231 protein-coding genes, 8 tRNA genes, 1 other RNA gene and 2 pseudogenes (2 of these 242 running past the window's edge) are annotated in these 227,204 nt (G+C 59.4%); 84 read left to right on the forward strand and 158 right to left on the reverse strand.

Annotated features, from left to right (window positions below):
- Both secA and MB02_RS04865 read right to left on the reverse strand, forming a co-directional pair.
- Positions 1-1,221, reverse strand: partial view of a preprotein translocase subunit SecA gene (gene secA / locus MB02_RS04860; RefSeq protein ID WP_067533331.1) — the 5' end (the start) only. It extends 1,545 nt beyond the left edge of the window; 1,221 of the gene's 2,766 nt are visible here — the first part of the coding sequence; its start codon is at positions 1,219-1,221; its stop codon lies off the left edge, out of view.
- 101 nt (positions 1,222-1,322) lie between these two features.
- Positions 1,323-1,673, reverse strand: a complete 351-nt coding sequence (locus MB02_RS04865; RefSeq protein WP_156495415.1) for a hypothetical protein — start codon at positions 1,671-1,673, stop codon at positions 1,323-1,325.
- A 5-nt stretch (positions 1,674-1,678) separates the two neighbouring features.
- On the opposite strand from MB02_RS04865, the gene argJ reads away from it, so the two are divergent.
- Together argJ and MB02_RS04875 are read left to right on the forward strand one after the other, a co-directional pair.
- Positions 1,679-2,905 (forward strand): bifunctional glutamate N-acetyltransferase/amino-acid acetyltransferase ArgJ, encoded by a 1,227-nt coding sequence (gene argJ / locus MB02_RS04870; protein ID WP_067533337.1) that lies wholly within the window; start codon positions 1,679-1,681, stop codon positions 2,903-2,905.
- A gap of 25 nt (positions 2,906-2,930) precedes the next feature.
- Positions 2,931-3,740, forward strand: a complete 810-nt coding sequence (locus MB02_RS04875) for an inositol monophosphatase family protein (RefSeq protein ID WP_067533340.1) — start codon at positions 2,931-2,933, stop codon at positions 3,738-3,740.
- Between the two features lie 82 nt (positions 3,741-3,822).
- Here the strand turns inward: MB02_RS04875 and trxA are convergent, their stop codons facing one another.
- The 8 genes from trxA to ahcY all read right to left on the reverse strand — a co-directional run bounded on the left by trxA (position 3,823) and on the right by ahcY (position 16,649).
- Positions 3,823-4,143 carry a thioredoxin gene (trxA, locus tag MB02_RS04880; RefSeq protein ID WP_067533343.1) on the reverse strand — a complete coding sequence of 107 codons (321 nt, stop codon included), beginning with the start codon at positions 4,141-4,143 and terminating at the stop codon, positions 3,823-3,825.
- 70 nt (positions 4,144-4,213) lie between these two features.
- Positions 4,214-7,678 (reverse strand): double-strand break repair helicase AddA, encoded by a 3,465-nt coding sequence (addA, locus tag MB02_RS04885; protein WP_067533346.1) that lies wholly within the window; start codon positions 7,676-7,678, stop codon positions 4,214-4,216.
- The gene (gene addB, locus MB02_RS04890; RefSeq protein ID WP_067533349.1) at positions 7,675-10,677 is read right to left on the reverse strand and encodes a double-strand break repair protein AddB; all 3,003 of its coding nucleotides are present in this window, start codon (positions 10,675-10,677) and stop codon (positions 7,675-7,677) included. Before addB ends, addA begins: the two co-directional genes overlap by 4 nt.
- A complete protein-coding gene (locus MB02_RS04895) occupies positions 10,670-11,386 on the reverse strand; it encodes a nucleotidyltransferase family protein (protein ID WP_067533352.1) in 717 nt (238 codons plus the stop codon). Before MB02_RS04895 ends, addB begins: the two co-directional genes overlap by 8 nt.
- A complete protein-coding gene (locus MB02_RS04900) occupies positions 11,383-12,366 on the reverse strand; it encodes an aminoglycoside phosphotransferase family protein (RefSeq protein ID WP_067533355.1) in 984 nt (327 codons plus the stop codon). Before MB02_RS04900 ends, MB02_RS04895 begins: the two co-directional genes overlap by 4 nt.
- The gene (gene tsaE, locus MB02_RS04905; RefSeq protein ID WP_156495416.1) at positions 12,363-12,806 is read right to left on the reverse strand and encodes a tRNA (adenosine(37)-N6)-threonylcarbamoyltransferase complex ATPase subunit type 1 TsaE; all 444 of its coding nucleotides are present in this window, start codon (positions 12,804-12,806) and stop codon (positions 12,363-12,365) included. The genes MB02_RS04900 and tsaE overlap by 4 nt, the downstream gene beginning before the upstream one ends.
- Positions 12,803-15,145, reverse strand: a complete 2,343-nt coding sequence (locus MB02_RS04910) for a sensor histidine kinase (RefSeq protein WP_067533358.1) — start codon at positions 15,143-15,145, stop codon at positions 12,803-12,805. The genes tsaE and MB02_RS04910 overlap by 4 nt, the downstream gene beginning before the upstream one ends.
- A gap of 88 nt (positions 15,146-15,233) precedes the next feature.
- Positions 15,234-16,649, reverse strand: coding sequence for an adenosylhomocysteinase (gene ahcY / locus MB02_RS04915; protein ID WP_067533361.1), 1,416 nt, complete (start codon positions 16,647-16,649; stop codon positions 15,234-15,236).
- A 248-nt stretch (positions 16,650-16,897) separates the two neighbouring features.
- On the opposite strand from ahcY, the gene MB02_RS04920 reads away from it, so the two are divergent.
- The gene (locus tag MB02_RS04920) at positions 16,898-17,377 is read left to right on the forward strand and encodes a peroxiredoxin (RefSeq protein ID WP_067533364.1); all 480 of its coding nucleotides are present in this window, start codon (positions 16,898-16,900) and stop codon (positions 17,375-17,377) included.
- A gap of 80 nt (positions 17,378-17,457) precedes the next feature.
- Here MB02_RS04920 and folE read toward each other — a convergent pair whose 3' ends face one another.
- Positions 17,458-18,066 (reverse strand): GTP cyclohydrolase I FolE, encoded by a 609-nt coding sequence (folE, locus tag MB02_RS04925; RefSeq protein WP_067533367.1) that lies wholly within the window; start codon positions 18,064-18,066, stop codon positions 17,458-17,460.
- 147 nt (positions 18,067-18,213) lie between these two features.
- Positions 18,214-18,975: a hypothetical protein gene (locus MB02_RS04930; RefSeq protein WP_235829422.1), complete on the reverse strand. Its 762-nt coding sequence runs from the start codon at positions 18,973-18,975 to the stop codon at positions 18,214-18,216.
- Positions 18,976-19,212: 237 nt separating this feature from the next.
- Between MB02_RS04930 and MB02_RS04935 the strand changes: the two genes are divergently transcribed.
- Complete coding sequence (locus MB02_RS04935) at positions 19,213-19,674, forward strand: Lrp/AsnC family transcriptional regulator (RefSeq protein ID WP_067533370.1); 462 nt, start codon at positions 19,213-19,215, stop codon at positions 19,672-19,674.
- A gap of 176 nt (positions 19,675-19,850) precedes the next feature.
- Here MB02_RS04935 and MB02_RS04940 read toward each other — a convergent pair.
- Together MB02_RS04940 and MB02_RS04945 are read right to left on the reverse strand one after the other, a co-directional pair.
- Positions 19,851-19,927: transfer RNA gene (locus tag MB02_RS04940), tRNA-Arg, on the reverse strand.
- A 63-nt stretch (positions 19,928-19,990) separates the two neighbouring features.
- Positions 19,991-20,377, reverse strand: a complete 387-nt coding sequence (locus tag MB02_RS04945) for a (deoxy)nucleoside triphosphate pyrophosphohydrolase (protein ID WP_235829423.1) — start codon at positions 20,375-20,377, stop codon at positions 19,991-19,993.
- Between the two features lie 409 nt (positions 20,378-20,786).
- Here MB02_RS04945 and MB02_RS04950 point away from each other — a divergent pair, with 409 nt between their 5' ends.
- The gene (locus MB02_RS04950; RefSeq protein ID WP_082826008.1) at positions 20,787-20,957 is read left to right on the forward strand and encodes a Flp family type IVb pilin; all 171 of its coding nucleotides are present in this window, start codon (positions 20,787-20,789) and stop codon (positions 20,955-20,957) included.
- A 90-nt stretch (positions 20,958-21,047) separates the two neighbouring features.
- Here MB02_RS04950 and MB02_RS04955 read toward each other — a convergent pair whose 3' ends face one another.
- The 5 genes from MB02_RS04955 to MB02_RS18050 all read right to left on the reverse strand — a co-directional run bounded on the left by MB02_RS04955 (position 21,048) and on the right by MB02_RS18050 (position 26,480).
- Positions 21,048-22,499 (reverse strand): M48 family metalloprotease, encoded by a 1,452-nt coding sequence (locus tag MB02_RS04955; protein ID WP_235829424.1) that lies wholly within the window; start codon positions 22,497-22,499, stop codon positions 21,048-21,050.
- Between the two features lie 156 nt (positions 22,500-22,655).
- Positions 22,656-23,627: an acetyl-CoA carboxylase carboxyltransferase subunit alpha gene (locus tag MB02_RS04960; RefSeq protein WP_067533382.1), complete on the reverse strand. Its 972-nt coding sequence runs from the start codon at positions 23,625-23,627 to the stop codon at positions 22,656-22,658.
- Positions 23,628-23,636: 9 nt separating this feature from the next.
- Positions 23,637-24,515, reverse strand: a complete 879-nt coding sequence (locus MB02_RS04965; protein ID WP_082825967.1) for a tyrosine recombinase — start codon at positions 24,513-24,515, stop codon at positions 23,637-23,639.
- A 4-nt stretch (positions 24,516-24,519) separates the two neighbouring features.
- On the reverse strand, positions 24,520-26,349 hold the full coding sequence (locus MB02_RS04970; protein WP_067533388.1) for a hypothetical protein: 1,830 nt from the start codon (positions 26,347-26,349) through the stop codon (positions 24,520-24,522).
- Complete coding sequence (locus tag MB02_RS18050; protein WP_268872954.1) at positions 26,346-26,480, reverse strand: hypothetical protein; 135 nt, start codon at positions 26,478-26,480, stop codon at positions 26,346-26,348. Before MB02_RS18050 ends, MB02_RS04970 begins: the two co-directional genes overlap by 4 nt.
- A gap of 81 nt (positions 26,481-26,561) precedes the next feature.
- Here MB02_RS18050 and MB02_RS04975 point away from each other — a divergent pair, with 81 nt between their 5' ends.
- The 3 genes from MB02_RS04975 to MB02_RS04985 all read left to right on the forward strand — a co-directional run bounded on the left by MB02_RS04975 (position 26,562) and on the right by MB02_RS04985 (position 28,500).
- Complete coding sequence (locus MB02_RS04975; protein WP_067534135.1) at positions 26,562-27,131, forward strand: shikimate kinase; 570 nt, start codon at positions 26,562-26,564, stop codon at positions 27,129-27,131.
- Complete coding sequence (aroB, locus tag MB02_RS04980; protein WP_067533390.1) at positions 27,122-28,228, forward strand: 3-dehydroquinate synthase; 1,107 nt, start codon at positions 27,122-27,124, stop codon at positions 28,226-28,228. The genes MB02_RS04975 and aroB overlap by 10 nt, the downstream gene beginning before the upstream one ends.
- Positions 28,229-28,314: 86 nt before the next feature.
- The gene (locus MB02_RS04985; RefSeq protein ID WP_067533392.1) at positions 28,315-28,500 is read left to right on the forward strand and encodes a DUF3008 family protein; all 186 of its coding nucleotides are present in this window, start codon (positions 28,315-28,317) and stop codon (positions 28,498-28,500) included.
- Positions 28,501-28,531: 31 nt separating this feature from the next.
- Here the strand turns inward: MB02_RS04985 and MB02_RS04990 are convergent, their stop codons facing one another.
- The 8 genes from MB02_RS04990 to MB02_RS05025 are packed head-to-tail and all read right to left on the reverse strand — an operon-like array spanning position 28,532 to position 37,423.
- A complete protein-coding gene (locus MB02_RS04990; protein WP_067534137.1) occupies positions 28,532-30,553 on the reverse strand; it encodes an acetyl-CoA carboxylase biotin carboxylase subunit in 2,022 nt (673 codons plus the stop codon).
- A 7-nt stretch (positions 30,554-30,560) separates the two neighbouring features.
- Complete coding sequence (locus MB02_RS04995) at positions 30,561-30,962, reverse strand: lysozyme inhibitor LprI family protein (protein WP_067533395.1); 402 nt, start codon at positions 30,960-30,962, stop codon at positions 30,561-30,563.
- Complete coding sequence (gene bioB, locus MB02_RS05000; RefSeq protein WP_067533398.1) at positions 30,959-32,008, reverse strand: biotin synthase BioB; 1,050 nt, start codon at positions 32,006-32,008, stop codon at positions 30,959-30,961. The genes MB02_RS04995 and bioB overlap by 4 nt, the downstream gene beginning before the upstream one ends.
- Positions 32,005-34,158, reverse strand: coding sequence for a methylmalonyl-CoA mutase (scpA, locus tag MB02_RS05005; RefSeq protein ID WP_067533401.1), 2,154 nt, complete (start codon positions 34,156-34,158; stop codon positions 32,005-32,007). Before scpA ends, bioB begins: the two co-directional genes overlap by 4 nt.
- A gap of 15 nt (positions 34,159-34,173) precedes the next feature.
- Positions 34,174-34,962, reverse strand: a complete 789-nt coding sequence (locus tag MB02_RS05010) for an enoyl-CoA hydratase-related protein (protein ID WP_067533404.1) — start codon at positions 34,960-34,962, stop codon at positions 34,174-34,176.
- Positions 34,962-35,399, reverse strand: coding sequence for a methylmalonyl-CoA epimerase (mce, locus tag MB02_RS05015; RefSeq protein WP_067534140.1), 438 nt, complete (start codon positions 35,397-35,399; stop codon positions 34,962-34,964). The genes MB02_RS05010 and mce overlap by 1 nt, the downstream gene beginning before the upstream one ends.
- Before the next feature lie 11 nt (positions 35,400-35,410).
- A complete protein-coding gene (locus tag MB02_RS05020) occupies positions 35,411-35,875 on the reverse strand; it encodes an OsmC family protein (RefSeq protein WP_067533407.1) in 465 nt (154 codons plus the stop codon).
- A 15-nt stretch (positions 35,876-35,890) separates the two neighbouring features.
- Positions 35,891-37,423, reverse strand: coding sequence for an acyl-CoA carboxylase subunit beta (locus MB02_RS05025; protein WP_067533410.1), 1,533 nt, complete (start codon positions 37,421-37,423; stop codon positions 35,891-35,893).
- 186 nt (positions 37,424-37,609) lie between these two features.
- On the opposite strand from MB02_RS05025, the gene MB02_RS05030 reads away from it, so the two are divergent.
- The gene (locus MB02_RS05030; protein WP_067533413.1) at positions 37,610-39,019 is read left to right on the forward strand and encodes a helix-turn-helix domain-containing protein; all 1,410 of its coding nucleotides are present in this window, start codon (positions 37,610-37,612) and stop codon (positions 39,017-39,019) included.
- A 35-nt stretch (positions 39,020-39,054) separates the two neighbouring features.
- Here the strand turns inward: MB02_RS05030 and MB02_RS05035 are convergent, their stop codons facing one another.
- The 4 genes from MB02_RS05035 to pgi all read right to left on the reverse strand — a co-directional run bounded on the left by MB02_RS05035 (position 39,055) and on the right by pgi (position 44,237).
- A complete protein-coding gene (locus MB02_RS05035) occupies positions 39,055-40,122 on the reverse strand; it encodes a cytochrome c oxidase assembly protein (RefSeq protein WP_235829425.1) in 1,068 nt (355 codons plus the stop codon).
- Between the two features lie 34 nt (positions 40,123-40,156).
- Positions 40,157-41,503, reverse strand: coding sequence for a glutathione-disulfide reductase (gorA, locus tag MB02_RS05040; protein WP_067533416.1), 1,347 nt, complete (start codon positions 41,501-41,503; stop codon positions 40,157-40,159).
- A gap of 93 nt (positions 41,504-41,596) precedes the next feature.
- The gene (locus MB02_RS05045) at positions 41,597-42,724 is read right to left on the reverse strand and encodes a VIT1/CCC1 transporter family protein (RefSeq protein ID WP_067533420.1); all 1,128 of its coding nucleotides are present in this window, start codon (positions 42,722-42,724) and stop codon (positions 41,597-41,599) included.
- Positions 42,717-44,237 (reverse strand): glucose-6-phosphate isomerase, encoded by a 1,521-nt coding sequence (pgi, locus tag MB02_RS05050; protein ID WP_067533423.1) that lies wholly within the window; start codon positions 44,235-44,237, stop codon positions 42,717-42,719. Before pgi ends, MB02_RS05045 begins: the two co-directional genes overlap by 8 nt.
- Before the next feature lie 208 nt (positions 44,238-44,445).
- Between pgi and lepB (MB02_RS05055) the strand changes: the two genes are divergently transcribed.
- From lepB (MB02_RS05055) to era, 3 genes are read left to right on the forward strand one after another with little or no spacing between them, the layout of a single operon-like run.
- Positions 44,446-45,279, forward strand: a complete 834-nt coding sequence (gene lepB / locus MB02_RS05055) for a signal peptidase I (RefSeq protein ID WP_067534155.1) — start codon at positions 44,446-44,448, stop codon at positions 45,277-45,279.
- Positions 45,228-45,959, forward strand: coding sequence for a ribonuclease III (gene rnc, locus MB02_RS05060; protein ID WP_082825969.1), 732 nt, complete (start codon positions 45,228-45,230; stop codon positions 45,957-45,959). Before lepB (MB02_RS05055) ends, rnc begins: the two co-directional genes overlap by 52 nt.
- Positions 45,956-46,858, forward strand: a complete 903-nt coding sequence (gene era, locus MB02_RS05065; protein ID WP_067533425.1) for a GTPase Era — start codon at positions 45,956-45,958, stop codon at positions 46,856-46,858. The genes rnc and era overlap by 4 nt, the downstream gene beginning before the upstream one ends.
- 78 nt (positions 46,859-46,936) lie before the next feature.
- Here era and topA read toward each other — a convergent pair whose 3' ends face one another.
- The 3 genes from topA to plsY form a co-directional block, all read right to left on the reverse strand.
- Positions 46,937-49,474, reverse strand: a complete 2,538-nt coding sequence (topA, locus tag MB02_RS05070; RefSeq protein ID WP_067533429.1) for a type I DNA topoisomerase — start codon at positions 49,472-49,474, stop codon at positions 46,937-46,939.
- A gap of 64 nt (positions 49,475-49,538) precedes the next feature.
- Positions 49,539-50,663, reverse strand: coding sequence for a DNA-processing protein DprA (gene dprA, locus MB02_RS05075; RefSeq protein ID WP_067533432.1), 1,125 nt, complete (start codon positions 50,661-50,663; stop codon positions 49,539-49,541).
- Positions 50,660-51,262 carry a glycerol-3-phosphate 1-O-acyltransferase PlsY gene (plsY, locus tag MB02_RS05080; RefSeq protein WP_067533435.1) on the reverse strand — a complete coding sequence of 201 codons (603 nt, stop codon included), beginning with the start codon at positions 51,260-51,262 and terminating at the stop codon, positions 50,660-50,662. The genes dprA and plsY overlap by 4 nt, the downstream gene beginning before the upstream one ends.
- Before the next feature lie 102 nt (positions 51,263-51,364).
- On the opposite strand from plsY, the gene murI reads away from it, so the two are divergent.
- Positions 51,365-52,168 (forward strand): glutamate racemase, encoded by an 804-nt coding sequence (murI, locus tag MB02_RS05085; protein ID WP_235829426.1) that lies wholly within the window; start codon positions 51,365-51,367, stop codon positions 52,166-52,168.
- A gap of 118 nt (positions 52,169-52,286) precedes the next feature.
- Positions 52,287-53,507 carry a 5-aminolevulinate synthase gene (gene hemA, locus MB02_RS05090; protein ID WP_067533441.1) on the forward strand — a complete coding sequence of 407 codons (1,221 nt, stop codon included), beginning with the start codon at positions 52,287-52,289 and terminating at the stop codon, positions 53,505-53,507.
- A 138-nt stretch (positions 53,508-53,645) separates the two neighbouring features.
- On the opposite strand, the gene MB02_RS05095 is transcribed toward hemA, so the two are convergent.
- From MB02_RS05095 to MB02_RS05115, 5 genes are all read right to left on the reverse strand, one after another.
- Positions 53,646-54,536 (reverse strand): GGDEF domain-containing protein, encoded by an 891-nt coding sequence (locus MB02_RS05095; RefSeq protein ID WP_235829427.1) that lies wholly within the window; start codon positions 54,534-54,536, stop codon positions 53,646-53,648.
- Positions 54,537-54,868: 332 nt separating this feature from the next.
- Positions 54,869-55,534: a helix-turn-helix domain-containing protein gene (locus MB02_RS05100; protein ID WP_067534157.1), complete on the reverse strand. Its 666-nt coding sequence runs from the start codon at positions 55,532-55,534 to the stop codon at positions 54,869-54,871.
- Between the two features lie 135 nt (positions 55,535-55,669).
- Positions 55,670-56,875: a type III PLP-dependent enzyme gene (locus MB02_RS05105; RefSeq protein ID WP_067533447.1), complete on the reverse strand. Its 1,206-nt coding sequence runs from the start codon at positions 56,873-56,875 to the stop codon at positions 55,670-55,672.
- Between the two features lie 196 nt (positions 56,876-57,071).
- Positions 57,072-58,271, reverse strand: a complete 1,200-nt coding sequence (locus MB02_RS05110) for a carboxynorspermidine decarboxylase (RefSeq protein ID WP_067533450.1) — start codon at positions 58,269-58,271, stop codon at positions 57,072-57,074.
- Positions 58,272-58,488: 217 nt separating this feature from the next.
- Positions 58,489-59,700 carry a saccharopine dehydrogenase family protein gene (locus MB02_RS05115; protein WP_067533454.1) on the reverse strand — a complete coding sequence of 404 codons (1,212 nt, stop codon included), beginning with the start codon at positions 59,698-59,700 and terminating at the stop codon, positions 58,489-58,491.
- A 48-nt stretch (positions 59,701-59,748) separates the two neighbouring features.
- Here MB02_RS05115 and MB02_RS05120 point away from each other — a divergent pair, with 48 nt between their 5' ends.
- Together MB02_RS05120 and MB02_RS05125 are read left to right on the forward strand one after the other, a co-directional pair.
- Entirely contained in the window at positions 59,749-60,717 is a 969-nt protein-coding gene (locus tag MB02_RS05120) for a threonine ammonia-lyase (RefSeq protein ID WP_067533455.1), read from the forward strand.
- Positions 60,718-60,783: 66 nt separating this feature from the next.
- Positions 60,784-61,212, forward strand: a complete 429-nt coding sequence (locus MB02_RS05125; protein WP_067533458.1) for an MAPEG family protein — start codon at positions 60,784-60,786, stop codon at positions 61,210-61,212.
- A 39-nt stretch (positions 61,213-61,251) separates the two neighbouring features.
- On the opposite strand, the gene trxB is transcribed toward MB02_RS05125, so the two are convergent.
- Positions 61,252-62,229 (reverse strand): thioredoxin-disulfide reductase, encoded by a 978-nt coding sequence (trxB, locus tag MB02_RS05130; RefSeq protein WP_067534160.1) that lies wholly within the window; start codon positions 62,227-62,229, stop codon positions 61,252-61,254.
- A gap of 128 nt (positions 62,230-62,357) precedes the next feature.
- On the opposite strand from trxB, the gene MB02_RS05135 reads away from it, so the two are divergent.
- Positions 62,358-63,227: an alpha/beta fold hydrolase gene (locus tag MB02_RS05135; protein ID WP_067533461.1), complete on the forward strand. Its 870-nt coding sequence runs from the start codon at positions 62,358-62,360 to the stop codon at positions 63,225-63,227.
- On the opposite strand, the gene MB02_RS05140 is transcribed toward MB02_RS05135, so the two are convergent.
- From MB02_RS05140 to MB02_RS18165, 7 genes and pseudogenes are all read right to left on the reverse strand, one after another.
- On the reverse strand, positions 63,224-64,627 hold the full coding sequence (locus tag MB02_RS05140; RefSeq protein ID WP_067533464.1) for an alpha,alpha-trehalose-phosphate synthase (UDP-forming): 1,404 nt from the start codon (positions 64,625-64,627) through the stop codon (positions 63,224-63,226). The two genes, MB02_RS05135 and MB02_RS05140, sit on opposite strands and share 4 nt — an antisense overlap.
- A complete protein-coding gene (locus tag MB02_RS05145) occupies positions 64,624-66,435 on the reverse strand; it encodes a glycoside hydrolase family 15 protein (RefSeq protein WP_067533467.1) in 1,812 nt (603 codons plus the stop codon). The genes MB02_RS05140 and MB02_RS05145 overlap by 4 nt, the downstream gene beginning before the upstream one ends.
- 14 nt (positions 66,436-66,449) lie before the next feature.
- Entirely contained in the window at positions 66,450-67,199 is a 750-nt protein-coding gene (gene otsB, locus MB02_RS05150; RefSeq protein ID WP_067533470.1) for a trehalose-phosphatase, read from the reverse strand.
- Positions 67,200-67,277: 78 nt separating this feature from the next.
- A complete protein-coding gene (locus MB02_RS05155; RefSeq protein WP_067533473.1) occupies positions 67,278-67,895 on the reverse strand; it encodes a cysteine hydrolase family protein in 618 nt (205 codons plus the stop codon).
- 132 nt (positions 67,896-68,027) lie between these two features.
- Positions 68,028-68,297, reverse strand: a pseudogene (locus MB02_RS17930) (P-type conjugative transfer protein TrbL); the annotation flags it as partial.
- Between the two features lie 29 nt (positions 68,298-68,326).
- Positions 68,327-68,617, reverse strand: a pseudogene (locus MB02_RS18160) (Rrf2 family transcriptional regulator); the annotation flags it as partial.
- 46 nt (positions 68,618-68,663) lie between these two features.
- Entirely contained in the window at positions 68,664-68,924 is a 261-nt protein-coding gene (locus MB02_RS18165) for a transposase (protein WP_456236276.1), read from the reverse strand.
- Positions 68,925-69,160: 236 nt separating this feature from the next.
- Here MB02_RS18165 and MB02_RS17775 point away from each other — a divergent pair, with 236 nt between their 5' ends.
- From MB02_RS17775 to MB02_RS18170, 4 genes are all read left to right on the forward strand, one after another.
- Complete coding sequence (locus tag MB02_RS17775) at positions 69,161-69,451, forward strand: hypothetical protein (RefSeq protein ID WP_170304631.1); 291 nt, start codon at positions 69,161-69,163, stop codon at positions 69,449-69,451.
- 273 nt (positions 69,452-69,724) lie between these two features.
- The gene (locus MB02_RS05165; protein ID WP_067533479.1) at positions 69,725-70,411 is read left to right on the forward strand and encodes a hypothetical protein; all 687 of its coding nucleotides are present in this window, start codon (positions 69,725-69,727) and stop codon (positions 70,409-70,411) included.
- Between the two features lie 32 nt (positions 70,412-70,443).
- On the forward strand, positions 70,444-71,049 hold the full coding sequence (locus tag MB02_RS05170; RefSeq protein WP_067533482.1) for a hypothetical protein: 606 nt from the start codon (positions 70,444-70,446) through the stop codon (positions 71,047-71,049).
- A gap of 470 nt (positions 71,050-71,519) precedes the next feature.
- Positions 71,520-71,714 (forward strand): helix-turn-helix transcriptional regulator, encoded by a 195-nt coding sequence (locus MB02_RS18170; protein ID WP_407919328.1) that lies wholly within the window; start codon positions 71,520-71,522, stop codon positions 71,712-71,714.
- Between the two features lie 34 nt (positions 71,715-71,748).
- Here MB02_RS18170 and pdxR read toward each other — a convergent pair whose 3' ends face one another.
- Positions 71,749-73,179 carry a MocR-like pyridoxine biosynthesis transcription factor PdxR gene (pdxR, locus tag MB02_RS05180; RefSeq protein ID WP_067533488.1) on the reverse strand — a complete coding sequence of 477 codons (1,431 nt, stop codon included), beginning with the start codon at positions 73,177-73,179 and terminating at the stop codon, positions 71,749-71,751.
- An 88-nt stretch (positions 73,180-73,267) separates the two neighbouring features.
- On the opposite strand from pdxR, the gene MB02_RS05185 reads away from it, so the two are divergent.
- The 4 genes from MB02_RS05185 to MB02_RS05200 are packed head-to-tail and all read left to right on the forward strand — an operon-like array spanning position 73,268 to position 76,563.
- The gene (locus tag MB02_RS05185) at positions 73,268-73,969 is read left to right on the forward strand and encodes a glutamine amidotransferase (protein ID WP_067533491.1); all 702 of its coding nucleotides are present in this window, start codon (positions 73,268-73,270) and stop codon (positions 73,967-73,969) included.
- Positions 73,966-75,294, forward strand: a complete 1,329-nt coding sequence (glyA, locus tag MB02_RS05190; protein ID WP_082825971.1) for a serine hydroxymethyltransferase — start codon at positions 73,966-73,968, stop codon at positions 75,292-75,294. Before MB02_RS05185 ends, glyA begins: the two co-directional genes overlap by 4 nt.
- Before the next feature lie 10 nt (positions 75,295-75,304).
- A complete protein-coding gene (locus MB02_RS05195) occupies positions 75,305-76,033 on the forward strand; it encodes a YggS family pyridoxal phosphate-dependent enzyme (protein WP_067533494.1) in 729 nt (242 codons plus the stop codon).
- 29 nt (positions 76,034-76,062) lie between these two features.
- A complete protein-coding gene (locus MB02_RS05200; RefSeq protein ID WP_067534165.1) occupies positions 76,063-76,563 on the forward strand; it encodes a nucleoside deaminase in 501 nt (166 codons plus the stop codon).
- 56 nt (positions 76,564-76,619) lie between these two features.
- Here the strand turns inward: MB02_RS05200 and MB02_RS05205 are convergent, their stop codons facing one another.
- The 3 genes from MB02_RS05205 to MB02_RS05215 form a co-directional block, all read right to left on the reverse strand.
- The gene (locus MB02_RS05205) at positions 76,620-77,207 is read right to left on the reverse strand and encodes a zeta toxin family protein (RefSeq protein WP_067533497.1); all 588 of its coding nucleotides are present in this window, start codon (positions 77,205-77,207) and stop codon (positions 76,620-76,622) included.
- A complete protein-coding gene (locus MB02_RS05210; protein WP_067533500.1) occupies positions 77,204-77,560 on the reverse strand; it encodes a ParD-like family protein in 357 nt (118 codons plus the stop codon). The genes MB02_RS05205 and MB02_RS05210 overlap by 4 nt, the downstream gene beginning before the upstream one ends.
- Before the next feature lie 355 nt (positions 77,561-77,915).
- On the reverse strand, positions 77,916-78,992 hold the full coding sequence (locus MB02_RS05215) for a hypothetical protein (RefSeq protein ID WP_067533503.1): 1,077 nt from the start codon (positions 78,990-78,992) through the stop codon (positions 77,916-77,918).
- Between the two features lie 295 nt (positions 78,993-79,287).
- Between MB02_RS05215 and MB02_RS05220 the strand changes: the two genes are divergently transcribed.
- A complete protein-coding gene (locus MB02_RS05220; protein WP_156495420.1) occupies positions 79,288-80,067 on the forward strand; it encodes a hypothetical protein in 780 nt (259 codons plus the stop codon).
- A 150-nt stretch (positions 80,068-80,217) separates the two neighbouring features.
- On the opposite strand, the gene MB02_RS05225 is transcribed toward MB02_RS05220, so the two are convergent.
- The gene (locus MB02_RS05225; protein WP_067533508.1) at positions 80,218-81,165 is read right to left on the reverse strand and encodes a hypothetical protein; all 948 of its coding nucleotides are present in this window, start codon (positions 81,163-81,165) and stop codon (positions 80,218-80,220) included.
- Between the two features lie 180 nt (positions 81,166-81,345).
- Here MB02_RS05225 and MB02_RS05230 point away from each other — a divergent pair, with 180 nt between their 5' ends.
- The 5 genes from MB02_RS05230 to MB02_RS05250 all read left to right on the forward strand — a co-directional run bounded on the left by MB02_RS05230 (position 81,346) and on the right by MB02_RS05250 (position 90,225).
- Positions 81,346-85,650 (forward strand): hypothetical protein, encoded by a 4,305-nt coding sequence (locus MB02_RS05230; RefSeq protein ID WP_067533510.1) that lies wholly within the window; start codon positions 81,346-81,348, stop codon positions 85,648-85,650.
- Positions 85,647-86,168: a hypothetical protein gene (locus MB02_RS05235; RefSeq protein WP_067533512.1), complete on the forward strand. Its 522-nt coding sequence runs from the start codon at positions 85,647-85,649 to the stop codon at positions 86,166-86,168. The genes MB02_RS05230 and MB02_RS05235 overlap by 4 nt, the downstream gene beginning before the upstream one ends.
- A gap of 42 nt (positions 86,169-86,210) precedes the next feature.
- Positions 86,211-87,371 carry a DUF4238 domain-containing protein gene (locus MB02_RS05240; protein ID WP_082825972.1) on the forward strand — a complete coding sequence of 387 codons (1,161 nt, stop codon included), beginning with the start codon at positions 86,211-86,213 and terminating at the stop codon, positions 87,369-87,371.
- A gap of 21 nt (positions 87,372-87,392) precedes the next feature.
- Complete coding sequence (locus MB02_RS05245) at positions 87,393-88,460, forward strand: hypothetical protein (RefSeq protein WP_067533516.1); 1,068 nt, start codon at positions 87,393-87,395, stop codon at positions 88,458-88,460.
- Between the two features lie 880 nt (positions 88,461-89,340).
- Entirely contained in the window at positions 89,341-90,225 is an 885-nt protein-coding gene (locus MB02_RS05250; RefSeq protein ID WP_067533519.1) for a hypothetical protein, read from the forward strand.
- Here the strand turns inward: MB02_RS05250 and MB02_RS05255 are convergent.
- Positions 90,214-91,137 (reverse strand): DNA-methyltransferase, encoded by a 924-nt coding sequence (locus MB02_RS05255; protein WP_082825973.1) that lies wholly within the window; start codon positions 91,135-91,137, stop codon positions 90,214-90,216. The two genes, MB02_RS05250 and MB02_RS05255, sit on opposite strands and share 12 nt — an antisense overlap.
- Before the next feature lie 395 nt (positions 91,138-91,532).
- On the opposite strand from MB02_RS05255, the gene MB02_RS05260 reads away from it, so the two are divergent.
- Positions 91,533-91,826: a hypothetical protein gene (locus MB02_RS05260; protein ID WP_067533522.1), complete on the forward strand. Its 294-nt coding sequence runs from the start codon at positions 91,533-91,535 to the stop codon at positions 91,824-91,826.
- Between the two features lie 32 nt (positions 91,827-91,858).
- The gene (locus MB02_RS05265; RefSeq protein WP_067533525.1) at positions 91,859-92,341 is read left to right on the forward strand and encodes a hypothetical protein; all 483 of its coding nucleotides are present in this window, start codon (positions 91,859-91,861) and stop codon (positions 92,339-92,341) included.
- Positions 92,342-92,513: 172 nt separating this feature from the next.
- On the opposite strand, the gene MB02_RS05270 is transcribed toward MB02_RS05265, so the two are convergent.
- From MB02_RS05270 to MB02_RS05345, 16 genes are all read right to left on the reverse strand, one after another.
- Positions 92,514-92,828, reverse strand: coding sequence for a hypothetical protein (locus tag MB02_RS05270; RefSeq protein WP_067533528.1), 315 nt, complete (start codon positions 92,826-92,828; stop codon positions 92,514-92,516).
- Entirely contained in the window at positions 92,825-93,652 is an 828-nt protein-coding gene (locus MB02_RS05275) for a hypothetical protein (protein ID WP_067533530.1), read from the reverse strand. The genes MB02_RS05270 and MB02_RS05275 overlap by 4 nt, the downstream gene beginning before the upstream one ends.
- A 14-nt stretch (positions 93,653-93,666) precedes the next feature.
- Positions 93,667-95,052, reverse strand: coding sequence for a phage terminase large subunit (locus tag MB02_RS05280; protein ID WP_067533533.1), 1,386 nt, complete (start codon positions 95,050-95,052; stop codon positions 93,667-93,669).
- A complete protein-coding gene (locus MB02_RS05285; protein WP_067533536.1) occupies positions 95,045-95,395 on the reverse strand; it encodes a hypothetical protein in 351 nt (116 codons plus the stop codon). Before MB02_RS05285 ends, MB02_RS05280 begins: the two co-directional genes overlap by 8 nt.
- A 349-nt stretch (positions 95,396-95,744) precedes the next feature.
- Positions 95,745-98,084, reverse strand: coding sequence for a DUF5906 domain-containing protein (locus MB02_RS05290; RefSeq protein ID WP_067533539.1), 2,340 nt, complete (start codon positions 98,082-98,084; stop codon positions 95,745-95,747).
- The gene (locus MB02_RS05295) at positions 98,077-98,394 is read right to left on the reverse strand and encodes a hypothetical protein (protein ID WP_156495421.1); all 318 of its coding nucleotides are present in this window, start codon (positions 98,392-98,394) and stop codon (positions 98,077-98,079) included. Before MB02_RS05295 ends, MB02_RS05290 begins: the two co-directional genes overlap by 8 nt.
- A complete protein-coding gene (locus MB02_RS05300) occupies positions 98,387-98,656 on the reverse strand; it encodes a helix-turn-helix transcriptional regulator (RefSeq protein WP_067533545.1) in 270 nt (89 codons plus the stop codon). The genes MB02_RS05295 and MB02_RS05300 overlap by 8 nt, the downstream gene beginning before the upstream one ends.
- A 245-nt stretch (positions 98,657-98,901) precedes the next feature.
- Complete coding sequence (locus MB02_RS05305) at positions 98,902-99,813, reverse strand: site-specific integrase (RefSeq protein ID WP_067533548.1); 912 nt, start codon at positions 99,811-99,813, stop codon at positions 98,902-98,904.
- Between the two features lie 6 nt (positions 99,814-99,819).
- The gene (locus tag MB02_RS05310) at positions 99,820-100,122 is read right to left on the reverse strand and encodes an Arm DNA-binding domain-containing protein (RefSeq protein WP_067533551.1); all 303 of its coding nucleotides are present in this window, start codon (positions 100,120-100,122) and stop codon (positions 99,820-99,822) included.
- Positions 100,123-100,356: 234 nt separating this feature from the next.
- Positions 100,357-100,863, reverse strand: a complete 507-nt coding sequence (locus MB02_RS05315; protein WP_170304632.1) for a tyrosine-type recombinase/integrase — start codon at positions 100,861-100,863, stop codon at positions 100,357-100,359.
- Positions 100,851-101,585: an integrase arm-type DNA-binding domain-containing protein gene (locus MB02_RS05320; protein WP_170304633.1), complete on the reverse strand. Its 735-nt coding sequence runs from the start codon at positions 101,583-101,585 to the stop codon at positions 100,851-100,853. Before MB02_RS05320 ends, MB02_RS05315 begins: the two co-directional genes overlap by 13 nt.
- A 190-nt stretch (positions 101,586-101,775) precedes the next feature.
- Positions 101,776-101,852 (reverse strand) — tRNA-Met (locus MB02_RS05325).
- A gap of 68 nt (positions 101,853-101,920) precedes the next feature.
- Positions 101,921-102,463: a 2'-5' RNA ligase family protein gene (locus tag MB02_RS05330; RefSeq protein WP_067533560.1), complete on the reverse strand. Its 543-nt coding sequence runs from the start codon at positions 102,461-102,463 to the stop codon at positions 101,921-101,923.
- A gap of 2 nt (positions 102,464-102,465) precedes the next feature.
- The gene (mltG, locus tag MB02_RS05335; protein ID WP_067533563.1) at positions 102,466-103,437 is read right to left on the reverse strand and encodes an endolytic transglycosylase MltG; all 972 of its coding nucleotides are present in this window, start codon (positions 103,435-103,437) and stop codon (positions 102,466-102,468) included.
- A gap of 1 nt (position 103,438) precedes the next feature.
- Positions 103,439-104,701: a beta-ketoacyl-ACP synthase II gene (gene fabF, locus MB02_RS05340; RefSeq protein ID WP_067533566.1), complete on the reverse strand. Its 1,263-nt coding sequence runs from the start codon at positions 104,699-104,701 to the stop codon at positions 103,439-103,441.
- Between the two features lie 115 nt (positions 104,702-104,816).
- Positions 104,817-105,053, reverse strand: coding sequence for an acyl carrier protein (locus MB02_RS05345; protein WP_067533569.1), 237 nt, complete (start codon positions 105,051-105,053; stop codon positions 104,817-104,819).
- 211 nt (positions 105,054-105,264) lie between these two features.
- On the opposite strand from MB02_RS05345, the gene MB02_RS05350 reads away from it, so the two are divergent.
- A complete protein-coding gene (locus MB02_RS05350) occupies positions 105,265-105,765 on the forward strand; it encodes a ferritin-like domain-containing protein (RefSeq protein WP_235829430.1) in 501 nt (166 codons plus the stop codon).
- A 62-nt stretch (positions 105,766-105,827) separates the two neighbouring features.
- Here the strand turns inward: MB02_RS05350 and aspS are convergent, their stop codons facing one another.
- Entirely contained in the window at positions 105,828-107,618 is a 1,791-nt protein-coding gene (aspS, locus tag MB02_RS05355) for an aspartate--tRNA ligase (RefSeq protein WP_067533572.1), read from the reverse strand.
- A 125-nt stretch (positions 107,619-107,743) separates the two neighbouring features.
- Between aspS and rnd the strand changes: the two genes are divergently transcribed.
- Positions 107,744-108,937: a ribonuclease D gene (rnd, locus tag MB02_RS05360; protein WP_067533575.1), complete on the forward strand. Its 1,194-nt coding sequence runs from the start codon at positions 107,744-107,746 to the stop codon at positions 108,935-108,937.
- Positions 108,934-109,830, forward strand: a complete 897-nt coding sequence (locus MB02_RS05365; RefSeq protein ID WP_067533578.1) for a hydrogen peroxide-inducible genes activator — start codon at positions 108,934-108,936, stop codon at positions 109,828-109,830. Before rnd ends, MB02_RS05365 begins: the two co-directional genes overlap by 4 nt.
- A gap of 12 nt (positions 109,831-109,842) precedes the next feature.
- Here the strand turns inward: MB02_RS05365 and MB02_RS05370 are convergent, their stop codons facing one another.
- A complete protein-coding gene (locus tag MB02_RS05370; RefSeq protein ID WP_067534176.1) occupies positions 109,843-110,844 on the reverse strand; it encodes a sensor histidine kinase in 1,002 nt (333 codons plus the stop codon).
- 263 nt (positions 110,845-111,107) lie between these two features.
- On the opposite strand from MB02_RS05370, the gene MB02_RS05375 reads away from it, so the two are divergent.
- Positions 111,108-111,674, forward strand: a complete 567-nt coding sequence (locus tag MB02_RS05375) for a DUF1993 domain-containing protein (RefSeq protein WP_067533582.1) — start codon at positions 111,108-111,110, stop codon at positions 111,672-111,674.
- A 143-nt stretch (positions 111,675-111,817) separates the two neighbouring features.
- On the opposite strand, the gene MB02_RS05380 is transcribed toward MB02_RS05375, so the two are convergent.
- Positions 111,818-112,687 (reverse strand): OmpA family protein, encoded by an 870-nt coding sequence (locus MB02_RS05380; protein WP_067533584.1) that lies wholly within the window; start codon positions 112,685-112,687, stop codon positions 111,818-111,820.
- 370 nt (positions 112,688-113,057) lie between these two features.
- The gene (gene pgsA / locus MB02_RS05385) at positions 113,058-113,651 is read right to left on the reverse strand and encodes a CDP-diacylglycerol--glycerol-3-phosphate 3-phosphatidyltransferase (protein WP_067534180.1); all 594 of its coding nucleotides are present in this window, start codon (positions 113,649-113,651) and stop codon (positions 113,058-113,060) included.
- Between the two features lie 113 nt (positions 113,652-113,764).
- Here pgsA and MB02_RS05390 point away from each other — a divergent pair, with 113 nt between their 5' ends.
- Positions 113,765-115,093 (forward strand): MFS transporter, encoded by a 1,329-nt coding sequence (locus MB02_RS05390; RefSeq protein ID WP_067533587.1) that lies wholly within the window; start codon positions 113,765-113,767, stop codon positions 115,091-115,093.
- 13 nt (positions 115,094-115,106) lie between these two features.
- Here MB02_RS05390 and MB02_RS17410 read toward each other — a convergent pair whose 3' ends face one another.
- Positions 115,107-115,304, reverse strand: a complete 198-nt coding sequence (locus MB02_RS17410) for a hypothetical protein (protein WP_082825976.1) — start codon at positions 115,302-115,304, stop codon at positions 115,107-115,109.
- Positions 115,305-115,422: 118 nt separating this feature from the next.
- Positions 115,423-115,836, reverse strand: coding sequence for an EVE domain-containing protein (locus MB02_RS05395; RefSeq protein ID WP_067533591.1), 414 nt, complete (start codon positions 115,834-115,836; stop codon positions 115,423-115,425).
- A 60-nt stretch (positions 115,837-115,896) separates the two neighbouring features.
- Between MB02_RS05395 and MB02_RS05400 the strand changes: the two genes are divergently transcribed.
- From MB02_RS05400 to MB02_RS05430, 7 genes are all read left to right on the forward strand, one after another.
- The gene (locus MB02_RS05400; protein WP_067533594.1) at positions 115,897-116,835 is read left to right on the forward strand and encodes an isopenicillin N synthase family dioxygenase; all 939 of its coding nucleotides are present in this window, start codon (positions 115,897-115,899) and stop codon (positions 116,833-116,835) included.
- 109 nt (positions 116,836-116,944) lie between these two features.
- Entirely contained in the window at positions 116,945-118,600 is a 1,656-nt protein-coding gene (locus MB02_RS05405) for a putative bifunctional diguanylate cyclase/phosphodiesterase (RefSeq protein WP_156495423.1), read from the forward strand.
- 55 nt (positions 118,601-118,655) lie between these two features.
- Entirely contained in the window at positions 118,656-119,465 is an 810-nt protein-coding gene (dapF, locus tag MB02_RS05410; protein ID WP_067533597.1) for a diaminopimelate epimerase, read from the forward strand.
- Positions 119,462-120,655, forward strand: coding sequence for a tRNA (N(6)-L-threonylcarbamoyladenosine(37)-C(2))-methylthiotransferase MtaB (mtaB, locus tag MB02_RS05415; RefSeq protein ID WP_067533600.1), 1,194 nt, complete (start codon positions 119,462-119,464; stop codon positions 120,653-120,655). Before dapF ends, mtaB begins: the two co-directional genes overlap by 4 nt.
- Complete coding sequence (gene ftsY, locus MB02_RS05420) at positions 120,652-121,575, forward strand: signal recognition particle-docking protein FtsY (RefSeq protein ID WP_067533602.1); 924 nt, start codon at positions 120,652-120,654, stop codon at positions 121,573-121,575. Before mtaB ends, ftsY begins: the two co-directional genes overlap by 4 nt.
- A complete protein-coding gene (locus MB02_RS05425; protein WP_067533605.1) occupies positions 121,575-122,225 on the forward strand; it encodes an inner membrane-spanning protein YciB in 651 nt (216 codons plus the stop codon). Before ftsY ends, MB02_RS05425 begins: the two co-directional genes overlap by 1 nt.
- Before the next feature lie 109 nt (positions 122,226-122,334).
- The gene (locus tag MB02_RS05430; protein ID WP_067533607.1) at positions 122,335-122,907 is read left to right on the forward strand and encodes a urate hydroxylase PuuD; all 573 of its coding nucleotides are present in this window, start codon (positions 122,335-122,337) and stop codon (positions 122,905-122,907) included.
- A gap of 149 nt (positions 122,908-123,056) precedes the next feature.
- Here MB02_RS05430 and MB02_RS05435 read toward each other — a convergent pair whose 3' ends face one another.
- The 10 genes from MB02_RS05435 to MB02_RS05475 all read right to left on the reverse strand — a co-directional run bounded on the left by MB02_RS05435 (position 123,057) and on the right by MB02_RS05475 (position 131,197).
- Positions 123,057-124,904 (reverse strand): potassium transporter Kup, encoded by a 1,848-nt coding sequence (locus MB02_RS05435; protein WP_235829441.1) that lies wholly within the window; start codon positions 124,902-124,904, stop codon positions 123,057-123,059.
- Between the two features lie 187 nt (positions 124,905-125,091).
- Positions 125,092-125,721 (reverse strand): tetratricopeptide repeat protein, encoded by a 630-nt coding sequence (locus tag MB02_RS05440; protein WP_067533610.1) that lies wholly within the window; start codon positions 125,719-125,721, stop codon positions 125,092-125,094.
- On the reverse strand, positions 125,718-126,059 hold the full coding sequence (locus tag MB02_RS05445; protein ID WP_156495435.1) for a cytochrome c-type biogenesis protein: 342 nt from the start codon (positions 126,057-126,059) through the stop codon (positions 125,718-125,720). The genes MB02_RS05440 and MB02_RS05445 overlap by 4 nt, the downstream gene beginning before the upstream one ends.
- Positions 126,060-126,130: 71 nt before the next feature.
- Positions 126,131-126,667, reverse strand: coding sequence for a DsbE family thiol:disulfide interchange protein (locus tag MB02_RS05450; RefSeq protein ID WP_067533616.1), 537 nt, complete (start codon positions 126,665-126,667; stop codon positions 126,131-126,133).
- Positions 126,664-128,625 carry a heme lyase CcmF/NrfE family subunit gene (locus MB02_RS05455; protein WP_067533619.1) on the reverse strand — a complete coding sequence of 654 codons (1,962 nt, stop codon included), beginning with the start codon at positions 128,623-128,625 and terminating at the stop codon, positions 126,664-126,666. Before MB02_RS05455 ends, MB02_RS05450 begins: the two co-directional genes overlap by 4 nt.
- Positions 128,622-129,080, reverse strand: coding sequence for a cytochrome c maturation protein CcmE (gene ccmE, locus MB02_RS05460; RefSeq protein ID WP_067533622.1), 459 nt, complete (start codon positions 129,078-129,080; stop codon positions 128,622-128,624). Before ccmE ends, MB02_RS05455 begins: the two co-directional genes overlap by 4 nt.
- Positions 129,077-129,217, reverse strand: coding sequence for a hypothetical protein (locus tag MB02_RS17780; protein WP_170304634.1), 141 nt, complete (start codon positions 129,215-129,217; stop codon positions 129,077-129,079). Before MB02_RS17780 ends, ccmE begins: the two co-directional genes overlap by 4 nt.
- Before the next feature lie 6 nt (positions 129,218-129,223).
- The gene (ccmC, locus tag MB02_RS05465) at positions 129,224-129,943 is read right to left on the reverse strand and encodes a heme ABC transporter permease CcmC (protein WP_067533625.1); all 720 of its coding nucleotides are present in this window, start codon (positions 129,941-129,943) and stop codon (positions 129,224-129,226) included.
- Positions 129,944-130,012: 69 nt separating this feature from the next.
- On the reverse strand, positions 130,013-131,077 hold the full coding sequence (locus tag MB02_RS05470) for a Glu/Leu/Phe/Val family dehydrogenase (RefSeq protein WP_067533628.1): 1,065 nt from the start codon (positions 131,075-131,077) through the stop codon (positions 130,013-130,015).
- Positions 131,078-131,120: 43 nt separating this feature from the next.
- A tRNA-His gene (locus MB02_RS05475) sits at positions 131,121-131,197 on the reverse strand.
- 140 nt (positions 131,198-131,337) lie between these two features.
- Between MB02_RS05475 and MB02_RS05480 the strand changes: the two genes are divergently transcribed.
- Both MB02_RS05480 and MB02_RS05485 read left to right on the forward strand, forming a co-directional pair.
- Positions 131,338-131,970 carry a prolyl hydroxylase family protein gene (locus tag MB02_RS05480; RefSeq protein WP_067533631.1) on the forward strand — a complete coding sequence of 211 codons (633 nt, stop codon included), beginning with the start codon at positions 131,338-131,340 and terminating at the stop codon, positions 131,968-131,970.
- 3 nt (positions 131,971-131,973) lie between these two features.
- On the forward strand, positions 131,974-132,288 hold the full coding sequence (locus MB02_RS05485; protein ID WP_067533634.1) for a TraR/DksA family transcriptional regulator: 315 nt from the start codon (positions 131,974-131,976) through the stop codon (positions 132,286-132,288).
- A gap of 71 nt (positions 132,289-132,359) precedes the next feature.
- Here the strand turns inward: MB02_RS05485 and rpmE are convergent, their stop codons facing one another.
- The 14 genes from rpmE to MB02_RS05555 form a co-directional block, all read right to left on the reverse strand.
- On the reverse strand, positions 132,360-132,587 hold the full coding sequence (gene rpmE / locus MB02_RS05490) for a 50S ribosomal protein L31 (protein ID WP_067533637.1): 228 nt from the start codon (positions 132,585-132,587) through the stop codon (positions 132,360-132,362).
- 95 nt (positions 132,588-132,682) lie between these two features.
- Complete coding sequence (gene fabZ, locus MB02_RS05495; RefSeq protein WP_067533640.1) at positions 132,683-133,147, reverse strand: 3-hydroxyacyl-ACP dehydratase FabZ; 465 nt, start codon at positions 133,145-133,147, stop codon at positions 132,683-132,685.
- A gap of 21 nt (positions 133,148-133,168) precedes the next feature.
- Entirely contained in the window at positions 133,169-133,828 is a 660-nt protein-coding gene (locus MB02_RS05500) for an OmpH family outer membrane protein (protein WP_067533643.1), read from the reverse strand.
- On the reverse strand, positions 133,828-136,572 hold the full coding sequence (gene bamA / locus MB02_RS05505; protein ID WP_067534188.1) for an outer membrane protein assembly factor BamA: 2,745 nt from the start codon (positions 136,570-136,572) through the stop codon (positions 133,828-133,830). The genes MB02_RS05500 and bamA overlap by 1 nt, the downstream gene beginning before the upstream one ends.
- Positions 136,573-136,763: 191 nt before the next feature.
- Positions 136,764-137,879, reverse strand: a complete 1,116-nt coding sequence (gene rseP, locus MB02_RS05510) for an RIP metalloprotease RseP (RefSeq protein ID WP_067533645.1) — start codon at positions 137,877-137,879, stop codon at positions 136,764-136,766.
- Between the two features lies 1 nt (position 137,880).
- Positions 137,881-139,032, reverse strand: coding sequence for a 1-deoxy-D-xylulose-5-phosphate reductoisomerase (gene dxr / locus MB02_RS05515; RefSeq protein WP_170304635.1), 1,152 nt, complete (start codon positions 139,030-139,032; stop codon positions 137,881-137,883).
- Positions 139,032-139,745: a phosphatidate cytidylyltransferase gene (locus MB02_RS05520; protein ID WP_156495425.1), complete on the reverse strand. Its 714-nt coding sequence runs from the start codon at positions 139,743-139,745 to the stop codon at positions 139,032-139,034. Before MB02_RS05520 ends, dxr begins: the two co-directional genes overlap by 1 nt.
- Positions 139,732-140,418, reverse strand: coding sequence for a polyprenyl diphosphate synthase (gene uppS, locus MB02_RS05525; protein ID WP_067533654.1), 687 nt, complete (start codon positions 140,416-140,418; stop codon positions 139,732-139,734). Before uppS ends, MB02_RS05520 begins: the two co-directional genes overlap by 14 nt.
- An 82-nt stretch (positions 140,419-140,500) precedes the next feature.
- Positions 140,501-141,058 (reverse strand): ribosome recycling factor, encoded by a 558-nt coding sequence (gene frr / locus MB02_RS05530; protein WP_067533657.1) that lies wholly within the window; start codon positions 141,056-141,058, stop codon positions 140,501-140,503.
- Between the two features lie 3 nt (positions 141,059-141,061).
- The gene (gene pyrH, locus MB02_RS05535; RefSeq protein WP_067533659.1) at positions 141,062-141,784 is read right to left on the reverse strand and encodes a UMP kinase; all 723 of its coding nucleotides are present in this window, start codon (positions 141,782-141,784) and stop codon (positions 141,062-141,064) included.
- A 147-nt stretch (positions 141,785-141,931) separates the two neighbouring features.
- On the reverse strand, positions 141,932-142,858 hold the full coding sequence (gene tsf, locus MB02_RS05540; RefSeq protein ID WP_067533662.1) for a translation elongation factor Ts: 927 nt from the start codon (positions 142,856-142,858) through the stop codon (positions 141,932-141,934).
- Between the two features lie 77 nt (positions 142,859-142,935).
- A complete protein-coding gene (rpsB, locus tag MB02_RS05545) occupies positions 142,936-143,697 on the reverse strand; it encodes a 30S ribosomal protein S2 (RefSeq protein ID WP_067533665.1) in 762 nt (253 codons plus the stop codon).
- A gap of 560 nt (positions 143,698-144,257) precedes the next feature.
- Positions 144,258-145,076: a CDP-alcohol phosphatidyltransferase family protein gene (locus MB02_RS05550; RefSeq protein ID WP_082826010.1), complete on the reverse strand. Its 819-nt coding sequence runs from the start codon at positions 145,074-145,076 to the stop codon at positions 144,258-144,260.
- Between the two features lie 10 nt (positions 145,077-145,086).
- Positions 145,087-145,836, reverse strand: a complete 750-nt coding sequence (locus MB02_RS05555) for a phosphatidylserine decarboxylase (RefSeq protein WP_067533668.1) — start codon at positions 145,834-145,836, stop codon at positions 145,087-145,089.
- Between the two features lie 149 nt (positions 145,837-145,985).
- On the opposite strand from MB02_RS05555, the gene MB02_RS05560 reads away from it, so the two are divergent.
- Positions 145,986-147,092 carry a phosphatase PAP2 family protein gene (locus tag MB02_RS05560; RefSeq protein ID WP_067533671.1) on the forward strand — a complete coding sequence of 369 codons (1,107 nt, stop codon included), beginning with the start codon at positions 145,986-145,988 and terminating at the stop codon, positions 147,090-147,092.
- 110 nt (positions 147,093-147,202) lie between these two features.
- On the opposite strand, the gene MB02_RS05565 is transcribed toward MB02_RS05560, so the two are convergent.
- Positions 147,203-147,288 (reverse strand) — tRNA-Tyr (locus tag MB02_RS05565).
- A gap of 152 nt (positions 147,289-147,440) precedes the next feature.
- Here MB02_RS05565 and rlmB point away from each other — a divergent pair.
- Positions 147,441-148,241, forward strand: coding sequence for a 23S rRNA (guanosine(2251)-2'-O)-methyltransferase RlmB (gene rlmB / locus MB02_RS05570; protein WP_067534194.1), 801 nt, complete (start codon positions 147,441-147,443; stop codon positions 148,239-148,241).
- Positions 148,238-149,092, forward strand: a complete 855-nt coding sequence (locus tag MB02_RS05575; protein ID WP_082825979.1) for a hypothetical protein — start codon at positions 148,238-148,240, stop codon at positions 149,090-149,092. The genes rlmB and MB02_RS05575 overlap by 4 nt, the downstream gene beginning before the upstream one ends.
- Positions 149,093-149,211: 119 nt before the next feature.
- On the opposite strand, the gene MB02_RS05580 is transcribed toward MB02_RS05575, so the two are convergent.
- From MB02_RS05580 to MB02_RS05625, 11 genes are all read right to left on the reverse strand, one after another.
- On the reverse strand, positions 149,212-149,484 hold the full coding sequence (locus MB02_RS05580; protein ID WP_067533674.1) for an HU family DNA-binding protein: 273 nt from the start codon (positions 149,482-149,484) through the stop codon (positions 149,212-149,214).
- A 236-nt stretch (positions 149,485-149,720) separates the two neighbouring features.
- Positions 149,721-152,114, reverse strand: coding sequence for an endopeptidase La (lon, locus tag MB02_RS05585; RefSeq protein ID WP_067533677.1), 2,394 nt, complete (start codon positions 152,112-152,114; stop codon positions 149,721-149,723).
- A gap of 225 nt (positions 152,115-152,339) precedes the next feature.
- Positions 152,340-153,401 (reverse strand): choice-of-anchor A family protein, encoded by a 1,062-nt coding sequence (locus tag MB02_RS05590; protein ID WP_067533681.1) that lies wholly within the window; start codon positions 153,399-153,401, stop codon positions 152,340-152,342.
- A complete protein-coding gene (locus tag MB02_RS17625) occupies positions 153,398-153,793 on the reverse strand; it encodes a hypothetical protein (RefSeq protein WP_156495426.1) in 396 nt (131 codons plus the stop codon). Before MB02_RS17625 ends, MB02_RS05590 begins: the two co-directional genes overlap by 4 nt.
- A 47-nt stretch (positions 153,794-153,840) precedes the next feature.
- Positions 153,841-154,209, reverse strand: a complete 369-nt coding sequence (locus tag MB02_RS05595; protein ID WP_235829431.1) for a nuclear transport factor 2 family protein — start codon at positions 154,207-154,209, stop codon at positions 153,841-153,843.
- Positions 154,210-154,264: 55 nt separating this feature from the next.
- Positions 154,265-154,606 (reverse strand): YbaB/EbfC family nucleoid-associated protein, encoded by a 342-nt coding sequence (locus MB02_RS05600; protein WP_067533687.1) that lies wholly within the window; start codon positions 154,604-154,606, stop codon positions 154,265-154,267.
- Positions 154,607-154,616: 10 nt separating this feature from the next.
- Complete coding sequence (locus MB02_RS05605; RefSeq protein ID WP_067533689.1) at positions 154,617-156,470, reverse strand: DNA polymerase III subunit gamma/tau; 1,854 nt, start codon at positions 156,468-156,470, stop codon at positions 154,617-154,619.
- A 69-nt stretch (positions 156,471-156,539) separates the two neighbouring features.
- Positions 156,540-156,634: signal recognition particle sRNA small type (gene ffs / locus MB02_RS05610), an RNA gene on the reverse strand.
- A gap of 136 nt (positions 156,635-156,770) precedes the next feature.
- Positions 156,771-157,049 carry an ETC complex I subunit gene (locus MB02_RS05615; protein ID WP_067534199.1) on the reverse strand — a complete coding sequence of 93 codons (279 nt, stop codon included), beginning with the start codon at positions 157,047-157,049 and terminating at the stop codon, positions 156,771-156,773.
- Positions 157,050-157,107: 58 nt separating this feature from the next.
- Positions 157,108-159,537 (reverse strand): ATP-dependent helicase HrpB, encoded by a 2,430-nt coding sequence (hrpB, locus tag MB02_RS05620; protein WP_067533692.1) that lies wholly within the window; start codon positions 159,535-159,537, stop codon positions 157,108-157,110.
- A gap of 97 nt (positions 159,538-159,634) precedes the next feature.
- Positions 159,635-160,645 (reverse strand): polyprenyl synthetase family protein, encoded by a 1,011-nt coding sequence (locus MB02_RS05625; protein WP_067533695.1) that lies wholly within the window; start codon positions 160,643-160,645, stop codon positions 159,635-159,637.
- Between the two features lie 65 nt (positions 160,646-160,710).
- Between MB02_RS05625 and MB02_RS05630 the strand changes: the two genes are divergently transcribed.
- Positions 160,711-161,010 (forward strand): chorismate mutase, encoded by a 300-nt coding sequence (locus MB02_RS05630; RefSeq protein WP_067533698.1) that lies wholly within the window; start codon positions 160,711-160,713, stop codon positions 161,008-161,010.
- Between the two features lie 40 nt (positions 161,011-161,050).
- Complete coding sequence (locus MB02_RS05635; RefSeq protein WP_067533702.1) at positions 161,051-161,488, forward strand: hypothetical protein; 438 nt, start codon at positions 161,051-161,053, stop codon at positions 161,486-161,488.
- Between the two features lie 20 nt (positions 161,489-161,508).
- Here the strand turns inward: MB02_RS05635 and MB02_RS05640 are convergent, their stop codons facing one another.
- The 4 genes from MB02_RS05640 to MB02_RS05655 all read right to left on the reverse strand — a co-directional run bounded on the left by MB02_RS05640 (position 161,509) and on the right by MB02_RS05655 (position 164,794).
- Complete coding sequence (locus tag MB02_RS05640; RefSeq protein WP_067533705.1) at positions 161,509-162,828, reverse strand: sensor histidine kinase; 1,320 nt, start codon at positions 162,826-162,828, stop codon at positions 161,509-161,511.
- A gap of 106 nt (positions 162,829-162,934) precedes the next feature.
- Positions 162,935-163,612, reverse strand: coding sequence for a response regulator transcription factor (locus MB02_RS05645; RefSeq protein ID WP_067533708.1), 678 nt, complete (start codon positions 163,610-163,612; stop codon positions 162,935-162,937).
- 94 nt (positions 163,613-163,706) lie between these two features.
- Positions 163,707-164,015, reverse strand: a complete 309-nt coding sequence (locus MB02_RS05650) for a PepSY domain-containing protein (RefSeq protein ID WP_067533711.1) — start codon at positions 164,013-164,015, stop codon at positions 163,707-163,709.
- 65 nt (positions 164,016-164,080) lie between these two features.
- Positions 164,081-164,794: an SIMPL domain-containing protein gene (locus MB02_RS05655; protein WP_170304636.1), complete on the reverse strand. Its 714-nt coding sequence runs from the start codon at positions 164,792-164,794 to the stop codon at positions 164,081-164,083.
- A 115-nt stretch (positions 164,795-164,909) separates the two neighbouring features.
- Between MB02_RS05655 and MB02_RS05660 the strand changes: the two genes are divergently transcribed.
- Complete coding sequence (locus MB02_RS05660) at positions 164,910-166,697, forward strand: ABC-F family ATP-binding cassette domain-containing protein (protein WP_067533714.1); 1,788 nt, start codon at positions 164,910-164,912, stop codon at positions 166,695-166,697.
- A gap of 150 nt (positions 166,698-166,847) precedes the next feature.
- Positions 166,848-167,420: a uracil-DNA glycosylase family protein gene (locus MB02_RS05665; protein ID WP_067533717.1), complete on the forward strand. Its 573-nt coding sequence runs from the start codon at positions 166,848-166,850 to the stop codon at positions 167,418-167,420.
- On the opposite strand, the gene MB02_RS05670 is transcribed toward MB02_RS05665, so the two are convergent.
- The gene (locus MB02_RS05670) at positions 167,413-167,886 is read right to left on the reverse strand and encodes a DUF6456 domain-containing protein (RefSeq protein WP_067534204.1); all 474 of its coding nucleotides are present in this window, start codon (positions 167,884-167,886) and stop codon (positions 167,413-167,415) included. The two genes, MB02_RS05665 and MB02_RS05670, sit on opposite strands and share 8 nt — an antisense overlap.
- A 95-nt stretch (positions 167,887-167,981) precedes the next feature.
- Between MB02_RS05670 and MB02_RS05675 the strand changes: the two genes are divergently transcribed.
- Together MB02_RS05675 and MB02_RS05680 are read left to right on the forward strand one after the other, a co-directional pair.
- The gene (locus tag MB02_RS05675; RefSeq protein ID WP_067533719.1) at positions 167,982-168,554 is read left to right on the forward strand and encodes a helix-turn-helix domain-containing protein; all 573 of its coding nucleotides are present in this window, start codon (positions 167,982-167,984) and stop codon (positions 168,552-168,554) included.
- Positions 168,551-169,744: a glycosyltransferase gene (locus MB02_RS05680; RefSeq protein ID WP_235829432.1), complete on the forward strand. Its 1,194-nt coding sequence runs from the start codon at positions 168,551-168,553 to the stop codon at positions 169,742-169,744. The genes MB02_RS05675 and MB02_RS05680 overlap by 4 nt, the downstream gene beginning before the upstream one ends.
- 15 nt (positions 169,745-169,759) lie before the next feature.
- Here MB02_RS05680 and secF read toward each other — a convergent pair whose 3' ends face one another.
- The 3 genes from secF to yajC are packed head-to-tail and all read right to left on the reverse strand — an operon-like array spanning position 169,760 to position 172,697.
- Positions 169,760-170,737 carry a protein translocase subunit SecF gene (gene secF / locus MB02_RS05685; protein ID WP_067533725.1) on the reverse strand — a complete coding sequence of 326 codons (978 nt, stop codon included), beginning with the start codon at positions 170,735-170,737 and terminating at the stop codon, positions 169,760-169,762.
- A gap of 12 nt (positions 170,738-170,749) precedes the next feature.
- On the reverse strand, positions 170,750-172,354 hold the full coding sequence (gene secD / locus MB02_RS05690) for a protein translocase subunit SecD (RefSeq protein WP_067533728.1): 1,605 nt from the start codon (positions 172,352-172,354) through the stop codon (positions 170,750-170,752).
- Between the two features lie 13 nt (positions 172,355-172,367).
- A complete protein-coding gene (gene yajC / locus MB02_RS05695; protein ID WP_082825981.1) occupies positions 172,368-172,697 on the reverse strand; it encodes a preprotein translocase subunit YajC in 330 nt (109 codons plus the stop codon).
- A gap of 253 nt (positions 172,698-172,950) precedes the next feature.
- Between yajC and MB02_RS05700 the strand changes: the two genes are divergently transcribed.
- A tRNA-Pro gene (locus MB02_RS05700) sits at positions 172,951-173,027 on the forward strand.
- A gap of 141 nt (positions 173,028-173,168) precedes the next feature.
- Here the strand turns inward: MB02_RS05700 and MB02_RS05705 are convergent.
- Positions 173,169-173,774, reverse strand: a complete 606-nt coding sequence (locus MB02_RS05705; RefSeq protein WP_067533734.1) for an inorganic diphosphatase — start codon at positions 173,772-173,774, stop codon at positions 173,169-173,171.
- A 187-nt stretch (positions 173,775-173,961) separates the two neighbouring features.
- Between MB02_RS05705 and MB02_RS05710 the strand changes: the two genes are divergently transcribed.
- The 4 genes from MB02_RS05710 to accC all read left to right on the forward strand — a co-directional run bounded on the left by MB02_RS05710 (position 173,962) and on the right by accC (position 176,828).
- On the forward strand, positions 173,962-174,375 hold the full coding sequence (locus tag MB02_RS05710; RefSeq protein ID WP_067533737.1) for a holin family protein: 414 nt from the start codon (positions 173,962-173,964) through the stop codon (positions 174,373-174,375).
- 49 nt (positions 174,376-174,424) lie between these two features.
- Positions 174,425-174,862 (forward strand): type II 3-dehydroquinate dehydratase, encoded by a 438-nt coding sequence (gene aroQ, locus MB02_RS05715; protein WP_067533740.1) that lies wholly within the window; start codon positions 174,425-174,427, stop codon positions 174,860-174,862.
- 145 nt (positions 174,863-175,007) lie between these two features.
- Entirely contained in the window at positions 175,008-175,460 is a 453-nt protein-coding gene (accB, locus tag MB02_RS05720) for an acetyl-CoA carboxylase biotin carboxyl carrier protein (RefSeq protein WP_170304647.1), read from the forward strand.
- A gap of 15 nt (positions 175,461-175,475) precedes the next feature.
- Positions 175,476-176,828 carry an acetyl-CoA carboxylase biotin carboxylase subunit gene (accC, locus tag MB02_RS05725; protein WP_067533745.1) on the forward strand — a complete coding sequence of 451 codons (1,353 nt, stop codon included), beginning with the start codon at positions 175,476-175,478 and terminating at the stop codon, positions 176,826-176,828.
- A 93-nt stretch (positions 176,829-176,921) separates the two neighbouring features.
- On the opposite strand, the gene MB02_RS05730 is transcribed toward accC, so the two are convergent.
- Complete coding sequence (locus tag MB02_RS05730; protein WP_067533748.1) at positions 176,922-177,386, reverse strand: Lrp/AsnC family transcriptional regulator; 465 nt, start codon at positions 177,384-177,386, stop codon at positions 176,922-176,924.
- A 213-nt stretch (positions 177,387-177,599) separates the two neighbouring features.
- Between MB02_RS05730 and MB02_RS05735 the strand changes: the two genes are divergently transcribed.
- The 4 genes from MB02_RS05735 to MB02_RS05750 all read left to right on the forward strand — a co-directional run bounded on the left by MB02_RS05735 (position 177,600) and on the right by MB02_RS05750 (position 180,749).
- A complete protein-coding gene (locus MB02_RS05735; RefSeq protein WP_067533751.1) occupies positions 177,600-179,369 on the forward strand; it encodes a sensor histidine kinase in 1,770 nt (589 codons plus the stop codon).
- A 129-nt stretch (positions 179,370-179,498) separates the two neighbouring features.
- Positions 179,499-180,494 carry a polysaccharide deacetylase family protein gene (locus MB02_RS05740; protein WP_067533754.1) on the forward strand — a complete coding sequence of 332 codons (996 nt, stop codon included), beginning with the start codon at positions 179,499-179,501 and terminating at the stop codon, positions 180,492-180,494.
- An 81-nt stretch (positions 180,495-180,575) separates the two neighbouring features.
- Positions 180,576-180,652 (forward strand) — tRNA-Ile (locus MB02_RS05745).
- A gap of 20 nt (positions 180,653-180,672) precedes the next feature.
- Positions 180,673-180,749: transfer RNA gene (locus MB02_RS05750), tRNA-Pro, on the forward strand.
- 36 nt (positions 180,750-180,785) lie between these two features.
- Here the strand turns inward: MB02_RS05750 and htpX are convergent.
- The gene (gene htpX / locus MB02_RS05755; protein WP_170304637.1) at positions 180,786-181,667 is read right to left on the reverse strand and encodes a zinc metalloprotease HtpX; all 882 of its coding nucleotides are present in this window, start codon (positions 181,665-181,667) and stop codon (positions 180,786-180,788) included.
- Between the two features lie 114 nt (positions 181,668-181,781).
- On the opposite strand from htpX, the gene MB02_RS05760 reads away from it, so the two are divergent.
- The gene (locus MB02_RS05760; protein ID WP_067533757.1) at positions 181,782-182,132 is read left to right on the forward strand and encodes a YbaN family protein; all 351 of its coding nucleotides are present in this window, start codon (positions 181,782-181,784) and stop codon (positions 182,130-182,132) included.
- A gap of 9 nt (positions 182,133-182,141) precedes the next feature.
- Here the strand turns inward: MB02_RS05760 and ubiA are convergent, their stop codons facing one another.
- Positions 182,142-183,050 (reverse strand): 4-hydroxybenzoate octaprenyltransferase, encoded by a 909-nt coding sequence (gene ubiA / locus MB02_RS05765; RefSeq protein WP_067534210.1) that lies wholly within the window; start codon positions 183,048-183,050, stop codon positions 182,142-182,144.
- A 115-nt stretch (positions 183,051-183,165) separates the two neighbouring features.
- Between ubiA and MB02_RS05770 the strand changes: the two genes are divergently transcribed.
- Genes MB02_RS05770 through MB02_RS05780 form a run of 3 tightly spaced genes read left to right on the forward strand, consistent with a single transcriptional unit; the run spans position 183,166 to position 185,641 of the window.
- Positions 183,166-183,909, forward strand: a complete 744-nt coding sequence (locus MB02_RS05770) for a 16S rRNA (uracil(1498)-N(3))-methyltransferase (protein ID WP_067533760.1) — start codon at positions 183,166-183,168, stop codon at positions 183,907-183,909.
- 55 nt (positions 183,910-183,964) lie between these two features.
- On the forward strand, positions 183,965-185,338 hold the full coding sequence (locus MB02_RS05775; protein WP_067533763.1) for a glutamate--cysteine ligase: 1,374 nt from the start codon (positions 183,965-183,967) through the stop codon (positions 185,336-185,338).
- Positions 185,339-185,341: 3 nt separating this feature from the next.
- The gene (locus MB02_RS05780) at positions 185,342-185,641 is read left to right on the forward strand and encodes a putative quinol monooxygenase (RefSeq protein ID WP_067533766.1); all 300 of its coding nucleotides are present in this window, start codon (positions 185,342-185,344) and stop codon (positions 185,639-185,641) included.
- 7 nt (positions 185,642-185,648) lie between these two features.
- Here the strand turns inward: MB02_RS05780 and MB02_RS05785 are convergent, their stop codons facing one another.
- The 5 genes from MB02_RS05785 to MB02_RS05805 form a co-directional block, all read right to left on the reverse strand.
- The gene (locus MB02_RS05785; RefSeq protein ID WP_067534212.1) at positions 185,649-186,986 is read right to left on the reverse strand and encodes a methyltransferase family protein; all 1,338 of its coding nucleotides are present in this window, start codon (positions 186,984-186,986) and stop codon (positions 185,649-185,651) included.
- 138 nt (positions 186,987-187,124) lie between these two features.
- A complete protein-coding gene (locus MB02_RS05790) occupies positions 187,125-188,468 on the reverse strand; it encodes an outer membrane protein assembly factor BamB family protein (RefSeq protein WP_067533769.1) in 1,344 nt (447 codons plus the stop codon).
- Between the two features lie 22 nt (positions 188,469-188,490).
- Positions 188,491-189,213: a tetratricopeptide repeat protein gene (locus tag MB02_RS05795; protein ID WP_082825982.1), complete on the reverse strand. Its 723-nt coding sequence runs from the start codon at positions 189,211-189,213 to the stop codon at positions 188,491-188,493.
- A 220-nt stretch (positions 189,214-189,433) separates the two neighbouring features.
- A complete protein-coding gene (locus MB02_RS05800) occupies positions 189,434-190,579 on the reverse strand; it encodes a glycosyltransferase family 4 protein (RefSeq protein WP_067533775.1) in 1,146 nt (381 codons plus the stop codon).
- Positions 190,576-191,460, reverse strand: coding sequence for an alpha/beta fold hydrolase (locus MB02_RS05805; protein WP_067533778.1), 885 nt, complete (start codon positions 191,458-191,460; stop codon positions 190,576-190,578). Before MB02_RS05805 ends, MB02_RS05800 begins: the two co-directional genes overlap by 4 nt.
- Positions 191,461-191,530: 70 nt before the next feature.
- On the opposite strand from MB02_RS05805, the gene MB02_RS05810 reads away from it, so the two are divergent.
- On the forward strand, positions 191,531-192,952 hold the full coding sequence (locus MB02_RS05810; protein ID WP_067533781.1) for a protein adenylyltransferase SelO family protein: 1,422 nt from the start codon (positions 191,531-191,533) through the stop codon (positions 192,950-192,952).
- A gap of 96 nt (positions 192,953-193,048) precedes the next feature.
- Complete coding sequence (locus MB02_RS05815) at positions 193,049-194,464, forward strand: succinylglutamate-semialdehyde dehydrogenase (RefSeq protein WP_082825983.1); 1,416 nt, start codon at positions 193,049-193,051, stop codon at positions 194,462-194,464.
- Between the two features lie 20 nt (positions 194,465-194,484).
- On the opposite strand, the gene MB02_RS05820 is transcribed toward MB02_RS05815, so the two are convergent.
- Positions 194,485-195,219, reverse strand: a complete 735-nt coding sequence (locus MB02_RS05820; RefSeq protein ID WP_067533786.1) for a hypothetical protein — start codon at positions 195,217-195,219, stop codon at positions 194,485-194,487.
- A gap of 199 nt (positions 195,220-195,418) precedes the next feature.
- Here MB02_RS05820 and rarD point away from each other — a divergent pair, with 199 nt between their 5' ends.
- Positions 195,419-196,330 (forward strand): EamA family transporter RarD, encoded by a 912-nt coding sequence (gene rarD / locus MB02_RS05825; RefSeq protein WP_067533789.1) that lies wholly within the window; start codon positions 195,419-195,421, stop codon positions 196,328-196,330.
- Here the strand turns inward: rarD and MB02_RS05830 are convergent.
- Positions 196,307-197,629, reverse strand: coding sequence for a dihydroorotase (locus tag MB02_RS05830; RefSeq protein ID WP_067533792.1), 1,323 nt, complete (start codon positions 197,627-197,629; stop codon positions 196,307-196,309). The genes rarD and MB02_RS05830 overlap by 24 nt on opposite strands.
- 204 nt (positions 197,630-197,833) lie before the next feature.
- Positions 197,834-198,676: an alpha/beta fold hydrolase gene (locus MB02_RS05835; protein WP_067533795.1), complete on the reverse strand. Its 843-nt coding sequence runs from the start codon at positions 198,674-198,676 to the stop codon at positions 197,834-197,836.
- Positions 198,677-198,825: 149 nt separating this feature from the next.
- Between MB02_RS05835 and MB02_RS05840 the strand changes: the two genes are divergently transcribed.
- The 3 genes from MB02_RS05840 to ygfZ all read left to right on the forward strand — a co-directional run bounded on the left by MB02_RS05840 (position 198,826) and on the right by ygfZ (position 201,254).
- A complete protein-coding gene (locus tag MB02_RS05840; RefSeq protein WP_082825985.1) occupies positions 198,826-199,359 on the forward strand; it encodes an MEKHLA domain-containing protein in 534 nt (177 codons plus the stop codon).
- Between the two features lie 82 nt (positions 199,360-199,441).
- A complete protein-coding gene (locus MB02_RS05845) occupies positions 199,442-200,494 on the forward strand; it encodes an NAD(P)-dependent alcohol dehydrogenase (RefSeq protein WP_067533798.1) in 1,053 nt (350 codons plus the stop codon).
- 22 nt (positions 200,495-200,516) lie between these two features.
- Positions 200,517-201,254, forward strand: coding sequence for a CAF17-like 4Fe-4S cluster assembly/insertion protein YgfZ (gene ygfZ, locus MB02_RS05850; RefSeq protein WP_067533801.1), 738 nt, complete (start codon positions 200,517-200,519; stop codon positions 201,252-201,254).
- A gap of 8 nt (positions 201,255-201,262) precedes the next feature.
- Here ygfZ and MB02_RS05855 read toward each other — a convergent pair whose 3' ends face one another.
- The 4 genes from MB02_RS05855 to rplU form a co-directional block, all read right to left on the reverse strand.
- The gene (locus MB02_RS05855; protein ID WP_067533804.1) at positions 201,263-201,889 is read right to left on the reverse strand and encodes a TetR/AcrR family transcriptional regulator; all 627 of its coding nucleotides are present in this window, start codon (positions 201,887-201,889) and stop codon (positions 201,263-201,265) included.
- Positions 201,890-202,150: 261 nt separating this feature from the next.
- The gene (locus MB02_RS05860; protein WP_067533808.1) at positions 202,151-202,705 is read right to left on the reverse strand and encodes a GNAT family N-acetyltransferase; all 555 of its coding nucleotides are present in this window, start codon (positions 202,703-202,705) and stop codon (positions 202,151-202,153) included.
- A 200-nt stretch (positions 202,706-202,905) separates the two neighbouring features.
- Positions 202,906-203,172 carry a 50S ribosomal protein L27 gene (rpmA, locus tag MB02_RS05865; protein ID WP_067533812.1) on the reverse strand — a complete coding sequence of 89 codons (267 nt, stop codon included), beginning with the start codon at positions 203,170-203,172 and terminating at the stop codon, positions 202,906-202,908.
- A 25-nt stretch (positions 203,173-203,197) separates the two neighbouring features.
- Positions 203,198-203,647 carry a 50S ribosomal protein L21 gene (gene rplU / locus MB02_RS05870; RefSeq protein WP_067533815.1) on the reverse strand — a complete coding sequence of 150 codons (450 nt, stop codon included), beginning with the start codon at positions 203,645-203,647 and terminating at the stop codon, positions 203,198-203,200.
- Between the two features lie 267 nt (positions 203,648-203,914).
- Between rplU and MB02_RS05875 the strand changes: the two genes are divergently transcribed.
- Positions 203,915-204,448 carry a hypothetical protein gene (locus MB02_RS05875; RefSeq protein WP_067533818.1) on the forward strand — a complete coding sequence of 178 codons (534 nt, stop codon included), beginning with the start codon at positions 203,915-203,917 and terminating at the stop codon, positions 204,446-204,448.
- A 239-nt stretch (positions 204,449-204,687) separates the two neighbouring features.
- Here MB02_RS05875 and MB02_RS05880 read toward each other — a convergent pair whose 3' ends face one another.
- The 15 genes from MB02_RS05880 to coxB form a co-directional block, all read right to left on the reverse strand.
- Positions 204,688-205,131 carry a molybdenum cofactor biosynthesis protein MoaE gene (locus MB02_RS05880; protein WP_067533821.1) on the reverse strand — a complete coding sequence of 148 codons (444 nt, stop codon included), beginning with the start codon at positions 205,129-205,131 and terminating at the stop codon, positions 204,688-204,690.
- A 4-nt stretch (positions 205,132-205,135) separates the two neighbouring features.
- Positions 205,136-205,378 carry a MoaD/ThiS family protein gene (locus MB02_RS05885; protein WP_067533824.1) on the reverse strand — a complete coding sequence of 81 codons (243 nt, stop codon included), beginning with the start codon at positions 205,376-205,378 and terminating at the stop codon, positions 205,136-205,138.
- 2 nt (positions 205,379-205,380) lie between these two features.
- Positions 205,381-206,385, reverse strand: coding sequence for a GTP 3',8-cyclase MoaA (gene moaA, locus MB02_RS05890; RefSeq protein WP_067533827.1), 1,005 nt, complete (start codon positions 206,383-206,385; stop codon positions 205,381-205,383).
- Positions 206,386-206,392: 7 nt separating this feature from the next.
- Positions 206,393-206,728 carry a Rossmann fold domain-containing protein gene (locus tag MB02_RS05895; RefSeq protein ID WP_067533830.1) on the reverse strand — a complete coding sequence of 112 codons (336 nt, stop codon included), beginning with the start codon at positions 206,726-206,728 and terminating at the stop codon, positions 206,393-206,395.
- A gap of 4 nt (positions 206,729-206,732) precedes the next feature.
- On the reverse strand, positions 206,733-207,104 hold the full coding sequence (locus MB02_RS05900; protein ID WP_067533833.1) for a dihydroneopterin aldolase: 372 nt from the start codon (positions 207,102-207,104) through the stop codon (positions 206,733-206,735).
- Between the two features lie 62 nt (positions 207,105-207,166).
- Positions 207,167-208,066, reverse strand: coding sequence for a class I SAM-dependent methyltransferase (locus MB02_RS05905; protein WP_067533836.1), 900 nt, complete (start codon positions 208,064-208,066; stop codon positions 207,167-207,169).
- Positions 208,067-208,070: 4 nt separating this feature from the next.
- Positions 208,071-209,471, reverse strand: a complete 1,401-nt coding sequence (gene thrC / locus MB02_RS05910; protein WP_067533839.1) for a threonine synthase — start codon at positions 209,469-209,471, stop codon at positions 208,071-208,073.
- Positions 209,472-209,524: 53 nt separating this feature from the next.
- Positions 209,525-210,097, reverse strand: a complete 573-nt coding sequence (locus tag MB02_RS05915; RefSeq protein ID WP_067534217.1) for an SURF1 family cytochrome oxidase biogenesis protein — start codon at positions 210,095-210,097, stop codon at positions 209,525-209,527.
- Between the two features lie 5 nt (positions 210,098-210,102).
- Entirely contained in the window at positions 210,103-210,396 is a 294-nt protein-coding gene (locus MB02_RS05920; protein WP_407919326.1) for a DUF983 domain-containing protein, read from the reverse strand.
- Between the two features lie 107 nt (positions 210,397-210,503).
- On the reverse strand, positions 210,504-211,325 hold the full coding sequence (locus tag MB02_RS05925) for a cytochrome c oxidase subunit 3 (RefSeq protein ID WP_067533845.1): 822 nt from the start codon (positions 211,323-211,325) through the stop codon (positions 210,504-210,506).
- A gap of 75 nt (positions 211,326-211,400) precedes the next feature.
- A complete protein-coding gene (locus MB02_RS05930; protein WP_067533848.1) occupies positions 211,401-211,958 on the reverse strand; it encodes a cytochrome c oxidase assembly protein in 558 nt (185 codons plus the stop codon).
- The gene (locus MB02_RS17785; protein WP_170304638.1) at positions 211,955-212,092 is read right to left on the reverse strand and encodes a hypothetical protein; all 138 of its coding nucleotides are present in this window, start codon (positions 212,090-212,092) and stop codon (positions 211,955-211,957) included. Before MB02_RS17785 ends, MB02_RS05930 begins: the two co-directional genes overlap by 4 nt.
- Positions 212,089-213,012, reverse strand: a complete 924-nt coding sequence (locus MB02_RS05935) for a heme o synthase (RefSeq protein WP_067533851.1) — start codon at positions 213,010-213,012, stop codon at positions 212,089-212,091. The genes MB02_RS17785 and MB02_RS05935 overlap by 4 nt, the downstream gene beginning before the upstream one ends.
- Before the next feature lie 90 nt (positions 213,013-213,102).
- Positions 213,103-214,791 carry a cytochrome c oxidase subunit I gene (gene ctaD, locus MB02_RS05940; protein WP_067533854.1) on the reverse strand — a complete coding sequence of 563 codons (1,689 nt, stop codon included), beginning with the start codon at positions 214,789-214,791 and terminating at the stop codon, positions 213,103-213,105.
- A 34-nt stretch (positions 214,792-214,825) separates the two neighbouring features.
- Entirely contained in the window at positions 214,826-215,872 is a 1,047-nt protein-coding gene (coxB, locus tag MB02_RS05945) for a cytochrome c oxidase subunit II (RefSeq protein WP_067533858.1), read from the reverse strand.
- 198 nt (positions 215,873-216,070) lie between these two features.
- On the opposite strand from coxB, the gene pyrE reads away from it, so the two are divergent.
- From pyrE to ruvX, 6 genes are read left to right on the forward strand one after another with little or no spacing between them, the layout of a single operon-like run.
- Complete coding sequence (gene pyrE / locus MB02_RS05950; RefSeq protein WP_067533862.1) at positions 216,071-216,652, forward strand: orotate phosphoribosyltransferase; 582 nt, start codon at positions 216,071-216,073, stop codon at positions 216,650-216,652.
- The gene (locus MB02_RS05955) at positions 216,649-217,407 is read left to right on the forward strand and encodes a pyridoxine 5'-phosphate synthase (protein WP_235829433.1); all 759 of its coding nucleotides are present in this window, start codon (positions 216,649-216,651) and stop codon (positions 217,405-217,407) included. The genes pyrE and MB02_RS05955 overlap by 4 nt, the downstream gene beginning before the upstream one ends.
- A complete protein-coding gene (gene acpS, locus MB02_RS05960; protein ID WP_067533865.1) occupies positions 217,404-217,805 on the forward strand; it encodes a holo-ACP synthase in 402 nt (133 codons plus the stop codon). The genes MB02_RS05955 and acpS overlap by 4 nt, the downstream gene beginning before the upstream one ends.
- The gene (gene lepB / locus MB02_RS05965) at positions 217,802-218,716 is read left to right on the forward strand and encodes a signal peptidase I (protein WP_407919327.1); all 915 of its coding nucleotides are present in this window, start codon (positions 217,802-217,804) and stop codon (positions 218,714-218,716) included. The genes acpS and lepB (MB02_RS05965) overlap by 4 nt, the downstream gene beginning before the upstream one ends.
- 32 nt (positions 218,717-218,748) lie before the next feature.
- Positions 218,749-219,897, forward strand: a complete 1,149-nt coding sequence (locus MB02_RS05970; protein WP_067533866.1) for a DUF3089 domain-containing protein — start codon at positions 218,749-218,751, stop codon at positions 219,895-219,897.
- Positions 219,894-220,361, forward strand: a complete 468-nt coding sequence (gene ruvX, locus MB02_RS05975; RefSeq protein WP_067533869.1) for a Holliday junction resolvase RuvX — start codon at positions 219,894-219,896, stop codon at positions 220,359-220,361. The genes MB02_RS05970 and ruvX overlap by 4 nt, the downstream gene beginning before the upstream one ends.
- A gap of 12 nt (positions 220,362-220,373) precedes the next feature.
- Here ruvX and MB02_RS05980 read toward each other — a convergent pair whose 3' ends face one another.
- Genes MB02_RS05980 through argH form a run of 4 tightly spaced genes read right to left on the reverse strand, consistent with a single transcriptional unit; the run spans position 220,374 to position 224,031 of the window.
- Positions 220,374-221,144, reverse strand: a complete 771-nt coding sequence (locus tag MB02_RS05980; RefSeq protein ID WP_082825987.1) for a precorrin-2 dehydrogenase/sirohydrochlorin ferrochelatase family protein — start codon at positions 221,142-221,144, stop codon at positions 220,374-220,376.
- The gene (gene lysA / locus MB02_RS05985; RefSeq protein WP_067533875.1) at positions 221,141-222,403 is read right to left on the reverse strand and encodes a diaminopimelate decarboxylase; all 1,263 of its coding nucleotides are present in this window, start codon (positions 222,401-222,403) and stop codon (positions 221,141-221,143) included. The genes MB02_RS05980 and lysA overlap by 4 nt, the downstream gene beginning before the upstream one ends.
- Before the next feature lie 9 nt (positions 222,404-222,412).
- Positions 222,413-222,652, reverse strand: coding sequence for a hypothetical protein (locus MB02_RS05990; protein ID WP_067533877.1), 240 nt, complete (start codon positions 222,650-222,652; stop codon positions 222,413-222,415).
- A 2-nt stretch (positions 222,653-222,654) separates the two neighbouring features.
- Positions 222,655-224,031 carry an argininosuccinate lyase gene (argH, locus tag MB02_RS05995; protein ID WP_082826014.1) on the reverse strand — a complete coding sequence of 459 codons (1,377 nt, stop codon included), beginning with the start codon at positions 224,029-224,031 and terminating at the stop codon, positions 222,655-222,657.
- A 196-nt stretch (positions 224,032-224,227) separates the two neighbouring features.
- Here argH and MB02_RS06000 point away from each other — a divergent pair, with 196 nt between their 5' ends.
- A complete protein-coding gene (locus MB02_RS06000; protein WP_328585413.1) occupies positions 224,228-224,647 on the forward strand; it encodes a TlpA family protein disulfide reductase in 420 nt (139 codons plus the stop codon).
- Positions 224,648-224,684: 37 nt separating this feature from the next.
- Here the strand turns inward: MB02_RS06000 and MB02_RS06005 are convergent, their stop codons facing one another.
- From MB02_RS06005 to MB02_RS06015, 3 genes are all read right to left on the reverse strand, one after another.
- Positions 224,685-224,930: a hypothetical protein gene (locus tag MB02_RS06005; RefSeq protein WP_067533883.1), complete on the reverse strand. Its 246-nt coding sequence runs from the start codon at positions 224,928-224,930 to the stop codon at positions 224,685-224,687.
- Complete coding sequence (locus MB02_RS06010) at positions 224,911-225,117, reverse strand: hypothetical protein (RefSeq protein WP_067533885.1); 207 nt, start codon at positions 225,115-225,117, stop codon at positions 224,911-224,913. The genes MB02_RS06005 and MB02_RS06010 overlap by 20 nt, the downstream gene beginning before the upstream one ends.
- Before the next feature lie 123 nt (positions 225,118-225,240).
- Positions 225,241-225,316: transfer RNA gene (locus MB02_RS06015), tRNA-Val, on the reverse strand.
- A 128-nt stretch (positions 225,317-225,444) separates the two neighbouring features.
- On the opposite strand from MB02_RS06015, the gene MB02_RS06020 reads away from it, so the two are divergent.
- Positions 225,445-226,416: a zinc-dependent alcohol dehydrogenase family protein gene (locus tag MB02_RS06020; RefSeq protein WP_235829443.1), complete on the forward strand. Its 972-nt coding sequence runs from the start codon at positions 225,445-225,447 to the stop codon at positions 226,414-226,416.
- 25 nt (positions 226,417-226,441) lie between these two features.
- Here MB02_RS06020 and MB02_RS06025 read toward each other — a convergent pair whose 3' ends face one another.
- On the reverse strand, positions 226,442-227,204 hold the 3' portion of the coding sequence (locus MB02_RS06025; RefSeq protein WP_067533890.1) for a winged helix DNA-binding protein. Its footprint extends 230 nt past the window's final position; the window shows 763 of its 993 coding nt (coding positions 231-993); its start codon lies beyond the right edge, outside the window; it ends in the stop codon at positions 226,442-226,444.

Consider the following 227,204-nt stretch of genomic DNA (forward strand, 5'->3'; position numbering starts at 1 on the left):
CCGCTGCACAGGCAGGTTCGTCGGGATAGTCACGACATTCATCTTGTAAATGTCATAGAATTCCGGCGCTTCCGTCGCTGCCGTTCCCGTCATGCCCGACAGCTTCGGGTACATACGGAAATAGTTCTGATAGGTGATCGAAGCCATAGTCTGGTTCTCAGGCTCGATCCGGACCCCTTCCTTCGCCTCGACAGCCTGATGCAAGCCATTCGACCAGCGCCGTCCATCCATCATGCGGCCGGTAAACTCATCGATGATGATGACTTTCTCATCCTTCACGATGTAATCGGTGTCGCGCTTGTACATGACATTGGCGCGCAGGGCCTGTTCGAGATGGTGAACGACCTGCGTATTCTCGACGTCGTAAAGGTTTTCGGTCTCCAGCAGGCCCGCTTCAATCAGCTTCTGCTCTATATGGTCGACACCCTCTTCGGTCAGAGTGATGCCCTTCGTTTTTTCATCGGCCTCGTAGAATTCTTCATCGAGGTCTTTCACCACTGCGTCGATCGCAATGTAGAGATCAGACTTGTCGTCAGTCGGGCCTGAAATGATCAACGGCGTACGCGCCTCGTCGATCAGGATCGAATCGACCTCGTCGACGATGGCGTAATTAAACGGACGCTGGACCATCTGGTCCCGAGAATGCTTCATGTTATCGCGTAGATAATCGAAGCCGAATTCGCTGTTCGTGCCATATGTGATGTCGGCATCGTAGGCAGCACGGCGCTGCTGCTCATTCAGGTTGGGGACGATTACGCCGACCTTGAGACCCAGAAATTCATGGATCCGCCCCATCCACTCGGCATCACGGCGGGCCAGGTAATCGTTCACTGTCACAACGTGAACACCCTTGCCCTCGATTGCATTAAGGTAGGTCGCGAGCGTGGCGACCAAGGTCTTGCCTTCACCGGTCCGCATCTCGGCAATCTCGCCGCGATGGAGCACGATACCGCCCACCATCTGCACATCGAAATGCCGCATGCCGAGGATACGTTTGCCCACTTCGCGCACGGTTGCGAAAGCTTCGGGAAGGATATCATCCAGCGTCTTTCCACTGGCGAGCTGTTCCCGGAACTTGTCCGTTTGCCCGGCAAGCTCCTCATCACTGAGCGTACCGATCTGGGGTTCAAGCGAGTTGATCGTATGGACAATCTTGTCCAGCGATTTGACGTAACGATCGTTGGATGAGCCGAAAAGGGCTTTGGCAATGCCGCCGAACATGGGCGTTTTCCTGTTGCTTTTTTGGATGCGAAACGAGGACCCAAGCCATGCGAAATACGCGCAGGCGTGAGCCGAAATAGTAGGATTTGTGCAAGGGGCCGCTATTCGCGGGCGCGGTCGATCCCAATACGCACACTTGGCAGGGCAGGTATCGTATTCCGCCCGATCAAGTCATTCGCTAGTGCTGCATGAACGACCGGCGGGACCTGAGCCAACGCGGCCTGTTGTTGCCTTCGATCCGCAGTCACGACAATTTCAAATGCCGCTTCCATGCGGGTTTCGGCGCCAGCCATGCGTGCTTCGACCGGGGCCGCTGTAGCGGCGAGGCCCGTCAGGAGCGCAAAGAAAGTCAAAAACTGGCGCAACATCGTGTCAGCGAGATAGGGACGGCAATCGCAAACGTCCAGCGCGAAAGCGCGTTTACGCGGCGCCGGCTCCCCACTAGAGAGCAAGCCTTATGGACATAGCCACTTCTCCACTCGCGCGCCCATTCCCCGAAATGCCCTCGATTGCGGGCGCTACACCTCGCGTGGCCCGTGCCGGATACAAGGATTGGGGGCGTTGTGACCTGACCTACGTCGAGCTTTCCGAAGGCACGACAGTCGCCGGTGTCTTCACACGCAACGTGTGCTGTTCGTCCGAGGTGGAACTGGGCCGGGAACAGGTCAAGCAAGGCCGTGCGCGGGCTCTGGTGGTCAATGCCGGCAATTCAAACGCATTTACCGGCTATCGCGGACGAGAAGCGGTGGAGCAGATCATGGGGCAAGTCGCTGCTCATCTCGGCTGCTCCCCTGATCAGGTTTTCGTATCCTCTACCGGCGTGATTGGCGTGCCCCTGCCCAAGGACAAGGCCAGGGCCGGTGTCGATGCTGCCCTGATGGCTAACCCTTGCACCTGGGAAGATGCTGCGAACACCATCGGCACCACCGATACCTTCGCGAAAGGAGCCAGGGCGCGAGCCGTTATCGGCGGCAAGACTGTAGAGCTTGTTGCAATCATCAAGGGCAGCGGAATGATCGCGCCCGACATGGCCACCATGCTCGGCTACATATTCACCGATGCGGCCGTGGAGCCGGCCTTTCTGCAACATTTGCTTTCGGCGGCTAGCGACCGGACTTTCAATTGCATCACGGTCGATAGTGATACCTCCACCAGCGATACCGTTATGGCATTTGCCACTGGCCAGGCCGGAAACGCGCGTCTCACGGGCTTCGATGACCCTGGAGCCGATGCATTCGCCGCCGCGCTGGAAGAAATCTGCCGAGAGCTCTCCCAACTCGTAGTGCGTGATGGCGAAGGAGCGCGGAAGTTCATTACCGTGTCAGTCAGTGGGGCGGTTTCGGACGAAAGTGCCCGCAAGGTCGGACTCGCTATCGCCAATTCTCCACTCGTAAAGACTGCCATTGCAGGTGAGGATGCCAACTGGGGCCGTGTTGTCATGGCGGTTGGCAAGGCAGGAGAACCTGCCGACCGCGACAAGCTGTCCATCGGCTTCGGCGGTGTGTGGGCCGCGAAAGAAGGGCTTCCGCTCGCCGACTATGACGAAGGTCCTGTTGCCGCGCATCTGCAAGGGCAGGAAATCTCGATCGAAGTCGATCTCGGTCTTGGCGATGGCGCCGCAACCGTGTGGACCTGCGACCTGACCCATGGCTACATCTCGATCAACGCTGACTACAGAAGCTGACACGGCCAATCGGGCCGGAAACGATATGAGAGACGCCCTGACCGCAAACGTCCTTTCCGTAATCCGCGAAGCCACGGAACGGGCCATCCTGCCGCGATACCAGTCGCTTTCCGGACATGAAATTACCGCCAAGGCGGCCGATGACGTGGTCACTGTCGCCGATCATGATAGCGAAGCGATCCTGGTCGAGGGATTGAGCCGACTGCTGCCAGAAGCGAGCATTGTCGGTGAAGAGGCCGCGCATGACGACCAAACGGTTCTGAATCGGCTATCGGATTCGCTTTGCTGGATCATCGACCCGCTGGACGGAACGAACAATTTCGCCGGAGGTCATGCACCGTTCGGCGTGATCGTAGCTCTGGCAGAACGAGGGGAAACGGTAGCCGGGTGGCTCTACGCCCCCCTTACGGGACGCTTTTGCCATGCTGTGAAAGGCAAGGGAGCATATGTCGGAGAGGAACGCATCACAGCATCCACGACGGGCGAAAATCCACCCATTGCCGCAATATCATTGCTTTTCATGAACCCCGCTCAACGGGAAGAAGTGAAAACGCACATTGCCCCGCACTACCGCCTGGTCGACATTCCGCGTTGTGCGGCAGAGCAGTATCCGCGCCTCGCTCTTGGGCAGAATGACGTATCCATCTTCGAACGCACTCTGCCCTGGGATCACGCGGCGGGCGTGCTGTTCCTCAATGAAGCCGGAGGCAAGGCAGCACGAGGGGATGGCTCACCCTACCGTGTCGACGAGCACGGCCGAACAGGCCTGATCGGCGCGGCGAGCCCTGCCCTGTGGGATGAGCTCGCCGCGCGAATGCTGCAATTGGGGCACTAGCTCCGTCATGCCGGAAGCTGTCGTGCAACCCGGCCATATCGCTACTCGATCAGAGCAAGCCGAAACTCAAAATGCGGGTCGGTTAGAGGACCGATTCCAGCCAGCCCTTGAGTTGGCTTTTCGGTGCAGCACCCAGCTTCTGCGCCACGGGCTTACCATCCTTGAACAGCACCATCAGCGGGATCGACTGAACACCGATTTCGCCCGGGACATTCGTGTTTTCCATGATGTCCATCTTGGCGATCGTCACCTTCCCTTCCAGTTCGTCCGAGATTTCCTCCAGAGCAGGAGCGATCATTTTGCACGGGCCACACCAGTCCGCCCAGAAATCGACGAGAACAGGCGTCGTAGAATTGAGAACGTCGTCGGCAAAACTCGCGTCGGTGACGGCTTTGGTGGGCATGTGTGACTCCTTGTGGTTCGGCGTCAATTTAGGGTTCCGCCGCCCGAAGGCAATAAGCGGACAGATAGGATTATTGCACCCCCTGCAACCGGGGCTTGTGCGCTTCCATGACGTCCGGCGGAAGCGGCAGCAGAACAGGCGCATGCGTGTATAATACCGCCGCGCGTATCACGCGCTCAGGATAGATCTTTTCCAAAGCGGCAACATAGGCGGCCATCTGACGGATCGTTCCTTGCGGAATCCCGCTTGCACTCGCCGGTGGACGGCGCGTGGTCTTGAAATCGACAATGGTGACGACATCACCCCGGATCAGCAGCCGGTCGATTGTTCCCGCAATGACCTGCCCCTCCACTACGGCAGCGATCGGTACTTCCGCCAATACATCGGTAGCGAACACATCGGCCCATTCGGGCATTTCAAGCACGCCAAGTGCGGCATGAAGCATGTCTTCCCGAGCGGCCTGCTCGATTTGGTCGGCGTGCCTGGCCAGCCACACCCTTCCGGATTCCTCCCGTGCATTGCTCGGCACTTCAGGCAGGCGTTCCAGCAAACGATGAATCAACACCCCGCGCCGGGCGGCCTCGGCCCGAGTGCCAGGCGGAACTGGTGGATCGGCGGACTCATCCTCCCCCACGGCAGAAGGCGCCAGCGGACGGGGTGGACGCGGCTCTGGCCCCACTGGAGAAATCGCCCATTCGGGTAATTCCGATCTCAATTCCTGGGCCGACGCGACCTGCATTGGCAGTGATGGCGGAGGCTCACCCCATTCACGCCTCGTCCCCCAGATTGGATCGGGGATCCGTTCGGCATCGAACAATGGGGCAAGCTGAGCGAACCAGCTATCTTCGGCAGGTCTGCCTTTGTCCCGTGGGCCGAGAGATCCTGCAATAAACAGCGCCTCTTCCGCACGCGTCATAGCGACGTATAGCAGCCGCCAATGCTCTTCCTTTTCCTCTCGTAACGTCTCCACCTCTGCGGCGGCGATCGGACCGACCTTTTGATCCTTGCTCAGTCCGGGAAGAGGAACGGAGCGAGATTTTCCGCCGCCAGGCGGGGTTTCTTCCAGCGAAAGGCCCCGGGCCGGAGATGTATCGGGATTGCCTGCTGCGTCGGCCAGGATGACAATCGGCGCCTGCAACCCCTTGGAACCGTGGACCGTCATCACCCGGACCATGCCTTTGGCTGAATCCGCCTCGCGTTTCAGTTCCCCTTCGCCAGCGTCAAACCACTGAACAAAGCCCTGCAAGCTGGGAGTATGCGCACTGGCGTAGGCGTGTGCAGCATTGAGCAATTCGTCGATCGGGTCGTTGGCTTCCTTACCCAAGCGTGCGGTAATTCTGCCCCGCCCCCGCCATGGTCCGATAAGCAACCAGTGCAACAGCGCCTGCGGCGGTTCAAAATCCGCCCGGGCCAAGAGATCGAGCAACTTGGACAACGTACCGCGCACATCCGCATCGGTTGCAGCCCGCAAGTGATCCCATAAATGCACGCCTTTCGGACGCCAGGCATAATCGAGCAATTGCTGCTGGCTCCACCCCAGCAATGGAGAAACGAGCAGGTTCGCCAGATTGAGATCGTCAAATGGCTGTGCGGCAAAACGGATTGCCGCCATCAGATCCTTGACCGCCAGCGGCGCACCGAGCCGCAACCTGTCGACCCCGGCCACTGGCACACCCGCAGCATGGAGCCGGGCCACGATCAACCCCGCCAGTTCCTTGCGTTTTCTGACCAGCACCATGACATCGCCTGCCCCCGCATTGCGGTGCGTGCCTTTCACCAGCGGAAAGCCGTGGTCCATCCAGTGACGAACCTGCCGTGCGATACGATCGGCCAATTGCCGGTCAGGTCGCGACAACCAGCTTTCCGCTCCCTCTTCATCCGGCTCAGGCTCTTCACCAGTCTCCTCGCTGCCAACCGCAGGCCACAGGACGGCGACACCCGGCCGGTCCTGCCCGACATGCGGCTCGGCCCGATCTTTCAGACCAAAGCGCTCCCAACCAATCCGATCGATGGCCGCATCGACGAATTCCAGGACGTGGGTCGATGTCCTGAACGATTGGCCCAGCCCATACTCCTTGAGTGTGCGACGCTCATTTTTGCTCTTCGAGGAATCGGAATCTTCCGCCGCAAGGGCCATGTTGCGCCTGACCCGTTGGCGCGCCGCCTCGAAATTCTCCGGACTCGTACCCTGGAAACGGAAAATCGCCTGCTTGTAATCCCCCACGGTAAAAACCGTGCGCATGGTGCCATCATGGGCACTTTCACCCGAGAAATAATCGTCGATCAGAGCGTCGATGATGCCCCATTGCTCGGCATTGGTATCCTGCGCTTCATCAATCAGGATGTGATCGAACCGCCGGTCCAACTTGTAACGGATCCAATCCGCCATATCGCTGCGCTGGAGTAAAGCTGCGGCGCGCCGAATCTGATCGTCGAAATCGACGTAGCCTTCACGCGCCTTGGCCTCGTCCCACGCAAGGGCAAACTTGCGTCCAAGAGTAAGCGCCGGAGTGAGGAAATCCGCCAGATCGATCAACGCCTGCATTTCACGCACGCGCATTATGCTGTCCTGTACCCGCAGAACGTAATCGCCATAGGCCGGATTACGTTTGAGAATATTGTCTAGTTGCTTGGGATTTCCCTCCTTCGTCAGCAAAGTGCCGAAGAAACTGCCAATCGTGTCCAACCTGCCTGCGGGATCGTGCGCGAGCCATGCGGTAACGGCATTGGCCCCTTCACGACCTGTTTTGCTATCCCATTCCGACAATGTGTTGAGACAGTAGCGCAATGCCTGCACATCGAAGGCCTCGTCTGTGCAAAGGGCCTGCACATCGGCGGCAGCTGCATCGCTATCCAGTCCCAGCACTCTGCATATGCGAGGCCTCAGCGGTGGCTGCCACGCACCGGGGCCAAACCACAGTTCGCTTGCCCCGGCACACCGCATCAGCCACGCCTGAACCGCATCGGGGCCTTTCTTGAGGCTCATGTCCTCAATGGCGGAAAGCGTTGCCGTATCGTCTCGCCGCCTGGCGTCCAGCAGCATTTCCGCCAACACTTCGTGAGCCAGCAATTCCCGCTCGCGATCTTCCATAGCCCTTGAACCGGGCACGAGCCCCGCTTCCGTCGGAAACGTCGCCAATAACCACTGCGCAAACGCGTGGATCGTATCGATCCGAAGCCCCCCGCCGAGGCAATCGAGCACACTTGCGAACAATGTCCTGGCTCTGGCGCGAGTCTGTGGGCCATTGTCCGCACCGATAGCGGCCAAATCCTGCCCAAGTGCCGTCTCGCTCATACGAACCCAGTTCGCCAGAACCTCGTTGACGCGCACCGCCATTTCTGCCGCGCCCGCCTTGGTAAAGGTGAGGCAGAGAATCTGTGAAGGATCGCAATCGGGTTGCAGCAGAAGGCGTAACACGCGCGCGGAAAGAACCTGTGTCTTACCCGTACCTGCTGACGCCGAAAGCCAGACACTTTCAGCCGGGTCGACTGCCGCGCGCTGATTGCCGTGGAGCGGAAAAACCTTTCCGCTCATGCCGGACTATCCCCGTCTTCGGCACGCGCCAGCCATTCATCGAGGCGCATGAGCTGGTCGTAGTCGGCATAGCCCGGATAATCGGGATTGAGCCTTGCTGTGAAAGGTTCATCGCCATTGATCCAGCGCGCAATCGCATCGCGCAAGTAGCCGTCCGTACGCTCAAGAAACTCTCTGCGAACAAATCCGGTTCTTTTGCGACCTTCCTTCACAGGCTCGAACCGGTAGCCAAAGCCCGTTTCGCTTTTGCGATCCTTGCCGAGTGACCAATATTCGAAATGCGTTGGCTCTCCCGCGACACCGGGAATACCGTTCGCCCTCGCCATAAGGCCGATCACCCCGAGTTGAAGTGCAAAACCGTTCTCGACCATTGTCCCTGACGGCGGCCCGCCAGTCTTGTAATCGACAATCGCCAGATCACCATTTTCGAAACGATCTATCCGATCTGCACGCCCATGAATGCGCACGCCGTCGACCGTCATTTCACCCCGCTCTTCAACCGCGATGACTCGTCGCTCCGGGAGCCGTGCAATTTCCGCAGCGATCCAGTCGAGCGCAGCCAGCAACCGCGGCTGCCACAGTCCGCGCATCAGCGGGTGGGCATTTTCTTCATCCAGCACCCGCTCTGCAATTGGGCGTAAGGCCCCGCCCTCGTTATGCCAGGTTTCAAGGATCCTGTGCGCCACCGTCCCTTGCCACGCAGGCGACGGGGCGGCGTCCAGCGGGTCCAGACTACGCAGGCGAAGAATGGCGCTGGCGTAGAATTGGTACGGATCGCCGCGAAGGCGGTCGAGCGCCGTCACAGCGAGATCGACGTCCCGCTGCTCTGGACTTGGGCGCGGCTCTGGGCGCTCGTAAGGCGCGGAGGGCTCCGTCCCGTCGAGGGTGCGGGCAATTTCCACGGTGCGAATTTCACTGTGGGATTTCAGCAAGTCCTCGCCGAGCAATGCGCGGACGCGTAAAAGAAAACGGGAGGGGATCGCCGGCCCCTGAATGTCGCGTTGCGCTCTGCTCAACACCACTTCCGGCGCACCAAGCGCACCTGCCAGATCATGCGCCGCCAGCCCGATGCGGAAGTCGGCCCCCGGTACGCCCAATGCCCGCAGAACCGCAGGCGGCAACAAGGGATCAGGGCCCGGCGGCTGCGGCCAGGTTCCCTCGTTGAGGCCACCGCAAATGACCAGATCGGCTCGGCTCATCCGGGATTCCAGCAGACCGTAGATGGCTACTCTGGGATGGCCGCCATAGGGCGGACGAACCGAGATCTGGTCCATCAGATCGCGTAGCACCGAAGGCAAGGCAACTGGCTCCAGCATCGTGCCGACCTCTTCCGCCCGCGCACGCACGTCTTCCACCAGAACGGCCAGCGCACGACCATCTTCGCGCGACCAGAGAGCCATTCCACACAAGGCTTCCCCAGCTTCGGCAAGCCGGTCGATCTGCGTGGAGAGCTGGGCCGGTTCCCTGACATCGTCAGGCATCAGCGGGGAAAGAATTTCCTCAACTGACGCCCACCAATTGCCGGCACCTGCATCCTCCCGCGCCAATATCGCCATCTCGGCCCTCAGGGGAGCCAGACCGGGAGCCGGTCGTGGGCCCCGCAGGCGCAATTCGAGCGCGCGTGCCCATTCCAGCCACTGCGCACGCCCTTCCCCACCACCTGCCAGGGGATGTTGAAGCAAGGCACAGAGAGGCACCGGAGCTGCGTGGTCTGCCGCAACCTCTGCGAGCAGCAGTAAAAGACGGCCTGTCGCCGTCTGTGACAAAGCCCGACCCGCAGTATCGTCCGCTTCGATATTCCAGCGACGGAGGTGTGCCGCCACACGCCCTGCCAGACCTCGATCGGGCGTTACGAGTGCAACGCGGCGTTCAGGCTCTTCCAATGCCTCCCGCATCAGCAACGCGATAGCCTGCGCCTCTTCTTCCGGGTTGGCAGTCTCCATCAAGCGCACACGGGAAAGCCGTCGCTTTTCCGCAGGCAGTCCCGCCCATTCCGCACTCGCCTGAGGCGGCAGAAACAGATTGGAGATAGCATAGCTGCGATCCGGTGGAGCAGCCGTCATACCTGCGCGATGCCATGGTCTGACCTCCGCACGCGAGACCCCCATCCGGTTGAGCAGCAGTTTCAAGTGATATTGCGGGTGTGTAACCGCATCCTCGCGAGCGAATGGCGGGCCGCCCGGTTTCTGCGGAGCCCCGGCGCAGCCTAGTTCCTCCCAAACCATGCTATCCATGGCAAGGTCGAGATCAGGCAGGATCACCGATCCGGAAGGAAGTTCCGAGACGACCCTCAGCAATCTGGCCAATGCCGGGGCCGCGCTGGTCACACCGGCGGCAACGATAGGGGTTGCAGGTGGATTTGCCTTCCAGCGATGCGCCGCATGATCGAACAGCCGATTGCGCCGCGCGGCCGCATCGAGTTCCTGACGCTCTTCCAGTTCGGTAAGCCAGCGATGCTGAACCTTGAGAAACAGCCTGGTCGATTCCGCCCAATGAGCGGCCTGATCTCCCACAATGCCGATAACAGGTTCCTGCAGCAGTTGCTCCGGCCCGACATCTTCCACAAGCAGGCGATCCATAGTCCGGCAAAGCTGCTCGGCCTGACGCAACAAAGCCGCACCTTTGGGGGCGGAATCGCCCCCTTCTTCGGCAATCAGTTGCGCTACTCTCAACCAGCGACGAGTGGGGTCTGCAGCCGGAGGGATGTCCGCTCCCACGCCAATCGGATCGAGCAGAACCCCAAGCGCTTCATCGAGATCCAGATCACCGACCACGACCATCCGCGGCATTAACAGGCCAGCGCTTCCTTCATTGCCGGCCAGACGAATAAATGCCTCGCTGACAGTGCGGGCCGCACGCTGGCTTGGGAGCAGCAACGTCAATCGGGCCAGCCCGACCTCCGCTTCCCGATAACGCGGTAACAGGCCGGCCACCAATGCATCGGCGAAACCGCGATGCGCCGCAATGGAATAGACATTCGGGCCCCTACGCTCAGCCACGCGTCAAAACGGCTTCCGTCGATACGACAGCCGCCGGGTCCCCCACTTCGAACCACTCCCCGGTGAATGTCGTGCCATAGAGGCGCCCTTCGGCAATGGCCCGATCCCACAGCACATTCGTGGAAAAGGGCCCGTCAGGCGCGTCTCTCAACAGCCTGTGTGACACGAGTTGAATCCCGGTATAAATAAAGGGCGCTATACGCCCGCTGCGGCGGCGACTGATCTTCCCCAATGGATCCAGATGGAAGTCACCCTTCCCGCGGTAGTTGCGGGCCCCGGTATGGCCAATCATCAACAAAAGCGCATCCATCATTTCCGGGTCCCAGAATGTGGACAGCTGGCGGAAACAATCGACCGGACCATCAATCCAGAGGTTATCGCTATTCAGACAGAAAAAGGGGTCGGGCAGATAGGGCAATGCCTTGACCATACCGCCACCTGTCTCCAGCAATTGCTCCCGCTCGTCGGAAATGACACATTCCGGCTGCTTGCGCGCCAACACATGCGCTTCGAGTGAATCCGGCAGGTAGTGGACATTGATGACCGCCCGGCGAATTCCCGCTGCCGCAAGACGATCCAAAGCATGATCGATCAAAGGCTTGCCCGCGACTTTCACCATCGGCTTGGGCCGCGTTGACGTAAGCGGACGCATTCTCTTTCCCAGGCCTGCGGCCATCACCATTGCCGTATCGGTGACGAGCCCGGTCATCCCAATCCGCCACCGCGCCGTGCACGGACGTCAGAAGGAATGTTGGCGTCGAACCATGCCGCGACGGGGGCAAGTGCGGGATGGGCGAGATCGCGCTCCAAGGCATCCCACACGCGCGGAATCATGCCAAGGTAACGCGGTTTCCCGTCACGTTTCCATAACCGGGCAAATATTCCGACAATCTTCGCATTGCGCTGCGCACCAAGCCGGGCGTAGTCGGCCTCGAAATCGGGATCGACATCAGTCTGCGAGACGTAATAGTCAAGCATCGCGCGCTCCAGTTCTGGTGCAACGTCACGCCGGGCATCCTGTAACAGGGAAACAAGATCGTAGGCAGGGTGGCCGACCAGTGCATCCTGGAAATCTATCAGCCCCTGACTGCCGTCGGCCAGCAACATGATATTTTCAGCATGATAATCGCGCAGCACAGTGACGCCTTTGCTCTGCCTAGCAATCAACGGCGCCAACGCCTCGTCCCAGGCGGCAGTATACCCAGGCATATCGACCGCGATACCCGCAGCAGGGCAATACCACTCAGTCAGCAATCCAGCTTCCCGCTGATAGGTTGCCATATCGTATGGAGCGAAAGGCCCCGGCGGCAGTTTCCCCAGCCTGACCAAAGCATCGATTGCCTCCCGATAGGCCGCCTCCTCATCATCAGGAACGACATCCAGGTGATCCCGCATGCGCGTGTCGCCGAAATCTTCCAGCAGAATGAAACCATGGCTGCCGTCTTCCGCATGGATGGTCGGCGCACGCAGGCCATTATCCGTCAACCAGCGACCAACATGCAGGAAAGGCCCAATGTCTTCTTGCGGTGGCGGCGCATCCATCAACATCGCCGTACGCCCGCCCTCAGTATCGCGAATGCGGAAATAACGGCGGAAGGACGCGTCGCCGGTCAACGGTTCAATAACGCAGCTGTCCCATCCCGCCTGAGCGAGGAACGTGTCGATGCCATCAGGCAAGGTCGTCGTCATGGGCAACGGCTTACCCAATCGGCACCCGGTTCGACAGTGGCGATCCGCCCTTCTCCACGATGTTCAAGACGGATCGAAAGACAGCCCGGCTCGTCTGCAAAACCACCGGCATTTTCTGGCCACTCCGCAATCATCGCGGCCCCTTCCCGATAATCGTCCAATCCCAGTTGCTCAGCCTCATCCGGATGATCCAGACGATAAAAATCAGCATGGACCAACGGTATGCGCAACATCGGCGATTCATATGACTCGATGATGGCAAAACTGGGGGATGGGACTTCCCCGACATGCCCCATGGCCGCGATTATTGCCCGTGCGAGGGTAGTCTTCCCAGCGCCCAGGCTTCCGGACAATGCAACCACATCGCCTGGACGCAGGCGTTCCGCGATAGCCGCACCAAAACGCTCCATCGCAGCGAGATCATCAAGATCTTTTGTCACGGCAACAGAATCGTCGCGGTCGTCCCGACGCCCTTCTGCGACATCAGTTCAAGCTTCCCGCCATGCGCCTCGATCAGTTGCTTGGCCAGCGGAAGCCCGAGACCCTGCCGGCGAACGACACCTTTGCCGTCGGCTGCAATGCGATACCCGTCCAGTGCATGCGCGAGTTGGTTAGCCGTCATGCCCTCCCCGTTGTCGGAGATTACGATCTTAGCACCCTGCTTCCGTCGGGATACTTCAACCAGAATACGTCCATTCTTGCCGGTAGCAGCAATGGCATTGTCGAGGATATGACCGATCGCCCTTCCCAGCCTGCGTCGGTCCGCCTGCACTGTCCCTGCCGCCTGATTTCCGCGCAAATTGAGATTGAGCCCCGCTTCAAGAATGCGTTCTTCCCGTTCGCGCGCCAGTTTGGTGAGGAACGACATCAGTTCCACATCTTCAAGCGCCAGAGGCAGCAATCCCGCTTCGCTCTGTGTCAGGTCCAGAACGGTTTCGATCTGCTCACCAAGCCGCTCGACCGATGCCAGAATACCATCCACGTATTCGCGCGCCTGTGGGCTGAGTTCCCCGGCAATTCCACTCTGCAACAGCTCACCGAAACCGCCGATGGAAGTCAAAGGAGTACGGAATTCATAGCTCATATTGGCGAGGAACCGGGTCTTCACGGCGTCGGCCTCTTCCAACGCGGCATTACGCTCCCGCAAGGCATCTTCCGCCTTGCGAGAGTCCGTCACGTCGAGGACCGTCAACAATCCGTTACCATCTGGCAGCGGAACCCCGGCGAATTCAAGAATCCGTCCATCGGCCAAAGTGATTTGGCCGCCTTTCTGCTTCCGGTCCAATGTGGCTGCGCGCACCACATCCCCGATCGCTTTCTTCTGTGCCGGTCGTTCCAACCTGGCGCCGATTTTTTCCAGTAACGCCTCGATTCTGGGATGTTTGTCGAGGAACTCTTCTTCCAGTCCCCAGTCGGCGGAGAAACGCCGATTCCATATCTGCATCCGACCATCCGGAGCAAACACCGCCAGCGATTCAAACAGAGAATCGAACGTTGCCGTGCGCGTGCGCAACAAAGTGTCACGCGTCGCAGACAGGGCCAGTTGCTCGGTACGGTCCTCGGCCACCAGAACCAATCCGCCATCCGGCATCGGCTGGGCCACGATCCGCAAATGGGTCCCGTCAGGCAAAGGCCAGGCTTCTTCGCGCGGCTCCCCTGCCGAAAACCACTGAGCATGCTCACGCCGCCATTCCGGGAAATCGCGCACTTCCGGCAATCGACCGTCATCACGGGCCATGGCCAGCCAGGCCTCGAACTCCGGCGGATCGACCAACGCCGAGGACTTCAGGGCAAATATCCGTTGGAAAGGGCCGTTCGCGAACGCCAGCCGCCGATCACCATCGAATTGCGCCACTCCGATGGAAAGCTGATCAAGCATTGACCTCTGCGCCTCGCGGAAAGCCCGCAGCGCTCTGGCCTGTTCCTCCATCTCCTCGATATCGATTGCGTATCCGGTTACACCTTCATCGCCCAGCGGCAGGTCGCTGACGCGCAAGGTACGGCGCTGTCCTCCGATCGTTGCACTGACATCGCGCTCGATCGGCAAATTTTTCGTCCGTGCCTGATCCGCGATCTGTGCCGCTGTCAGCCCATCGACGGCTTCGATCAATTCAATCTGGCGTTCGATTACAGCGTCCGCACTTCCAGCTCCAACGGCATTCACATAGGCACTGTTCACCAACCTAAGCCGGGCATCCGGTCCGCGAAACCACATCGGCATAGGAGCTGCTTCTATCAAGCCGACCAACGCCGCAAAATCATCACGCGCACGGGCCGCTTCTGAACGCAGTTCGCTAAGCTCGGATTCGCTCTCGCTAAAGTCGAAGACCCAGACCAGCGCCGCGCCGCCGGGGGAGACTTGAGGATCAGCGAGATGCCCTCGCATCGCAAGGCTCCGCCGTGCACCGCGGGGCGTCACCGCGATCCGGAACGGAGACGCGGTCTTTTGCGTGACACGCACAGCCTCGGTCAATTCGGCAAGCTGGCCCGCATCCAACCCGCTATCGCCAGCGTCGAGCTCACTCAGGTAACCTGGCACAGCCTCCAGCCCAAGCCAGGCGGCCAGCCGCTGCGGAGCCTCGATCCGCCCGTCCGTGCGGACGAGCATCGGGATGGCAGGAGCCTCGTCAATCATACGCGACAATCGCCGCGCAGCCTTGCGTGCAGCCTCGGCATGACGCACCGCTCCGCGTCCGGACAAGATAAGCCAGCCAGCGCCAAGCGTCCAGGCGGCCAGCAGCAATCCAATAAGGACCAATGTGGTTTCGGAAAGCGTCATCACACCATCGCTATGCCCGGGCCGGACATTTTACAATGGGCTGCAACGGATGCTCCGCCCGGCATGACGAAATGCCGGAACGGAGAGCTCAATAGCGATAGTGATCGGGCTTGAAGGGCCCTTCTACAGACACCCCGATATAGTCAGCCTGTTCCTGGGAAAGCCTGGTCAGCTTCACGCCAAGCTTTTCTAGATGCAGCGCAGCCACCTTTTCGTCGAGATGCTTCGGCAGGACGTAAACCTGGTCCGAATATTCGTCCCCTTTGGTGAACAACTCGATCTGCGCCAGAACCTGATTGGTAAAACTGGAGCTCATCACGAAACTTGGGTGCCCGGTGGCACAACCAAGATTTACCAAGCGGCCTTTAGCGAGCACGATAATCTGTTTTCCATCGGAGAAAGTGACAAGGTCGGTACCCGGTTTGATTTCCTTCCAGTCATAGTTGCTGAGCGCGGAAATCTGGATCTCGCTGTCGAAGTGGCCGATGTTGCAGACGATCGCCATGTTTTTCATGGCCTTCATGTGATCCGCGGTAATGACATCTTCGTTGCCGGTCGCAGTGACGAAAATATCCGCACGCGTCACAGCCTCTTCCATTGTGACGACTTCGTATCCCTCCATCGCGGCCTGCAAGGCGCAGATAGGATCGATCTCCGTTACCAAAACGCGTGCGCCGCCCTGACGCAACGAAGCAGCCGATCCCTTGCCCACATCACCAAAGCCCGCGACACAGGCGATCTTGCCCGCCAGCATCACATCGGTCGCACGACGGATCGCATCGACGAGCGACTCCTTGCAGCCATAGAGATTGTCGAATTTCGACTTGGTCACACTGTCGTTCACGTTGATGGCCGGGAACGGCAATTTACCCTGCTTCGCAAGTTGATAGAGCCGGGTCACACCAGTGGTCGTTTCTTCCGAGACGCCGTGGATCGCCTTGACCGAGGCCGTGAGATAGCCAGGCTTGCGGGCGACAAATTCCTTCAACGCGCGCTGGAACTCGATTTCCTCGGCATTCGCGGGCTCGGGCATATCCTCGCCCGCTTCGATCCGCGCACCCCAGAGAGCGAACATGGTCGCGTCCCCGCCATCGTCGAGAATCATATTGCACGTGATGTCGTCGCCCCAATCGAAAATACGACCGACATAGTCCCAGTATTCAGCCAAGCTTTCACCTTTCACGGCAAAAACGGGGATCCCGCGATCCGCAATAGCCGCTGCAGCGTGATCCTGGGTTGAAAAGATATTGCAGGTTGCCCAACGCACGTCCGCGCCAAGCGCCACCAGCGTCTCGATCAGCACAGCGGTCTGGATCGTCATATGAAGTGAGCCGGTGATCCGCGCACCCTTGAGTGGTTGAGCCTGGCCGTATTCTGCCCGAAGCGCCATCAAACCCGGCATTTCCGTCTCGGCAATGGCGATTTCATCGCGACCGAATTCGGCAAGCGTAAGGTCCTTGATGACGTAATCCTGGCTGGCGTTCTGGGCGGAGGCAGTGGCCACTCTCGAAACTCCTGGAAAATAGCGAAAAACGACGACACCGTGGGCATGGTGAAGTCTTGCAGGCGCCGCCTTTAGCGACTTGCCGCCGGGTAAGCAAACCTTCGACGTCACAGGCGAACGCCGGAACTTTCGGCATAGCACCGGCTCACAAGTCTATGACGGCGTACTTTGCGCCAGCCAAAGCTGTTGCGGAACTACCCTGCCCGCGCCTATGCCGTCGCCGGATTGAGCCATGAAAGGATGAGAAGATGACAATTTCCGTGGGCGAGAAGCTACCTGAAGTTACACTGGTCAAGGCAACTGCCGAAGGACCGGACAAGATTCAGTCGAGCGAATATTTCGGCGGCAAGAAAGTGGCACTATTCTCCGTGCCCGGCGCCTTTACCCCGACATGTTCCGCAAAGCACCTGCCCGGTTTCGTGGCAAAGGCTGATGAACTGAAGGCAAAGGGCATCGACGAAATCGCTTGCACCGCCGTCAACGACGCTTTCGTCATGGGGGCATGGAATCAACGCGATGGCTCACCCGAAATCACCATGCTCGCCGACGGCAATGGCGATTTCGCTGAGGCTATCGGCCTGACCATGGACGGCAGCGGTTTCGGGCTTGGCAAGCGGGGTTCGCGCTGGTCGATGGTGGTGAATGACGGCGTAGTCGAACAACTCAACATCGAAGGCCCCGGCGAATTCAAGCTCAGTTCAGCGGAACATATGCTCTCCCAACTCTGAACCGGAATTTCCTGTTCCAAACAAAAAGGGCGCCTTCCTGGCGCCCTTTCTTTATCTTTTATCGTAACTGAAGCGCTCGATCAGTAACCCATCAGACTCAGCACTTCCTTGCGGCTCCGGTCATCCTCCAGGAAGACCCCCATCATCTGGCTCGTAACCATGCTGACACCGGGAGTCCGCACACCTCGAGCGGTCATGCACGCGTGGCTTGCTTCGATTACGACGGCGACACCGCGCGGGCGCAGGTTGTCCCAGATGCACTGGGCCACCTCCGCAGTCAGCCTCTCCTGAATCTGCAAGCGACGCGCGAACCCGTGTAGCACACGAGCCAGCTTTGAAATCCCAACGACGTGATCCTGCGGCAGATAAGCGATGGCCGCCTTGCCAATGATCGGTGCCATATGATGCTCACAATGGGACTGGAACGGAATGTCCTTTAAGAGAACCACCTCGTCATAGCCGCCCACCTCTTCGAAAATACGCGAAAGGTGAATGGCCGGATCGTCATCGTAACCGACGCAATATTCTTTCCATGCGCGGGCAACGCGCTTGGGCGTATCCAGCAATCCCTCACGTTCGGGATCGTCGCCCGCCCAACGGATCAGGGTGCGGATGGCATCCTGCACATCCTCCGGCACGGGTGGTTTGCCCCGCGGGTCATCCTCATCCGGACCAACCAAGCTGCTCATTCAGTTGTCCCCTTCTCACATCCAGCTTTGTGCTTTGCCGGGCGCATTAGCCATAATGCATCGGCCTTGTCGACCACAGGCCTGTCGAATTTCCGAGTTTCTGTATGTCGTAAGAGAAGAAGAGCGAGAAGATCCGCAATTAGCCAGTCACTTCGACCAATCGATCTCTTCACGAACCGCCTCGTTGAGCATGTGCAACTCCAGCGGCCGCATGGCACACAATATCCCGTACCACTTGCGCTGCAGCAGCGCGGAATCCCGGTCCCGTTCCGCCAAGGCATGAACATCGCGCCGATGCTGCTCGATCAGTTCCGCCAGCATTGCCGCACCCGCATCGGACAATTTCATTACTTCCGACGCATAGACCGCATCGGCTGCGGCAAAATCAATCGCCATGAAATGGCGCTTCATGTGCTTTTCAAACAGTGTCCGCATCGGTGATTTGCGGAATATAACCGATCGGTCGACCAGCGAACGGACTCTTCCACTACCCAGCCGGTCAATCAGTGCCAGGCGCTCAAGCTTTGCCAGCGCGGCTTCCATGATCTGCTCGGGCACGCCAAGGTCCTGCGCAACTTCCTTTGAAGAGATGCCCCCAATTATCGTCATGAACAGGAAAGAGAGAAACACATCACTCGCCAGTTCACGCTCCTGGGCCAGCGTCAACTCCCGCGCGAGACCGGTTTGCGCATGTTCAGCCTCTCGGGCGAGATCCGCGATACCCATCCCGCAAAGTCCCGCCAGCCGCTCGATCTTGTCGAGCGTCAGCCCCTTGCCAGCCAACCATCGCTTCGCAGTGGCCTCACTGATAGCAAATTCGTCCGCCAGGCGCCGGGCAGTCCAACCCGTCTGGCGCAATTCCCGCCGCAAAAGCCCAACCATGGCCGTACTGACAGATTCGTGCCTCATCACCCCTCCAACAGATTGTATCTGCCCGCACTTGGCAAGCGCAGAACGCACATGCGTCAGGCATTGACCAACTGTACACAGATGCCCCGCACAGATTGACCATTCGCGTAACAGGTGCCAAGCTTCATTACGCAAAGACAGCTAACCAATGCGAAAATCACTTCACCGTTTCACTCCTCATACAACAGCCTGCGGCGGACATATCGGGCTCCACCTCTTTTGGGGCCGGTATTGAGCATGGCAGGACCGTCTATTGACGATCTGGATCGCCAGCTAATCGGCGTGCTTGCCGAGGATGCACGGGTTTCCAATCGGCGGGTAGCTTCTGATCTCGGCGTGACCGAAGGAACTGTTCGCTGCCGGATCAAACGGCTGCAGCAGGAAAACCTCATCAGCTTTACTGCCATTACCGGGCTGGAACTGGCTTCCAAATCCCGCCTCGGCAAAATTCGCATCCAAACGGAAGCCGTGCATCAGCGACAGCTGGCAGAAACTATCAGTCGCATGGACCCAATCAATGCCGTGATGCTGACACTCGGATCATTCAACATTCTGGCCATGTGCCTGTTTGACGATCTGGAAGAACTCGCCGCGCTTGCATCCGAACGGATTCTTGCTTTGCCCGGCGTGCAACACGTCGAAACGTCCGTTGCCGTGAGGCAAGTGAAATACAATGCGCTGATTTCGAAAATCACCTGATTTCCGATCACCTGGGCAAGAGCCGGGTGTCCGGAACGCCCCAAAACCTTCAAAACCCTCGATGGTTCATTCCAGCCCGCTTGAGCGCGAAGAGACTTTGAGACCTTGGCATCTGATGTTCAGGCCCGAAACAAACTGAGGCGGCTTCCCCAAAAGGAAGCCGCCTCAGTTTTTGTTGGCGCGCCCGGAACGATTCGAACGTCCGACCCTCAGATTCGTAGTCTGATGCTCTATCCAGCTGAGCTACGGGCGCGTGGTGAGGGGGCACATAGGGGGCAAGTCCGGGCTTGGCAATCCCTAAGGTGGGCTCTTTCCCCTAAGGCTCCATCTTTTTGAAATGCAGGCGGGAAAACAAATCGATATCCAACGGCGGCATGGGCAACGCTTCGGCCTCCTCCGGAGTAAACCAACCCAGCGCTCCCCCTTCTCTCGGTTCAGGATGCCCTTCCCATGAATCGACTCTGTAAAGAAGAATGACAATCGCGGCCTGCCCATCCTCCCATGCTGACTCGGCAAAGCCTATCGGGTGCAGCGCCTTCTCAGAGAGGTCGATACCCAGTTCCTCCTCGATCTCCCTAATCAGCGAATCACCAGGAATTTCACCGGCTTCCACCTTCCCACCAGGGAATTCCCACAGGCCGGCATGGGCTTTCCCCTCGGGACGTTGCTGCAACAGCATACGGTTTTGATCATCAATAATCATAGCCGCAACTACGAGTATGACTGTCGGCATGTTTTCCAATTCAGTCCCCCTTGGAAACACTTTGTTAGGACTTTTGCTGCAGTACCCCATGCTATCAGACCCGTATCCAAGGGAAGTCATGGTGACATACCGGCACAACCTGAAACAGATTGTCTATGATGAAACAGGGGCAACTGTTATCGAATATGGTCTGATTGTATCTCTACTCGTCCTCGCAATTATTGCTTCACTTCGCAGTGTAGCAGACGAGACAAATGGCCTTTGGGCAACAGTATCCACCAATGTTAATTCAGTAATGGGTGCAAATGAGATCTGACGATTAGGGATTTATCAACTTATTCGCATTAGAGCGAAGATGCTCGATCCGAAAGGAAAGAGCCGGGTACCGAAGAAGAACCAGGAGACTACCATGAAGTTTTTCACCAAGCTGCTCCGTGACGAAGCTGGCGCAACCGCTATCGAATACGGCCTGATTGCCGCTCTTATCGCCGTTGCCGCCATTGGCGCAATGTCCACTCTCGGCGACAACCTGAGCGCCACGTTCACCGACGTGTCGGACAACCTCTCGTCGGCCACGTAAGACCGACTTGATTGGGTAAAGACAAGGCGGCGGGGAAACCCGCCGCCTTTTCTGCTGCGCCTAATCACCGGCCCATATTTTTACGACTGATCAGCTATCGGTCCGCACGATCACTTTCACTTTCTGCCCCGCCTGCAAACGATCCGATGCCGACAACCCATTAAGTACGCGAAACCGCGCTTCCTTGGCATCGGCATAGCCCATTCGCGCAGCCAGTGACGAAACCGTATCTCCATTTCTCACTGTAACCACATCCACGCGCCGCGGTTTGATCGCTCCAGCCTCTCCAACGCTGATCCGGCGCATCGACTTGTACATCGGAACGAGGACATTCGACTGTCCGGCCGCCGTTATCCCTGTGAAATGGAATGCCCTATTACCGCCAAGCTCATAGGCGTAGACAACAACATCCACTTGCCCACTACTGGTATTCACACGCGCCACACCATATGCGGCCGGGATACCATTGACCGTAGTCTTCGTGATTTCGCTGGGAGAAAGTGTTTTCCCTTCTCCTGCCAAGGCATTGAATGCGCTGCGAATGTAATTTTCCAGACTGCCGTTGTAAGCCGCAGTTGAAAGCTGCCCACGCCCACTTTGCCCATTGATTGAGACGGCTCGCGTACCATTCACCATGTAAAAGCCCTGCGGAGCCTCGAACGCGAAGCGGTATTCCGGGTGAATGAATGTTTGGCCCTCGATCACCCCTTGCCGGGGATCGTCACCATACATGAGACCGTCGATCCGGGTGAGGAAGGTATCCCGCTTGGTCACGCCTTGCACACCCGCCCCAGCCTTGCTCAGCGCCGCCTGAACACGCGAAGCCGGGTCGGGATGGGTCGATGCCCATTCAGGCGTGTTTTGATTGCGCCCCTGCAATTGGGCATCCAAAGAATTCTGCGCAGCCAAGCTCTGCAATACAGTCGCCATGGCGCGGGGGTCATATCCCGCATCGTTCAGATATCGGATACCCAGTTCGTCCGCCTGCAATTCCTGACTGCGTGAATAGCGGAGGGTCGCGAGTTGAGGCACAGTGCTGGAAATCTTTTCGCCGAGTTGCCCCAGAGCGCTGTTCCCGAACACTACGCCGGACAGGACCTGCCCCAAAACTCCAAGCAGTGCATTCTGCTGCGCCTGGGCCTGTCTTCTGGCCGAATGGCGTGCCGCGACATGGCCGATCTCGTGCCCCATCACACCAGCGAGTTCAGCCTCGTTATTCATCAGCGCGACGAGCTGGCGCGTGACGTAAACATATCCGCCCGGAATAGCGAAGGCATTGTTCACGGAGGAGTTGAGCAACGTGACCGTAAAATCACCCGGAGCGTTGCTAAGGCCGGAGTGGACCGCGACGTTGCGTGTCACGCTCGCCACGTAGTCTGCTTGCGGCCCGGTTTGTGCTCCGCCAAATTCTGCGACAAGCTCGGGATGCGCCTTGGCGCCTTCATTTCGTTCCGTCTGGCTTAACGGAGTTCCGGTGGAAGCAATTTCACCGCCCATGCATCCGCTCAAGGCGAGTGGCAGTGTAGCCACTGCCGAATACATGGCGAATCTCCGAGTCAGTCGGCTTGCGCGAAACATGTGTGTCCTCCTCCAGGTCATTGCAGCACGGTCCCTCCACCAACAGGTGGATCATCATGGTGCTGATACCTGAACTTGAAGCGGCTCCGCCAGTTCCCGCTGTCGTTAATCCAAGCTTGATTACCTGGCGCGTCGACGTGCCTTGGTGTTGTCACCGATACCGAGAAACCTGTCCTCGCGCAGACGCAGCAGCGATTCGGGGCTCATGCGCAACAACTTGTCCAGTTCTTCACCAATCGCGTCGCGCAAAGCCCCTGCCGCAGCGCGGGGATCCCGATGAGCACCCCCTACGGGTTCGTTCACTATCCGGTCGATGACGCCCAGCTTGAGCAAGTCACGCGCTGTCACTTTCATGGCCTCTGCCGCTTCCGGGGCCTTTTCCGCGGTACGCCAAAGGATAGAAGCACAGCCTTCCGGCGAAATAACCGAATAGACGGCATGTTCGAGCATCAGCACCCGTTCCGCGCTCGCCAGCGCCACCGCTCCGCCCGACCCGCCTTCACCTACGATCGTGGCGACCATCGGCACCGGCAATGCGAGGCAGGCCTCTGTCGACCGCGCAATCGCTTCGGCCTGACCGCGTTCCTCGGCCTCCACGCCGGGGAAGGCACCGGAAGTATCCACTAGAGTCACCACGGGCAGACCGAAACGGCCCGCCATTTCCATCAAGCGGATGGCCTTGCGATAGCCTTCCGGCTTGCCCATCCCGAAATTATGCCGGAGCCGGCTCTCCGTATCATGGCCTTTTTCATGACCGATCAACATCACCCGACGATCGCCAAGCCGGGCCAATCCACCCACGATCGCTTCGTCTTCCGCATAATACCGATCGCCGCCCAAGGGCATGAAGTCATCGAAGATGTACGCAACGAAATCACGAAAATGCGGCCGCATCGGATGCCGGGCGACTTGCGTCTTCTGCCAGGGCGTCAACGAGCCGTAGATGCTCGCGAGCAGGTCCGCGCTCTTTTCTTCGAGCCGTTCCAACTCGTTGGAAATATCGACATCGTCGCCTTCGGCCGCTGCACGCAGTTCCGCGATGCGCGATTCCAGCGCGGCAACGGGCTTTTCAAATTCGAGATAGGAAATCATGTTTCTGCGCTAGTCCGCCCGATGCCTTTGGGCAAGAGGATGCCGTTCATTCACCAATGCAACCAGCCTGGCAGAATCGACGTGAGTATAAATCTGGGTCGTCGCGATATCGGCATGGCCCAGCAGTGTTTGCAGCACCCGCAGGTCGGCTCCACCCTCCAGCAAATGGGTCGCAAATGCATGTCTCAGCACGTGCGGGCTGACTTTTTCCGGGGCCAGTCGAGCCCGGGCCGCAAGTTCTTTCAACATCTGGAACAAACGGATGCGAGTGATGTGTTTACCGCGCGAAGGAAACACGAATTTTCCGCCAGATGGGCGAAGCTCCAGCCAACGGCTTAAAGCCTGGCCTGCACGCGTACTGACCGGCACCATCCGCGCCTGCCCACCCTTGCCCATAACGGTCAGGAACGGAGCATCCCGCGGGACCGCCGCCAGCGGCAAGGATACGACTTCGCTCGCTCTGAGGCCGGATCCATATAGCAATTCAAGCAGTGCCAGCATTCTTACAGCGTTTGCCCTGCCATCCTCGGCTTCGAATTCTGCACGAGCGAAAAGCGATTCGACCTCTGCATGATCGAGCAGGCGCGGTAACGGCCTGCGAATCACCGGGCGTGGCAATGCAGGCGATGGATCGTCCGTCCGCCACCCCTCTTCCATGAGAAAACCAAAAAACTGCCGCAGAGCAGAGCTTTTTCGTGCGAGAGTCGACGGGGCCAAATCCGACCATGCCTGTCCCAGCCGGGCCAGCGCCTGACGATCAGCAGTGGCAATGTCGCCAATCAGTTCTTCCGCACCTTCGAGGTCCCGCCGATAGGCCGCCAGAGTATTGGCCGCTGCGCCGCGATCCGCCGCCAGCATGGTCAGAAAGCTCTCGATCGCGCTGCCGATTGCCTTACCCCCTTGCTACCGCTTCAGCAGCGATCATCCGCGCTTCTGCATTCAGGCCCACACGATTCAATGCCGAAACGATGTGGTAAAGGTGGCGTGCCGTCATTTTATCCCAGCCGGTCCCCTGCATGCCCACCCCTGCAAGCATCGACACCAGTGCCGGATTGTTCACTTCCGCAGCTTTATCGATCATTGCACTCCAACGGGTCTGGCGCCCCAGATCGACGCCAAGGCCATCGGCGAGCCTTTTCGCCGTAACCACGTCGAGGCGACCCAATCCAGCGAGACCCGCTATCAGAAAACGGGATTTCCTCTGATCTTCGCTGGAATCACTATCAACGAAGCTTTCCACCGCGCCAGTTCGCACGGCGTTGCTTCGGGTTGGCTGCGCGAGTGCAAGGATACCCCAGGCATCCCCGCCTTCCGTCACCACAGAGCCCCACCGCATCGCATTGCCGTCCAGTCCAGCCGCCAGCATCGAAGCAAGCAATGGGGCCGCATCGTCGGACAAGTCCTCACTTGCCGGAATACGCGCGGCAGCAAAAGCGGTGAGGACGAGGCGACCGTACTCAGGCGTCTTGGCACCCCATACATCATGCAAGGCCGCGAGCCGATCCCTGGCCGTTTCCGCCACATAGGCTTCACGCAGGCGTGCAGCACGCTGCGCTGTCGGCCCGGTGACTTCCTGATCCGCATAAATCTGGGAATAGAGATCCACCATCGCTTCGGCAGAAAGTATCCCTTCTCGACCGGCGACATCTGCCGCCTCGGCCCGGGTCGCGAGCGGGAGCATCGATGCGATTGCTGCACTACGCTGGTAATAGGCGCCTGCCTTGCGGGTCAGCGTATCCGGGATCTCGATACCCAATGCGTTTGCCAGAGCAAAGCGCCATGGGTTGAGTTCGGATACCTTGTCCCACTCGATCGTCACCGCACCGCGCCCATCGCCGGCTGCCCCGGCGAAACGTTGCGCCAAGAGAATATCGATCTGCGGCGCAATCCCCCGGCTCAGTGCCCTGTCGAGTTCCCGTTTCGCACTGCTCCCCTCCCCCGCATAGGCATCGCAGATCGCAACGGTCATCTGCCATTGCGGGTCTTTGCGAATGCCGCTGTGAAGGCGCGTGGCCGGACAGATACCCAGAAGATCGGCAGTGGCGAGATAGGCATTGAACGCCACTCCGGTCAGCGGCGCATCGTAGTTGGCGGTATCCACACCCTGTACCAGGGCCCGAGCAATGGCTGGCTCCCCAAGCTCATTCAGGACCCCCGCGCGCAGAGTCGCAAATTCAACCGGGTTCATACCTTCAGGAGCGGCAAGGCGACTGGCAAGAGTGCGGCGCAAGAGAATATGCCCCCAACGCGAAACCATGGGCCCTTTGATGCCCTTCAACGCCGCCCTTACGAGCGAAGCCGGCTGACGGGCCAGCGCCTGGGAGGGGAAGCCACCCTCGGATTGCGCGATTACGCCCACTCTCGCCATTGAACGGCGAGCCGCGGGAGGAATGTCGAACTTCGGTTTAAGTCCCAGAAGCTCGTCAATTTCATCGGGCGTCATCGCCTCGATTTCTTCAATCGACGGCAGTTCGTCCGGCAACACAACCGCCGCCGATGGCGCCTGGCCAGGTAAGGGCTGTACAACCGGTGCGGTGCCAGCTGCAGCCCCTGTGGAGGGCGCCTGCGCTGCAGGAGCATTACCTTTGGGGGGCGAAGGGGACGGTGTGGGGGCCGGTGTGTCGAACCCTGGGGGCAGCAGGGATTCGGGGGCATCCTGAGCGACTACAAAAGTCGAGCACAGGGCAAGTGCCGCGCCGCCGGCAAGAAGAGTGCGTTTCATGCGGAATCTCCCGGTGTGGCAACGGGTTCGCTGATTTCACGCATTGGCTCTTCACCGCCCTGTATCAACGCATAAGCGAAGACCAGCACCACAAACGCCGCCAAAACCCACCAATATCGCCTGCCGGCCATTGCCAACGTCTTTCCCGCCTTATGAACATCCGCGCGAGCGCGCTTGCGCTGCCGGTTAGCGCATCTATAGGCAGGGCGGCAATGACTGTCGATGAGCCCCCCCTCTCCAGCGCCGAGATTACGGCAATCGCGGCACGCATTGACCGGCCAATCGTACTGGTTGGCCTCATGGGCGTTGGCAAATCCTCCGTTGGGCGCCGTCTTGCCTCGATATTGCATCTGCCGTTCACTGACGCGGACGACGCGATCGAGGAAGCCGCGCAGATGACCATCAACGAAATCTTCGCCAAGCATGGCGAGCAGGAATTTCGCGACGGCGAACGTCGGGTCATCTCGCGCCTGATGGAAGACCAGCAGGGAATCATCGCAACGGGCGGCGGCGCTTTCGTCAATGAGGAGACCCGCGCCCTGATTCTCGACAAGGGGCTTGCGATCTGGCTCGACGCCGATCTCGACACGCTGGTCGAACGGGTCGGTCGCAAGGACAACCGGCCCTTGCTCCGCAACGGAAACCCGCGTGAAATCCTCGCAAAGCTGAAGGCGGAGCGTGAGCCGGCCTATGCCCAGGCACCGATACACATCTTCAGCATGCCGGGGCCCCACCAACGAACCGTGAATGCAATACTAAAGGCGATCAACGCATGGCTGTAATCCCTGTCGAACTGGCTGGCCGGCCTTATGAAGTCCATGTCGGCGCCGGCCTGCTGGCGGAACTCGTTACCCATTGCCGGGGTCGTTTACGCAAACGCGGTGTTCCGATCATAACCGATGCAAACGTCCATTCCGCCTGGGGGGACGTGGTGGAAAATGCGCTGCGCGATGCCGGTCACGAACCGCATTGGCGAATTCTGCCGCCTGGCGAGGCGACCAAAAGCTGGGAACAATTGGCCGCTACGGTAAACTGGCTGCTCCAACTGGAAGTGGAACGCGGTGACCACATTCTGGCGCTCGGCGGAGGAGTCATAGGCGATCTTACCGGTTTTGCCGCCGCAATCCTGAAGCGCGGTTGCCATTTCATTCAATTGCCCACGACTCTGCTCGCTCAGGTCGATTCCTCCGTTGGCGGCAAGACAGCGATCAATACGCCTGCGGGCAAAAACCTGGTCGGAGCTTTTCACCAACCCTCGTTGGTATTGGCAGACCTTGCGGCATTGGAAACTCTGCCAGCGCGCGAGTTGCGCGCAGGCTATGCCGAAGTGGTGAAATATGGCCTGATTGGCGATCCCGCCTTTTTCACCTGGTGCGAGCAAAATGGCCCTGCCCTGCTGGACGGCAATGCCGCCCTGCGGGAATATGCGGTGGCGCATAGCGTCAAGGCGAAGGCCAGGATCGTCGCGGAAGATGAACGGGAAACGATCGGAACGCGTGCATTGCTCAATCTTGGTCACACGTTCGGCCATGCGCTGGAAGCCGAGACCGGCTTTTCAGATCGCTTGCTCCATGGCGAAGGCGTTGCTCTCGGCATGATCCTGGCGGCACGTTATTCGGCACGGATCGGCCTGATGGGCGCAGGGGAAGCGGAACGAGCGGCTGAAGTGATCGAGGCTGCCGGTTTACCCGCCAGACTTTCCGAACTTGGGCTTGAGTGCGATGGCAAGACCCTTGCCGCTCACATGCTGCATGACAAGAAAATGGATGCCGGCACCCTGCCCTTCGTCCTGATGAAAGGCATCGGCCACGCATTTCTCGCTCGCGACGTCATGCTGGATGACGTGGCAGCCTTTTTGGAGCAGGAATTAGCGGACTAGGCCCCTGGTACCACGGCTGGGCCAATCCGGAACCTTCAGGTTCGGCGCGGATTGATGAGATATGCAACCAACGACAGGAGCATATCATGCCTGCTAAATCCGCAGCTCAACAAAAGGCGGCCGGTGCAGCTCTGTCAGCGAAGCGAGGCGAAACCAACAAAAGCACGCTCAAAGGGGCTTCGCGCGAAATGTACGAAACGATGACTGAAAAACAGCTCGAAGACTTCGCATCGACGACGCGTAAAGGTAAGCCCGAGCATATTGACGGCTGAGCCCCAACGGCGGGACTCAGCCGTCTTTTGTTCATTCCAGTTCGAGAATGATCGCATCCACGGCCAGACTGTCGCCCGCCTTGGCATTGACACTCTTCACCGTCCCGGCCTTTTCAGCGCGGAGGATGTTTTCCATCTTCATCGCTTCGATGACCGCCAGCGGTTGCCCGACCTCGACATGATCGCCTTCGCCAACGTCCAGTCTGACCAATAGACCAGGCATCGGGCAGATAAGGAAGCGCGACATGTCCGGCGGAATCTTTTCGATCATATGCGAAGCATGTTTGGCCACTCGTGCAGGGAGCACACGCACGTCATGGATTGCCCCATGGGTGGTCAGGCGGAAGCCCATGCGGGTCATCTGGACCTTTACGCCCAGTTCCTGATCCCCGACTTCCGCGATGACGATCGGTTCGCCCGGCGTGTAAGTCATCGACAAATCAACCGTTTCGCCATCGACAGTGATACAGTCTTCGTCGATCACGACTTCGTAAAGGGTGTCACCGATCTTGACCTGCCAGTCACCCGGCGGGTTGAGCGGACCGTTCAACTGATTGTCGATCTGGCGTGCACGATCTGCCAGCGCGGTCGCAAGGAACGCTGCAATGGCGGATATGTTGCGCAGCAATTCGGGTGAAGCGGCCGCGCCGTTGAAACCTTCGGGATATTCCTCCGCGATGAAGCCCGTCGTCAATTCTCCCGAACGGAAACGGGGATGCTGCATGATTGCCGAAAGGAAGTCGATATTATGGCCCAGCCCTTCCAGGCGGAACTGGTCCAGCGCCTTGACCTGCTTGTCGGCAGCCTCGTCCCTCGTCTTGCCCCACGTGATCAGCTTCGCGATCATCGGGTCATAGAACATCGACACTTCGCCGCCTTCATAGACGCCATCATCGACCCGCACGCCGTCGACGCCGCGGCGACCATTCTCTGCCTCGTCTTCGGTCCAGCCTTCAACCGGAGGCTCATAGCGGATCAGGCGGCCGGTTGACGGCAAAAATCCGCGATAGGGATCTTCGGCATAGACACGATTTTCTATCGCCCAGCCGTCGATCTTTACGTCAGCCTGCGACATCGGCAGCTTTTCACCGGCCGCGACACGGATCATCTGTTCCACCAGATCGACCCCGGTGATGCATTCGGTCACAGGGTGTTCGACCTGAAGGCGCGTATTCATTTCAAGGAAGTAAAAACTTTCCCCCGTCGGATCCGCGCCTGAAACGATCAGTTCGACCGTACCTGCGGAATAATATCCCACTGCCTGGGCCAAGGCGACGCATTGCTCGCCCATTGCCTTGCGCATCTTGTCCGTAACGAAGGGAGAAGGCGCTTCTTCCACGACCTTCTGATGGCGACGCTGAATCGAGCACTCACGCTCGTTCAGGTACAATATGTTTCCATGCTTGTCGCCGAGGATCTGGATTTCGATATGGCGCGGGTTGAGGATGAATTTCTCGATAAAGACACGATCGTCGCCGAAGGAATTAAGGCCTTCGCGCTTGGTCGCCTCGAAACCTTCGCGCACATCCTGTTCGTTATAGGCAAGGCGCATACCTTTACCGCCGCCACCGGCAGATGCCTTCATCATCACCGGGTAGCCGATTTCGTTCGAAATCCGCACCGCGTGTTCGGTATCCTCGATCTCACCGACGAAGCCCGGAACCACATTGACGCCGGCTTCCTTGGCCAGCTTCTTGGACTCGATCTTGTCGCCCATCGCAGCAATCGCGTTCACCGGTGGGCCGATAAATTCGATACCTTCTGCAGCCAGGGCTTCCGCGAAGCTGGTGCGTTCAGACAGGAAACCATAACCGGGGTGAACCGCTTCCGCTCCGGTTTGCTTGCATGCCGCAATGATCTTGTCAGCGATCAGGTAGCTTTCCGCTGCGGGCGACGGGCCAATATGGACCGCTTCATCCGCCATCTGGACAAATGGCGCACGCGCATCGGCATCCGAATAGACGGCGACCGTCTGGATGCCCATCCGGCGAGCGGTCTTGATTACACGACAGGCAATTTCGCCACGATTGGCGATGAGGATCTTCTTGAACATCGGCATCCTACTGTTCGACCAGGAATTGAAGTTGTTGCGTCCGCTCCTGCGTCAGCTTGGTCTTGCATGTGCTGACAAGGAGGGGTTCGAGAGAACCGCCGCGCGCCCAGAAACCTTCGCTGGCGCAATGCGCATCGCGATAGGCGATCCAGGCCCGTTGAGCGGAAAGTAGCGTTTCGAAATAGCCGGGCCGTTCGTCATAGGTACGGTCCAGATTTTTGTCCTTGGCCTTCATGTCCGCAGCAGTGATCGCCCACTGCGCGTTAAGTTCGCCATCCGCTTTCACGTATTCTTGCGCCGCGCACCAGTTCATCTCCTGCTGCGCAACGGGATCGTCGCAATTCCAGCCCGGATTGGGCGGAGTTGCGGCAGAACCGGCAGCAGCAGCGAGAACCAGCGATGCGATCATTCGGCCGCTTCCATCCTTGCGCAGCCGCGCGGCATCCGCTCCGCTTCAGCCTGTGCATCGGTCTGCGTAATCGGCATCGGTTTTATCCCGAGCCGTTCGAACATTGCCGCGTCGCTATCATCGCCCGCGTTCGGTGCGGTCAGAAGCTTATCACCCGTGAAGATGGAATTGGCCCCAGCGAGAAAGCATAGCGCCTGTGTGGCCTCCGACATGGACTCTCGGCCAGCCGAAAGGCGGACCATGGATTGCGGCATGGTGATGCGCGCCACCGCCACGGTCCGGACAAATTCAATGTCGTCGATCTTGGCCAGCGGCGTATCCGCCAGCATATCCCCCAGTACCGTTCCTTTGACAGGGACCAGTGCATTCACCGGCACACTGCCTGGATGGCTGGGAAGCGTCGCCAGCGTATGGATGAAGCCAACGCGATCCTCGCGCGTTTCTCCCATGCCGACAATGCCGCCCGAACAGACGTTGATCCCCGCCCCACGCACATGTTCGAGCGTATCGAGCCGGTCATCCATCGTCCGGGTGGTTATGATGTCGCCATAACGTTCGGGCGACGTATCGATATTGTGGTTGTAATAATCCAGCCCCGCCTCGGACAGCATGTCTGCCTGGTCCGGCGTGAGCATGCCGAGTGTCATGCAGGTTTCCATGCCCATCGAGCGCACGCCTTTGACCATCTCAATGATGGCAGGCATGTCGCGATCCTTTGGGTTGCGCCATGCGGCGCCCATGCAGAAGCGCGTCGAACCGGCATCGCGGGCCTGCGCCGCCCGTTGCAATACCTCCTGCACTTCCAACAGCTTGGTTGCCTTTACACCGCTATCGGCTTTCACACTCTGTGAGCAATAGCCACAGTCTTCCTGACAGCCGCCGGTCTTGATCGAAAGCAGTGTGGAAAGCTGTACCTCGTTTGCCGGGTGGTTCGCCCGATGCACCTCCGCCGCGCGAAAAACCAATTCGGTAAAAGGCAGGTCGAAAAGGCCCGCGATCTCCTCGCGAGTCCAATCCGTGCGCGGCTCGGTGCGGTTCTGGCTCACTCGGCAGCCTCCTTCAATTCTTCCCCGGAAGGCGGCATGTTGTGGCCCAGAAGGCGCAGGAGATCCGCCGCACATTCGACTACATTCGAACCGGGGCCATAGATGCCCTGCACTCCCGCCTCGCGCAGGAAGTCATAGTCCTGCGGCGGAATTACGCCACCGGCAACCACCTTGATATCGCTGCGGCCCGCGCCTTTCAGCAAACGCACGAGTTCGGGAATGAGCGTCTTATGGCCAGCAGCCAGCGACGAAGCCCCAATGGCGTCAACGTCGTTATCCAGGGCCATTTCCAGCGTTTCCTGCGGCGTCTGGAACAACGGACCGGAAACGACTTCAAACCCCATGTCGGCAAAGGCGCTGGCGATCACATTGGCGCCGCGATCATGACCGTCCTGGCCCATCTTCGCCACCATTACCTTGGGCTTGCGGCCAAGCCGCCGGGCTACGGCATCGACCCCGTCGACCACTGCCTGATAGCGGCTGTCACCGGCATAGGCCGCGCCATAGACGCCTTTGACCGGCGTCGGCATCGTGCCATGCCGTCCGAAAGCGACTTCCATCGCATCGGAAATTTCACCGAGTGTAGCCCGTTCGCGCGCCGCATCGACCGCGAGAGCCAGCAGGTTGCCGGCGCCCTTGGCGCCTTCCTCCAACGCTTGCAGAGCCGCACGGCATTTCGCCTCGTCACGGGCATCCCGCATCTTACGGATACGGGCAATCTGCGCTTCGCGGACCTTGGTGTTGTCCACTTCCAGCGTTTCGATCGCTTCCTCGTCCTTCAGACGGAACCTGTTGACGCCCACGATCACGTCTTCCCCACGGTCGACACGCGCCTGGCGGGCAGCGGCGGCTTCCTCGATCATCGCCTTGGGCCATCCCTGGCCGACCGCCTTGGCCATGCCGCCTTCGGCCTCGACCTTCTCGATAATCCCCCATGCCTCATCGACGAGCTGCTTGGTCAGCGCCTCGACATAGTATGACCCGCCCAGGGGATCGACGACATTGGTCATGCCGGTTTCTTCCTGAATCACGATTTGCGTGTTGCGTGCAATGCGTGCGGAAAAGTCTGTCGGCAGGGCAATCGCTTCGTCCAGCGCGTTGGTGTGCAGGCTCTGCGTGCCTCCCAACATCGCGGCCATCGCCTCGATCGTGGTACGGATAACGTTGTTGTACGGGTCCTGCTCGGTCAGCGAAACGCCGGACGTCTGGCAGTGAGTCCGCAGCATCTTGGAACGTTCGTCTTTCGCGCCAAGTTGCGTCATCGCGCGATGCCACAAGGTACGTGCAGCGCGCAGCTTCGCCACTTCCATGAAGAAGTTCATGCCGATAGCGAAAAAGAAGCTGAGGCGTCCCGCAAACTTGTCGATATCCAGCCCGCTGGCTACGCCATATTTCACATATTCCATGCCGTCGGCGATGGTGAAGGCAAGTTCCTGGACCTGCGTCGCCCCGGCTTCCTGCATGTGATAGCCAGAAATCGAAATGCTGTTGAATTTCGGCATGTGATCCGCCGTGTAGGCGAAGATGTCCGAAATGATCCGCATGCTTGGCTCGGGCGGATAGATATAGGTGTTGCGGACCATGAACTCCTTCAGAATGTCATTCTGAATGGTCCCGGTGAGTTGTTCTGGTTTAACCCCCTGCTCTTCCGCCGCGATGATGTAGAATGCCAGACACGGGATCACCGCCCCGTTCATCGTCATCGATACGCTCATCTGGTCGAGCGGAATCTGATCGAAGAGGATCTTCATATCCTCGACGCTGTCGATCGCGACGCCCGCCTTGCCGACATCACCCACCACGCGCGGATGATCGCTGTCATATCCACGGTGTGTCGCAAGGTCGAAAGCAACCGACAACCCTTTCTGACCGGCCGCAAGATTGCGACGGTAGAAGGCGTTTGATTCCTCCGCAGTCGAGAAGCCGGCGTATTGGCGGATCGTCCACGGACGCCCTGCATACATGCTGGCCTTCACGCCACGAGTGAAGGGCGCAAATCCGGGAAGGCCAGGTTCCCAGCCGGCCAGATCCTCTCCGCTATAAAGCGGCTTGACGTCGATCCCCTCCGGCGTGTGCCAGGTGAGGTCGCGGCCCTTCACTTCCTTGTCGGCCAGGGCCTTCCAGTCCTCGATAGTGGGCTTGTCAGTCATATCGTCCTCGTGGCCTCAACGGCCCTTGAATTGGGGTTTGCGCTTCTCGGCAAAGGCAGCGATCGCTTCCTTGAAATCGTCGCTGCGGCCAAGCACACGCTGGTTATCGCGTTCGAGCGTCAGGACATCGTCCAGCTTGCTTTCGACCGCTGTGTTGATCTGGTTGCGGATCAGGCCAATCGCCTTGCCCGGCCCAGCAGCCAGCTTTGCGGCAATCGCCTGCGCCTCTGCCAGTACATCGGCATCATCCACGACGCGGCTGACAAGCCCAATCGCTTTCGCTTCCGCTGCGGGAAGCTTCTCTCCCAACAAGGCCATTTCCATTGCACGGGCGCGGCCGACGCTGGCTGCCACCAGCCAACTGGCGCCTGCGTCAGGCACCAGTCCGATATTCACGAAAGCCAGCAGCATATAGGCTGAACGGGCTGCCACAACGATGTCGCCCGCCAGCGCAAGCGAAAGCCCCGCGCCCACGGCCGGGCCGTTGACCGCAGTCACCAGCGGAACCGGCAAATCCATCAACCGCCGTGTGAACGGATTATAGTGATCGTCGATCAGTTGGCCGAGATCGTCGGGCAATCCGACATAGCCCGCACCGTCAGGCTGAAGATCGGCCCCGGAGCAGAATGCCCGCCCCTCTCCGCTCAGCACCAAAGCCCGCGCGCCATCCTTCAGGGCAGCTTCTATCGCATCGCTCAATTCCGCGAAGACATTCGGCGTCAACGCATTAAGCTTGTCCGGGCGTGCGATAGACAGCGTCGTAACCGGCCCATCGCTGCTGACAGTGATAAAACGATACGCCATCAATGGGCCTCTTTCGGCGTTTCCATGATTTCGGTCAGCATGCCGTTCATGTCCTTGGGATGGACGAAGAAGATCAGCGTGCCATGCGCGCCGATGCGCGGTTCACCGAGGACCCGCTTGCCCATGGCTTCGAACTCCGCCTTGGCGGCATGAATATCGGGAACCTCGAAACAAATGTGATGCTGACCGCCCAATGGATTCTTCGCCAGCCAGCCAGCGACCGGGCTGTCGTCACTCGTAGGTTCAAGCAGTTCGACCTGCGTCCCGTGAGTGCCGTTTTCGCCCGGTGTGTTGACGAAGCACACGCGGACTTTCTGGCTTTCCAGCACGAAGGGTTCGGTAATGTCCGTCGCGCCCATGATATCGCGATAAAATGCAATCGAGGCATCTAGGTCCGGCGTTGCGACGCCGATATGGTTCATCCGGCCGAGTTTCATCATTCCTGTCCTTATTGCGGTTCGACCACGACTTCGCTCTTCAGCGAATTGCCGATGATGCAATAGCTGTGCGCAGCGTGGTGCAATTCATCGATCTGCTCGGCAGTCGGCAGCGTGTCTCCCACGAACTTGACATCGGGGCGCAGAGTGAATTTCTTCATCCAGCTTTTCCCGTTTTCATCCTTGCCCATCTCCCCCACGGCGTTGTCGACGTAATATTCGACCGAGAAGCCCTTCTTCGCCGCGAAAGCGAGGAAGTAGAGCATGTGGCAACTCGACAATGCGGCCACCAGCGCCTCTTCCGGATCGACGCCGGCGGGGTCGGACAGCGGCTCAGGCACGACTTGTGGTGAAGGTGAAGCGAGATAGCTCTCGCCGCCATCGAATGCCACCTCATGCCGACGGCTGAACTTGTTACCGGCGAAATCATCGCCATCGGCCAGCCGCCAGCTTATCGTTGCCTCATACAGTCCCATCGTTCGCCTCGCAGGTCAAAGGGGGATGTTGTCGTGCTTCTTCCAGGGGTTTTCCAGCTCCTTGTTACGAAGCTTGCGCAGGCCCAGCGCGATGCGGCGCCGGGTCGAGTGAGGGTAGATCACTTCGTCAATGAAGCCCTTGCTCGCCGCCACGAAAGGATTGGCGAACCGGTCTTCGTATTCCTTGGTCAAAGCGGCGATCTTGTCCGGATCGCCAATGTCCTTGCGGAAGATGATTTCCACCGCCCCCTTCGCGCCCATCACCGCGATTTCCGCAGTCGGCCAGGCATAGTTGAGATCACCGCGCAGATGCTTGGAGCTCATGACGTCGTAAGCCCCGCCGTAAGCCTTGCGGGTAATTACGGTAATCTTCGGCACAGTGGCTTCGGCATAGGCGAACAGCAGCTTCGCACCATGCTTGATGATCCCGTTATGCTCCTGCGCGGTCCCGGGCAGGAAGCCCGGCACGTCGACGAACGTCAGAATCGGGATATTGAAGCAGTCGCAGAAGCGCACGAAACGCGCCGCCTTCTTCGAACTGTTAATGTCCAGCACGCCGGCCAGCACCATCGGCTGATTGGCAACAATGCCTACGGTCCGGCCTTCAACACGACCGAAGCCGCAGATGATGTTGCTGGCATGCCCCGGCTGCACTTCGAAGAAATCGCCTTCATCCAGAACTTTCCGGATGACTTCGTGCATGTCGTATGGCTGGTTCGCATTGGCAGGAATGATCGTGTCGAGGCTTTCCTCGGCCCGATCCCAGGGATCGGCAGTCGGACGCTCCGGCACCTCTTCCTTGTTCGACAAGGGCAGATAGTCGAAGAAATCCCGCACCGACATCAGCGCTTCGATATCGTTTTCGAACGCGATATCGGCGACCGAAGTCTTGGTCGTGTGCGTAACAGCCCCGCCCAGCTCCTCCTGCGTGACGACTTCGTTCGTCACTGTCTTCACCACGTCCGGCCCGGTCACGAACATGAACGAGCTGTCCTTCACCATGAAGATGAAGTCCGTCATCGCCGGGGAATAAACCGCGCCGCCAGCGCACGGCCCCATGATGACCGAAAGCTGCGGGATCACACCGGATGCGTTCACGTTGCGCTGGAACACTTCGGCATATCCGGCAAGCGAAGCCACGCCTTCCTGAATGCGTGCACCGCCGGAATCGTTGAGGCCGATCACCGGAGCACCGACCTTCATCGCCATGTCCATGATCTTGCAGATCTTCTGCGCATGCCGTTCCGACAACGCACCACCATAAACGGTGAAGTCCTGGCTGAATACGAAAACCAGGCGGCCATTGATCGTGCCGCTGCCGGTTACGACACCATCGCCCGGAATATGCTGCTCGCTCATGCCGAAATCGACACAGTTGTGTTCGACATACATGTCGTATTCTTCGAAGCTGTCTTCATCCAGAAGCACTTCGACCCGTTCCCGCGCGGTCAGCTTGCCCTTCGCATGCTGCGCGTCGATACGCTTCTGGCCACCACCCATCTTGGCGGCGGCGCGGCGGCGTTCCAATTCGGCAATATTGGCTGACATTCAGCGGCCCCTTAGAATCTCGACGAAATTACAGACTGCGCCCATGACGAGGGCAGGCCCTCGAGTCCAATGTTAATTTGCGAAGTTGCAAACCCCATATTTGCAAACTAAGCCTCACTTTGGCCGAGCCGGGCGCCTGTTCGAAGCCCCGCAGGAAACATAGATCCGACCAGGGACAAGCCCTCGATGGCAAGCAAGCGCCGCATCTTTGCAGGACAACAATTGCGAAATCTGCGTGCCGCGCGCAATTTGCGGCAGGCGCAGATGGCAGAGCGGCTGGACATCAGTGTGTCCTACCTTTCCCAACTCGAAAACGATGACCGGCCGTTGAGCAATGCCCTGCTGGAACGGCTGGCGCGCGAATTTCCGCTCGATTGGCAGGACGTAGGCGCAGACAGCACGGAAAAACGTCTCGTTGCCCTGCGGGAAGCGACCGCCGATCCCCTATTTCCCGAAGCTCTGCCTCCGGAGCAGCTTGCCCGCATCGCGGAACAGCAACCGGCATTTGCCGAACGCTTCATTGCCTTGCACGAAGCCTATCGCCGGACCGGACAGCGGTTGGAGATGGTGGATGAGGCTCTTGCCGCCGACAATGCCAGCGGCACACGCCTTCCTTGGGAGGAAGTTCGCGACTGGTTCCATTTTGCGAACAACTATGTCGATCGGATCGATCACGCGGCAGAACTCCTTGCGGGAAAGCTCCGCGGATCGGCCATGTCCCCATCTGCGGAAGCAATCGCCCAGCAACTGGCAAGCGGTTTTTCCGCTTCGGTCCGGTACGAGAGCGAGAGAGGGATACGCGAATACGATGCCTTGATGGGCCATCTGGTGATAGATCCCGGCCAGCCTCCGGCCACGCGCCGTTTTCAACTCGCCTATCAGCTGGCCGCTCTCGCGCTGAAGGACGAAATCGGCTCCATCGTGGAAGGTGCGACCTTGCGCAGCGCGGCCGCCCGGCAGCTGTTGTTCGTTGGGCTCTGTAACTATGCCGCCAGTGCCATTCTCATGCCCTATGGCGCTTTTCGCGACGAAGCCCGCCGGATGCGCCACGATATCGATCGGTTGGGCCATGCTTTCGGCACCAGCTTCGAACAGACGTGCCAGCGGCTTTCAACGCTTCAGCGCGCCAACGCGCGCGGCGTCCCGTTCTTTTTCTGCAAGGTCGACATGGCGGGCAACATCACCAAGCGCCATTCCGCAACGCGCCTGCAATTCGCCCGCTTTGGCGGTGCATGCCCCCTGTGGATCGTGCATGAGGCAGTCGCGATACCCGACCGCATTCTCGTCCAGCTTGCGGAAACTCCGGACGGGGTACGCTACGTCTCCATGGCCAAGGGGCTCGTCAAACCTTCGGGCAGATTCGACCGTTCCCCGCGCCGGTACGCCGTAGCGCTCGGCTGTGAAGCGGCCCATGCGAATGAATTCGTTTATGCCGATGGGCTGGACCTCGCCACGCCCCATCGGGTTGAGCAGATCGGCGTCTCCTGCCGCCTTTGCCCACGCCCTGATTGCGACCAGCGGGCCTTTCCCCCCAGCGACCGCGCGATCCTGGTCGATCCCGATCAGCGCGGCGTGGTCCCGTACCGCATCGGCTAGGCGACATAAGCCCCCCGCCATGGAACGGGCCCAAGTCAGCCGGGTATCGTGCCCGCCATCCCGAAATCGCGATTGGTGCCGTGTGGATGGTCGATCACAGCCACGACACTGATCGTTATGACAAGCATCAGCAGAGAAAAGCACAGCAGGCCCAAAGCCAGCGCGCCATTGCCTTGCCGCCGCGTCGCGATCAGTTCTCGCCCGCTGCGTATCCGGCGATCCACGTCACGCGTTTCCTCGCTGCCCCAGCGATAGATGACCAGAACCGCAGACACCGCAAACATCATCGTGCCCGGAATCCACATAATGACCCCGCCCGTCTGCTCGTCAGTCAACATGGAAACATTCCACATGTGGCCCAGCGCAAGATAGGCGGAATAGAGCGGGATCGTCTTGAAGGTCAGGAACGCGCCCAACAGGATATTGCCAAGGGCAGCGGCGACGAACATCGCAAGCCGCGTGCCCAGCCCCGGACCATGCGGCGGGGGGCGGCGGTCGAAGATCACCGAAAAGAAGATCAGACCCGATAGCAGCAGGCTGACATGCCACAGGTAGTGGATCGGTTTGTCCATGATCGCGAGATCGTGGTAATGCGGCAGCATCCAGAAATAGCTGGATGCCAGGAACAGCACGGTCGCCAGTGGCGGAAAACGCAAGACATCCACCACTCGCCTGATCCAGCCCCGCCCGGCGAAGAAGCGGCTTACCCCATCCGGCAGCCCGCGGACCAGTGCCGCTTGCGGCCGCGACAGGAAGATCAGCATCGGCGCCACAGTGCGCAACAGCATATGTTCGACCTGATGCACCGCGAAGATATGGTCCGCCAGTTCCTCTACCGGCGAAATCAGCGCAATGAAGAGAGCGGCCAACCCACCATTGAAGGCCAGAATACGCCATTGCCGATCGACGAGCCCATGCCTGCTGCCCCGCCAATAGATCAGTCCCGCGACGATCAGGCCGAGCAATATCTCTGGCGAGACAGCCCACATAGTCCAGGGGGAAGCACCGGCGGCCACGTGGTCACCATGTGCCGAAGCGGGGGCGGCGAGCAGCAGCAAAGCGCCCGCCATTAACCAGCGTCGGATAGCCATGGTCGGCGTCATAGGCTCCTGCACGGACGATGCAAGGCCAGTCGTACTAACGCATCAGGACCAGTTCCTCCGCCATGGAAGGATGCAACGCGACCGTGGCATCGAAATCCGCCTTGGTCAGCCCCGCTCTTACAGCGATAGCCGCAGCTTGCAGGATTTCAGGGGAATCCGGCCCAATCATGTGAATCCCGAGAATACGATCCGTGTTGGCATCGACGACCAGCTTGTAGAGCCCGCGTTCATGCCGTTCCGCGAAGACGTTCTTCATCGGGCGGAAGTCAGACGAATAGACTTTCACATTTCCGTACCGATTGCGCGCTTCCCCTTCGGTAAGACCAACAGAGGCAATCGGCGGCTGGGAAAAGACCGCGCTGGGAATGCAATCGTAAGCGATTGTCCGCTTTTCCCCGCCAAACAACGCATCGGCCACGGCATGACCTTCGCGAATGGCAACCGGCGTCAACTGCACGCGATCGGTAACGTCCCCCACCGCATAGATGCTGTCGCAGGCCGTCTTGCTGAATTCATCGACCGGGATCTCTCCCCCAGGCCCCAGGTCGATCCCCGCATTCTCCAGCCCCAGACCATCCGTATTGGGGCGGCGGCCCGTCGCGATCAGGACGACATCTGCGGGAATCGGATCCTTCTTGCCCGGCGTAACCGTGAACCCGCCGCCATCGCGCTGTTCCACCTTGGTGATAGGGCAATGAAACTTGTATTCGATCCCCCGCGCCATGGTGATCTGGAGCAAGCGGTCGCGCAATGCCTCGTCATAACCACGCAGGATAACGTCGCTGCGGTTAACGACCGTCACTTTGCTGCCCAGTGCGTTGAATATTCCGGCGAACTCCATCGCGATGTAGCCCGCCCCCTGAATTACCACCCGTTCAGGCAGTTCCGGGAGGTGAAATACCTCGTTGGACGTGATGCAGTACTGGTTGCCTTCGAAATCCGGCATGACCGGCCAGGCACCGGTGGCGACGAGTATGTACCGCGCCGTCACTTCCCGGCCCGAGGCAAGCCGGACGGCATGGGCCCCGGCAATCGTCGCACGCTCGTGAAAATGTTCCACCCGGTTGTTGTCCAGCGTGGAAGTGTAAGCGGTCTCAAGCCTGTCGACGTCGCGCAATACCGTGTCGCGCAGCGTTGCCCAGTCGAACCGCATGGAATCGATAGTCCACCCGTAATGGGCCGCGTCCTGCAATTCTTCCGCAAAATGCGAGCCGTAAACCAGCATCTTTTTCGGCACACAGCCCCGGATCACACAAGTGCCGCCAATGCGGTATTCTTCCGCCACCGCAACCTTCGCACCGTGAGATGCGGCGATACGGCTGGCGCGCACGCCCCCTGAACCGGCACCGATCACAAACAGATCGTAGTCGAATTCACTCATTCGTCAGGCTCCTTTGGCGGCGCGATATGGGCGAGTGCCGCGCCCTTGCCAACCGTTTCCGTCGTCGTCGTGAAACAGAGGCCGCATGTGCGTTCACCCGGCAAGCACAGTCCCGGCGACAGCCCCCGCACCATACGTCACCCCTGCCGCAGCCAGTCCGATCACAATCTGGCGAAACATCGAAAAGATCATGCCACGTCCTGTAAACAGGCTCGTTCCCACTCCGATCAGGGCCAGCGCAACCGCGCTAGCAGCCAGGCTTCCGACAAGGGCCGCCTTTCCGCTGAGGAACAGAAGCGGCAGGACGGGAAAGATCGCACCGGCAGCGAACATCGCAAAGGAACTCGCCGCCGCAACCCAGGCGGAGCCGCCTAGACTCTCGGGATCGATACCAAGTTCCTCCCGCGCGAGAGTATCCAGCGCCTTGTCCGGATTGCTGAGCAATCTGTCGGCCAGCGCACGCGCCTGCTCCTCTTCCAGACCTTTTGCCTGATAGATCAGGATCAGTTCTTCGCGTTCCTCATCGGGTACTTCCCGCAGTTCCTCGGCTTCGGCGGCAATCTGGTTCTGGTACAGTTCGCGTGAACTGGTGACTGACAACCACTCCCCCATTGCCATGGAGCACGCCCCGGCCAAAAGACCGGCGAGGCCCGTCAATATCAGGGTTCCCTGCTGTGCGGATGCCCCTGCAACGCCCATGACGAGGCTGAGATTGGAAACCAGCCCGTCGTTCCCACCCAACACCGCGGCGCGCAAGGTATTGCCCCCGCTGCGATGACGCCCTTCCAGCATGGCGAGAGTCGATCCTGAAAGCCCGCTCGATCCCGCCGCGGCTCGCATCAGCAACGCATGAGAACGCTCGTCCTGCGGCAGGCCCGCCGCTCCGGCATCAGCCTGATTATCGTAAACGGAGCTATCCCGAACCTCGTTGTCCGCAATTGTCGGCAGTACGAAGGCCGGACCGAACCGGCGCGCCAGCCACGCCAGGACACGAGCCCGCGTGGAGGGACCGGACCGGGGTGCTTTCCCGCCGGCCGAGGCGATACGTTTGCGCCAGAATTCCCCATGCGCGCCTTCGACAGCGGCCAGCCGCCTAAACACCTCTGCAATGCGGGGATCACGCTCGCTTTCCGCGAGGGCGAGATAAACGGCTGCGCCATCCACCTCACCCTGAAGGTTTGCGCGGTATCGCCGGAGCGAGGGATCGACAGGCTCAGGCAAGGCCGGCCAACGCGAGCAGATTCTCCGTACTTGCGTCGAAGCTCTCCCCACCCTTTTCGATCTTCTTGGCGATTTCCTTCCCCAATTCGACACCGAACTGATCGAATGGATTTATTCCCATCAGCACGGCATTGGCGAATGTACGATGTTCGTGAAAAGCGATCAGCGCCCCCAGCGCAGCGGAATCCAGATCATCGCACAGGATCGTCGCTGACGGCCGATCACCAGGGTAGCTGCGTGCCGGATCGTCACTGCCCCGCCCGGCCATGAGAGCCGCGCCCTGGGCAAAACAGTTCATCAGCAGGATGCGATGATGGGCGGGGTCCAGTTCATCGCCCGGCGCAATACTGGCAATGAAATCGACCGGCACGAGATTGGTCCCCTGATGCAACAACTGGAATACCGCATGCTGGGCGTCCGTCCCTACCCCGCCCCAGGTGATCGGTGCAGTCGGGGCGGTAACGGCCTTCCCTTCCACCGTGACAGATTTGCCGTTGGATTCCATTTCCAGCTGCTGGAGATAGTCCGGCAGCAACGCCAGCCGTTCGTCATAGGCGAAGCATGCGCGTGTCTGGCACCCTCTGATCCGCGTATAGTATTGGTCGGCGAAGGCCGCCCGCAACGGCAGGTTCTCGCGCCCGTCGGTATCGCGAAAGTGTTCGTCCACCGCTCTTGCCCCATCGAGCATCGCCGCGAACTCGTCCCAGCCGACGGCAAGGGCAACCGGAAAACCGATCGAGGACCACAAGGAATACCGTCCGCCGACGCTCTCTGAAAACGGCAGAATGCGTGTTTCGTCCACACCCCATTCGACGGCTTTTTCCGGAGAGGCCGTCAACGCGATCACCCGGCCAGTGGGATCGCTGACGCCACTGGCTTCCAGCCAACGGATCACGCTCTGTGCGTTGGTCATCGTCTCGATAGTGGTGAAAGTCTTAGAGGCGACGGCCAGCAATGTCGTCCGGGGATCGCAGGCGGCAAAGGCCTGCTCCAGCGCGCACCCGTCGATATTCGACACCACGTGGACATCGACCAGAGACAGATCGCGGGCCAGCGCATCTATGGCCAATGCTGGGCCCAGCGCCGATCCGCCGATACCCACATGAATCAGGTGCTTTATCTCTCCGAACACGCCCTCGTGGATGGCCTCGACCAGCAACCGCATCCGCTGGTGCAGGGCGAATGCCTCCTCCACACTGCTGTCCTTGCCAATGCCGCGTTGTGCGGTGTGTTCCGCGGCCCTGCCTTCCGTCGGGTTCACTATCGCGCCCGACAGCAACCTGTCTCTCGCGTCGATAAAGCCGGCATGTCCCGCCACTTCCTCAAAATCCCTCAGAATGCCGTCTGTCAGGTGGGTTTTGGACCAATCGAACAGGATGCTCCCTTGCCCTTCGCCCAGTGCAATCCGGCCAGACAGCTTTGCCACACGCGTTTCATCCGCAAACAATTCCGCCAACGGTGTGTGAGGGTGTTCGCCAAGCTTGTCCCAAGCCGCTGCGATCTTGTCTGCCATTGAAATTCCTTTCCTACTGGCCGGGCCGGTCGGTATGCCACCGCCATGCGTGATCCGGCCATGAACCTAGCCCGCCCGGCAGGCTCGCGCCAAGAGCCATTGTGCAAGTGCGAAACCCCGATTTCGATTAACCGCATGTACAGTGTCAACTGTGTCACTTTCGTTCCAGCACTTGACGAACGGAGCACCGGCCAACATGGACGCGAGCATGGATGAAACCACCCCAGAAAACGCGGTAGAGCCGGATGGCAAGGCTGCAGCCAAGCCCGAGAAGGAAGAGAATTTCTTTGTCTTCCTTATCAAGCTGGTCGCCATTGTCCTGATTTTCCGCAGCTTCGTCTTCGCCCCCTTCACTATCCCAAGCGAAAGCATGCTACCCCGGCTGGTGGATGGCGATTATCTGCTCGCATCGAAATGGTCATACGGATATTCGAAGTACTCTCTCCCGTTCAGCCTGCCCCTGATCCCCGGTCGTATAATGGCCAGCCAGCCAGAGCGTGGCGATGTCGCCATTTTCAAGGCGCCCCCGCTTAACAATGTCGATTATATCAAGCGCGTAATCGGCCTCCCGGGAGACACAATCCAGATGAAGGCTGGCGTGCTTTATCTCAACGGGCAGGCCGTCAAGAAGGAGCGGATCGCGGATTTCGTCATTCCGCAAACCCCCAACACGGATTGCGCCACAATCGCCTTCGAAGCGGTCGAGGATGGCCAGGCTGTCTGCCGCTACGCCCGTTTCCGCGAAACGCTGCCCAATGGCCGCAGCTACGAAGTGCTGGATTTCGGTCATACGCCGCAGGATGACACCGACCCGATCGTTGTACCCGAAGACAAGCTGTTCATGATGGGTGACAACCGCGACAATTCGCAAGACAGCCGTTTCCCCCCCCGCCCTGGCGGCGGCATAGGCCTGGTTCCGCAGGAAAATCTGGTTGGCAAGGCGACCATCGTCATGTGGTCGACCGACGGTTCCGCCGAATGGATCAAACCATGGACGTGGTTCACTTCCGCCCGCTGGAATCGAATTGGGGGCACCTTTTGAGCGAGGCGGGCAGTCTTTCCCCGGAAACCCGCGCCTTCCTGGCCACGCTGGGGATCGAAGCACCAGGTGACGAAGGCCTGTGGCTGGAGGCACTGACTCACGGCAGCTTCGGCGGACCACGCAATTACGAACGGCTTGAATTCCTCGGCGACCGGGTGCTCGGCCTCGTCATTGCAGAATGGCTGCATGAACTCACCGATCAGGCCGAAGGACAACTTTCACAGCGACTCAATGCCTTGGTCAGCCGTGAAATGTGTGCCCGGCAGGCGCGCTCCATTGGCCTTGCCCCGCATATCCGCCTGGGCAAACAGGCCCGCGACGATGGCGGAACGGATAGCGACAATATCCTCGGCGACGTCATGGAGGCTTTGCTGGGCGCCAGCTTCGTCGCGCGCGGATTCGAACCAACCCGGGAACTGGTCCGAAAGATATGGGCCAAAGCGGTTTCCGGAGGCGCGGGACATCACAAGCATCCGAAAAGCGCACTTCAGGAATGGACCGCCGGAAACCGCAGGAAGATGCCTGAATATGAGGTGATCGACCGTTCCGGCCCGGACCATGCGGCGATTTTCACTGTTCGGGTATCCGTCAAAGGCGTTGGCGAGGCCCAGGCAAGCGGACCCAGCAAGCAGGAAGCGGAAAAACGGGCGGCAGCCGCCTTTATGGAGAACTTCGCATGAGCACCGAAAATACCTTTTGCGGTGTCGTTGCGGTGATTGGCGCGCCGAACGCAGGCAAGTCCACCCTGGTGAACGCCCTGGTCGGACAAAAGGTCGCGATCACCAGCGCCAAAGCGCAAACAACCCGCGCCCGCCTGCTCGGGATTGCCCTGCATGGGAATGTGCAGATCATCCTGGCGGACACTCCCGGCATATTCGCTCCGAAGCGACGGCTCGACCGGGCAATGGTCAATGCCGCGTGGGAGGGTGCGCAAGAGGCAGACGCAATCTTGTTGGTCGTCGATGCCGTGAAGCAGCGCCGGCATGAACTGGAACCGTTGCTGGACGCTTTGAAAGACCGGCCGGAGCGCAAACTCCTATGCCTCAACAAGGTTGACGTTTCCAAGAAAGAACCACTCCTGGCTTTGGCCGAGGATCTTTCCGGTAAAGCCGGATTTGATGAAGTGTTCTTCGTCTCTGCCCTGACTGGTGATGGCGTACCCGAGCTGAAAGCGCGGCTGGCGGAACTGATGCCGGAAGGCCCATGGCACTATCCGGAAGATCAGGTTTCAGACGCAAGCGAACGGCTTCTCGCGGCCGAAATCACCCGCGAACAACTCTACCGGCAGTTGCACGATGAACTTCCCTACGATTCCGCCGTACGTCCGGAAAGCTATCGCTATCGCAAGGACGGGAGCCTCGAAGTCCACCAGCAGATCGTGGTGGGCCGCGAAAGCCAACGCCCGATCGTGCTGGGCAAGCGCGGAAGCAGGATCAAGGCGATCGGCGAAGCCGCACGCAAGGAACTGGCAGATCAGTTAGGCGTCAAAGTTCACTTGTTCCTGCACGTCAAAGTGGACGAGAAGTGGTCCGAAAATCGCGAGATTTTCGAAGAAATGGGGCTGGACTGGGTCAAGTAGTCCCCTTTGCGACCCGGGGCTTCGCCAGTCTGGTGGCCCCGGATCGCTGTAAGACATATTTCCTCCGGAACGGGGCTCTCACCCTTCTTTGGGAGCTTCCTTTGCAGATGCTTTCTTTTTGGCCGGGGCCTTTTTCTTCGCCGGTGCCTTCCGTTTCTTTTTTGCAGGAGCCTTGGCGGCACGCGCGTTGATCAACTCGATCGCCTGCTCCTCGGTCACGTCTTCCGGCTTGATATCCTTGGGTATCGTCGCATTCGTGCTGCCATCCGTGACATAGGGGCCGTAACGCCCTGGCATCACCTTGATCTCGCCCCCGCTTTCCGGATGCGCGCCCAAAGTCTTGATCGGCTCGGCTTTGGCCCGACCGCCGCCCTTCCGGTTGGCTGCCTCAGCCAGCAACGCAACTGCCGCGTTCATGCCGGTCTCAAACACGTCGCGCGTAGCAGAAAGCTTTGCGTATTTCCCATCGTGCGCAAGATAGGGGCCATAACGGCCAATGCTGGCCGTAATCGGCTTCCCGGTTTCCGGGTGATTGCCTACCTCACGCGGCAGGCTCAGCAGTTTCAACGCCCAGTCGAAATCGAACTCGGGCAAATCCTTCGGTATCGAAGCCCGCTTTGCCTCCTTCCCCTCGCCCAGTTGAACGTAGGGTCCAAAACGGCCCGACTTGCGCTGAACCTCCAAACCGGTTTCCGGATCCGTACCGAGAACCTGATCCTCACCGCTGTCGCCGCCATCGGCGCCTGGTTGCGCGAAACGGCGCGTGAACTTGCATTCAGGGTAATTCGAACAGGCAACAAACGCCCCATAGCGTCCGCCACGCAAAGCCAGCCGCCCGTCCCCGCACTGCGGGCATTTGCGTGGGTCAGAACCGTCCTCTTTCGGCGGGAAGAGATAGTCCGAGAGAAATTCATCCAGCACCTCGGTCACTTCCGAAGGCTTACGTTCCATCACCTCATCTGACTTGGGTTTGAAATCGCGCCAGAAGTTTGCCAGCAACTCCTTCCAGGCAGCCCTTCCGCCAGAGACATCATCAAGCTCGTCTTCCATGCCCGCGGTGAAGTCATAAGCGACATAACGCGGGAAAAAACGCTCAAGAAACGCTGTGAGGAGGCGGCCAGACTCTTCTGCAAAGAAACGATTTTTTTCAGTTCTGACGTAATTTCTGTCTTTGAGGACCTGAATGGTCGAAGCGTAAGTCGAAGGTCGCCCAATACCGAGTTCTTCCAGCCGCTTGACGAGGCTCGCTTCCGAGAAACGTGGCGGTGGTTGCGTGAAATGCTGCGTCGCTTCGACAGCCTTTTTCGCCGGGCTGTCGCCCTTGTGCATTACTGGCAGCAGCCCCCCGTCATCCTCGTCATCCTTCTGATCGAAACCTTCCTCATATACGGCGAGAAAGCCCGGAAACTTGACCACTTGCCCCGTCGCACGCAATTCGTGCCGGCCGGTCGGATCTCGCAGCCTAATCGTCGTCCGTTCCAGATTGGCCGAAGCCATCTGGCTGGCCATCGCCCGCTTGAAAATCAGGTCATAGAGTTTCGCTTCATCGCCCGATCCAACGCGATCACGGGAAAAATCCGTTGGCCGAATGGCTTCGTGCGCTTCCTGCGCATTCTTCGCCTTGGTCGAATAATGACGCGGTTTTTCAGGCAGGTAATGGCCAGAGTAACGATCATTAATTGCCTTGCGCGCGGCAGAAATGGCACTGTGGTCCATCTGCACACCATCAGTACGCATGTACGTGATCGCACCGGCCTCGTATAGGTTTTGCGCCAGTCGCATGGTGTGGCTGGCAGAAAAACCAAGTTTGCGAGCCGCCTCCTGCTGCAAGGTCGATGTAGTGAATGGCGGTGCCGGATTACGCTTGAGCGGCTTGGTCTCGATCTCCTCGACCGCAAAACGCGCGGCTTCCACCGCAGCTTTCGCCCGATTGGCGATGCCTTCATCACCCAGAGACAGTTTATCCAGCTTCTCTCCGTCGAAGCGAACAAGGCGAGTCTGAAATTCCGTCCCGTCGTGCTCCATCAGGGCACCAACCTGCCAGTATTCCTGAGGCCGGAATGCTTCGATTTCGCGTTCCCGATCAACGATCAGCCGCAATGCCACCGACTGAACGCGACCGGCGCTTTTGGCCCCGGGCAGTTTACGCCACAGCACCGGCGACAGCGTGAAACCGAACAGATAATCAAGCGCGCGACGGGCGAGATACGCGTCGATCAGATCCGTATCGAGATCGCGCGGATGCTGCATCGCATCGGTCACTGCCTGTTTGGTGATCGCGTTGAACGTCACCCGCTCCACATCCTTGGGCAATGCCTTACGCTTCTTGAGAAGCTCACGCACATGCCAGCTTATCGCCTCTCCCTCACGATCAGGGTCAGTCGCAAGAATCAGACGTTCGGCCCCTTTGGCAGCATCGGCGATTTCCTTCACCCGTGCCGTCTTGTCGCGATAGGTTTCCCAATCCATCGCAAAATCCTCGTCCGGACGAACCGAACCGTCTTTCGGCGGCAGGTCGCGAACGTGACCATAAGAGGCGAGAACCTTGAAGTCCTTGCCGAGATATTTTTCGATGGTTTTCGCCTTCGCCGGCGATTCAACGATAACAAGCTGCATTGTGTGTTCGGATGCCCTTACGCGTATACGTACGCACGAGGGTGGGCGTGGTATTCGCGGTTCGTCAAGCGTTCAAGCTTACTCTGCCGCCAGCATGCCGTATCAACCGCCCGGAAATTTCCAGTTCGAGCAGAGCCAGATGGACTGCAGAAGCCCCTTCCCCGCTTTGGCGGATCAATTCGTCAACCGCGATCGGCACAGGCGACAGGAGAGCTGCAATGTCTGCCGAACGATGATCCGCCAGTTCGTGTTCCCCCGACATGCGAACGGGTTCTGTCTCCCTGACCTGATCAAATAGCCCGGCTGCTGCCTCTCGGAAGCGGGATCGCGGCTTGCCGTCAAAGCCGGAGAGCAATTCCAGCACGTCCTCCGGTGACTGAACCAGAATGGCCCCGTCGCGGATCAGCTGGTTACATCCACGGGATCTCGGTTCCAGCGGCGAGCCCGGAATGGCCATGACCTCGCGCCCCGCCTCCCCGGCCAGCCGCGCAGTAATCAGCGATCCCGATTTTGGAGCGGCTTCGACCACCAGAGTACCTTCGGCCAGCCCCGCAATGATTCGGTTACGGCTAGGGAAATGGCTTCCTCTGGGTTCCGTCCCCGGAGGCTGTTCCGCCACCAGCAGCCCTTCCTGCGCGATGCGTTCCTGAAGATCCGCGTGTTGTGGTGGATAAGCGACATCGATCCCGCTGGCGATTACCCCAATAGTCGCGGGCAAACTGCCACGATGAGCGGCTCCATCGATCCCTCGGGCCAGGCCTGAAACGACAGTCAAACCAGCCTCGGCAAGTGCAGCAGCGAATTCTCCGGCCAGCTTGACCGCAGCCGCCGAGGCATTACGCGCTCCGACAATTGCAACCGTAGTACGGCTGGCCAATGCCGCATCCCCACGGACCGTCAAAATCGGTGGTGCGCTCTCGATTACCCTGAGCATCGGAGGATATTCGGGAGAATCATGGAAGAGATAGCGAGCCCCTGCTTTTCGGGCGGCAGCGACTTCATCTTCGATACGCTTTACCGGCGCTGCCCGATAGCTTCGCCCACCTCGCCCTGCCAGCTCAGGCAAGGCTTCAATCGCCGCTTGTGCGTCACCGAAACGATGCAGCAGATGCGCATAACTGACCGGGCCGATATTGGGGGAACGCAGCAGGCGAATACGCGCAAACGCTTCCCGCTGTGAGATGCTCATTCCTTCTTGCCGCCGCCCACTTTCGGCTCCGTACCGTTCATCAACCGCCCGATGTTGGCGCCATGAAGCCAGATCACCAGAGCCGCTATCGCGATCAAAAAGATAAATATGGTCTCATATCCGAGAACGTATGCTGCAATTGGCGCGGCCACTGCCGCGCTCATACCCGCGATTGAGGAAATCCGTGTCAGCGCCAGCATGCCCAGCCACATCAGCGCATAGACAAGGCCTATCGGCCAGCCGAGACCGAAACACACGCCGGCCATCGTGGCCACACCCTTCCCTCCCTTGAATTTCAGCCAGACAGGGAAGCAATGTCCGATTACAGCGCCCAGCGCGGTACCACCGGCTGCCATCGGCCCCCACCAGTATCCAGCGGCAAAAACCGGCAGGAACCCTTTGGCGAGGTCGAGCAGTAACGTGGCCGCCGCCAGCCCTTTATGCCCCGTGCGCAAGACATTGGTCGCACCGATGTTGCCCGAGCCGATCTTCCTGACATCGCCAAGCCCTGCGAGCCGCGTCAGCAACAGACCGAAAGGAATGGAACCCAGCACATAGCCGAGCACAACAGCCACACCTGTTTCCGTTAGAAATTGCATCGCATGCTTCCCCTCTTCACCCCCACGCCATAGCGTGCCGCTTGCAATCGGACAGCGGCAATTTAGGAAAAAGCTCGAATTCGAATGGGGATCTCTACAAGCATGACACACGCAATCGGCCCCAACGCTCCCATTTTGCTGTTCGATTCGGGTGTCGGGGGGCTCTCTGTCCTGGCGGAAGTGCGCAAGACACTACCCGGCGCGCCGGTGATCTATGCGGCGGACAATGCCGGTCTGCCATATGGGACCAAGAGCGAAGCCGAGGTAGCTGCCCGAGTAGCCGGCCTCCTCGGTCGCATGACCGAACGCTTCCACCCGCGCCTGGCATGCATCGCCTGCAATACGGCTTCCACAATCGCCCTGGGCATGGTCCGCGATGTTTTGCATGTGCCCATAGTAGGCACTGTTCCCGCCATCAAACCAGCTGCTGCAATGACGGAAACGGGAGTCATCGGCTTGCTCGGAACGGCAGCGACAGTGCGCCAGACATATGTCGACAACCTCCAAGCCGAGTTCGCAACCGGCAAGCGGCTCCTCCGCCATGCCGCACCGCGTCTGGTCGAGGCGGCAGAAGCCCGATTGCGCGGTAAGGAGGCCGATCCGGAGATTTTCTCGGAAGCGGTAAAGGGGTTGCGCGAACAACCCGACGGGGACCGGATCGATACAGTTGTCCTGGCCTGTACCCATTTCCCCCTGGTGCAGGAAGAACTGGCAAAGGCATTCGGCCCCGCAGTGACATTCGTCGATGGCGCCACCGGCATCGCCCGGCGTATCGCCGCTCTTACCGAAGGACAACCGTTGGAACGCATTCAACCCGACTATGCAGTGTTCACTGGCGAGCCGCTGGATCAATCCCTTTCCCCCGCCCTTGCCCACTTTGGAATTGAACGGGTGGAAATCTTTTAGAATCCATCGACATCGCCGTTTACAGTGAGCGACAATCTGTTCTGGTAATTGCGGACTTCATCGGCTAAACGCGCGGCCATTGAGACAGCGTCCACGACGCGCAAAACGGACAAATCCGTTGAATTACGATCAGATCTTCGACCAGGCGATAGAACGGCTTCACTCAGAAGGACGCTACCGCGTATTTATCGACATCCTGCGAAACAAGGGCGCCTATCCCAACGCGCGCTGTTTTGCCGGGCACAACGGTCCGAAGCCGATCAATGTCTGGTGCTCGAATGACTACCTCGCGATGGGTCAGCATCCGAAAGTCATCGGTGCCATGGAAGAAGCGTTGCACAATGTTGGCGCCGGATCGGGTGGCACACGCAATATTGGCGGTAATACCCACTACCATATCGAGCTGGAGCGTGAACTGGCCGATTTGCACGGCAAGGAAGCGGCCCTGCTGTTCACCAGCGGTTACGTCTCAAACGACGCAACTCTCTCTACGCTGGCCAAGCTTCTTCCAGGCTGCGTGATTTTCTCAGACGAACTAAATCACGCCAGCATGATCGCGGGCATCCGCAATTCCGGATGTGAAAAGCGGGTGTGGCGCCATAACGATGTCCAGCATCTGGAAGAGCTGCTGGCGGCGGAGGATCCGCAAGTCCCGAAATTGATCGCTTTCGAGAGCGTCTATTCAATGGATGGCGATGTTGCGCCAATCCACGCGATCTGTGATCTGGCGGACAAATATAACGCTCTCACCTACATCGACGAAGTGCACGCCGTTGGCATGTATGGTGCACATGGCGGTGGCATTTCAGAACGCGATGAAGCTGCCCACCGGATTGACATCATCGAAGGTACTCTGGGCAAGGCATTCGGCGTGATGGGCGGTTATATCGCCGCCGATACCAAGATCATCGACTGCATCCGCAGCTACGCTCCAGGGTTCATTTTCACCACGTCGCTGGCCCCCGTGTTGGTGGCAGGCATACTTGCATCTGTCCGGCACCTCAAGGAAAGCTCGCTGGAACGCGATCAGCAGCAAGCTGCCGCGGCCACGCTCAAGCGGATGTTTGCTGAAGCTGGTCTGCCGGTCATGAACTCCACGACCCACATCGTTCCGCTGATGGTCGGTGACCCGGTCAAGGCCAAGAAGATCAGCGACATCCTCCTGGCAGAATATGGCGTCTATGTGCAGCCAATTAATTTCCCGACGGTTCCTCGCGGTAAGGAACGGCTGCGGTTCACGCCTGGCCCAGCGCACACCGAAGAGATGATGCAGGAGTTGACCGAGGCCTTGATCGAAATCTGGGATAGGTTGCAGCTAGAGCTGCGGAAGGCCGCTTGATCTCTTCCAGACAGGCGATTTTCACAATCATACGCGCCTGAATTTCTCACGACATGACGGTGTCGGCTCGTTGCGGCATTGCGCAATCGAGTAAGGTCCCCCCAAACCTCAGGCGCAAACTGCGGTCAGTCGAAGAGTTCATTCGAACCGAGGACCACTCTCCATCTCCAGCCGATTTCGGCCTTTGGCCTTGGCTAAAAACAGCGCGAGTTCTGCACGCCTCATAGTATCATCAAGTGAATCGTTGATGCGTGAGACGCCTGCACTGGCCGTAATTGGGAAATTGCCGCCACCCGCATCCTTACGCAGTTCGGAAAGCGTTGAGACTATACGCTGGCAGATAGCTTCTGCATCCTCCGGTGTAACACCAGGCAGCAACACCCCCAGGCACTCGCCCCCGATGCGCGATATGATGTCCTCTTCGCGAGTCATCGTGCGTAAAAGGTCAGAGAATACGACAAGGACCTTGTCTCCCACGGTCTGTCCATATTGCATGTTGATAGCTTGAAAATAGTCGACATCGAACAAGGCCAGACAACCGCCGATTTCCTCATCCACCAAGTGCTGCAACATCGCAATAAACGCCTTGCGATTGGTCAGGCCCGTCAACGGATCAGTCAGCTCAGCGACAAAGAGCCTGTCTTCCAGTTTCCGCCGCTCATCAATGCTGCGCATGATGGTGAGAGCCCCATAGATGTGGTCCTGGCTATCCGTCAGGCAGCGGATCTGCATTTCGAACCAGCGTTTGCGGCGGTCCGCCGTCATCACCGATACTTCAATCCATTTCGGAGTGCCGGTTCCGTGAACGGCGGCATCGTGCTCCGCCTTGACTGCTTCCACTGAGTTCGGATGTATCAGGTCAAGAACATGCGGCCCGATCAACATATCCGGCATCGGAAAGCCCAGCTTTGCCATGCCCGGCGAAGCATGAAGGATATACCCTTCCAGATCAGTCTTGAGAATTATGTCCGTCGTGCTTTCAGCAAGCAGCCCATAAAGCGCAGAACTTTCCTGCGGTGTAAAATTCATTCCCATTGTCGCTTTGCCCCCCGGCGTATTTTACGACAACCAGCAGAAACATTCCCTCCCAACTGGAATATGCCGCCAGATAAATAATAAAAATTTATCTATTAATATAACTTCACTTACATTCTACATAAACCAAATCTAGTTAACTGAGTTATATAACTTAAACAACGCATTGGATTCGTTGAATTCATTTTAACCACATTTTCAATTTTGGAAATATGTATTCAACTGCACCGCATGTGGAAGTCTATTGCCCCTGATATGGCCTCGGAAAACCGGGACAATAGGCCTCAAATTCGGGAGGCCTTCACTCCCACTGATGATCCGATCGATCAAAGCTCGATCATGATCCTGACATTGTCCGGATTGGTGTGGAAAGCGACCGCGATTTGCTCTTTGCTTCGAGCCAGCAGGTCCCGCAATTCCGCTGTATCATGCCCGGCAAGCAACTCTGCTCTGCCCACTCCGAGAACATCGGCCAACGTCTGAACCCTGCTGTCGACAGGACGGGCTCTGCCTTGCTCCCAGGCCCACACCGTCGGTTTGCTGACGCCCAATTCTTCCGCCACTTGGGCCAGCGTCAGTCCCCGCTCCTTACGCAACCGCTGCAAACGAACACCAAACGATTCGTTCGAGACGGTTTCCTCGCGCATCGTGAAGGTCACATCTGCGTCGACAGCACTTCGCAATTCGGCCGCGCTCAAGACCGCAGCAGAGATCGGCGTATCGAAGCGACAACCGAAAAGGTGGCCACTCGTCCACACGACTTTCGCCGGCGTCGCTTCACTCTCCGGCAGATCGACCGTGATAGCTTCGTCGATCGCAAGGGGAATTCGGCTTTCAAGCAGCAGGCCCGTTGCCGAAATATTGTGAACCAGTACGGACGCGGAATCACCAGAGGCTAAAGCTCCCTGCGCTTCCAATAACAACTTACGGCGTGATGCGCGTGCCTTGCTGCCACCCGCTGCCGTTTCCTCGAAATGCGCCGCAATGGCCATTATGCAGACTCCCGGTTGAGATTCCACACTGGCCATCAGTGGTTAAGTTGGGGTTATGAGAAGCCCAGGAAACACAAAGGGGCGAGACCTTTCCAGTCTCACCCCTCGAATGTTCCTATATTGTCAGGCGCAAAATCAGCGCAGACTTACCACATTATCGCTCTGACGCGGGTCGGGCCTGTCGCCACGATAAAGGCTGGCCATCGGCTCATCTGCCACCTTTACCACCTCACCCCGGCCGAAGCCATTGAAAGCAGTACGCATCGCGCATCCATAAGCACCGAGCATACCGATTTCGATATGGTCTCCCGCCGCCACATTACTGGGCAACATAAACGGGCCTTCCATGTAATCGGCATCGTCGCAAGTCGGGCCGTAAAAAGCGAATTCCTGCTCCCCTGCCGACTGCTCGCCGGTCAGGAGCCGCACGGGGAAGCGCCATCCGACATGTGCAGCATCGAACAGTGCGCCATACGCGCCATCATTTATGAACAGTTCGTCCCCGCGGCGCTTTTCAACCTTGACCACCAGAGAACTGTACTCAGCACATAGGGCCCGGCCAGGCTCGCACCACAACTCGGCGTTGTAGGCAATCGGCAATGCTTCGAAATGGCGATGAATGATGGCGAAGTAATCTTCCAGCGGCGGCGGTTCCATTCCCGGATATATTGAAGGGAAGCCCCCACCTACATCCACGATGTCAATAACAACGCCTGCTTCGGCCACTGCCGCACGAACGCGGTCCAGCGCCTGGACGTATGCAAATGGCGTCATCGCCTGGCTGCCCACATGGAAGCAGAGCCCCAGCCAATCGGCCACCTGCCGGGTCGCCTGCAACAGCGGTGCAGCATCAGCGAGATCAATTCCGAACTTGGAGGCGAGGCTCAGCTCCGAATAATCGGATGACACACGCAAACGTACGCACAGCCGCAAGTCAGCAGCCGGAGTCCCATCGACAGTCTTTGTCGCCTGTACGATCTTCTCCAGCTCTTCCATCGTGTCGAGGCTGAAGGTTCGCACACCATGTTCGAAGTAGGCTTCGCGAATGGCGCTGGCAGTCTTTACCGGGTGCATGAAGCACAACGTCGCCTCTGGCAGAAGCGAACGAACAGTCCGCACTTCGGCGATTGAAGCAACATCGAAATGGGTAATGCCGGACGCCCACAGAACTTCGATGAGCTCCGGAGACGGGTTAGCCTTCACCGCATAAAGAGCCTTGCCCGGAAACTTCTCTGCAAAGAAGCGTCCGGCGCGCGCAGCTGCATGCGGGCGATTGAGGATTACGGGTTCGTCCGGCGAAAGATCGCGAACTACAGACCGAGCGTCAGGATAGATGTACAACTCAAGGGACCCCCAAAACGGTTAAGTTTCGAACAGAGGCTGCCTTGCGGTTAGGAAGTCCCCTTGGGGCAGCGGAGGGGTCCTATAAAACCATCCTCATGAACCGCAAGTGAAAATCCATACCCCGCACCCGCGCGTAATTTCCAACTACGTAAAAGGCGCGGAATTCGGCCTTGCCCGGCTTAACAGGCCTGCGTCATGACAGCCGGTTGCGAAAATCCTCATAGCCGAATTTTCGGATCTGTTCGAGCGAATCGCTCTCCGAATCCCATAACCAGATCGAGGGGAGCGGTACGCCGTTGAATGTCGTGGTCTTGACCATCGAATAGTGAGCTTGATCGAGAAACGCGATACGCTGCCCCGGCTCACACGGAACGGGCAGTCGATAATCACCGATCACGTCGCCAGCCAAACAAGAGGGACCGCCCAGCCGGACCGCACCCCCTTCGCCTTCATCAATCTGGATGCCGTCTAGCGGCTCTTCACCCAGCATGGCTGGCCGATAGGGGGCCTCGATCACGTCGGGCATATGGCAGGTGGCCGATATATCCGTAACGGCAACCGGCATCCCGTTCCAATGCGTATCGAGGATTGTCCCAACAAGAATCCCTGCATCGAGCGCAACGGCTTCACCCGGTTCGAGATATACGTCCGCACCGGTATCGTCTTTCACATCGCACAGAAACTCGACAAGTTCGTCCCGTTGATAGTCAGCGCGGGTAATGTGATGCCCACCGCCGAAATTAAGCCATTTAATCTGGCCGAACCAGGGTTCGAGATGATCGAAAACCTTGTCCCAGGTTCGCTTCAGCGGCTCGAGATCCTGCTCGCAAAGCGTATGGAAATGAATGCCATCGACCAGCTCGATATGCTCGTCCTTCAACTGATCGATCGGGAAACCCAGCCGGGAATGCGGCGCACACGGATCGTAGCGTGGCACTTCGCCTTCCTGATGCAGTGGATTGATCCTCAATCCGATGTCGAAATCCTCTCCCCGCGAACGCGCGCGAAGGAGCGTGCCCCCGAACCGTTCGATCTGCATCGGCGTGTTGAAGATAACATGGTCCGAAAGACGGCAGATTTCGTCGAGATCCTCTTCCTTGTACGCCGCGCAATAGGTGGCAATCTCTCCATCGTAATGTTCGGCCGCAAGCAGGGCTTCCCACAGTCCGGATGTGCACACACCATCCAGGTACTCGCCTATAATCGGCCCCGTCGACCACATCGAGAACGCCTTCAGAGCGGCCAGAACCTTTACCCCCGCCCTCTCACGAATATCATCAAGAATGCGGAGGTTCTCCCGCAATTTGGCGGCATCGACCACAAAGGCAGGGCTATCGACGCGGGTGAGGTCAAAACGGGCAAAGGCCCCGGGATCTCCAGCTCTGGTTTCCATGGTTGCGCTTGTTACCCTTTCATCTGTGGATCGCCAATGACGGCTACTCAATAGCGAGACAGCACGGCACGAACGACATCGCCGACCTCAGCCTGGCATACAAAGACATGCGCATTCGTTCGGACAACGCCCTGCAATCCGACACGCGCCGACCGTTTGCACAATATAAAACGCGCAGCCCCTTTGGAGGTGGGGCCACACATTCAAAGCCTCAAGACTAGAACTGGAGAGGACCGTCCAATTCTTCAACCGTCCATGGCAAGCCTTGCTCGTTGAGCATGTCCATGAACGGGTCCGGGTCGAACTGCTCGATATTGAACACGCCCTCGCCCTGCCATGCACCTGTCAGCATCATAGCCGCGCCGATCATCGCTGGCACGCCCGTGGTATAGCTGACCGCCTGATTGCCGGTTTCCGCGTAGGCATCCTCATGATCGCAGATATTCTTGATGTAGAACGTCTTTTCGCCACTACCGTCCAGGGCCTCACCGGTCGCAATGTCGCCGATATTGGTCTTGCCCTTGGTCGTCGGACCAAGGCTCGCCGGTTCAGGCAGCACCGCCTTGAGGAACTGGAGCGGTACAATTTCCACACCATTGTAGGTTACCGGATCGATCCGGGTCATACCGACATTCTGCAGGACCGTAAGGTGCTTGATATACTCGTCACCGAAGGTCATCCAGAAACGGCCACGCTCCATCTCGGGGATGAATTTGGCGAGGCTTTCCAATTCTTCGTGGTACATCATGTACATGTTTTTCGACCCGACGCCCTCGAAGTCGAACATTTGCTTGTTCGACATTGCAGGCGTTTCGACAAACTGGCCTTGTTCCCAGTGTCGAGCGGGCGCGGTCACTTCGCGGATGTTGATTTCCGGATTGAAGTTGGTGGCGAATGCCTGCCCATGATCGCCGCCATTACAGTCGAGAATGTCGAGCAGGCGGATGGTCTTGAGCTTGTGCTTCTTCAACCACATGGCAAAAACACTGGTTACGCCGGGATCGAACCCACTGCCCAGCAGAGCCATGATCCCTTTTTCCCGGAAACGATCCTGATAGGCCCATTGCCACCTATATTCGAACCTGGCCTCATCCCGTGGCTCGTAATTGGCGGTATCGAGGTAATCGACCCCGGTATTCAGGCACGCATCCATGATCGCCAGATCCTGGTATGGCAGGGCAAGATTGACCACCAATCGAGGCTGAATCTTACCAATCAACGCAGTGGTGGCCGACACATCGTCGGCGTCGATGGCATAAGTAGCCACATCCACACCGGTGCGACTCTTCACTGATTCGGCAATCGCATCGCATTTGGCCTTTGTCCGGCTCGCCAAGTGTATCTCACTGAAAATACCGGAATTCATCGCCATCTTGTGGACGGCGACCGAACCGACACCACCTGCACCGATTACCAATACCCTGCTCACGCACGTCTCCTTTGGCCACAGCGAAAGACGGGCATATAGGGCCGGAATATGACAGCACAACATTCGCATGAGCCAACAACTGAAGGCGTTGCAGAAGCTGCCCGGCGTATCCACGCACTGCTCCCCTGCACCCCGCTGATACCTTCGGTAATCGGTGGAATACGTATCTGGCTGAAAGATGAAACTGCTCAACCGATCCGGGCCTTCAAAATACGTGGCGCCTGGAATCGGCTCAACGCGATATCGTCAGCACGACGGAAATATGGGGTTATCGCGGTTTCGAGCGGCAACCATGCGCTAGGGGTGGCCTGGGGCGCAGCACGCCTTGGCATCGCCGTCACCGTTCTCATGCCGCGCGATACACCTGCAGTGAAGCGCGATGCTGTGAACGCCTTGGGCGCCAGGATCGTTTATTACAGCCGGCTGCAAGACGACCGTGATGCCATGGCGGCTGATCTCTGCGCTCAGACTGGCGCAACGCTCATCCACGCCTTTGCCGACCCTTGGGTAATCGAGGGTCAAGGTAGCGTGGCAACTGAAATCGCCGCCCAGCTCGGCCAAGACCCGTCGCGAATAATCGCCCCATGCGGCGGAGGCGGGCTCCTTTCAGGCTCCGCACTCGCATGTCCTGACGCACAACTTATAGCGGTGGAGCCCGAAGGGTGGGACGACGCCGCACAGAGCATCGCCACGGGTGGCATCGCTTCTGTCGCCTCCGATGCTCCGCCGACCATTTGCGATGGAATTCAAACTCCCAGAATCTCCCCTATGACGCTCAAGATCATGCACGAACACAAGATCACCTGCATGACAGTGAACGACCAGGAAGTGGCGACGGCAATGCGTTTTGCCTTCGATCATCACGCAATCGTACTCGAACCGTCCGGCGCGGCTGGCCTGGCTGCAGCACTTTCAGGGAGCATCCCTCTGGATGAAACAAGCGCCGTTGTCCTGACCGGCGGCAACGTCGATCCTGTTCAGTTCACCGAATTGACAGGCCGCACACCAAACATGTGACACTGGACACTTCCACTCCATCGCCTCAATCTCCCGAATTCGAAAGTTAACGGAGAGGAGAACCCAATGATCGGAGTGGGGATTCTGCAACCGGTCGCGGTGTTGGCGGCGTGGACCATGGTGATGTGGTGGTGGATGTACGGCGTGCGCGTACCCGCCATGGGCAAGCTGGAAATGTCAACCGAGGAACAATCGCACCTGACGGGAGCGAAACTCGACGAATTGCTACCACCGGCTATTCAATGGAAAGCGCACAACTACAATCATCTGCATGAAGCGCCCACGGTGTTCTATGCCATCGCCATGTTGCTGGCGATCATCGGCGCAGGCGACGGATTATCTGCCCAGCTTGGCTGGGCCTACGTCACCTTGCGGATCGTCCACTCGCTTATACAAGTGACGGTCAACAAGGTCATGCTACGGTTTGCCGTGTTTGCTCTATCCAGCCTGGTGTTGATGGCACTCGTCATTCTGGCATTGGTCAACATTTTCTAGAAATGCCGACCTGGCAGGGCGGGAAGTAGCGTCAGAACGTTAGGCGCCGACGCTCTCCTTCTCGCCTTGGGCAAATTCAAGCGTAGCAAGGAAACGCTCTGCGTCGAGTGCGGCCATGCAGCCCGTTCCTGCAGCCGTCACAGCCTGGCGATAGGTGTGGTCCATCACATCACCGCAGGCAAACACACCCGGAATCGCAGTTTTCGGCGTACCTGCCTCAACCACGAGATAGCCGGACGAATCCATATCCAGTTTGCCTTGGAACAACTCCGTCGAAGGCGCATGGCCAATGGCCACGAAGGCGCCTTGCGTCGCAAACTCGCTCATTTCGCCAGTCTGGGTATCGCGCAGTGAAAGCGCCGTCAGCCCCACACCCGTTGGATCGCCAAGGAAGCTCTCCACCGCCTTGTTCCACAACACGGAAATCTTTGGATTGGCGAACAGGCGATCCTGAAGAATCTTCTCTGCGCGCAATTCGTCACGACGGTGAATCAGCGTAACATCGTCACTGTGATTGGTGAGGTAGAGCGCTTCCTCAACGGCGGTGTTGCCGCCGCCAATCACTGCCACTTTCTTGCCGCGATAAAAGAAACCGTCGCATGTGGCGCAAGCCGACACGCCTTTGCCAGAAAGCTCCTGTTCCCCGGCGACGCCCAGCCATTTGGCCTGCGCACCTGTGGCGATTACCAGCGTGTCGCCCACGTATTCATCGCCGCTGTCACCCACCGCACGGAAAGGCGAGCCATTGGCCAGGTCCACTTCAGTAATGGTATCCCACATCATGCGGGTACCGACATGTTCTGCCTGAGCCTGCATTTCCTGCATCAGCCAGGGGCCCTGAATCACGTCACGAAAGCCCGGATAGTTTTCGACATCAGTCGTGATCGTCAATTGGCCACCGGGCTGAAGCCCCTGCACCACGATCGGTTCCATTCCGGCACGCGCGCCATAAATTGCCGCCGACAAGCCCGCCGGACCCGAACCGATGATGAGCATGCGTGTCTTATGAGTCGCCATGAAATCCTCCAAGGGCGCGAGATAGGGTGAGCAAGTGCGAAATGCCACCCTTGTCCCTGCCTGTGTAGTCGAACTTTGAAATTTCTCGATGGATTGACGGACAGTCCGAACCGCGCAATGCTGGAGGTGTGAAAATTCTCGGCCCCACATCGAACAGCTTCATTTCGCAGCGCCTCAAGCTCCACTACGTAGATTGGGGCAATAGCGAAGCGCCGCCCTTGATCCTGCAGCACGGCGGGCGCGACCATTGCCGTAGTTGGGACTGGATCGCGGAAGAACTGCGGCACGACTGGCATGTAATCTGTCCTGATCTGCGCGGTCATGGCGACAGTGCATGGTCGGCGGACGGCAATTACAGCTTCAATGCTTACGTGTATGATTTCGCCCAATTGGTGCATACGCTTGGCTACGATCAGGTCACCATCGTCGCCCATTCGCTTGGCGGGAATGTCGCGGCACGTTTCGCCGGGCTATATCCCGAAAAAGTCCGCAAATTCGTCAACATCGAAGGGCTTGGCCTTACTCCCCAGGATCTTCTGGATCGCAAGCGGTTGCCCATGGCCGACCTTTTTCGCGAATGGATAGACAGAAAGCGCACTGCCGCCGCCCGTTCTCCGCGGCGTTATCCCACTCTGGAGGCGGCCTACCGCCGCATGATCGAAGAAAACGACTATCTGACCGAAGAGCAGGCCCGGCACCTCACAGTCCATGGAGCGAGCCGCAATGAGGATGGCACATTCAGCTGGAAGTTCGATCCTTATCTCAACGTCTGGCCATTTTCGGACCTGACCCCAGAACAGATTCAATCGCTATGGCACGCGATCACTTGCCCGACGCTGTTGCTTTGGGGAAAGAACAGCTTCTTTCCCAGCCCTGCGGAAGATGGCCGGCTCGACTTTTTCCAAAATGCGAAACTCGTCGAGTTCGAAAATGCAGGTCACTGGTTACATCATGACCAGTTCGACCGTTTCATGGCCGAGATTGGCGCGTTCCTCTAGGAACGCAGGCTTGCCTCTTCGCCAATGGCTTCGAGATCACTGACGAAGTTCTCCGTCCAGTCGAGAACATTGTCCTCTCGTACTGTCTGGATGAGTTTGTCCCAGCGTGCCTTGCGTTCCTCCTTCGGCATTTCCAATGCCACGCGGATCGCATGGGCGACATCGTCTCCACTGTAGGGATTGACCAGCAGCGCATCCTGTAATTGCTGCGCAGCACCGGCAAAGCGCGACAAAATCAGGACGCCGGGATCTTCCGGGTCCTGCGCAGCCACATACTCCTTCGCCACCAGGTTCATGCCATCGCGCAAAGGCGTCACCAGCCCAATCTTGGATGCGCGGTAGAACCCCGCCAGCTCAGCCAAGGTGTGACCTTTGTTGACGTATCGAATAGGGACAAGGTCAACCTCCGACCGCGCACCATTAATTTGCCCCGTCTTCTGTTCCAGCAATTGCCGGATTTGCTGATAGGATCCGATGTCCTCGCGGCTGGGCGGTGCGATCTGGATATAGACCAGATCCTGCACCCGCTCCGGATAATTATCGAAGAAACGCCCGATCGCATCGATCCGCTCTGGCAAACCCTTCGAATAGTCCAACCGGTCAACACCGATCATCGCTGTCCGGTGTCGGGTGCTTGTAATGATCCGCTGCTCGGCCTCACGCGCTATGTCAGTGTCGCATTGGGCCATCATATGATCGTAGTCGATGCCGATCGGATAGGCCTTGGCGATCGTCACACGGCCATCGAGCGAAATCTGTCCAGTCGCCTCATCAACATCCGCCCCCAACTCTTTCGAGCAATAGTGCAGAAAGCTCTCCAGCCATTCGGTCGTCTGAAATCCGACGAGATCATAATGCAGCATGGTACGTACAAGCCGCTCATGAAACGGCAGGGATACGAACAGCCGCGTGGGTGGCCAGGGAATATGGAGAAAGAACCCCATCTTGTTCTTCAGGCCTCGATCACGCAGGCGTTCACCTAGTGGGATGAGATGATAGTCATGCACCCAGACAATGTCGTCCGGCTGGATCAACGGTATCACGCTTTGCGCGAAGCGTTCGTTAACCCGTTCATATCCCATACCGAATTCACGATGATATTCGGCCAGATCGATCCGGTAATGAAACAGCGGCCACAAAGTCGAGTTCGCGTAGCCGTTGTAATATTCTTCCACATCCTGCGACTCGAGATCGATCGTGGCCGTCGTAACGCCATCGGCCTGGCGCACTGAAATATCTCCGGTGAACTCAGCGCATTCGCCACCTGACCAGCCGAACCAGATGCCACCGTTCTTCTTGAGCGCCGAATTCAACGCACCGGCCAGCCCTCCTTGCGCACCCGCCGCACCGCGTGCCTTGGGCACAGCCACCCGGTTCGAGATTACGACAAGTCGGTTCATCTTACTGTGTTCCATGATTTGGATAGCAGGCCGGCACAGTTTATCACCCCTACCAGCGAGTAAGTCTGGGGGAAGTTCCCCCACAATTCGCCATTATCGAAGTCCATATCCTCCGAGAGGAGGCCGGACTTGGTCATATGGCTCAGCATCGTGCAGAAAAGCTGCCGCCCTTCTTCGTCACGCCCGGCAAGGTGCAATGCCTCGATCAGCCAGAAGGTGCATATGTTGAAAGCCGTTTCCGGCGCGCCGAAGTCGTCTTCATGTGCGTAGCGCAGCATGTGCTCGCCTCGACGCAAAGCCTTCTCGACAGCCGCGAATGTTGAGCGAAAGCGCGGGTTGTCAGGCGTCAGAAACCGCAGTTCGACCATTTGCAGCAAACTGGCGTCCAGATAGTCGCTTTCAAAGGACGCCCCGTAGTGCCCAATGCCCTCTTCGTTACCGCTGCCTTCGACCCAGGCCCTGCGTTCAATCGTGTCCTGAATGGTTTCCGCCCTGCCGCGCCACACGAGACATCGGTCTTCCTTGCCCAATCGCGCTGCAACATTGGCAAGGCGATCACAGGCAGCCCAACTCATTACCGCAGAATAGGTATGTACTTCCTGCCGGGTGCGAAACTCCCACAAGCCGGCATCGGGCTGATCATACATTTTCCATGCCATCTCGCCGACTTCTTCCAGCGCAGCGAAATCGCGCTCGTCCGCAATGCGTAGCAGGCGTCTGTCGAAGAACGCCTGAGTGGTCGGCAGAACGATCTGGCCATAGCAATCGTACTGAACCTGCGTGTAGGCAGCATTGCCGATCCGAACCGGCCCCATCCCACGATAGCCGGCAAGAAACGCTGCCGTCGTCTCATCCAGTTCAGCATCTCCCATGACGGAATAGAGCGGCTGAATCTGTCCTCCTTTTGCGGCATCGACGATATTGCGCAGGTAAGTGAGGTACTTCTCCAAAACGTCGAGAGCGCCAAGCCGGTTGAGCGCCTGTACCGTGTAATAGGAATCGCGAATCCAGCAGTATCGGTAATCCCAGTTACGTTCGGAATGAGGCGCTTCGGGGATGGAAGTGGTCAGCGCAGCAACGATCGCGCCGGTTTCTTCATGCTGGCACAGCTTCAGAGTGATCGCACAACGGATCACTTCATCCTGCCACTCGAAAGGTGTTGCCAGCCCGCGAGACCAGAGCCGCCAATACTTGGCCGTCTGCTCCTCCATGGAGCGGATTTCTGCTCTCAGATTCCCCGAAAACGGTTCATCCGGACCGAGGAAGAAGTGCTGATCCGATTCAACCCGAAACGTCCGCTGCTCCAGTATATACCCGACGGGCGCATCCGTGCTGAGGCGCAATGCCTGAGGGCCGATAAGATAGCGGATGTGATTGGTGCCATTGGTCGTTTCAGCGACCTGCTTGCCGTAATCGAGCATAGGCCGCAGCACGACTTTCATCCGCGGCGTCCCTGCAACCGGGCGCACCACCCGGATATAGGCTACAGGCCGATACATCCGGCCTGATCGTTCATAACGCGGGCAGAAATCCGTGATTTCAACCGCGCTGCCATCCTCAGCCTCCAGCCGGGTCACGAGGATCGGTGTGTTGCGCAGGTAGCTTTGCGAGACGGAAACCTGGCCTTCCAATTCGAAGCGCCAGACACCGATATCCTGTTGCCCACCATTCAAAAGCGCACAGAACACTGGATCGCCATCGACGCGCGGCACACACCCCCAGACCAGCCCGCCCCGGCTGTCGATCAGACCACTGACCTGACAGTTGCCCACCGGCCAAAGATCGAGCGAACTCTGCCATGGAGCCATTTCGGAGGGGGAAGTCACAGATCGAGCCATTCGTGCACCTTTGCCGGGGATGGAAGGCGATAACGGGCAAGCGTATCCTGCCGCCCGCCAACAATAATTCCAAAGCCGCCGAGTTCCGCTACTGCGCGAAATCCGTCTTCGTCCGTCACATCATCACCGATGAAGACCGGACGCGAACCGGCAAAGCCTTGCTCGGCCATGAAAGCGCACACCGCTGCCCCTTTGTCAGCTTCACGCGGGACCAGTTCAACCACGCATTTCCCACGCTTTGCCTTGAGCTCATACCGGGCAGCCTGCTCATCGGCAAAAGCAAGGCAAGCCGCTTCGCAACCAGGCGCATTCCGATAATGCAGGGCCGCACCCAGGCGTTTCGCCTCGTAATAGAGTCCTTCTGACCGGGTAGCGAACTGTCCGACTGCGACACGCACCGCTTCGGGGAATATCGCTGGCCTCTCTCCAATCCGACTTCCATCGGCGCGTACTCTTTCAAGTCCGTGCGAACCGGCACGGGCAAGATCGAGTGAACCGAGATGTTCCTGAAGATTTTCAAGCGAGCGTCCGCTAACCAATGCCACCCGCCCGGAAAGATCCGAAGACAGGCGCTCCAGACGCCGGGCGAAGCCATCAGGCACGAAGATTGCGTCCGGAGCCGGGGCGATGTCCACCAGCGTCCCATCGAAATCGACAAACAGCGATATCGGGCCGTTTTCCCGTAATGCGCCGAGCGAAGGCGGCGGCAGCTCGCTTGTGGCCGTCCCTGTCATTGACAGTCAACTTAGTGACTGCTCCGCTCCGGTCAACGCAGTTGCGGCAAATTATTGAATCAAATTTCAAAAATCATTTCAAGCCAGAGCCTCGGCGACTTCCTCCGCAGTTGTGATACGGGCAAGCATTCTCAGCTGTTCCTGCACAATTGTTTCATGCACCTCCGGATCTGCACCGGCAATGCAATCCTCTGCGATCACGACGTAGTAGCCCATTTCAGATGCCGCAAAAGTGCATCCTGTGATCGCCAGATTGGTCGAAACACCTGTCAGCACCACTGTCTCCACGTCCATGCGTCGCAGCATCGCATCAAGGGACGTTCCAAGAAACGGGATCATTCCCGAGCTACGTTCCGAAACGATATCTCCAGGCTCCGGGGCAAGAGCCGAAACGATGTCGACCTCCGGCGTTCCGGCAACCATGGTTCCTTGTTTGCGCACCAACGCATCGATCAGCGTATTTGGCTTCACGTCCAAAAAATCGGGTCGGTGCGCTGCTGTCGCGTGAATGACCGGCAACCCTGCGCCGCGAAAGGCCCGCGCCAGTCCAGCTATGCGGGAGACGATACCTCGCCGCTCAACTTCGTTGGCTAATCCAGGAAAAGGAGTCATCTCCCGCTCGATCACGCCCCGCTGGCATTCACTGATGACGAGAGCAGCCTTTCCCTTGATCGCGAATTGCCTCCCACTTCCCATGCCCAAACTCCGTGTTCGCCAACATCCAAACCCAACGTAATGGCAGGCCCGATCCGACGATCAATTCCGGAAACGCCAATTCCGGCCCTGCGGACCGATGGAGGGGTCATGAGAATGGTAGCGGAGGAGGGCGGCGGCTCCACCGGACAGCAATGCAGCGCCACCTTTGGCTGCCATGATAGCGCCACCACCGCGACAAGGGCTGCACCACCCACAGCAAGGCCGGTCCCTGCCGCCGCGCCTGCGCCAAGCTGCGGACCGCCGGAGACAAACCCGGTGGCGATGCCAGGACCAAAATGCCGAGACCCAGCAGCGACAGCCCGCAAGGACGACGGCCATGACTTCGTCGATAGTCGGGGTCTGACCGCCGAAGCCGGTCGTGAACTGCGAGAACAGCGTTGACGATGCCGGGACATGCCGCCGTCGCACGATTAAAGTCCGCTCTGGCGAGCCGCGCCAGTGTGCTCCAGCCAAGCTCTTGTTGCTTCTCCAACCCCCTTGATTGGCCTCGCTTCAGCGGTGGATTTGAGGTCGGCCAGGCTCGTTTCAGCGAGAACACTCCGCCAAGCCAGATCGGCCTTGTGCATTATCTGAGCGATGGCGCACGGGAAAATATAGCTTCCCTTGCCAGCGGCGCACGGACCCTGTTGGCGTATTTCGGTGCAACGTAAAAAATGTTCGTCACCATCTAAAGCTTGGACGATTTCCAACACCGTGATCTGGTCAGCAGGACGCCATGACCTCGGCCAGCGTCACCGCCACGGTTTCCTAAACCCCGGCTTCGCTCCACCGCCGGAACCGCCGATAGATGCTGTTCCAACTACCGTATTTGGGTGGCACATCCCGCCACGGAGCGCCGCAGCGAAGCCGCCAGAGGATATCGTTGATGATCGCGCGGTTCTGCTCGGGTCGCCTGCCGCGACCACGGCTCTCAGGCTTGATCGGTAGCAAGTCCTTCAAAATGCGCCATTCTGCTTGGGTGAGATCGCCCCGGCTCAAGCCTGCCTCCAAAAGGCAGCCTTGAATCAATCATCTCGCACTTCGTCAATCATGTTGGTTTTACCCCCACTCACCGAAACGTGCCTGACCGGATATTCGCGCATTGCAGACATTCTGTTGGATCGAGTAGGCGTCAACGGTGGAATCGCATGAGCAATCAGAGTGGAACGGCACCAAAGCGTTTCTTGGCGGCTTGTATGCGGCTAAGCTCTATATCGCAGCTCCAGTGCTGCTCGGTTTGCTGATCATGGCAATATTTGGCGAGGGTGATTACATCCTTGCCATTCTTGCCGGCCTTTACACTGCGCTGGCTGTCCATGGTGAACGTGTTCGTCGAGCAGCAGAAATCCGAACCTTTCGGCGGTCGCTGGGGTTCAATACAGCGTTATGGTCATCAATTTTGGCTGCGCTATGCGCGATGGGGGCAATCGCATTCGCTGCATCGGGCGGATGGCGATACTTTGGCTAAAGCCTGGCTGCTTCCGCCCCCGGCATACGCTATTTTAACCCTCGCCACCGCCAAGGCTGCAATTTGCCCACGCCGCCTAGATCATTGAAATAATTGATTTTGTTTTGGATCGCCCGGTTTGGTTTTCTATAAGCCCCTCAAAGGGCCTAATAATTCTGGCCTCAAAAATCTCTGGAACCGAGGGCGAGGAAGCGGATAATCGCTGCATTAGGCTGCGATTACCGGATCAATATGAATGGGCGAATCGCCGCCATGATTGAGTCTGTGCTGTCCCTAACGGGTTTCACCTGATTTTCGTTATCTCCCCATTTCTTAAGAAAATCCAGCTATCGGCCTGCTAAGGTTTGGTAGGCGGAATAGGATGGACGATCAGCACGGCAACACAGTGGCGCGGCGGACAGCTGTAGGCTTGTTCGCCGGTGGGGCCGCAATGCTGCTCGGCGGCTGCGGCCTGTCCACGACAAGGGCCAGCTATAGGTTCCGCATGACGGTTGTAACCTGGTCCGCAAACGGATCGGGCGTGCTGCGAGTCAATGCTTCCAAGTCGATCGCGCTGACCGTGCACGAACATGCGGGAGGCGCGGGCCTGACCGGCCAAGCGGTTGTGATCGACCTGCCCACTGGTCCTGTTTTCGCTCTGTTGACCATCGGAGACGGCAAGCCACTGCTGGCAACGCAAGTGACACGGGCGCTCGCTCCCGGCGTCAATACGTTAGATGCAAGCGATTTCCTAGAGACGGTGGATAGGCTGGAAAGCGGGTCCGGTGCCGCAAAGGCCGAACTGCCACGCGCGGATTGGCCGATGATGGTCCGATTCCGCGATCTCAACGATTCCACGACCGTGGAACTGGTTGATCCCGCCACCATCGGCGTGAGGCGCATCGTTGTTCAAACCACTCGCGACGATGTGACCACCGGCCTAAGAACACGCTTGCCGTGGTTGTCCAACGGTGGGCTGACTCTGGACCCGGACGCGAGACCGACAATCACGCCAACATTTCCTCAAATGATCCGCCAGCGCGCATTAACTACCGAAATTCCACGATAACTTCTTCAAGCAGAGAGAGGAAGCCCAAGGCCATGACGACACGGCGGCATATTCTGGCGCTGCTGGTGAGCGGAGCCGCAATGCTACTCGCCGGGTGCAACGAATTGTTCCCGGAAACCTATCGCTACCGCCTGACGGTGGAAGTCGATACGCCGGAAGGCCCGCGCGCTGGTTCAAGCGTGATCGAAGTCAGCGGACATAAGGGTATAGGTATTCCCGGCCCCGAAGCCGGGGGATGGATAAGCCGGGTTCAAGGGGAAGCGGTAGCGGTCGATCTTCCGAACGGGCGCACCTTGTTCGCGCTGCTGCGTTCGGAGGACGGCCGGGGCGCCGAAAGCTACGCATGGGCGCTGTTGCCGCAGCCACTGGCAAGTAGCGGAACCTCCGAAAAGCATGATGCCCTCCGCGCGGTGGTCGGTGCGGCCGATCTGGAGCGCGAGAACTATCCGATGCTGGTGACGTTTCGCAACATCACCGTTCCGGCAAGTGTGGAAGCGGTCGATCCCGGTAATCTCGGCGCATCCTTTGGGCCGGGTTACGCGCTGCACCGCATCACCGTGCAGATTACCGATGATCACCTCCCCGACCGAACAGGTCACGTCCATGAACGTCGTGACCGTCCAGCATCAAACAGATGATTGGTAGCGGAGGACCGCTACCGCCAATCCCCACACCTGCCGGAAATACGCTACAGGCTCCGATTGTTCTCTCGGAACTTGGCCGCCGGCTCAGCGCATTTCCGGCCATTGTGGCGCTGCGCCAATAGTGTCCAGAGCACCTCTTTTGCTTCGGCAGACGAATAGTCGCAGTTCGAGACGAACGCCTCCTCGCAGCAGCCCGGGCCTCACGCGATGAAGTTGGCGAGGCTGCCGATGGAAGCAAGCTTGTGACAGAGCATCTGGGCATTTTGGTCGCCGTCCATCTCTATCGCCATTACAGCGACGCAAAATGGCTGCCCCGACCAATCAAAGGCGGATTGGGGGCGGCGCGATTACGGCAGGTGATCGACTATATCGAGGCTCATCTTGCGGACGATCTCAGCTTGGCAATGCTGGCCAGCATAGCCGGACTTAGCCTGCATCACTTTGGGGAGACCTTCCGCCAATCCATGGGTGTCCCGCCGCATCGGTTCGTCCTGAGCAGAAGGATCGAGCGTGCCAAAATTCTTCTTCTCAGCACCGACATGACGATCACCCAGATCGCATTTGCCGTTGGCTATTCGAGCCAAAGTCATTTCGCGACGAAATTTCGCGAGGCCGCAGGTGCGACACCCCAACGTTTTCGGATTGAGCGAAGGGGATAGGTAGCGGGGTGGCCGAACAGCTGCCGGTCATTTGTCAGGTTCTCAGATGGGCTATCTTGAGCATTTCGACAGCCTGGTCAATTTCCGGCTCATCCAAGCCGGCATAACCGAGGCGGAAGGCCGCAGGTCCAAGTCCATCGATGCTATGCTGTGCTGCAGGCGTCAGAGATAACCCCAGTTCGCTTGCCACTTTGCTCCAGCGCTCGGGGTCGGTGCCGTCAACGATCCGTGCCCATAACGCCAAGCCGCCGCGCGGGATGTCGAAGGCCAGTGCGTCTGGCAGAGCACTACGCAGCCTAGCCGCAAGATAATCCCTGCGTGCATGATAAATGCGGCGCGCCTTGCGGGCGTGACGGGCGAGTTCGCCATCTTCGATCATCAAGGCCACGGCTTCCTCCAGCGGACCGTCGCCCTGCCGATCGATTGCTTCCCGGATCCCGGCCATGCGCGCCACCAGATCGGGCGGAGCGACGACATAGCCCAGCCGGATTCCAGGAGCGAGCAGCTTGGACAGCGATCCGATGTAGACGGTTTCGCCTGGGGCCCGAGCCGCGATTGGTAGGACGGGCGCTCCTTCGAACCGATAGTCATGGTCATAATCGTCTTCGAGGATGGTCAGCCGTGCTGTGCGAGCGAGGTCTATCAGGCGGAGGCGCCGTGAGGCCCCCATGGTGACGGTGGTGGGATACTGATGGTGCGGCGTGACATAAACGGCCCCTATCGACCGATCACGCGCCAGCGCCCCTTCGAGCCCGTCGATGGACATGCCCCCCTCATCCACCGCGATCGGAACGACCCGTACGCCGGCGGCCCTGAACGCGGTGACAGCGAGCGGGTAGCCAGGGTTCTCAACGGCAATCGCCATGTCAGGAACGGCAATGGCTTGTGCGGCAAGAAACAGAGCCATCTGACTGCCTCGCGTCACCATTAGGTCATGCGACGCGAAAGACAGGCCACGCTCGACGGCGAGATGCGTCGTCAACGCTTTGCGAAGCGCAGTGGTCCCGCGCGGATCATCATAGCCGAGCGAGGACAGTGCCTTCTTACGGATGAGCCCGCGCCGGAAAGCCCGCGCCATCGCCGCAGTCGGAAGCAATCGGGGGTCCGCGGCGCCATCGCTGAATGACAAGAGTGATTTTGCACTCTCTTCAGTCCGGCTCCCGTTGAGCTGCGGGTTCGCTTCGGCACCCGCAGGCGAGTACAAACCAATGTCAGGCAGATTGCGCGCAACGAAGGTGCCGCGCGAAGGCTCCGCCACCAGCCACCCTTGCGCCACAGCGTCTTGATAGCCTGCATCCACCGTGTTGCGGTTTAAGCCAAGCACCTTCGCCAGTGCCCGCGTCCCTGGCAGGCGCGAGCCAGGTTTCAATCGCCCTGCCTCAATCGCAGCGATCACGGCGTCGGCAACCTTGAGATAAGGAGGCCGTGCAGAACGAGGATCAAGTTCGATAGTCAGGTTGCGCACGATCCGGCCTAAGTAATATTTCGAAACTGGATCATCCTAATAGGCCGGTTTACGCCTATGACCAGCCCGACTTTCAAGGAGGGCACCAATGCCGAAAACCGCAGTCGCCATCCGGCATGTACCGTTCGAGGATCTTGGCACCTTCGAACAACCACTCGTCGAGGCCGGATTTAAGCTGCACTACTACGATATTGGCGTCGACGAACTCTGGACGCTGGAGCCGGTAAAAACCGATCTGGTCATCGTGCTGGGCGGGCCAGTCGGGGTGTATGACACGGGCAGCTACCCATTCCTCATCGACGAAATCGCGCTGCTGAAGGACAGGCTGGCGGCCAACCGGCCCACGCTGGGTATCTGCCTGGGCGCGCAGCTCATGGCGGCGGCGCTCGGCGCGGGCGTCGCCCCCGGCGATGAGAAGGAAATCGGCTTCGCGCCGCTCACTCTGACAGAGGCCGGAGGGCAAAGCCCTCTCGCCCATCTCGCCAATGCGCCAGTGCTGCACTGGCATGGCGACAGCTTCGCCATTCCGAACGGAGCCAAGAAGCTGGCCGAAACCCCGGCCTGTGCCAATCAGGCTTTTGCTCTCGGTCCCAACATCCTCGGCCTGCAATTTCACCCGGAAGCGGATGCCAAGCGGATCGAACGCTGGCTGATCGGCCATGCCTGCGAACTGGCGACAGCAGGCCTCGATCCCAGCGTCCTGCGTACAGATGCGGCGCGCTACGGAGCACCGCTGCGCGATGCGGGCCGCCTGATGTTCTCCCAATGGCTAAAGGAGTTGCGGCCATGACCCCCCAATCCCCTGCCCTTCTCCTTGCGCCGTCGTCCGGCATCGCTTCCCGGTTGGGCGGCGAAGTGGTGCCGGACGACATCGCCATCGCGGACCCGGACCTGTTTGCCATTGTCGAAGACGAACGGCAGCGCCAGCAAGACTGTATCGAACTGATCGCCAGCGAAAACTTCGCCAGCCGCGCGGTGCGGATGGCGCAAGGTTCGATCTTCACCAACAAATATGCCGAGGGCTATCCGGGGCGGCGCTATTATGGCGGCTGCGGACCGTCCGACGCGGTGGAGCAACTCGCGATCGATCGGCTGCGGCAGCTGTTCGGGGCCAACTGGGCCAATGTACAACCGCATAGCGAGGCGACCGCCAACCTCGCCGTGTCGTTCGCGCTCCTGAAGCCGGGCGATACGATCCTGGGCCTCGATCTTGCCTGCGGCGGGCACCTGACGCACGGCGCCAAGGTGACGATCTCAGGTCGCTGGTTCAGCGCGGCCAGCTACAAGGTCCGGCAAGACGACGAGCGGATCGACCTTGACGATCTCGCCCGCGTCGCGCGCGAAACCCGCCCTCGTCTCATCATCGCGGGCGGATCAGCCTATCCGCGCCGAATCGACTTTGCCGCGATCCGCGCCATTGCCGATGACGTGGGGGCCTGGCTGCTGGCCGACGTCGCCCATTATGCCGGCCTCATCGTTGCCGGGCTCTATCCCAATCCTTTGCCGCATGCCCATGTCGTCACCTCGACCACGCACAAGACACTGCGCGGCCCTCGCGGCGGCGTGATCCTCAGCAACGACCCGGAACTGGGCAGGAAGATCGACAAGGCGGTGTTTCCCGGTACGCAGGGCGGGCCACTGATGCAGGTCATCGCTGCCAAGGCCGTCGCCTTTGGTGAGGCCGGAACCTCTGCGTTCGAAGATTATGCGCGGCGGGTCCGCGATAACGCCCGCATGTTGGGCGATGTGCTGGCCGATGGTGGGCTACGCCTCGTCACCGGCGGCACGGACTGCCATTTGCAGCTCGTCGACCTGCGCCCGTTCGGCATCGACGGGCAAAGCGCCGCCGACCTGCTCGAAAGCGCCGGGCTGACCATCAACAAGAATGCGATCCCGTTCGACACGCAGCCCCCGTCCGCCCCCTCGGGCATCCGACTGGGCTCGCCAGCAGGCACCACGCGCGGGTTCGGGGAGGCGGAATATAAGCTGATCGGACAGATTATCCTCACCCTGCTCGATGCCGCCCGCAAGGGTCGCACACCGGATGGCGCGGTGATCGACAGAGCGCAGCGACAGGTGCGCGATCTCATCGCCGCCTTCCCGCTGGAACCATAGGGGCACGCAGATGAGCGGCAACATCGCCTCTAATCTCGCGTGCGTTAATGCCCGGATCGAAGCGGCCTGCCTGCGCGCAGGCCGCGATCCAGCTTCCGTGCGGCTCTTGCCGGTCACCAAGACGCTGCCGCCGGACCGCGTGCGCGAAGCCTATGCCGCCGGGCTCGACTGCTTTGGCGAGAACAAGGTGCAGGAAGCGCGCGGCAAGGCGGAAGCCTTGGCCAATCTGCCCGTGCGGTGGAGCGTGATCGGTCATTTGCAGACCAACAAGGTCAAGTACCTCACCCGCTTCGCCAGCGAATTTCAGGCGCTCGACAGCCTGCGTCTTGCCGAAGCGCTCGATCGGCGGCTTCAGGCGGCAGGGCAAAGCCTCGACGTGTTCGTGCAGGTCAACACCTCGCGCGAGGACAGTAAGTTCGGGTTGCCGCCCGAAGAAGTGATGGCCTTTGCGAAAGCTCTGCCCGCCTTCACCAGCCTGCGCGTGCGCGGCCTGATGACGCTGGCAATCTTCTCCGAGGACACCATCCGCGTCCGCCAGTGCTTTCGCGATCTGCGCGCTATTCAGCAGCGCCTACTGCAGGAAGGTGACGCCGCCCAAAACTGGCACGGCCTTTCGATGGGCATGTCGGGCGATTTTGAAATCGCCGTTGAGGAAGGCGCCACGGTCGTGCGAGTGGGACAGGCAATCTTTGGCCCCCGCCTCTTGCCGAACTCACATTATTGGCCGGGCGCACAATGACAGCAACCATTCCCCGATCGGAGAAGAATATGGTCAATCCGGTTCTGCCTGAGGATGCGATGGCAAGAGCTATCGCCCTGTCTCAAGAGGCAATCTCGCAAGGCTCGGGGCCGCCCTTTGGGGCGGTGATAGTGAAAGATGGAGCCATCGTCGGGGAAGGCTTCAATCACGTTCATGCTCACAACGATCCGACCGCTCACGCCGAAATCGTCGCAATTCGGAACGCCTGCAAGACGCTCGAAGCGCCGTTCCTCGATGGCTGCATTTTATATTCAAGCTCTGAACCATGCCCCATGTGCATGTCAGCTATTTACTGGTCGCGGATCTCAGCTGTCCGGTTCGCAACGGACCGAAACGCCGCGGCGCGCGCGGGGTTCGATGATCGGACGCTTTATGCGGAACTTCAGCGGCCCCTTGCCGAACGTGAAATCTCCATGATCCAGATGATGGCTGAGGAAGGTCAGTCGACATTCGACATCTGGACGCAGGGTGGGCGATCGGCCGTGCAAACGACACTCAATGAAGAGTAGGCTCGAATTACCTGGCTGGCACTGGGCAGCTTGCCGGCCATCCTTCGCACTTGGCTTCAGATCTCCAAGTCTGCTTCATAAACCGATCTGATCCAGTCGGGTAGGCGCGGCAACGCGAAGACCAGCTGCCCGTTCGCGAATGTCAGGCAATGGCTCGGCGGCTGATTGAGGCGCGAATTGTCGAAGACCAGGCCTCGATCCGCCTTGAGCACCGCGGCGCGGATCAATGGTGCCCCGCGCATGTAGCGGGCACGGATCTTGTCCTCTGGGACGATATGACCACCTTCTTCGACGCGCGTACCGACACGCGCGACAGAAAGGTCGGGTGTATCTACGCCGACATGCATCACGATGACGGTGAAGCTTTTCGTTCGTGCTTCGTCGATCAGTTCAAGCTTGGAGGGATGCGAGAAGACGGTTTCGGTCACAAAATCGCGACCTTGAGAAAGAAAGGCAGCCCGGCGCGAAGACGCGATCCTGGCTGCTTCGTAAGACGCGGCTGGAGAGGGATCACGCAGTTCGTCGCGCTGGATGATGTCGGCGTTGATGAAGGGTCCTGCGAAGCTCGGTGCTACACGGGTCTGGTAGAGGGTCGACTTGCCGGCACCGTTCGGCCCGGCAAGCACGATCATTGTCGGCGTCATGCCTTATGCGCGGCCTTCTCACGCACGAGATTGCCGCCCTCATCGAGGCCAACACCTTGTCCAAGCTGCCGCCGCCGGGCAAAGAGAGCGTCCTCGCCAGGACCCGGCTGCCCCATCTTCTCGATAAAGCTGTCGAGCCAGACATCCTTTTCCTCATCAGTGAGGTCGGTTGTCTCGATGTTGCCAGCTAGTGCCGCGGTGATGCGGGCATGATCGAAATTGCCGGATTTTTCGATGGCACGGCCTATGCGCACCCAATGCGCGATCTGGCCAGCAATCGAGCGGCTCTGTAACTCGGACTCGCGGCGGACGATCTTCATGATGTCGTCAGCAAGTTTGATGGACTGGGCCATAGGTCACCTCCACCCCATGAGGTAGCATTTTGCCACCTCTTTTTCAAGCAGGTCGTACAAAGTTGACCTGAGCGCGGCACGGCTTCTTCGAGATGACGCCGGCCAATGGCGTAAAAGTCGGCGCGAGCTTTTCGGGGGCATCACGGGCGCCCGCTGAAATCGAAGCCCTATGCCGAAGTGACTGATATGCTTTGCGGCTATCTTGGAGAATTTCGCCGATCGGCTCGCGGGACTGGAGTCGCCAACAAAGCTGCCACACTTCCGCGCAGACTTGCTCGCTGAAAGCTGCCCATTGTTCAGGCGCCGGCGAACGTGGGACTCTAATTCGCCTCTTGAGCCATCTCTGACCGCAGGCTCACGAAGGTCCGGCAAGGGAAGCAACTGCGACAGCCGTGAAGATGCGAAAGAAAATGTCGAGTAGCCCTACTACGGCCCCAGCTCGCTGAACAAGCTCCCAGATAATATCTGACGGCGGTTCCGGAGCGTCGGTCAGTTCTTTCGCCGCCAGCAAGAGGGTTCTGGCCTGCGCAGTCGCTGCATTCCCGTCCGTAGGCAGCTCGCAGAGGGCGGTGTCGATCAAGCGAGAGATCGCGCGTGCATTGCGATGGGTCACGCGCACGCGTGTGAGCCCGGTCCATGTTCTGCTGTCGACGCGAATTGGCTCCGAAGGTCGCAATCCGTCGTCGCTAAGCGCCGGAAAATGATTCAAGGCGTCGGTGGACTGATTTGACGTGTCGACACCGTCGCGCTGGTCAACTGCGTCACCTCGATCCTCAACGCCTTGCCTGCCGCGGCCGGCTGATTGTTGTTGGAAGTACTTATGAATCGCGCGATCATTGGCTTCGAAAGAGGGCTCTTCAGCGTCGTCTCGTTGACGTCTCTGGACAAGCCGACGCCTAACTAAGCGATCCAGTATCACCAAAAGGGCGCGTTTTTCCTCAGGCGTTCGCAACTCGTCGAAAAACGCGCCTAGCCAACCACGCGCTGGCCTGCCGATTTGCTTGAAGATCGCACCAAACGGCTGGGCGCCCCGAGTCGCCCGATCGTCGTTGATAAAATACCGAAGGATGAGTTCCTCCATGTCTCTATCATTCGGATCGGCGGAAGGAGCCGCGGGCACAAGGCGGCCGAGAAGAGCGAGTCCTCTTTCTATCCCGGCTGGCGCCAGAAAGAAGCAACCGTCGTCGGCCGCGATGTCCGCCTCGGATATATCGATAGTGGCTAGGTCGCGATCTAAGAGCCTGCCCAATATCGCATCTGGGTCGCCGTCGAGGGGAACCAGCTTAAAGGCTGCGAGGATGTTCTGCACGTCGAACTGCTTGAGTTGGTCCTCACCGCCTGGAGGCAATCGATCTTTCGTAACGTAGCGACGGACCGCTTCTGCCAAGACGATATCAGTGGCTTCGTCCACTTCGGGCGATGAGCTGTGCATGGTTCTGACGCCGTCGCGTAGCAGCCAAAACGGTACCGAGGCTGCGTCGAACCTGTTCTGATTTCGACCTGCTGAAGCCAGATCTCGTACTCCAATGCATGCGCGCCGGAACGATTTTCGCAAGTATCATAGCGGGACGTTCTTCGGTATCCAACGACCGTCGTGCTAGCTGGTCGCATACAATTGTGCAAATTCGTTCCCGTGTCGCCGCCCGAGCTGTATCACCACTTACGATTAAACTGGTTTGCGATTGTGGTTGCAGGGTTGATAGATAGCCATCAGCGATGGCAAATCCGTGTACAATTATGAAAAGAGTAATGGGGGGATAATGACTGGAGGGCTTCCGAAAACCAAGGCCTATCACAGGTTTCAGCAGCGGTGCGATTACTACGAGACGGACCTGCAGCTGTGCGAGTTGCTCGTGCGGGATTTTGTCTCAATTGCTGATAGCACAAGTAGCGTTGCGGTTGCGCTCGGCTCGACCAAGGCGCAGCATCCTCGGCTCGGACAGCTCAACTCATTGAGGACTCGGCAGATCCGCGGAGGTCACCTAAGACAAACGCTCAGCGCCTCGTTCGTGAAGGACATTTATGAAGATTTCGTGGAATTTTTCGGGGAGACGATGACGAGGGCTGCGCAGAAAGGGATCGATCCAGGGCGCTTTGCCGGCGAGGTCAAGCTCGACTTCCAAGCTCGGGACATTCTTGCTGCCGGAAGCTGGGACAATTTGGTTGCACTCATTTCCCAGAGGATCTTCCGAGCCCTAGAAAACGAGCGGAAGACGGCCTTACTCATTTCGAAGGTTTCGACCCGACTGGGGCTCACAATCGACACTGCTGTGATTGACGCAGCAATGCCTTATCTTGATGCACGCCACATGTTGGTGCATCAGGATGGACGCGCTGACGACCAATATCGACGAAATTATCCCGGCATTGCGGCCCCGCGCGGTAAGATTCGTCTCGATAACGCATTCATCGCGGCGACGCGATCTACGATCGACGGTCTCGCTCGGGCGATTGACGCTCAAATCATCGCGCATAACCTGGTTAGGCCTGAGCACATGTGCCCCTAACTGCCCAATCATCCACTTCGCCCCAATGATCCGTAACGCCCTCATAGCCAACATTCGCCGGCCTGAAACCGCTCGCCGAACCCTGTCGTTCATTCGCAAGCTTATGTCCGGTGTGAGCGGCTGGTTCTCCTTCTGCATGTCGGAGCCCGGCTATGGCAGATTGTCCGCGAGATCGAAGATCGAAGTCAGCAGCGTCGTCCCGTAACATTCACCGAGCCGAGCCTGCCGGGCAAGATTCACGAACGGCTTTTCGGCGACCATCACATCCGCGAGCGGCAGAACGACAGTGAACGCCGCGAGGTCGCGCAGATCGTTCTCCGCTATGGCGCGTGTCTGGTCTTCCAGCCGAACCACCAGCTCGCGTTCGATGTTGAGAACGGGCACGTCGACCGTGAGGCTGCGCACCAACGATGAACCCAGATCGGTGACGGCCTGCCAAGGCAATCCAAGCTCCCGACCTGTGGCCAGGATGAAGTCGATTTCATCGATAATCAGTCTAGCGCCGTATGCACGCTTTCGCAACGCGAGGGTCTCGCCAGCGACGAGGGAACGGCGCGCCTCGATACCCGCAATGAGCTCGGCCGAACCGGCGCTGTAACGTCGCACCGCCTCAACCCTAACATCCTCGTCATTGAAGGCGAGATAATCAAACAATGTTTCAGCTGGGCGCGCACGCACGAAGTCAAGAACTCGCTGCGAAATGGTGTAGCCGTAGAGGTCCGGCGAATAGTCCGCAGCGGCATCAAACCAGAGGTCGGACAGGAACCATCCCTCGCCTGGCGTCGGATACGAAAGCGAAAACCGGTCCGCCAGATAGACGGTCAATGTTTCCTGGAAGATCCGACGGCGGCCACGGAACACTAGACCGCGACTGATTGTCGCTTGTGTGCGGGCCATGTGGGTCCTGCGCGCCGGGTCGTTGATCTTGGCTGTTTCATAGATGTTCGTGAAGCTCAACGGCACCGTCACCGCCTGCGCCTTGATCCCGTCGATCAGTGACGCCAATGCAGCATGCTCTTTCGGAAATGCCACCTTGTCCCAAGCGCCGCGTGCGAGCGCGACCCAGGCATTCTGATCGAGATAGAGAAGTTTAGTCATCGTAAACCGCGTTGCTTTCAATCCGGCTTTACCTGCAATGGGATTTGTCGGCGCGACTGCTCCAGTGACGACTATTCGCGATCCGACACGCTGGGGCCTAGCTTAATACAAAGGCGGAGATAGAAATCCATTTCGCGGCATAGTCGACCGATTGCCGCTCGGGCATCGGGGTATATCGACTTGACCTATGTTGACCTTCATCGCCGGTTTAGCTCGATCGAACCAGATCAGCCTTTCTCCGCCGAAGCGTGGCAGGGATTGAGCCGTGGCTACGTCGGTGGGCTAGGCTGGGATGAGCTGCTCGAACGCCCCAGGGTCGTGGTCCTCGCCGAGGCGGCGGCCGGAAAGAGCGCCGAATTCCGCGCCCGGGCGGATGTGCTGCGCCAGGAAAAACGAGATGCATTCTATGTAACGGTCGAATCACTGGCAAGCTATGGTTTGGACGGCTCGCTCGGGCGCGAAGACGCGGGTCTACTGGCGAGCTGGCACCAAGGCAGCGCACCGGCGTGGTTCTTCCTCGATTCCGTTGATGAGGCGCGGCTGAATCACAAGGGTGTCGAACAAGCGCTCAATCGCTTTGCGCGAGAACTCGGCCAATCCTATGATCGCGCTCGCATATTGCTGTCCTGCCGGGGAAGCATCTGGACAGGCAAGGCCGATCTGGATCTGGTACGAAGGACCCTGCGGGTGCCTCCGCCAAACCCGGACAAGGCCGACGCGGTGGACCCGGACGACGCGTTGCTCAGGATCCCTGAAACCGCAACTTTCCAGGCGCCAAAAGTCCGCGAAATTCCAGACATCACGGTTGTAGCGCTCACCAAGTTATCGGACGTTCAGCGTAAGGCGTTCTTGACCGCGGCAAGCGTCACCGATGTCGAGAATTTCGAAACGGAGCTCTATGCGCGGGGCTTGCAACAGCTTGCCGAGCGACCCGGCGACCTTCAGATTTTAGCCAGCTATTGGCAGAAGTATCGCAAGTTCGGCAGCCTGTCCGACATGCTCGATCTCGGTATCGCCGAGCGCCTAGTCGAGCGCGGCGATGCGCGTCGAACCTTGTCGAGTCTGACCGACGAGCAGATTCGCGCTGGGGCGGAACGGCTTGCGGCAGCGCTGGTTCTTGGCCGCTCCATGAATCTCAGCCTGCCCGGACAACTGCCGGACGAGCAAGAAGCGATCGATCCGCGGCAAGTGCTAGGCGATTGGCCAGCTGCGGAGATCGAACGACTGCTCGAGCGCGGCCTTTTCGTCCCCGCCACCTTCGGACTTGTCCGTTTCTACCATCGCTCGGCCCAGGAGTATCTAGCCGCATGCTGGTTTCGGCGAATGGGCAATCGGCTGACCGATCCCGAGTTGCACCGCATCTTTCTGGCCGACGCACTCGGCATCCAGACGATTCCGCCATCGCTACGTGCGACTGCCGCTTGGTTGGCGCTTTGGCGTCCCACCCTGCGGCGACATATTCTCCATCGCGAGCCGTTGGTCCTGCTGGAGCATGGCGACCCGGGAGCGCTCAGCCTTGAGGAGAAGCAACACCTGTTGGCCACTTTCGCCGAACGCGACGCTCGTGGTGACTTGGCCTATTCGCGCATCGATCATCAATCATTGTGGATGTTCGCAGAACAGGCGCTTGCTCCGGCGATTAATGCGGCCGTGGCTGCGAATCCCCGCGAGCATTTTCGCTTCGAGATGCTGCGTCTTGTCGAAGAGGGCGAAATCAGCGGGTGTCTGGAAGTGGCGCGGGCGGCCGCTCTCGAGCCGGTCACACGGCCATATCACCGGATCGTCGCGGCCCGCGTGTTGCGCCGCCTCAACGACGATACGGGTCTTGAGGCGGTCGCTGCCGATGTCATTGCCAAAGCGGACCAGTTGGGGCCGGAGCTTGCCCCGTCGCTCGCCGTCGAGCTCTTTCCCAAACACCTGTCGGTCGATGGCCTCCTCACTCTCATAGCGAAAAGCAAGCCGGGCCGCGAATATCATAGCGACGGCTTCAAAGAGGAACTGATCCTGTTGTTCGACGCCTGCGCGAGCTTCGCGGATCGTGAAGCGCTGATCGCCGGGCTTGCCAAGCTTCCCTTCAAGCCGCCATTGGATGATTGGCCGGCACTGTCGCGCCGCTATCGAAGGCTTGCCGAGCGGCTCGCGCCCATCGCACGGCGCGCTGTCATCGACTCCGACCAGAACGACTATGGGCCACCCCTCATCCGCCTGCTGATGGCGGTCGAAAGGGCTGGCTGGGAGCCCGATGACGAGGACGATCCCGCGTTGTCGGATCTCATCACCGCGAGACCGCCGTTGCGGCAGGCGTTGTTCTGGGCCGATGTGGCCTCCGCCATCGAGGAAGCGAAGGACGGCAAACCCCTGCGCTCCTGGCGACGTGCGTGGGTCGGCAATCACGATCTTTGGTCACTCATGATGACGGACATTCCGTGGCTCGAGGATGGCCTGCATCGAAATCACCCGGACGAGCGCCATGTCGCACTGAGCGCGTTGATCGAGTTGGCACGCGCCACGGACACGCCGGAAGAGGCGCTTGATCGGCTCGCGACGCTCGTCTCGGCCGACACCGCCCTCACCGAACAGCTTGCCGAAGCGCGCGCGCCCTATGTGGAGAGCGACGAGATCAAGCGGATGCGCGAGAAGAACGATTTCTATGCGCAGCAAGCCAGCGAGCGAAAGGCGCGAGAGGATCAATTCTGGCGCGACTTGCGCGATCGCCTGATGGCCGACCCCGAGCCCTTGCGCGATCCGGAGAAGTTGAAGCGCTGGCCGGGTCCGCTGGACTTGTTGCGCTTGACCGATTGGCTCGCGAAACGGGCCAAGAGCGGCAGAAGCGAAGGCGCGCGCAGCTGGCAACGTCTGTCCGATGCCTTCGGGGACGAGGTTGCCCAAGCTTATCGCGATGGTATGAAGATCCTGTGGCGCGTGACGAAGCCCGAGCGACCCAAGACCAAGCCCGATGGCTCGCGCACGGTGAAATACACGATCATCCTCAGCGAAGCGGCGCTTCGTCTCGAAGCTTCGGAAGATACCGATTGGGCAAAGAACCTGTCCGCGGCCGATGCCGAAATCGCCGCGCTTCATGCCTGCCTTGACGATCAGGGCACCCAGCCTTGGCTCGGCGGTTTGCTCGAACATCACCCCGTGATCGCTGCACCCCCGATCATCGCTCAGATGAAGCGTGAGTGGGATCGCGGTACCGATTGGCGGCCGCTGTTGGAGCAGGCTGCCCACGGATTGCCGATACCGCCCTTGCTTCGCGTCGCACTGCTCAAGTTGGTCCGCGGCGGTAAGGGCGGATCCCCTTCCATGATCGATATTGCCGGGAGAATTCTTGCCCGGCTCGATCTGTCGAGCGCCGAGCAGCAGTCGCTGAGCCGCCTGTTCGATCGCCGCCTGTCCGAATATCGTGGTCAGGATCAATGGGAAGCATTGGTCAATTGCCTGGCGATCCTGTTCTTGCTCGATCAAGCATTGGCGGCCGAACGGTTGTTAGACATCCTTGCGACTGAACGCCGGCGCCGGCACAAATCGCGCGCCTATGGCCTCCTGGCCCGACTGTTCGGCCGGCATCGCGGAATCGTGGGCAAGCTGAATGAACTTGCTCCGGCCACGCTCGCGCAGATCATTCTCGAGGCCTATAGGGAACGGGATCGAGGACCGGCTCCCCAAGGCAATGAGGACGATCCGGTTCGAGATCGCTTCGACGAAGCGGGCGGGTCGGCACTTAGCGCCTTGCTCGCGATACAAGGCGCCGACGCACACCAGCAGATGCTGTGGTTGTCGAAGCAGCCGGCGGTTGGACGAAGCGCGCATCGCCTGCGTGAACTCGCCTATGAGATGGCCGAGCGGAACTGCGAACGCCCAGTATGGCCAGCCGCGAGATTGAAAGCCTTTGAGGACAAGATGCTTGCGCCGATCGCCAACGGTGCCGACCTGATGGGAGTCGCACTTGATCTTCTGGATGCGATCGAAGCGAGCTTCGGTGAAAACGACATGTCTTCTCGGGCGGTGGTCGGCACGGCGGAAAACGAAGCCGCGGTGCAGGAATGGCTAGGCGACGCGCTCAACCTTCGCAGCGATGGTCGATTTCATGCGCATCGCGAGGCGCAGGTCGTGCACGACGACCGCCCTGACATCATCTTGTCGTCGACCAGTTCGACCGACCAGCTCGCGATCGAGGTCAAGCATGGCGACATGGGCTGGTCATTGGCCGCGCTCAGGGAGGCGCTCGCCGTACAACTCGCCGAGCAATATCTTCTTCCCACAAACCGGCGCCATGGCATCCTGGTGATCAGCCATCATCGCGAAACCCGCTTTTGGAAGGACAAGGCCAAACGGCGTCGGATGTCTTTTTCGGCTTTGATCGCAGACCTTCAAAGGCAGGCCGAGACCATCACGTCCAATGCGACGGGGCCAATAACGGTGGCGGTGCGCGGCCTGGACGCAACGCCGGGTCGCCCCAGCAATGATGGCCAAGCCTCATGACCTTCAAGAAACCAGACCAGCTCCTTGCGGCGGATCCTCGCTTCGCCACGCTTGTCGTCGGCGACGAGCGCGGAGTCCGCGCGGTGGACCTTGCCGAGCATCATCGAGCGATCGGGACCGTCGATCTGCTGAATGCGGTCCCGCCGGATGTCCGGGCCGTGTTCGATCGCGCCCGCAACATCCTGCTCTACGCCTATTTCGCCTATGACCTGCTGGTGGTCGGGGAGGCGCAGGCGTTCGCTGCCTTCGAACTCGCGTTGAAACATCGCCTTGCCGTCACCCCCCTGAGAGGCAAGGAGACGCTGCGCAATTTGGTCGATCGCGCCCGTAAGGTGGGCATTCTGCCACCGGCGGACGCTGCGTCCGGTGCGTGGATGGATCCGATCGAGGCGATCATTCACATGCGCAACGCCCTGGCGCACGGGACGTCGGAAATCCATTCGCCCGGTATGGCCCTGGATGTGCTCGAAGCATGCGCGCGGGAAATCGATCAGCTCTTTCTGCCACCGACGCCATAGAACGGCTACCGCACTGGCGGGCTCAGCCGCTAGATCTGGTTCATGCCCGCGAACAAGAATCAGCACTTCGTTCCAAAGATGTACTTGAAGCTGTTCTGCAACGGCGACGGCGCATCGATCGGGGTCTTCAATATCGCCGCCGAGCGCTTCATCCCGACAGCAAGTATCCGCGATCAGGCCTCCAAGGCATGGTTCTACGATCGTGACGGCCAAGTGGAACACACGTTCGGCGCGATCGAAAGCCGGGCAGCACGCCTTCTGGATCAAATTCTGCAGCATGACCGGCTACCGCCGCGATTTGGCGGTGCGCATCATGGTCTTTTGACATTCGTCTCGCTGCAGCATGAGCGGACCCAGGCCGCCGTCGCGGAAATGAACGAACGCACGGACAAATATGTCAAAGCCATGCTGCAGCACCAGTATGCCGGCCACGAAATGGTCGAGAATCTCCATCTAGTGAAGATTTCCAGAAGCGATGCCGTCGCGGATTCGCTTCTGGCAGCCCATCTGGGCATGCCGCTCCTCTATGATCTCAAATATAAGCTGATCGAGAATGTGAGCGGCCGGGCATTCTTCATCTCCGATGCGCCCGTCATCTTTCATAATCATCTCTATGGCGGCACGGGAGCGCCCGCCGAGGGCTATGCCAATGTCGGCTTGCAGATTCTGGTGCCGATCGGGCCGTGGCGAGCGATCCTCTTCTACGACGATGTTGCCTATTCCGTCGGCAGTCCGGCGAGCAACGTTGCCCGTCTAGTCAATCCTGCCGACGCTATGCGGATCAACGACCTACAATGGGAGGCCGCTGACAAGAATCTCTACGTCTCGCCGGAGACGGATGTGGATGATCTCCATGAGAGATGCCGACACTGGAAATCGAAGCGCGAGGCGGGGCGAATTATGCTGACCGATACGGTGGTTCGCGACGATCATTTGGAGAAGCGTGTCCGGTTGGGCATCGGACGTCAGCCGTCGAATGTCGACCTCGACCTTCCTTTCGTCCGAACCACACTTCCCAAACCCAGACCCTGGATCGAAGAGGAACATCCGCCGCTTCGTGACCCTGAATGGGCGCACTATGTGACGAGCCTCGCCGAAATGGTTCAAGATGAGCAACTCGACTATCGTGATTTCGCGCGGAGGACTATCGTAGCCCCGCGCGCGCGGGGCCATCGGAAGCGAAGTGCGAGAGCAGGCCGGTAGATTGGAAAGGCGGCATAAGAAATGGCGAAACGGGAGGCCCCACCTGGAAATGCGTTCGAGCGCGGGCAGGCTGCGGCTCTCGCGTTCGAAATTTCCTGGTGGCAGTCGATCGAAGAGGCGATCGCGAAGAATGACATAAAGGCCGAGGTTTCGGAGCCTCAATTTATCAGCTTGGGCAATGAGCAGAGTGCCCTCGGCCCGCGGCTATTCGAACGGAGAAGCTTGACGATCCGCCGCAAGGGAAAGCGGAAGAAAGAGCATTGGACGATCACACGCCCCTTGCCGATCCGCTTCAGCGCGTTGCCGCTTGAAATGCTCGAGGAGATCGCGCGTGAACTCCTGACCCAGGGCGAGACGGAATGGCACCAAGCCAATATCGACAATCTCATAGCCCATGCCAAGTCTTATGACCGCGAAGAGGCGCTTTCGCTTGCGCGCGACCTGCTAGGAGCGGATTCCGATGCGGAGGAACTCGAGCATTTCGCAGATCAATTGCGTCCTCCTGCCGAGCTGATCGAAGGCGGCGACGCGGCGGCGAAGTTTTTCGATGAGGCCGTTTCGTGCGAGGCATTCGATGTCGCCGAAGATGGTACTGTCGATTTCCTGCCCGAGCCTCCACCAGCTCCCGGCGCGCAGCCGTTCGATGTCGGCGAGTGGGACTATTACACGCCCGAGGAAGTCGCCGATTTTGACGGTCCCGAGACCGACGCCGCCTATGCATTTCGCGTGGTGCGGCTCTGTGAGGCAATTCGATCCAATCCGGATGCGGCGCTCCGGCTCGCGATGCAGCTCGGAGCCGTCACGCGGGAATGGGAGATCTGGCGGGAGAACGAGGAATTCCTCGTCATGGGCCGGGCCCGCTTCGCCGAACAGAGCCGCTTGGCCCGGTCGAAACGGGAGAAACCTTGGATGGCGCACGTTCGGGCCGATTTCGCAGCCGGTGAAATAGGCCCGAACATCGCGGGCTACGCTCGCAAACTAGCGCGCCGCCGCAATCTCCAGCCCCCTGGCGTCGATCGAATCCGTAATTTCGTGTCGCAGTTGAAGCGCGAACTGCCCGATTTCAATACGGACGACACGTCACAATAGCCTGGCTTTCGTGTCACGAACGCCAAGGTCGCTGTGATCAAATCCATGCTTTCACGCTCTCACCGCTTCACACGGGAGGGCGAAATGGAATTGATGAATCCGGTTTTTTTGAACGCCGTAGCGCAAGTCATGTTGGCAGGGGCTGCATTGATCGCAGCACTTCGACGCCGCGATCCGCCGCAGGAGTGACAGAGTACGATACCGAAAACGACAAGTCGCGCTGACGAGACAGTCATTGACCTTGTCACTTACTTCCTTTGATGGCGCGAAGGCGACCTTCTTCCAGTTCGCGTTCCATCAATGCCAGTCACTCGCTCTGGCGAACGATCCCGTCGGGGGCCGCATCGGCACATTATCAGATCGTCGGCTGACGATCGGTAGCTTATAGCGGACAAGCGGCGCTGGAGACAGACCAAAAGAAAACTCACCGAACCGGGAGGCAGGCCTCAGGAAATGCGATCATGTGACGCGGCGTTTGCCGGTGTCCGCTCTCGTAACTTCGCGTCCGAAAGCGGCCTGCCCAGAGTGTCCGCAATCCCGGACATTGAACAGCGGCCCGCTCCTTCGAATATTGTCAAAAACATGTGACCACTTTTGTGTTGTGGCCCATTGTGCAAACAAAGGATTTGCTGGCAATTCTTATTAAGAGACGATGTGAATGAATGCAGTCAAATACCTGATTTATAACATTTTCCTTGGACTCTTAATCAGCGGGTCCTAGGTTCGAGCCCTAGTGCGTCCACCAAACTTTCCAATAACTTGGCACCACCCCTCAAGGGGCACCGTCTTAGAAAGACGGGAATTAAGACGGTTTAGTGTCACCGTCTTGCAAACGGATTTCCAAGCTGCAAATGTGCGCCCTCGATCCTAGGGGAACACGATGTTCGCAGTTGAGAATATTCGATTAAAAGAGCTGGCGATCATCGCAGAACAGAACCGGCGGGCCTACGACGATTTTTGCAAATTTTTGCAGGAATATGGCTACGCCTCGTTGCACGATTTCGTGACCAATGCTGATGATGCGCGAGCAGAAGCCGCTATACTAAAATACTTGAAGCGCCCCCTGCCAAACGGTGTCGAACTATATGACGGCATCGCCAGGCCTTATGCTGAGGCGAAAGGCAAGTGGTTGCTCCTCGGTTGGATTCTGCGCGACGCACCGGAACAACGACTTCGCCCCATGATTGCCTCGATGGAACGTACAAACGGCATAGCAAAGCAGGCTGCTTTGCTAAATCGGGTCAGGGCCTATGTCAGCGAAATCTACCCGGAACCCGAGCGCTGGAACTGGATCGCAATCTCTGAGGTGATAGCTGACCGGCTTGAAGGTAGTCGGCGCGCAATCAAAGGGACGCTGTTCGAGGCAATCGTCCGACGGCTCCTGACCCAGCTTTTCAAAGACAACGGCGTCGACGTGAAGGTAAGTGACGTAGAAATTAGGCTAGAGGGCGAGACCTACGACGTAAGCGTCGTGGGCGCACACGGCCAAATCCTGATTCCAGTCAAGACACGTGAAACGATGGGCGGTGGGCATGCCCTTCTCTTCACCCGAGACATTCACAAGTCCATATCAGCCGCGCACGAAGCTGGCTTCGACTGCCTGCCGGTGATTATTGCCGAGAGTTGGGCGGGTGACCTAACCACCTTAGCCTGCGAAGATTACATCTACATCAACCTGAACCCGAATCAGGTGCTAGAGGTTGAACCGCTCCTCGAAGCAGAATTAATGAAGCGTGTTCCAGCGTTCGCTGCGCTATGTCAGTAGCCTGCTCTCGGCTAATTCACAGTATTCGCGATTTAATTCGATACCTACAAAGCGCCGCCCCTCGTTGAGAGCAACCAGCCCCGCCGTTCCGGAACCAAAAAACGGATCGAGGACAATGCCGCCGGTTGGGCAGCTCGCCTTGATGCACGGTTCGATCAACTTTTCAGGAAACACCGCGAAGTGCGCTCCCCGAAACTTGCCAAGTGGAACGCTCCAAACAGTGCGTCGATTGCGCCCCAATGGATGAAAGGCTTGATCCCACCTGCCATCATGGAGGTTGGAATTACCAATATTTTTGCCTTTCTCTGGCGTACCTCCTCGTTTGCCGAGGTGATTTCTGCCCCCCTTCATCTTGCTGTTCTCACTGAACGTAACGTGGGGCTCACGAATGGCGTCCGCGTCGTAGAAATATGAGTCAGATTTAGTCAGCAAAAACAGATATTCGTGATCTACAGTCGGCCTAGTCTTCACCGAATGCGGCATTGCATTTGGCTTGTGCCAAATCACATCTGTACGGAGCTTCCATCCGTCCGCCACCAAGGCCAATGCAACGCGCCAGGGCAAGCCTTGAAGCGAGCCTTTAATAAATTTGTCGCCAAGGTTGAGCCAAAGGCTGCCACTGGCCTTCAATGCTCGTCGCGCCTCCCGAAAGATAGAAACTAGGTGCTCTATGTAGTCAGCGCACTCGGCCTCCGCGCCGATCTGCCCCGCATGCCCATAGTCGCGCTGCCCAAAGTAGGGTGGGCTCGTCACTATGCAATCGACACTCTCGCATGGCATGACCTTGAGTACGGCAAGCGCATCGCCATTAATTATGATGTTTGCCTTATTCCAATCAATTGCGCCAATATCGTCCGCATCGCGAATGATGCTTCCGCTTGTATTAAAAAGATTCTGTCGTTGTTGAAGCATAATCTATTCAGGTATTTCCATCTCAGCCCGACCGAGCTCTCTGGGCGTTATCGCTTGCTCCTATGTGTCGCGTCGAACGACGCAAAAGGCAACCATCGAAGCGGGCGAATCCGCAACAACCTACTGGGATTAACCAGGGCGCGTTTAAACCTGTAGACGTGCAGGCCGAAAGGTGCGTACCGTCCCCTTGCTTGGGGCGGTACGCACCTTTCCGGTTCGCTCTGACCTAGGCCGGTGGGCAACACGTTAAACGCCTTAATTCGCGATGAGGGGCAGGGGATAGAAGCCCTGTGCAGTGTACCGCGCGAGCCGACGAACCAACCGCAACAACGCGCTGTTCGTCGGTGAGTACGTTTCTGTGCCGGTTGATCAGCGCCCTCAGATGACGGTGCGAGATGGACATTTATATTGAAGAGAAGCGTCAGCGTGTCCGCGATGCAATCGACGGGCTCCGCTATCATATCACCGAAGAGCCGTGGGACACCTGCGACATCGCGGACGCAGTCGTATGGATTATCAAGGCCTGCGACCTGCACTGCGATGGGAACATGGCAGGCTTTCTTCTCGGCATCCCCGACGACTACTCGGCGGTAATCGAGGGGGTGCATTTCCCAGAGGTTGATTTGGAATTGCTCCGTCGGCACATGGCTGCTTTCCCATGGTGGAGGCCAGATACAGCGGCAAATTAGGTGCTGACGTGAAACGGAAAGGTCGAGCGACAATGGATTTGAAGCAGTTTTCTCCTCCTGAGTTGCTCGGCCTTCACGCGGCCATTGGGGAGGAGCTTCGAGAACGAGGCATTGTCCGTAGCTCTAACAACCCTGTGGGCGACTTCGCGGAATACCTGTTTTGCAAGGCCTTTGGTTGGACCCAAGCGGGAAATTCCGCGAAGAGCGCTGATGCGCTTTGCTCTGCAGGAAAGCTGTATCAGGTGAAATCGAGAAGACCGACGCGCCACAATTCTTCGCGGCAATTGAGCGCCATTCGAGACTTGGACAAGGGCGGATTCGATTATCTTGCTGGTGTCATATTCTCAGAAGATTACTCAGTCGAGCGGGCTGCAATCATTCCTTACGACTTGGTGCTGGCGAACGCATCGTATGTCGAACGGACCAATAGCTGGAAATTCTACCTTCGCGACTCGGTCTGGGATTGGCCGGACGTCGAAGACGTGACGATGGAAGTACGCGCGGCCTGCGACTAGCTCGGCTCAAACGGGCTGACGTCGCGGGTCCGGCAGTCGCCGCACAAGCGGTTGCCGGGGCCGTGGCTCATGAAGGGCTTGCGGCAGCGTAGACACGGGCGCTCTTGCTCGGCCGGTTTGACATACCTGACCCCGGAACCGGCTTCATCCGCCGCGACAATGCCATGCGGCCTCATTCCTTCTCTCCCTCGTCGTCAAGATCGGGCGCGTCGGGCTGCCAGACTAGATCGCCGCCGTACCGCGCCACCGCTTCGTCGCGCGCGTCGAGGTATTGCAGGTTCATGCGCGGATCGCCGTTGAACACGTCGAGGTCCGATTGCCGGGGTTCATGCCCGCGAGAGAGGTCGCCCAAGGCGCGGTCCAGCGCCTTGGTGCGGGCCTCCTTGACCAACCGCATACCGAGCTCGTCGGCCGTTTCCTCCTTTGCCCCGGTACTATGCTTTCCCACCCAGGCATCGGCCAGCAGTCGCGAAATGGGATCGCTCACCGGCCTACCTCTCCGAGCACCCGCAGGCTCTTGGCCGCCTTCGCCGCCGGGACGTTCCGCAGCGCGGAAATGTCGCCCATCCGCTTCACCAGGGCGCTGGTGGAGGTGCAGACATGGTCGATTGCCGCCTCGGTCGCGGCAAGCTGTGCGCTGTCCACCGGGGCGAACTTGGCAGCGGCACGGGCCCGGAGCATTTCGTGCGTTGCCGGTTCGAGCCCAGAGAGGAACGGCTGAGCATGGATGACGGCCGCGACGGTGGGCAAGTCGCCCTGGTCGATAGCCTGCGCCACGAAGCTGGTCCGCTCGTCGGGCTTCTTCACCGCCTTGATATGGGCGCGGACCTCCGCAGCCAGGGCGAGCCCTTCGGGCGTCTTGCGCGTCGGATGGTCCAGCGCTGTTGCAACGCGGGTGGCGAGCGTATCGCGGTAGCCGTTCAACTCCGTCACCCGCCGGTCGATGGTCGGGGCGACCCTGTCGAAGGCCTTTTCAGCGGAGGTGATAAACTCTTCCGCGTCCACCACGCGGGTCGGCTTGCCCTTGACCATGCGGATATCGCCAGAGAGCTCAGAACGGCCGCCACGTTCGGCGGGATGCTGGCGACGGCGCGCGGGATCGGCAATGGCCTGCAAGTCGCGTTCCGCGTCGTTCATCCGGCCGAACAGGTCGTATCCGCTCCGCAACGCTTCGCGCGCGGCGGCCAGCACATTGGTGCCCAGGGTGCCTTCGGTGGCGAGCGGTTCACCGATGCCCAAGAGGCTGTCGGGGTGGAGGCTGATCGGCACATCGGCGCGGACGGGGGTACTTTCGTCGAGAATGCGGGGCATGGTCGGTTTCCTTCTCAGTAGTGGCCAGCAACGATCCGTCCGTGACTGGCCAGCATCACGGGGGAATTTACGAGGTAGCGAATGGCGTCCGCCGCATGGTCAGCGGCGGTCGTGTCCACGTCCTCCATCCGCACGTCATCGCGCGGGAGCAGCGGGAGGGTTTCGAGCGCGTATCGGCAGCGCTCGGAAATCCAGAGGCCGGGCGTGTCGGGGTCGCCATCGCGTGCGGCGGCCATCATGGCCTTCACCTTCACCCAGCCGGAAATGCGGTCCTTGCGCGGCTTGGTCAGTTGCAGCCCGTACTTGCTAAGCTGTTCCAGCAGCGTGTCGTTCTGCAGGCCGCGCGCGTCGTCGCCTACGCCATAGCGGCGCACGTTCCAGCGCTCGCAGGCCGCCAGCACTTCCTCTGCCACCATCTGGGGCGGCCAGCCCTTGCCCGCGTTCGGGTCGTCGGCGCGAGCGCTATGAACCTCATCCACGATGATCCACGAATGCTTGGGGAACACCTGGCCACCGGGCCCAATCAGGCCGGGGATGCGCGGCTGGATAGCGAGCATGGCGGCGGTCGGTGCCGACCAACCCCAGTCCAGCGCGACGCAGCTATACCAGCCGTGCTCCGAAACCGGGCCTCGCGGGACGCGGAAGGTGCTGTCGGGGATGATGCAGTGCTCGCCAAACACGTCCGCGAAGAACGCGCCTGCAAGGTCGGCCCAGTTGTTGTTCAGCCAGGCTTCCGCCAGCGCACGGTCGCCGCCGGATGATGCGATGATCGACCGGGCATAGCGCTCGGTGTCGATGGTCGAATTGTCCAGATAGGTCGAGGGCGCGAACACCCAACGGGAGCCGTCATCGAGCTCGTAGGGCCGCCACGGAATGCGGCCGGTGACGTGCAGGCGCGCGATGGTGGCATGGAGCGGGCCGCCGGGGTTGCCGAGTACGATCATGCGGGTCGGAATGCCAGCCGGGCCGCGCAGGTTGGCGCGGAGCATGTTGATGTGGCGCAGAGTGGTGAAGTTGGTGATCTCATCGACCGCCAGCAGGTTTGCCTCCTGCCCCTGCCACTTGGCCACGTCCTTCTTGTGGCCCAGATTGCCCAGGGTGACGATGGCCCCGTTCGGGCAGCGAATGATGAAGTCGGCGCGGTTGCTGCTGATGCCGCCGGGGAACGCATCGCGGAACAGGGCTTCGAGTTCGTCCCAGAGGTTCGCCAGCGACTTGTAGGTGGCGCGCAGGATCAGGACGCGGGCCTTATCCTCGTACTGGACACAGTGCCGCAGGGCCAGCAGCGCCAGGGCGGTCGTCTTGCCGGAGCCACGGCCGCCGAGCATGGCGATGTTGAGGTCTTCGGGGATGGCCAGCACCCGCTCCTGCCAGGGCGTCGGCGTGGTGAGCTTACTCATCGGCCGAGCTCCCTTGCTGGCGCTCGGCCTCGATCATTGCCGAGTAGGCCTTGGCCTCCATCGCGGCCGGAAGATTGATCTGCACAGCGACCTTGGGGACAGTGTCGGTCTGGCCGTTGTCGCGGTAGCCAAACATGGACTTCAGGGCGAACATGGCCGCCACGATGTTGTCCTTGCGGGCCGCCTCCACGAGGCTGCTGGCGAGCTCGAATTCCAGGCCAGCGCGCCCCTCAGCAAAGGCCTCGTCCACCTCAGACTGGCGCTTCCGGCACTGGTTGAATGTCTCCCGGCTCACGCCCAGGGCGGCAGCGATGCTCGGCACCGGATGGCCCAGCCGTGCCATGTTGCGGACAATGTCCAAGGCCGGGGGCAGGAAGGCGTGGTCGGCGGGCGCTCGGCCTCCCCATGCCCAAGAAGCGAGCGGGCAAAGGTCGGTAGGGTCGGTAACAGGTCGGTAATCGCCAACCCCTTGTAATTCCACCACTCTACCGACTTTACCGACCTTACCGACTTAGAAGAGGTCAGTAGGTAACGGTATACACCGCCCTCCCCTGGGCCCTCTGCCTTGCGAACACATTTGGGCCGGTTAAGTCGGTAAGGTCGGCAATCCCTCACGATTACAGGCGCTTGGGCGTTACCGACTTGGCCCAAGGTCGGTTGCAGGTCGGTAATAGGTCGGTAGTCGGTAGCCATCAGAACGTCCCCCGCGCCGGATCGCCACCGTCCTGCATTGCAACCCAGCAATCGGTGTCGTCCCACGCCACTGGCGTACACACGCGGTCCCATGCCGCTCGCGCTTCCGGCAGCGTCGGCAGCACAAAGCCGCTCGGCCGCGACCGACGCACCTTCTCGAAGCCCAGCCGCTTCAACAGGTCCGACACCTGGTTGAGCGAAACGTCACTGCGCCGGTTGCGCTCAGCGGCGAGTGCCCGGAGCGCCGTTGTGGCGACAAAGGGTTGATCGACGCCTGGCCAGCGGTCGGAGGGGATTACGCCCTCGCGTAGCAAGTCGAGGAACACGGCGTCGAAGCCGTCGAGCGTGGCCGCCTGTTGCTCGCGCCGCGCGCTGGTGTCGGGGATCGCTTGCCGGGGGTGCCAGGTGCCGAGCTCCATCGCCAACAGGTCGTGCAGCATGGCTTCAAGCCCACCATTGTCGAGCTCGGCATTCAGAGCGCGGAAATAGGCTTCATCCTGCCCCCGGTCGTTCGACACCCCGAACACTGCAAAGCGGCGGTCGTCGATATCGACGGGCACCACCCAATCATCGTTCGAGGCCATCACCACCTTGGCGTAGTTGGGGGCTTCCACGATATCCCGGCCCTTGCCCTCGATTGGCAGCGTCGGTTCGGTGAGCAGCGCCTTGAGCACCCCGCGCGCAGCGCGGTCGTCGGGCCGTATCGCCTCATCCGCAAACAACAGGCACACATCGCGCAAGTGGGAGTTGAAGCGCCCGGCCACCTGGGCGGGAGAGGTCAGGTGTAGGCCGTGCTGCCCAAACAGCTTGCGCATGGCCCGGCCGAACGTGCCCTTCCCCGTGCCCATGCCGCCCTTGAACACAAGTGCCACCTCGGCCGGAAACTCAGGATGCTGCACTGCCCAGGCGGCCCAGCGGATGATGTAGTCTGCGCTCGTCTCATCACCGCCCGCGAGAATGTCGCGGATGTGGGCGCGCATGAGCGACCAGTCACCCGGCACGGGGTCGAGCCCGAAGCCGCGCCAGAGATTGAGGTAGCCGTTGACCGTCTCGGCACCACCCGGCCGGAAGATGAGCCCGCGCACCTGGCGACGCTTCGGGTTGTCCAGCCACCACTTGCCCTGCGGCTTGTAGGTTGGCTGGCCCTTCGCATCGGTCCCGGCCTGCACGAGCTTGTGCATGTAGCGGTTGCGGAAGTCTTCGAACGACTGGAAAGACAGATGTTCGCGGCCGTCGCCATTTGCCGGCACCCATGCCGCCACCCGGCATTTGCCGCCGTCATTCTCAATCACGAAATGGCGGTCGTTCATCTCAAGCAGGATCGGATCGTCCGCAAAGATGCGCGCCCGCGCAATCTGACGCACGGCATAGGCTTCGGCCTTCCGTCCCTTGTCCAACACGCTTTCCGAGATGCCGAACGCGGGGTCGGTAACGATGGCCATAGCCACTTCATCCGGCACGTCGCACCGCGCCAGGTGGCAGAGCACATCAAACAACCAGGCAGAGCGGCTATCGTCGCCCTCCTTCTTTTCGTCAGGGTGGCGGCCGTGGTTGATGATGACCTTCACCCGGTCAGGCACCCACCACTGGTCGAGCTCGTCCAGCGAACCCAGCCGCGCGCCTACAGATGGCGGCGGCAGAGTGCCCTCAGCGCCCCCTGGCGAAGCGGCCTGCACAGCGGGAGCGGGCTCGAAGCGCGAGAGCGGATAAGAAGGCCAGTCGCCTATTGGCACCACATGCGCCAGCATCGGCACCCGGCCCTTCTTCGCCTTGCGTTCGTCCGGCACGTTGACCGTACCCGGAAGGCGCATAATCCGGTCGATGTTGTGGCACTGGTCAGCGCCGAACAGCGTCTCAAGGCGCTGGTTGTAGCGCTTCGCGTCTTCCGCCTGGGCAAGGTCGCCATTGATCGGGATCGGCTCTTTCAACCGCCAGAAGCCTTGATAGCCGCCGCCAGAGAACACGATGACGGTCGGCGCGGGCACCCCGGCCGGAAGGTTGGCGGTGAGCAAGCCCAAGGCGCGGGCGCGTTCGGCTTCTAGGTCTTCCCCCACGCGGGGGTCGATATCGACATGGAGCCAGCGCATTTCGGCAATGTCTTCGCGCTCGGCCTTCTTGGTCAGGTCGCGCAGCGGCCGGTTCACGCTGAAATAGATATTGCGGCGGCCGTTGTATTTGCCCAGCCAGGTGGCCAGCCCATCTTCCATGCCCGGCCGGAAAGTGCGGGTTTCGATGCGTTTCCGGTCGGGCTGGATGGCCGTCAACACCCAGGGGCCTTCTGGCTCGAAGCGGGTCAGGAAGTCGATGGCGGCGGGGGTGTCCGGTGCGACCTCATGCATAGCAGAGCATCCGCGCGGCTTCGGCGCGGGTCGCTTCCGCGATGCCCGGCGGGAGACAGCCCAAGAGGCGGTCGCTGGAAGCATCGCAACGGGCCTGCACCCGGCTCGCCCAGTCCAGCCCTTCGGCCTCGCGCTCCATTTCGAACACCGTTTCGGCAAACTCGGCCGCGCGCTCGGCGGCATAACGGAGAGCGAAAGGCAATTCGCTGATTGCGAAGATGCACCCCGTTTCCGATGTTGCCGACTGCTGGTTGGCTTCGGTCAGGCCCGCTCCGGTCCCCACCGGGGCGGGTCTTTTCTTGTTAGCCATGCTCCCCTCCATCCGAGAGAAGCCAGCCGTCCAGGTCGTTCACATTGTAGCGAACGACGCGGGCATTGACCTTGTGATACTTGGGGCCCGTGCCCTTGGCGCGCATATCCTCCAGCCCGCGCACGGTGAGCCGCAAATATGCCGCCGCATCCTCAGGCGCGAGCCAGGGGGTGGGTACGGGTGGATTGGTACGGAGGTGCTGGGTGACGACCTCGGCCACAAGGCCAGCGATCTTCTCCCACGAATCATCTACAAACGACACGGCCTAAGCCCTTCGACAGAAATGACCCTTTCTTTCGGGTCGGCCAGCCGGGAGCGGAGCTCTACCGGTTCTCCTTTTCTGTCGGCGTCGAAACGAGCCCCCGCAGGTAACTCTATCCGAAAGGCCGTTTGCGGCGGCGAATGCGCCAGCAACAAGCGAGATATAGATCGCCGCGTTTCGCCGCGCAACGCCGCATACCGTTGCAGACGTTTAAACTGATAAACTGTATTAGCGACCTATGGCACTTAGGCGGCGGCGCGCTCCTCTACTTGCGCCGCCTCATCGGCCTTCTTCGCGGGTACATGGCCCATGAAGTAGGCGGACATGCGCGCCTGTTCATCCAGCAGCCGGGGCCACATGCGGTCACGGTCGCCGTACCCCATCGTCACGTCCTGCGTCTTGTGGTTCAGCAGCCGCTTCAAGGTGCGCTCCGAAACGTCCAGCGTCTCGGCCGCGATCACGTAGGACTGGCGAAGCTGCTTACCCCACTTGGACAATTCGGACCGGTCTTCCTTCCACTCGGCAATGTGCCCGCTCGCGCTTTCGGCAGAGGGGAACACCCAAGTGTCCGCCTGCCTGGGCGCGAGCTTCCGACCCGCCTTCCGGGCGCGGATGAGGCAGGCAAGCATCGGCCGGGAGAGCGGAATAGCGAACGCCCGGTCGGGCCCTCCCTTGGGCTCAGGGATACGGAGCGCCCGGCGGCGCAAGTCGAGGTCGGCCCACTTGGCCTTGCTCAGCGCATCGGGCCGGGAGCCCGACAAGAGAGTGAACAGGTGAAACTCGCGCCGCACCTCGTTCTTCACGTTGTCGAGCTCGGCAAACCATGTGCCTAGCTCGGTTTCGTCCATGCCGCTGCTATCGCGAGCTTCGGCATTCCAGGTGATGACCTGGCTCCACTGCACAACGGGCAACGTCCGATCGAGCTTGGCCTGGGCGTAGCGATACAGGCGGCGGAACGCCCGGCCGAAATGGTTGGCGGCATAGGGGCCGTTCTCGCGGGTAATCTCGTGGTGGCGTTCTTCCACCAGCCGGGGATGATCGGCAAACTTGCGGAGCGGCACCTTGAGCCATGCCTTCATCAGCCGGTTGATGGTCTTGTCGTAGCCGTCAACCGTGCGCGGCCGGGAGCCCTTCCGGGGAAGCTCGTACTCCTTCATGTGCGCTCATGCTTCGCCTAGGGTCCACTCCTTGCGGCGTTCCTCGAACTTACCCGCCACCTGCATCGCGCCGAGCTCGGCCTTCGCCTTGGCGCGGGCCTGCCGCACGGTGAGGTCGGGGAAGCTGCCAATGCTCTTCTTCTTGGTGCGGCGCTTGCCCAGGTCGTCCTTCACGTCGCACTGCACGGTGAAGGTCTTGGACCGCTTGCCCACCACGACATAGAAGCCGGGCAAATCGTCACGCACAACGTATTGCCCGCCGGTCGCGAGCGGCAGCTTCTCCACTGCCTTGTCGGTAAGCTCAGCCATTGTAAGACGGCTCCTAAGACGGTTAAAACGGGACCGGGGTTAGACTTTCCAACCACGGCCTAGCCACGTCATTCCCGCTAGATACTTGGAAGACAATCGTTTTCGTGGCGAGGCGAGGTCAGGCCGGTTTTGGCCTGTCGAACTCTTAATCAGCGGGTCGCTGTTGAAAATGCGCGCCCGACAGGAAAGAACGGACGGCCACCTCCCAATTTGTGTGGCGAGGTGGCAGCTTCCTCAAAGAGGTGCATCCAGTTCAGACGCAACCCCTGCCTTAAGTGCGATGGCAACCAAAAATTCCTCCCAGGCGGCAAACCCTTTCGCTCTCAGTCCGAACTCCATGTTCCTGTCGTAGATGCCCTCGAGACCTTTGCGTTTATGGTTGAGCATCAATTCTGCGATATCCCGATCGATACCAATTCGTCGGGCATGTGATCGAAACGTGCGACGCAGGTCATGGAAATGCCACCGGGCCACTTCCATCCCGGCAAACCGCTCCATCCGGCTGTGAACCCTGTCCCGGGCCTTGAACCACCCGAACAGGTGCGGACCGTCTATGCGAGGAGATGCGAAAAGCCATTCCTGGTTGGTCTGCGCCAAATTGCGTCCCCATGGCCCTAATGTCACATAGTTCGCTTCACCATTCTTCGATCGCTCGGGCGGCAATGTCCAAACACCATCTGCCATTTCACTCGAACGGGCTCCGAACAATTCGTTGCGCCTTGCGGCAGTCAGCAAGAGCAAAATGAAGCCTCGGCGATAGCTGAGCTCTTCATCGACGAGCGCCTGGAACAGCCAACCCAGTTCACCTCATTCAAAAAGCGTTTGTTCGCCTTCGGCCCCGTGCAAAACCAATTCGAGTTCAACGTCGGTGCGGGATGAGCCGTCAACTCGATTCCCGCCATCCGGCCCTCTCGCCCCGAACACCAACGCAGGAAACAGCTCAATTCTCCGGCCATTTTGTTTGCGCGAACCTTCGACGCCTTTGCCTTGTCGTAAATGGCATCCCAGCACTCGTTCTCGGTGAGCTCTATGAGCGACCTCGTCCCCAGACGTGGATCGATGTCCCTCGTGAAGATTACTTCCTTGTCGTAGAGCGTGCGGGGTTTGAGCACCTTTCGGTCACCACGCCTCATCGCTTCCATATAGATCGCATGAGCTTTCGCGACCGTCAGGGTCTTCCTTGTCTCCTCGATTCGCATGGCAACTCGGGGATCTTCCCCTCGCTCTACAGCAGCATTCAACCCGCTGGCCCACTCGCGCGCGTCCGGAATAGTGTGAGCTGGATAGGTGCCAAGCGTGAGCTGCACGATCACCCCCGACTTCGCGATGCGCCTCCGATACGTCCAGGTCTTCTTACCAGTGGCGCTGACAATCACACAAAGCCCGGCCACCAACCGATCAGAACGCCTGCCCGAACGGAGCATATCAAGGCTCGAAGGATTGAAATTCTGGGCTTTTCCCATGGCTACCTCGATCAACACGAGGCGAGAAAACAATAGCACAAATCATAACACAACAGGCGTCCAAACCGGTCGAATGCTGACTAGGTCTGTCCAACTCAAGGACGCATGCATGAGGATGATTGCGATCATCTCCAACACCTCAATGCGGCGGAAAACCGCCATTTTGCGAGGTCTGAGATGATTCGCGAAATGGTAGCGGAGGAGGGACTCGAACCCCCGACACGCGGATTATGATTCCGCTGCTCTAACCGGCTGAGCTACTCCGCCCCAAACGAGGCATCGGGCATACCGAACTGCCCGGCAGGCGGCGCTCTTAAGACGGTCCCCGTCGCTGGTCAACTACCCTTTGCACCTCTGAAGGCCCATCGCTGCACAAAGTCCCACCAGCCCTCTCGATAAATATGCAAGGCAAGCCCATAAAAGACGAAATTCCGCGGTTCCAGGGTGTTTCTCAGTCTGTTCTGCAAAGCCTTGGCTTCACCGCGCGTCACTTTATTTTGCACCGTGATGTGCGGCATCAAGGGATGCGAATCCTGCTGCGTCAGCAATCCATGAAAACTTTCAGCCAGTTGTTCATGAATCGCGATCAACGCCGGGCTTGAGATCTTCAGGGCTGTACCGTGACCCAATGGCATGATCCCATCGATAGCAGCTTTCGGCGGCAGGTTATGCGCGGCGGCACTGGCCAACGTAGCGCGGATTTCCCGTTCGGCAGATGGCGGCAAGCCGTGGAAAAGTGTTACGTGAGCCGAAATCTTGTTTCGCTCTGGGGGATAATACATACGCCTCAGACTTTCAGCCCAGGCAAAAACATCGGGCGGCAATTCCGCCGTGACAAGCAAAGGGGCTCCACGCCGGGAAGCCCCGCCCTCACCCATGCCTACATTTCCCCCCGCGCACGGCGCAGGGCGAACCACTTTTCGACATTGGCATTATGTTGTTCAAGCGTGTCGGAAAATACATGTCCCCCGGTGCCGTCCGCAACCATGTAAAGCACCGAAGTCTTCGCCGGATTGAGTACGGCAGCAATCGACTGGCGTCCCGGATTGGTAATCGGCCCTTTGGGCAAACCAGTCATCGTATACGTGTTGTAGCCGTTTACTGCCTGGATTTCGGACTGGCGAATCCGGCGTCCCAAGGGTTTGCCTTTGGTGATCGGATAGATGATCGTCGGATCGGCCTGAAGCAGCATGCCCTGCTTGACGCGATTGGAATAAAGGCCCGCGACCATTCTCCGTTCCGAAGGTTTGCCGGTTTCCTTTTCCACAATAGAGGCGAGAATAATTGCCTCCTGCGGCGTTTTCACTGCAAGATCGGGCCCTCGCTTGGCCCACAGTTCCGCCAAGGTCCGATCCATCGCCACTTGCATTCGTTTCAGCACCGCCGCACGGGCCTCACCACGTTCGAACGCATAGCTCTCCGGCAGGAGAGATCCCTCCTCGGGCACCGGTACATCTCCCGTCAGGAGCGGCTCGGCCATCAGTCTTTCCTGCACCATGACCGATGGCATCCCTTCCGGGATCGTAACAAACCGGCGAATAACGTCCCCGCCCTGCAGAATCGCGAGGATTTGCGAGGAGCTGGCAGCTGCCGGCAACATGAATTCGCCCGCCTTTATAGGATCGTTGCCGCCGAATATTCGCGCTCGCAACAGAAAGCCTTCAGCAGACCCTATCGTCTTTTCTCGTTCGAGATCATGAGCAACGCTACGCAGCGACGACCCGGACGGCACCAGGAAGGAATGCTCCTTCTGCAATGGCCCGGGGCCATACCAACCATAGGTAAAGACGGCTGCGGCAGCGAACAGCACCAGCGCAATCGCCAGCAGGACCTGCCTGCCGCGCCGGAACATGTCAGTCGACCAGCTTCAACACCAGGCTGGCATTGGTACCGCCAAAGCCGAAACTGTTGTTCAGCACAGCGCGAACCGGCCGCTTCTTCGCCTTGTGCGGGACGAGATCCACCCCGACACAGCTTTCGCTGGGATTATCGAGATTGAGCGTTGGCGGCACGATCTGATCACGCAATGCGAGAATGCAGAAAATCGATTCCACCGCACCGGCACCACCAAGCAGATGGCCAATGGCCGACTTAGTCGAGCTCATTGAAACCCCGCTCATGGCATCACCGAACAGGCGACGGACCGCGCCAAGTTCAAGTTCATCGCCCAACGGCGTCGAAGTCCCGTGCGCGTTGATGTAGTCGATATCGGCCGGGCTCATTCCAGCCTTCCTCAACGCCATCTCCATCGACCGGAAAGCCCCCGATCCTTCCGGATGCGGAGCAGTCACGTGATATGCATCACCGGAAAGGCCATAACCCACCACTTCGGCATAAATCTTCGCGCCCCGCGCCTTGGCATGTTCATATTCTTCCAACACGACCACGCCGGCACCTTCACCCATAACGAAACCGTCACGGGCTTCGTCGTAAGGGCGACTCGCTTTTTCAGGTTCATCATTGAAAGCTGTCGACAAGGCGCGAGCTTGCGCGAAACCGGCGATGCCAATCGGACAGATGGTCGCCTCCGCACCACCAGCCAGCATGATATCGGCATCGTCGTCCCTGATCATCCGCGCCGCATCACCGATCGAGTGTGCGCCGGTCGAACAGGCTGTCACAACCGCGTGATTCGGTCCCATCAGGCCATATTTGATGGATACCTGCCCTGAAATCAGGTTAATGAGACGGCCATGGACAAAGTGTGGAGACACTCGTCCCGGCCCTTTTTCATGAAGGACCAGCGATTCTTTCTCGATCCCCGGCAAACCACCAATGCCCGAACCAATTGAGCATCCGGCACGCAGGCGGGTTGCTTCATCCATTTCGAGCAGTCCGGCATCCTCAATCGCCTGTCCGGCTGCGTCGATGCCATAAACGATGAACGGATCCACCTGACGCTGAATCTTCGTATCGACCCGCTTGCTTGCATCGAAGCCATAGGGATGGTCGGCCGGTTTCACTTCACAGGCGATCCGGCATTTCTGGTCAGAAGCATCAAAGCGGGTAATCGGCCCCGCCCCGCTCATGCCGGCAAGGATGTTCGCCCAGGTAGTTTCGACATCGCTACCCAGCGGGGTGACGAGGCCAAGACCAGTTACGACCACACGGCGCATATACTCTCTCCGTAAAAACCAACAGGCCCAACCCGTTCAGGGTCGAGCCTGTCGTGATCCCGCCGACCACCCAAAGATCTTTGGCCGTCAGGCGAGTGCGGCGGGATACGGGCTATCAGCCCTTGTTGTCGTCGATATACTTGATCGCGTCGCCGACAGTGGCGATCTTTTCCGCCGCATCGTCAGGAATTTCGACGCCAAATTCTTCTTCAAAGGCCATCACCAGCTCGACAATGTCGAGGCTGTCGGCGCCCAGATCGTCGATGAAGCTGGCATCCGGGGCCACCTTGTCGGCTTCTACACCCAGATGTTCGACGACAATCTTCTTAACGCGGTCAGCGGTATCGCTCATGTTTTCCCTCTCACTATGGGAGCTACGAAATTGGCAATCGCCCTAATGAGTGCCGCGCGTGCTGGCAAGTGGAATGGGGGATTCCTCAACCATAAACCCATCGCGACATCCACGGCATTTGATCCCTCTCAATGCAATTGTCCTGTGCCAATACCATATCAGCGCCATGACTTTCCAACGACATCGCAGGTTTCGCCGACGCGGTTACCGAGTGCTGGGCCCTGCTCTCGCATTGAGCCTCACCGCCGGCGGAAATTCCGCACACGCTGCCGTTCACCCTATCGACCGACAGGCTCTCGAAGCTGCATTGGATGACGAGTACAAGGCTGAAGCGACCTATCAATCGATCCTAGACAGATACGGTGCAGTTCGCCCCTTCATAAACATCGTGGAGGCAGAACGCCGCCACATTGCCATGGTGAAGTTCCAATATGCGCGTTTCGGGATGGATACGCCAAGCAACCCGTATCTCGGCGCTATCGTACCGGCTGACAGTTTACCGGCCGCTTACCAGAACGGCGTTGCGGCGGAGCTCGAAAACATCGCGCTATATGACCGGCTTCTGCCGAAGATCGTCGATAACGGGGTCCGAGCAACGCTCACACGCCTGCAATCTGCATCGCGCGACAACCATTTGCCCGCTTTCCAGCGGTGCGTCGAACACCGTGGCATACCTTCTGGACGCGGAATGCAGCGCGACTTGAGTCAATAAGACAAACCAAATCAAGACAACCATTGCCGGGACAAAATACCGTCGCCCCGGCAAAACCGTTATCAGGCCTGTGGCTTGGGCGGCTCGACAATTCGCAAATGCAGTTCGCGCAATTGGCGCGGTTCCGCTGTATTCGGCGCCCCCATCAGCAGGTCTTCCGCCCGCTGGTTCATCGGGAACAGCGTGATTTCACGCAAGTTCACCGCGCCGCACAACAACATGACCATCCGATCGACACCGGCGGCCATCCCGCCATGCGGCGGCGCCCCATACTGAAAGGCGCGATAAAGGCCGCCGAAACGATCCTCCACATCCTGCTTCGACAGGCCAACCAGTTCAAAGGCCTTCACCATCGTTTCCGGCATGTGGTTACGGATCGAACCGGAAGCGATTTCGTAGCCGTTGCAGACGAGGTCGTACTGAAACGCCTTGATAGTGAGCGGGTCCTGCCCCTGCAGTGCATCCATTCCGCCCTGCGGCATTGAGAAGGGGTTGTGGCTGAATTCCACCTTCTTTTCATCTTCGTCCCATTCGTAGAACGGGAAATCCACAATCCAGGCCAGTTCGAACCGGCCCTTCTCGATCAGATCCAGTTCTTCACCGACGCGAATTCGTGCGGCACCGGCCAGCTTGGCGGCCCCATCTTCCTTGCCTGCGGCGAAGAACAGGCCATCGTCAGGCCCGAGCCCGAGCTCATCATAGAGCTGCTCCATCCGGTCTGCACCGTGGTTTTTGGCAATCGGCCCACCGAATTCACCACCCTTGCGGGTGACATAACCAAGCCCGGCAAATCCCTCGCCACGCGCCCAGTTGTTCATGTCATCAAAGAACTTGCGACTCTTGTCAGCTGTGTTGGGTGCAGGAATCACCCGCACGACTCCGCCCGATCCGACGATTTTCTCGAACAGGCCGAAGCCGGATTGCTCGAAATGTTTGGTCACGTCCGAAATAATCAACGGATTGCGCAAATCCGGCTTGTCCGTGCCATATTTCAGCATGGATTCGGCATAGGGAATGCGCGGGAAACTCCCTGACGGAGTGACATGCTGGCCGTTGGCAAATGTTTCGAATACGCCTGCAATGACAGGTTCCATCGTCTCCCAGATTTCTTCCTGAGTGACGAAGCTCATTTCAAGATCGAGCTGATAGAACTCACCCGGCAGGCGATCGGCACGCGGATCTTCGTCACGGAAACAAGGAGCAATCTGGAAATAGCGATCGAAGCCCGCAACCATCAGCAACTGCTTGTATTGTTGCGGAGCCTGCGGAAGCGCATAGAACTTACCGGCATGAATGCGGCTGGGAACGAGGAAGTCGCGCGCGCCTTCAGGGCTGGATGCCGTGAGAATCGGAGTCGAATATTCAGTGAACCCCGCGCTTTCCATTCGCCGGCGCATGTCGGAAATGATTTTCGTGCGGGTAACAATGTTGGCGTGCAACGTTTCGCGCCGCAGATCGAGGAAACGGTATTTGAGACGAATATCCTCAGGATATTCCTGTTCCCCGGCAACCGGCATCGGCAATTCTTCCGAACGACTCTGCACATCGACGGAACGGGCGAAGACTTCGATCTCGCCTGTCGCCAGATTCGGATTCACAGTCGCATCATTGCGGGCTTTTACTTCGCCGTCGATGGTTACGACGCTTTCAAGGCGCAGACCATCGAGCAGACTCAGTGCGGGACTGTCTTCATCCGCCACGATCTGGGTGATCCCATAGTGATCTCGCAGATCGACAAACAGCACGCCGCCATGGTCACGCTTGCGATGCACCCATCCCGAAAGACGGACAGTTTGCCCGACATCAGCCTTGGTCAAGGCGCCGCAAGTGTGGGAACGATAAGGATGCACCATCGAAACTCTTTCCAATTTGCCTGCAATCGGGCAGGGGGAAGGCGGCGCTAACAGGGTAACGCGGCGATTTTGTCAACCCGCGCCGGGTGGCCAGGCCATCCTTTGCCATAACCAGAAACTGTCAGATGAAGATACACAAGCTCATAACAAAAACCGACGAACTCGCAGATATCTGCTCCCGGCTCGCAAAGGCTGACTTCGTCACCGTCGATACGGAATTCATGCGCGAGAATACGTATTGGCCGGAATTATGCCTGGTCCAGATCGCCGATGACAAGGAAGCTGCGGCGATCGATCCCCTGGCTCCCGGGATCGATTTGACCCCTCTCCTCGATCTTCTGACCGACAATGAGGATGTGCTCAAAGTCTTCCATGCAGGCGGTCAGGACGTCGAAATCATCTACAACCTGACCGGACGCACTCCCCACCCGATCTTCGACACGCAAATTGCCATGATGGCGATCAGCCAGTCCGAGCAGATCGGTTATGCCAATCTCGTCGAGAGCTGGTTGGGCTTTACGATCGACAAGGGTGCCCGCTTTACAGACTGGTCACGCCGCCCGCTGACCGACCGGCAGATCGAATATGCGATCGGCGACGTAACGCACCTGTCAAAGATCTTTCCAAAGATGCTGAAGCGTCTGATCAAGACCGGTCGCGGCGAATGGCTGGATATCGAGATGGAAAATCTCGCCGATCCGGACAACTATCGCAACGATCCCTCACGCGCATGGCGCAAGATTCGCGCACCTGGCCGCAATCCGCAAGTTCTCGGGCGGCTGAAGGCACTGGCCGCATGGCGAGAACTGGAAGCGCAGGACAAGAATATCCCGCGCGGCAGGATCATGCGGGATGAAACCCTGGCCGACCTTGCCAGCAACCCGCCGGGCAAGCAGGCAGACCTCGCCAAGGTCCGCGGCCTTTCGCAAACCTGGACGGACAACGAAATCGGCAAGCGATTAATGCGTACGCTCAAGGATGCCGAAGCCCTGCCGCATGATGAAATGCCCGCCAAGACACCACGCGGCGCCCCTCTCGGCAAGGAAGGGGCATTGGTGGCCGATCTTCTCAAACTGCTGCTCAAGATCAGGTCCAGGGAAATCGACGTCGCAACCCGTCTCCTCACACGCAGCGACGAACTGGAAGCTCTTGCGGCAGGCATCCGCAACCTCCCGGTACTGCAAGGCTGGCGTTTCGAGATGTTCGGTAGAGATGCGCTGGAACTGGTCGAAGGAAGACTGGCTTTCGCAGTACTCGACGGGAAGCTCAAAATGACGCACATCGATGAAATGACGGAAAGCATGGTCGGAACTGCATGAGCACCTACCTGCCGACGCTCAAGCAGCTGCAATATCTGGTTGCACTGCATGAGCACAGCCATTTCGGCCGCGCGGCGGAAAGCTGTTTTGTTTCCCAATCCACTCTTTCAGCGGGCCTGCGTGAGCTTGAATCGCTGCTAGGGGTAACTCTGGTGGAGCGTAGCCGCCGGGTCGTTCGGTTCACCCCGCTTGGCAATGCCGTCGTCGCCAAGGCCCATCGTCTGCTGCGCGAAGCAGAGGAGTTGTCCGAACTCGTCCAGTCCGCAGGGCAGCCTTTGGCCGGCGAATTGCGGATGAGCGTAATCCCCACCATTGCACCGTTCCTGTTGCCACGCATCCTGCCACGGCTGCGCAAGGAACGACCGCAGCTCAAGCTGTTCCTGCGCGAAGAGACCAGCGCCGATGCCATCGAGTCGCTTCACCACGGCAGGGCCGATTGCGTGCTGCTGGCCCTTCCCTTCGCTACGGGCGACGTGGAAGCAGCGAAGATCTGCGACGATCCGCTCTATGTCGCCTTTCCCAAGGACGATCCGCGCAACCCGCCAGACGAGGTCCCTCCGGCAATGATCGACGAAGGCCGTTTACTGTTGCTGGAAGACGGGCACTGCTTGAAAGAACATGCTCTCGCCGCATGCAATCGCCCTGAACTGCGAGCGAGTGCCACGATGATCGGCACCAGCCTGCACACACTGGTCCAGATGGTCGACAATGGCCTTGGCCTGACCATCGTGCCGAAAATGGCATTGGACGCAGGCATTCTCAGCGGCACTGAAGTGGTGGCACGGCCCTTGAAATCGAAAAGTGCAAGTCGCGAAATCATGCTCGTCTGGCGCAAGAATTCTCCGCGCAGCGATGAATTTCAGATGTTGGCTGAGGAGTTGCGGGCAGGATAGCCCCCCTGCCCTTCAAGACTCCTGAATCAATTCCGCGCGATATCCCCCCTCTACAGCCCCTGCAGAGTGTGTCGCGCCTGCCTGTTGTGCGAACGCCCTCATAAGGTTCGACCCAAGTCCGCCATCGGACGGCGCCTCGCCATCCAGACCCGCGCCATCGTCATCGATTGTCAAACGCCATTCGCCATCAGACACGTGGAAATACACCCCAATCGTGCCTTTACGCTCTTCCGGGAACGCATACTTGAGGCAGTTTGCCATCGCTTCGTTGACATAGAGGCCAATCGCGACCGCGATTTCCCCGGGCAGTGTCAGCGGATCGATCTCCCGATAAATCTGAACATGCGCAGGAACGGCAGCTCTCTCTATCCGGTCAAGCAGTGCATTGAGATATGGCTTGATCGCAATCTCGCTCTCTTCCCAGTGCTCGCTTGCGAGATGGGAATACGCATCCGCAAAGGTGCGTACGCGACCGGCGGCATCGTCGAGTGGACCATGCAAAGAGGTGTCGGGCAAACGCCGCTTCTGGATTTCCAGCATGCTGGCGACGAGTGCAAAATTGTTCTTCGTGCGATGCTCCAACTCGGCAAGCAGGGTCAGCCTGCGATCAGCGGCCCCCTGTATCTGCTCCATCGTACTTTGCGCAGCCCGACGAAATGCTTCTGAAAATACGACCAGGACCATGCAGCATAACGCATTCAAAACAACACGCTCCGCATCGGCCGGCTCTGCAAAATCGAGCGAATACTGGGCCGGTAGAACGGCATACCAGGCCCAGAAGAAAGTGAGGGCAAACGCGGTCAGTCCTGCAAGCAGATGTCCATAGAGAGTCGCCAGCAGAATGGTGGGATAGATCAGCGCAAAAGGTCCCGCTGTCGGTGCCCAGATATCGAATACCCGTCTGATGCCGATCATCGCGATGGCGCAAATACAGCCAAACACAAGCTGCGCCGCAATTTTCCCGGGGCGGGAGACGAATTGCCGACTGACGTCAAACTGGGCGAGGCGCTGCATTGCGATCATCCTGAGCGGGATTGGAAATTCAGGATATTCCGCGCCTGTCACGCCAGCCGACTGTCCCGTGCAATCGGCCATTGCTAGGCTTAAGTGAAAATTCCACCAAGTCGAATCATTTAATATGCCCTCTTGCTCGGACATGCTGCTTATCCGATCCGACAATGCAACCATCATTGCCCCGGCCACTGGCGCCGGAACCGAACTTCTTCTATCGATAAAAGCAAGCTTGGGGCCCATTCAGGGCTTGGCAGAGGGCCATAATGACACCGACAGACCTGCTCGTCCCCACCTATGTCCAGATGCTGACGGCGCTGTCGAACTGGCTCGAGAAGGCGGCAAAACAATTGCCGCCCGAGGAAGCGGAAGCTTTGCTTTCCGCAAAGCTTGCTCCGGACATGTTCCCGCTGTCGACGCAAGTCCGATTTGCATGCGTACAAGCGCAAGAGGGCATGTACCGACTGAGAGGAGAGGAGTTTCCCCCAGCGATAGACCTGCTGCTCGACGAAGGACGCAACGCTGGCGAGCAGCCTGGCACACTGGCAGAGGCCAAGACAAGAATCGATGAGACCGTCTCTTTGGTCAAAACGCTATCCGCAGATACCGAGGAAGGCGATCCAGACAGGCCGATTGCCCATGCATTGCCAATGGGGATCGTATTCGATTTGACAGCGCAGCAATATGCTCGCGACTGGACCCTCGGCCAATTCTATTTTCACATCATGATCGCATACGCGATCTTGCGTAATCAGGGCATCGATCTCGGCAAAGCTGACTATGTCACTCATATGTTCGCATATTTACGACCGGGAACAGCACCTTCCGAATAACGGCAAGCAGAGCTTTCTGAACACGGCCCTTTCCCAAATATCACGTTTGTGCGAACGCAATCGGGTTGAATCCCGCAGCGTGGGAAATCGCCCTTTCTTTCAAGTGGAGAACCGGGGTGGGCAAAGCCCACCCCGTAGGGATATCACAAACCGTCCAGCCCCTTGCTGACAAGAACATTTACGGCAACACGACGGTTCTGCGCCTTGCCTGAGACCGTGTCATTGCTCGCCAGCGGGTCCGCCTCGGCCATCCCCGTCGGTGTCAGCATGCGATACGGTTTCCAGCCGCAAACCTGCTGAAGATAATTGACGACCCGTCCGGCTCGCTTTTCACTAAGCAATTGATTGTATTCCTGACTTCCTGTTGAATCGGTATAGCCGACGACAAGCAGCAAGGCATTGTCCATTCCCTCGGCCATCGTGGCCGTGGCGCAGAGATCGTTTTTCGCCTGAGGCGACAGCACGGCCTTCCCGATATCGAAGTTCACGTTGGTCGTGCTCTTGACGTTATACTTATCGATATCGCCCATCCGGCCGCGAAGCGCTTCCGTCGCTGCGGTCTGTTCGGCAAACCGCTGGTCAGTGCCGCTGCGGATCATCGCAGCAGTCTTGAGGTCCTTGTTCTTGAGATCGATCTGGCTCGCCACCAGACCGCCGCTCCATTGCAGCGTCTCGACAGTGACAGGTAGACCGTTGAGCAGTGAACCGGGCGCCAGTTCATTACGGCTTAAACCCAGAAATCCGCCACTCGACTTGATCCGGGTTTCATCGTTGATCGTGATAATCGTGTCTGTCCCATCGGCAGACGTAACCTGCATCCTGTTATCACTAAGCGCGGAAATAATGCCTTCAATCTCCGGTCCTTGGGTCATTTCAGGTGCGTCAGCATAGACCGTTGCCGAAAGGTCGGCATCAGGCCGATCCTGCGGTTGGGCCGCCAGGCCTGCCGGCGCCGTTCCGGCAAGCAGGGCAAACAGCATAAGAACTTTGGATCGTTTGGACATCACATTCATTGCGCAACTCCTTCAAACTCGAATTACCGGGCCTGCGAAATCGCAGCTTTTCGTCCGACTGCCGCCCCCATTATGGCGTATCCGGCTGCCGGAGCCCCCTTTATGTAGCTTCACTATGGACCGCCTGCGTGTTCAGCCAAACCTCTCGACCAAATGAATGGTTCCCGCGATCGTAAGGGTTGTTTGGGTAATTCGAGTGCTTCGTGCGGCGAACTGATGCCTGACGTGCACCGCTCAGGGATATTGAAGATGCAGAACTGGTCGCCACCGCATCGGCGGGATGACCATGCTTCTCGTATCTACTCAGGTGAACGAACCGGAATTCCGGCAGTTGCAGGAATGAAGCTTCCGACAGAAACCTGGAAGGAGATCAATCCATGTGGCGAAGCCCTACCCTCAGGTAGTCCCAGCCGGTTACAAGCGTCAGCACCGCAGCCGCCCATAACGTCGCCAGCCCAACAGTGTGCGGCAAATTCATCACGATTCCGCCAAAGGCAACATTCCATCCTGGTAATGCGCGGCCCAGAATCAACGCCCCCAAGGCCACGAGCTGGAAGGTCGTTTTCCATTTAGCCAGCTTCGATACCGGCATCGACACCTGCAATCCGCCCAGAAACTCCCGGAGGCCTGAAACAGCTATCTCGCGGATCAGGATAATCAGGCCCGCGATCACGTGCATGTCTCCGACATAGGGACCGCGCAGGACGCCCTGTGCCGTCAGGACGAGAATGACCGCCGCAACCATGATTTTATCGGCAATGGGATCCAGGAAAATGCCAAGCTTGGACACGGCGCCACTGGACCGCGCCAGCAGCCCGTCGAAATAATCCGTGATGCCCATCAGGCAATAAAGCGCAAAAGCCAGGCCGTAACCCAGCGCCCAGCCCGGCCACCACAACAGGAACGCGAGCAAGGGAACCGCGAAAATACGCGAAAGAGTAAGGATATTAGGTAAGGTTAGCATTGACCCGCGGCGATCCAGCCCCTGTTTTCTTGCAAAAGTTCCTGAAAATCCCTTGTCGATCCCGGTCATGACGCTAGGCTTTCACACGAGCGAGAGGTATCTGGCAAGCATTCATGACAACATCGACGCATCTCCTGCGCCGGCGGCGCTTCCTGCCGCTGTTCGTGACGCAGTTGCTGAACGCCTTCAACGACAACCTGTACAAGAACGCCATGGTGCTGTTCGTCGTGTACAGCGTCTATAACTCCGAGGCGGCGGAGGCAAAATTCAGCGCTATTGCATCAGGCGTATTCATCCTGCCCTTTTTCGTCCTTTCCGCCCTGTCCGGACAACTGGCCGACATGCGTGACAAGGCCCGGATCATCCGAATAATCAAGGCCTGCGAAATCCTCATCATGCTGTGCGGGGCTACCGGGCTCGTTCTGGCATGGCATGGCCTGATGACCGGAATGGTGGCGATCCCGCTCATGTTGCTCGCCCTCTTCGCCATGGGGATTCACTCGACTTTCTTCGGACCGATCAAATACGCCATCCTGCCCCAGCATCTGAAGAAAGAAGAAGTGCTGGCAGGTACAGGCCTGGTGGAAGCAGGCACATATATGGCCGTTCTGGCCGGGACCATTCTGGCCGGCTGGATTCCGGTGGAATGGGCAGCCGGGGCGGTCGTCGTGACGGCGGTGATCGGTTATCTGACCAGCAGGGCGGTCCCCCCGGCCCCGCCCATGACCGAGCAGCAACCTCTCGATCACCACGTAATTCGTGCCTCAATCGCATTGGTGCGTAACACGATGCACGAAAGCTGCGTTTACTACGCGATTCTCGCGATCAGCTTCTTCTGGACGATCGGAGCGGTCCTGTTCATCCAGTTTCCGCCGTTGGCGAAGAATGTCCTGATGGCGAGCAAGGAAGTCGCCAGCCTGTTTCTGGTTATCTTCTCGGTCGGCGTGGCGATCGGTTCGATGTCGATCAACGCTCTTCTGAAAGGCAACGTATCGGCCCGCTTCGCTCCGGCCTCCGTTCTCATCATGGGACTGTTCGTAGTGGCCTTCCATCTCGTGTGCCGCGCTTGGCATGTCGATACCGGAGGGAAATTGCTGGACATAAGCGAATTTGTTGCACAGCCACTCGCCATCCCACTCCTGCTGACCTTGCTGGGCATTGCCGTGTCGGGGGGGATGTTCGTCGTTCCGCTCTATGCGTTCCTCACCACAAGGGTGGAACCCTCACAAGCAGCCCGGACGATTGCAGCCAATAATATCGTCAATTCCGGAGCAATGGTCGCCGGATCGGTGCTGGCGATATCATTGAGCGCACTGGGCGTGGCCATTGCCGACCAATTGCTGCTTAGCGCAGGGATGTGCATCATATCCGCATGGTTTGGCAGGATACTGCATCAGGCGGAGTGCGCCTCGGCGTGTCCCGACGTTCCGTCCGGCCACTGACTGTTGCCGATATTCAGTAAATGAAAATGATGACTGCGACGAAGCTCGCACAATACGTCATCATGAAATCCCGCAAATCGTTCAGCGAGAGACCCCGCTTACGCCTGGGGCGAGCAGCGACTGGTGTGCCTGCGCTGCGCACATGTGGTGGAAGCGACGCCAGAAACGGATGTCGGGCTGCTTCATTGGTCAGGACAAGGGAACGCCTCATATTCCCCTGACCTTAACCAAATGCTAACCATTAGGAAGCCCCGGAGCAGGCATTGTCCCCGACCGTTGCAGGATGGGACACTCCCTGCCTGATTGAACCGGAATATACCGCGCGAAAATTATTCCCCGGCCATCGAAAGTACTTCACGCCATTCTTCCGGGCGAACTTCGGCAACGGAAAGGCGGGAGAGGCGCACAAGTTCCATATCTTCCAGCGCGGGATTGGCCTTCACAGCCTTCAGCGTCACCGGTTGGGCCAGCTTGCGCACCGGCTTGACCTTTACCGCAGCCCATTTGCCTTCGGGGTCGGATGGATCGGCAATTCCTTCCACGCTGATCTCGACAATTCCGACGATTTCCTTGCCGATGTTGGAATGATAGAAAAACGCCTGATCGCCGACTTTCATCGCGCGCAAATTGTTGGCCGCACGATGGTTGCGGACACCGTCCCAGGTCCCCTCGCCTTCGGATACCAGATCATCCCAGCTATAGGCATCCGGCTCGGACTTCATAAGCCAATAGCTTTTGCTCATGCATATGCTCCCGTTTCACGATAGGGACGGGCCTTAACTCCAAACAGCGCCGACGGCCACATGACGCTCCAATCTCTCCCCATCCTCTCGCTCGCCGACGAACCGCAAGCATTTGCAAGGCGGCTGGGGGAAAGTTTTGAATGCTTCGGTTTCGCTATGGTCTGCGACCATGGGCTGGACGCGAAATTGGTTGACCGAGCATGGAATCTCACCCGGCTTTTCTTCCACCGCACGGACGAGGAAAAACGCCGCTATCACATTCCGGGCGGCGGCGGGGCCAGAGGCTATACGCCGTTCGGCACGGAGGTCGCCAAAGGAGAGAATCTCGGCGATCTCAAGGAATTCTGGCACATCGGTCGCGAACTTCCCGAAGGACACCCGCTGCTGAGCCCCTCCATGCCCGTCAATATATGGCCGGATAGGCCTGAGGGCTTCGAGACAACATTCAAAACCCTGTTTTCGGAAATGGATCGCGTGGGGCGCATCATCCTGTCGCGCATTGCCCTCCATCTGCAACTTCCGATGAACTGGTTTGAACCGGTTGCAGATATGGGTAACTCGGTGCTCCGGCTGCTGCACTATCCTCCGGTCGAGGCGGATGATCGGGGTGCGGTACGCGCCGCTGCCCATGGTGACATCAACCTGATAACTCTGCTTCTCGGGGCCGAAGAGTCAGGGCTGGAGTTACTTGGCAGAGACGGCAAATGGCTAGCGGTCGAGCCACCTGAAGGGGCGTTGGTCGTCAATGTCGGGGACATGCTCGAACGGCTGACCAATAATGTCCTGCCTTCCACCATTCATCGGGTTCGCAATCCCCAAGGCGATGCAGCACGGCGCAGCCGCTATGCGATGCCCTTCTTCCTCCACCCACGCAGCGATTTCACAATTGCCACGCTGGCCCAGTGCATCGACGCGCGGAACCCCAATCGTTATCGCGAGCCGATTACCGCCGATGCATTCCTTCAGCAACGCCTGCAGGAAATCGGTTTGAAGGGGTAGACAAAGCCGCCCTGAGATCCGGCTCCGCAATATACGTACATGCCGTCTTAACCAAAATTTCAACCCCCTGTGCGCAAACAAGTCCGGACAGACCGACAGGGGGCAATCGTTGGGAACTGCAAAACCGGATATACACCGGACGGACAACCGGCTGGAGCGAGCCGATCGCGATGTTGTCGTGCTTGGCATCGCCATTGCCGCGTGTCTGCTATTCGTGGGCATTGGCGGTTCGGCGATTTCCCAGATCGTGCGCTCATGGCTGGGCTATGGCGGGTCACCCGATCAGTTGCTGGTCAGCGCCATGTTGCTCAACATTGCACTCATTCTGTTTGGCTGGCGCCGCTACCGCGAGCTGGCGCAGGAGGTCGATGAACGACGCCGGGCAGAAACCCAGGCGAGAGAGCTCGCACAAACCGACCCTCTCACCGGTTGCCTTAACCGGCGCAGCATTTCCACCATCATGGCGAAGATGGCTGAGGAGGCCAGTCAGCAGGGTCGCGAGATCGCGGTACTCCTTTTCGATCTCGACAAGTTCAAACTCGTCAACGACCTCAACGGCCACAAGGCGGGTGATCGCCTTCTGGTGGAGGTTGCCCAACGCGTGTCCGCCATTATTCCCGGCGACGCGCGCCTCGCGCGACTGGGCGGAGACGAATTCTGCTGCTTCAGGGCATTTGATCCGAGCAATCCGGAAGATGTCGACCGCACCGCCGCCAACATCCTTGGGACAGTAGGCAAGCCCATCCGGCTTTATGGCACAATTGCTGAAGTCACGGCGTCGATTGGAATAGCGCGCACGCACAAGGGCCTGCCATTCAGCGACGAGCAGCTGATCCACGAAGCCGATATCGCAATGTATCATGCGAAAAATACCGGGCGTGATCGCTACAGCTGGTTCGACAGATCGATGGAAAGCGAATTGCGCGTTCGCAGTGAACTGGAAACCGGGATGCGCCGCGGCATCAAGGAAGGCGAATTCACACCCTATTACCAGCAGCAGATCGATCTCGACACCGGCGAACTGGTAGGGTTCGAAATGCTGGCCCGTTGGCATTCCCCGCAACTGGGAGAAATTTCACCCGAAATTTTCATCCCCATAGCCGAAGAAATCGGTGTGATCGCGGAGCTTTCCGAAGAACTGATCCAGCTAGCCCTTCAGGATGCCAAGGACTGGGATCCCGCCCTGATCCTTTCAGTCAACATTTCCCCGGTGCAATTGCGCGACCCATGGTTTGCACAGAAGCTGCTGCGAATGCTGGTCGAGGCGGGCTTTCCGCCAGAACGGCTGGAGATCGAGATTACCGAAAGTTGCCTGCACGAAGATATCAACATGGTGCGCTCCATGATCACCAGCCTCAAGAATCAGGGCATTCAGGTAAGTCTGGACGATTTCGGCACGGGCTACTCCTGCCTCGCCCAGTTGCGCTCCCTTCCCTTCGACCGCCTGAAAATCGATCGCAGCTTCGTGACCGAACTCGCCGAAGATGAAAACAACCTCAAACTGGTCGAAGCGATCGTTTCACTCGGTAACGAACTGAATTTGCCGATCACCGCCGAAGGTATTGAAAGCGAAAAGGTTCTTCAGCTCCTGCGCCGGATAGGGAAGATGAAAGGCCAGGGTTTCCTCTATGGCATGCCCCAGGATGCTCGAACGACACAGGAACTGCTTGCCAGCCGGAACCTGATCGTCAGCGACGCCAGCAAGGCCGGAGAGGTCCGTACTTCGCCGACAGTGAAGGCATCCGATCACAAAATCGTCGGCTGAAGGCATCCCGCCGCCACTGGACGTCGGAGCCGCCAGCGAATAGATGCGCTGCGCTATGCGCTTTCCTTTCATCAAGATGCACGGTCTGGGCAACGATTTCGTCGTAATCGACGGACGCGAGCTGGCTTTGCCGCCAATCGATGCCCGCATTGCGGCCGCTCTTGCCCATAGACGCACCGGGATCGGGTGCGATCAGTTGGTGTTGATCGAAAGCAGCAATTTGGCCGACTTCAAAATGCGGATATTCAATCCGGATGGCAGCGAAGTGGGGGCCTGCGGCAATGCCAGCAGGGCCGTGGCCTTGCTTCATGGCAAGCCTTGCAGGATCGAGACCGCCAGCGGTGTTATCGAAGCCCACCCTGCCGGTGATGGCATTGCGGTCAACATGGGCGTTCCCCATTTCGGATGGGATGAAATTCCCCTCGCCTATGCCATGGATACACTGTCCATGCCGGTGGGCTGGGAAGATCTGAACAATCCCGCCGCTGTCAATGTCGGCAATCCTCATGTGGTGTTCTTCGTCCCGGATACGGACGCCGTCGAACTCAACAGGCTTGGTCCGCTGATCGAAAACGATCCCCTCTTTCCCGAAAGGGTCAATGTGAATGCGGCGACCATCGCATCGCGCAATGCAATACGCCTGCGTGTATGGGAACGTGGCGCAGGTCTGACCCTCGCCTGCGGCACGGGCGCCTGCGCCACCGCAATCGCCGCAATGCGGCGCGGTCTTGTCGACCGGACGGTTGATGTCACCTTGCCGGGTGGTCCGCTGACCATCGCCTGGATGGACGATAACTCCATTATCATGACCGGTCCTGCCACGGAATCCTTCCGGGGCTCGTTCGAATGGGATCGCTTCGCATGAGCGAGCCGAAGCAGGCAGAAGTCATTTCCCTGGGATGTCGGCTCAATATCGCGGAAAGCGAAACGATTCTCTCTTTGCTTTCCGAGGAAAGCGACATTGTCGTGGTCAACAGCTGCGCCGTTACGTCAGAAGCGGTACGGCATACCCGGCAGGCTATACGCAAGGCCCGCAGGCAGCGTCCTGACGCGCGCCTGCTAGTGACAGGTTGTGCGGCAGATATTGAACGCGAACAACTTGCAGCCATGCCCGAAGTCGATGGCTTGATTCCCAATACGGCCAAGCTGGACGCGCGGGCGTGGAACGTTCCCGTTCCTGACAAAGCCCCGCGCCCACCAGCGACATCACACACGCGGGCATTTGTCGCCGTGCAGAATGGGTGCGACCATGCATGCACCTTCTGCGTCATCCCACAGGGGCGCGGACGAAGCCGATCCCTTACCGTTCCCCGGGTTTTGGCGGAGGTGGAGCAACACCTTGCCCAAGGTGCTCCGGAAATTGTCTTGACCGGTGTCGACGTCACTTCATGGGGACGTGACCTGCCTGACACCCCCTCCCTCGGGTCACTGGTGCGAGCGATTCTGGATTATTTTCCGCAATTGCAGCGATTGCGTATGTCTTCACTGGATGGGGTGGAGATAGATGACGAATTGTTCGAGCTATTCGCGGGCGAGCCGCGTATGATGCCACACATTCACCTCTCATTGCAGCACGGACACGATCTGATCCTGAAACGTATGAAACGGCGGCATACTCGCAGCGATGCTGTGCGTCTGGTGGAAGGCTTGCGAGCTCGCCGTCCCAACCTTGCCGTGGGGGCCGACCTCATTGCTGGCTTCCCTACGGAGGACGCAGCCATGCATGAAGCCAATCTTTCGATTATTGGCGAACTCGACATAGTCCACGGCCATATCTTCCCTTATTCTCCACGCCCCGGCACGCCGGCGGCCCGCATGCCCCAAGTGGACAAGGCGACGATCAAGGCACGTGCGGCGCAACTGCGACAAGAGGTCGCGCGCGTGCGTAACCGCTGGCTACAACGGCAACTGGGGCAAAATCTTAGCGTACTCGCCGAGATGGACGGTACCGGCTATGCAGAGAACTTCGCACGCGTGAAGGTACCTGACGGCACGCGCGCCGGTATGATCCTTCCTACCCAACCGACCCAACTTGATAGAGGGCTGCTGCAATGAGCGGGCAAAGCTGGACTGATCGCCTGCTAGGTGGTTTCCGCAAAACATCGGACAGGTTGTCCGGAAATCTTTCAGGCGTGGTCGGCACTGCCAAACTGGACAATGCGACGCTCGACGATGTCGAAGATGCCCTGATCCTGTCCGATCTCGGCCCGACCGCTGCCGCCCGCATTCGTGAACGCTTGGCCGAACAGCGCTTTGGGAAAGACATCGACGAACAGGGCCTCCGCGAAGCCGTTGCAGAGGAAATCGCCGCCATTCTCCGGCCTGTGGCCAAACCGCTCGAAGTCACGGCCTTTCCTCGCCCTCAGGTCGTACTGGTCATCGGAGTCAACGGAAGCGGCAAGACCACCACTATCGCCAAACTGGCGCATCTCTTCCAGGAAGAGGATTACTCCGTCATGCTTGCCGCAGGCGACACATTTCGTGCGGCGGCGATCGGTCAGTTAGCAGTCTGGGCGGAGCGGCTGGGAATAACCATCGTCAAGGGCCCCGAAGGCGGCGACCCGGCGAGCGTCGTTTTCGACGCTGTCAAACAGGCGACTGCAGAGGGCAGCGACGTACTGATTGTCGACACCGCCGGCCGCCTTCAGAACAAGACCGAACTGATGGATGAACTGGCGAAGATTCGCCGCGTGCTGGGCCGCCTCAATCCCGAAGCCCCGCACGATGTGGTACTGGTGCTTGACGCCACCAATGGCCAGAATGCACTCTCCCAGATAGAGATATTCAAGGAAGTCGCTGGAGTGACCGGGCTGATCATGACCAAGCTGGATGGCACTGCACGCGGTGGCGTGTTAGTGGCTGCGGCAGAGAAATATGCGCTACCTATTCATGCCATCGGCGTTGGTGAAACTATGGATGACTTGCGCCCCTTCGACCCGGACCTCGTCGCCAAAGTGATCACAGGGCTCGCATAATGACGACGCAAGCAAGCAAACAGAAAACGAAATCGGGCTGGCTCAACCTCCTGGTGGATTATGGCCCGCTGCTCGTCTTCTTCCTCGCCTACAAATACTATGCGCCAGATGATCGAAACGACGCGATCGGGGAAGTTTTCGCCGTAGTACGGGGCACCATTTCCTTCATGGTCGCAGCCGTTATTGCACTGGCAGTCTCCAAGTGGCGCCTGGGCAAGGTGTCACCGATGCTCTGGCTCTCTACTGCATTGATCGTAGGGTTTGGATCGCTGACAATTTTCCTGCACGATCCCTTTTATGTCCAGATCAAGCCGACGGTAATTTACCTGCTTTTCGCGGCAGCGCTTCTGATCGGATACTGGAAAGGCAAGGCCCTGCTCAAGATATTGCTCGAAGCGGCATTCGAAGGTCTCGACGACGATGGCTGGATGAAACTCTCACGCAACTGGGGTGTCTTTTTCCTGTTTCTTGCAGGACTCAATGAAACCCTACGCCTGACGCTCGATTTCGGAAGCTGGCTCGCGACCAAGCTCTGGGTGTTCATGCCCTTGTCTTTCATCTTCACATTCTCCCAAATTCCCATGCTATTGCGTCACGGACTTGGCGATCAGGGCGAAGAAGAAGCAGAGCATAGAATCCCGCCGGGGTAAAACCTGCGTAAAAAGGTGTGACAAAACCGTACCACCCCGTAATATCCCCCGGTTTCCGATCTGTACCAACAGACGGGAAGCCAACAGAATTATGTAGGGGGATGTTAGTATGGCAAAGCTTTTCGGCAATTTGCATCTTGTTTTGGCGGTGGGGCTCGTTGCTGCCATCGTAGTTATGATGGCGTTCGCGCCCACCGCGCCGGTCGATCTCAATTCGATCACGCGCTGGCTTCATTTGTTTTTCGGCGTTCTCTGGATCGGCCTGCTCTATTATCTGAACTTTGTTCAGGTGCCGAGCATGCCTACAATCCCTGATGAGCAAAAACCGGCCATCAGCAAAATCATTGCTCCGAAGGTCCTTTTCTTTTTCCGCTGGGCCGCCGCGCTCACCGTGCTCACCGGCCTGACGATCGCGCATGTCAGCGGCTATCTCGTTCCCGCCCTGACCTTCTCTGGTGAAGGCAATGTTGACCTGATCGGTGTCGGTATGTGGATGGCATTGATCATGGCGTTCAACGTCTGGTTCATCATCTGGCCTGCACAGAAGAAGATCCTTGGCATTGTCGAAGCCAGTGCTGAAGAAAAGGCAGCCGCCGCACCGCGTGCCCTGATCGCCAGCCGTCTGAATACCTTGCTGTCGATCCCCATGATGTACTGCATGGTCAGCGCTAATCTCGGCTGAGCCGGGTTCAAAAAATCGGCAACAGACAAGAAGGACGCCTCCGGCAACGGGTGGCGTCCTTTTTTGATAACCAAGCCGTGTCGGAGATGAGCCACTGATGCGATCAGTTTATCGCCTGATCTGCCCATCTTGCCCTCAGCAATCTCGATCTAAATCTCAACCTGGCTTCCCAGTTCGACCACCCGATTGGTTGGCAATCGGAAGAAGTCCATCGGCGATGCAGCGTTACGCATCATCCATGCGAAAAGCTTCTCACGCCACACCGCCATTCCGGGGTTCTTCGCAGACAGCAATGTCTGACGGGACAGGAAGAAGCTGGTGTGCATCATATCAAACGGACCACCACAGATTTCCGGCTTTTCCAGCGCGGCAGGAATATCCGTTTCCTGCATGAAACCGTAATGGAGAATCAGTCGATAGAATCCGTCGCCCAGATCATGGATCTCACACCGGTCCGTTTCGGGGATATAAGGAACGTCCGCGATATCGACGGTGAGGATAACAACCCGTTCATGCAGAACTTTGTTGTGCTTGATATTGTGCAGCAGGCCTGACGGCACACCACCAGTGCTGGATGCCATGAAAATGGCCGTTCCCGGCACTCGGACTGCGCTGCCCGCCGACTTGACGAACACTTCCATCGGCAGGCCGGACTCAGCCATACGATCGCGCATTAATTTGCGCCCACGGGCCCAGGTCGTCAGCAACGTAAACGCAAAGCCGCCTATCAGAAGGGGGAACCAGCCGCCATCAGGCACTTTGGTAAAGTTGGCCGCGAAATAGGCCCCGTCGACGAGGAAAACGACTCCGACGACCGGAACGGCGAACCACCACTTCCACTTCCAGATCGCCAGCACCACCACCGCAAGCAGGCAGGCATCAATCAGCATCGCCCCTGTAACTGCAATGCCGTAGGCAGATGCCAGGTTCGAAGAATTCTGGAACATCAGCACCAGCACGATGACTGCGACCATAAGCGCCCAGTTGATCACCGGGATATAGATTTGGCCCGCTTCGGTCTCGTTGGTGTGTCTGATCGACAGGCGCGGCACGAAACCCAATTGAATCGCTTGGTGCGTAATCGAGAAAGCTCCCGAGATCACAGCCTGACTGGCAATGAAGGTCGCACAGGTCGCCAGAATGACGAGCGGGAGACGGAATGCTTCTGATGCCAACATGAAGAACGGGTTTTGGATTGCTTCGCTTGCCGCAGCCGCGTCGAGGCTGATGATCATCGCCGCCTGTCCGAAGTAATTCAGCAGGAGGCATGGCATGACGAAACCGAACCACGACAATCTCAGCGGTCCGCGACCAAAGTGGCCCATGTCGGAATAAAGCGCTTCTGCGCCCGTCACAGCCAGCACGACTGAACCAAGCGCGAGAAATGCGAGAATGCGGTCGCTCAGGAAAAACTGCACCGCATACCAAGGGTTCAGTGCAACCAGAACACCGGGGGATTCAACGATATGGATCAAGCCCAGGATCGCAAGCACAGTGAAATAGACGCCCATGACCGGGGCAAACAGCTTGCCCACGGTATCGGTGCCGCGCTTCTGGAGAAGAAACAGCAGGACGAGCAGGACCAATGCGATCGGAACGACCAAAGGCTCCAGACTGCTTTCCACCACTGTCAGGCCTTCCACAGCGGAAAGCACTGAAATCGCCGGGGTGATCATGCTGTCGCCGTAAAATAGCGCCGTCGCAAAAACGCCCAACATCACGACCAGCCAACCATACCGGGAACGGCTGAGATGTCGTGAAATAAGAGCAACCAAGGCAAGGCTGCCTCCCTGCCCCTTGTTATCCGCCCGCATCAGGATGCCGACATACTGGATCGAGACCACCATGGTCATCGACCAGAAGATCAAGCTGACGACACCCAGAACATGGAGGTCGTCAAGCGCCAGCGGGTGCGGCCCGACAAAGGTCTCACGAAACGCGTAGAGGGGGCTGGTCCCGATATCGCCAAAGACGATACCCACCGCACCGAACGCCATTTTCGCGATATTGGATTCGCGATTATGGTTGTTCGCTTGCGGCGGCGGTGGCGGAAGCTCTTCGCCCAAAGCGGCGGAATCGGTCATCAGGATTGAAAGCCCCTGTTGCCAGTCATTCCCGCAGCCAGCCTAGCGGCAAACGGGCGTTGGCGCTTAGCAGTATGTCCGCTGCACCGCAACATGCCACCTACTCCCCTGCTATCTTGCGCATCAGTGCTTCGAGCGCGGCTACAGATTGTTCGACTTTGGCTCTTTGCGGTGCGTTTTCCGGCATTTTCCGCAGTGACTCCCGCCACAGTTCGTCCGCCTCGATCAATCGGCCAGCACGGAGCATGGCCACACCGAGGAAAAATGACGGAGCAGGATCGCTTGGATTCGCTTCACCCGCCCTGCGGAAAGCGTAAAGTGCCGCAGGGGTCAAATTCCCCTCGGCCTGTTCGACAAGGGCATTCCCCATTGCCAACCACGCCTGCGAATCATCAGGATTTTTCCTGATCGCCCCGCGGAGAATTCCCGCCGCGTTGGAAAAATCTCCTCGGCGCGCAAACCCGTCGGAAATGACGAGGAAATCGCTTTGCTGCCCGCCGCTCTCCATACTTTTCCGCATGGCGACCATCGCCGCACCATCCGTCTTGTCGGCTGCAACGGAACGCTTCGGGACACCCGCCATGCCGGGGTGCCCCTGCCAGGCATAGCCAGCAAGGCCGAGCATGAAAGCGACGCCCAGCAAAGCCCAAAGCGGACGTGGCAAACGGAACAAGAGGACGATCACACACATCGCCACTACCGCCAATGCCAATATTGGCCACCAGCTCATCCGCGCCTCCCCAGTCTGCGCCACAACAGTCCCAACGCGAGCGCCACGATAACCACCGGCAGCGCGAACAACGGCCATGTCGCACCGTCAAAGCGCGGGGCGAAACTGACATAGTCGCCATAACGCTCGACCAGCCAATCGCGAATTTCGTCGGGCGATTCCCCTGCCTCTATCCGTGTCCGCACCTGATGACGCATGTCGCCTGCCATTGGCGCATCGGAATCGGCAATTGATTGCCCCTGACACTTGAGACAGCGCAAAGTTTCCATCAATGCCTTGGCCTCAGCCTCCTTGTCCGGATCATCAAGCTGACGATAGGCATAGGGCGCCGGAGGCATCGAATCCTGTGCTGACAAAGCAGCGCCGGATAGCAATAGCGAGATGGCCAGGCACAGGGCAGAGAGCAGCCTCACGCTCCGGCCTCCCGAAGTTTTTCAAGCAGCATCGGCACATGCTCTGGACGGATGTCTCCAATGTGCTGGTACCGGATCACACCCTTGCCATCGACGATGAAGGTTTCCGGTACCCCTGACGATCCGATGCCAAGCTGCACTTCGGAAAGATTGTCCGCTCCGATCCGGCTATAGGGATTACCGTAGCGTGCGAGGAACGCCGCCACGTCCTCAGGCCGATCACGAATGGCAACACCCACGATATCGACGCCTTGCTTCTGCAATGCCTCAAGCTGAGGGGCTTCGGCAGCACACGGTATGCACCAGCTTGCCCAGATATTGAGTAATCGGGGCTTGCCGTCTTTCAGATCGACCGCCGCGACCCCAGGCCTGTCGGGGCTTGCCGCAGCCAACACGAATTGCGGCAAAGGCTTGCCAATCATGGCACTTTCGACTTCGCGCTGGGCTGGAGAGAGCAATTGCGTCCCCACGAGGGCGACAAAAAATGCGAAGAGGGCCAAAGGCAGCCAGAATTTCCATCCGCCGCGCGTCACCGACCCTGCACCTTTTCCAACTCCTCCTTACGCGCAGCGATCTTGCGGACAGCCACACGGCGACGCAGATCGACTGCTACCCGACCGAGCAGCGCCAGGAAGCCTCCCAATGCCACAAGCAGCCCCCCAAACCAGATGCAGGTGACGAAGGGCTTCCACCACAAGCGCAATTGCCAGCGGCCATCTTCCGTCTCGTCACCCAGCACCGCATAGAGCTGCCCGTTCCAGCGGGTCAGAAGCGCACTTTCCGTGGTCTGTTGCGGGGGCGCCCAAAAACTGCGCGCCTGCGGCGCAATCACGGACGATTCCGCTTTGTCGCGATAAGTCGCGCTCATACGGCCTTCAAGTGCGATCCAGTTCGGACCGGCCACGGGCTCCACACTGTCCAATGTAACTGTCCATGGGCCGACCTTGGTTGAGTCGCCAATTCTGGCGGCAGCCAGTTTCTCCACCGTCAGAGCGCTATCCGCGGCCATGCCGAACAAGGCCAGGGCCAACCCGAAGTGTGCAACCACCATTCCCCACACGGAAAGCGGCAGATGGCCCAAATTGCGGCCACGCAAGGGCAGAACGCTGGCGACGGCAAGCGGAACGGAGAGTGCCATACCAAGCCAGGGCAATAGCCCCATCGGACGCCAGAACAGCAGCACGGCGAGCAGAAGCGCAAAAATCAAACCGACGAAAATCACGGATTTGCGCACCCGGGCAAATGCATCACGGCGCCAGCGTAACAGCGGCCCAACGGCCATGACCACCAGCATCGGCACTGCGAAGATCGCACCCACCGGATTGAAATAAGGCGGGCCAACGGAGACCTTGACGCCGAACGCTTCAGTCAGGAGCGGGTAAAGCGTCCCGAGCAGAACAATGCCCAAAATGGCCGACAGCATGACATTGTTGAATACCAGCGCACCTTCACGGCTCGTGGCGGAAAAGCGTGCACCTTCGGCAATGCTACCCGCTTTCAGCGCAAACAAGGTCAATGCGCCACCGATGTAGATCGCCAACAGCACAAGGATGAAGGACCCGCGTTCGGGATCGACCGCGAAGGCGTGAACGCTGGTGAGAATGCCCGACCGGACAAGAAACGTACCGATCATCGACATGGAAAATGCGACTACCCCCAGCATGACAGTCCACGCCCGCAGTGCGTCCCGAGCCGCCAGCACGCTAGCGGAATGGAGCAAGGCAGTGCCGGCAAGCCAAGGCATGAGCGATGCATTTTCAACCGGGTCCCAGAACCACCAGCCGCCCCAGCCCAACTCGTAATAGGCCCAGTAGCTGCCTGCGGTGATACCGATCGTCAGGAATATCCATGCTCCCAATACCCAGGGCCGCATCACCCGGGCGAACGTCGGCCCGACTTCTCCGGTCAGCAGTGCACCCACCGCGAAACTGAAAGCCACCGACAACCCAACATAGCCGAGGTAGAGCGTGGGCGGATGGAAGGCGAGGCCAATGTCCTGCAACAGCGGGTTGAGCCCCATGCCTTCGGCCGCAGGCATCGGCAACCGTTCGAACGGGTTCGAGGAAAACAACAGAAAGGCATAGAAACCGAGCCCGACGAATGCCTGCGTCGCGAGCGTTGCCAACATGGTCCGTTCCGGCAGGCGCCGTTCGAGCAGCGCAATCAGTGCCCCCATACCTGCCATCACGGTAACCCATAGCAGCATGGACCCTTCATGGTTTCCCCAGGTCCCGGCCAGCTTGTAGATGAATGGTTTGGCCGAATGGGAATTGGCCACCACCAATTTTACCGACAGGTCCGTGCGAAGAAACAGCATCACGAGCGCAGCGAAAGAGACCGCCGTCAGCGCGCCCTGCATTACCGCGACCGGACGTACGAGGCGGGACAGCTCCCCTGCTCTGCCTTTCAGCGCTATTGCGCCAGCGAAGAGCTGAAGGCCCGCAAGTGCTGCCGCAAGCCAAAGGGCCGCAAGGCCGAATTCAGCGATCATTGCGTTTCCGCCACTGCAGCTCGTGCCTGAGCCTCGGTCATGTCCTTGAGTTCGCGCGGGATATAGTTTTCATCGTGTTTGGCCAGCAAGGTGTCAGCCACGAATGTCCCATCCGGCTCCAGCCGCCCTTCCGCAACGACGCCCGACCCTTCGACGAAAAGATCGGGAACAATCCCCGCGTAGCGAACCGGGATGCGCGCCTTGCCATCGCCGACGATGAAGGCAATCGTTACGCCATCCTGCATCGTCTTCAGGGAACCTTCCTCCACCATACCCCCCAGCCGGACCGCTTGCCCTGTCGGTGGCGGGGCCGCCTGCATCTCGCTGGGAACGAAGAAATAGCTCGCCTGACTGCGCAGTGCCCAGGCGGCGAGCAGCCCTGCGCCCACCAGCGCGACCAGAGCAATCACCACCAGCACCAGCCGCTGATGTTTGGGCTTGATACCCGTGTTCATCGTCTCTTGATCCTGTCACGCCGTGCTTCTGCCCGGCACATAGCCAGCCAGCTCCAACCGGCAAGCGCGAGCGTACCGATAATGCCGGTGGCATACGCCGCCACCACAAAATCCCATTGATCAAGCGCTTCGCGCATGAGGAATCAGGCCTCCATCGCCTTGCGGCGCAACCGCGCTTCTGCCTGGATGTCGGCCAGCAACATCCGCATACGCGCCAAAACGATTCCCCCAAACAGCAGCGAAAAACCGATCGTCGCCGCCAGCAGCGGCCAGAGGAAAGCCGGGTCGATAGCCGACTTCCCAATCGTGATGCTGGGGGGCTGGTGCAGACTGTTCCACCACACCACCGAACGGTTGATGATCGGGACATTCACCGCGCCGACCAGCCCGAAAATCGCCGGAATTCGGCTGGATGCCCCGTCGCGTTCGACCGCGCCCGCCAAGGCGATATAAGCAAAATAGAGGAACAGCAGGACGAGAAAGCTCGTCAACCGCCCGTCCCAGACCCACCATGTCCCCCAGGTCGGTCTTGCCCAGATCGAACCCGTAAGCAGGCAAATGGCAGTAAAGCCTGCCCCTGGAACAGCGGCCGCCCGCGCTGCGACTGTCGCCAGCGGATGACGCCAGACCAGTTCCACCAGACTGGCGATGGCAATCGCCGTCCATCCTCCCATGCCCAGCCAGGCAGCGGGAACGTGGATAAAGAGGATACGCACGGTATCTCCCATCAATCGATCAGGAGGCACGGCAAACAGGCCCCAGGCCAAGGCAATCGCAGCAACGACCAGACCACTGCCCAGCAACAGCGGGGTGAGCCAGCGCGCGAGCTTCAGGAAGCGTGTGGGATTGGCAAAACCATGCATGATGACAACCTGGGTCGGGACACGCTTTGGCAGGGTCGCGCGGGATTCACAAGGGCGACTGAAGCCCCTTTATCCGCGGCCGATCAGGTTACGCGCCATGCGGTCGGCCACGACATCCGGACTCTCGCCGGAAACCTCGCATTCCTGCCAGATCGCGTGCAGACGAGCGGGTATTTCATCAATCTTGCGATAGACTTCCGCCGTACCGGACTGTTCCCCTGTGCGGCGAGCGATATATTCCATCGTAACGTTGATGATCCCGCCTGCATTGATGACATAGTCCGGCGCATAGAGGATACCCCGCTTGGCCAGTGCAGGCCCATGTTCCGGCCGGGCAAGCTGGTTATTCGCACCCCCTGCAACAATCGGGGCGTTGAGGGATTCAATTCCCGATTCGTCGAGAATCGCCCCCAGCGCATTCGGGCTGAACACATCACAGGCCACATGCATGATCGCATCAGATGGAACCACATCCGCCCCGAGTTCGTTTGCGAGCGCAGCAGCTTTCGCTTCGTCGATGTCTGCCAGCGTAAGTTGCGCACCTTCAGCCGCCAGCAACCGTGCGACACCGCCACCGACACTCCCCGTGCCCTGGATCGCAACATGAACTCCGCTCACATCGGCACGACCCAACTTGTGCGATACCGCCGCCTTTATGCCCAGGAAAATGCCTTTCGCCGTAAAAGGCCCCGGATCCCCACCCGCGTGACCTTCAGGCACCGGCAAGCCTGAGACATGTTTGGTGCGCTCAGCAATCGCGGCCATGTCTGCCTCAGCCATTCCGACATCTTCCGCTGTAACGTATCGCCCGCCCAGCGCCTCGATCGCATCCCCGAAGACCGCGAGCATCTCAGGTGTCTTGCGCCGCTCCGGTCCGGCTAGGATTACGGCCTTGGCTCCGCCAGCGGGTAGCCCGGCCATCGCATTTTTGTAGCTCATGCCCTTGGAGAGACGCAACGCATCCTTCATCGCATCGGCCGGATCCGCGTAATGCCAAAAACGCGTACCCCCGCCCCCCGGCCCGAGATGAGTCGAATGTATTGCAAAGATGGCAGTCAGCCCGCTGGCACGATCATGCACCAGTTGAACAAGCTCGTGATCGTCGAAATCCGGCTCGGTCCAGAAGGCGGCCATATCATCCCTTCAGGGCCTGAAACGCTTGCAAGGAAGCGGGAAATGGGGCGACCGATGGGGTTCGAACCCACGACCTCCGGTACCACAAACCGGCGCTCTAACCAACTGAGCTACGATCGCCATAACGCGCATGCCGATCCTGAAAGATCGGCTTCGGGGGCGAGCCTCTGGCATAGAGCGCGAACTTTTGGAAGAGAAAACTGAGCAACGACCCAATCGAATGATTTGCACACCACCGCAGCCGCGTTATCCCTGCCGTGATGAACTCGCCTGGCGACACCTCTACAGACCGCTTGCTCGTCTGGCCGGGCATCAGGCGCACGCCTACGGCTTTGCTTGAACTGTTCCACGTCCGTGGATTTCTGAATGCAGAACAGTGTGGCGACCTGATTGCGCTGATCGACAAGCGACGACGTCCGTCCACCATCGCCGATCCCAACGGAGACGCCTATTTCCGTACCAGCGAGACTTGCGATCTCGATCCGGATGAACCTGCCGTAAGGGAACTCGAAAAACGTCTTAATGCCCTCAATGGAATAGATCCGGCATATGGGGAGCCCCTTCAGGGTCAACGATATGAAAAGGGGCAGGAATTCAAGGCTCACACCGACTATTTTGAGCCCGGCGGTGCGGATTTCGACCGCTACTGCGCGATTTCAGGGCAACGCACCTGGACAGCCATGATCTATCTCAATGAACCCGATGCCGGAGGTGGCACAAGATTCAGAGAGATCGGCAAGATTTTCCAGCCGGAGACGGGAAAGTTGCTCTCATGGAACAATCGCCTGCCGGACGGTCGGGTCAATTCTGCCACGCTCCATCATGGAATGAAGGTGCGAAAGGGCGTCAAATACGTCATCACGAAATGGTATCGAGAGAGAATGTGGAGCTGAAAGATGAGCGACTATCAGGAACTGGAAAAAACTCTTCGCGGCAGGCTGGCTGAGCTGGTCGGACGGGCTGAAGTGATTGAAGATGACCTCCGCCACCCACTCGATGCCGATTGGGAAGAGCAGGCAATTGATCTCGAAGATGATGAAGCGCTGACCGGTGTTGATGAAGTGCTGCGCCGGGAAATCCAGCAGGTGAGGCTGGCACTCCTGCGCATCAGCAATGGAACCTATGGGACGTGCGCGAAATGCGGTGCGGACATCGGTGAGGATCGGCTGAAAGCGCTGCCCACGGCAACCCGGTGCATCGCCTGCGCCTGACGGCTACACCTCAACGCAAAAAAGGCGGCCCGGCAGGCCGCCTTTTTCGTAATTGGTGAAGAGCGTTCCGCTTACTTCTTCTTGAGCGAAAGACCGCCAAAACGCTTGTTGAAGCGAGCAACCTGACCACCTTCGTTGAGAACGCGGTTGCCGCCGGTCCACGCAGGGTGGCTCGTCGGATCGATTTCCAGCGTCAACGTGTCACCTTCACTGCCCCATGTGGAGCGGGTTTCAAACACGGTGCCGTCAGTCATCTGCACCTTGATGGTGTGGTAATCGGGGTGAATATCGGCCTTCATGGCGGTGTGCTCCGTATAAGCGGGACGGTTCCGACCGGCCCTTCGGATGGATAGAAAGCGGCGCCATTAATGGCCAATGCCGCCAAATGCAAGGATTACTCGGCTTGCTGCGGGGGATCGGCGACCATGGCCGTGAACTGCACCTCACATGCCACCTTGTCGCCAATCATCGCCTTGCCCCAGAACTTGCAGACTCGCGCACGCTTTTGAACAAAGCCGACATGCAGATCCAGAAGACAGCCAGGTTCCACGGGATTGCGGAACTTGGCCTCTTCTATCGCCATGAAATAGACGAGCTTGCCTGATCCAGCCAACTCCAGCGTTTCAATCGCGAGGATTGCAGCCGATTGGGCCAATGCCTCCACGATCAGGACACCCGGCATGATCGGGCGCCCGGGGAAATGCCCCTGAAAGAACTGCTCGTTGAAGCTGACCGCCTTGATCGCGTGAATTTCCTCGCCAACCGTCAGCGACTCCACCCGATCCACCAGGAGGAGCGGATAACGATGCGGCAAGGCATTGAGAATCTTACATATATCGTAAGACTTAGCCTCGCTCATCAAATTACTCCCGCATCCGGCTTAGCGGCTGGTTGCCGGCGGGCCAGCCTGCGGCTGCTCGGCGGCGGCCTGGTCGCCTTGCTGTTCGCGCATCTGACGCGGCAGCCAGCCCTGCGGCGGCACCAATTGAGCCGTAGGCAGAATCTTGTTCAACTCATTCAGAACCTGCTGAGTGAGATTGTAGCTGTCGTCTGCGAAAAGCACTGTATCGGGCGCCATGACCAGGCTTATCTTCGCAGCCTTGGCAGCTGCATCGACTGCATCGGAAAGCTTGTCGTTGATCTGTTCCTCGACATAGGCATTCGAAAGAACAGCCGGCTGCATGATCGTCTGGATTTCGCGCTGACCGCTTTCCTGTATCTGCTGGATTGTGGCCGCCTGCTGCTGCAGCGAAGCTTCATTCGGGCTGGCTGCGGCGCGGTCCGCATTGAACTTGTCAATCAACGGCTTGAGCTGCGCTTCGATCTGGGCCTTCTTGGCTTTCGCAGCGTCGTACTGTGCCTTGTAGGTCACCGGCCGCTGTTCTTCAGCCGTCTTGTATGCCTGCGAATTGGCGACAACCGCATTGATATTGACGATTCCGATGCCCTTCACCACCTGCGCAGCGGCAGGAGCGACAGCGATAGGAGCAGCGGAAAGAACGAGCCCGGCGGCAACCGCCGACTTGAGAAGAAGTTTCATCAGAATTGGGTTCCTACGTTGAAGGAGAATGCTTTGGTATCGTCACCTTCCACCTTGAGAAGGACCTTGGCGAAATCGATCCGCAGGGGGCCGAACGGTGAATTCCAGTTCACCCCGATACCCACGGAAACACGTGGTTTCGGCGTATTGCCGACGAAGTATTCCTTAAATGCCGGAATGGTCGAACCATACGGGCTGTTGTTGGCCGATCCAAGACATGCCGGCGGATTGGGGTTGACGTCGTTCGTTACGATAGAGGTGTCCGTGACAGTACAAACCCCATCGACGAGTTCTGCCGCATCCACCTGCGTATAGAGCGGATTGCCATCCGTATCGCGAGCGGGAATGAAAATGCCCGTATCGAATTGATCGGTCGTGTCCGTCAATTTCGGCTTTGTGATACCCCAAACTGCGCCGGCATCCACGAAAATGGATGGTCGAAGCCCCATTTCGCGGGCACCACTACCCAGCGGAATTTCAAGCTCGGCACGGCCGATATAATATGCCCGACCGCCCAGCGCATCATCCGTCCAGGAATTGCGGCTCGGGTTGGGGCCGATCGCAGGCGTACAGGTAGCATCGTCTGCCCCACAGCCGTTCAGGTCCATCAGTGGCTTACGCAGCACGCGCGGGCCAATGCCGCGAATATCGAAACCACGGATCTGCGGTTCGCCGAGGAAGAAGCGATCCGTGATCCGCAAGTCGTCAACACCATCTCCACCACGGTTGTTCAAAGCCTTGATGAAACCACCTTCGGCAGAGAGCGAGAAGATAAAGCCACCACCCACGGACCAGTATTTCGACGCCTCGCCAGTGATACGGGCGTATCTCACATCGCCGCCAAGACCGGCAAAATCGACACCCACTGTCACGTTGTGGCCGCGCGTCGGACGATAGCGGCTATCTCGTGTGTCATAGACGACCGACAGGCCGAGAATGGAACTGAGGTCCTTGCCCAGAGCGTCGCACAAATAGCGCCCCGCCAACAGCGGCGAGCACTCTGTCTGGCCGTCGCCATCGAGATCGGCAAAATACTGCTTGTCCAACGACACATCGTCGTAATTGAGCGTGTAACGGCCGATTGCAGAAATGTACTCAGTAAGTGGGACGCCCAAACGCATCTGGATACCGGTTGTCGACCGCTCGTACGTCGTGTTCCGCTTGCTACCCAGATAGTTATAGCTGTTGTAATCGCGACGATAGATGTCGACACCCGCCGAAATATTCCGGTCGAACAGATAGGGTTCGACAAAGCTGACCTGAGCAGCCCGCGTATAGCGGGAGAAGTTTACGCTGAGGCCGACCGTCTGGCCCCGTCCACGGAAATTGCGCTGCCGGATCGAGCCGGAGAGAATGAAGCTCTCAAGGCTGGAGAAACCTGCCGAAAGCTGGAGTTCACCGGTTGGCTTTTCCTCGACATTGGCCTCCAGCACGATCCGGTCCGGCGCACTGCCTTCTTTCTGCTCGACTTCGAAATTCTCCTGGAAGTAGCCGAGTGACTTGATGCGGTTGGTCGTGCGCTTGATCTTCAGGGAATCGAACGCATCGCCTTCCGCGATACGGAACTCGCGACGGATGACCTTGTCCTGCGTCAGCGTATTGCCGTTGATATTGACCTTTTCGACATAGACGCGCGGTGCTTCCGCCAAGGTGAAAGTGACCGACATCGTGCGGTCGTCTTTGCTCCGGCGGAAGTTTGGCCGGACATCGGCAAAGGCGTAGCCCATGGTGCCGGCAGCTTCGCTCAACTGCTCGACCGTATCTTCGACTTCCTTGGCGTTGTACCAGTCACCCTGCTTCATCGGCAGCTTGGCGGTCAGCTCGCCACTGTCGAAATCACGCAACTGGCTTTCGACCTCGACATCGCCAAATTTGTACCGATCGCCCTCTTCGACGACATACGTAATGATGAAGTCTTTCTTGTCCGGCGTCAGTTCCGCAACAGCGGACACCACGCGGAAATCGGCGTAGCCCTCAGTCAGATAGAACTGACGCAGCTTCTGCTGGTCAAAGGCAAGACGGTCGGGGTCGTATCCGGTGTTGGAGCTGAACAGACGGAAAAAGCGGGCCTGCTTTGTGACCATCTCGCTGCGCAGTTCACCATCGGAAAACTCTTCGTTGCCGATGATGTTAATCTTGCGAACCTTGGACTTCGGTCCTTCGCTGATCTCGTAAACGATATCGACGCGGTTCTGCTCCAGCTGAACCATCTTCGGCTCGACCTTCGCGGCGAAACGCCCTTTGCGCTTGTACAGTTCGATGATGCGCGCGACGTCTGCACGTACCTTGGAACGTGTGAAGATCTGCCTCGGCGCCATCTTGATCTCAGGCAGGATCTTGTCGTCCTTGATCCGCTTGTTACCCTCAAGGATAATGCGGTTGATGATCGGGTTTTCCTGAACCTGAATGACTACATTGCCGTCTTCATTGCGGATCGAGACGTCCGCCAGCAATTCAGTAGCGTAAAGGTCTTTGAGCGCCTGGTCCGCCGCTGCTTGGGTGTAGACGTCACCCTGACGCAACTGGATGTAGCTGAGAATTGTTTCCGGCTCGAGCCTCTGGGACCCGACCACCGTAATGGACTTGATCGTCTCGACCGCAGGAGGCACCGCTTCGGTTTCCGCCGCCGTTGGCTCTTGCGCCTCTTGAGCCAATGCGATTGACGGCAGACCGCCAAGGATCGTTCCGCCCAGCAAGGCGACTGCAAGGCGCGAAGCGCTGTAAGTGTTGCCCATGCGGCTCATTTCCCGTCCAATCTTCGACACGCCAATTCCCATCGTTCGATGGCCGCATCCTCTCCCTTCCGGATAAGGGTACGGCCACGGCAGACAATCGCCGCCCTGTGCCTGATGAACAGGCTCCAATCAAGCGGTAGAGAGTAACGAATACCTGCCCTTACGTTCCTTTCCCCGATCCGGGCCTGCTGAAATATCCCCTAGCTGCCGAATATCGGCAAAGAGATCAGGTCGTTTATTGTCACGAAGAGCATCAAGGCCAGCACAAGGGCCATGCCGGTTCGAAATGCCCATTCCTGACTCCGTTGGCCAACCGGCTTCCGGCGGACTGCCTCAACGGCATAGAAAGCCAAGTGCCCGCCATCAAGGGCCGGGATTGGCAAGAGATTGATGAATGCCAAGTTAATCGAGATGAGCGCCACGAAATAGGTGAATGCCTGCGGCCCCAGCGACAACTGCTCTCCGGAATACTTGGCAATCTTGATCGGCCCGCCGAGCTCTTCGACGGATCTCCGGCCAGTAATGATCTGGCCAACACCCTGCGCCATCATGGTGACGATATCACCGGTCTGGCGCACGCCCAGCGTAACCGCTTCTATCGGGCCCACGGGAATGATGTCTCCCGGGTCCGCCAGAACGCCCAGCCGACCGATGCGGAATTCGTTACCGAACCGGTCGCGCTCGATCGCCTCGGGCACGATGAAATGAACGTCGAAGTTCTGCGTGCCGCGCTGGACGGTCAACACCATGTCGACGCCCGGATTCGGCACCACGCTGTTACGCAATTCTTCGAAAGTCTCGACTCTGGAACCATCCACGGCAAGGATCCGGTCGCCCGGCTGCAAGCCTGCGTCCGCCGCAGCGGATTGTTCGGTCACCGCGCTGACCACGGGCGGAATATCATACTTGCCGTAAACCAGATTAAAGGCGGCAAGGATCGCTATCGCGACAGCAAAATTCGTCAGCGGGCCCGCAGCAACGATCAGGGCACGCTGCCACAAAGGCCGTCCCTGGAAGGTTCGCGCGCGCTCCTCTTCCGGCAATGCCAACCATTCCGGGTTCGGCTGACTGGCGGGATTCATGTCACCTGCAAACTGCACGTAACCGCCAAGGGGCAGGGACGAAATCTTCCATCGCGTGCCACGCCGATCGGTCCAGCCGAACAGCTCCTTGCCGAAACCGATAGAGAATGCGTCGGCCCTCACCCCACACCAACGGCCCACAAGGTAATGGCCCAGTTCATGCACGGTTACGAGCGGCCCCAGCACCAACAGGAAGCCGACGATCATCACCAGGATGGAAGGGGATTCGCTCAAGTCAGACCAGCTCCAGCAGTTCTCGCGCAACAATGCGCGTATCATGGTCGATCGTCAGCACCTCGTCCAGCGAACATGGCGCCGGAGGAATATCTCCCGCCAGCACCCGTTCGACATTTGCGGCGATGTGCGTGAACCCTATCTGACCCGCGAGGAATGCGGCCACTGCTACCTCATTGGCCGCATTAAGAACGGCAGGTGCCGCACCACCCGTCTCCGCAGCCTCACGTGCCAACCGCGTTGCGGGAAACAGATGCTCGTCCGGGGCAAAAAAAGTCAACTCTCCCAACGCAGGCAAATCGAGCGGCTCCATCGGCGTCACCATTCGGTCCGGCCAGGCCAGACAAGACGCGATGGGCACACGCATATCTGAAGGTCCAAGCTGGGCCAGGGTTGACCCGTCCCGATATTCGACCAGCGAATGGATCACGCTTTGCGGGTGAACGACAATCTGAATCCGCTCCAACCCAACGGGGAAAAGGTGCCACGCCTCTATCAGTTCTAGCCCCTTGTTGAACATCGTAGCGCTATCGACACTGATCTTGGCGCCCATGCTCCAATTAGGATGCTTCACAGCCTGGGCGGCCGTCGCCGCCTCCAACTGTGCCGCATCCCATGTGCGAAACGGCCCGCCACTGGCAGTCAGTGTAATTCGGCGGACATTCTCCAGATCGTTGCCAGCGAGGCATTGGAAAATTGCATTGTGTTCGGAATCGAGCGGCAACAACGTCGCACCATAGCGCTCGACAGACGCCATCAGCACATCACCTGCGGAAACCAGCGCTTCCTTGTTGGCAAGTGCCACTGTCTTGCCTTGCTGGATCGCAGCCATGGTGGGCGCCAAGCCTGCACAACCGACGATTGCTGCGACTGTCACGTCCGCGCCGCAGGCAGCAGCATCGCACAAGGCCTGTCTCCCGCTGGCAGCTTCTATCCCGCTTCCAGAAAGAGCCTCGCGCAGTTGCGGCAGCGCAGCCTCATCAGCCACAACCGCCAATGCCGCACCGAATTCCTTGGCCAGCCGGGCCAGTTCCAGTACATTGCCATTGGCTGTAAGCGCGATAACCTGCCAATCTTCGCGATTGCGCCGCACAAGATCCAGCGTCGATGCACCGATTGACCCCGTGGCCCCCAGAATAGAGATCGTGCGCATCAGCGAAGCCCTGCCAGATGCGCCGCGACGCCAACTGCAATTGCGACTGGCAGCAACCCATCGACCCGGTCGAGAATGCCCCCATGGCCGGGAATCAAGCGCGAACTATCCTTCACACCTGCGCGCCGCTTGAGCCAGCTTTCAAAGAAATCCCCTGCTTGGGCAATCACAGCCAGAATTGCACCCGCACCTGCCCCGGAAGCAATAGCAGTCCACGGCAATGCGGGATCACTCCCACTCGCCAAAGCCGATGCCGCAGAGCTTAAAAAACCGGCAGCGAAGGCACCGATCACCGCCGCGGCAGCCATGCCTCCTAGCAAACCTGCCCAGGTCTTTGATGGGCTGATTGCAGGTGCGATCTTCGGCCCACCGATCGCGCGGCCTGCGAAGTAGGCGCCCGTGTCCGTAAAAATCACAATACCCACTGTAATCCCGACCAAAAACACTGGCATCGAAATCAATGCAACTGCTGCCAACGCAATATAGATGATTGCCCCGCCTGTGCCCACCAAACCCGCGAGCGTTGTCCCGGCGACCTTGCGCACCAACCCAACCATCTCGACAAGAGCGAGCGCGGCAACTATCAAAATGAAACAGTCGAGTACGACCCCACCGAAAGCGAAGGCCGCGCCAGCCACAATCAGCATGACTGCGGCTGATGCGACACGCACCCCCAGATCGGATCGCCTGACTGACACGTTACCGTCCGCCATAACGCCGTTCCCGTCCCGCAAATGCATCCAGTGCCTGCTCAAGATGGGCGGGCGTAAAATCCGGCCATAACGTGTCAGTGAACCACAATTCCGCGTAAGCCGCCTGCCACAAGAGGAAGTTCGACAGACGCAGCTCTCCCGATGTGCGGATGAGGAGATCCAGCGGCGGCAATCCAGCCGTATCGAGATGCGCTTCTATCGTTTCTGCCGTTACGTCACCCAGCGCGGCGGCGGCGGCGGCTGCACGCGCGATTTCCTGTTGGGATCCGTAATTGAGTGCGACCGCCAGTGTGCCTGCCGTCCCTTCAGCCGTCCGCGCCAGCGCTTCGTCCAGCTGCACGACCAGATCGGACGACAGAGCCCCATAATCCCCGATAATCCTGAGGCGAATTCCATTGGCGACCAGATCCGGCAGATCGCTCTTCAGGAACCGACGCATCAACGCCATCAGGTCGTCGACTTCGCCTTCCGGCCGTTTCCAATTTTCAGACGAAAAGGCATATAGCGTCAATGCTTCAAGGCCACTGTCGGGTAAAGCTCGAACCAGCCGACGCACCGCCTCCGCACCCTTTTGGTGCCCTATGGCACGCGGCAAACGATGCTTCTTCGCCCATCGGCCATTGCCATCCATGATTATCGCGACATGGCGCGCAGGCTTGGCTCGCTCGTTCATTCGGAATATCCCGTTCGGACAGAACTTGCCATAATTTCAATGGCAGGCCCCGAACAAACAGCAGGAAGAGCCCTGCCACTTGTCACTGGCCCAGGATTTCCTTCTCCTTATGTGCAGCAGCTTCATCAGCCAGCTTCACATATTGGTCGGTCAGCTTCTGGACTTCATCCTCCTTGCGCTTGCGTTCGTCCTCGCTGATTTCCTTCTTCTTCTCGTCTTCCTTGAGCGCTTCCATTCCATCGCGGCGAACATTGCGGATCGCAATGCGCGCCTTCTCTGCATACTGACCTGCCAGCTTGGCCAGTTCCTTGCGCCGTTCTTGCGTCAGGTCCGGAATGGGCAGGCGGATCGTCTGACCGTCGATCATCGGATTGAGACCCAGCCCGGCTTTCGCAATTCCCTTTTCCACTGCGATCAGATTCGATTTATCCCAAACCTGCACGCTCAACATGCGCGGTTCCGGAGCAGCGACAGTGGCCACCTGGTTGAGCGGCATCAGGGCCCCATAAACTTCCACCTGCACGGGATCGAGCAAAGTGGTGTTCGCACGGCCCGTGCGCAGTCCCGAAAGGTCGCTTTTGAGCGAATCCACCGCTCCGGCCATGCGGCGTTCGATATCGGCGTTGTCATACTTTGCCATGGATCAGGCTTCCTTCTGCACTATCGTTTGAACGCCCCCGCCTTCCAACACCCGGGCAAGATTGCCTTTCTCACGAATCGAAAAGACTACGATCGGGATGGCGTTGTCACGGCACAAAGCCACGGCGGAAGCATCCATTACTTTCAGGTTATCAGCCAGAACCTTATCATAACTGACTGTCTCATAACGCTTTGCCTGCGTATTTTTCTTTGGATCGGAATCATAAATTCCGTCAACGCTCGTCCCCTTGAACAGGGCATCGCATTTCATTTCAGCAGCTCGGAGAGCGGCCCCGCTATCGGTAGTGAAATAAGGGCTGCCCACGCCGGCGGCAAAGATAACAACCCTGCCCTTTTCCAGATGCCGTTCGGCGCGGCGCCGGATCACCGGTTCGCACACTGCGTCCATCTGAATCGCTGATTGCACTCTGGTATGCACGCCAAGCTGTTCCAACGCGCTCTGCATCGCAAGCGCATTCATAACGGTGGCAAGCATGCCCATATAATCGGCTTGCGCACGATCCATTCCCTGCGCCGCACCGGCCATACCCCGAAAGATGTTGCCGCCGCCGATCACAAGGCAAATCTCCAGGCCGGTATCCTTGGCTGCTCGCACCTCCTTCGCAAGTTCAGTCACGAAAGCGGGATCGATCCCGAACTGCTGATCCCCCATCAGCACTTCGCCCGAAAGCTTGAGCAATACGCGCTTGTAGGTCGGCAGGTTCATGGGGCGGGAATCTCTCTCCGGGCAACGGGCGTCGCCCTTATAGAGCCCCCGGTCGCGGTGCCAAGGGGCGCGGAAAGCGGTTTTCGGGCACAAAAATCCCCGCGTGACCTGTTGCCACGCGGGGAAATTCATTTTCGCTAAGGAAAATCAGCCTGCGACAGCGGCAGCGACTTCAGCGGCGAAATCACTCTCTTCCTTTTCAATGCCTTCACCAAGCTGGAACCGGACGTAGTCCTTCAACACGATCTTGGTGCCGGCATCCTTGCCCGCCTTCTCGACGACCTGAGCGACAGGCGTCTTGTTGTCCATCACGAAAATCTGGCTGAGCAGCGCATTTTCCTTGGCGAACTTCGCCACTGCACCCTCGACCATCTTTTCCTGAACGTTCTCGGGCTTGCCACTCTCGGCGGCCTTTTCCCGGGCAATCGCACGCTCGCGCTCAATCACTGCCGAATCGAGTTCTTCAGCATTGAGAGCCTGCGGGAAGGCAGCGGCGATGTGCATAGCCAACTGCTTGCCCAGCGGCTCGAGAACATCAGCAGCAGCATCGCTTTCCAGGGCCACCAGCACACCGATCTTGCCGAGGTTGTCGGCTGCTGCGTTGTGCATGTAAGGCACGATCACGCCCTGAGCGACAGTCACGGTCTTCATCCGGCGCACCTGCTGGTTTTCGCCAATGGTCGCGACATTGTTCGTCAGCTTGTCCGCAACGGTGCCGCCATCCGGATAAGCAGCAGCCTTGAGGGCTTCGACGTCATCCGATCCCTGACCAAGTGCGACCTGAGTGGTCTTCCGGACGAAATCCTGGAACTGGTCATTCTTGGCAACGAAATCCGTTTCGGAGTTCACTTCGACCGCGACGCCCCTGGTACCTTCGACGGCAACGCCAACCAGACCTTCAGCCGCCGTACGGCTGGACTTTTTCTGTGCGGCGGCCAGCCCCTTCGCGCGCAATGCGTCGACTGCGGCTTCCAGATCACCGTTGGATTCATCCAGCGCCTTTTTGCAGTCCATCATGCCAGCGCCAGTGCGCTCGCGCAGATTCTTGACGTCAGCGGCAGTGTAAGCAGCCATTTCAATACCTCGTTAAATATCCGGCGCCAGGCCGTCGGAACGGCCTGGCGCGTTATCCGGCAATTATGCCAGTTCGATTACGCTTCGGCCGAAGCCACGTCTTCAGCCGGGGGTTCGGCCAATTCGCCGATATCCGCACCCGAATCGACAAGCGCTTCCTGCCCGCCCTTCTGGGCTGCCTGAGCAATAGTCTCGCAATAGAGACGAACCGCGCGGCTCGCATCGTCGTTACCCGGAACCGGGAAAGCGATACCCGACGGATCGACGTTCGAATCCAGAACCGCAACCACTGGAATACCAAGAACGTTGGCTTCCTTGATTGCCAGCTCTTCCTTGTTCGCGTCGATGACGAACATCACGTCAGGAATGCCGCCCATGTCACGAATACCGCCAAGCGACAGCTCGAGCTTGTCCCGCTCGCGCGTCATCTGAAGAACTTCTTTCTTGGTCAGGCCAGCCGTATCACCCGACAGCTTTTCCTCAAGGCTCTTGAGGCGCTTGATCGACTGGGAAATCGTCTTCCAGTTGGTCAGCATACCGCCCAGCCAGCGATGGTTGACAAAGTGCTGCCCACAAGAACGAGCGGCCTGGGCAATCGGCTCTTGCGCCTGACGCTTCGTACCAACGAAGAGCACCTTGCCGCCAGCCTGCACTGTGGCAGAAACGAATTCGAGCGCACGGCCGAAGAGCGGCACGGTCTGCGACAAATCGATGATGTGAACACCATTGCGGGCGCCAAAGATGTATGGCTTCATCCGCGGGTTCCAGCGGTGGGTCTGGTGGCCGAAGTGCGCGCCGGCCTCGATCAATTGCTGCATGGTGACGGTAGGTACCGCCATAATCAATTCCTTTCCGGTTCAACCTCTGGAAAGCTGGAACCGTGCGGGCGGGGTCGAAACCCCTTTTTTCCGCGGCGGCACCGGTATGTGCGCTTTCCATGTGGATTTGTCCCACCCCAAGGCCCGACAGCCGGACCTTTTGCATGGGAGCGCGGGCCCCTTAGCGACATTTGCCGGTAATATCCAGTCCCTGTAGAGCGCAAAATACGCGCCCAGACGCAATTAGCGCTTGACGATGAGAACAAACCATGAACATTGTTCTCATCCGAAACGGACGAGAACAAATATCCCGGATCATAGTTTTCCACAAGTGATCCACAGGCATTCAAGTTTCCCGGGACTCAAACAAAGAGGAAGAACAATGATCGAAATTGCCGTTACCGCATTGTTCACCGTTGCAACGGTCATCGCCCTATTCGTTACTGCGACGTCGTTATGGCACGCTGGCATAGCCTACCGTGAGATACGGCATGCACTGGCCAGTTGCACGATGCAGCAACATGTCTTTGTCAAACTCGAAGATTTGGAGCCGATTACGCCCCGCCCCAGGCTGCGGATCGTCAATCCGCCTGTGCGGACGCCCCGTCAGTCAGCGCCGCAGCCATGCGGGCTGCGCGCTGCCGCCTGATCTTCGCATAACTGAATACCCCGTAAGGCATCAGTACGAGATAACCCGCGCAGAGAACCGCCAGTGTCCACCAAGGCTCGGTCAGCAATGCCGCAAAGATGAGCCCGGCCAAAGCCAGCATTTCCAAACGGATGTTACGGCGCGGACGCAGCGAGGTCCAACTCAGTGTTGCGAGATTCGAAATCATCAGAAAAGCGATCACCGCTACCCAGATGGCAACTGCAACCGGTTCACGGAATTCGTCCCTTCCACTAGCCAACCAGAGATAAAGAGGCAGCAGCGCAAGGCCAGCCCCCACGGGGGCAGGAACACCGGTCAGGAAGCCGGCGGATTTATGCGGCTGTTCCTGCACATCAATCTGCGCATTGAAACGCGCCAGGCGCAAAGCACAGCAAATCGCCAGCCCCAACGCGGCAAACCAGCCGAACCGAGGAAGATCCTGTAGCGACCACAGGAACAGTATCAGCGCCGGGGCCATTCCAAAGGACAATGAATCGGCCAAACTGTCGAGTTCCGCACCGAAACGAGACTGCGCACGCAACAGGCGGGCGATGCGTCCATCAATGCCATCGAGCAGTCCGGCCAGGATCACGGCAATCACTGCCTTCTCCCAGTTGCCGACAATGCCGAACCGGATACCTGTCAGACCGGAACACAGGGCCGCCACTGTGATTGCATTCGGCACGAGCGCGCGCAAAGTCAGTCCGCGCGGCAATCTCGTCAGCCGATACGGCTGCCCTTCATCGTTCACGCTGGCCCCTTCATTGGGCAAGGCCCTCAATATGGCACTGCTTTCCGAGTTCCGCGAGCACCGTTTCACCCGCAATCACCTTTTGACCCAGCACTACTTTGGAGTCCGTGCCCTGTGGCAAGTACACATCCACACGGCTACCAAACCGGATCAACCCCACACGCTGCCCGGCGGCGAGAATATCCCCCGGCTTCACGAACGGAACGATTCGCCGCGCGACCAGCCCTGCGATCTGGGTGAACGCGATGGGTAAACCGTCGCTGCGCTCGATCAGGATATGCTGGCGTTCATTTTCCTCGCTCGCCTTATCAAGATCTGCATTGAGGAATTTCCCCGGAATATAAATCAGCCGCCGCACTGTGCCGCTTACCGGCGCGCGATTGATGTGGACGTCGAAAACGCTCATGAAAATGGAGATGCGCGTCACCGGGCCGCTGCCAAGCCCTGGTGCCCCCGTGCCATCGTCGACCTGCAGCTCCCGCGGCGGTTCGACTTGCTGGATCAAGCTAACCAACCCATCCGCCGGCGAAATCACCAGGCCGGGATCTTGCGGCACGATTCGTTCCGGATCACGGAAGAATGCCAGAATACCCAGCGTGAGCCCGGCCAAAGGCCAGGCGATCGTCTCCCAGGCGAAAAATGCCGCCGCGATGCACAACGCACCGCAAATCATGGCAAATTTGCGACCTTCAGGGTGAATGGCGGGCCAATGCCACGCCGCCTCACCCCGACCTTTGTTATCTGACAGCTCACCGGGCATAGACATCCTGTAGGATTGCATCGGCATGGGAACAAGTCCCAACGCGCGATGAGCCCTGTCATTTCATCATGGGAAATTGCCGACGGCACTTTTTGCCGATCGCCACCATGGTTAAGAAATTTCTCACCCCTTCGGCCTAGCATGACATCATGGCCCTGCGGATCGAACAAACTGCTGCGACAGGTGCAGCCGATCAAACTGCCACAGGCGGTTGGCGGCGGCAGATTCGCGACGATCTACCCATATTCGCGCTATTTTCGCTGATCGCGCTCATCAGCGCCATATTGGTCGCACGCGAAGGATCGGCATTCACCTCGTCGACACTCATCGCAAATCTCGATCTCTACCCCAAGGCTATCGGGTTTGCGCTGGCAGTCGAGACGGTGATCATTTTATCAATCGTCCGCCCACACAGCCCTCTCAGCTTCTTGTCCAAGCGTTATACTTCCCCTGACATGAGAAGCTGGATCGCGGGGCGCATGCCTTCCTTCATGATCCTGAGCCTGTTTCTACCACTGTTTGCAGTCTTGAAACCGATGATCCCGGTGCTGAACCCCTACGCATGGGACGCACAGTTCATTCGCTGGGACGCGATCCTGTTCGGAGACGACCCTTGGCGATTGATGCAGCCTCTGCTCGGCTATCCGATCATCACATCCGGCCTCTCCGTCATTTATCACGCGTGGTTCCTGCTCGTCTTTCCTTTCGCATTATTGATGCTGTTCAGCCACCATGCGGACCGTATTCGCAGGCGCTATCTGATGGCCTATCTGTCTGTCTGGACAATCGTGGGCTTCGGCCTCGCCACTGCGTTTTCATCGGTTGGGCCGTGTTTCCTGCAGCCTTTGACCGGCAACGGGCATTTCGCGGAGCAAATGGCATACCTCAACCACGCCAATCAGGTTTATCCGGTTCTCGTGCTGGATGTTCAGAAAGCCCTGCTCGACATCTACACCGCCGAGGGACCCGGTCATGGTGCCGGGATCACGGCCATGCCTTCGATGCATGTCGCCCTCGCCTTTCTCTCCTATCTGGCCGTTCGCCACGTCTCCAAATGGGCGGGCCGCTTCTTTCTGGCCTTCTTTGTCTTGATATGGATCGGCTCTGTCCATCTTGCCTACCACTACGCAGTTGACGGCCTCGTTTCCGTCATTGCTGTGGCTGCAATCTGGAAATTGACCGATCTGATTTTCAAATGGTGGGACAGGCAAGCAGTTACCTCTCCGGCCACCGACGCGATTCCCGCCACTGCCTGAACAGCTCCTGGCATTCTGCGTCACCGGCATGGTGCCAAAAAGGCCCTGCAAGATGCCATGCCGCATCCTCAAGCCACAAAGCCAGCGGATCAGAAACTGGAAGAGGATGGTGGTGGACAGGGCTGGATTCGAACCAGCGTACGCTTGCACGGGCAGATTTACAGTCTGCTGCCTTTAACCACTCGGCCACCTGTCCACACCAGCGTCGGCTGCGGGCAAACCCGCGATCTTGGTGCACCCCAAAAAGGGGCTCTCCGACCGAGAGGCGCCCCAATGGCGAAGCCGCGCTTGCCTGTCAATGGGGGGGCTGGCAGGAGGCGGCTTAAAGTTTACGAACAGGGAGTTCAGATGAGCAATAGCGGTTCCAAACGCGCGCTGCGCGGGCGCGCCGGCCGAATGCAAGGCGGACGAGGTTCCGGCCGCGCAAGCAAAGGTAGCGTCCGCTTGTGGGGTCGGCATGCCGTCGAGGCAGCATTGATGAATCCGGTGCGACAGCATCGCAAGCTGTGGGCCACGCGCGAAGGCATCGATTCCCTATGTGGGGAATTGCCGCCCGATTTCATTGTAGAATACGCTCAAGCGCAGGACTTGGCCCGCCTCGTCGCGCGTGATGCGCCACATCAGGGCCTGGTTCTTGAATGCGATCCGCTGCCGGAAATTCACCTCGATGAGGTACTTGATTCCGATCCGGCGCAACCGATCATAGTACTCGATCAGGTGACGGACCCTCACAATGTCGGAGCCATCCTGCGCTCTGCCGCAGCTTTCAATGCCGGCGCCATTGTAACGCAGGATCGCCATGCACCACCCGAATCGGGCGCACTGGCCAAATCCGCCTCGGGTGCGCTCGAAATTGTTCCATGGGTCCGGGTTGTTAACCTCGCTCGTGCTTTGGAACAGATGGCCGAAGCCGGCTATTGGAGAATCGGCCTTGCTGGCGAAGCGGAAGCGACACTCGCACAGGCACTGCCGACAGGGCCGATTGCTCTGGTGCTCGGTGCAGAGGGCGAAGGGATGCGGCATAACATCGCTCAACATTGCGATGCACTTGCTCGCTTGCCGATTAGCGAGGCCATGGAGAGCCTCAATGTCTCAAACGCTGCGGCAATTGCCCTTTATGCCGTGGCCACGAGGGAAGACGACTCATGAGTGCAACGCCCGCCACGTTCTTTCACAGATCGATCTATGTCCTGCTCGCCTGCGGATTGGCTGCTCTGCTTTCTGCCTGTTTCATTACGCCAGGGCATTTCACTTCAACGCTCGACATTCGCAAGAACGGCCAGTTCTCGTTCACTTATCAGGGCGAGATATTCATGCTCGCGTTCAGCAAGCTGGGCGAAGACAAGAACGACGTATTCTCACCCGCATCCTGCTATGATGGCGATACAGGTGAAGAGCGCGACTGCACTGCCACTGAACTCGCGGAACAGCGCAAGGAATGGGCCGATGGCGCCGATGAACGCGCGGCAAAACGCAAGCGTGAAGCAGAGGAAATGCGTGCTTTCCTTGGCGGAATAGATCCGTCCGATCCAGCAGCCGCAGAGAAGTTCGCTGCCAAGCTCCAGCGTCAGGCAGGCTGGCGTCGCGTAACTTACAAGGAAAACGGGCTGTTCGAGGTCGATTTCGCGGTCAGTGGCACACTGGGTTACGACTTCGCTTTTCCGACGATGGAACAGGTCGCCAATACCAATCCCTTCGTTGCGCTGTCACTGCGCGAAGATGGAAGTGTGAGAGTAGATGCCCCGGCTTTCGGAAGTTCGGGGGCAGACCCGCTTAAATTGATGGCGATGGGCCAGGGAATGTCCGCCGCGAACAAGGGCAAAGATGGCCCCAAGTTTCCTGAAATGGCAGGAACGTTCACATTGACGACAGATGCCGCGATATTGGCCAACAACACTGACGAAGGCCCCCAGGCTGATGCCAACGGGAAAAAGTTGGAATGGAACGTCAGCAGCAGAAGTTCTGCGCCGCCTATGGCGCTGATCCAGATGGATCGCTGAACAATAGACAAGTCGCAGCGTAAGCTGGGTATCAAACTGAAAAGCCGCGTGCAGCAAATGCTGCACGCGGCTTTTTCATCGACTGGCCGCGAGGCATAACGGCCTGTCAGGTTTCAGTCTTAGTTGACCGCATCCTTCAGGCCCTTGCCGGCCTTGAACTTCGGCTGGGTCGATGCCTTGATCGTCATCGCTTCACCCGTGCGCGGGTTGCGGCCGGTCGAGGCCTTGCGCTTTGCGGTCGAGAAGGTTCCGAAACCGACCAGACGGACTTCATCGCCCTTCGCCAGCGCCGAGGTGATCGAATCGAAGACACCCTCAACAGCCTTGGTCGCATCGCCACGGGAAAGGCCGCTGGAATCGGCAACGGCGCTGATCAGATCGTTTTTGTTCATGGTCTTTTAAACCCCCTACCTAGAGAAAATTCGTAGTCGTTGAATTGCCTCTCCAACGGTGCGCGACTTGAGCGGGTTTTCGGCTCTCTGTCAAAGGCAATAACGGCGCAAAAGTGCGGTTTTCAACCGATTCGCCTGCCATTTTCGACGAACCGTTTACGTAAAGGACGCATGTTGCGCTGCGGAAACCCGAAGGTCCCCGCAGCCAGGTCCCGAGTCGCTGCGTTGCAGCAGAATCAGTGAGCCGTTTGCGAGGCTGGCCCACCCGGGGCCGGGTGGCCCGGCTGGCTCGCCAAATCGTCGTCTTCCGTCCACTCAATCGCAACCAACGCATCCGTCAAAGCCCGCTTGAGCACTTCGTCGACATGCGCCACCGGGATGATTTCCAGCCCTTGCTTCACATTGTCGGGAATTTCGACGAGGTCCTTCACGTTTTCTTCCGGGATCAACACTGTCTTGATTCCACCGCGCAATGCCGCCAGCAGCTTTTCCTTCAGCCCACCGATTGCAAGGACCCGTCCGCGCAAGGTGACTTCACCTGTCATGGCAACGTCGGGCCGCACCGCAATGCCGGTCAGGGTCGAAACGATGGACGTTACCATGCCCACACCGGCACTTGGCCCATCCTTCGGCACCGCACCTTCGGGAAGGTGAATATGGATATTCTTGCGCTGAAACAGCGAAGGCTTGATCCCATAAGCAGGTGCACGCGCCTTCACGAAGCTGAAAGCGGTCTGAATCGATTCATTCATGACCTCGCCCAGCTTGCCCGTGCTCCGGATTTCACCTTTACCCGGCGTCGTAACGCTTTCGATGGTCAGCAGTTCACCGCCGACCTCCGTCCAGGCCAGACCGGTCACGGCCCCGACCTGGGCCTCCTCTTCGGACATGCCATGCTTGAACTTGCGCACCCCGGCATAATCGCCAAGGTTTTCCGGCGTAATCGTGATGCTCGTCGCTTCCTTTTCCAGGATCTTGCGCAACACCTTGCGCGCCAGCCGCGCAATTTCGCGTTCCAGCGTCCGTACGCCCGCTTCGCGCGTGTAGTAACGGATCAGATCGCGCAGACCTTCCTCCGTGAGAGTGAATTCACCCTTGCGAAGCCCGTGCTGCTTCACTTGCTTGGGTACGAGGTGCCGCTGGGCAATCTCGACCTTTTCATCCTCGGTGTAGCCTTCCAGCCGAATGATCTCCATGCGGTCGAGCAGCGGCTGCGGCAGGTTGAGGCTGTTCGCAGTGGTAACGAACATGATGTCGGAAAGATCGTAATCCAGTTCCAGATAGTGATCCTGGAACTTGGCGTTCTGTTCCGGGTCCAGCACCTCAAGCAGTGCCGATGCCGGATCACCCCGGAAATCCTGGCCGAGCTTGTCGATTTCATCGAGCAGGAAAAGCGGGTTTGACGTACCTGCTTTACGCAGATTGGAAATAATCTTGCCCGGCAGCGAACCGATATAGGTCCGCCGGTGTCCACGGATTTCGGCCTCGTCCCGCACACCGCCTAGCGATTGGCGCACGAATTCACGGCCCGTCGCCTTGGCGATGGACTTGCCCAGGCTGGTCTTGCCGACGCCCGGCGGACCGACGAGGCACAGAATCGGCCCTTTCAGTTTATTGGTGCGCGCCTGAACCGCGAGATACTCCACGATCCGTTCCTTGACCTTGTCGAGCGCGTAGTGATCTTCATCGAGAATGGCCTGAGCCTTGGCGATATCCTTTTTCAGCCGGCTCTTCTTACCCCACGGGAGGCCAAGCAAAACGTCGAGATAGTTGCGGATGACTGTAGCCTCCGCACTCATCGGTTGCATGGTCTTCAGCTTCTTGAGTTCCGCCGTTGCTTTGGCCTTGGCTTCCTTCGACAGCTTGAGCGTGTCGATCTTTTCCTGCAGCTCGGCCACTTCGTCGGCTTCGCTGTCATCGCCGCCGCCCAGTTCCGACTGAATCGCCTTCAACTGTTCGTTGAGATAATATTCGCGCTGGGTCTTCTCCATCTGCCGTTTCACGCGACCACGGATCTTACGTTCCACTTGCAGGACCGAAAGCTCGCCTTCCATGAAGGAATAGACCATTTCGAGCCGCTTGAACGGATCACGCTCCGTCAGGAGTGCCTGCTTGTCCGAAACTTTTGCGCTCAGATTCGCCGCAATCGTATCGGCCAACCGTGCAGGGTCGTCGATCTCGGCCAGTTGCTCGCCAAGATCCTCCGGCAGTTTTTTGTTCAGCTTCGCATATTCGCCAAATTGTTCGACGACGCTGCGCATCATGGCCGACACTTCCGTGCCTTCCGCCGTTTCGGTGTCCAGCAATTCGACCTGAGCGACGACAAAGCCCTTCTCCTCCCGCATGGAGGCGAGCTTCGCGCGGCTGTGCCCTTCGACCAGCACGCGAACCGTGCCATCGGGCAGCTTGAGCAGTTGCAGAACCTGGGCAACCACGCCGACATCGTAGAGATCGTCGTCGGCCGGATCGTCACAGCCCGGATCGAGCTGGGCCGCCAGGAAGATTTCCTTGTCGCCCGCCATCACCTCTTCCAACGCAGCCACGGATTTCTCGCGCCCGACGAAGAGGGGGACGACCATACCGGGGAAGACGACAATGTCGCGCAAAGGCAGGAGGGGGTAGAGATTCATAAGCTCACAATTCCAGATTCAAGGACGTCTTTGAGACGTGCAGGGAGGAATTCCCTTGAGTTGAACCGAATATGGGGAGCCTATGGATGGCGCGCAATGGCCTTCTGGCCCTCATCTGTGGATGGGAGGGCCTGTAACAGGCAAATTTCGGGCTTAACGATGTGACATCGTCCGGAACTTGTTTCCGGCAGGTGCAGACTTCGCCCCTGCCGGAAGATGGTGAAATCAGGCCGCGCGCCTGCGGCGGCGATACCCGATATACAGCCCGCCCAATGCAATCGCCATCAGGCCGAGAACGCCAGGTTCAGGGACGGGAGAGCCCCCGGAACTGCTGCCTCCGCTGGACCCGGAAGGCGGGGTCGAAGGCGGAACATAACCGCCACCATAAGTCCCAACATGCATTTCGCCGTCCTGGTTCAGGTTGCCAAACACACCTGATCCCTGGATGTAATTATAGGTATGCGCATCGGCCTTGGGCGCAAGCACACTGCCCCCCCAGGCCGTGGTCAAAGTCAGATCTTCGGCATCGGGGAAATTCCAGATGACCTTTTCGCCGAGATTGTTGGTACCGCCCAGAAAGTTGTCATTGAGATTGATCGACGTGCCGCTGACGTTCACGACGACCGTTTCCGCGCCGTTGAGATTGAACTGAATCTCGCCGATGCTGTTGAGCTGGTCAGACGTGATATTGAACACGGCCATGCCATCGCTGCCAGGCTGTGCATTGAAAGTGCCGCGATTTCCGGAAATCTCCATCTGACTGTTCGCGGAAAGCGTGCTCATTTCATATGACAGGTTGTTCATGCTGGTCGTCAGCAGGCTCTTGTCCTGCTGCAATCCCTGCGCAAACGCGGGGTCCGACGCGGCAAGACCGGTCGTGACGGTATTCTGATTGATGTTGGTGTGGGACAATGAACCACCGACCAGAACGGTCTGGGGATCGCCATTGAGATTGAAGCCGCTATCGACATTCCCGCCAATGATCGCGCCCGAACCGTTATTCAGGTTCTTGGTCCCGCCCGTGACATTGCCGACCACGGTAAGGCCCGGCTGCGCACTGGGGGAAGGCGCGACCTGCGCGATGTTATAGTTCGACGAGTTACCCGAGAGATCGCCGCCGACGAACGTGCGCCCTTCGACTTCCGAGCTGGAAACGAGGTCGCCCAGCACGATCAGGTTCCATTCGCTCAGCGCATTGATGCCCGAAGGGGTGTCAGCGTGAGCCGGTGTCACGAACATGGCGGCGGCAAACAACAAGGCCGCACGGGAGCGACGAATCAATTTCATTCCAACCTCTGTTTCGAAGGGGCACGGGTACGCGTGGGCAAATAGGGATCGAAAGCGCTCAGAAAAGAAACTATTTCAAGCTGTCCCGAACCGGGATGCCGGATACCCTCAATTCCGTCGGGACCACTGCACCAAGAGGCAAAAGTGACAAAGTTGACAGGGTTCTGACGATAACAATTCCTCCCTTCCGCCAGCGGCAATGCAGCTACTCCAGAGCGGGTGAAAAGTGGCCGTTCCATGCCTGTTTTCAAAGCATTTTTCATTGAAGTAGGAAAACGGTTTCGCGAAAACTTCAAGCTGAACGCCTGACTATCCCACCCGCCGCATTCATCTTCGAATACTTGTTTCCGCAAGCCGCAAAACATAAGGGGGGCAGCCGTCCAATCGGTCACAGCTACCCCCTGCGCCGAGCCAATGGCTCATGCGAAATGCAAACGACCTAGGCTTGCGGCACGATCTCGATCCGGACGATCTTGCCATTCTCGGCTGTATAATGGCCGGTCAGATTTAGAACCATCTCCTGACCCTTGGGAATGGGCTGGCCCAAGAAATCCGCGATATCCGCCTTGGCAGTGAGGCTGTCTCGAATTTTCACGGTAGCGGAGTTGCCCTCAACCGCAATTTCCTGCGGCTCCATGACATCGATGAATTGATCGGTCATGAACTGGTACGTCGCAAGGTATGCGTCCCGACCAAACTGCGTGCCCATTGCCGAAACCAGTTCAACCTGGGGGTCGAGCAATTGCGACAGACGATCCGAATCCACCGAGTTATAGGCAGCATAGTATGACCTGATGAGGTCTTCCATTGGCATCCTCTCCCTATTTATTTTCTGGATTGCGCCTCACCGCGAGGCCGCCGGATTACCCCAATCCGGGGAAATTGAATCCCGGCGGCAGGCCGAGCCCTTGTTGCATACGGCCCATTTCCTCGTTGGCGATCTGATCGGCCTTGGTCCGCGCATCGTTGAAGGCCGCTGTCACCAGATCTTCGAGCACTTGCTTGTCATCGGGCACGATCAGGCTGTCGTCGATCGACACGCCCAGAACCCGGCCCTTGGCACTGCAACGGATTTTGACAAGACCGCCGCCCGACACACCTTCCACTTCCAGCGCATCCAGCTTGGCCTGCGCATCGTTCATCTGCTTCTGGATAGTCTCGGCCGCCTGTTGGGCCGCCTTGAGCATCTCTTCCATCGACTTCATCGGTTAATCCTCAAGCTCTCTTGGTCCATTGACGCTCACGCCCATGAGGCGAAGCGCCTTCTTCGACAATTTCTGCGCCGGGGAACGCCGCCATCGCGGCTTCTACCAGCGGGTCGCGCAACAAGGCCGCGGCGGCGTTGGCTTTCTCGGCCTCTGCCACTTCGCGCAGGGACGGGGCGCCTTCGCCCTCACCTTTTTCAACCTGCCATTTCGTGCCGGTCGACTTGTACAATGCATCGCGCAATTCCGACACGGGATCGACAGCCAGCCCCGGAACAAGCGAAAAGATCAGCTTGCCGGGCGCGAGGTCTATCACCCGCAACCAGTCGCGCATCAGTTGCGCAATCCGCAAATGCCCTGCCCGATCGACCTGTTCGACCAGATCGTGCCAGTTTACCGAAGCGACCGGCGCAGATGCCCCGGCAGACGCCCCTTCACCCTGCGGCGCGGCAATACCGCTGGCGGCCATTTCCTCCAGCCGTTTAACCAGCGATCCCGGATCGGGCAGATCCGCGGCATGGAGAACACGCAACAAGGCCATTTGCGCCGCAACTTGCGGGTCGGGCGCATTGCGCACCTCATCATGCCCCTTCAGCAGCAATTGCCATAGCCGGTGAAGCTGCGCCGCACCCAGCTTTTCCGCCCATTCCTCAATCGTGGCGCGTTCTTCAGCAGTCGGAGCATCCGCCCCGCTGCGGCCAACCTGGCACACGGTGACGCGATGCGTAAAATCCATCAGCGAACGCATGAGGGCAAGCGGTTCCACACCCAGCGCGTATTGCCGATCCATCCCTTCCAGCAACGTCCGGGCATCGCCAGCCAGAATCGCGGCAAACAGGTCGCGCTGCGCACTCTTGTCCGCAAGGCCCAGCATGTCGCGAACCCGTTCGGCCACGACACGCCCACCCGTATCGAGATCGGCGTGCGCAATAGCCTGGTCGAGAATCGACAACCCGTCGCGCACCGAACCTTCGGCCGCACCGGCGATCAGGTGCAAGGCCTCCGCATCCGCTTCCACGCCTTCCTTGTCGCAGATTCCGGCGAAATGGTCCTGCAACATCGGCGTCGGAATCCGACGCAAGTCAAACCGCTGGCACCGCGACAGGACCGTAACTGGCAACTTGTCCACCTCGGTGGTGGCGAACAGGAATTTCACATGCGCGGGCGGCTCCTCAAGTGTCTTCAGCAAAGCATTGAAAGCATTGCGAGACAGCATGTGAACTTCGTCGATGATATAGATCTTGTAGCGAGCGCTGACAGCGGCGTAGCGGACTGCCTCGACGATTTCGCGCACGTCATCGACACCGGTATGGCTGGCGGCATCCATTTCGATCACGTCGATGTGGCGACCTTCGGCAATGGCCTGGCAGGGTTCACACTGACCGCATGGAGCGATGGTCGGGCCGCCCTGCCCATCGGGCCCAATGCAATTGAGCGCCTTGGCGATCAGCCGTGCGGTAGAGGTCTTTCCCACCCCCCGCACGCCCGTCATCAGGAAGGCATGAGCCAGCCGTTCGCGTTCTATCGCGTTGGCCAGCGTGCGCACCATCGCCTCCTGCCCGATCAGTTCCGCGAAAGTCTGCGGCCGGTATTTGCGGGCCAGCACGCGATAAGGCTGCGCTGCGGCGGGTGGAACCACGGTCGGCGCCGAAGCGGCATCGGAGACCTCTGTCGATTCGGCAGCAGGAGCCACCGGCTCCGGCACGGCGTCTTCCGGTGCAGATTGGGCCGGTGGGGATTGGGCCTGTTCCGGCGCGCCAAACATCGAAGACTGCCCTGCCGCCTCCAGTTCAGCGGCACTGGGGGCGGTTTTCTCGCCTTCGTTCTCTGGCTCGTCGCCAAACATGTCGGGTGAATCGGCCATCGCGCTCAAGTTAGGGCCTCAAGCGGCGATTGTCAGGGGAAAAGGGTCTCGGGCGAGACCTCATCTTGGGGAAAAGGAGCCGAGCGACCCGCCGCAATCCGTTGTGGCTGCTTCCTTCCGGACCTGACCAAGTTGGCGAACGCAAACGTCCACCCGACTCCCGGCGCGGCATATGGCTGCGCTCCGGCAAGAATGCAAGACTTCCCGGCCGCGCTTCATTCAGGGGATTCATCGGGGTGGCGGCACAGGCAACGGCCACCGTTCGCACGGCGGCACCCACCAGAGAGCAAAAAGCACCGATTATTTGAAATTGTCGGCGTAGGCCTGAATCTTCAGGCGCTTGGGCGGTGTCGCGTGAACACGGGCCGCAATGCCGTACTTTGCGGCATAGGCCTGCGCCTCTTCCTTGTTCGGGAACCGCAGCTGGACCTGCGCCTGCATATCCCCGCTGCCGGCCCAGCCCATCAACGGGTCAGGCTTGCGCGCTTCAGCCGGCGCGAATTCAAGGATCCACTGATCGCAAAGCGCCTTGCCGGACTGCATGGCGTTCTTCGGGCGTTGGTAGATGCGTGCAGACATGCCTTGGCACTGTCCCGAATCGCCGACGAAATCAAGAGTGCTTGCCACCGTGCAGCATTTAACGGCGCGAATTTTCGAAAGCGTTCTTCGTTTTCAGGCTCGGCGCTTCTTTCCAGGGCTCTTCCGGCCAGCGATGCCGCGGGTAACGGCCTTTCATTTCCTTGGCCACATCGCGCCAGCTCCCTCGCCAGAATCCGGGCAAATCGCGCGTCGCCTGAATCGGTCTTCCCGCCGGAGAGGTAAGTTGCAGGAGCAAGGGCGTGTTGCCCGCCATGGGGTGCCGGTCCAACCCGAACAACGCCTGCACACGCACTTCCACACAGGGGCCGCCCTCATGCGCGTAGTCGATGGCATGGCGGGTCCCGGCCGGGCTGGTGAACTCACGCGGAGTAAGGCGATCGAGCTGCTGACGGCTGTCCCAGTCGAGCCGTCCGAGCAGAGCATCCACCAATGCCCCTTTGGGCAGATCGCAATCGCGCCGCCCCTGCAACAGCGGGGCGAGCCATTCCTCCGCCTCTTGCGCCAGACGTTCGGGCGACAAGGCGTCCAACTCCGCATAGCGCGCCCGCGCCATCAGTGCCGCCGGGAGCAATTCGGGCAGCCGGTTTTTCGCCTTTTCCAGCAGAAGCGCCGCAACGGCATCCGGATCGGGCCGGGAATCCGGTCCGCTGGAAAGAGTGATCGCGCCCAGCCGGCGTTCCAGCCGCGCTTCGACACGCCCTTCCGTCTCATTCCAGCGCAGTTGCGAGCGACGCTCTATCCGGTCGCCCAGCCATTGTTCGACCTCCTCTGCGGAGAGCCCGATACCTGCCATGATCCGCGCGCCTCTGGCCTGCCCCTGCGCATCTCCGATTACGAGCCACTCGTGGCTGGCCAAGGGAGACAGCGGATCGAGAATATATCCTCTGCCACCGGCCGAAAGCCAGTTTTCGCCCGATGGATCGCGACGGCGGGCGACATTGGCCGGCAATGCCATCGCGAGCAGTATGCCGGGAGGGGGGCCATTGTCATCGGCCTGCCCCACCAGCTTTGCCGCACGTCTGGCCCAGCCGTCCGCCAATTTGCGCGATGCCTGCGCGCGGGCGGAACGGTCCGCGTTCCAGCGGGCAAGGCGCTGCACCAGATCTTCCCCTCGCCCGCCAAGCCCCCGCTCCTGCAACAGCAGCGCCAATCGCGCGGCATCAACTGCCGCGCCATGTCGGGCACCGAACAATACCATCGCCGCCTGGGCCGGATCTATCGGCAGGGCGGCGATCCACTGCCCGCGCTCGGTTATTCGCCCTTCTTCGTCGAGCGCGCCCAAATCCTGCAACCGCCCCCGTGCTGCGGACAAGGCCGCATCTGGCGGCGTATCCAGCCAGGGCAGCGACTGGGGATCGCCCGCCCCCCATTTCGCCAGGGCGAGCGTCAGTGGGGCAAGATCGACGGTCACGATTTCGGGCGGATCGAATTCCGGGCGCCCCTGATGCGCCGCTTCTTCCCACAAGCGATAGGCAACGCCCGGCCCCTGCCGCGCGGCGCGGCCCGCCCGCTGAGCCGCTGCGGCGCGGCTCGCCCTTACTGTCACCAGATGACTGACCCCAGCCGCAAGGTCGAATTCCGCCCGTCGGGAAAGACCCGCGTCGACGACCACCGAAACCCCGTCGAGCGTGAGCGACGTTTCCGCGATCGCGGTTGCCAGCACGATCCTGCGGTGGCCATTGGGATCGCGCCGGATGGCATGGCGTTGCGCCGCCGGTTCCACCTGACCGTGGAGGGGCAGGACCGGCACACCCGGCAACCTTTCCACCAGCCGTTCCGCCGTACGCTCGATCTCTCGCACACCAGGCAGGAAGGCCAGAATATCTCCCTGCTCCTCCCTCCATGCGGTGAGAATGGCGCTCGCCATTGCATCCTCGGTGCGCTTTTCCGGCGATGCACCGAGCCACCGGATACGCAGCGGGTAAGCCTTGCCCTCGCTTTCGATGACAGGGGCGTCCTCTCCCATGAGACGAGCAAAGCGGGCGCCGTCGATAGTCGCGGACATGACCAGAATCCGCAGGTCCTCACGCAGGACGGCCTGGCTCTCCAGAGCGAGCGCCAGGCCAAGATCGCTATCGATATGGCGTTCGTGCGCTTCATCGAACAGTACCGCGCTGACGCCGGACAGTTCAGGGTCTTCCAGCACCTGGGCAACGAAAATCGCTTCGGTCACGACAAGTATGCGCGTCCGGGCCGAACGCTTGCTGTCCAGGCGCGTGAGATAGCCGACTGTTTCGCCCGCCTTCTCCCCCAGCATGTCCGCCATCCGTTCTGCCGCGGCGCGTGCCGCGACCCGCCGGGGGGACAGCAGGATCACTGTCCCACTGCACCATGCCTCATCCAGCAGGGCCGGTGCGACCGCCGTGGTCTTGCCCGCGCCGGGCGGCGCGATCAGCACTGCCGACGGCGTGGCGCGCAAAGCGGCAAGCAGGTCCGGCAGGACGGCATGAATGGGCAGGTCGGACATTCGCTCTACCCCCTAGCGCCATGCCGGATGTGTTTCAGCATCCATTTCGCCCCGCCCGCCGATCAATTCCCGGCGCGGGTGAAGAACGCTGCGAAACTCAGTAGCCCCGGCTCACCGCGAATTGGGCAGCTTCCGTCATGGCGGCGCGTGCCTTGCCTTCGGGGAAAATGGAAAGGGCGTCGATGGCGCGTTCGGCAAAGTGGCGGGCGCGTTCACGCGTGGCATTGACCGCATCCTGCCTGCGGATCAACTCGACCGCGTGCGCAAGATCTTCATCCTCGTTGCGAAAACCGGCAATGGCTTCCTGCCAGAACCGCCGTTCCTCGTCATTGCCGCGCGCATAGGCAAGAATGACCGGCAAAGTCATCTTGCCCTCGCGGAAGTCATCGCCCCGTTCCTTGCCCATTTCGGCCGCGTCGGAATCGTAATCGATCGCATCGTCGACGAGCTGGAAAGCTATGCCGAGATTGCGGCCATAGTCATCCAGCGCCCGTTCCTCCGCCTCGTCCTTCTCGGCAACCACGGCGGCGATCCGGCTGGCCGCAGCGAACAGTGCGGCTGTCTTCGCGCCGATGATATGGAGATAGCGGTCCTCGCTCGTTTCGATGACCCGCTGGGCGGTAAGCTGGTCGACTTCGCCCTGTGCGATAACGGCAGCAGCGCCCGAGAGGATTTTCAGCACCTTGAGGCTGCCATCCTCCACCATCAATTCGAATGCGCGGGCAAACAGGAAATCGCCCACCAGCACGGTGGCCGGGTTCCCGAAAACGAGATTTGCCGCCTCTTTTCCACGGCGCGTTTCCGAACCGTCGACGACATCGTCATGCAACAAGGTGGCCGTGTGGATGAATTCCACAGCCGCAGCCAGTTTGTGATGACGCATGCCATGATAGCCCACGAGTTCAGCCCCGGCGAGAGTCAGCATCGGGCGCATGCGTTTCCCCCCGCCGGAGATCAGATGTCCGGCAAGGGCGGGAATTAGCGGAATTTCGCTCTGCATCCGGTCGAGAATCACAGTATTGACCGCGTTCATCGCAGTCGCTGTGAGAGACAGGATCGGAGCCAGTGAAGGCTCCTTGCGTGGCAGGGAAACAACCTCGGCGCTCATGGAAGGCGCACATGGGACGGTTGGCGGCGCTTGGCAAGCGTGGAATCCGTGCTAGGGCACGGTCCATGACCCAAACGACCGCCGATGACACCATGCTTGCCGCTTATCGCAAGAGCATCGACAATATCGACGCCGCCCTCATTCACATGCTGGCGGAGCGTTTTCGCATCACCAAGGCAGTGGGCGAATACAAGGCCCGGACAGAGCTTCCCCCCGCCGACCCCGCGCGTGAAGAGCGGCAAATCGCCCGTTTGCGCAAACTGGCGGAAGAGGCCGATCTCGATCCCGAGTTCAGCGAAAAGTTCCTGCGCTTCATTATCGACGAAGTGATCCGGCATCACGAACAGGCCAAGGCGGGAAGATAAGCCCGCGGCGCCGAGACATCCGTGAAGAAGGAGAATTCATATGCGCTTCCCCCAGATCCTTGCAGTTTCCGCATTGGCCCTGACAGCCGCCTGCTCCGGTTCGAATGAACCATCCGACACTGCTGGCGAGCAGACGAGCGACACGGCAACTGAAATGGCATCTGCCAATGACGGGCTGGCCGTAACTCCCGATTATTTGGCGGGTGAGTGGTGCTATGAACGGTTCGAAGCGGGCGACGATGTGTCCAACGAACAGATCACCTACAATTTCGCAGCCGACGGCACGCTCAAGTACCAGAACAATTCATCGTCCCCGGTGGACAAGGACGGCAGCTACGCGTTCACTGACGGTGTGCTCGTCATCAAGCCCGCCTTCTCCATGTTCAAGCTGAAGCCTGCCACTCTGGGCGACAAGGAAATGGTATTCGAGGCGATGGGCGGACGTTTCATCTGGTCGCGCGGCGCCTGTCAGGGCTGACCTGAACTTTTGCTGCGCATTTAGCCTGCCGCCGCGCGGGGCAGCCTGAGCGTCACTGTCAGGCCACCGAGGTCCTCGCTCGTCCCGAGGCCAACGCTGCCGCCATAGATTTCGGCCACGTCGCGCACGATGGCCAGACCGAGCCCGGTTCCGGGCTTGCCCGTATCCAGCCGCGCACCACGGTCGAAGATACGCGTCCGCGCGCTGACGGGAATGCCCGCCCCATCATCTTCAACCGTGATCGTGCATTCGCGGGCATCGGGATCGGTGTCGACTGTCAGAAAAACGCTGCCCCCACCATATTTGGCCGCATTTTCGAGCAGGTTTCCCAGAATTTCATCCAGATCCTGACGCTCGATGGCCACCGCCGCATTCCGGTTGCCCGCCACATCGAAACGAATATCCTCGTAAAGGCGGGATACCGCGCGTTCCACCGCGCTGGCGCTTTCCCACACATTCGCGCGCGCCTGCCCACCGGCCCGCCTGCCCACAGCCCGGGCGCGAGCGAGGTGGTGGTCGATCTGCCGACGCATGGTTTTCGTCTCGCGCAGCACGGTTTCTGCTAGATCCGGGGCCTTCGCGTTGGCGGCATTCGTGACCACTGTCAGTGGGGTCTTGAGCGCATGGGCCAGGTTGCCGGCATGAGTCCGCGCTTCTTCCGCCTGCCGTTCCGTATGTTCCAGCAGGGCATTCAGTTCCTCGACCAGCGGCTGCACTTCCAATGGCAGGGGATCGATCACGCGATTGGTCCCGGTGGCCCGCATATGCTGAATCGCCCGGCGCACGCGGCGCAGCGGCCCCAGACCATACCACGTCTGCAACACTGCCAGCAGGAACAGCCCCGCCCCCAGCACCACGAAGCTCCAGATAACGATTGCGCGCACACGGGCGAGCTGCTCGTCCAGTTCTCCGCGTGCAGCGGCAACTGTGAACCACCAGCGGGTATCGCTGCCAGGAAGGACGATGGCCCGTTCGATTACGCGTAGCGGCTCACCGGCGAACTGGTTGCTGTTGTGAAAGTGGACATCGTGCCCGTCCTCTCTCGCGGTGATCTGCAAGCTGCGATCCCACAGGGAACGGGATGGAAAATCCTCATGCCCCTTGCCCGTAATCTGCCAGTAGAGGCCGCTGTTCGGCTCCAGAAACCGTTGATCGCCCAGCGGCCGGTTGAAGAAGACTTCGCCGTCCGGGCCGATCTCGGCCGCACCGATCATGGCGGTGAGCATGTATTCCAGCTGATCGTCGAAATTCTTCTCGATCAGGCCTGTCAACGTACGGTCCAGTGCGACACCGCCCACCAGCAGCAGGATGGAGATCCATCCCGCGGCAATAATCATCATGCGCCGTGTAAGGCTGCCGGTATGGGGCGTGCCACAAGGCGTGGACGCTCCCGCCCCGCTTACGGAACCGGATTCCGCCTGCGCCGGAGCGTCCGCTCGCAGGGAATCAGGCCCGCGGGGTGTCGGCGGGGTCGTCGAGACTGTATCCAAGGCCACGGATCGTCGTAATGACATCGGCACCCAACTTCTTGCGGATGCGCGTGACGAAGACTTCGATCGTGTTGGAATCACGGTCGAAATCCTGATCATAGATATGTTCGATCAATTCGGTACGGCTGACCACCTTGCCCTTGTGATGCATGAGATATGACAGCAGCTTGTATTCCTGCGCCGTCAGTTTCACCGGTTCACCATCCAGCGTCACCCGACCGGAACGGGTATCCAGCCGCACATAGCCAGCCGTCAGCTCGGACGAGGTATTTCCCGATGCACGACGGATGAGAGCCCGCAGACGCGCGATCAGCTCTTCTGTCTGGAACGGCTTCGCAAGGTAATCGTCGGCCCCGGCATCGAGCCCGGCCACCTTGTCCGACCAGCTATCGCGCGCGGTCAGCACCAGAACGGGGAAATTCCGCCCTTCCTTGCGCCACATGCCCAGCACAGTCAGCCCGTCGATTTCCGGCAGACCGAGATCCAGCACGACCGCGTCGTAATCCTCCGTGCTGCCGAGGAAGTGCCCGTCCTCTCCATCGGTGGAAAGGTCCACCGCATAACCCGTCTGCTCCAGCGTGGATTTGAGCTGCTGCCCCAGCGTGGGTTCGTCCTCGACAATCAGGATGCGCATACCTCTACCCTCATATGCAAAACGGCGGCTTTCAAGTGGGCCCTGCCGATGAACGCGTCAAGCGGCCTGTAAAGCATGAAAAAACCGCGAGCGGTCAGTTGGAACGTCTGATGATCCGGCCCGACCGGGCGTCGATATCGACAAAGACGACCCGGCCATCGTGAATGAACTTGAGCCTGTAGGCCATGGCTGCTGCATCGTATTCCGGCCCCAGATACTGCATTCCCCGCATCTGCGGCAGAACGATGCGCTCGATCTCGCGCAAGGGGCGCACATTACCTGCCCGCATTTCCTTGCGCACCTGCCCCTGATCCCCGCGATTCTGCGCGTGGGCCGAGACATTCGGCAGGACGGCCGCAAGCAGGGCGGCTGTGACAACAGGAGCAATCGCCTTTCGCATCATGCCCTTGTGCCTAGGCACAAGGGCTTGAACAAGCTCTGAATGGCGCACGGCGGCGCCGTTCAGGTTCAACGGGTCATTTCGTACTTCACCGAAACAGTGACACCGGTATCGACCAGCCCCGGTTCCACAGGGGTAGGCGGTGCTGCGCCGGCCGAATCCGCCGCCATGCGCATCATCGGCACCGGTCCGGTACGGCCAATGGATTCACTGACTTCCAGCAGACGGATATTTGAGTAACCGGCCATCTGCGCATATTCCATCGCCTGCGAGCGGGCATGATCCATCGCCGCCTTGCGCGCCTGCGCCTTCGCGGCCGTATCATCGTCGATCGAGAAGCTCGGACCATTGATGTCAGTCGCACCCGCCGCAACCAGTGCGTCGAGCACTTCGCCGACCTTTTCCACCTTGCGCAGCATTACGCTGACATTGTTCGACGCCTGGTAACCGCGAAACACCTGTTTCTGCGTGTTCCGGTCGTAATCGTATTGCGCATTGAGATTGATGCCCGTCGTCTGAACATCTTCCTTTGCGATTCCCAGTGCCTTGATCTTTGCGATCACCGCATCCATCGCTTTCGCGTTCTGCTGCATGGCGGCAACGGCAGTGGGCGCACGGGTGGAAACACCGGCACCGATGGTTGCGATATCGGGCCGCGCCTTGACGCTTTCGCTCACGCTCAATTCCACGACCGGGCCGCTCGCCTGAAGCTGGACTTCGGCAGCCATGGCTGGCGCCGCCAGTGCGGAAACGGCCAGAAGCGGCAATGCATAACGGATCATCTGCAGTTCTCCCAAGGTGTGACGCGTGGATCGCTGCGCCAGAGCATATTACGCACCGGTGAACGGATCGGTTCCAACGCTGGACCGGAGCATCGGGCGGCGCTAGGGGGCCAGCATGGCAGCACCCCCTATTCTCAGTTGGGAAGGCCTCGGCCTGATTCAGGGCGCGGGCTGGCTCTTTCAAGGCATCGACCTGCATATCGGCCCGCGCGACCGGATTGCGTTGATCGGCCGGAACGGTGCCGGCAAAACCACTTTGCTCAAGCTGATCGACAACCGGATCGAGGCGGATCAAGGTAACCGCACAGTCCAGCCGGGGACCAAAGTCGTCATGCTGGAACAGGACCCCGATTTTACCGGCTGCGAGACGCTCCTCGACTTTGCCATTGGCGGTGCCGACGCCCCTGCCCAGCACGAAGTGGAAGCCATTGCCGGGCAGATCGGCATCGATCTCAACCGTGCCGCGGCCAGCGCCAGCGGCGGGGAACGGCGGCGCACCGCGCTGGCCCGCGCCCTGGCGAGTGAGCCGGACCTGCTGCTGCTGGACGAACCGACCAACCATCTCGACCTCGCGGCGATCGACTGGCTGGAAGACTGGCTCAACCGCTACAAGGGCGCTTTCGTCGTCATCAGCCACGACCGGACATTCCTGACTCGCCTGACGCGTGCGACCCTGTGGCTCGACCGCGGCTCCCTGCGACGCAAGGAGGTCGGCTTCGGCGGCTACGAAGCGTGGGAAGAAAAAGTCTTCGCCGATGAAGCACGGGCTGCCGAAAAGCTCGACGCCAAGCTGAAAATCGAAGCGCACTGGCTGGAACGCGGCGTCACTGCCCGGCGCAAGCGTAATCAGGGCAGGCTGGAAAAGCTGTACGAGATGCGTGCGACCCGCGCCGCCATGCTGACCCCCGGCGGCAACGCGAAGCTCGCGCTTTCCAGCGACGATTCGAAGACCAAGTCCGTGATTGTCGCCGAACACGTGACCAAGCGTTTCGGAGACCGCACGGTGATCCGCGATTTCTCCCTTCGCATTCAGCGAGGAGACCGGATCGGCGTTGTCGGCGCGAACGGCGCAGGCAAGACCACCTTGCTCAAATTGCTGACCGGAGAAATGGCGCCTGACGAAGGCGAAGTCACGCTATCGAAGACGCTGACCGGCATCATGATCGACCAGCAGCGCAGCCTGCTCTCACCGGACAAGACCGTACGGCAGGTTCTGGCCGAAGGCGGCGACTGGATCGACGTGCAGGACAACCGCAAGCATATTCAGGGCTACCTCAAGGAGTTCCTGTTCGATCCCGGCATCGTCGATATGAAAGTCGGCGTATTGTCGGGCGGTGAACGCTCGCGCCTGCTTCTGGCTCGCGAATTTGCCCGCAAATCGAACCTGCTCGTGCTGGACGAGCCGACCAACGACCTCGATCTGGAAACGCTCGATCTGTTGCAGGAAGTCATTGCGGACTATAACGGCACCGTGCTGATCGTCAGCCACGACCGCGATTTTCTGGACCGGACGGTTACGGTCACTCTCGGCCTCGATGGAAGTGGAACGGTCGATATCGTCGCGGGCGGCTATGCCGACTGGGAAGCCAAGCGCAAGCAACGTACCCCCGCTGCCAAGACCAAGGCGCCCAAGCCTGCCACTGCCGCGCCAGCCCCTCCCCCACCCAAAAAAGCCAAGCTGAGCTACAAGGACCAGCGCGACTACGATCTTTTGCCCGCGCGGATCGAAGCCCTGGAAGAGACCATCGCCCATGACGAGGAAGCTCTGTCCGATCCTGCGCTTTACACCAGCGATCCGAACAAGTTCGCCGCCCTGACCGCCGCCATCGAAAAAGCTCGTGCAGAAAAGGAAGCCGCCGAAGAGCGCTGGCTGGAACTCGCCGAAATGGTCGAGGCTTTGTAATTGCGGCGTGATCGAGGTCACCTGACCGGGCCTTAAGTGCGGATGGCAACGACCGTGATCGAATGAGTTAAGCTGAAGATCGGCAAAGCCTTCCCCGGCCACCTGCTCTTTCATCCTTGAACATCGCCCTGCATTCTCCACTTTCCCTGCATGACCGCACTTCACCGGGACATCGCCGACTGCCGCCAGTGCGCCGCTCACTTGCCGCACGAGCCACGCCCCGTGGTCCAGTTTTCCACCACTGCCCGGCTGATAATCGTCGGGCAGGCACCTGGATCCAAAGTTCACGCCAGCGGCATTCCGTGGGACGATGCCAGTGGGCTAAGATTGCGGGAATGGACCGGGTTGCGGCGTGAACAGCTCTACGATCCATCCCTCGTCGCAATCGTCCCGATGGGCTTCTGCTATCCCGGCAAGGGCAATGGTGGCGACCTGCCGCCGAGGCCGGAATGTGCGCCCTTGTGGCACGAAAAGGTGTCCGCCCTCTTGCCCGATCGCAGGTTGACCCTGCTGGTGGGCAGCCATGCCCAAGCCTACTATCTGCGGGGGCAGGACAAGGCCACGATGACCGAACGTGTCCGCAATTATCGCACATACATGCCTGCATTCTTTCCCCTTCCCCACCCTTCATGGCGCAGCGCGATCTGGATGAAGAAACACCCATGGTTCGAGAGCGAAGTTCTCCCTGAATTGCGAAAAGCCGTGGCAGGCACACTCACCTGATCCGGTAGAAATCGGCCACGCGGTCCAGCGCGAGCCGCAACACCAGCTTGCCGCTGCGCGCTGGCCAGGACAGTGCCTTTTCCGCTTCCGGCAGGCTCTCCCCTGCGCAGACCACCCGCCAAAGAACATCATCCAGTCCGCGCCCCGCGCTGGTAATCGCACCGTCAAAGCGTCCCTTCGCGGCGAGTTGCCGTTCGGTAGGAGACAAACCCGGATCGGATCCGCCCCTGATCCGCACGGGTTCCCATCGCATGGTGATGCGTGCGCCCAGTTGCGCCTGTTCGTAGTCCGCCCGCAGTTTTTCTCCTGCGGTAAACAGACGATCATCCAGATGGCCCCGCGCATGAAGCCAACTGAGAGGAGATTCGGCCAGATTGACAGTCACGCTCCGGCGACGTTTGGCTGCCCCCTTCGTCCGGCGCGGGCCTTCGACAGTCAATTCACGCTCTACGAGTTGGCGGCGCATAAACATCTCCATTGCGATTGGCGTGATGTGCGCTTGCCAAATTCAGGTTATTGTAGGAAAGTGAAAAAACCAAATTGGTTAATGAAAGGCGCACCGTGATCAATCGCATCCGGGATATCCGCAAGGAAAAAGGCATGACTCTGGCCGATGTCGCCGCAGCATGCGTCCCTGCCACCACCGCACAGACCATCGGTCGCCTTGAAACCGGGATGCGGAACCTTTCCCTTGTCTGGATGAACCGCATTGCCGATGCGCTGAATGTCGAGCCGGAGATGCTGGTAAGAGGGGAAGCATCGGCTCAGCCGCAAATCGTCGCCAGATTGACGGACACAGGCGCCGAGGCCCTGCCTAAGCCACGCGATGCCATCCTGCCCACCCAATTAGCCGGAAGCATGCCGTTGATTTGCCTCGCGATAGAGGCCAGCGCCGGGGAATATCGCGCAGGTGACCAGCTCTGGCTGCGCCAGTTGCCCCCTGAAGAGGCGCAACAGGCGATCAACCGGGACATACTGGTGCCACGCAAGGGCGGGCGCTTCGCATTTGGCCGCCTCATCGATCGCCGGGAAACTCTCGTCGGGGTACTGCCTCCCGGAATCGGGCAGCGGCAGATCGTTATCGACAATCCGCCATGGCTGGCAGTGGCGGAAATGCTGGTGCGCAAGCTGTGACCAAGCCGCACAGGGTCCTGTCACTATCCACCCTTTACCCCAATCCAGCCAATCCCCGCTTCGGCACATTTGTCGCCCGCAGCCTGGAAGCGCTGGCCGCGAGGGGTGACTGGGAGGTTACGGTAATCAGTCCCATCGGCCTCCCGCCTGTTATTTTCGGGCGCTACCAGGCATTGGCCCAAGCTCGTTCGGAGGGAATCGAGCATGGTATCGCGGTATATCGTCCGTGCTACACGCTGATCCCCCGCTTTGGCGGGCGCTTCAATCCGGCAGCCATCACGCGGGCCGTCCTGCCCCTCGTGAGGCGACTGCACGCCGAACGGCCCTTCGATCTCGTCGATGCCCAGTTCTTCTACCCGGACGGCCCTGCCGCCGCCCAAATCGCCGCAGCGCTCAACCTACCGCTTTCGATCAAGGCGCGAGGCGCGGACATCTCCTATTGGGGAAAGAAACCATACGCCCTGCGCAAGATGCTCAAGGCAGCCCGCCAGGCGGGCGGGCTGTTGGCCGTCAGTGAGGCCTTGGCGCACGACATGGCATCTATCGGGTTCCCGCACGAGAAGACCACCATTCACTACACCGGGCTCGATCGCACGCTTTTCCACCCTCGCGACAAGACAGTTTCCCGCGAAAAGCTGTTTCAGAGATTCAAGCTAGCGGTGCCCTCGTCAGTTCCTCTGCTGGCGACTGTCGGGGCACTGATTCCCCGCAAAGGGCAGTATCTCGTCATTCATGCCCTGTCCTCTCTACCAGACGCGCATCTCCTGCTGGCGGGAACGGGCGAAGCGGAGGCGAGTTTGCGGACCCTGGCCGCGGAAGCAGGTCTCTCCGACCGCGTCCATTTTCTGGGCTCGTTGGATCATGAAACGCTGCCGTTGGTCCTGTCAGCCGCCGATGTCATGGTCCTCCCATCCGCAAGCGAAGGGCTGGCCAACGCATGGGTAGAAGCCCTTGCCTGCGGCACTCCCATCGTCATCAGCGATGCCGGCGGGGCGAAGGAACTGGTGAGGGATGACAGCGCCGGGCAAATAGTCGCCCGCGACCCGCAAGCAATCGCCGAAGCGGTGCAGACACTGCTCGCGACGCACCTCCCGCCTCAAAAAGTGGCGGAAAACGCGGCTGCTTTCAGCTGGGAAGCGAATGCAGCCGCGCTGGCAACGCATTACGAAAGCCTGTTGCGAACCCGTTGACGCGCTCGCATCGGCTCAAACCTCGCCGCGAGCGACTTTTTCCTGCCGTTCGCTACCGCTTTCATTGGGGACAAAGCTCGCCGGAGTAACGCCCAGCCAGATCAGGATCGGTGCCGCCATGTAGATCGAGCTGTATGTACCGACGAAGATACCCAGCGTGATTGCCGCAGTAAAACCGAACAGGCTCTGTGGCCCGAGAAGCAACAGGGCAACCAGCACCACGACCAGAGTCAACGATGTCATCACCGTACGCGCAAGAGTTTCATTGACCGAGAGGTCCAGCAACTCTGGCATCGGCATCTTGCGGTACTTTTTCAGATTCTCACGAATGCGGTCATACACGACGATCGTATCATTCAGCGAATAGCCGATAATCGTCAGGATAGCGGCAACGATGTTGAGGTCGAATTCCAGCTGGAACAGTGCGAACAGCCCCAGTGTCAGCGACACGTCGTGGACAAGCGCGAACAACGCGCCAACGCCGAATTGCCACTCGAAGCGTATCCAGATGTAGATCGAGATCGCAATCATTGCGAAGAACAGTGACCAGCGCGCAGTGCTGAACAATTCACCGGAAACCTTGCCGGACACGGAGTCCACACCGTCGATCCGCACGCCTTCATGGGCGGCCCGGATAGTGGAGACCACGTTACGCGTCATCGTGTCGGAAAGCGCAGGATCCTGTGCCGCTCCTTCCGGCAAGCGCATACGTACCGACACCTCGTTCGGCGCGCCGAAACGCTGGATTACCGGCTCGCCATATCCCAACTTGCCGATTTCCTTGCGCAGTTCGGAAACCGGGGCCTCGGTATCCTGGACGAAAGTCGCCCGGATCATCTGGCCGCCGACGAAATCGACGCCGAAATTGAGCCCCTTGGTCAGAACCAGCGCCCAACTGGCCGCAATCAACAGGCAGCTGATGACGTAGAAAGGTATCCGCCAACGCAGGAACTTGATGTTGGTGTTATCGGGGACGAGTTTAAGAAGCCGCATATATCGTCCTCCTCAGATGTTGATGTCGTGGGGCCGCGCCTTGCGCAGCCAGCCGGCAACCCACATCCGGGTGATAGTCACCGCCGTGAAAACCGAGGTCACGATGCCGATCATCAGCACCACTGCGAATCCCCGCACCGGGCCGGAGCCGAACAGGAACAGTAGTACCGCCGCAATGACGTTGGTGATGTTGGCGTCGAAGATCGCGCGGCTGGCCTCACGATAACCGTTTTCAACCGCCGCAACCACGCGCCGCCCACGTTTCCGTTCTTCGCGAATGCGTTCGTTAATCAGCACGTTCGCATCGACTGCCGCGCCGATCGTGAGCACGAAACCGGCGATTCCCGGCAATGTCAGCGTCGTATTTGCGATAGCCATGATGCCGAGCAGCATCAGGACATTGAGTACCAGCGCCGCGTCAGCATAAAGCCCGAAGCGGCCATACGAAACCGCCATCAACACCAGAACGGCCAGAGCGCCTACTCCCAGAGCGATCAGGCCCTTCTGGATCGAGTCCGCCCCAAGGTCCGGCCCAACGGTGCGCTCTTCGATTACCTTGAGGTCCACCGGCAGTGCGCCGGAACGCAAGGAAATCGCCAGCTGGTTTGCCGAATCGACCGTAAAGTTGCCGGAAATCTGCGCGCTGCCACCAAGAATCGGTTCGTTGATATTTGGCGCGGAAAGCACTTTGCCGTCCAGAATGATGGCAAACGGCCGGTTGACGTTTTCCGTCGTCAGCTTGGCGAACTTCGCGCCGCCCTGCTGATTGAAAGTGATGGAAACGACCGGTTCGTTGTTCTGCGAATCGAAACTCTGCTGGGCATTGGTGAGATTGTCGCCCTTGATGCCACCCAACCGCTTGACCGCAATCTGCGTCGGCTGGCCGGGGCTCGTCTCCGCATAAGGTACGATCTCGCTACCCGGCGGAGCGATGCCCTGGGCAATATCGCTGGGCAAAGCGCTCGTATCGACCAGCTTGAATTCGAGCTTGGCGGTCTGACCCAGCAGGTCTTTCAACTGCTTCGGATCCTGCAGACCCGGCACCTGGACAACGATCCGGTCGTCACCCTGCCGGATAATCGTCGGTTCGCGAGTCCCCAGCGCGTCGATACGTTTCCGCACCACTTCCGTGGCACTGTCCATCGCATCGGTCACCGCTTGGTTGAGACCAGCCTGAGTCGGCGTCAGCACGAAACGCTGTCCGTCAACCACTTCGATGCGCCAATCGCGCTGCCCGGTGAGTCCGGCCCCGGTGGTCAGCGGCAGGAGCGCCTCACGCGCAGCATCGACCTGGCTCGCATCTTCGACCATGAAAGACAGACGTCCGTCACGGCTGGAAAGGTCGCCGATCCGGATACGCGGTTCTGCTTTCCGCAAGGCGCCGCGCACAGCCTCTTCCATGCTTTCAAGGCGCTGCTGGGCGACCTGTGAAGGGTCTGCCTCAAGCAGAATGTGGCTGCCCCCTGCGAGGTCGAGGCCGAGGTTAACGGTGGGGTCGGGCAGGAACGACGGCCATGTGCCGCCGGAAACCGAAACGAGCGACGGCAGCGAGGCCGCCGCAAACGCCAGGGTTACGAACCAGAGCCAGATCTTTTTCCAGCGTGGAAAATCGAGCATGGCTACGATTGCCTCAATCGTTGGCCGCGGCCGAGCCGCCCGGCGGAATTATGTCGCCAATGGTGTTCTTGACCGCTTTTACACGCACACCCTGGCCCAGTTCAACTTCCGCATAATGGTCGTCGACCCGGACGATCTTGCCGACCAGCCCGCCGGCCGTAACAACCATATCGCCCTTCTTCATCGAAGCAATCTTGGCGCGATGTTCTTTCTGCTGCCGCATTTGCGGGCGGATGATCAGGAACCAGAAGATCACGATCATACCAAGGATCGGGAGCCAGCTGATCCATGCGGGCGGGCCTTCGGCACCAGCGGAAGCGGCTGCGGACAGAATATCAAGCATCGACACACCCTTGGAAATCGGGGGCATTCCCGGTCTGTTTCAGGATGGACGCGAGCCGCGGTTGCGACACCGACGATCCCTCCCTTTGGAGGGCTGCGCGCCTAGCAGCAAAGAAACCGGCTGGCAACGCGCTGCCCCTCGATCTGCTCGTCTGAACGTGCACCGACACATCCATCGCGCATTGTTTTCACGGAGGCCACCACAGTGCTTGCCTTGCCCCGCAGCTATGCCTATAGGGCGCGCCTCCACTGCTCGGGACGTAGCGCAGCCTGGTAGCGCATCACACTGGGGGTGTGGGGGTCGTAGGTTCGAATCCTATCGTCCCGACCAGTGGACTAAATGCATGGCAACCATGCCATTTCAAAGCCCGCGTGAATCACGAAATTTCCGTGAATCACGCGGGCTTTGGACTTTTGGTGAAGCTGACCGGCAAGTCAGGCAGGTTTCATCGCCGCAAACGAAGGTTCACTATCACTTCTTCGCGGCGCGATAGGCTTGGAACGCTTCGGTCAACATCGCCTGTGCTTCTTTGGGCCCGCTGAATCCGTTCAGTTCCACTGTTTTGCGGCCTGCCGGCAATTGTTTGTAAATGCGATAAAATGCCTCGATACGCTGGCGCTCGATTTCCGGCAGATCATCCAGCGATTTGATCCCGTCATATGTCGGGTCGATTTTGGATGCCGGGACGGCAATGATCTTGTCATCCTGCTCCCCGCCATCGATCATGTGCAGCACCCCGATCGCCCGCACCTTGATCACCGCACCGGGAACGATGGGCTCCCTGCTGAACACCATACCGTCGAGCGGATCGCCATCACCCCCAAGAGAAGAAGGGATGGACCCGTAATTCGCAGGATAGACGACTGGCATCGACTGGTAGCGATCAACAACAATGTATCCGTAATCGGGATCGATTTCGTATTTCGTAAAACTGCCTGCGGGTATCTCGATGACAGTAAAGAATTCATCGCCCTGCTCCGGCTGCGGATAGTCGAACGGATGCAACTGTTCGGCCATCGCCGCAGGCGCCAGGCCGAGGGACATGATCGCCGCCGCAACGGCAATACCAATCTTCATGAGAACAACTCCTTCTGCATAAAATCGAAGGAGCCGCGCCTAATAATGACATATGACACGCGCGTGAAACAAACCGCCCTGGCACCCGGCATCAGCCACCTGGAGGCTCTCAAAGCAATCCGGTTTCCTACATGAACCTATATGGTTATTTAATGACGCCCAATAAACCATAAAAGGACATGCAAAGATGGCCATCCTCGAAACGCTCGCAGGACCGATTGCCTCGATCATCGACAAAGTCATACCAGACAAGGACGCTCGGGAGCGGGCCAAGCTGGAGCTCATCAAGCTGCAAGGCTCGCAGGAACTCGAAACGATTCAGGCCCGGCTGTCCGCGATCGTGGCAGAAGCGCATTCCACCGATGCCTGGACCAGCCGTGCAAGACCCAGCTTTCTCTATGTCATGTACATCATGATTCTGTGGTCCATTCCCATGGGCTTGCTGGCCGCTCTCCGACCGGAAACCGCCGGAGCCATCGCGGGTGGCATGAATGCCTATCTCAACGGACTGCCCGAACCGCTCTATGCGCTCTTCGGGACCGGCTATCTCGGCTACACGGCTGCCCGGCAATGGGGGAAAGCGAAAGGCGTCGACAAATAGGCGACGCCACCGCTATGCCGCCCCGCGTATCACTCAACGCGGGGCACCCATGGCTAATCCTGTCGTTTACGTCCTCAATGGGCCGAACCTGAATCTGCTCGGCACGCGCGAGCCGGAAATCTACGGCTCCGACACGCTGGACGATATTGCCGGAATGCTGGAGGATCGAGCGCGTGATCTGGAGCTGGAAGTCGAAGTACGCCAGTCCAATCATGAAGGCCATCTGATCGACTGGATGCATGAAGCTCAGGCGGAAGAGGCCAAAGCGATTCTGCTCAACGCAGGTGCTTACACGCATACCTCGATCGCGCTTTACGATGCGATCAAGGCAATACGCACACCAGTAATCGAGGTCCACTTGTCCGACCCATTGCAGCGCGAAGCGTTCCGTCATGTGAGCTATGTCGGCATGGCTGCGGTCGATTGCGTGGCCGGCCACGGTGCAAAAAGTTACCTTATCGCCTTGGAAAAAGCTGCAAATCTCTAGTCTCGTTTAAACCTGTACGGGGATTTTCCGGGCTCCCCCCTTGCCAGCAACGCCGCCCCGCCGCATAGCGACCGGCAGAACTGCAACGAGGTAAGAGGGACGCATGGCCGAATCCAAAGGTTCCGCCACCAGCCGCGACAGCGGCATGAGAGTAGACAGCAAGCTGGTTCGTGAACTGGCGGAATTGCTGGGCGAAACCGGGCTGACGGAAATCGAGGTTGAAGACGGCGAACGCAAGATCAAGGTCTCGCGTGCTGCTGTAGCTGCACCTGCGACTCAATTCGTTGCCCCTGCTGCTGCGGCCCCTGCCGTTGCGTCTGCTCCCGCAGCAGAAGCTCCGGCTGCGGCCGAACCGGCGATTGATGCCAATGCCGTAAAATCGCCCATGGTCGGGACGGTCTACCTTTCGCCCGAGCCCAGCGCCGCTCCGTTCGTCAGCGTTGGCAGCCAGGTCAAGGCCGGTGAAACCCTTCTGATCGTCGAAGCGATGAAGGTCATGAACCCGATTACCGCGCCGGCATCAGGCACGGTGAAAGCGATCCTCGTCGAAAACGCGCAGCCGGTCGAATTCGATCAGCCGCTGATCGTGGTCGGCTGAGGCGGCTGGCGTCCGATGGCCATTTCTCGTCTGCTGATTGCCAATCGCGGTGAGATCGCACTGCGAATTCACCGCGCCGCCCATGAAATGGGGATCGAAACGATCGCGGTGCATTCCACCGCCGATGCCGATGCCATGCATGTCCGGCTCGCCGATTCAGCTGTTTGCATTGGCCCACCGGCTGCATCCGACAGCTATCTGAATATCGCGGCGATCATTTCCGCCGCCGAAATCACACACGCCGATGCGATTCATCCGGGCTATGGCTTCCTGTCGGAAAACGCCAAGTTCGCTGAAATCGTCGAAGCGCACGATATTGCCTGGATTGGCCCGAAACCGGAACATATCCGGACAATGGGCGACAAGGTCGAAGCCAAACGCACTGCCGGTGCACTCGGCCTCCCCCTCGTTCCGGGTTCCGACGGCGCAGTCGAAACCACGGAGGAGGCGAAGAAAATCGCCGCCGAAATCGGCTATCCCGTGCTGGTCAAGGCTGCATCCGGTGGTGGCGGTCGCGGGATGAAAGTCATTCCCGACGAAGACAGCCTGGAAAGTCTCGTCAGCCAGGCGAAAAGCGAGGCCAAGGCCGCGTTCGGGGACGATACGGTTTATATCGAGAAATATCTCTCCAACCCGCGGCACATCGAGTTTCAAATCTTTGGCGACGGCCGTGGCAATGCCATCCACCTTGGCGAACGCGACTGTTCGCTTCAGCGTCGCCACCAGAAGGTTCTGGAAGAGGCCCCCTCCCCCGTCATTTCGAGCGAAGAGCGGGAGCGGATGGGCGGCATCGTGGCCAAGGCAATGGCCGACATGAGCTATCGTGGCGCCGGTACGATCGAATTCCTTTGGGAAGATGGCGAGTTCTATTTCATCGAAATGAACACCCGTCTGCAGGTCGAACATCCGGTGACCGAAGCAATCACGGGCATGGACCTGGTGCGTGAACAGATCCGCATCGCGGACGGCAAACCCTTGTCGGTCACTCAGGATGAATTGCGCTTCAGCGGCCATTCGATCGAATGCCGTATCAACGCGGAAGATCCGTTCACTTTCGCGCCTTCGCCCGGCGAAGTTACCAGCTATCACGCCGCTGGCGGGATGCACGTCCGCGTCGATTCCGGATTGTATGCCGGTTATCGTATTCCACCCTACTACGATTCCATGATCGCCAAGCTGATCGTCTATGGACGTACTCGCGAAGGCTGCATCATGCGGCTGCGCAGGGCGCTGGAAGAAATGGTGATCGGCGGCGTAAAGACCTCGATCCCACTCCACGAAGCGCTGATTCAGGAACCCGATTTCCTCAATGGCGACTATTCGATCAAGTGGCTCGAACAGTGGCTGGCTCAGCGCGAAAACGACTGAGCCCTAGCTGGTTGCCGTTCATTTTCCCGAGCGCAGCCTTTTTCGTTACTCTGCCTAATTTTATCCACAGTTTAGAGTTTTTAACGAAGAAGGTTAATCAAGTGGCACGCCCGGCAACTGCTTGGCCGTGCGAATCGTGAGCGAAGTCTTCACGCTGGCGACATTTGGCGCCGGCGTGAGCCTGCTGGTCAGGAATTCCTGAAAGCTCTGCAAATCACGGCTGACGATCTTCAGAATGAAGTCGATTTCACCATTCAGCATGTGACATTCACGTACTTCCGCCAATGTCTTCATGTGATCTTCGAATGCCCGCAGATCGGCCTCGGCCTGGCTTTTCAGGCTGACCATGGCGAAAACGGTGATCGCAAAGCCCAGTTTTGCTGGGTCTACCTCTGCATGATAGCCGCGGATGACACCCGCTTCTTCCAGTGCGCGCATCCGCCGCAGGCATGGCGGCGCAGTCAGGCCGACCCTTTTGGCCAGTTCGACATTGGTAACACGTCCCTCGGCCTGTAGTTCAGCCAATAGACGCCGATCGATCTTATCGAGAGTGTCCAACGATATTGCCCTTACTATGTGCTGTCAGAACAGCACTCCTCCCACCTCTGAGGTACCACATACAAGCATCTTAACTAATTAGGATAGTTAACAGTGCATGTCCCGCTTTGTGACGCGGCTAATGCCCGCCATGGCGCAGTTTAGCGAAAGTGATAGAGACTCCAACAACTCAGTCGGTGCGCCTGCAATCGCACTTCAGATAGCCGGAGCTCCATGTATTTCGACGATCGCCTTGCCACCGTGTTGCGCACTGGCGTTGGCAGCGATCGCGCGGCACGCACGCAATACAGGCAATTACTCGATCTTCTCGGCACGCTCCCACCCGATGCTGATGGTATCCTGATCGACAACGCCTACGCCCGTCTCAAGACTCTCTCAGAACAGCTCAAGCCTGCCGAACGGGGCGCGATGATCCGCGAACCAGGCGTTCGGCTCACGAATACCCGGCTCATTGCCGCACTGGCCGGCGACGAGGCGGAAGTGACATCCGCGGCCATGGCCGCAGCGCGCCTGTCCGAAGCGCAATGGCAGGCGCTCATTCCCGATCTCCCGATCGCGGCTCGCGGCTTCCTGCGCCATCGCCGTGATCTCGACGATGCAACCAATGCGACGCTCCAACGACTTGGGATCGGGGATCTCGTTCTGCCTCGTCCCGACATTCTCGAACTGTCCGACCTCGAATTGTCCGACGACCTGGCTGCCGAAGACGAAGAAGATGACGAGGCAGAACTGGACATCGCCACGCTCGGCTGGACTGCGTCACCTCCCCCTCGTCCACAGCCAGTGAGCGACGATGGCGAAAATCTTGCCATCGGTGCGCTCGTCCGCCGTATCGAGGCATTTCAACGCGCCCGGAGCAATGGCCACCCTCCGCCATCGCACAGCGGAGATACCCCGCGTTTGCCGCTGGACGATCCGCAAGAGTCGCGGAACAAATTGCCCGCTGCCTTCGATTTCGCGACCGACACCGCTGGACGAATAAACTGGTGCGATCCTGCGATTGCTCCGATGGCGGTCGGACTGGCGCTCATGAACGGGACGACCGACAGCCCGGCCAAGCTCAATCCCTCAGCCATCAGCGCCATGCGTCATCGCCAGCCGCTACGGGGCGCAACAGCCACTATCACCGGCGCGCCAGCGATAACCGGGGAATGGCGCATCGATGCTACGCCAAATTTCAGCAGGGAATCCGGGCGCTTCCTGGGCTATTACGGCCGTATGCGGAGGCTTCCCGCCCTGCCTGCAACCGCACAACCGGCCACTGACCCCATGGCCGACCGCATGCGGCAAGTGCTGCACGAGCTGCGCACGCCCGTAAACGCAATCCAGGGCTTTGCGGAAATCATTCAGCAACAGTTGTATGGCCCCGCCCCACACGAATATCGCGCACTGGCCGCGACAATCGCCAGTGACGCGGCCAGGATACTTGCCGGGTTTGACGAACTCGACCGCCTCGCAAGGCTGGAAAGCGGTGCGCTGGAACTGGATGAGGGATCATCCGACCTTGCGGCTGTACTCTCGAAGCTTGCCGGGCAACTCAGCCCCGCCCTGCGGCCGCGCGGAGGCTCGATCAACGTCTGGGGTGCCGAAGACCCCGCCATGGTCCCTCTGACGCAGGACGACGCGGAACGGTTGGGCTGGCGCCTGCTGGCGACAGTGGCAGCGGAAGCCAGTCCGGCGGAAGAAATCGACCTGCACGTCGTGCATGAAGGCACCCGCGTCATGTTCGTGGTCGAACTGCCCGCGAGCCTGGCCGGTGCGTCCGACATCTTTTCGGCCACGCTCCAGGCAGGACAGCGGACAATCAACGCAGGCATGTTCGGTGCGGGATTTACATTACGGCTGGCAAGGGCCGAAGCTCGTGCCGCGGGAGGCAACCTGTCCCAGGAGGGGGACTTGCTGCGCCTGTCACTCCCACTCTTGACCCCGCAGGAAGAGCGCCATAGCCAAGATGCCAGAGGTGCGGGCAGCCAGACTGCCTGAGCCGGACAAGGCATCGGCATCGATTCTATCGAAAATGATGCATCAGGTCATTGTTTCTCTGCGGTTTTGAGTCGCCGGGCACTTCCGACAGGTTCGAGATCGCCTCACTCTTGGGACGTAGCCCCATCAATGCGGTCTATCACCGATCTTCCCGATAGCTCTGCACGGGCGCACTTCGACCCGCATTTTGGCCAACGCTTCATCCTGACAGTCGATACGGAAGAAGAGTTTGACTGGAACGCCCCCTTTCAACGGAGCGGACATGGCCTGGACCATGTTCCTCATTTGCGTAAGTTCCAGCAGTTCTGCGAAGGCCAGCAGGTCAGCCCGATCTATCTTGTCGATTACCCGATCGCGACCTCACCGGCAGCGGTCGAGATATTGCGCGATGCCGTAGCTTCCCAAAAGGCGGAAATCGGCATTCAGCTCCACCCCTGGGTCAATCCACCTCACACGGAAGATATAAGCGATTTCAACAGTTTTGCAGGCAACCTTCCCGCCGATCTGGAGCGCGCCAAATTCCATGTCCTGCGCGATCGAATCATCGCAAGTCTTGGCGTCACACCGCTAATGTATCGGGCCGGACGTTACGGTCTCGGTCCGGGCACCGCCGATCTCTTGCGTGGAGCGGGCATTGCAATCGACAGCTCCGTGCGCGCGAACTTCGATTATTCCGCGGCCGGTGGTGTCAATTTTCGCGACCACCCCGTTCACCCATACTGGATCGGTGAAGGCCACCATCTGCTGGAATTGCCGCTAACCACCGTATTCACCGGGCCGCTACGCCATTTGGGAAGCTGGCTGTATCCCTCGCTTTGGCGGGCACCGACGTTGCGCGGGGTCATGGCACGTGCCGGCCTGCTCAACCGCGTGCCCCTCACACCGGAAGGCGTGACTGCCGCGGAAGCCATTCGCGGAATCGATGCCGCCCTGGGACAAGGCCTCCCGCTGCTGGTCCTGTCCTTTCACAGCCCTTCGCTACAGCCCGGCCATACCCCCTACGTCCAGCACGAAGCGGATGTCGATCGGATGTATGATTGGTGGCGGGAAGTGCTAGGCCATCTCAGGCAAAAAGGGGTGCGTCCGACAAGTGCCGCAGGAATTATGTCCGCAGTTGCGGCATAATCGCACATCGAATGCCATTTGAACCACAATGCCCACTTGCCTGATATTGCAACGCGGGCTAGGCCCCGCTTCGCAACGGTTGGGCCTGTAGCTCAGTTGGTTAGAGCTGGCCGCTCATAACGGCTAGGTCGCGGGTTCGAGTCCTGCCGGGCCCACCACACCGTTGCAGACATAGGGTCGGGGAGTGGCGCAGTCCGGTAGCGCGCCTGCTTTGGGAGCAGGATGTCGCAGGTTCGAATCCTGTCTCCCCGACCAAATCCTCAACAATAACTGAAAAAGAAGCCAGACGGCCTAGCGCCGCCCCCGCCTCAGCGGGTCGAGCGCCGAAGGACGCGAGGCGCGAACAGAGCTGGCGCTGCCCTGCATCGCCTGAAGTGCCGCAATGCGCTTTTCAGTCTTGGGATGGGTCGAAAACAGCTCCGACAGGCCAACCGGCACGATGTATAGCTGGGCAGCGGCAGGATTACGCTCCGTAACCGGATTGGGGATGCGTTGCGCGGCCCCGCTGATCTTGGCGAGTGCCGATGCCAGTGCCGCCGGGTTGCCGCAAATTTCCGCTCCTGCCCGGTCCGCGCCATATTCTCGCGTCCGGCTGATGGCCATCTGCACGATCATCGCCGCGAAAGGCGCGATCAAAACCGCGAGAATGCCGGCCGCCGCGCCGCCGTTGCCGCGGTTTCCGCCAAAGAACAGTCCGAAATTGGCAATCATCGAAACGGCGCCGGCAATGGTCGCCACCATCGTCATTACCAAGGTATCGCGGTTGCGCACGTGGCCGAGTTCATGCGCCATGACAGCAGCCACTTCATCCCGGCTGAGCATTTGCAACAGTCCAGTAGTGGCCGCCACCGCGGCATGTTCGGGATCACGCCCAGTAGCGAAGGCATTAGGCGCCTGCGTGTCGACGATATAGACCTTAGGCATCGGCAAACCGGCGTTGCGGGCCAGTTGCGCAACGAGACCGTAAAAATCCGGGGCAGTTGCCGCATCGACTTCGCGGGCGTGATGCATCCTGAGAACGATCTTGTCCGCGTTCCAGTAAGTGAAAAAGTTCATGCCCGCCGCGACCACCAATGCGATCATGGCGCCGCCCGCTCCGCCGAACATATAGCCCAGCACCATCAACAGCGCTGTCAGCGCGGCGAGCAACATGGCTGTTTTCAAGAAATTCATTATCAGTCCCTGCCCATGGCCAGAAGGATACGGGAAATTTAGGGTGCCTCAGCCGTTTGACAATGGCAGGCCACCCCGATCGGGCAGGCTATGACGATATTGTGGGAAGAGTGAATGCAGCGCGTCTACCTGATGGCTGGGCTGGCAAGTTTGGGACTTGGCATCATAGGCATATTTCTCCCCATCATGCCGACTGTGCCGTTTCTGATTCTGGCTGCCTGGTGCTTCGGGAAATCGAACCCGACGCTGGAACGCAGACTGCTGGAACACCCCCGCTATGGCCCGCACATCCTGCTTTGGCGGGAGAAGCGGGCGATTGCCAGAATAGGGAAACTGGGCGCCACATTCGCATTCGCGGCCAGCGTGCTGCTGGCCTTCGTGTTCATGGCCTGGCCTTGGCCGCTGGTGCCCTGCGCGATAGCGGTGGTGATGCTCAGCTGGATCTGGTCGCGGCCGGATTGTTGAACGAACGCTTCACGCGTTGCCGGTCACGAAACACGCCAGCGCCACCAGCAGCCCCGCAAACCGGTTTGAGCGGAAGCGGGCCAGCGCGTTGTCCCCGTCGTCAGGATCGAGTGTCAGCACCTGCCATGCGAGATGGAGTGCAGCCGGCACAAGCCCCAGAAGCGCCAGAACGTCGCCCCTCATGAACCAGAAAGACAGCGCCCAGAACATCACAGCCAAGGCATAAAACACGCCCACGCCCGGCCGGACGCGGTTCCCCATACGCAAAGCACTGGAGCGGATACCGACCAGGGCATCGTCCTCGCGATCCTGCAGGGCATAGATCGTATCATATCCGATAACCCAGCAGATCGCCCCGGCATAGAGAGCGAGCAGCACCTCCCAATGGTCGCCGCGCAAGGCCACCCAGGCGACCGGAGCCCCCCAAGTGAATACAAGGCCCAGCCAAGCCTGCGGCCACCAGGTTATCCGCTTCATAAAAGGATACGCCGCCACCAGCGCGACACTTGCCAAGGCGACAAGCTGCGCCTGCCAGCGCAATTGCAGCATCACCGCAACGCCGACAAGGCACAGCAATGCCAGCCAGGACCAGGCAGCCTTGCGGCTGACCCGCCCGCTGGCCACGGGCCGACTGGCAGTGCGGGCCACCTGCCGGTCGAGATCTGCATCGACGATGTCGTTATAGACGCAACCCGCGCCGCGCATGGCAATGCTGCCCACAAGGAACCATCCGACAAGTGCCCATTGCAGCCCCGCCCCGGCCAGCCAGGTACCCCAGACACAGGGCCAGAACAGCAGCCACCAGCCAATCGGACGGTCGAATCTGGCAAGCATTGCAAAGTCGCGGGGCATTTGCGGCAAACGGGCAACGAAGCCACGATGCTGGCTATCGGGAACGATATCTTGTGTGCTGGACATGCCCCCCAATACCATCTCGCCCCCGGCGTGAAAGCAGGAACCCGGCCTGAACCTCCAATTCCATTTCATGACACATGGGGATGACGAAACACTATCCGGATTATATGGAGCGGCCATGCCCGCTACACCTGCCTGGCCTCCGAAAAGCGCGCCGCGCCTGTTCGTCCCCGGTCCGCTGATCGACAACGGACACTGCGTGATCGATGGCCAGCAGGGGCATTACCTGCTGCGAGTCATGCGGGTGGTGCCGGGTGACATCGTCATCCTGTGCGATGACATGACCGGCGAATGGGCTGCCCGCGTCGCGACTGCCGGTAAACGCGAACTCACGCTCGACATTGTCGAACGTTTGCGCGCGCGTGAGGCAGTGCCTGATTTCTGGCTATGTCCGGCACTGCTCAAGAAAGATCGCTTCGACCTGGTGCTGGAAAAAGCCGCAGAACTGGGCGCCGCACGCATCCAGCCGCTCGTGACTCACCGCTGCGTGGCAGACAAGCTCAACCTCGATCGCGCACGCACGCTGCTTACCGAAGCAGCAGAGCAATGCGCCCGTACCGCCTTGCCCGAACTGACCGCACCGACAAAGCTGGATCGACTGCTGAAGGATTGGCCCACCGGGCGCACCCTGTTCTTCGCGGACGAACTGGGCGGAGAACAGGCGGCTAAAGCTTTCACCAGGGCGAAGGGTCCTGCGGCCTTGCTGGTCGGGCCCGAAGGCGGCTTCGACGATGCCGAACGCGAAGCGATCCGCTCACTCGCAGATGCCTGCCCGATCACGCTCGGCCCGCGGATCCTCCGCGGCGAAACAGCCGCCATTGCCGCCACCTCCCTGTGGATGGGTCTGGCCGGGGATTGGTGAACGGGAATGCAATTAGTGCTTTCCTCCGGCCCCATGCTTGCCTAACGGCCAGAATATGAGCACGCGTACCGCGTCAGGCGGCGATGACCCCTTGATCGAAAGCCGCGACCAGTTGGTCGCCCCGATGGCGGCTGGCGAAAAACCCAGCGAAAACTGGCGGATCGGGACGGAGCATGAAAAGCTCGTCTATTGTACGAAGGACCATCACGCGCCTTCCTATGACGAGCCTTGCGGTATTCGCGCCATATTGATGGCGTTGACGGAATTCGGCTGGGAACCGATCGAAGAAGGTGGAAAAGTCATCGCCATGAAGGGCGCTGACGGGACCGTCAGCCTGGAACCGGCCGGTCAGCTCGAACTATCCGGCGCACCGCTGGAAAACCTGCACGACACCTGCTGCGAGACGAGCCGCCACCTTGAACAGGTCAAGGCCATCGGCCAGCGTTGCGGGGTAGGTTTCCTCGGGCTCGGCATGTGGCCGGACAAGACTCGCGAAGAACTGCCGATCATGCCCAAGGGCCGCTATGACATCATGCTGCGGCATATGCCCAGGGTCGGCAATCTTGGCCTCGACATGATGCTGCGAACCTGCACCATTCAGGTCAATCTCGACTATTCCAGTGAATCCGACATGGTGAAGAAATTCCGCGTCGGGCTCGCCCTGCAGCCATTAGCTACCGCGCTATTTGCCAATTCGCCGTTCACGGAAGGCAAGCCGAACGGCTACCTTTCCTACCGCAGCCATATCTGGTCGGATACCGACCCCGCGCGCACTGGCATGTTGCCATTCGTGTTCGAGGATGGCTTCGGATATGAACGCTATGTCGATTACATGCTCGACGTGCCGATGTATTTCGTCTTCCGCGACGGGAAATATATTGATGCCGCCGGTCAGAGCTTTCGCGATTTTCTCAAGGGTGAATTGCCCGCCTTGCCCGGTGAATTGCCGACCGAAGGCGACTGGCAAGACCATCTTTCCACTGCCTTCCCCGAAGTCCGGCTGAAGAGCTTCCTTGAAATGCGTGGGGCCGATGGTGGCCCGTGGGACCGCATCTGCGCCCTGCCCGCTTTCTGGGTGGGGCTGCTGTATGACGACACCGCGCTCAATGCGGCATGGGATCTGGTCAAGGATTGGTCGATGGATGAACGTGAAGCGCTGCGTAATGCCGTGCCCAAGCTCGCGCTGTCCGCTCCTCTGCCAGGTGGAGGGAAACTCGCAGACATTGCCGGGCAAGTGCTCGATATCGCCAGCGCGGGCCTGACGGCACGCAACCGCCTGAACAGCAGCGGCGACAATGAAACCGGCTTCCTCGTCCCACTGCGTGAAATTGTCGAAAAAGGCAGGGTTCCTGCCCAGAACCTGCTCGACAAGTATCATGGCGAATGGGGTGGCGATCTTTCCAGAATCTACGAAGCGAAAAGCTTCTGATTCATGTTGGTTGTGGCCGGACATTTCCGCATTCCTGCCGCGAGACTGGATGAAGCGCGGCCGGTCATGCAGGCGGTCGTCTCCGCTACGCTGGAAGAACCCGGTTGCCTTGCCTATTCATATGCCGAGGACGTGGCCGAACCGGGCCTGTTCCGCGTTAGCGAGATATGGGAAGATCAGGCCAGCCTTTCCCGTCACTTCGCAACGCCGCATATGCAGCACTGGACCAATGTCCGCGATCGGTTGGGCTTTTGCGACCGTGAAATCACCGTTTACAGCGTGAGCGATTTCGAACGACTTTGAAAGCCCGCTATTTCGCTGGCTGAAGCCGTGGCCCACGCGGCTTGAACAGGTTGCCGAGCTTGCCCAGCGATCTGGTGATGAACGCGTTTTCCGCCATCCAGGCGTGATATTCCCGATACTTCGCATCGGATGCCAGCAAGTGCTTTTCTTCAGTTCTGGCACGCCAATAATAGATCGCGCTGACAAGTCCGAGAATCACGGTATTGCGAACCATGTCGGGAAACGAGCCACTTGTGACGAAGAACGGCAGTGTGGCCATCCACCAGAAGATATTCTTCGACAAATAGGCCGGATGCCGGGTGAACCGATACGGTCCGTTGGTCAGAATCCCGCGATAAGTCAGGTTTGAAAAGCGAATCCCGAACGCAACTGTCGCCCAGGCATAGATGCCTGTGAGGACCACCAGTATCGCGCCCCAGAGCCACAGCAACGCGGTATGCCCCTGAAACCAGTAGGCCCAGTCGGCAGTGTTGACATGATAATCGAGCACGTCGCCGCTATTCATCAGAAGGAACGGCGGATAGCACATCAATGCCGAGAGCCAGCCGCCGAGATACGGATTAGCGGTACGAATTTGCGCATCGAGAGGCTTCAAGGTCAGCAGATAACCGACCATCGCGATCTGCACATCAACCATGAACATCATGTTGATCAGGAACATGCAGAAGGCCACCGGGCTGCTATCCACGTCGGCAAAGCTTGCCCCGGCCGCCATTTGCCATCCCGCTGGCAGGATGGAGAACATGAAGGCAATGAAAAAGCCCTTCACTGCCCATCCGCGCAAATGGTGCGCCACTTTTTCAGAATCGTAAGCCTCTCGCCCGATCAGCATCGCCCCGAAATGCCAGGACTGATCGCGCGGATTGACGAGATAACGATCGAGCCAAAGAACATAGGGGATCGACAACAGGAGCAGAGGCACGCTGAGCGTGCCCAGGACGTCTATCGCAAACAGATAATTGCCCCGCCAATACCAACGTCCCAGGCAATAAATCACGCCAATTACGGCCCAGGTGGCCCACAAACCCGCCAACTTGGTAACCGATGTTTCCAGTGCGACGGAAAGCGGCCGGGGGCTGTGCCAATCGATGCCTGTAGAAGCGCGACGATGGACCTTGTCCACACACAGCGACCAAAGCACCATCGGAATTCCGGAAAAGAGCATGGCCGCCAGCGCGGCGTTGGGGCCATTCAACGGCGCAGCCTCTCCCGCAAATCCCATCATCGGCGCAATCGAAGGCCAGTTGCGACAAATGGCAAGCCAGACGAACAGTCCCAGCACACCGGACAGCCCGACACCGGCGGACACGTCACTCTCCGGCGGCCTGCCGGGTGCGCTCACTATCCTGTCATTCGGCTTTCCCATCGGCCTGAGACCTAGGGAAAAAGGATTAAGGAGAGGGTAACGCTGGAGCATGAGAGAGCACTGCAGGCACTCTCTCATCTCCCGCTTTCCCGGCCATCTCAGCCGGGGACATCATGATCAACGAAAGGCGATGATCTTGCCGTCGTCGTTCAGTACGTAAAGCATCCGGTTGGCGACAATCGGCGGTAGGGACACAGAAGATCCGAGATCGCTGTATTCGCTTGCCGTGCCATCCGCGACATTGACTTTGAAAAGCTTGCCGCGTGAGTTCGCAACCCAGAGCTGGTTTCCGGCAAGGACAGGCCCGGTCCAGAAGATCTGGCCCTTGCGGTCTTTCTTATCCTTCCATTCACGCAGTTGCGTGATCCAGCGCACCTTGCCGCTGGAACGGGCAATCGCCAGAAGGCGCGCATCATCGGTCAGAGTGAAAATCCATTCACCCGCCACAGCCGGGGTGGAGATGCCCGCAAGGTTGAGTTCCCACAGCCGCTGACCGGTGACGAGTTCATACGCGGCCATGCGGCCACCCTGGCCCAAGGCATAGACCCGACCGGAATCAATGATCGGATCGGCATCGACATCGGTCAACGTGCCGACCTGAGTGGAAATCGATGTCCGGGCAAGCGCGTCGGACCAGAGCGTCCGGCCGTTTTCATAGCGATAGGCGACCAGTTCGCCTGTGCTGTAACCGGCAACCACCGTACCCTGACCAGCCGCAGGTGCCGCCATGCCGAACACGCCGGCCTGGGCTGTCGCGCCGGATTCTTCCCACAACGGCGATCCGTCGCTGGCATCCAGCGCGTGAATCTGGTTGTCCTGAGTCATTACGTAAACCGCGCCAAAGGCGATGGTCGGCGCGCCCCGCAGCGGACCCGCAGGCTTGGCCTTCCAGATCTCGAAGCCGGTGTTCGCATCCAGAGCAGTGACTTCGCCAATGCCATTGGTCGCATAGACCCGGCCGTCTGCATAACTGACGCCACCGCCGAAGGCGGACGCCTTGAGCCTGCCGGGCACTTCCAGTTGGCGGGTCCAGACCTTGTCGCCCGTCTGCGCATCGAAAGCATAGACTGCAGCGGAAGTGTCGATCGCATAGAGGCGGCCATTCCCAACGACCGGAGCTGCCGCCAGACGGCGCTTGTCACTCGCTCCCGCGATCGAAGCTGTCCACACCCGGACAGGCGTAGACGACAGCGCAAGATGGCCGGATGCCTTGGCAGCCGTTCCACCGGCCTGTGCCCACGCGTCATTGACCTGCTCGGTCGGCAGGACCACTGCCACCTGAGCGAGTGCCGGATCCACCTTAGCCCCGCTTTCGATCCGCGACAGGACCGGGATACGATTGCCGATGGTTGGCGTGTCAGGCTTGTCCTTGCCGCCGAGAACACCACAACCTGCCAGACCCGATGCCATCAATATGGCAAGGGGAAGAGCGAGATGGCGGCTTGCGGAAATCCGTTTCATGGCTTTACCAAATCCTCTCAAATCATTGTGCCGATGTGGCGGGCGGGCCGGCTTCGGCCCCCTTCACGAAGGTTTCGGCATCGGTAATGGCATCGAAGCCAAGCATCCCGGCCAACTGACGCGTGCGGCTCCGCAGGGAATCCGGCACATCCTCGTCCTTTGCAATTGCCGCGAAAAGCGGCCCGGCCAGCTCGGTCTTTCCTTGCTTGAGGTAAGCGACACCGACGAGTTCACCCGCACTGCCGAACCATGGATTTCCGGGGACCGCCAGAGGCTTCAGCTTCGCAATTACATCTTCGGGCTTCATCGCGTCGAAATTGGCTGCAACGCCACGGATTGTCGCGATGTCGCGATAAGGCGCCGGAACGCTCTTATCCTGCGCCACTTCCGTGTAGAGCTTCAGCGCATCTTCCTTGCGGCCGTCATGCACGGCTATCCCGGCGCGCAGGAGCTTCGCGGCGGCTTCCACACCCGGGGCGCTATTTTCCGCGACAGGCGCCAGGGCCTTGTCCGCCGTGTCGAAATGACCGGCGGAAATATTATCTACCGCCCGAACCAGTTCTTCGGAATTATTCTCCAGCGTGTCCTCGCGGCTTTCCTGCCACCAGAGATACCCGCCGAAAGCCAGCAATCCCGCCAGCACCACAGCAAGCAGCGGGATACCGAAACGCTTGGCAGCAACCAGCATCTGGTCCTGAAACACGGCCTCGTCGACTTCGCGCAGTAACGCGTTGTCCTCGGCCATTTTGCGTTCGGCCTGTTGTTCAGATCGGGAGCGGGAGCGGTTTGGTATGAGGGCCACGCGGGCGCTTTCGTTTTCGGTTGCCGTAAAACGGCGATTGGCACGGATGGGGCTGTTTAGCGGATAGACCGGTCAATTCAACGGGGAAAGGCATGCTGTCCCCTGGCCAGACAGACCATTTCCGGTGAACCGGCGCTGAAAGGGATCAACTGCGGGCGATTTATCAGGGAATCGCGTCCCGCCCGATCAATCCGGCATAGAGGGCCCGATAGGCGGCAATCATCCCCGCCTCGTCGAAATGCAGGCGCGCACGTTCGCGATTGGCCCGGCCTATGGTTTCGCGAAGAGCCGGGTCATCCGCGAGTTTCCATAACGCATCCGACAGGGCGCTTTCCTCTCCCGGAGCCACAATGAATGGGCGGTTTTCGCTCGCCACGATCTGCATGACATCTCCCACGGCAGGCGCCGCGACCGGCAAGCCGGTAGCCATCGCCTCCACCACAGAAAGGGGAAATTGCTCACTGTCGGAAGACAGCGCGAAAATGTCGAACAGACCGACGGCGTCGGCCGGATCCGCGAAACCCGGAAGATGGACACGATGGACGATGTTGCACCGGGTGGCCTCTTCCCGAATGACATCGCGTTCCGGCCCTTCACCGAGAATCACCAGATGCCAATGATCCGGCAACCCTGAAAAGGCCCGGACGAGACGCGGCAGGTTTTTCACCGGCCGCAATCCGGATAGTGTCCCTACCCAACGTTCGCCCCTGCGCTTTATCAACCTGGGCAGGGCATCCTTGCGCGGTTTCTTGTTGAAGCGCCCGGTCGCAATACCATTCGCAATGCGATGAATCTTTGCAGCTGGCTGAAACCAGACGTCCCGTGCGACCCGCTCCAGACCGGACGATGGCACGACCAACGCATCGGCACGTCCCAGTGCGAGCCGGCGATACCAGTTGCGAGACCGCTTGAGGCCGTTCACCTCATCAGCGTTGAAGCCATCCTCATGATGAACCAGTGGCGGGAGACCGAATGGGGCGGCAAAGATGGTGTGCGCCATTACGGCATCCATCGCCCCCCAGTTATAGGTCAGCACCAGATCGAACCCGCGCATGGCATCGGCAATCCGCCGCAAGCGCCACGGTGCCGGGAATCCTTCCAAAGCCGGGAAGTTTCCCGGATATACCACTGGAATAGAAGGTGAAATATGCCGCCCTGCCGACAGGGCCCGGGGCTCCGCCGAAACGATGGTATGCGTGATTTGAGAGCCGAAAGCGTTGATCAGGCGCGCGCAGCGCAATTCCTTGCCTCCAGCATCGAATGTCGAATGGAGATGGAGGAAGCGCAAGGGATGTTGCCCCTTGCTCATGCAGTCTGCGCCAGAAGACGGGCAATTGCATCGAGTGCCTCAGGCTCATCCAGCGTGGGGGCATGGCCCGTCCTTGCGATGGTCAGGCTTTGCATTGCCGGCAGTCGTGCGGCCATGATTTTCAAGGTCGCGTCCGAAAGTATATCCGACAATGCCCCCCGTATCGCCAGCACCGGACGACCGGCGAGTGCCTCGAACGCAGGCCACATATTGGGGCTGCCGACTTCTCCGCCAGGCTGTCGAAAAGGTTCCGCGATCTTCAGGTCATAATCGAAAGCAATTCTGCCATTCCCGGTATAGTCCATCATTCGTTTGGCGAGCCGCAGCCATTCGGAGATCGTGTAATCGGGATAGATATCGCTCTGATTTTCCTCCAGCGCGCGCGCCGCGTGCATCCAGGTCGGAAAGCTCCGCAGTTGACCGACGTATGATCGTATCCGCTCCAGTCCAGCCGGTTCGATCACCGGCCCGATGTCGTTGAGCACCGCCCCGGCAATACGGGAGGAATCCTTAGCCGCCAGCAGCATGGTCAGGATTCCACCCAAGGATGTGCCGACGGCCACGAAGCGTTCGATCTCCGCCTCTGCCAACAGCGCCTCGATGTCCGCGAGATAGGTCAGGGGATTGTAGCTTTCCCAATCCTTTGCATAATCGCTCTCTCCACGCCCGCGCAGTTCAGGGCATATCACGCGCCATTCCCCCGCAAAGGCATCGGCGATCGGCTCGAAATCGCGAGCATTGCGCGTCAGACCCGGCAAACAAAGCAGCGGAGGACGATCAGCCCTTCCCGCATAATCGCGGTAATGCAGTTGCAGCCCATCCGGACTCGCCCAGAAACGATCTTCGTATTGCGTACCAATCGGCGTGGTGGAGCCAGTCATCGACGCGCCTTATCCATGAAATTCGTTCGACCGGCTTGCGCCGAGTGCCTGTCGCCCCCACTATCGCGTCATGCGCGCAGAACCGCAAGCCGCCCCGTACTCACCGGATCCGCAAATCCTCCGTCTGGCCGAATGGCTGGGCGATCCCGTGCATTCAGCGGATTTCCCGGAAACAAAACTACGCTATCGCAATCGGCGATGGGACAAAGCTGTGGGCCTTGCCGATCTGACCGACGAACAGTGGGTTGCTCACTTCGCCCGCTTCCAACCTCTGCCCGACAATCTGCCCGAGCCGCTGGCCCTGCGGTATCATGGACATCAGTTCCGTGTGTTCAATCCGGAGATCGGGGACGGGCGCGGCTTTCTGTTCGGCCAGTTGCGCGACGGTTCTGGCCGCCTGCTCGATCTCGGCACCAAAGGCTCGGGCCAGACTCCCTATAGCCGGAGTGGCGACGGGCGATTGACTTTGAAAGGCGCCGTGCGGGAAATTCTCGCTACGGAAATGCTGGAAGCGCTGGGCTGCTATACCAGCAAGACCTTCTCAGTCGTTGAGACAGGGGAGGAGCTGTGGCGCAATGACGAACCGTCCCCGACGCGCTCGGCCGTTCTGGTGCGTCTGAGCCATGGCCATATCCGAATTGGGACATTCCAGCGCCTTGCCGCATTGGAGGAGACGGCTTCGCTGGAGCAACTGGTCAGCTACTGTCTTGAACAATATCCGGGGAATTTGCCACCTGATGATGCCCCTGGGAGGCACGAACCCGCCGTCATATTGCTGCATCAGGTCGTCGAACGGCTGGCAGATCTCGCGGCCGCATACGTGACGAGCGGCTTCGTCCACGGCGTGCTCAATACCGACAACATGAATATATCCGGCGAAAGCTTCGATTACGGGCCGTGGCGCTGGCTCCCCCAATGGGAAATGGATTTCACCGCGGCCTATTTCGATCATACCGGGCTCTACGCGTTTGGCCGGCAAGTGGAAGCTCTGTCATGGAATTGCGCGCAGTTGGGCATCGCACTGCGCCCGCTGGCGGATTCCGCCCCCCTGATTGCCGCGCTCGAACGCTTCGGGCCACTCTATCAGGAAAATCTTGTTCGCCGCTTTCTCTGGCGGCTGGGTATAACCCCTCTAACGCCGGACAAGGACGTCGGACTTGTGGCGACCGTCGAAGCAACCATGCGCGAGCGTAAAGCATCGCCCGATGCATTTTTCTTCGACCATCGCGGAGGCCGCAACGCGAACGGAGCACTCGCCAGCGCATTCCGGAATCATCACCCGTTGAAAAGCGATCATCCCTATTGGACAGGAAATCGCCCCGAGACGATGCTGATCGACGAAGTCGAGGAAATCTGGTCGCTGATCGACAGGCATGATGACTGGACAGGGCTGGAAGCCAAGGTTGCGGCAATTCGCCGCATGGGCGATGCCCTCGGCGAACCACCTGCCCCGGCAAGCCAGCCGACGGAACGTGTTGGCTCCGGCCGTTAAACTAATTAGTTATCGCGACAGGCAGCCGCCTTTAACAGTCGGATTATTTTGTCTAAGGGCAATGGAATCCCAGTTTCCAAGGGCTATTCTCCAGCCGTGAGCGACAATACTATCATTTCCCACGAACCCGCCACGGGGAAGAAGATGTGGCAGGGGGAATCCCGCAATATTGACGAAACCGTTGATCGCGCACGCCAGGCGTGGCCGGCATGGGCCGCACAGCCACTTGCCTCAAGAATTGAGCTGGTCCGCCGTTTCGCCAATGAGGTCCGTAAAGATTACGACGCCTTGGCCGATCTGGTCGCCCGCGAAACGGGCAAGCCGATGTGGGACGCGCACAACGAAATCGAAAATGTGATTTCGCAGGTCGAAGTTTCCGTGCGCGCTTATGCGGAACGGACGGCACGAAGAAAACTCGATTCCGCCTTGCAGGGCACTGCCGCGCTTCGTCATAAACCGCATGGCGTTCTGGCGGTCATAACCTCCTATTGCGCACCAGCGGAGATACCTTCCGGCCATATCGTTCCAGCATTGATCGCTGGAAATGCAGTGATTCTGAAGCCCAGCGAGCACACGCCCGCAACCGCGGAAAGGTTGCTGCAGTGCTTTGACAAGGCCGGTATTCCTTCGGCCCTCGTACAGTGTTTACAAGGGGGACCATCCGATGGCCGCGCATTGGCGCTCCACCCCGGGGTCGACGGAGTTCTGTTCACGGGTTCGGCCCAGAATGGCATTGGCCTGAATCGCAAGCTGGCGGCCAATCCCGGCAAGATTGTCTCCCTGCAATTGGGTGGCAACAACCCGATGATCGTCTGGGATACGCCAAAGATCTCCGACGCTGCGGTTCTGGTCGTGCAATCCGCATTCACCAGCGCCGGACAACGTTGCACCGCCGTCCGGCGGCTGATCGTCAAATCTTCTCTCTACACTCCCCTCATGGAGGAAGTGAAAAGGCTGGCCGACCGGATTATCTTCGGCGAACCGAGAGATGAACCCGCCCCTTTCATGGGCCCGATGATCACTGCGGAACACGCTGACCAGTTGACGGAGAGCTTTCTTTACCTGCTCAGCCATGGGGGCAAGGCGATAAAGCATATGGCCCGCCCGCGGGGCGAGTTACCATTCGTTTCTCCCGGCATAATCGATGTGACCGCCATGAAGGAGCGCCCCGACGTGGAGTTGTTCGGGCCGCTACTGCAGGTGGTTCAGGTGGACGATTTCGATCAGGCGATTGCCGAAGCCAATGCCACACGGTTTGGTCTGTGCGCGGCACTGGTCGGTGGCAGTCCACAAGACTACAACCGTTTCTGGGCAAACAGCCGTGCGGGAATGATCAACTGGAATCGCCCAACGATCAATCCGGCCCAGGCGGCGCCACTGGGCGGTACGGGTCTTTCCGGCAACCACCGGCCGACCGGCTATTACGCCGCGGATTATTGCGCCTATCCCGTGAGTTCAGCAGAGCTTGAACAACCGCGTGCCAGTGTGGGCGTCGGTTTCCGCGTCAGCTAGGCGGCGGCCCAAGGAGACGTTCAGCCGCTGGTGACGAGGTCCACTTCGGTCCTTCCGGAGGGCAAGCTCCGGGCATAAACCATGTAGGATGAAGGCCCCTTGGTTCCACCCAGCATATCTTCTCCATCCTGCAGGAAGCGGTCGACCTTGTAGCCTGCCCTTATGCCACGGGTATAATAGAAGGCCATGACGTCCTGAAGGCCAACGGGTGTCGTGAAGCTGACGACACGCAGCGCACACCCACCTTCATCGGTTCCCGCCGCCTCCTGCACATTACCGCGTGGATAGACCGGAAAGGTAGCAGGCAGTTTCGCAGCCCATGTCATTGTATAGCTCACCTTGTCCGCGCATTGCGCGCCCCTTTTCGAACTGGCCGCCGCTCTGGCGGCAGCCGTGAAGGCAGCGGCTTCAGGTATCTTTCCGGCTACCTTTCGCGCGGCGGGCGGCTGCTTCATGTTGTCTTCACCCCCAACCAGTTTCAACGCGGCACGGCGAGCGGCAGCTATCTCCTCCGGCGAATTGTTTTCGGTGGGTAATGCCCTGTCCGTTGCGCTTATCCTGACGCCGGCGGCGGCTTCGTTCTGCCCTGCCAGATCGGGGTCGACCATGATCTGATCCGCAAGCGCACCGGTCAACGCGGGATCGTTCCCGGCCGGATAGCTCGGTGCTTCTTCCTTGCTGCTCCCGCAACCAGCGAGCGCGAGAAGCGCAGGAATTGTCGCAAGAAAGATAGCGGATCGACCGGGATGCGACATTTTTCTGCCTTGTAAGGTTAAGACTGAATTTTCCAAAGCGAACGCTGGTTAAGAGTTTCCTGACTGGCACGCACAATTTCAACCTTGTCCCGTAACGGGATGGGACCGGGAATGGCATTCTCATGCACAGGCAGCGGCTGGCCATTGCGACGCGGCTGTTGGGAGATTACAGCGCCTTACACCGTTCAGGAGATCCAGTTTGCCTCCCACTTCAGATCCGGATCGCGCGGGAGGCGGGCTGCCCTATGCATTGGGCGCTTACCTCTTGTGGGGCTTGTTTCCCCTGTACATCCTGACCGTAAAGGCCGTTCCACCTTTGGAACTGGTGGGCTGGCGGATCCTGTTCACTGTGCCGGTATGCCTCCTGATCGTCACTCTGCGGCGGCAATGGTATGATCTGATGCGTGCCATGCTGACCCCCAGGACCGTCGCATGGCTAACGCTCAGTGCGTTGCTGATCGGCTCCAACTGGACGCTCTATCTCTTCGCGATTCTGACCGGTCACGTCTACGCGGCCAGTCTCGGATACTATATCAACCCGCTGATCAACGTGCTGATCGGCACGTTCTTTCTGGGTGAGAGGCTTTCACGCTGGCAATGGCTGGCCGTTGCGCTGGCCGCCATCGGCGTAGCGATTCTGGCGGCCGGGGCCCTCACCACCTTGTGGCTCAGCGTCATTCTGGCCACGAGTTTTTCGATTTACGGCGTGGTCCGTCGCACGCTGCCGGTCGGTTCTCTTCCCGGCCTGACTATCGAGTCTCTCGTGCTCACTATCCCCGCCACCGCGATCATGTTCTATGTCGCGTCCGGGCCCGATGGCATTTCACTGGGCAAGGACGTCACGCTCGATATTGCCGTGTCGTTCGCAGGCTTTGCGACTGCGATCCCGCTGCTGCTGTTCGCCATGGCGGCACGGCGCATGGACTATTCCGCGCTGGGTTTTGTCCAGTTCATCGTCCCTACCATGATCTTTATCCTGGGGCTGACGGTTTTCCATGAGCCGCTCCACCCAGCACAGATGTGGAGCTTCATCTTCATCTGGTGTGCGATCGCCGTTTTCGCGTGGGATATCCTGCAGCGCAGACCGTCAAAGGCAGCCAGCAAAGCGTAACGGCTCACCCACTGCCTGATTGCCGAGTTGCCCTTCCCACATGGCGAGTTGGCCGCGCACGACAGTGCCGATGACACGGCCCTCCAATTCCATCCCGGTGAACGGAGACCAACCGCAGCGGCTTTCGATCCAGTCTTCGGTCACTGTGAAAGTGCCCTTGCGGTCGATCACGGTGAAATCGCCGTCATACCCGGCTGCGATCCGCCCCTTGCCCACGAGGCCGAAGACCCGCTGTACACCGGCGCTGGTCATGTCGATCAGACGTTCGAGAGTCATGTGCCCTTTGGCCACGTGGTCGAGCATCAGGGGCAACAGGGTCTGCACCCCCGGCATGCCGCTCGGGCTTTGCGGGTAAGGCTTGTCCTTCTCCTCACGCGTATGCGGCGCATGGTCGGAGCCAAGCACATCCGGCACCCCTTGGCGCAGCCAGTGCCACAAACCGTCGCGATGGGCCGCACTGCGGATCGGAGGGTTCATCTGGGCAAAGCTCCCGAGGCGGGGATAGGCATCCTCTGCCGCCAGGGTCAGGTGTTGCGGCGTTACTTCGCAGGTTGCGATGTCACGATGGGCGGCGATGAGTTCCAGTTCCGCAGGCGTGGTGATGTGAAGGATATGAATGGGCCGCCGGGTTTCCCGCGCCAGACGCAGGATCCGCCGTGTGGCCAGCATCGCACTCTCGTCATCGCGCCAGACCGGATGGCTGGAAGCATCGCCTGCCACTCTGAGATCCTTGCGCGCATTCATCCGCGCCTCATCCTCGGCATGGATGGCGACCCGCCGCACACCGTTTTGCAGCACACGGCGCAGGTTTTCATCTTCGGCAACCAACAAGCTGCCAGTCGAAGCGCCCATGAAAATCTTCACCCCTGCCGTGCCTGGGATGCGTTCGAGTTCGGCCAGCTCTTCCGCGTTTTCGGCAGTGGCGCCGACATAGAAAGCATGATCGCACCACATGCGGTGGTGCGCCCGTTCCAGCTTGTCGTGCACCCGCATCGTCGAATCGGTATTGGGCGTGGTGTTGGGCATTTCGAACACGGCGGTCACGCCGCCCATGACAGCTGCCCGGCTCCCGGTTTCAAGATCTTCCTTGTGCTCCAGGCCCGGCTCACGGAAATGCACCTGGCTGTCGATCACTCCGGGCAAGACATCCAGCCCCGTGCAATCGATTCGCCGCCCGCCGTCCGGATAGCTGCCGATTCCGACGATCTTGCCCTCACGAACCGCGACATCGGCCTGTACCGGGCCGGAAGGTGTGTGAACGGTGCCGTTGGCAAGGACGAGTTCGGGGGCGGTGGTCATCGGGTGGCCTCTATCGGTTCAGCGGAGCAAAGTTGACACTGTTGACACAGTTCAAAGGCAGAACCCGCCAGCCCCCGGCACCCGCGGAAAATGCGGTAAAATGGCGGAAGGAAAACGGATTCGAGCCCATTCCCCTCCCTTGCCACAATGCAGCCGCGTAGGACAGGGCAGGTCACTGCCCTGTCCTGTCTTTACGACCGGAAATCAGTCGCGCTGAAGGAAACCCAGCACGACCTGTTCGAAGGCATCTTTCTGTTCGATCATCGCCCAGTGGCCGCAACGCGGGAACACGTGCAATTCGCAGTTGGGGATCAAACGCATCGGCAGAAGCGCGATGTCCAGCGGGTTCACCCGGTCGTCACGCCCCCAGGTCATCAGCGTGGGCGCCTGGATCTTAGGGAAGTGAGCGAAACCCTGCACTGCATCCGGCCCGCGCATCGCACCGGCGATGGCATCCAGCACCGCACGCGAATACATCCGCTTGTTGGTTTCCTGCGCCGCCGGTTCGCTGGCCGTGGCCAGACGCGTCTCGATCAGTTCCTCGGTCACGATCGCGGGATCGTAAACCATCGAACGCAACCAGGCGACGATCTGTTCACGCGTCGGATTCTCCACGAATTCCGACAGGCGCGCGATCCCCTCATAGGGGAAGGTCGAGAAAAGCGGCACGCCGATGCCGCCGATCGTCACCATCTTCCGAATCCGGTCCGGATAATCGGCGGCAAACCGCGCGGCGACCATCGCACCATATGAGTTGCCAAGGAGATAGGCACTTCCGATGCCCATCTGGTCCATCATGTGCAGCACGGCCTTTGCCGCCTCGCCGATGGGATCGCCCGGTATCCCGGTGCTGCCGCCGTAACCCGGCAGGTCAGGGGCGATACAATGGTAATGCTCCGCAAAAACCGGAAGGTTTCCGCCAAAGTTCATCCAGGCAGTTACGCCCGGCCCTGAACCGTGGAGCATGAAGAGTGGTTCACCCTCGCCCATCTCGTGATAGCTGATCTGGCCTTCGCCATAGGCCATGGTCTTTGGCTGTGCAGTCATGAAATCGCCTTTCTCTGCCTCTCTTGTCGGGTCCCGTTTTGCACCGGATGTGTCCGTCTGCAACGTTCATGGCCTATACTGCAACGAATATTGCGGTCGAAACAGTTTTAGGGGATTGATTCTCGCAGCAGGAAAGCCACTTTCCGCACATGGATGGTAATACCCCTTCCCCGTCGATCACATCCTCCGGATTGTCAGCCACGGGCGAATCCGCCCATGATCGGGTAATCGTGGAAACGCATGCAGGCAGCGAACGAATTGCCCTGATTGCCGACAGCTTCCGGCGCGTGACGGGAAACACTCTGTTGCCACCCGATGGAAATCTGGATCCGGCATCGGCCATATGGCGCGCTCCGATGGTGGTACTCGCCCATGGGACTGAGGCGGACCCGGTATTCTTCTATGGCAACCGCTTGGCGCTGGACTTGTTTGAAGCGTCTGCGGATGCGTTCATCAATCTGCCCTCGCGTTTCTCCGCCGAGCCGATGGAACGGCAGGAACGCGCGCGTTTTCTCGCGCAAGTGGCGGACCATAACTGCATCACCGACTATTCAGGGATTCGCATTTCGCAGACGGGGCAACGTTTCCGCATCGAACGGGCAACAGTCTGGAACCTGCTGGACGCCGACGGGGCAATCCATGGGCAGGCCGCCTGTTTCGACCGGTGGGCACCTGTCACGTAACCGGAACTGCCCCATCGCCCCATTGATTCTCCTGCAAGAAATGCCAAACCGCGCGGGAAAACAAAAAAGAGGATTTCACTCCATGCAAACCATTGGATATGCTGCCCAGTCGAAAGACAGCGTGCTCGCGCCATTCTCGTTCGAACGGCGCGATCTGCGCGCAGGAGATGTCGCGATCGACATTCTTTACTGCGGGGTTTGCCATTCCGACCTCCACCATGCTCACAACGACTGGGGAAACACTGTCTATCCCGCCGTTCCCGGCCACGAAATCGTCGGACGGGTCAGTGCGGTAGGCGAAGGCGTCACCCGCTATGCCGTGGGCGACAACGTTGCCGTCGGGTGCATGGTCGATTCCTGCCAGCACTGCGACCAGTGCGACAAGGGGGAAGAACAGCTCTGCCGCAATGGCTTCACCGGCACCTATGGAGGGCATGACCCGGTGTTCGACACCCCCACTCGTGGCGGTTACTCGAAACATATCGTCGTACGGGAGGAATTTGTCCTGCGGGTTCCCAACGGCCTTGACCTGTCACGCGTAGCCCCGCTGCTTTGCGCCGGCATTACGACCTATTCTCCGCTGAAGTCCTGGAACGTGCAGCCCGGCAGCCGGGTTGGCGTGGTCGGGCTGGGCGGTCTCGGACACATGGCGGTCAAGCTCGCCTCCGCCATGGGCGCCCACGTCACCGTGCTCAGCCGGTCAGATGCCAAGAAAGCCGACGCCATGGCTCTCGGCGCCGACGCACTGCTCGTTTCCAGCGATCCCGAAGCGATGGCCGCTGCCGCAAGCCAGTTCGATCTGATTATCGACACGGTTCCTGTCGAACATGACGTCCAGCCCTATGTTCCCCTGCTCGATGTCGACGGGACGATCGTGCTCGTCGGTCAGGTCGGCCCTGTAGGCGAAGTCAATTCCATCCCCCTGCTGTTCGGGCGGCGGCGCGTGGCTGGCTCTCTCATCGGCGGTATCGCTGAAACGCAGGAAATGCTGGATTTCTGTGGGGAGAAGAATGTTCTTCCCGACATCGAAATGATCCGCATGGATGAAATCAACGATGCATACGAACGTCTGGTAAAGGCTGATGTGCGCTATCGTTTCGTCATCGACATGGCTTCGCTGGACCTCGCGGCCTGAGCAATAGAGGACTTCAACCCGCATGACTGCAACTCGCCTGTTCAATCGCGCGGTTATCCGCCTCTCCTCCCAAGAACCGGGCGAGGATGTCGCGGCCTTCCTCCAGGGCCTCGTCACCAATGATGTGACGGGGCCCCTGCCCGTTTGGGCGGGCCTGCTGTCGCCGCAAGGCAAGGCCCTGTTCGATTTCCTCGTCTGGCCGGGGGCGGATGGATCGCTCCTGCTCGACTGTGAGGCCGAGCGGGCAGACGCTCTGGCCAAGCGGCTTTCACTCTATCGGTTGCGCCGCAAGATCACGATTGCGCGTGACGACACCCTGGGCGTCCATTGGCGGGACCATATCGGCGATGGCGCGGCCACGGATCCACGACTTTCGGCACTGGGCGAACGCTGGATCGCTCCTGCCGTGCCGGAAGATGAAAGCGCGGACAACGCATGGCTCAAGCAACGCCTCGAACTCGGCGTGACGGAAGGCATCGCCGAACTGGGCGATGGCGACATCCTCTGGCTGGAATGCAATGCCGTCGAGCTGCATGGGGTCAGCTTTTCCAAGGGCTGCTACGTCGGTCAGGAAAACACCGCGCGCATGAACTGGCGGCAGAAAGTCAATCGCCGGCTGGTGGTGGTTCCTTTGGGCCAGTCCGATCCGGCACGTCAGCGTGCCAGCTATCCCGCGCTGGGCCTTGCCGTCGATCATTTGCAAGTAGCGGATCTGGTTCCTGCGTCACTCCCACATTGGCTGGCATCGGCGATCGGCTGACACCTTACTTATTCCGCAGCTCTAACCTCCTGCTCAGGAAGCTGGGACGTTGCTTTCCAGCCAGTAGCGCGGGTCCAGTTTTCGATAATCGCCGTGACGATTTCACGCGGACGGCTCCGCTCCGTACCCAACATTCTCGTCATGGCTTCGCCCATCACCGAATCGCCAATGGCAACCAGATGGATGAGCATGGTCAGATCGACCACGCCATTCTCGATATCCTGCCGCGATGAAAATTCGTCGATGTGACCTTTGAGAGACTGCATCACCGGGTCGAGCATCGCCTCGTTCCGGGTCAGCGACAACCAGCTCATCAGGTGAAGGCCGCCATGTTCATTATTCGATTCGAACAGGCCCTCGACCATGTCGTGAACCGTCCCTCTGCCTTCATGTAAATTCCGGATGGCCTCCGCAATCTTCGCCGTGTGGCGATCCGCCATATGCCGCCCGAGGGCATCATGAAGTCCGGAAGCAGAACCGAAATGATGCAGGAGATTGGCATGTGTACGGCCGATTCGCGCCGCTACCGCTTTCAGGGTCAGAGCTTGCGGCCCTGATTCCAGAAGGATCGCTTCGGCCGCTTCGAGCGCCGCTCCACGCACTTCCCTGGGGGTCAGACGCTTCCTTATTGACATCCGTGTAAACTAAAATAGGTGTTCTGCCCAAGGCAAGAGCTCTTCGGATTCTTTCGGAAGAAGACCGTAGAAACGCTCCTGTATTGTGATGCCAATCCTTTTGTGGCGAACGGATATATCGCTCGTCATTTGCCGGGATAACAACGGCACAGGCGATGCGCCCCCGGAGACAGAATCTTCGGGTCGCAGCTCCTCCCTCCATCACCCCCCAAGGATGGAGGGAGGAGTTTTCCCGCCGATTCAGTATATTAAAGGACGCAGTTAAGCTGCCGCAGGCATTCTGGGTTCAGGATTATTGCCTGTTGCCTCCCCCAGTTCGAGCACATGGCAACGCACCGCGACCGTGCTGCGGCGTGCGGCACAGCTCCGCGCGCGAACCTCGCCCGTGGGGCGGAAACCGAGCTTTTCCAGAACCCGCGCCGATGCGTTGTTGTCCATGGCATGCCCGGCATGGATTCGCCGATGACCAAGCGCCCGTGCAGCTGCCATCAGCGCCTGCCCCGCTTCGGTAGCGTAGCCGCGTCCCCAATGCTTGCGGGCAATCCAGTAGCCAAGCTCGATGCCAGCAGTTCGCTTGTCCAGCCCGATGCATCCGATCACAGGCGCCCCGAGAGTTTCCGGCAATGTGATGAGGCAATGGGGGAACAGGGTATTCTGCGGCCTGCTCGCATACTCACGCGCATCGTTTTCACCATAAGGCCACGGAACCCCGGTCAGCATGCGCGTGACGGATTCGTCGCAGATGCCACTGTGGATTTCCTGCCAGTCCTCTGGGAACGCCGGGCGCAGGAAGAGCCTCTCGCTACGGATGAACATCGTTATCTCCTCTCGAGCGCCCCGAGCGGGCCCTTAAGCCCTTCTCATGACACTCTTATTGCGGCGGGCCGGGTATCCGGCCGGGATGAGGGAGACCAACGAAAAGAGGGAGACGGGACGGGCCCCTCTCCCTCTGTCAGCCGGACTATGAAAGCCCGGCGGGGGCCATCCCGTTGGATGGCCCTGAATATGCCATCCGATTATTCGGCTGCTGCTGCCACGTCCACAGAGACGTATTTGCGGCCAAGCTTGCCATCGTGGAAGCGCACGCGACCACCGGTCAGCGCGAACAGGGTGTGATCCTTGCCCATGCCGACATTGGCGCCGGGGTACACTTTGGTACCGCGCTGGCGCACGATGATGTTGCCGCCAATAACTTCCTGGCCACCGAACTTCTTCACGCCAAGGCGACGACCGATTGAATCGCGACCGTTGCGCGACGAACCGCCTGCTTTCTTATGTGCCATTTCGATCTACTCCGTCGGCTTGGGGTCAGTCGGCCTTCTTGGCCGGGGTCTTCTTGGCGGCCGGCTTGCTGCTGGTCGCAGCCTTCTTCACCGGTTCGGCAGCCTGCAGATGCTCGTCCGCGTTCGGAGCCGCACCCTTGGCAGGCTCTTCCGCTTTCTTCTTGGCAGGCGCCTTGCTGTCGCCGACCGCAAGAATGCGCAGCAGGGTAAGCTGCTGACGATGACCGTTCTTGCGGCGATAGTTATGACGGCGCCGCTTCTTGAAGACGACGACCTTCTCGCTCTTCGCCTGAGCGATGATTTCCGCCGAAACAGCCACCTTCGCGGTGTCCTTCAGCCCTTCGCCATCGCCGGCAAGCAGGACATCGCCCAGCGTAACCGTATCGCCGGCTTCACCAGCCAGCTTTTCGACCGCGATCTTGTCTCCGGCGGCAACCCGGTATTGCTTGCCGCCCGTGCGCACTACTGCGAACATGGTGCCTTATCCAATCAACTTGCTGTGCCACATCACCTTTGCTCCAACCATGACGACCGGATTTCGCGGGTGACGCGCCGACAGACCGCCCCGATGGCGGACGCCGGAAAGATGGGTGCCGTTAGGGAAAAGAGGGTTCCATGTCAACGGCGGAAAGCCTGAGGGCCACCCAAATCACCGCCCCGAGACCTTCCTGTCCACATCTGGACTGCCAGGTCCCCTCGCTAGGCGGCTGGCATGCCGTGCGGGTCGTGCTATGGCGAACATATGACCACGATCCCGGCCTTTGGCAAACCGGCACTCGGCCCGGCACTCGGCATTGCCCTGACTTTCGCTCTCAGTGCCTGCGCCAGCGCGCCGGACGGCTATCCGTCTCTGGCGATTCGCGATATCGAGCGGGTATATGGCAGCGCCGAGCCGGTGGCCCCTCCACCTCCCCCGCCGGTAATCGAGCCGAGCACCGAATTGGCTGAGCGACTCGTCCAGTTGCAGGATCAGGCATCCCAGGCGCACCAGGCGTTCCTTTCCGCCATGCCCCGGGCCAGCCAACTCGTTGCAGCGGCCAGACAGTCGGAAATCGCGGACGATCCCTGGGTTGCCGCCCAATCGGGTCTTTCCCATCTGGAAGCCAGCCGCAATCGCGCCATGCTGGTCATGGCGGATCTGGACCGAATGCTGGTCGCAGTCGAAATGGATGGTGGCGCGCGCGAAGCTATCGCACAAGCCCAGGCCAATGTGGACGCGCTGGTAAACGAAGAAAACACGTTGCTCGAAGGCCTGATCGCGCAACTTCCCGGTTAATCGGCAGTTGCCACCCCACTCGCTTTGCCGGAACAGTGTTTCCCAAAAAAATCGCGCGGGATGCCGAAGCATACCCGCGCCAGTTTGGGGAGAAACTGAATGGATCATAAGAGTGTCATTGCGATGACAAACTCACGAGAGGAATTTCAAACGATCTGAACTACTCCGTTCCGATGATTTACTTCTACGGCAGCGAATCGCTTCGCAACTTGACCGGAATCAAATCAGCAGCGGATTTTTCATTTCCAGCGGGCAAGATCGGAATAATCCGTCTCACGCGGTTCAATCCAATGCCAGCGATCGTCACGTTTCTCACGTTTCCAGAACCAGGCATCGCTTTTCAGATGGTCCATCAGGAAATCGGCCGCCAGGAACGCATCACGCCTGTGACGTGCCGCAGCAGCGACAAGAACGATGGTTTCGCCCGGCAGCATCGTTCCGCTGCGATGAAGCACCATGACTCCCTCAAGAGCCCAGCGCGACAGAGCCTCCTCTGCCAGCGCATCCATGCCGGGAAGCGTCAGCGGCGCATAATGCGACAGCTCAAGGGCTTCGCAGCCGTCGGAAGCCCGCACCTGCCCCGTGAAGCTCACTATACCGCCCGCATCGGGGTGTGAGGCGGTGAATCGCTCGATCACTTCTCCAGGCGAAAACGCCTGTTCCAGCAGGCTCACCTGCTTCATGTCTTCACCCTCCACTCACCGGAGGCAACAGGGCGACTTCATCACCTTCGGACGCGGCCAGCACAGCCTTATCAGGCAAAAGCGCGCCATTTACAGCCAACCGCACTTTCGCATCACTCACTGCGGATGCCAGTTCCCCTTCCAGTCCAGCAAGCAAGCCGAGCCAGTCGAGCGGTGCGGCCAGCTCGCGCTCAGACGCACCAGCAAGATCGGCCAATCGACCGAGAAAGACGATCCTGACAGCCAAGGCTAGCCCCCCGTAACCGACATATGGCGAGCCTGCGCCGGTTGCGCTCCCCGATGATCAATCCTGAAATGGTGACGTTCAGGCTTGATCCGCATGGCCGTATCCAGTGCAGCCGCCAAACGACCTTCGGGATCGGAGGAACGTAGGGCTGCACGCAGATCCACCTTCTCACTTCCCCCCAGGCAGGCATAAAGCTGTCCGGTGGTCGTCACGCGTATCCGATTGCATCCGTCGCAGAAATTGTTGGTCAGCGGCGTTATGAAACCCAGTCGCCCCCCCGTTTCCGCAATATCGACATAACGTGCTGGGCCGCCTGTCCGCAGGTCGCTGGGGACCAGGGTCCAACGGCGCTCCAGGTTTTCCCGAACTGCAGTCAAAGGCAGGTAATGGTCAATCCGGTCACCATCCACTTCGCCCAGCGGCATGACTTCGATCAGAGTCGCATCATGGCCCTGCCCATGCGCCCAGGCGATAATGTCGGGCAATTCATGTTCGTTGACGCCTTTCAGGGCCACCGTGTTGATCTTGACCTTCAAGCCCGCGTCGCGCGCTGCCGCGATCCCATCGAGAACAGCCCCTAGCTGGTCCCGGCGAGACACTTTCGCGAACAGACCCGGATCAAGCGTATCGAGAGACACATTCACGCGGCGAATGCCGGCAGCAACGAGGCTTTCCGCGTGTCGCGCCAACTGCGTCCCATTGGTTGTGAGAGTGAGTTCATCGAGACCGTTGCCCAGTTTGCGGCCCACGGCATGTATCAGCTCGATCACATCCCGCCGCACCAGCGGTTCACCCCCCGTGATGCGGATTTTCCTGATGCCCCTGTCAATGAACCCCAGCGCCAGCCTGTGCAATTCCTCAAGGCTCAGAACTTCCTTGCGCGGAAGGAATTCCATCCGTTCGGGCATGCAATAGGAACAGCGTAAATCGCATCGGTCCGTAACAGAAAGACGCAAATAAGTGATCCGCCGGTTAAATGCATCGACCAAGGGCAGCTGGGAACTCATTCACCTATTATGCCGGATTTTTGACCGGGTTGCCATCCACTGCCAACAATTGGCCCGTTACCCCTTCGGCAGACTCGCAATAGGCCAGCGCCCGCGACACTCCCGCCGGATCGCCATCTATCAATCCCAACACGCGAGTCGGTGCATGGGCCCGGGCCAGATCGGCGATCGCGGCGCGGCGCCAACCGCGATGATCGTGCGTGGCAGGGGGAAAAATCACTACAAGCGTATCTGGCCCATCTGCCAGCAATTCCGCAATGGCAACCAGATGCTCGGCGTAAAAGGCGGATGATGCCTCCAGCGCGTTCGCTGGCATGGGACCTGTGCGATAGATCGCCTGCATCGCTTCAGCGGCGCTCCCGATGCAGCGTGATACCGATCTTCTCGTTCTTTTCCGCAATCGCCAGTTTCACGATCTTCACTGTCACAGCCTCGACCCGCTTGTCTTGCAGGAACAAGGTCTCGCACACATGGTCGGCGACTGCCTCGATCAATTTGAAATGAACCCCTTGCGGCAGCGCATCGGACGCCGCGAATTTCAGGTCCATGTAATTCTTGCTCTCGCTCAGCGGAGTGTCCGCCGCGTAATGATCGGCCACCTTGAGCCGTGCCGAGATCGAAAATCGCAACGGCTGAGGCTTGCCGGTTTCTTCCGAATAGATGCCGGTGAGGACATCATGTTCGAAATCGGCAACTTCAAGGATCAGGCTATCGGGCATCGGAAGTCCTGTTTGAGGTTTCGCGCGCCATCGCATCTCACCCGGCGCAAGTCCAGAACGGCTTACTCGGCAGCCCAGCGGGCAAAAATTGCCGTGGGAAGCAACCGGCCCTGTTCGCCATCTTCACGCACGGCAAGGTCGCCATGCTCAATAATGCCAGGCAAGTCTGCGAACAGTTCAGCCAGCAAGCCGCCCAGTGCGAGGCTGGACATGCGCACGGCATAGACTGTGAGAAACAGAAACCGGCTGTCGGCATCCAGCAGCTTGCGGCAATCGCCAACCAGCGCCGTGAGGTTATCTTCCAGTCGCCAGACCTCACCATTCGGGCCACGCCCGAATTTCGGCGGATCCAGAATGATCCCGTCGTATCGCCGCTCGCGCCGGACCTCCCGCGCGGTAAACTTGGCAGCATCGTCGATCAGCCAGCGGATCGGGCGATCCTCCATTCCCGACAGCGCCGCATTCTGCCTGGCCTGGGCCACGGATTTCTTAGACGCATCGACATGGACAACCGGGCCATACCGGCTCAGCGCCAGTGTCCCGACACCGGTGTAGCCGAACAGATTAAGCGTGCTGGCATCGCGCTTTCCCGCCAGCTTGTCCCCCATCCACTGCCACACAGGCGCCATGTCCGGGAAGAAGCCGAGATGGCGAAAAGGGGTGCACTGCGCCGTGAAGCGCACGTGCTCCGGGCCGTTCGGCCAGCTCAGCGGCCAGCCCTCGGCAGGGACGCGATTAAAGAACTGCCATCTCCCGCCGCCATCTTCGTCCGCACCGGGAACGAATTCACCGTCGGCATCCCAGTCGGTACTTTTCGGTGTCCACAATGCCTGTGGCTCCGGGCGGATGAAACGATACGGACCATATCGCTCCAGCTTGCGTCCGTCTCCGCTATCGACCAGGCCGTAGTCCGACCAGCCTTCCCTGGCGAGAATCACGGGTTGGGTCGCGAGCTCCGCCATCTAATCAGCCGTTCGGTGTCGCGTTCTCCGCGACATAGGTCGCGATGGCATCATAATCGCCCGGCAACTCGACATACTTCTCTTCCCGCTCGAAGAGGTCGCCGACACGGGCCGGCAAGGCCGGACGAATCCCGGTCGCCCTCTCCACTGCATCGCGGAACTTGGCCGGATGCGCCGTGGCCAGAGTCACGACAGGCACGGCAGGGTCAATACCTGCGTAACGCGCGGCATGCAGACCAATCGCGGTGTGCGGATCGATCACTTCCCCGCAGTTCTCGTATGCCCAACGCATGGCCAAATTCATTTCATCAGCATCGGCACGAGCGCTGGAGAACAATGCCGCCGCGCCTTCGCGTTGTGCATTCGTGAGGCGCATGGCCTTGCTCGCTTCAAAACCGCGCATCTGTTCCGCCATGGCCAAACCGTCACGCCCGCCCAGATCGAACAGCAGTCGCTCGAAATTCGAACTTACCTGAATATCCATCGACGGCGCGGCTGTCGGGGTCACTGCACCCGCCGAATAATCGCCTTCCGACAGGGCGCGATGCAGGATGTCGTTGACATTGGTCGCCACGATCAACCGCTCGACCGGCAGGCCCATCTGTGCCGCGACATATCCGGCGAAGATATCGCCAAAGTTGCCGGTGGGCACACTGAACGCCACCTTGCGATGCGGCGCCCCCATCTGAACACCGACCGCGAAGTAGTAGACCACCTGCGCCATCAGACGCGCCCAGTTAATGGAATTGACCGCGCTGATCCGGAAACGCCCCGTCATGGCCGTGTCGCCGAACATGCGCTTCACCATTGCCTGGGCGTCGTCAAAGCTGCCGTCGATCGCGATGTTATAGACATTGGGCGCAAGGACAGTGGTCATCTGCCGGCGCTGCACATCGCTGACCCGCCCATTGGGATGGAGCATGAAAATGTCGACCCGGTCCCGTCCGGCAACCGCGTCAATCGCCGCCGAACCGGTATCCCCGCTGGTCGCGCCGACAATGGTCAACCGCTCGTCAGAACGCGAAAGGAATTCTTCGAACAGCAGGCCCAGCAATTGCAGGGCGACGTCCTTGAAGGCCAGAGTCGGGCCATGGAACAGTTCCAGCAGCCAGTTCTGTTCGTCCAGTTGCACCAGCGGTGTCACAGCTTTGTGTGCGAATCTGCCGTAGGCAGTCTCGCACAATTCCAGCAGCCGGTCCGGCTGCAAACTCGCGCCGACGAACGGCTGCATGACCCGCGCGGCGAGTTGCGCATAAGGCAACCCCGCGAAGCTGGCGATCTCCGCCTCTGTAAAGCGAGGCCATTCGGACGGGATATACAGCCCGCCATCGGATGCCAGGCCAGCGAGGGTCACGCCCTCGAAATCAAGCGCCGGGGCGCTACCGCGAGTGGAGACATATTGCATGGCCGCGCGGTTAGCCCCGCCACGCGCCGCTGGCAAGCATCGCCTGCTCTGCTTCAGCCTTCCCGCAGCTTCTTGCGCAGGGCCAAGAGGTAGATTGCCAACGCGGTTGCGGCGAAAAAGAACCACTGCACGGCGTAGGCGCGGTGGTTGTTCGGAATATCGTGTGGATCGGGCCGGGCGAGCGACGCAAGTCCGGCCTGAGGCGGCGATGCAACGAGCCTCACTCCATCTGCGCGCGGGGCAACCCATCCTGTGACTGTCCCGCCCGTCCATGTCGGCAAGGCAGGATCTTGAGACCAGCCAAGCGCGATTTCGGCTTCTCCTTCAGGTGTCCCGCAAAGGGCGGTTTGCGCCCAGCCCGTTTCATCCTTGTCATTGCGACCTGCAATCGCGCTGCGACTGATCACTCTCGTGCAATCGACCGAACTGCGGTGGTACAATCCGCCTTCCTGTTCCGCCTCCATATAGGGAAACGGCACAGCATCCGTACCATTCAGCGCGTTATCATAGCGGGCGATCAGCGCTTCCTTCCACTCGGCCCGCTGCAGTTGCCAGACACCGAGCGCGATCATGATCGCCACGGCAACTAAGACCAACGCTGTCGAAACGATAGGCAACCTACGCATGACGATCACTCGCCACGCAAGTTGTCACTGCCCGCTTCGCGAGCGTTTCGGGAATATTCTGCGTGCAACAGCGCGGCCTTGGCCGCGCGCAAACCGAAAATGACTGCCACGGCTGTCAGCGGAACCCACAATACGATGTGGACCCAGAAAGGCGGCGATACGCTGAGCTGCAACCACAAGGCCAGCCCGGTCACCAACCCGCCGATCAGCAGGGTCAGGAAGGCGGCCGGCCCATCCCCGACATTGAAACGGGAATAGTCCAGCCCGCACGCCGGGCAACGCGGCGCGAACCGAATCATACCGGAAAAGAGCGTCTTTTCCCCACACTGCGGGCAAAGACCAAAAAGGGCAGCCTCGCCAAGCGAAGGCTGCCCTTTTGTTTGAGGTTCCTGACCTGTCATCCGGCTCAGTGGATCGGAGCGCCCCAGCCGCCCCACACGTAGACCACGACGAACAGGAACAACCAGACGACGTCGACGAAGTGCCAATACCAGGCAGCAGCTTCGAAGCCGAAGTGATGGCGCGGTGTGAAATGGCCGAGATAGGTCCGGCGCAAGCAAACGATCAGGAAGATCGTGCCGACGAGCACGTGGAACCCGTGGAAACCGGTCGCCATATAGAAGGCCGAACCATAGGTGTTCTGGCCGAAAGCGAACGGTGCATGGGCATATTCGTATGCCTGGATCGAAGTGAACAGGATACCGAGAAGGATCGTCATCCACAGCCCCTTCTTCACACCATCGCGATCACCATGAATCAGGCAGTGATGGGCCCAGGTAAGAGTCGTGCCGGAGCAAAGCAGAATCAGCGTGTTGATCAGGGGAAGATCGAACGGATCCATGACCGCTTCGATCGCCTTCGGCGGGAACTGCCCGCCGACCACATCGGTCAGAGTGCTGGGGAACAGGGAAAAATCGAACCATGCCCAGAACCATCCGACGAAAAACATCACTTCCGAGGCGATGAACAGAATCATGCCGTAGCGCAGGTGAAGCTGCACGACCGGCGTGTGATCGCCCGCCTGGGCTTCGTTCACGATCTTGGAGAACCAGCTGAAGAAAGTCAGCGCCAGACCAAGCACGCCCAGCAGCAAGACCGGCTTGCCGAACGCCATCTCGTGCATGAACAGAACCATGCCCGAAGTGAAGATCAGCGCCGAAGCCGAACCGGCGAACGGCCAGATGTCGGGCGGAAGGATATGATAATCGTGGTTCTTCGTAGCGGCCATGAACGTGCTTCCTGATTGTTGGCGCTTCGCCTTTGTCAGCGCCCCTTATCGTCCTGTTTCCGAGTGGTCCAGAGGTTAAGAGGGCGAATCCTCTGCCTTGTGGAAGGTGTAGCTCAAAGTAATCTGCTCCACATCCTTGGCATTCTCGTCATCCAGCATCTTGGGATCGACGTAGAACAGTACCGGCATGCGGACTTCCTCACCCGGTTGCAATGTCTGCTCGGTAAAGCAGAAACACTGTATCTTGTTGAAATATTGCCCAGTTTGCTCTGGCTCGACATTGAAAGTCGCAGTGCCTGTCACCGGTTTGTCCGAATTGTTGCGGGCAACGAAGAACGCCAGGTCACGTTGCCCCAGTTCGATCGTGTCGGTCGAATGCTCGGGCTGAAAGCTCCACGGCACATCCGGGGCAACATTGCCATCGAACCGGACCGAAATCATCTTGCCCGCAGCAGTCACCCTGCTTGCTTCCGCAGCGCTAACCCGCTGGGTAGTGCCGTTGAAGCCCGTCACCTGACAGAATATGCGATAAAGCGGCACCGATGCGAATCCCAGGCCCAGCATGGCACCGGCGAACCCCAGAAAGACGAGGCCGACACGCCGATTCCTGTGGTTGAGTGCCGCAGTATTCACAAGGCGTCCTTCAATCGCACAATCGTAATGGCAAACAGCAATACGGCGAAGCCGACCAGCAGCAAGCCAACCACGATATTGCGGGAGCGCTGGCGACGCTTGTATTCGTCGTCCGGTTCGAATTGTCCGTTCATGATGCGGCTCCCTGCACCGAAATCCAGCGATCCGCAACCAATGCCGCAAAGATCGCAAAAAGATAAAGCACACTGTAACCGAAAAGGCGTTTTTCCGGCTTCATGGGATCTTCTTCGCCATTCGTCCGACGCAAGGCGACCGGCACTGACAACGCAAGGAAGGCAAGCGAGAGCACAAATGCCGCTATCGCATAGATCAGGCCTGTCCCCCCAATCCACCACGGTGTCATGGCGAGCGGCAGGAGAATAACACAGTACGCGAAGATCTGTTTACGAGTAGAGGCTTCCCCCGCCACCACAGGCATCATGGGAATGCCCACTTTCGCGTAGTCGGACCTCACGAACAGTGCCAGCGCCCAGAAATGCGGCGGGGTCCAGAAGAAAATGATCGCGAACAGCAGCACCGGCATGAGCGTCACATCGCCCGTCACGGCAACCCATCCGATCAAGGGAGGGAAAGCGCCAGCGCCACCCCCGATAACGATGTTCTGCGGTGTACGCGGCTTCAGCCAGATGGTGTACACAACCGCATAGTAAACGATCGAAATTGCGAGAATCACGGCGGATAGCGAGTTCACCGCCAATCCCATCAGCAAGATCGAGGCGGCAGAAAGACCGACCCCGAAATCCCTGGCACTGGTACGATCCATGCGCCCGGAAGGAAGCGGTCTGCTCGCTGTCCGCCGCATACCCGCATCGATATCCGCTTCCCACCATTGGTTGAGCGCTGCCGCCCCGCCCGCGCCGAGCGCAATGCACAGGATCGCGGTAAAACCAATCACGGGATGAATGGTGCCTGGTGCGGCGAGCATCCCGCAAAGGCCGGTAAACACGACCAGGCTAATCACACGCGGTTTGGTCAGGGCGAAGAAATCGCGCCAATCGGCCGGAAGCTGTACCGCGCTGTGGCTCGTGCTCATTGTATCAGTTCCTAAAGGCAAGGGCGCACCTGTTCGGCGCGCCCCAACCCCTTTTCATTCGCTTCCCGGAATATCCCGGGATTGCCGATTTCAATGCGCCGGAGCGTCCTCGATCACCGGCAGGGTTTCGAACTGGTGGAACGGCGGAGGGCTGGACAGCGTCCATTCCAGCGTCGTCGCGCCTTCGCCCCAGTAGTTCCCTTCAGCCTTCTTGCCTGCAACGAACGCATAGATGACGTTCAGGAAGAACAGGAACACCGATACGGCCATGATCTTGTAGCCGAATGTCGAGACTTCGTTCCAGTGCGTGTAAGCAAGCGCATAGTCAGGATAACGGCGCGGCATGCCCTGCAGACCGAGGAAGTGCATCGGGAAGAAGATCAGGTTCACGCCGACGAAGAACACCCAGAAGTGAACGTGCGCCAGAACTTCGGAGTACATCCGGCCGCTCATTTTCGGGAACCAGTAATAGAACCCGGCGAACAGAGCAGTCACAGCGCCCAGCGACAACACGTAGTGAAAGTGCGCAACCACGTAGTAGGTGTCATGCAAGTTGTCGTCGACACCGCCATTGGCAAGCACAACACCCGTCACGCCGCCAACGGTGAACAGGAAGATGAAACCAAGCGCCCAGACCATCGGGCTCTTGAATTCGAGCGAACCGCCCCACATCGTTGCGATCCAGCTGAAGATCTTCACGCCTGTCGGCACTGCGATGACCATCGTCGCCGCGGTGAAGTACATCTTCGTGTTTACGTCGAGACCGGTGGTATACATGTGGTGAGCCCACACGATGAAGCCGACCACGCCGATAGCGACCATGGCATAAGCCATCCCGAGATAACCGAAGACCGGCTTCTTGGAGAAAGTCGCCACGATCTGGCTGATGATGCCAAAGCCCGGCAAAATCATGATGTACACTTCAGGGTGACCGAAGAACCAGAACAGGTGCTGATAGAGAATCGGATCACCGCCACCGGCTGGATCGAAGAAGGTCGTGCCGAAATTGCGGTCCGTGAGCAGCATGGTGATCGCAGCGGCCAGAACCGGAAGCGCCAGCAGGAGCAGGAATGCAGTTACCAGCACCGACCACACGAACAGCGGCATCTTGTGCAGGGTCATGCCCGGTGCGCGCATGTTGAAAATGGTGGTGATGAAGTTGATCGCGCCCATGATCGATGCAGCGCCGGCAAGGTGGAGTGCGAAGATCGCGAAATCCATTGCCGGGCCCTGGGCACCGTAGGTCGAAAGCGGAGCATAGACCGTCCAGCCAACGCCCGCACCGTTACCCGTGCCACCCGGCACGAAGGGCGAAATCATCAGAGAACAGAAACCCGCCACCGTCAGCCAGAACGAGATATTGTTCATGCGAGGGAAGGCCATGTCCGGCGCACCGATCATGATCGGCACGAACCAGTTACCGAAGCCCCCGATCACAGCCGGCATCACCATGAAGAACACCATGATGAGACCGTGCGCGGTAATCAGAACGTTCCAAAGATGCAGCGCTTCGTTGAAGTCGGCACCATTACCGCCAAGAAATCCCGTCCACCACTGGAGGTACTGGATACCTGGCTCAGCCAGTTCGGCACGCATGATGCCCGAAATGGCACCACCCACGACCCCGGCGAAAATCGCGAAGATCAGGTACAGCGTACCGATGTCCTTGTGGTTGGTGGACATGAACCAACGGGCAAAGAAACCCGGCTTGTGATCATGGTCATGCGCATGATCGTGAGATTCTGCGTGACCCTGGAAGGTTTCGGCGGTGGTAGCCATGATTCAGCGTAACCTTATGCTTCTATAGCTAGTGTCAGGCCGCAGGGGCCGCGGCTTCTTGTTCGGCTTGTTCGGCAGGCGCGGCTTCCGCAGCTTCATCGCCTGCAGCAGCAGGCTCCGTCTTCGCCTTGGCATCGGCCTTTGCCAGCGTGCCACCTTGCGACAACAGCCAGGCGTCGAATTCCTTGCGAGGCAGCGCTTCTACCGCAATCGGCATATAACCATGCTTCACACCGCACAGTTCGGAACACTGGCCATAATAAACGCCCGGCTCCTTGATGAAGAGCATCTTCTCGTTGAGGCGGCCCGGCACAGCGTCCAGCTTGAACCACAGCGAGGGAACGGCGAACGAGTGGATCACGTCAGATGCAGTGACCTGCAGACGGATCGGCTCACCCACAGGCAACACCAGACGATTGTCGACTTCCAACTGCCCGGGGCCGTCGGAAGGGTCGGTACCAACCACACGAACACCCGCATTGATAATCGGACCGTTCGGCTCGTTAAGCATTTTCGAATCGAATTCGACTTCACCGTTGTCCGGATAACTATAAGTCCAGAACCACTGGTTGCCGGTAATCTTGACAGTCAGTGCATCCGCGGGAGGCGATTTGTACTGTTTGGCCAGCAGGTCGATGGAAGGCACCGCGATGCCGACGAGAATCAGCACCGGCACAAGCGTCCAGATGACTTCGATCAGCGTGTTGTGGCTCGTTTTCGACGGAGTCGGATTCGACCGGCGATTGAAGCGTACAATCACGAACAGCAGCAGCAAAAGAACCAGCAGCGTGATGACCGTAATAACCGGCATCAGAACCGCGTCATGCATCCAGATCGCATAGTCGCCGATTGGAGAATACTGATTCTGGAAGAAAATACCGCCATCCGTAGGCATCCCCTTGCCCGGGGTAGGTGCCATACGGGCCACTGCTTCCACAGCGGGAGCCGCCGCAGCGGCGGCATCACCTGCCTCAGCAGCATCCTGTGCCAGAACAGCCTGCGGCATTACCGCAAGGGCCAAAGCCAACGCACCAGTCTTCAAGGCCATCGCCCGATTGCGGGCCAACTCACCGAGATTCATATTGTTCGACGCTTTCCGCTCTTAGTTATCGGGCTGCCAGACAGCACCAAACTCCCCCCTGCGGGGCACGAATTGCGGGCCCTATACGCGCGCTTGCCCCATGCCTCAAGCGCTTCTAGGGATATTTTTGACCGTTATCCGGCAAACACTGTCGGTCCATTCACCATTCTTACCAGTGAGGCATCCGGGACACCCACAATGACAGAAGACGAGGTACTCTCCGAGTTCCGCGCAAGCGAAGCCCTGCTCGAAGGCCATTTCCTGCTTTCATCGGGCCGCCACAGCGCGCATTATCTGCAATGCGCCCGCGTGCTGATGAGCCCCGATCGCGCGGGCAGGTTGGCCGTCGCTCTCGCGCAGAAACTCCCGCGTGACCTGCGCGCCGAAATCACCAAAGTCGTCTCTCCGGCGATGGGCGGAATCATTATCGGGCAGGAAATGGGCCGCGCGCTCGGCAAGGATGCGATCTTTCTGGAGCGCCCGACCGGAACATTCGAATTGCGGCGCGGTTTTACGATCGAGCCGGGCGAGAAAGTGCTGATGGTAGAAGATGTCGTCACCACCGGGCTCTCTTCCAGAGAGGCGATAGCCGCGGTCAAAGAAGCTGGAGGCAAGGTGATCGCGGAAGCTGCTCTGGTCGACCGTTCGGGCGGTGAGGTCGATCTCGGGGTTCCATTTTACCCTCTGGTCCAGATCAACTTCCCCACTTTCTCGGATGAGGAAGTCCCCCCGGAACTGGCAGCCGTTCCGGTGACCAAGCCAGGGAGTCGCAAGGCTTGACCCCGCCCATCCCCTCTGACGCCGGCCCGACCGGGAAACTGAGGCTGGGCGTCAATATCGACCATGTGGCGACCATCCGGAATGCGCGCGGTGGGGACCATCCCGATCCTGTCCGGGCGGCTGAAATCGTCGCAGCAGTGGGTGGGGACGGTATTACGGCCCATTTGCGCGAAGATCGGCGCCATATCCGTGACGACGATCTGGCGCGGATCCAGACGGCGACCGATCTTCCGCTCAATCTCGAAATGGCTGCGACCGACGAGATGCTGGAAATCGCCCTCCGTCATAAGCCTCATGCGGCCTGCATCGTTCCTGAAAAGCGGGAGGAACGCACAACCGAAGGCGGCCTGGATGCGGCAGGTCAGCACAACAGGCTGGTGCCGATCGTATCGCGCCTGCTCGACGCGGGGATTCGGGTCAGCCTTTTCATTGCCCCCGAAGTCCGCCAGATCGAGGCCGCCATGCGGTTGAAGGTGCCGGTGGTGGAATTCCACACCGGCGAATATGCCCATGCAACTGGAGAAGACTGCGCAGCAGAGCTGAAACGCATTGCCGACATGGCGGCGCTGGCCGCGCGCAATGGTATAGAACCCCATGCCGGTCACGGCCTGACATATGAAAATGTCCAGCCGATTGCAGCAATCCCACAACTCGCCGAACTGAATATCGGCCATTATCTGGTGGGCGAGGCACTGTTCGTCGGACTGGAAGCGGCCGTCCGCCACATGCGCGAATTGATGGATGCCGCACGATGATTATCGGCATGGGCTCCGATCTCTGTAATATAGAACGCATACAGGCATCGCTCGATCGTTTCGGAGAACGGTTCGAATTGCGCGTATTTACGGAGTTGGAGAGAGCCAAGGCTGCGCGCCGCCCGTTTACGAAGGCAGGCACACTCGCCAAACGGTTCGCTGCGAAAGAGGCATTCTCCAAAGCCGTCGGCACCGGTTTCAAGGCTGGCGTCTTCATGAAAGACATCGGGGTAATCAATGCCGTCTCGGGCGCCCCTACGCTCGCTCTTACAGGCGGAGCGGCAAAGCGGCTTGCGGCTCTCACCCCCGATGGCCATGAAGCGGTCGTTCATCTTACTCTCACCGACGACCATCCATGGGCTCAGGCCTTCGTCGTCATAGAAGCACGGAAATTGTGACCGAAAGCACCGACAACATCGCTTCTTCCAATCCGGACAAAACCGCCGAACCGGCGATCCCTCCGCGAGAGAAGATCAATTGGGCAGTCGAGATTCGCGGCCTCGTGCTGATGCTGGCGGCTGTCGTCGCGTTCCACAGCCTTGTGGCAAAGCCCTTCTATATCCCTTCCCAGTCCATGATGCCGAACTTGCTGGTTGGCGACCGTCTGGTGGTGAGCAAGTATCCTTACGGGTGGAGCTGGGTTTCGGCGTCGTTTCACGTGCTCCCGCGTGAGGATTGGCGCATTGCCGGCAAATTGCCGGAATATGGGGACATCGTGATCGCCGTCCCGCCCGATCGCAATGAAGATTATATCAAACGCGTCGTGGCCCTGCCCGGAGACCGGATCGCAGTGGTCAACGGCCAGATCGTGCTGAATGGCAGACCTGTGCCGCAGGCGATCGAACCGCCGCTGGAACTTCCGGTCGAACCAAACGCCCCTTGCGCGGCAGAAGACTATCCGAATCTCAAGGTGCGCAAACCATCCGGCAAGCAGGTTTGCGAATTGCCTGTCCTGCGCGAGACCATGCCGAATGGTGCGACTTATCTTGTCATCGACCATATGCGCCAAAGGCTGGACAACATGCCTGAAATTACGGTGCCCAAGGATCACGTATTCCTGATGGGCGATAACCGGGACCATTCGGCAGACAGCCGGGCCGAAACCTGGGAGCGAGGCCTGGGGGGCCCGGTGCCGCTGGCGAATATCGGCGGACGGGCCGAATTTATCACGTTCTCCCTCAAGGGGACCGAAACATGGAATCCCCTGAGTTGGTGGGATGCCCTGCGCAAGGACCGCGCATGGCAAAGCCTTCGCCCTGCGATTGTGCAGCAGGATCAAAAGAGGCCGGCAACCGATGACCGCATCTGACCCAGCCGTCAGCGGCCGGTATTGAGGGGCCCATGGCACGCAAATTCCTTTATCTCGTCGCCATTCTGACCGTTCTGGTGATTGCGGCAATGTTCGCACTCAATATATGGTCGACCGAACTGACCCGGATCGCATTCGTGCCCAAGACCGCATTCGTGGAAGAACCGGCCCTGCCTGCAAATGCATATGACGATTCCGGTATGTGGCTATCCCGCCCCGGCGCGGGCACAAAAGATCCTGCCCAATGGCAGCCGGCCTATGCGGACGGAGGGAAGCCCCGGACATCGGCTTCGACTCCCCCGCCCGGTTCCCCCGAGCCGTTTGCCGTCTTCTTCGTCCATCCGACCAGCTACATGGGAACGGCATCGTGGAACGCGCCTCTCGATGATGCCGATTCGCAGGATCGCGCACGGCTATTCCTCCGGGCGATGGCCTCTCCCTTTGCCGATGGCGGCACAATCTGGGCTCCGCGCTACCGGCAGGCTGCGTTCGGCGCGTTCCTGACCGACGACCCCAGTGCACAGCAGGCGTTGAATACGGCCTATGACGATGTTGCGCAGGCTTTCGAAAAATTCCTGTCCGAAACACCTTCGGACACACCCATTATTCTCGCGGGGCATAGCCAGGGCGCTTTGCACCTCATGCGTCTGATGCAGGATCGGGTGGCCGGTACGCCATTGGCGCAGCGAATCGCGGCAGCCTACATCATCGGATGGCCCATTTCGCTGGACCATGACCTACCGCAGATGGGCCTTCCTGCTTGCGATGGCCCTGAACAGGCTGGATGCATTGTAAGCTGGTCAAGCTATGCCGAGCCGGCCGAGCCGTCGATGACTTTCGACGCGTGGCGCAAGGAACCCGGCCTTGACGGAAAACCCCACGGCAATGGGCCCATCCTGTGCACCAACCCGTTGACGGGCAAACGCGGCGGCGATGCCCCCGCTGGCCTGAACCTTGGAACGCTGGTGCCGGACAAGGACATGAAAAACGGGGAATTGGTGCCCGCCATGGTCCCCGCCCGGTGCGACGACCGCGGTTTGCTGCTGATCGGGGAACCACCCGATCTCGGGGCCTACGTTCTGCCCGGCAACAACTATCACGTGTACGACATTCCCTTGTTCTGGGCGAACCTCCAGGCAGATGTCGCCCGGCGGGTCGCTGGGTGGAATGCCGTGTCATGATTACGCAAATGGCGTTTGAATTCGCCGGCGCATTGCCAGACGGCGGGCCGCTGATCGGCCTTGATCCCGGCACCAAGACAATCGGCACCGCCTTTTGCGATGCAGGCTGGCGTTTCGCATCTCCTGGCAAAACTCTCCCCCGGGGGAAGTTTGCGCGCGACAAGGCAGCTCTTGAGGCACTGATTGCAGAACGATCGGTCAAAGGCATTGTGATCGGCCTGCCACTCAATATGGATGGCACCGAAGGCCCCCGTGCCCAGGCCTCGCGCGCATTTGCCCGCAATCTGGCCATACTGGGCCTGCCGATTCTCCTTTGGGATGAACGCTGGTCCACCGCTGGCGCCGAACGTGGGCTGATCGAACAGGACATGAGCCGCGCAAAACGTGCCGAGCGAATCGATTCGGCAGCTGCCGCCGTCATTCTCCAGGGGGCAATCGACGCATTGGCGGGTTCGGCCTTCTAAGCTGCGGCCACTTCACCTTCTGCGCAGAACAACTACCAGACCATCCGGCTCAGGGCCTGAAAACGGCAAAGTCACGCGTTCGGCATCGGCCCTTGCACGATCGAGAATCTCTGACGGGATCGCAGGGTCGTAAAGAAGCACATCCGCCGATCCGAGCAGTCGCAGTTGACGCAGGGTCATATCTTCCGGATCATCGCTGACCACACGGATTTCCTGCCGTCCTGCGGATAACCTCTCTTCCGGGCTGGCGAGCCAGTTTTCCACTGCATCGGCAGAGCCATCCCGCATGGGGTCGAGCGCGCCACCCTGCCCCAGTGCCAGATCCAATGCCCGACGACGATCGCCTGCATCGGGCCATCGCGCACGCAAAGCGCTGCGTGCCGATTGCAAAGCGACCGCCAACGCACCAAGCCGCTGCGGCAGCAGCCCTTCCAACCGCAGACGGATCGCCTTGGCCAAACCGGCGGAAGCCCCGTCAGTCCCGATCGCCAACAGCACCGGATCGCGATCAAGCACGCTGGGCACGGTAAAATCGCACAGGTCCGGACGGTCAGTCACATTCACCAGCAACCCTAGCGTCCTGAGACGCGCCGCGGCATGCCTTGCTTCCTGATCGTCCGAGAGCGCAACAAATGCCAGCCGCGCGCCGTGGGCCTCCGTCTCACTTACCGGCAGGCCACCTGCCCGCTCAACCAATCGCCGTTTCGCATCCGCCGCGGCACCATCACCGAGGACAACAACACGCTGTCCTGACACGCGATGGAAGAGCGGGAGGCTTCTCACTCCGCGAGCCACTCCGGAATCCGCTCTGCAGCAAGCACGGCAGAGGGTTCGATTCGATCAGCCACAATGGCCCAGCGGTCTCCATCGACCATCACTTCCGGCACGAGCGGCCTGCTGTTGTAAGTGTTGGCCATCGTCGCGCCATAGGCTCCGGCAGTCCGGAATATGCCCAAATCGCCTGCCTTCACCGCATCGATCGTCCGCCCCATGGCAAACGTGTCGGAACTTTCGCAGATCGGCCCGACGATGTTGGCAAGCATCGTCTCACCGGTCGGGCGGACTGCGGCGAAATCATGCCATGCGTCGTACATGGCAGGCCGTGCGAGATCGTTCATCGCAGCATCCACGACCACGAAAGGCGCGTTGACGCCCTGCTTGACCCGGACGACTTCCGTCACCAGCACGCCAGCGTTGCCGGTGATGACCCGGCCCGGCTCGAACATGATAGTCGCGTCCCAGTCCCGCGTTACATCGGCAACCACTGCGGCGTAATCGGCCGGCGTCGGAAGCTCTTCCCCGATCTTGTATGGGACCCCCAGGCCGCCACCCAGATCCATGTGGCTGACTACAAAGCCCTGCGTACGCAATTCGCGCATCAGAACGCCCATCTTGGTGAACGCCTGCCGCGAGGGTTCGAGATCGGTTATCTGGCTACCGATATGGACGGCCAACCCACGCATATCGAGGCCATCCAGCGCGGAAAGACGCGCATAGATCCCCGCCGCCCGGTCATAGGCAACGCCAAACTTGTTTTCAGCCTTGCCAGTGGAAATCTTGGCGTGAGTCCTGGCATCGACATTGGGATTCACACGCAGTGCGCAAACCGCGACCTTCCCCAGGGAAGCGGCGATTTGCGCCAGTTCGACACCTTCTTCCTCACTTTCGAGATTGAACTGGCCAATCCCGGCCGCAACCGCCGCATGCAATTCCCGCCGGGTTTTGCCAACACCCGAAAAGACGATGTCCGCAGCCGGCATACCTGCGGCCAGAGCGCGATTCATCTCTCCTTCGGAGACGACGTCAGCGCCGTATCCTTCAGCCTTCAGCACGCTGAGCACCGCGACATTGGGATTGGATTTCACGGCAAAGGCAAGATGAGTGCGCGGAAGAATGGCCAGAGCATCCCGAAAGACGCGCGCATGGCGGGTCAGCGTGGCACGCGAATAAACGTAAACCGGCGTGCCGACTTCAGCCGCAATCTGATCGAGCGGCACATCCTCTGCATGGAGGACGCCATTCTTTAATTGGAAATGATCCATGGGACAGTCTTAGCCTTCAGGCGGGAGGTCGAAGGGATCTTCCTCGCGTTCCTCGGAACGCTTGCGCAGTTCAACACTACGCCCAGGATCAGCCTGCACCCTTGGTTCCAGCAATTCGTCGGACGTCTTGGGTTCCGCCGCACCATAGGGCGCAGGCGGCAGGCTATCGCCCTTGGCCGGCTTGAGCGCCCCCTGCGTCCCGCAAGCGGCCAGAGCGGACAGGAGCAAAACGGCGATCAGCCTGCGCATTGTCAGCCCTCCATTCCAAGCGCACGACGCGCATCGGCCACTCGCAACCTTACCTGTTCTGGCGCAGTTCCGCCATGGCTGCTGCGTGCAGCGACGGATGCCTCGACCGAAAGCGCCGCATAGACCCGTTCGTCGATCCGGCTGTCAATCGCTTGCAATTCCGCCAGAGTGAGATCGTCCAGCGCCTTCCCCTGGCTTTCGGCCAATTTTACTGCCGCACCAGTGATGTGATGCGCCTCGCGGAACGGAATGTCAGCCTGCCGCACAAGCCAGTCGGCGAGATCCGTCGCCGTCGCGTACCCCAGTTCCGCCGCTTGCCGCATCCGCTCCGTTCGGAATGTGCTGTCGGCAACCATTCCCGTCATCGCGGCAATGGAGAGACCCAACAGCCCGGCAGCCTCGAACACGGGCGGCTTATCGTCCTGCATGTCTTTCGAATACGCGAGCGGCAATCCCTTCATGGTGATCGTCAGCGCTGTCAGGCACCCGACGATCCGCCCGGCATGCCCCCGCACCAGTTCAGCCGCATCGGGGTTTTTCTTTTGCGGCATGATCGAACTGCCAGTGCTGAGCGTATCCGGCAAAGTGACAAAGCCAAAAGGCTGGCTTGCCCAGATAATGAATTCTTCGGCCAGCCGCGAAAGGTGCAATGCACATTGCGCGGCAGCCTGCAGATAATCGAGCGCGAAATCCCGGTCAGACACGGAATCGAGGCTGTTATCCGTAGGCTTGGCAAACCCCAATGCGGTGGAGGTTGCCTCCCTGTCGATGGGGAAGCCTGTTCCGGCAAGTGCCGCACTGCCGAGCGGGCATTCGTTCATACGCGCCCGTGCATCCGAAAAGCGGGAACGGTCGCGCCGAGCCATCTCGTAATAGGCCATCAGATGATGCCCCAATGTCACCGGCTGCGCGGTCTGCAAATGGGTAAAGCCCGGCATGATGGAATCCGCATGTTCGCTCGCACGGCTCACCAATGCCTGCTGCAAGGCGGCGAGACCCTCATCTGCCTGATCCATGGCATCGCGTACCCACAGGCGGAAATCCGTCGCCACCTGATCGTTCCGGCTGCGTCCGGTGTGCAATCGCCCGGCTGCCGGACCAATCAATTCGGCCAGACGGCTTTCGGTCGTCATGTGAATATCTTCGAGATCCCAATCCTCCGGGACCCCGTTGGCCTCATATTCTGCCGCAACCCTGTCGAGCCCCTCAGAAATCGCTGTCATATCCTCCGCAGAGACGATGCCCTGGGCGCCAAGCATGGCGACATGCGCCTTCGAAGCGGCAATGTCCTGACGCCAAAGCGCCTTGTCGAACGGGATAGAAGCATTGATTTCGCGCATGATCGCGCTAGGCCCTTCGGCGAACCGCCCACCCCACATCTGGTTGGAGCCTGCTGCCGTGCCCCGATTGCCATCCCGCATATTGTCGCTGTCGCTCACACTCGCCATCCCGGGCCTCGCCCTATCACTGGGCGGCTGCGATAGGCAAAGCGAGCCTCCTGCGCAACCGGCGGCTGAAAGCGGAAACAAGCAACCATCCTCGGGCACTGCCGACCGCAGCCACGCCGGTAGCGGAATGCCCGATTTTACGGTTTCCGATCCGACCGGCAAAACGCTTCGCCTGCCCGATCTGAAAGGCACTCCCGTGCTGCTCAATCTCTGGGCAACCTGGTGCGCACCGTGCGTGACGGAAATGCCCTTGCTCGACAGCTTGGCCAACGACATGCAGGGCAAATTGCAGGTCGTAACCGTCAGCCAGGACATGCAGGGGGCCGACAAGGTCGCCCCGTTCTTTGCCGAAAAGAAGTTTTCCCACCTGCCCCCGTGGCTGGACCCTCAAAACGATCTCGCCTTTCATTTCGGAGGGACAAACCTGCCGCTTTCAATCCTTTATGACGCCGATGGGCACGAGGTTTGGCGGATCGCCGGTGATCTGGATTGGTCGAGCAAGGAAGCGCGAACGCTCGTCGATGAGGGACTGAGCGGTAAATCCTGACAGTACCCCCGCAACTGGGACCATCCTTCACCACGTATCAGGGAACGCCTGAACCGCCTTTCAACCAACGAACATAAAGGCGCACGAGATTGTGACCGCGCCACATAAGATAGCGAAACGAGCCACCTACCAGTATCAGGAACGCAGGCACCAGCAGCAACCAGGTCGCGGCAATCCAGATCCCACCACCTTGAAAGAAGATATCGCCGCTATCGAGAAACGCCGACTTGGTCGCGACGCAGGTCTCGACACGATCCGCTGAATCAAAAGGATAGAACGGCATCGGCATGCTCCATGCATTCTGCGGCCAATCGATTGAATACCTGTTCCCGTGCCTGCTGCATGAAATAGCCCGATCCAAAGCCATATCCCGCGATGGCGATCACCCAGATCACTGCCAGTGACAGGCAAACGCGGAATGACAGCGTATCCGCATTCCAAAGTGGGGGCTTTTTCAGGTCGTTATTCATGGCTGGCCTATGCCCGGTTCGAGCAGTGACGTCACCCTGTGCAATCCCGCGTAAGACACTTCCATGAACCGAAAGCGCGCTTCTACACCGGACGCAGCGGATAATTTTCGAACCAGGCTGAAATGGTGGGCGGTGACGGGCTCGAACCGCCGACCCTCTCGGTGTAAACGAGATGCTCTACCAACTGAGCTAACCGCCCTTGCGCAAACCAATGGCTGCGAAGGCGCGCTAATAAACGCTTTGCGGTTCGGGTCAATCCGGCTTGGAACAGGAAAACAGGCATGGGATATTTATTCGATGACGCATGACATACCCCACATGACCGCAATGGTCTGCCATGGGCCGGGTCAATCGCTCCACACGGAAACCCGCCCAGTTCCAACGCCTAGGCCAGGGGAATTGCTCGTTGAGGTCCTCGCATGTGGCGTTTGCCGCACGGATCTTCACGTGGTCGACGGAGACATTCCCGCTAGTTACCCCATCATACCGGGCCATGAAATCGTCGGGCGAATCATCGCACTGGGGCAAGGGTATGATGATTTTGCCTTGGGAACCCGAGTCGGAATTCCCTGGCTGGGCCATGCCTGCGGTACGTGCAGCTATTGCCGGGAAGGACGGGAAAACCTGTGTGACCACCCGGAATTTACCGGTGCGACGCGCGATGGCGGCTACGCAACGCACGCCGTTGCCGATGCCCGGTTCTGCTTCCCCATTCCTGACGGACTCGGCGATCTGGAAGCCGCGCCGCTGCTTTGCGCGGGGCTGATCGGATGGCGGGCCTACCGCATGGCGGGTGAAGGTGCGCGAATCGGCCTCTATGGTTTCGGTGCAGCAGCACACATCCTTGCTCAATTGGCAATCGCGCAAGGTCGCGAAATCTATGCCTTTACCAGTCCCGGCGATACGGCGGCACAGGCTTTCGCGCACCAGCTCGGTTGCACTTGGGCCGGTTCTTCCACGCAGCCACCACCTGAATTGCTCGATGCGGCAATCCTGTTTGCCCCTGTCGGTTCACTGGTGCCAGCAGCACTCAAGGCAGTCCGCAAAGGGGGTCGCGTAGTATGCGCAGGTATCCACATGAGCGATATTCCGCAATTTCCCTATGCCGACCTCTGGGGCGAACGTGAGATTGTCTCAGTCGCGAACCTGACGCGCGAAGACGGAACCAGTTTCCTGCGCCCCGACGTTGCAGGCAGAGTAAAGAGCCACGTGGTGCCTTTCCCTCTAGCCAAAGCCAACGAAGCGCTTGCCCGCCTGCGCGAAGGTAAAATCGAGGGTGCCGCAGTTCTAATTCCCTGAAACCCGCGCTGTGATCGTCAAAATCCTATGCGAGGTGCCCCGTATCGCCGCCCAATGCGGCAAAATAACCAGCCATGGCAGAGGCACTGCGTTCCGAAAGAACAATGAAGGCGCGCCGTCTGTCCGTTTCATCTTCCACACGCTCCAGAAGCCCCGCATCCGTCATTTGCGATATCCATCGCAATCCAGTGGTCGGCGGAACATTTGCGGCAATACAAAGCGAGGTCACGGACACACGCTTACCCTCCCCCTGCGCAGCGGTAAGGTCGAGCAGGATGTCCCATGCGGGATCGGCAAACAGTCCGGCATCGAAAAAGCGGGCACGCAATTGCCGCTGCCGAATGACCTGCCGGACAAGCTGAGGTTCTGGCAATGACAGCGCACCCGCATCACCCGCCTGTGTGAAATCATCATCCTGATCCGCACCACGGAAACGCGATGCAGGCGATTTCACCCGGAAATGTCTGTCATCTGGCCACGCCAGTTCTGCACCCGATGAGCCGAACCGGTCCAATCTTTCCGCGACTTGATCGACCTGCTCCGTCAATCGTAACAGCATCAACCGATCCTGCTGCGACATTTCCCGCACTTTGAGGTTCGGAACGCGCGCCAGCACCCGGCCCAACGCAATGACCCGTTCCGCGCGCGTTGGGTCGACGAGTATCTGGGGGCGAGATTGGTCGAGACAGGCAAAGACATCGTCCAGCGCATCGACGGTGGTCGAAACGATGAAATGCGCGCCGGAACGCGCAACCCGCATATCCAGGCGACACAAGGCTGCCAGGCTG

Source organism: Croceicoccus estronivorus (assembly GCF_001625325.1).
Taxonomy (GTDB): domain Bacteria; phylum Pseudomonadota; class Alphaproteobacteria; order Sphingomonadales; family Sphingomonadaceae; genus Caenibius; species Caenibius estronivorus.

Bases quoted from the DNA above. Each gene is read 5' to 3' on its own strand.
- MB02_RS05660 (WP_067533714.1), top strand. From the start codon at position 164,910: ATGGCAGCACCCCCTATTCTCAGTTGGGAAGGCCTCGGCCTGATTCAG.
- rnc (WP_082825969.1), top strand. From the start codon at position 45,228: ATGGACGTGGTTCACTTCCGCCCGCTGGAATCGAATTGGGGGCACCTT.
- MB02_RS05110 (WP_067533450.1), bottom strand. From the start codon at position 58,271: ATGGAAACCAGAGCTGGAGATCCCGGGGCCTTTGCCCGTTTTGACCTC.
- MB02_RS05245 (WP_067533516.1), top strand. From the start codon at position 87,393: ATGGCGAAACGGGAGGCCCCACCTGGAAATGCGTTCGAGCGCGGGCAG.
- MB02_RS05600 (WP_067533687.1), bottom strand. From the start codon at position 154,606: ATGAAGTCGATGGAAGAGATGCTCAAGGCGGCCCAACAGGCGGCCGAG.
- MB02_RS05345 (WP_067533569.1), bottom strand. From the start codon at position 105,053: ATGAGCGATACCGCTGACCGCGTTAAGAAGATTGTCGTCGAACATCTG.
- MB02_RS05310 (WP_067533551.1), bottom strand. From the start codon at position 100,122: ATGGCTGAGCTTACCGACAAGGCAGTGGAGAAGCTGCCGCTCGCGACC.
- MB02_RS04935 (WP_067533370.1), top strand. From the start codon at position 19,213: ATGGCAGGACCGTCTATTGACGATCTGGATCGCCAGCTAATCGGCGTG.
- MB02_RS05400 (WP_067533594.1), top strand. From the start codon at position 115,897: ATGACGCTCCAATCTCTCCCCATCCTCTCGCTCGCCGACGAACCGCAA.
- folE (WP_067533367.1), bottom strand. From the start codon at position 18,066: ATGAGCAGCTTGGTTGGTCCGGATGAGGATGACCCGCGGGGCAAACCA.
- MB02_RS05835 (WP_067533795.1), bottom strand. From the start codon at position 198,676: ATGACTGCACAGCCAAAGACCATGGCCTATGGCGAAGGCCAGATCAGC.
- MB02_RS05435 (WP_235829441.1), bottom strand. From the start codon at position 124,904: ATGGCGTTCGGTGCGGTGGGTATCGTCTTTGGCGATATCGGGACCAGC.
- MB02_RS04960 (WP_067533382.1), bottom strand. From the start codon at position 23,627: ATGATTTCCTATCTCGAATTTGAAAAGCCCGTTGCCGCGCTGGAATCG.
- MB02_RS05575 (WP_082825979.1), top strand. From the start codon at position 148,238: ATGAGTGCAACGCCCGCCACGTTCTTTCACAGATCGATCTATGTCCTG.
- MB02_RS05665 (WP_067533717.1), top strand. From the start codon at position 166,848: ATGACCGCACTTCACCGGGACATCGCCGACTGCCGCCAGTGCGCCGCT.
- MB02_RS05215 (WP_067533503.1), bottom strand. From the start codon at position 78,992: ATGCACAGCTCATCGCCCGAAGTGGACGAAGCCACTGATATCGTCTTG.
- MB02_RS05425 (WP_067533605.1), top strand. From the start codon at position 121,575: ATGACGACGCAAGCAAGCAAACAGAAAACGAAATCGGGCTGGCTCAAC.
- MB02_RS04920 (WP_067533364.1), top strand. From the start codon at position 16,898: ATGACAATTTCCGTGGGCGAGAAGCTACCTGAAGTTACACTGGTCAAG.
- MB02_RS05390 (WP_067533587.1), top strand. From the start codon at position 113,765: ATGACAACATCGACGCATCTCCTGCGCCGGCGGCGCTTCCTGCCGCTG.
- MB02_RS05710 (WP_067533737.1), top strand. From the start codon at position 173,962: ATGGCCATCCTCGAAACGCTCGCAGGACCGATTGCCTCGATCATCGAC.
- rpsB (WP_067533665.1), bottom strand. From the start codon at position 143,697: ATGGCGGTACCTACCGTCACCATGCAGCAATTGATCGAGGCCGGCGCG.
- MB02_RS04985 (WP_067533392.1), top strand. From the start codon at position 28,315: ATGCCTGCTAAATCCGCAGCTCAACAAAAGGCGGCCGGTGCAGCTCTG.
- MB02_RS05775 (WP_067533763.1), top strand. From the start codon at position 183,965: ATGAGCACGCGTACCGCGTCAGGCGGCGATGACCCCTTGATCGAAAGC.
- pyrE (WP_067533862.1), top strand. From the start codon at position 216,071: ATGACAGAAGACGAGGTACTCTCCGAGTTCCGCGCAAGCGAAGCCCTG.
- MB02_RS04975 (WP_067534135.1), top strand. From the start codon at position 26,562: ATGACTGTCGATGAGCCCCCCCTCTCCAGCGCCGAGATTACGGCAATC.
- acpS (WP_067533865.1), top strand. From the start codon at position 217,404: ATGATTATCGGCATGGGCTCCGATCTCTGTAATATAGAACGCATACAG.
- MB02_RS05485 (WP_067533634.1), top strand. From the start codon at position 131,974: ATGAGCGACTATCAGGAACTGGAAAAAACTCTTCGCGGCAGGCTGGCT.
- lon (WP_067533677.1), bottom strand. From the start codon at position 152,114: ATGAATCTCTACCCCCTCCTGCCTTTGCGCGACATTGTCGTCTTCCCC.
- MB02_RS05260 (WP_067533522.1), top strand. From the start codon at position 91,533: ATGGACATTTATATTGAAGAGAAGCGTCAGCGTGTCCGCGATGCAATC.
- MB02_RS05095 (WP_235829427.1), bottom strand. From the start codon at position 54,536: ATGAATTTTACACCGCAGGAAAGTTCTGCGCTTTATGGGCTGCTTGCT.
- MB02_RS04970 (WP_067533388.1), bottom strand. From the start codon at position 26,349: ATGAAACGCACTCTTCTTGCCGGCGGCGCGGCACTTGCCCTGTGCTCG.
- MB02_RS05670 (WP_067534204.1), bottom strand. From the start codon at position 167,886: ATGCGCCGCCAACTCGTAGAGCGTGAATTGACTGTCGAAGGCCCGCGC.
- MB02_RS05155 (WP_067533473.1), bottom strand. From the start codon at position 67,895: ATGGGAAGTGGGAGGCAATTCGCGATCAAGGGAAAGGCTGCTCTCGTC.
- MB02_RS05875 (WP_067533818.1), top strand. From the start codon at position 203,915: ATGACCACGATCCCGGCCTTTGGCAAACCGGCACTCGGCCCGGCACTC.
- scpA (WP_067533401.1), bottom strand. From the start codon at position 34,158: ATGACTGACAAGCCCACTATCGAGGACTGGAAGGCCCTGGCCGACAAG.
- lepB (WP_067534155.1), top strand. From the start codon at position 44,446: ATGGATGAAACCACCCCAGAAAACGCGGTAGAGCCGGATGGCAAGGCT.
- MB02_RS05840 (WP_082825985.1), top strand. From the start codon at position 198,826: ATGGATGGTAATACCCCTTCCCCGTCGATCACATCCTCCGGATTGTCA.
- MB02_RS05905 (WP_067533836.1), bottom strand. From the start codon at position 208,066: ATGGCGGAGCTCGCGACCCAACCCGTGATTCTCGCCAGGGAAGGCTGG.
- trxB (WP_067534160.1), bottom strand. From the start codon at position 62,229: ATGGCGACTCATAAGACACGCATGCTCATCATCGGTTCGGGTCCGGCG.
- MB02_RS05615 (WP_067534199.1), bottom strand. From the start codon at position 157,049: ATGTCTGCACGCATCTACCAACGCCCGAAGAACGCCATGCAGTCCGGC.
- MB02_RS05370 (WP_067534176.1), bottom strand. From the start codon at position 110,844: ATGCAGCGCCTCGCCCAGTTTGACGTCAGTCGGCAATTCGTCTCCCGC.
- MB02_RS17780 (WP_170304634.1), bottom strand. From the start codon at position 129,217: ATGCGCGAAGCGCTTGATCAATGGGATTTTGTGGTGGCGGCGTATGCC.
- MB02_RS04875 (WP_067533340.1), top strand. From the start codon at position 2,931: ATGAGAGACGCCCTGACCGCAAACGTCCTTTCCGTAATCCGCGAAGCC.
- MB02_RS05830 (WP_067533792.1), bottom strand. From the start codon at position 197,629: ATGACCACCGCCCCCGAACTCGTCCTTGCCAACGGCACCGTTCACACA.
- plsY (WP_067533435.1), bottom strand. From the start codon at position 51,262: ATGCAATTTCTAACGGAAACAGGTGTGGCTGTTGTGCTCGGCTATGTG.
- MB02_RS05255 (WP_082825973.1), bottom strand. From the start codon at position 91,137: ATGCTTCAACAACGACAGAATCTTTTTAATACAAGCGGAAGCATCATT.
- MB02_RS05445 (WP_156495435.1), bottom strand. From the start codon at position 126,059: ATGCCTCCGGCGCCCTATGCCTATCGTCAGCTTGATGATCCGGACAAG.
- MB02_RS05140 (WP_067533464.1), bottom strand. From the start codon at position 64,627: ATGAACCGACTTGTCGTAATCTCGAACCGGGTGGCTGTGCCCAAGGCA.
- MB02_RS18050 (WP_268872954.1), bottom strand. From the start codon at position 26,480: ATGGCCGGCAGGCGATATTGGTGGGTTTTGGCGGCGTTTGTGGTGCTG.
- MB02_RS05990 (WP_067533877.1), bottom strand. From the start codon at position 222,652: ATGCGCAGGCTGATCGCCGTTTTGCTCCTGTCCGCTCTGGCCGCTTGC.
- MB02_RS05625 (WP_067533695.1), bottom strand. From the start codon at position 160,645: ATGAGCGCCGAGGTTGTTTCCCTGCCACGCAAGGAGCCTTCACTGGCT.
- ccmE (WP_067533622.1), bottom strand. From the start codon at position 129,080: ATGAACACGGGTATCAAGCCCAAACATCAGCGGCTGGTGCTGGTGGTG.
- MB02_RS04995 (WP_067533395.1), bottom strand. From the start codon at position 30,962: ATGATCGCATCGCTGGTTCTCGCTGCTGCTGCCGGTTCTGCCGCAACT.
- MB02_RS04955 (WP_235829424.1), bottom strand. From the start codon at position 22,499: ATGTATTCGGCAGTGGCTACACTGCCACTCGCCTTGAGCGGATGCATG.
- MB02_RS18170 (WP_407919328.1), top strand. From the start codon at position 71,520: ATGGGTGTCCCGCCGCATCGGTTCGTCCTGAGCAGAAGGATCGAGCGT.
- otsB (WP_067533470.1), bottom strand. From the start codon at position 67,199: ATGACAGGGACGGCCACAAGCGAGCTGCCGCCGCCTTCGCTCGGCGCA.
- MB02_RS05735 (WP_067533751.1), top strand. From the start codon at position 177,600: ATGTATTTCGACGATCGCCTTGCCACCGTGTTGCGCACTGGCGTTGGC.
- MB02_RS05970 (WP_067533866.1), top strand. From the start codon at position 218,749: ATGGCACGCAAATTCCTTTATCTCGTCGCCATTCTGACCGTTCTGGTG.
- MB02_RS06005 (WP_067533883.1), bottom strand. From the start codon at position 224,930: ATGCCGTTCTATCCTTTTGATTCAGCGGATCGTGTCGAGACCTGCGTC.
- MB02_RS05165 (WP_067533479.1), top strand. From the start codon at position 69,725: ATGGACGATCAGCACGGCAACACAGTGGCGCGGCGGACAGCTGTAGGC.
- MB02_RS05100 (WP_067534157.1), bottom strand. From the start codon at position 55,534: ATGGCCATTGCGGCGCATTTCGAGGAAACGGCAGCGGGTGGCAGCAAG.
- accB (WP_170304647.1), top strand. From the start codon at position 175,008: ATGAGAGTAGACAGCAAGCTGGTTCGTGAACTGGCGGAATTGCTGGGC.
- uppS (WP_067533654.1), bottom strand. From the start codon at position 140,418: ATGAACGAGCGAGCCAAGCCTGCGCGCCATGTCGCGATAATCATGGAT.
- MB02_RS05780 (WP_067533766.1), top strand. From the start codon at position 185,342: ATGTTGGTTGTGGCCGGACATTTCCGCATTCCTGCCGCGAGACTGGAT.
- MB02_RS05935 (WP_067533851.1), bottom strand. From the start codon at position 213,012: ATGAGCACGAGCCACAGCGCGGTACAGCTTCCGGCCGATTGGCGCGAT.
- MB02_RS05145 (WP_067533467.1), bottom strand. From the start codon at position 66,435: ATGGCTCCATGGCAGAGTTCGCTCGATCTTTGGCCGGTGGGCAACTGT.
- aroB (WP_067533390.1), top strand. From the start codon at position 27,122: ATGGCTGTAATCCCTGTCGAACTGGCTGGCCGGCCTTATGAAGTCCAT.
- MB02_RS05250 (WP_067533519.1), top strand. From the start codon at position 89,341: ATGTTCGCAGTTGAGAATATTCGATTAAAAGAGCTGGCGATCATCGCA.
- MB02_RS05555 (WP_067533668.1), bottom strand. From the start codon at position 145,836: ATGCCCGGTGAGCTGTCAGATAACAAAGGTCGGGGTGAGGCGGCGTGG.
- coxB (WP_067533858.1), bottom strand. From the start codon at position 215,872: ATGAATCTCGGTGAGTTGGCCCGCAATCGGGCGATGGCCTTGAAGACT.
- MB02_RS05795 (WP_082825982.1), bottom strand. From the start codon at position 189,213: ATGGCCGAGGACAACGCGTTACTGCGCGAAGTCGACGAGGCCGTGTTT.
- MB02_RS05025 (WP_067533410.1), bottom strand. From the start codon at position 37,423: ATGTCAGCCAATATTGCCGAATTGGAACGCCGCCGCGCCGCCGCCAAG.
- rnd (WP_067533575.1), top strand. From the start codon at position 107,744: ATGAAGATACACAAGCTCATAACAAAAACCGACGAACTCGCAGATATC.
- MB02_RS05920 (WP_407919326.1), bottom strand. From the start codon at position 210,396: ATGATTCGGTTCGCGCCGCGTTGCCCGGCGTGCGGGCTGGACTATTCC.
- MB02_RS05365 (WP_067533578.1), top strand. From the start codon at position 108,934: ATGAGCACCTACCTGCCGACGCTCAAGCAGCTGCAATATCTGGTTGCA.
- MB02_RS05590 (WP_067533681.1), bottom strand. From the start codon at position 153,401: ATGAAATTGATTCGTCGCTCCCGTGCGGCCTTGTTGTTTGCCGCCGCC.
- thrC (WP_067533839.1), bottom strand. From the start codon at position 209,471: ATGCAATATGTCTCCACTCGCGGTAGCGCCCCGGCGCTTGATTTCGAG.
- dapF (WP_067533597.1), top strand. From the start codon at position 118,656: ATGCGCTTTCCTTTCATCAAGATGCACGGTCTGGGCAACGATTTCGTC.
- topA (WP_067533429.1), bottom strand. From the start codon at position 49,474: ATGCAGCTTGTTATCGTTGAATCGCCGGCGAAGGCGAAAACCATCGAA.
- MB02_RS05210 (WP_067533500.1), bottom strand. From the start codon at position 77,560: ATGGCCCAGTCCATCAAACTTGCTGACGACATCATGAAGATCGTCCGC.
- MB02_RS05605 (WP_067533689.1), bottom strand. From the start codon at position 156,470: ATGGCCGATTCACCCGACATGTTTGGCGACGAGCCAGAGAACGAAGGC.
- MB02_RS05705 (WP_067533734.1), bottom strand. From the start codon at position 173,774: ATGAAGATTGGTATTGCCGTTGCGGCGGCGATCATGTCCCTCGGCCTG.
- aroQ (WP_067533740.1), top strand. From the start codon at position 174,425: ATGGCTAATCCTGTCGTTTACGTCCTCAATGGGCCGAACCTGAATCTG.
- ygfZ (WP_067533801.1), top strand. From the start codon at position 200,517: ATGACTGCAACTCGCCTGTTCAATCGCGCGGTTATCCGCCTCTCCTCC.
- MB02_RS05820 (WP_067533786.1), bottom strand. From the start codon at position 195,219: ATGTCGCATCCCGGTCGATCCGCTATCTTTCTTGCGACAATTCCTGCG.
- MB02_RS05120 (WP_067533455.1), top strand. From the start codon at position 59,749: ATGACAGCACAACATTCGCATGAGCCAACAACTGAAGGCGTTGCAGAA.
- rpmA (WP_067533812.1), bottom strand. From the start codon at position 203,172: ATGGCACATAAGAAAGCAGGCGGTTCGTCGCGCAACGGTCGCGATTCA.
- MB02_RS05925 (WP_067533845.1), bottom strand. From the start codon at position 211,325: ATGGCCGCTACGAAGAACCACGATTATCATATCCTTCCGCCCGACATC.
- MB02_RS05760 (WP_067533757.1), top strand. From the start codon at position 181,782: ATGCAGCGCGTCTACCTGATGGCTGGGCTGGCAAGTTTGGGACTTGGC.
- MB02_RS05630 (WP_067533698.1), top strand. From the start codon at position 160,711: ATGACCCAAACGACCGCCGATGACACCATGCTTGCCGCTTATCGCAAG.
- MB02_RS05800 (WP_067533775.1), bottom strand. From the start codon at position 190,579: ATGAGCAAGGGGCAACATCCCTTGCGCTTCCTCCATCTCCATTCGACA.
- era (WP_067533425.1), top strand. From the start codon at position 45,956: ATGAGCACCGAAAATACCTTTTGCGGTGTCGTTGCGGTGATTGGCGCG.
- MB02_RS05125 (WP_067533458.1), top strand. From the start codon at position 60,784: ATGATCGGAGTGGGGATTCTGCAACCGGTCGCGGTGTTGGCGGCGTGG.
- MB02_RS06010 (WP_067533885.1), bottom strand. From the start codon at position 225,117: ATGAATAACGACCTGAAAAAGCCCCCACTTTGGAATGCGGATACGCTG.
- MB02_RS05595 (WP_235829431.1), bottom strand. From the start codon at position 154,209: ATGGAAGACCTCATCAGGTCATACTATGCTGCCTATAACTCGGTGGAT.
- addA (WP_067533346.1), bottom strand. From the start codon at position 7,678: ATGAGCGGAAAGGTTTTTCCGCTCCACGGCAATCAGCGCGCGGCAGTC.
- moaA (WP_067533827.1), bottom strand. From the start codon at position 206,385: ATGAGTTCCCAGCTGCCCTTGGTCGATGCATTTAACCGGCGGATCACT.
- pgi (WP_067533423.1), bottom strand. From the start codon at position 44,237: ATGGCAGACAAGATCGCAGCGGCTTGGGACAAGCTTGGCGAACACCCT.
- MB02_RS05915 (WP_067534217.1), bottom strand. From the start codon at position 210,097: ATGCGTAGGTTGCCTATCGTTTCGACAGCGTTGGTCTTAGTTGCCGTG.
- MB02_RS05185 (WP_067533491.1), top strand. From the start codon at position 73,268: ATGCCGAAAACCGCAGTCGCCATCCGGCATGTACCGTTCGAGGATCTT.
- ftsY (WP_067533602.1), top strand. From the start codon at position 120,652: ATGAGCGGGCAAAGCTGGACTGATCGCCTGCTAGGTGGTTTCCGCAAA.
- MB02_RS05275 (WP_067533530.1), bottom strand. From the start codon at position 93,652: ATGCCCCGCATTCTCGACGAAAGTACCCCCGTCCGCGCCGATGTGCCG.
- fabZ (WP_067533640.1), bottom strand. From the start codon at position 133,147: ATGAGCGAGGCTAAGTCTTACGATATATGTAAGATTCTCAATGCCTTG.
- MB02_RS05580 (WP_067533674.1), bottom strand. From the start codon at position 149,484: ATGAACAAAAACGATCTGATCAGCGCCGTTGCCGATTCCAGCGGCCTT.
- mtaB (WP_067533600.1), top strand. From the start codon at position 119,462: ATGAGCGAGCCGAAGCAGGCAGAAGTCATTTCCCTGGGATGTCGGCTC.
- MB02_RS05170 (WP_067533482.1), top strand. From the start codon at position 70,444: ATGACGACACGGCGGCATATTCTGGCGCTGCTGGTGAGCGGAGCCGCA.
- pyrH (WP_067533659.1), bottom strand. From the start codon at position 141,784: ATGAACCTGCCGACCTACAAGCGCGTATTGCTCAAGCTTTCGGGCGAA.
- MB02_RS05330 (WP_067533560.1), bottom strand. From the start codon at position 102,463: ATGGGTGAGGGCGGGGCTTCCCGGCGTGGAGCCCCTTTGCTTGTCACG.
- MB02_RS06000 (WP_328585413.1), top strand. From the start codon at position 224,228: ATGCCCGATTTTACGGTTTCCGATCCGACCGGCAAAACGCTTCGCCTG.
- mce (WP_067534140.1), bottom strand. From the start codon at position 35,399: ATGAAACTCGGCCGGATGAACCATATCGGCGTCGCAACGCCGGACCTA.
- MB02_RS05895 (WP_067533830.1), bottom strand. From the start codon at position 206,728: ATGCAGGCGATCTATCGCACAGGTCCCATGCCAGCGAACGCGCTGGAG.
- MB02_RS05440 (WP_067533610.1), bottom strand. From the start codon at position 125,721: ATGAGCTGGTGGCCAATATTGGCATTGGCGGTAGTGGCGATGTGTGTG.
- trxA (WP_067533343.1), bottom strand. From the start codon at position 4,143: ATGCCCACCAAAGCCGTCACCGACGCGAGTTTTGCCGACGACGTTCTC.
- MB02_RS05235 (WP_067533512.1), top strand. From the start codon at position 85,647: ATGACCTTCAAGAAACCAGACCAGCTCCTTGCGGCGGATCCTCGCTTC.
- MB02_RS05640 (WP_067533705.1), bottom strand. From the start codon at position 162,828: ATGATGATTATTGCCGCGGGATGGATCTCCATCCTGCTGCTGGTGGGC.
- MB02_RS05770 (WP_067533760.1), top strand. From the start codon at position 183,166: ATGCCCGCTACACCTGCCTGGCCTCCGAAAAGCGCGCCGCGCCTGTTC.
- accC (WP_067533745.1), top strand. From the start codon at position 175,476: ATGGCCATTTCTCGTCTGCTGATTGCCAATCGCGGTGAGATCGCACTG.
- MB02_RS17410 (WP_082825976.1), bottom strand. From the start codon at position 115,304: ATGAGGCGTTCCCTTGTCCTGACCAATGAAGCAGCCCGACATCCGTTT.
- ubiA (WP_067534210.1), bottom strand. From the start codon at position 183,050: ATGTCCAGCACACAAGATATCGTTCCCGATAGCCAGCATCGTGGCTTC.
- MB02_RS05860 (WP_067533808.1), bottom strand. From the start codon at position 202,705: ATGTTCATCCGTAGCGAGAGGCTCTTCCTGCGCCCGGCGTTCCCAGAG.
- bamA (WP_067534188.1), bottom strand. From the start codon at position 136,572: ATGAGCCGCATGGGCAACACTTACAGCGCTTCGCGCCTTGCAGTCGCC.
- htpX (WP_170304637.1), bottom strand. From the start codon at position 181,667: ATGAATTTCTTGAAAACAGCCATGTTGCTCGCCGCGCTGACAGCGCTG.
- MB02_RS05395 (WP_067533591.1), bottom strand. From the start codon at position 115,836: ATGAGCAAAAGCTATTGGCTTATGAAGTCCGAGCCGGATGCCTATAGC.
- rpmE (WP_067533637.1), bottom strand. From the start codon at position 132,587: ATGAAGGCCGATATTCACCCCGATTACCACACCATCAAGGTGCAGATG.
- MB02_RS05740 (WP_067533754.1), top strand. From the start codon at position 179,499: ATGCGGTCTATCACCGATCTTCCCGATAGCTCTGCACGGGCGCACTTC.
- MB02_RS05320 (WP_170304633.1), bottom strand. From the start codon at position 101,585: ATGGGAAAAGCCCAGAATTTCAATCCTTCGAGCCTTGATATGCTCCGT.
- tsf (WP_067533662.1), bottom strand. From the start codon at position 142,858: ATGGCTGCTTACACTGCCGCTGACGTCAAGAATCTGCGCGAGCGCACT.
- MB02_RS05030 (WP_067533413.1), top strand. From the start codon at position 37,610: ATGGCAAGCAAGCGCCGCATCTTTGCAGGACAACAATTGCGAAATCTG.
- MB02_RS05020 (WP_067533407.1), bottom strand. From the start codon at position 35,875: ATGGGACTGTATGAGGCAACGATAAGCTGGCGGCTGGCCGATGGCGAT.
- MB02_RS05645 (WP_067533708.1), bottom strand. From the start codon at position 163,612: ATGCGCATCCTGATTGTCGAGGACGAACCCACGCTGGGGCAGCAGCTC.
- MB02_RS04910 (WP_067533358.1), bottom strand. From the start codon at position 15,145: ATGACGCTTTCCGAAACCACATTGGTCCTTATTGGATTGCTGCTGGCC.
- glyA (WP_082825971.1), top strand. From the start codon at position 73,966: ATGACCCCCCAATCCCCTGCCCTTCTCCTTGCGCCGTCGTCCGGCATC.
- MB02_RS05520 (WP_156495425.1), bottom strand. From the start codon at position 139,745: ATGGCGGACGGTAACGTGTCAGTCAGGCGATCCGATCTGGGGGTGCGT.
- MB02_RS05035 (WP_235829425.1), bottom strand. From the start codon at position 40,122: ATGACGCCGACCATGGCTATCCGACGCTGGTTAATGGCGGGCGCTTTG.
- MB02_RS05280 (WP_067533533.1), bottom strand. From the start codon at position 95,052: ATGAGTAAGCTCACCACGCCGACGCCCTGGCAGGAGCGGGTGCTGGCC.
- rplU (WP_067533815.1), bottom strand. From the start codon at position 203,647: ATGTTCGCAGTAGTGCGCACGGGCGGCAAGCAATACCGGGTTGCCGCC.
- MB02_RS05205 (WP_067533497.1), bottom strand. From the start codon at position 77,207: ATGACGCCGACAATGATCGTGCTTGCCGGGCCGAACGGTGCCGGCAAG.
- MB02_RS05560 (WP_067533671.1), top strand. From the start codon at position 145,986: ATGGCCCTGCGGATCGAACAAACTGCTGCGACAGGTGCAGCCGATCAA.
- fabF (WP_067533566.1), bottom strand. From the start codon at position 104,701: ATGCGCCGTGTGGTCGTAACTGGTCTTGGCCTCGTCACCCCGCTGGGT.
- secD (WP_067533728.1), bottom strand. From the start codon at position 172,354: ATGCTCGATTTTCCACGCTGGAAAAAGATCTGGCTCTGGTTCGTAACC.
- MB02_RS05880 (WP_067533821.1), bottom strand. From the start codon at position 205,131: ATGAAGCAGGTGAGCCTGCTGGAACAGGCGTTTTCGCCTGGAGAAGTG.
- MB02_RS05375 (WP_067533582.1), top strand. From the start codon at position 111,108: ATGACACCGACAGACCTGCTCGTCCCCACCTATGTCCAGATGCTGACG.
- MB02_RS17785 (WP_170304638.1), bottom strand. From the start codon at position 212,092: ATGAACGGACAATTCGAACCGGACGACGAATACAAGCGTCGCCAGCGC.
- MB02_RS05240 (WP_082825972.1), top strand. From the start codon at position 86,211: ATGCCCGCGAACAAGAATCAGCACTTCGTTCCAAAGATGTACTTGAAG.
- dprA (WP_067533432.1), bottom strand. From the start codon at position 50,663: ATGAGCATCTCACAGCGGGAAGCGTTTGCGCGTATTCGCCTGCTGCGT.
- MB02_RS05900 (WP_067533833.1), bottom strand. From the start codon at position 207,104: ATGCCCGATAGCCTGATCCTTGAAGTTGCCGATTTCGAACATGATGTC.
- MB02_RS05810 (WP_067533781.1), top strand. From the start codon at position 191,531: ATGCGCGCAGAACCGCAAGCCGCCCCGTACTCACCGGATCCGCAAATC.
- MB02_RS05635 (WP_067533702.1), top strand. From the start codon at position 161,051: ATGCGCTTCCCCCAGATCCTTGCAGTTTCCGCATTGGCCCTGACAGCC.
- MB02_RS05805 (WP_067533778.1), bottom strand. From the start codon at position 191,460: ATGACTGGCTCCACCACGCCGATTGGTACGCAATACGAAGATCGTTTC.
- MB02_RS06020 (WP_235829443.1), top strand. From the start codon at position 225,445: ATGGTCTGCCATGGGCCGGGTCAATCGCTCCACACGGAAACCCGCCCA.
- aspS (WP_067533572.1), bottom strand. From the start codon at position 107,618: ATGGTGCATCCTTATCGTTCCCACACTTGCGGCGCCTTGACCAAGGCT.
- MB02_RS05010 (WP_067533404.1), bottom strand. From the start codon at position 34,962: ATGGCGTATCGTTTTATCACTGTCAGCAGCGATGGGCCGGTTACGACG.
- pgsA (WP_067534180.1), bottom strand. From the start codon at position 113,651: ATGCTAACCTTACCTAATATCCTTACTCTTTCGCGTATTTTCGCGGTT.
- rlmB (WP_067534194.1), top strand. From the start codon at position 147,441: ATGAGCAATAGCGGTTCCAAACGCGCGCTGCGCGGGCGCGCCGGCCGA.
- MB02_RS05845 (WP_067533798.1), top strand. From the start codon at position 199,442: ATGCAAACCATTGGATATGCTGCCCAGTCGAAAGACAGCGTGCTCGCG.
- MB02_RS05790 (WP_067533769.1), bottom strand. From the start codon at position 188,468: ATGAAACGGATTTCCGCAAGCCGCCATCTCGCTCTTCCCCTTGCCATA.
- MB02_RS05430 (WP_067533607.1), top strand. From the start codon at position 122,335: ATGGCAAAGCTTTTCGGCAATTTGCATCTTGTTTTGGCGGTGGGGCTC.
- secF (WP_067533725.1), bottom strand. From the start codon at position 170,737: ATGCGGCTTCTTAAACTCGTCCCCGATAACACCAACATCAAGTTCCTG.
- MB02_RS05650 (WP_067533711.1), bottom strand. From the start codon at position 164,015: ATGATGCGAAAGGCGATTGCTCCTGTTGTCACAGCCGCCCTGCTTGCG.
- gorA (WP_067533416.1), bottom strand. From the start codon at position 41,503: ATGAGTGAATTCGACTACGATCTGTTTGTGATCGGTGCCGGTTCAGGG.
- MB02_RS05295 (WP_156495421.1), bottom strand. From the start codon at position 98,394: ATGGCTAACAAGAAAAGACCCGCCCCGGTGGGGACCGGAGCGGGCCTG.
- MB02_RS05380 (WP_067533584.1), bottom strand. From the start codon at position 112,687: ATGAATGTGATGTCCAAACGATCCAAAGTTCTTATGCTGTTTGCCCTG.
- MB02_RS05500 (WP_067533643.1), bottom strand. From the start codon at position 133,828: ATGAAACTTCTTCTCAAGTCGGCGGTTGCCGCCGGGCTCGTTCTTTCC.
- ctaD (WP_067533854.1), bottom strand. From the start codon at position 214,791: ATGGCTACCACCGCCGAAACCTTCCAGGGTCACGCAGAATCTCACGAT.
- MB02_RS05195 (WP_067533494.1), top strand. From the start codon at position 75,305: ATGAGCGGCAACATCGCCTCTAATCTCGCGTGCGTTAATGCCCGGATC.
- MB02_RS04990 (WP_067534137.1), bottom strand. From the start codon at position 30,553: ATGTTCAAGAAGATCCTCATCGCCAATCGTGGCGAAATTGCCTGTCGT.
- argJ (WP_067533337.1), top strand. From the start codon at position 1,679: ATGGACATAGCCACTTCTCCACTCGCGCGCCCATTCCCCGAAATGCCC.
- MB02_RS05655 (WP_170304636.1), bottom strand. From the start codon at position 164,794: ATGATCCGTTATGCATTGCCGCTTCTGGCCGTTTCCGCACTGGCGGCG.
- MB02_RS05200 (WP_067534165.1), top strand. From the start codon at position 76,063: ATGGTCAATCCGGTTCTGCCTGAGGATGCGATGGCAAGAGCTATCGCC.
- MB02_RS05305 (WP_067533548.1), bottom strand. From the start codon at position 99,813: ATGAAGGAGTACGAGCTTCCCCGGAAGGGCTCCCGGCCGCGCACGGTT.
- argH (WP_082826014.1), bottom strand. From the start codon at position 224,031: ATGTGGGGTGGGCGGTTCGCCGAAGGGCCTAGCGCGATCATGCGCGAA.
- MB02_RS05290 (WP_067533539.1), bottom strand. From the start codon at position 98,084: ATGCATGAGGTCGCACCGGACACCCCCGCCGCCATCGACTTCCTGACC.
- yajC (WP_082825981.1), bottom strand. From the start codon at position 172,697: ATGCTTGATATTCTGTCCGCAGCCGCTTCCGCTGGTGCCGAAGGCCCG.
- lysA (WP_067533875.1), bottom strand. From the start codon at position 222,403: ATGGATCATTTCCAATTAAAGAATGGCGTCCTCCATGCAGAGGATGTG.
- MB02_RS04950 (WP_082826008.1), top strand. From the start codon at position 20,787: ATGAAGTTTTTCACCAAGCTGCTCCGTGACGAAGCTGGCGCAACCGCT.
- dxr (WP_170304635.1), bottom strand. From the start codon at position 139,032: ATGCGCACGATCTCTATTCTGGGGGCCACGGGGTCAATCGGTGCATCG.
- MB02_RS04900 (WP_067533355.1), bottom strand. From the start codon at position 12,366: ATGACGACGACCTTGCCTGATGGCATCGACACGTTCCTCGCTCAGGCG.
- frr (WP_067533657.1), bottom strand. From the start codon at position 141,058: ATGGCAAAGTATGACAACGCCGATATCGAACGCCGCATGGCCGGAGCG.
- MB02_RS05480 (WP_067533631.1), top strand. From the start codon at position 131,338: ATGAACTCGCCTGGCGACACCTCTACAGACCGCTTGCTCGTCTGGCCG.
- MB02_RS05455 (WP_067533619.1), bottom strand. From the start codon at position 128,625: ATGATCGCTGAATTCGGCCTTGCGGCCCTTTGGCTTGCGGCAGCACTT.
- MB02_RS05285 (WP_067533536.1), bottom strand. From the start codon at position 95,395: ATGGCACGGCTGGGCCATCCGGTGCCGAGCATCGCTGCCGCCCTGGGC.
- MB02_RS04945 (WP_235829423.1), bottom strand. From the start codon at position 20,377: ATGATTATTGATGATCAAAACCGTATGCTGTTGCAGCAACGTCCCGAG.
- MB02_RS05225 (WP_067533508.1), bottom strand. From the start codon at position 81,165: ATGACTAAACTTCTCTATCTCGATCAGAATGCCTGGGTCGCGCTCGCA.
- ruvX (WP_067533869.1), top strand. From the start codon at position 219,894: ATGATTACGCAAATGGCGTTTGAATTCGCCGGCGCATTGCCAGACGGC.
- mltG (WP_067533563.1), bottom strand. From the start codon at position 103,437: ATGTTCCGGCGCGGCAGGCAGGTCCTGCTGGCGATTGCGCTGGTGCTG.
- hrpB (WP_067533692.1), bottom strand. From the start codon at position 159,537: ATGTCCGACCTGCCCATTCATGCCGTCCTGCCGGACCTGCTTGCCGCT.
- MB02_RS04930 (WP_235829422.1), bottom strand. From the start codon at position 18,975: ATGAGGCACGAATCTGTCAGTACGGCCATGGTTGGGCTTTTGCGGCGG.
- MB02_RS05855 (WP_067533804.1), bottom strand. From the start codon at position 201,889: ATGTCAATAAGGAAGCGTCTGACCCCCAGGGAAGTGCGTGGAGCGGCG.
- ccmC (WP_067533625.1), bottom strand. From the start codon at position 129,943: ATGCATGGTTTTGCCAATCCCACACGCTTCCTGAAGCTCGCGCGCTGG.
- MB02_RS05470 (WP_067533628.1), bottom strand. From the start codon at position 131,077: ATGGCCGCCTTCTGGACCGAGCCGGATTTCGACGATCACGAGCTTGTT.
- MB02_RS04895 (WP_067533352.1), bottom strand. From the start codon at position 11,386: ATGACCGGGCTCGTCACCGATACGGCAATGGTGATGGCCGCAGGCCTG.
- MB02_RS05265 (WP_067533525.1), top strand. From the start codon at position 91,859: ATGGATTTGAAGCAGTTTTCTCCTCCTGAGTTGCTCGGCCTTCACGCG.
- murI (WP_235829426.1), top strand. From the start codon at position 51,365: ATGACACACGCAATCGGCCCCAACGCTCCCATTTTGCTGTTCGATTCG.